General features: G+C 74.9%; 187 protein-coding genes, 14 pseudogenes, 1 CRISPR repeat array and 1 riboswitch (2 of these 203 cut by a window edge). Of the genes and pseudogenes, 105 read left to right on the top strand and 96 right to left on the bottom strand.

Annotated features, from left to right (window positions below; all coding sequences use genetic code 11):
• Positions 1 to 25, top strand: partial view of a threonine--tRNA ligase gene (thrS, locus tag ACOBQU_RS36435; RefSeq protein ID WP_423633371.1) — the 3' end only. Its footprint begins 1202 nt before the window's first position; 25 of the gene's 1227 nt are visible here — the last part of the coding sequence; the start codon falls outside the window, past its left edge; the stop codon is at positions 23 to 25.
• Positions 26 to 50: 25 nt separating this feature from the next.
• Here the strand turns inward: thrS and ACOBQU_RS36430 are convergent, their stop codons facing one another.
• Positions 51 to 905, bottom strand: coding sequence for a class I SAM-dependent methyltransferase (locus tag ACOBQU_RS36430; protein ID WP_423634948.1), 855 nt, complete (start codon positions 903 to 905; stop codon positions 51 to 53).
• An 83-nt stretch (positions 906 to 988) separates the two neighbouring features.
• Positions 989 to 1636, bottom strand: a complete 648-nt coding sequence (locus ACOBQU_RS36425) for an HAD-IA family hydrolase (RefSeq protein WP_423633369.1) — start codon at positions 1634 to 1636, stop codon at positions 989 to 991.
• Positions 1637 to 1816: 180 nt separating this feature from the next.
• On the opposite strand from ACOBQU_RS36425, the gene ACOBQU_RS36420 reads away from it, so the two are divergent.
• From ACOBQU_RS36420 to ACOBQU_RS36410, 3 genes and pseudogenes are all read left to right on the top strand, one after another.
• Positions 1817 to 2311 carry an STAS domain-containing protein gene (locus ACOBQU_RS36420; protein WP_423633367.1) on the top strand — a complete coding sequence of 165 codons (495 nt, stop codon included), beginning with the start codon at positions 1817 to 1819 and terminating at the stop codon, positions 2309 to 2311.
• A gap of 144 nt (positions 2312 to 2455) precedes the next feature.
• Positions 2456 to 3520 carry a methyltransferase gene (locus tag ACOBQU_RS36415; protein WP_423633365.1) on the top strand — a complete coding sequence of 355 codons (1065 nt, stop codon included), beginning with the start codon at positions 2456 to 2458 and terminating at the stop codon, positions 3518 to 3520.
• Positions 3521 to 3699: 179 nt separating this feature from the next.
• Positions 3700 to 4343: pseudogene (locus ACOBQU_RS36410) on the top strand (dihydrofolate reductase family protein).
• Positions 4344 to 4428: 85 nt separating this feature from the next.
• Here ACOBQU_RS36410 and ACOBQU_RS36405 read toward each other — a convergent pair.
• Positions 4429 to 5658, bottom strand: coding sequence for a glycosyltransferase (locus ACOBQU_RS36405; protein ID WP_423634946.1), 1230 nt, complete (start codon positions 5656 to 5658; stop codon positions 4429 to 4431).
• 124 nt (positions 5659 to 5782) lie between these two features.
• Positions 5783 to 7360, bottom strand: a complete 1578-nt coding sequence (locus ACOBQU_RS36400) for a cellulase family glycosylhydrolase (RefSeq protein ID WP_423633364.1) — start codon at positions 7358 to 7360, stop codon at positions 5783 to 5785.
• 214 nt (positions 7361 to 7574) lie between these two features.
• On the opposite strand from ACOBQU_RS36400, the gene ACOBQU_RS36395 reads away from it, so the two are divergent.
• The gene (locus tag ACOBQU_RS36395) at positions 7575 to 8252 is read left to right on the top strand and encodes a hemerythrin domain-containing protein (RefSeq protein ID WP_423633362.1); all 678 of its coding nucleotides are present in this window, start codon (positions 7575 to 7577) and stop codon (positions 8250 to 8252) included.
• Between the two features lie 3 nt (positions 8253 to 8255).
• Here ACOBQU_RS36395 and ACOBQU_RS36390 read toward each other — a convergent pair whose 3' ends face one another.
• The 5 genes and pseudogenes from ACOBQU_RS36390 to ACOBQU_RS36370 form a co-directional block, all read right to left on the bottom strand.
• Positions 8256 to 9104, bottom strand: coding sequence for a MinD/ParA family ATP-binding protein (locus ACOBQU_RS36390; protein ID WP_423633360.1), 849 nt, complete (start codon positions 9102 to 9104; stop codon positions 8256 to 8258).
• 1109 nt (positions 9105 to 10213) lie between these two features.
• Positions 10214 to 11581, bottom strand: a pseudogene (locus ACOBQU_RS36385) (SAV_2336 N-terminal domain-related protein); the annotation flags it as partial.
• Between the two features lie 167 nt (positions 11582 to 11748).
• A complete protein-coding gene (locus ACOBQU_RS36380) occupies positions 11749 to 12699 on the bottom strand; it encodes an AAA family ATPase (protein ID WP_423633358.1) in 951 nt (316 codons plus the stop codon).
• A gap of 55 nt (positions 12700 to 12754) precedes the next feature.
• On the bottom strand, positions 12755 to 15010 hold the full coding sequence (locus ACOBQU_RS36375; protein WP_423633356.1) for a trypsin-like peptidase domain-containing protein: 2256 nt from the start codon (positions 15008 to 15010) through the stop codon (positions 12755 to 12757).
• Positions 15007 to 15459 (bottom strand): CU044_2847 family protein, encoded by a 453-nt coding sequence (locus ACOBQU_RS36370; protein ID WP_423633354.1) that lies wholly within the window; start codon positions 15457 to 15459, stop codon positions 15007 to 15009. Before ACOBQU_RS36370 ends, ACOBQU_RS36375 begins: the two co-directional genes overlap by 4 nt.
• Before the next feature lie 322 nt (positions 15460 to 15781).
• Here ACOBQU_RS36370 and ACOBQU_RS36365 point away from each other — a divergent pair.
• Positions 15782 to 17316, top strand: a pseudogene (locus ACOBQU_RS36365) (FG-GAP-like repeat-containing protein).
• 225 nt (positions 17317 to 17541) lie between these two features.
• Positions 17542 to 18648 carry a M4 family metallopeptidase gene (locus tag ACOBQU_RS36360; RefSeq protein ID WP_423633352.1) on the top strand — a complete coding sequence of 369 codons (1107 nt, stop codon included), beginning with the start codon at positions 17542 to 17544 and terminating at the stop codon, positions 18646 to 18648.
• Here the strand turns inward: ACOBQU_RS36360 and ACOBQU_RS36355 are convergent.
• Together ACOBQU_RS36355 and ACOBQU_RS36350 are read right to left on the bottom strand one after the other, a co-directional pair.
• A complete protein-coding gene (locus ACOBQU_RS36355) occupies positions 18641 to 19351 on the bottom strand; it encodes a tetratricopeptide repeat protein (RefSeq protein ID WP_423633350.1) in 711 nt (236 codons plus the stop codon). The genes ACOBQU_RS36360 and ACOBQU_RS36355 overlap by 8 nt on opposite strands.
• A gap of 72 nt (positions 19352 to 19423) precedes the next feature.
• Positions 19424 to 20665, bottom strand: a complete 1242-nt coding sequence (locus tag ACOBQU_RS36350) for a serine hydrolase domain-containing protein (protein ID WP_423633348.1) — start codon at positions 20663 to 20665, stop codon at positions 19424 to 19426.
• A gap of 345 nt (positions 20666 to 21010) precedes the next feature.
• Between ACOBQU_RS36350 and ACOBQU_RS36345 the strand changes: the two genes are divergently transcribed.
• Entirely contained in the window at positions 21011 to 21514 is a 504-nt protein-coding gene (locus ACOBQU_RS36345; RefSeq protein WP_423633346.1) for a nuclear transport factor 2 family protein, read from the top strand.
• Between the two features lie 27 nt (positions 21515 to 21541).
• On the opposite strand, the gene ACOBQU_RS36340 is transcribed toward ACOBQU_RS36345, so the two are convergent.
• Positions 21542 to 23737: an MGH1-like glycoside hydrolase domain-containing protein gene (locus ACOBQU_RS36340; protein WP_423633344.1), complete on the bottom strand. Its 2196-nt coding sequence runs from the start codon at positions 23735 to 23737 to the stop codon at positions 21542 to 21544.
• Between the two features lie 437 nt (positions 23738 to 24174).
• A complete protein-coding gene (locus ACOBQU_RS36335) occupies positions 24175 to 25734 on the bottom strand; it encodes an FAD-dependent monooxygenase (protein WP_423633342.1) in 1560 nt (519 codons plus the stop codon).
• A gap of 348 nt (positions 25735 to 26082) precedes the next feature.
• A riboswitch (cobalamin riboswitch) is annotated at positions 26083 to 26306 on the top strand.
• Positions 26307 to 26473: 167 nt separating this feature from the next.
• Here ACOBQU_RS36335 and metE point away from each other — a divergent pair.
• Together metE and thiI are read left to right on the top strand one after the other, a co-directional pair.
• Positions 26474 to 28792, top strand: a complete 2319-nt coding sequence (gene metE / locus ACOBQU_RS36330) for a 5-methyltetrahydropteroyltriglutamate--homocysteine S-methyltransferase (protein WP_423633340.1) — start codon at positions 26474 to 26476, stop codon at positions 28790 to 28792.
• Between the two features lie 125 nt (positions 28793 to 28917).
• Complete coding sequence (thiI, locus tag ACOBQU_RS36325) at positions 28918 to 30213, top strand: tRNA uracil 4-sulfurtransferase ThiI (RefSeq protein ID WP_423633338.1); 1296 nt, start codon at positions 28918 to 28920, stop codon at positions 30211 to 30213.
• A gap of 4 nt (positions 30214 to 30217) precedes the next feature.
• On the opposite strand, the gene sigJ is transcribed toward thiI, so the two are convergent.
• From sigJ to ACOBQU_RS36310, 3 genes are all read right to left on the bottom strand, one after another.
• On the bottom strand, positions 30218 to 31132 hold the full coding sequence (sigJ, locus tag ACOBQU_RS36320; protein ID WP_423633336.1) for an RNA polymerase sigma factor SigJ: 915 nt from the start codon (positions 31130 to 31132) through the stop codon (positions 30218 to 30220).
• 63 nt (positions 31133 to 31195) lie between these two features.
• Positions 31196 to 31669, bottom strand: a complete 474-nt coding sequence (locus tag ACOBQU_RS36315; RefSeq protein ID WP_423633335.1) for an iron chaperone — start codon at positions 31667 to 31669, stop codon at positions 31196 to 31198.
• 181 nt (positions 31670 to 31850) lie between these two features.
• Entirely contained in the window at positions 31851 to 32102 is a 252-nt protein-coding gene (locus ACOBQU_RS36310; RefSeq protein WP_423633333.1) for a hypothetical protein, read from the bottom strand.
• Positions 32103 to 32380: 278 nt separating this feature from the next.
• Between ACOBQU_RS36310 and ACOBQU_RS36305 the strand changes: the two genes are divergently transcribed.
• A complete protein-coding gene (locus ACOBQU_RS36305) occupies positions 32381 to 33337 on the top strand; it encodes a hypothetical protein (RefSeq protein ID WP_423633331.1) in 957 nt (318 codons plus the stop codon).
• An 81-nt stretch (positions 33338 to 33418) separates the two neighbouring features.
• Here ACOBQU_RS36305 and ACOBQU_RS36300 read toward each other — a convergent pair whose 3' ends face one another.
• Entirely contained in the window at positions 33419 to 34219 is an 801-nt protein-coding gene (locus ACOBQU_RS36300) for a GNAT family N-acetyltransferase (protein WP_423633329.1), read from the bottom strand.
• 289 nt (positions 34220 to 34508) lie between these two features.
• Between ACOBQU_RS36300 and ACOBQU_RS36295 the strand changes: the two are divergent.
• Positions 34509 to 35848, top strand: a pseudogene (locus tag ACOBQU_RS36295) (enolase C-terminal domain-like protein).
• Complete coding sequence (locus ACOBQU_RS36290; RefSeq protein ID WP_423633327.1) at positions 35845 to 37059, top strand: MFS transporter; 1215 nt, start codon at positions 35845 to 35847, stop codon at positions 37057 to 37059. The pseudogene ACOBQU_RS36295 and the gene ACOBQU_RS36290 overlap by 4 nt, the downstream one beginning before the upstream one ends.
• Positions 37060 to 37086: 27 nt before the next feature.
• On the opposite strand, the gene ACOBQU_RS36285 is transcribed toward ACOBQU_RS36290, so the two are convergent.
• Positions 37087 to 37854: a methyltransferase domain-containing protein gene (locus ACOBQU_RS36285; protein ID WP_423633326.1), complete on the bottom strand. Its 768-nt coding sequence runs from the start codon at positions 37852 to 37854 to the stop codon at positions 37087 to 37089.
• Positions 37855 to 37882: 28 nt separating this feature from the next.
• Between ACOBQU_RS36285 and ACOBQU_RS36280 the strand changes: the two genes are divergently transcribed.
• Genes ACOBQU_RS36280 through ACOBQU_RS36270 form a run of 3 tightly spaced genes read left to right on the top strand, consistent with a single transcriptional unit; the run spans position 37883 to position 39612 of the window.
• Complete coding sequence (locus tag ACOBQU_RS36280; protein ID WP_423633324.1) at positions 37883 to 38320, top strand: MerR family transcriptional regulator; 438 nt, start codon at positions 37883 to 37885, stop codon at positions 38318 to 38320.
• A 48-nt stretch (positions 38321 to 38368) separates the two neighbouring features.
• Positions 38369 to 39445 (top strand): styrene monooxygenase/indole monooxygenase family protein, encoded by a 1077-nt coding sequence (locus ACOBQU_RS36275; RefSeq protein ID WP_423633322.1) that lies wholly within the window; start codon positions 38369 to 38371, stop codon positions 39443 to 39445.
• Complete coding sequence (locus tag ACOBQU_RS36270; RefSeq protein WP_423633320.1) at positions 39442 to 39612, top strand: hypothetical protein; 171 nt, start codon at positions 39442 to 39444, stop codon at positions 39610 to 39612. Before ACOBQU_RS36275 ends, ACOBQU_RS36270 begins: the two co-directional genes overlap by 4 nt.
• A gap of 95 nt (positions 39613 to 39707) precedes the next feature.
• Here the strand turns inward: ACOBQU_RS36270 and ACOBQU_RS36265 are convergent, their stop codons facing one another.
• On the bottom strand, positions 39708 to 40247 hold the full coding sequence (locus ACOBQU_RS36265; RefSeq protein WP_423633318.1) for a DUF1707 SHOCT-like domain-containing protein: 540 nt from the start codon (positions 40245 to 40247) through the stop codon (positions 39708 to 39710).
• A 163-nt stretch (positions 40248 to 40410) separates the two neighbouring features.
• Between ACOBQU_RS36265 and ACOBQU_RS36260 the strand changes: the two genes are divergently transcribed.
• From ACOBQU_RS36260 to ACOBQU_RS36250, 3 genes are all read left to right on the top strand, one after another.
• A complete protein-coding gene (locus ACOBQU_RS36260) occupies positions 40411 to 41289 on the top strand; it encodes an alpha/beta fold hydrolase (protein ID WP_423633316.1) in 879 nt (292 codons plus the stop codon).
• A gap of 76 nt (positions 41290 to 41365) precedes the next feature.
• Positions 41366 to 42139, top strand: a complete 774-nt coding sequence (locus ACOBQU_RS36255; RefSeq protein ID WP_423633314.1) for an N-acetyltransferase — start codon at positions 41366 to 41368, stop codon at positions 42137 to 42139.
• Between the two features lie 50 nt (positions 42140 to 42189).
• Positions 42190 to 43020, top strand: coding sequence for an inositol monophosphatase family protein (locus tag ACOBQU_RS36250; RefSeq protein WP_423634944.1), 831 nt, complete (start codon positions 42190 to 42192; stop codon positions 43018 to 43020).
• Here the strand turns inward: ACOBQU_RS36250 and ACOBQU_RS36245 are convergent.
• Positions 43017 to 43742 carry an SIR2 family NAD-dependent protein deacylase gene (locus tag ACOBQU_RS36245; RefSeq protein ID WP_423633312.1) on the bottom strand — a complete coding sequence of 242 codons (726 nt, stop codon included), beginning with the start codon at positions 43740 to 43742 and terminating at the stop codon, positions 43017 to 43019. The genes ACOBQU_RS36250 and ACOBQU_RS36245 overlap by 4 nt on opposite strands.
• 229 nt (positions 43743 to 43971) lie before the next feature.
• On the opposite strand from ACOBQU_RS36245, the gene ACOBQU_RS36240 reads away from it, so the two are divergent.
• The 4 genes from ACOBQU_RS36240 (at position 43972) to ACOBQU_RS36225 (ending at position 47001) form a co-directional block, all read left to right on the top strand.
• Positions 43972 to 44346, top strand: a complete 375-nt coding sequence (locus tag ACOBQU_RS36240; protein ID WP_423633311.1) for a hypothetical protein — start codon at positions 43972 to 43974, stop codon at positions 44344 to 44346.
• Positions 44343 to 44870, top strand: a complete 528-nt coding sequence (locus ACOBQU_RS36235; RefSeq protein ID WP_423633309.1) for a hypothetical protein — start codon at positions 44343 to 44345, stop codon at positions 44868 to 44870. Before ACOBQU_RS36240 ends, ACOBQU_RS36235 begins: the two co-directional genes overlap by 4 nt.
• Before the next feature lie 25 nt (positions 44871 to 44895).
• Positions 44896 to 45324 (top strand): peptidase inhibitor family I36 protein, encoded by a 429-nt coding sequence (locus tag ACOBQU_RS36230; protein ID WP_423633307.1) that lies wholly within the window; start codon positions 44896 to 44898, stop codon positions 45322 to 45324.
• Between the two features lie 231 nt (positions 45325 to 45555).
• Positions 45556 to 47001 (top strand): glyceraldehyde-3-phosphate dehydrogenase, encoded by a 1446-nt coding sequence (locus ACOBQU_RS36225; protein WP_423633305.1) that lies wholly within the window; start codon positions 45556 to 45558, stop codon positions 46999 to 47001.
• Positions 47002 to 47053: 52 nt separating this feature from the next.
• Here the strand turns inward: ACOBQU_RS36225 and ACOBQU_RS36220 are convergent, their stop codons facing one another.
• Positions 47054 to 47413 carry an antibiotic biosynthesis monooxygenase family protein gene (locus ACOBQU_RS36220; RefSeq protein WP_423633303.1) on the bottom strand — a complete coding sequence of 120 codons (360 nt, stop codon included), beginning with the start codon at positions 47411 to 47413 and terminating at the stop codon, positions 47054 to 47056.
• 174 nt (positions 47414 to 47587) lie between these two features.
• Between ACOBQU_RS36220 and ACOBQU_RS36215 the strand changes: the two genes are divergently transcribed.
• A complete protein-coding gene (locus ACOBQU_RS36215) occupies positions 47588 to 48649 on the top strand; it encodes a M20 family metallopeptidase (protein ID WP_423634942.1) in 1062 nt (353 codons plus the stop codon).
• A 117-nt stretch (positions 48650 to 48766) separates the two neighbouring features.
• On the opposite strand, the gene ACOBQU_RS36210 is transcribed toward ACOBQU_RS36215, so the two are convergent.
• Complete coding sequence (locus ACOBQU_RS36210; protein WP_423633301.1) at positions 48767 to 49558, bottom strand: SAM-dependent methyltransferase; 792 nt, start codon at positions 49556 to 49558, stop codon at positions 48767 to 48769.
• Between the two features lie 178 nt (positions 49559 to 49736).
• Positions 49737 to 50039, bottom strand: coding sequence for a DUF6355 family natural product biosynthesis protein (locus ACOBQU_RS36205; RefSeq protein ID WP_423633299.1), 303 nt, complete (start codon positions 50037 to 50039; stop codon positions 49737 to 49739).
• Between the two features lie 421 nt (positions 50040 to 50460).
• Between ACOBQU_RS36205 and ACOBQU_RS36200 the strand changes: the two genes are divergently transcribed.
• From ACOBQU_RS36200 to ACOBQU_RS36190, 3 genes are all read left to right on the top strand, one after another.
• On the top strand, positions 50461 to 51330 hold the full coding sequence (locus ACOBQU_RS36200; protein WP_423633297.1) for a helix-turn-helix domain-containing protein: 870 nt from the start codon (positions 50461 to 50463) through the stop codon (positions 51328 to 51330).
• Positions 51331 to 51405: 75 nt separating this feature from the next.
• Positions 51406 to 52212 carry an SAM-dependent methyltransferase gene (locus ACOBQU_RS36195; protein WP_423633295.1) on the top strand — a complete coding sequence of 269 codons (807 nt, stop codon included), beginning with the start codon at positions 51406 to 51408 and terminating at the stop codon, positions 52210 to 52212.
• A 901-nt stretch (positions 52213 to 53113) separates the two neighbouring features.
• Positions 53114 to 53936: direct repeats of the CRISPR family, unit length 29 nt; unit sequence GTGGTCCCCGCGCGTGCGGGGGTGGTCCC.
• 524 nt (positions 53937 to 54460) lie between these two features.
• Positions 54461 to 54994, top strand: coding sequence for a VOC family protein (locus tag ACOBQU_RS36190; protein ID WP_423633293.1), 534 nt, complete (start codon positions 54461 to 54463; stop codon positions 54992 to 54994).
• An 868-nt stretch (positions 54995 to 55862) separates the two neighbouring features.
• On the opposite strand, the gene ACOBQU_RS36185 is transcribed toward ACOBQU_RS36190, so the two are convergent.
• On the bottom strand, positions 55863 to 56378 hold the full coding sequence (locus ACOBQU_RS36185; RefSeq protein WP_423633291.1) for a GNAT family N-acetyltransferase: 516 nt from the start codon (positions 56376 to 56378) through the stop codon (positions 55863 to 55865).
• A gap of 218 nt (positions 56379 to 56596) precedes the next feature.
• Between ACOBQU_RS36185 and ACOBQU_RS36180 the strand changes: the two genes are divergently transcribed.
• Complete coding sequence (locus ACOBQU_RS36180; RefSeq protein ID WP_423633289.1) at positions 56597 to 57463, top strand: nucleotidyltransferase domain-containing protein; 867 nt, start codon at positions 56597 to 56599, stop codon at positions 57461 to 57463.
• 32 nt (positions 57464 to 57495) lie between these two features.
• On the opposite strand, the gene ACOBQU_RS36175 is transcribed toward ACOBQU_RS36180, so the two are convergent.
• Entirely contained in the window at positions 57496 to 59166 is a 1671-nt protein-coding gene (locus ACOBQU_RS36175; RefSeq protein WP_423633287.1) for an ABC-F family ATP-binding cassette domain-containing protein, read from the bottom strand.
• A 214-nt stretch (positions 59167 to 59380) separates the two neighbouring features.
• Between ACOBQU_RS36175 and ACOBQU_RS36170 the strand changes: the two genes are divergently transcribed.
• Positions 59381 to 59815 carry a hypothetical protein gene (locus tag ACOBQU_RS36170; RefSeq protein ID WP_423633285.1) on the top strand — a complete coding sequence of 145 codons (435 nt, stop codon included), beginning with the start codon at positions 59381 to 59383 and terminating at the stop codon, positions 59813 to 59815.
• A 194-nt stretch (positions 59816 to 60009) separates the two neighbouring features.
• Positions 60010 to 63294 (top strand): bifunctional cytochrome P450/NADPH--P450 reductase, encoded by a 3285-nt coding sequence (locus tag ACOBQU_RS36165; RefSeq protein ID WP_423633283.1) that lies wholly within the window; start codon positions 60010 to 60012, stop codon positions 63292 to 63294.
• A 50-nt stretch (positions 63295 to 63344) separates the two neighbouring features.
• Here ACOBQU_RS36165 and ACOBQU_RS36160 read toward each other — a convergent pair whose 3' ends face one another.
• Positions 63345 to 63968 carry a TetR/AcrR family transcriptional regulator gene (locus ACOBQU_RS36160; RefSeq protein WP_423633281.1) on the bottom strand — a complete coding sequence of 208 codons (624 nt, stop codon included), beginning with the start codon at positions 63966 to 63968 and terminating at the stop codon, positions 63345 to 63347.
• Between the two features lie 196 nt (positions 63969 to 64164).
• Between ACOBQU_RS36160 and ACOBQU_RS36155 the strand changes: the two genes are divergently transcribed.
• Positions 64165 to 65040 carry a 4Fe-4S domain-containing protein gene (locus ACOBQU_RS36155; protein WP_423633279.1) on the top strand — a complete coding sequence of 292 codons (876 nt, stop codon included), beginning with the start codon at positions 64165 to 64167 and terminating at the stop codon, positions 65038 to 65040.
• 51 nt (positions 65041 to 65091) lie between these two features.
• On the opposite strand, the gene ACOBQU_RS36150 is transcribed toward ACOBQU_RS36155, so the two are convergent.
• Both ACOBQU_RS36150 and ACOBQU_RS36145 read right to left on the bottom strand, forming a co-directional pair.
• Positions 65092 to 65892 (bottom strand): DUF1206 domain-containing protein, encoded by an 801-nt coding sequence (locus ACOBQU_RS36150; protein WP_423633278.1) that lies wholly within the window; start codon positions 65890 to 65892, stop codon positions 65092 to 65094.
• 117 nt (positions 65893 to 66009) lie between these two features.
• The gene (locus ACOBQU_RS36145) at positions 66010 to 66804 is read right to left on the bottom strand and encodes a LysR family substrate-binding domain-containing protein (RefSeq protein WP_423633276.1); all 795 of its coding nucleotides are present in this window, start codon (positions 66802 to 66804) and stop codon (positions 66010 to 66012) included.
• Between the two features lie 117 nt (positions 66805 to 66921).
• On the opposite strand from ACOBQU_RS36145, the gene ACOBQU_RS36140 reads away from it, so the two are divergent.
• The 3 genes from ACOBQU_RS36140 (at position 66922) to ACOBQU_RS36130 (ending at position 68749) form a co-directional block, all read left to right on the top strand.
• Positions 66922 to 67329, top strand: a complete 408-nt coding sequence (locus ACOBQU_RS36140) for a DUF5997 family protein (RefSeq protein ID WP_423633275.1) — start codon at positions 66922 to 66924, stop codon at positions 67327 to 67329.
• Between the two features lie 111 nt (positions 67330 to 67440).
• Positions 67441 to 68268, top strand: a complete 828-nt coding sequence (locus tag ACOBQU_RS36135; RefSeq protein WP_423633273.1) for a pentapeptide repeat-containing protein — start codon at positions 67441 to 67443, stop codon at positions 68266 to 68268.
• A 103-nt stretch (positions 68269 to 68371) separates the two neighbouring features.
• On the top strand, positions 68372 to 68749 hold the full coding sequence (locus tag ACOBQU_RS36130; RefSeq protein WP_423633271.1) for a VOC family protein: 378 nt from the start codon (positions 68372 to 68374) through the stop codon (positions 68747 to 68749).
• Between the two features lie 27 nt (positions 68750 to 68776).
• On the opposite strand, the gene ACOBQU_RS36125 is transcribed toward ACOBQU_RS36130, so the two are convergent.
• Both ACOBQU_RS36125 and ACOBQU_RS36120 read right to left on the bottom strand, forming a co-directional pair.
• Positions 68777 to 69340, bottom strand: a complete 564-nt coding sequence (locus ACOBQU_RS36125; RefSeq protein ID WP_423633269.1) for a 2'-5' RNA ligase family protein — start codon at positions 69338 to 69340, stop codon at positions 68777 to 68779.
• 25 nt (positions 69341 to 69365) lie between these two features.
• Positions 69366 to 70190, bottom strand: coding sequence for a class I SAM-dependent methyltransferase (locus ACOBQU_RS36120; RefSeq protein ID WP_423633267.1), 825 nt, complete (start codon positions 70188 to 70190; stop codon positions 69366 to 69368).
• An 87-nt stretch (positions 70191 to 70277) separates the two neighbouring features.
• On the opposite strand from ACOBQU_RS36120, the gene ACOBQU_RS36115 reads away from it, so the two are divergent.
• Positions 70278 to 70862: a TetR/AcrR family transcriptional regulator gene (locus ACOBQU_RS36115; protein ID WP_423633265.1), complete on the top strand. Its 585-nt coding sequence runs from the start codon at positions 70278 to 70280 to the stop codon at positions 70860 to 70862.
• A 39-nt stretch (positions 70863 to 70901) separates the two neighbouring features.
• On the opposite strand, the gene ACOBQU_RS36110 is transcribed toward ACOBQU_RS36115, so the two are convergent.
• The 7 genes from ACOBQU_RS36110 to ACOBQU_RS36080 all read right to left on the bottom strand — a co-directional run bounded on the left by ACOBQU_RS36110 (position 70902) and on the right by ACOBQU_RS36080 (position 78238).
• Positions 70902 to 72104 carry an FAD-dependent monooxygenase gene (locus tag ACOBQU_RS36110; protein ID WP_423633263.1) on the bottom strand — a complete coding sequence of 401 codons (1203 nt, stop codon included), beginning with the start codon at positions 72102 to 72104 and terminating at the stop codon, positions 70902 to 70904.
• A 170-nt stretch (positions 72105 to 72274) separates the two neighbouring features.
• The gene (locus tag ACOBQU_RS36105) at positions 72275 to 73168 is read right to left on the bottom strand and encodes a glycoside hydrolase family 19 protein (protein ID WP_423634940.1); all 894 of its coding nucleotides are present in this window, start codon (positions 73166 to 73168) and stop codon (positions 72275 to 72277) included.
• Between the two features lie 248 nt (positions 73169 to 73416).
• Positions 73417 to 73647: a phosphopantetheine-binding protein gene (locus tag ACOBQU_RS36100; protein WP_423633261.1), complete on the bottom strand. Its 231-nt coding sequence runs from the start codon at positions 73645 to 73647 to the stop codon at positions 73417 to 73419.
• Between the two features lie 5 nt (positions 73648 to 73652).
• On the bottom strand, positions 73653 to 74285 hold the full coding sequence (locus ACOBQU_RS36095; RefSeq protein WP_423633259.1) for an isochorismatase family protein: 633 nt from the start codon (positions 74283 to 74285) through the stop codon (positions 73653 to 73655).
• Positions 74286 to 74389: 104 nt separating this feature from the next.
• The gene (locus tag ACOBQU_RS36090) at positions 74390 to 76075 is read right to left on the bottom strand and encodes a (2,3-dihydroxybenzoyl)adenylate synthase (RefSeq protein ID WP_423634938.1); all 1686 of its coding nucleotides are present in this window, start codon (positions 76073 to 76075) and stop codon (positions 74390 to 74392) included.
• A 23-nt stretch (positions 76076 to 76098) separates the two neighbouring features.
• The gene (gene dhbC / locus ACOBQU_RS36085) at positions 76099 to 77307 is read right to left on the bottom strand and encodes an isochorismate synthase DhbC (RefSeq protein WP_423633258.1); all 1209 of its coding nucleotides are present in this window, start codon (positions 77305 to 77307) and stop codon (positions 76099 to 76101) included.
• 106 nt (positions 77308 to 77413) lie between these two features.
• Positions 77414 to 78238 (bottom strand): 2,3-dihydro-2,3-dihydroxybenzoate dehydrogenase, encoded by an 825-nt coding sequence (locus ACOBQU_RS36080; protein ID WP_423633256.1) that lies wholly within the window; start codon positions 78236 to 78238, stop codon positions 77414 to 77416.
• A gap of 108 nt (positions 78239 to 78346) precedes the next feature.
• On the opposite strand from ACOBQU_RS36080, the gene fhuB reads away from it, so the two are divergent.
• The 3 genes from fhuB to ACOBQU_RS36065 are packed head-to-tail and all read left to right on the top strand — an operon-like array spanning position 78347 to position 82475.
• Complete coding sequence (fhuB, locus tag ACOBQU_RS36075) at positions 78347 to 80596, top strand: Fe(3+)-hydroxamate ABC transporter permease FhuB (protein WP_423633254.1); 2250 nt, start codon at positions 78347 to 78349, stop codon at positions 80594 to 80596.
• A 49-nt stretch (positions 80597 to 80645) separates the two neighbouring features.
• Positions 80646 to 81857 (top strand): enterochelin esterase, encoded by a 1212-nt coding sequence (fes, locus tag ACOBQU_RS36070; RefSeq protein ID WP_423633252.1) that lies wholly within the window; start codon positions 80646 to 80648, stop codon positions 81855 to 81857.
• A gap of 33 nt (positions 81858 to 81890) precedes the next feature.
• The gene (locus tag ACOBQU_RS36065; protein ID WP_423633250.1) at positions 81891 to 82475 is read left to right on the top strand and encodes a short chain dehydrogenase; all 585 of its coding nucleotides are present in this window, start codon (positions 81891 to 81893) and stop codon (positions 82473 to 82475) included.
• A 99-nt stretch (positions 82476 to 82574) separates the two neighbouring features.
• Here ACOBQU_RS36065 and ACOBQU_RS36060 read toward each other — a convergent pair whose 3' ends face one another.
• Entirely contained in the window at positions 82575 to 84014 is a 1440-nt protein-coding gene (locus ACOBQU_RS36060; RefSeq protein ID WP_423633249.1) for a DHA2 family efflux MFS transporter permease subunit, read from the bottom strand.
• Positions 84011 to 91267 (bottom strand): amino acid adenylation domain-containing protein, encoded by a 7257-nt coding sequence (locus ACOBQU_RS36055; RefSeq protein WP_423633247.1) that lies wholly within the window; start codon positions 91265 to 91267, stop codon positions 84011 to 84013. Before ACOBQU_RS36055 ends, ACOBQU_RS36060 begins: the two co-directional genes overlap by 4 nt.
• A 148-nt stretch (positions 91268 to 91415) precedes the next feature.
• On the opposite strand from ACOBQU_RS36055, the gene ACOBQU_RS36050 reads away from it, so the two are divergent.
• The gene (locus tag ACOBQU_RS36050) at positions 91416 to 92603 is read left to right on the top strand and encodes a M20 family metallopeptidase (RefSeq protein ID WP_423633245.1); all 1188 of its coding nucleotides are present in this window, start codon (positions 91416 to 91418) and stop codon (positions 92601 to 92603) included.
• Between the two features lie 45 nt (positions 92604 to 92648).
• On the opposite strand, the gene ACOBQU_RS36045 is transcribed toward ACOBQU_RS36050, so the two are convergent.
• Complete coding sequence (locus ACOBQU_RS36045) at positions 92649 to 93653, bottom strand: ABC transporter substrate-binding protein (protein WP_423633243.1); 1005 nt, start codon at positions 93651 to 93653, stop codon at positions 92649 to 92651.
• Positions 93654 to 93839: 186 nt separating this feature from the next.
• Here ACOBQU_RS36045 and ACOBQU_RS36040 point away from each other — a divergent pair, with 186 nt between their 5' ends.
• Entirely contained in the window at positions 93840 to 94691 is an 852-nt protein-coding gene (locus ACOBQU_RS36040; RefSeq protein ID WP_423633241.1) for an ABC transporter ATP-binding protein, read from the top strand.
• A gap of 256 nt (positions 94692 to 94947) precedes the next feature.
• Complete coding sequence (locus ACOBQU_RS36035; protein ID WP_423633239.1) at positions 94948 to 95835, top strand: fructosamine kinase family protein; 888 nt, start codon at positions 94948 to 94950, stop codon at positions 95833 to 95835.
• Positions 95836 to 95866: 31 nt separating this feature from the next.
• Here the strand turns inward: ACOBQU_RS36035 and ACOBQU_RS36030 are convergent, their stop codons facing one another.
• Entirely contained in the window at positions 95867 to 96439 is a 573-nt protein-coding gene (locus ACOBQU_RS36030; protein WP_423633238.1) for a GNAT family N-acetyltransferase, read from the bottom strand.
• A 15-nt stretch (positions 96440 to 96454) separates the two neighbouring features.
• Positions 96455 to 97441, bottom strand: a complete 987-nt coding sequence (gene bla, locus ACOBQU_RS36025; protein ID WP_423633236.1) for a class A beta-lactamase — start codon at positions 97439 to 97441, stop codon at positions 96455 to 96457.
• Between the two features lie 171 nt (positions 97442 to 97612).
• On the opposite strand from bla, the gene ACOBQU_RS36020 reads away from it, so the two are divergent.
• The 3 genes from ACOBQU_RS36020 (at position 97613) to ACOBQU_RS36010 (ending at position 100834) form a co-directional block, all read left to right on the top strand.
• The gene (locus tag ACOBQU_RS36020) at positions 97613 to 98587 is read left to right on the top strand and encodes a LysR family transcriptional regulator (RefSeq protein WP_423633234.1); all 975 of its coding nucleotides are present in this window, start codon (positions 97613 to 97615) and stop codon (positions 98585 to 98587) included.
• On the top strand, positions 98584 to 99486 hold the full coding sequence (locus tag ACOBQU_RS36015) for a serine hydrolase (RefSeq protein ID WP_423633232.1): 903 nt from the start codon (positions 98584 to 98586) through the stop codon (positions 99484 to 99486). The genes ACOBQU_RS36020 and ACOBQU_RS36015 overlap by 4 nt, the downstream gene beginning before the upstream one ends.
• Positions 99487 to 100609: 1123 nt before the next feature.
• Positions 100610 to 100834: a hypothetical protein gene (locus ACOBQU_RS36010; protein WP_423634937.1), complete on the top strand. Its 225-nt coding sequence runs from the start codon at positions 100610 to 100612 to the stop codon at positions 100832 to 100834.
• Between the two features lie 158 nt (positions 100835 to 100992).
• Here the strand turns inward: ACOBQU_RS36010 and ACOBQU_RS36005 are convergent, their stop codons facing one another.
• From ACOBQU_RS36005 to ACOBQU_RS35995, 3 genes are all read right to left on the bottom strand, one after another.
• Positions 100993 to 101754 (bottom strand): hypothetical protein, encoded by a 762-nt coding sequence (locus ACOBQU_RS36005; protein WP_423633230.1) that lies wholly within the window; start codon positions 101752 to 101754, stop codon positions 100993 to 100995.
• 287 nt (positions 101755 to 102041) lie between these two features.
• Complete coding sequence (locus tag ACOBQU_RS36000) at positions 102042 to 102359, bottom strand: hypothetical protein (RefSeq protein WP_423633228.1); 318 nt, start codon at positions 102357 to 102359, stop codon at positions 102042 to 102044.
• Positions 102356 to 102592, bottom strand: coding sequence for a hypothetical protein (locus ACOBQU_RS35995; protein ID WP_423633227.1), 237 nt, complete (start codon positions 102590 to 102592; stop codon positions 102356 to 102358). The genes ACOBQU_RS36000 and ACOBQU_RS35995 overlap by 4 nt, the downstream gene beginning before the upstream one ends.
• Before the next feature lie 119 nt (positions 102593 to 102711).
• Between ACOBQU_RS35995 and ACOBQU_RS35990 the strand changes: the two genes are divergently transcribed.
• On the top strand, positions 102712 to 104997 hold the full coding sequence (locus ACOBQU_RS35990) for an ATP-binding protein (RefSeq protein WP_423633225.1): 2286 nt from the start codon (positions 102712 to 102714) through the stop codon (positions 104995 to 104997).
• Positions 104998 to 105293: 296 nt separating this feature from the next.
• Here ACOBQU_RS35990 and ACOBQU_RS35985 read toward each other — a convergent pair whose 3' ends face one another.
• Positions 105294 to 105938: a TetR family transcriptional regulator gene (locus tag ACOBQU_RS35985; RefSeq protein ID WP_423633223.1), complete on the bottom strand. Its 645-nt coding sequence runs from the start codon at positions 105936 to 105938 to the stop codon at positions 105294 to 105296.
• A 243-nt stretch (positions 105939 to 106181) separates the two neighbouring features.
• On the opposite strand from ACOBQU_RS35985, the gene ACOBQU_RS35980 reads away from it, so the two are divergent.
• Positions 106182 to 107117 (top strand): oxidoreductase, encoded by a 936-nt coding sequence (locus tag ACOBQU_RS35980; protein WP_423633221.1) that lies wholly within the window; start codon positions 106182 to 106184, stop codon positions 107115 to 107117.
• 84 nt (positions 107118 to 107201) lie between these two features.
• Here the strand turns inward: ACOBQU_RS35980 and ACOBQU_RS35975 are convergent, their stop codons facing one another.
• Positions 107202 to 109196 carry an ATP-binding protein gene (locus tag ACOBQU_RS35975; RefSeq protein ID WP_423633220.1) on the bottom strand — a complete coding sequence of 665 codons (1995 nt, stop codon included), beginning with the start codon at positions 109194 to 109196 and terminating at the stop codon, positions 107202 to 107204.
• Between the two features lie 324 nt (positions 109197 to 109520).
• Between ACOBQU_RS35975 and ACOBQU_RS35970 the strand changes: the two genes are divergently transcribed.
• The 3 genes from ACOBQU_RS35970 (at position 109521) to ACOBQU_RS35960 (ending at position 113023) form a co-directional block, all read left to right on the top strand.
• On the top strand, positions 109521 to 109955 hold the full coding sequence (locus ACOBQU_RS35970) for an SRPBCC family protein (protein WP_423633218.1): 435 nt from the start codon (positions 109521 to 109523) through the stop codon (positions 109953 to 109955).
• 139 nt (positions 109956 to 110094) lie between these two features.
• Positions 110095 to 112020 (top strand): protein kinase domain-containing protein, encoded by a 1926-nt coding sequence (locus ACOBQU_RS35965; protein ID WP_423633217.1) that lies wholly within the window; start codon positions 110095 to 110097, stop codon positions 112018 to 112020.
• Between the two features lie 163 nt (positions 112021 to 112183).
• A complete protein-coding gene (locus ACOBQU_RS35960; RefSeq protein ID WP_423634936.1) occupies positions 112184 to 113023 on the top strand; it encodes an alpha/beta fold hydrolase in 840 nt (279 codons plus the stop codon).
• A 37-nt stretch (positions 113024 to 113060) separates the two neighbouring features.
• On the opposite strand, the gene ACOBQU_RS35955 is transcribed toward ACOBQU_RS35960, so the two are convergent.
• Entirely contained in the window at positions 113061 to 113801 is a 741-nt protein-coding gene (locus ACOBQU_RS35955) for a class I SAM-dependent DNA methyltransferase (protein WP_423633215.1), read from the bottom strand.
• A 169-nt stretch (positions 113802 to 113970) separates the two neighbouring features.
• Between ACOBQU_RS35955 and ACOBQU_RS35950 the strand changes: the two genes are divergently transcribed.
• The 3 genes from ACOBQU_RS35950 to ACOBQU_RS35940 all read left to right on the top strand — a co-directional run bounded on the left by ACOBQU_RS35950 (position 113971) and on the right by ACOBQU_RS35940 (position 117095).
• Positions 113971 to 114882, top strand: a complete 912-nt coding sequence (locus ACOBQU_RS35950; RefSeq protein WP_423633213.1) for a class I SAM-dependent methyltransferase — start codon at positions 113971 to 113973, stop codon at positions 114880 to 114882.
• Between the two features lie 161 nt (positions 114883 to 115043).
• Positions 115044 to 116303: a serine hydrolase domain-containing protein gene (locus ACOBQU_RS35945; RefSeq protein WP_423633211.1), complete on the top strand. Its 1260-nt coding sequence runs from the start codon at positions 115044 to 115046 to the stop codon at positions 116301 to 116303.
• 78 nt (positions 116304 to 116381) lie between these two features.
• Positions 116382 to 117095 carry a GNAT family N-acetyltransferase gene (locus ACOBQU_RS35940; protein WP_423633209.1) on the top strand — a complete coding sequence of 238 codons (714 nt, stop codon included), beginning with the start codon at positions 116382 to 116384 and terminating at the stop codon, positions 117093 to 117095.
• An 83-nt stretch (positions 117096 to 117178) separates the two neighbouring features.
• Here ACOBQU_RS35940 and ACOBQU_RS35935 read toward each other — a convergent pair whose 3' ends face one another.
• Positions 117179 to 118228, bottom strand: coding sequence for a radical SAM protein (locus ACOBQU_RS35935; RefSeq protein WP_423633207.1), 1050 nt, complete (start codon positions 118226 to 118228; stop codon positions 117179 to 117181).
• Positions 118229 to 118713: 485 nt separating this feature from the next.
• Between ACOBQU_RS35935 and ACOBQU_RS35930 the strand changes: the two genes are divergently transcribed.
• Complete coding sequence (locus tag ACOBQU_RS35930; RefSeq protein ID WP_423633205.1) at positions 118714 to 120606, top strand: ABC transporter ATP-binding protein; 1893 nt, start codon at positions 118714 to 118716, stop codon at positions 120604 to 120606.
• Positions 120599 to 122578 (top strand): ATP-binding cassette domain-containing protein, encoded by a 1980-nt coding sequence (locus ACOBQU_RS35925; protein ID WP_423633203.1) that lies wholly within the window; start codon positions 120599 to 120601, stop codon positions 122576 to 122578. The genes ACOBQU_RS35930 and ACOBQU_RS35925 overlap by 8 nt, the downstream gene beginning before the upstream one ends.
• A gap of 3 nt (positions 122579 to 122581) precedes the next feature.
• On the opposite strand, the gene ACOBQU_RS35920 is transcribed toward ACOBQU_RS35925, so the two are convergent.
• The 5 genes and pseudogenes from ACOBQU_RS35920 to ACOBQU_RS35900 form a co-directional block, all read right to left on the bottom strand.
• Positions 122582 to 125227: a LuxR C-terminal-related transcriptional regulator gene (locus tag ACOBQU_RS35920; RefSeq protein ID WP_423633201.1), complete on the bottom strand. Its 2646-nt coding sequence runs from the start codon at positions 125225 to 125227 to the stop codon at positions 122582 to 122584.
• Between the two features lie 441 nt (positions 125228 to 125668).
• On the bottom strand, positions 125669 to 126016 hold the full coding sequence (locus ACOBQU_RS35915; protein ID WP_423634934.1) for a YciI family protein: 348 nt from the start codon (positions 126014 to 126016) through the stop codon (positions 125669 to 125671).
• A 255-nt stretch (positions 126017 to 126271) separates the two neighbouring features.
• Positions 126272 to 126418 (bottom strand): annotated as a pseudogene (locus tag ACOBQU_RS35910) (virginiamycin B lyase family protein); the annotation flags it as partial.
• Positions 126419 to 126591: 173 nt separating this feature from the next.
• Positions 126592 to 126831 (bottom strand): annotated as a pseudogene (locus ACOBQU_RS35905) (hypothetical protein); the annotation flags it as partial.
• A 5-nt stretch (positions 126832 to 126836) separates the two neighbouring features.
• The gene (locus ACOBQU_RS35900) at positions 126837 to 128408 is read right to left on the bottom strand and encodes an MFS transporter (protein ID WP_423633199.1); all 1572 of its coding nucleotides are present in this window, start codon (positions 128406 to 128408) and stop codon (positions 126837 to 126839) included.
• A gap of 160 nt (positions 128409 to 128568) precedes the next feature.
• On the opposite strand from ACOBQU_RS35900, the gene ACOBQU_RS35895 reads away from it, so the two are divergent.
• Positions 128569 to 129153 carry a TetR/AcrR family transcriptional regulator gene (locus ACOBQU_RS35895; protein ID WP_423633197.1) on the top strand — a complete coding sequence of 195 codons (585 nt, stop codon included), beginning with the start codon at positions 128569 to 128571 and terminating at the stop codon, positions 129151 to 129153.
• Between the two features lie 35 nt (positions 129154 to 129188).
• Here the strand turns inward: ACOBQU_RS35895 and ACOBQU_RS35890 are convergent, their stop codons facing one another.
• The gene (locus ACOBQU_RS35890; protein ID WP_423633196.1) at positions 129189 to 130565 is read right to left on the bottom strand and encodes a S41 family peptidase; all 1377 of its coding nucleotides are present in this window, start codon (positions 130563 to 130565) and stop codon (positions 129189 to 129191) included.
• A gap of 340 nt (positions 130566 to 130905) precedes the next feature.
• Between ACOBQU_RS35890 and ACOBQU_RS35885 the strand changes: the two genes are divergently transcribed.
• Positions 130906 to 132648 (top strand): sigma-70 family RNA polymerase sigma factor, encoded by a 1743-nt coding sequence (locus ACOBQU_RS35885; RefSeq protein WP_423633194.1) that lies wholly within the window; start codon positions 130906 to 130908, stop codon positions 132646 to 132648.
• 72 nt (positions 132649 to 132720) lie between these two features.
• Positions 132721 to 132942 carry a hypothetical protein gene (locus ACOBQU_RS35880; protein ID WP_423633192.1) on the top strand — a complete coding sequence of 74 codons (222 nt, stop codon included), beginning with the start codon at positions 132721 to 132723 and terminating at the stop codon, positions 132940 to 132942.
• A gap of 58 nt (positions 132943 to 133000) precedes the next feature.
• On the opposite strand, the gene ACOBQU_RS35875 is transcribed toward ACOBQU_RS35880, so the two are convergent.
• Together ACOBQU_RS35875 and ACOBQU_RS35870 are read right to left on the bottom strand one after the other, a co-directional pair.
• On the bottom strand, positions 133001 to 133336 hold the full coding sequence (locus ACOBQU_RS35875; RefSeq protein ID WP_423633190.1) for a DUF6191 domain-containing protein: 336 nt from the start codon (positions 133334 to 133336) through the stop codon (positions 133001 to 133003).
• 115 nt (positions 133337 to 133451) lie between these two features.
• Positions 133452 to 134117: a TetR/AcrR family transcriptional regulator gene (locus tag ACOBQU_RS35870; RefSeq protein WP_423633188.1), complete on the bottom strand. Its 666-nt coding sequence runs from the start codon at positions 134115 to 134117 to the stop codon at positions 133452 to 133454.
• 252 nt (positions 134118 to 134369) lie between these two features.
• Here ACOBQU_RS35870 and ACOBQU_RS35865 point away from each other — a divergent pair, with 252 nt between their 5' ends.
• Positions 134370 to 135209, top strand: a complete 840-nt coding sequence (locus ACOBQU_RS35865) for an SDR family oxidoreductase (RefSeq protein WP_423633186.1) — start codon at positions 134370 to 134372, stop codon at positions 135207 to 135209.
• 75 nt (positions 135210 to 135284) lie between these two features.
• Here ACOBQU_RS35865 and ACOBQU_RS35860 read toward each other — a convergent pair whose 3' ends face one another.
• The 3 genes from ACOBQU_RS35860 to ACOBQU_RS35850 all read right to left on the bottom strand — a co-directional run bounded on the left by ACOBQU_RS35860 (position 135285) and on the right by ACOBQU_RS35850 (position 137077).
• On the bottom strand, positions 135285 to 135533 hold the full coding sequence (locus ACOBQU_RS35860; protein WP_423633184.1) for a chaplin: 249 nt from the start codon (positions 135531 to 135533) through the stop codon (positions 135285 to 135287).
• 140 nt (positions 135534 to 135673) lie between these two features.
• Positions 135674 to 136087, bottom strand: coding sequence for a tautomerase family protein (locus ACOBQU_RS35855; RefSeq protein ID WP_423633182.1), 414 nt, complete (start codon positions 136085 to 136087; stop codon positions 135674 to 135676).
• A gap of 150 nt (positions 136088 to 136237) precedes the next feature.
• Entirely contained in the window at positions 136238 to 137077 is an 840-nt protein-coding gene (locus tag ACOBQU_RS35850; RefSeq protein WP_423633180.1) for an SAM-dependent methyltransferase, read from the bottom strand.
• A gap of 412 nt (positions 137078 to 137489) precedes the next feature.
• Between ACOBQU_RS35850 and ACOBQU_RS35845 the strand changes: the two genes are divergently transcribed.
• The 3 genes and pseudogenes from ACOBQU_RS35845 to ACOBQU_RS35835 all read left to right on the top strand — a co-directional run bounded on the left by ACOBQU_RS35845 (position 137490) and on the right by ACOBQU_RS35835 (position 139828).
• A complete protein-coding gene (locus ACOBQU_RS35845) occupies positions 137490 to 137777 on the top strand; it encodes a hypothetical protein (protein ID WP_423633178.1) in 288 nt (95 codons plus the stop codon).
• Entirely contained in the window at positions 137774 to 138409 is a 636-nt protein-coding gene (locus ACOBQU_RS35840) for a LysE family translocator (protein ID WP_423633176.1), read from the top strand. Before ACOBQU_RS35845 ends, ACOBQU_RS35840 begins: the two co-directional genes overlap by 4 nt.
• 418 nt (positions 138410 to 138827) lie before the next feature.
• Positions 138828 to 139828, top strand: a pseudogene (locus tag ACOBQU_RS35835) (zinc-dependent alcohol dehydrogenase family protein).
• On the opposite strand, the gene ACOBQU_RS35830 reads toward ACOBQU_RS35835, so the two are convergent.
• A complete protein-coding gene (locus tag ACOBQU_RS35830) occupies positions 139825 to 140736 on the bottom strand; it encodes a LysR family transcriptional regulator (RefSeq protein ID WP_423633174.1) in 912 nt (303 codons plus the stop codon). The pseudogene ACOBQU_RS35835 and the gene ACOBQU_RS35830 sit on opposite strands and share 4 nt — an antisense overlap.
• A gap of 83 nt (positions 140737 to 140819) precedes the next feature.
• On the opposite strand from ACOBQU_RS35830, the gene ACOBQU_RS35825 reads away from it, so the two are divergent.
• The 3 genes from ACOBQU_RS35825 (at position 140820) to ACOBQU_RS35815 (ending at position 142831) form a co-directional block, all read left to right on the top strand.
• Positions 140820 to 141584 (top strand): sulfite exporter TauE/SafE family protein, encoded by a 765-nt coding sequence (locus ACOBQU_RS35825; protein WP_423633172.1) that lies wholly within the window; start codon positions 140820 to 140822, stop codon positions 141582 to 141584.
• An 11-nt stretch (positions 141585 to 141595) separates the two neighbouring features.
• Positions 141596 to 142159 (top strand): hypothetical protein, encoded by a 564-nt coding sequence (locus tag ACOBQU_RS35820; RefSeq protein ID WP_423633170.1) that lies wholly within the window; start codon positions 141596 to 141598, stop codon positions 142157 to 142159.
• Positions 142160 to 142228: 69 nt separating this feature from the next.
• Positions 142229 to 142831, top strand: a complete 603-nt coding sequence (locus tag ACOBQU_RS35815; protein ID WP_423633168.1) for a DUF1707 SHOCT-like domain-containing protein — start codon at positions 142229 to 142231, stop codon at positions 142829 to 142831.
• 40 nt (positions 142832 to 142871) lie between these two features.
• Here ACOBQU_RS35815 and ACOBQU_RS35810 read toward each other — a convergent pair whose 3' ends face one another.
• Positions 142872 to 143447 (bottom strand): hypothetical protein, encoded by a 576-nt coding sequence (locus tag ACOBQU_RS35810; RefSeq protein WP_423633166.1) that lies wholly within the window; start codon positions 143445 to 143447, stop codon positions 142872 to 142874.
• Between the two features lie 142 nt (positions 143448 to 143589).
• Here ACOBQU_RS35810 and ACOBQU_RS35805 point away from each other — a divergent pair.
• A pseudogene (locus ACOBQU_RS35805) lies at positions 143590 to 145133 on the top strand (carboxylesterase/lipase family protein).
• A gap of 69 nt (positions 145134 to 145202) precedes the next feature.
• Here ACOBQU_RS35805 and menC read toward each other — a convergent pair.
• Entirely contained in the window at positions 145203 to 146312 is a 1110-nt protein-coding gene (gene menC / locus ACOBQU_RS35800; protein WP_423633164.1) for an o-succinylbenzoate synthase, read from the bottom strand.
• 5 nt (positions 146313 to 146317) lie between these two features.
• On the opposite strand from menC, the gene ACOBQU_RS35795 reads away from it, so the two are divergent.
• Positions 146318 to 146680 carry a hypothetical protein gene (locus ACOBQU_RS35795; RefSeq protein WP_423633163.1) on the top strand — a complete coding sequence of 121 codons (363 nt, stop codon included), beginning with the start codon at positions 146318 to 146320 and terminating at the stop codon, positions 146678 to 146680.
• 579 nt (positions 146681 to 147259) lie between these two features.
• Here ACOBQU_RS35795 and ACOBQU_RS35790 read toward each other — a convergent pair.
• The 9 genes and pseudogenes from ACOBQU_RS35790 to ACOBQU_RS35750 form a co-directional block, all read right to left on the bottom strand.
• Positions 147260 to 148570 (bottom strand): M20 family metallopeptidase, encoded by a 1311-nt coding sequence (locus ACOBQU_RS35790; protein ID WP_423633161.1) that lies wholly within the window; start codon positions 148568 to 148570, stop codon positions 147260 to 147262.
• Position 148571: 1 nt separating this feature from the next.
• Positions 148572 to 151961 carry a serine hydrolase gene (locus ACOBQU_RS35785; RefSeq protein WP_423633159.1) on the bottom strand — a complete coding sequence of 1130 codons (3390 nt, stop codon included), beginning with the start codon at positions 151959 to 151961 and terminating at the stop codon, positions 148572 to 148574.
• 230 nt (positions 151962 to 152191) lie between these two features.
• The gene (locus tag ACOBQU_RS35780) at positions 152192 to 153259 is read right to left on the bottom strand and encodes a dipeptidase (protein WP_423633157.1); all 1068 of its coding nucleotides are present in this window, start codon (positions 153257 to 153259) and stop codon (positions 152192 to 152194) included.
• Positions 153260 to 153835: 576 nt separating this feature from the next.
• A pseudogene (locus ACOBQU_RS35775) lies at positions 153836 to 154504 on the bottom strand (dioxygenase); the annotation flags it as partial.
• Positions 154505 to 154574: 70 nt separating this feature from the next.
• Positions 154575 to 155548, bottom strand: a pseudogene (locus ACOBQU_RS35770) (AraC family transcriptional regulator).
• 250 nt (positions 155549 to 155798) lie between these two features.
• Entirely contained in the window at positions 155799 to 156764 is a 966-nt protein-coding gene (locus tag ACOBQU_RS35765; protein ID WP_423633155.1) for a hypothetical protein, read from the bottom strand.
• A complete protein-coding gene (locus ACOBQU_RS35760) occupies positions 156656 to 159988 on the bottom strand; it encodes a hypothetical protein (protein ID WP_423633153.1) in 3333 nt (1110 codons plus the stop codon). Before ACOBQU_RS35760 ends, ACOBQU_RS35765 begins: the two co-directional genes overlap by 109 nt.
• A complete protein-coding gene (locus tag ACOBQU_RS35755) occupies positions 159985 to 161277 on the bottom strand; it encodes an ATP-binding protein (RefSeq protein ID WP_423633151.1) in 1293 nt (430 codons plus the stop codon). Before ACOBQU_RS35755 ends, ACOBQU_RS35760 begins: the two co-directional genes overlap by 4 nt.
• A gap of 328 nt (positions 161278 to 161605) precedes the next feature.
• Positions 161606 to 162715, bottom strand: a complete 1110-nt coding sequence (locus tag ACOBQU_RS35750; RefSeq protein ID WP_423633149.1) for a serine hydrolase domain-containing protein — start codon at positions 162713 to 162715, stop codon at positions 161606 to 161608.
• Positions 162716 to 163049: 334 nt separating this feature from the next.
• Here ACOBQU_RS35750 and ACOBQU_RS35745 point away from each other — a divergent pair, with 334 nt between their 5' ends.
• Positions 163050 to 163505, top strand: coding sequence for a peptidoglycan-binding domain-containing protein (locus tag ACOBQU_RS35745; RefSeq protein ID WP_423633147.1), 456 nt, complete (start codon positions 163050 to 163052; stop codon positions 163503 to 163505).
• A 104-nt stretch (positions 163506 to 163609) separates the two neighbouring features.
• Here the strand turns inward: ACOBQU_RS35745 and ACOBQU_RS35740 are convergent, their stop codons facing one another.
• Complete coding sequence (locus ACOBQU_RS35740) at positions 163610 to 165391, bottom strand: carbamoyltransferase (RefSeq protein WP_423633145.1); 1782 nt, start codon at positions 165389 to 165391, stop codon at positions 163610 to 163612.
• A gap of 49 nt (positions 165392 to 165440) precedes the next feature.
• Positions 165441 to 166082, bottom strand: coding sequence for a hypothetical protein (locus ACOBQU_RS35735; RefSeq protein ID WP_423633143.1), 642 nt, complete (start codon positions 166080 to 166082; stop codon positions 165441 to 165443).
• Between the two features lie 95 nt (positions 166083 to 166177).
• Here ACOBQU_RS35735 and ACOBQU_RS35730 point away from each other — a divergent pair, with 95 nt between their 5' ends.
• A complete protein-coding gene (locus ACOBQU_RS35730; RefSeq protein ID WP_423633142.1) occupies positions 166178 to 166822 on the top strand; it encodes a hypothetical protein in 645 nt (214 codons plus the stop codon).
• A gap of 93 nt (positions 166823 to 166915) precedes the next feature.
• Here ACOBQU_RS35730 and ACOBQU_RS35725 read toward each other — a convergent pair whose 3' ends face one another.
• Positions 166916 to 167956 carry a glycoside hydrolase family 5 protein gene (locus ACOBQU_RS35725; RefSeq protein ID WP_423633140.1) on the bottom strand — a complete coding sequence of 347 codons (1041 nt, stop codon included), beginning with the start codon at positions 167954 to 167956 and terminating at the stop codon, positions 166916 to 166918.
• 331 nt (positions 167957 to 168287) lie between these two features.
• Here ACOBQU_RS35725 and ACOBQU_RS35720 point away from each other — a divergent pair, with 331 nt between their 5' ends.
• From ACOBQU_RS35720 to ACOBQU_RS35640, 17 genes and pseudogenes are all read left to right on the top strand, one after another.
• Entirely contained in the window at positions 168288 to 168695 is a 408-nt protein-coding gene (locus ACOBQU_RS35720; protein ID WP_423633138.1) for a hypothetical protein, read from the top strand.
• A 78-nt stretch (positions 168696 to 168773) separates the two neighbouring features.
• Entirely contained in the window at positions 168774 to 169346 is a 573-nt protein-coding gene (locus ACOBQU_RS35715; protein ID WP_423633136.1) for a phage tail protein, read from the top strand.
• Positions 169347 to 169383: 37 nt separating this feature from the next.
• Complete coding sequence (locus ACOBQU_RS35710) at positions 169384 to 169686, top strand: hypothetical protein (RefSeq protein WP_423633134.1); 303 nt, start codon at positions 169384 to 169386, stop codon at positions 169684 to 169686.
• A gap of 14 nt (positions 169687 to 169700) precedes the next feature.
• The gene (locus ACOBQU_RS35705; protein ID WP_423633132.1) at positions 169701 to 170078 is read left to right on the top strand and encodes a hypothetical protein; all 378 of its coding nucleotides are present in this window, start codon (positions 169701 to 169703) and stop codon (positions 170076 to 170078) included.
• Between the two features lie 443 nt (positions 170079 to 170521).
• Complete coding sequence (locus ACOBQU_RS35700; protein WP_423633130.1) at positions 170522 to 170662, top strand: hypothetical protein; 141 nt, start codon at positions 170522 to 170524, stop codon at positions 170660 to 170662.
• 18 nt (positions 170663 to 170680) lie between these two features.
• Positions 170681 to 171847: a hypothetical protein gene (locus ACOBQU_RS35695; RefSeq protein WP_423633128.1), complete on the top strand. Its 1167-nt coding sequence runs from the start codon at positions 170681 to 170683 to the stop codon at positions 171845 to 171847.
• Between the two features lie 9 nt (positions 171848 to 171856).
• Entirely contained in the window at positions 171857 to 172807 is a 951-nt protein-coding gene (locus ACOBQU_RS35690) for a phage distal tail protein (RefSeq protein ID WP_423633126.1), read from the top strand.
• Between the two features lie 61 nt (positions 172808 to 172868).
• Positions 172869 to 173918 carry a hypothetical protein gene (locus ACOBQU_RS35685; RefSeq protein ID WP_423633124.1) on the top strand — a complete coding sequence of 350 codons (1050 nt, stop codon included), beginning with the start codon at positions 172869 to 172871 and terminating at the stop codon, positions 173916 to 173918.
• 5 nt (positions 173919 to 173923) lie between these two features.
• Positions 173924 to 175033, top strand: coding sequence for a hypothetical protein (locus tag ACOBQU_RS35680; RefSeq protein ID WP_423633122.1), 1110 nt, complete (start codon positions 173924 to 173926; stop codon positions 175031 to 175033).
• Positions 175033 to 175263, top strand: coding sequence for a hypothetical protein (locus tag ACOBQU_RS35675; protein WP_423633120.1), 231 nt, complete (start codon positions 175033 to 175035; stop codon positions 175261 to 175263). Before ACOBQU_RS35680 ends, ACOBQU_RS35675 begins: the two co-directional genes overlap by 1 nt.
• A 233-nt stretch (positions 175264 to 175496) precedes the next feature.
• Positions 175497 to 175649: a hypothetical protein gene (locus ACOBQU_RS35670; protein WP_423633118.1), complete on the top strand. Its 153-nt coding sequence runs from the start codon at positions 175497 to 175499 to the stop codon at positions 175647 to 175649.
• A 96-nt stretch (positions 175650 to 175745) separates the two neighbouring features.
• Positions 175746 to 177013: pseudogene (locus ACOBQU_RS35665) on the top strand (hypothetical protein).
• Positions 177014 to 177063: 50 nt separating this feature from the next.
• Positions 177064 to 177612, top strand: coding sequence for a hypothetical protein (locus tag ACOBQU_RS35660; protein ID WP_423633116.1), 549 nt, complete (start codon positions 177064 to 177066; stop codon positions 177610 to 177612).
• A 125-nt stretch (positions 177613 to 177737) separates the two neighbouring features.
• Positions 177738 to 178996, top strand: a pseudogene (locus ACOBQU_RS35655) (MFS transporter).
• A 5-nt stretch (positions 178997 to 179001) separates the two neighbouring features.
• Positions 179002 to 179478, top strand: coding sequence for a hypothetical protein (locus ACOBQU_RS35650; RefSeq protein WP_423633115.1), 477 nt, complete (start codon positions 179002 to 179004; stop codon positions 179476 to 179478).
• Positions 179479 to 179568: 90 nt separating this feature from the next.
• Entirely contained in the window at positions 179569 to 180171 is a 603-nt protein-coding gene (locus ACOBQU_RS35645; protein WP_423633113.1) for a carbonic anhydrase, read from the top strand.
• An 11-nt stretch (positions 180172 to 180182) separates the two neighbouring features.
• Positions 180183 to 181754 (top strand): SulP family inorganic anion transporter, encoded by a 1572-nt coding sequence (locus tag ACOBQU_RS35640; RefSeq protein WP_423633111.1) that lies wholly within the window; start codon positions 180183 to 180185, stop codon positions 181752 to 181754.
• Between the two features lie 318 nt (positions 181755 to 182072).
• Here ACOBQU_RS35640 and ACOBQU_RS35635 read toward each other — a convergent pair whose 3' ends face one another.
• Complete coding sequence (locus tag ACOBQU_RS35635; protein WP_423634932.1) at positions 182073 to 182642, bottom strand: MarR family winged helix-turn-helix transcriptional regulator; 570 nt, start codon at positions 182640 to 182642, stop codon at positions 182073 to 182075.
• A gap of 105 nt (positions 182643 to 182747) precedes the next feature.
• Between ACOBQU_RS35635 and ACOBQU_RS35630 the strand changes: the two genes are divergently transcribed.
• A complete protein-coding gene (locus ACOBQU_RS35630; RefSeq protein WP_423633109.1) occupies positions 182748 to 183467 on the top strand; it encodes an SDR family NAD(P)-dependent oxidoreductase in 720 nt (239 codons plus the stop codon).
• Between the two features lie 73 nt (positions 183468 to 183540).
• Here the strand turns inward: ACOBQU_RS35630 and ACOBQU_RS35625 are convergent, their stop codons facing one another.
• Together ACOBQU_RS35625 and vph are read right to left on the bottom strand one after the other, a co-directional pair.
• Positions 183541 to 184143, bottom strand: coding sequence for a nitroreductase family protein (locus tag ACOBQU_RS35625; protein WP_423633107.1), 603 nt, complete (start codon positions 184141 to 184143; stop codon positions 183541 to 183543).
• Positions 184144 to 184212: 69 nt separating this feature from the next.
• On the bottom strand, positions 184213 to 185112 hold the full coding sequence (gene vph, locus ACOBQU_RS35620; RefSeq protein WP_423633105.1) for a viomycin phosphotransferase: 900 nt from the start codon (positions 185110 to 185112) through the stop codon (positions 184213 to 184215).
• Positions 185113 to 185345: 233 nt separating this feature from the next.
• Between vph and ACOBQU_RS35615 the strand changes: the two genes are divergently transcribed.
• Positions 185346 to 186284: a hypothetical protein gene (locus ACOBQU_RS35615; RefSeq protein ID WP_423633103.1), complete on the top strand. Its 939-nt coding sequence runs from the start codon at positions 185346 to 185348 to the stop codon at positions 186282 to 186284.
• Between the two features lie 327 nt (positions 186285 to 186611).
• The gene (gene sph, locus ACOBQU_RS35610) at positions 186612 to 187577 is read left to right on the top strand and encodes a sphingomyelin phosphodiesterase (RefSeq protein WP_423634930.1); all 966 of its coding nucleotides are present in this window, start codon (positions 186612 to 186614) and stop codon (positions 187575 to 187577) included.
• A gap of 67 nt (positions 187578 to 187644) precedes the next feature.
• On the opposite strand, the pseudogene ACOBQU_RS35605 reads toward sph, so the two are convergent.
• From ACOBQU_RS35605 to ACOBQU_RS35595, 3 genes and pseudogenes are all read right to left on the bottom strand, one after another.
• Positions 187645 to 187773: pseudogene (locus ACOBQU_RS35605) on the bottom strand (RidA family protein); the annotation flags it as partial.
• 69 nt (positions 187774 to 187842) lie between these two features.
• Positions 187843 to 188097, bottom strand: a complete 255-nt coding sequence (locus ACOBQU_RS35600; protein ID WP_423633101.1) for an EF-hand domain-containing protein — start codon at positions 188095 to 188097, stop codon at positions 187843 to 187845.
• 173 nt (positions 188098 to 188270) lie between these two features.
• Positions 188271 to 189410, bottom strand: a complete 1140-nt coding sequence (locus tag ACOBQU_RS35595) for an abortive phage infection protein (protein ID WP_423633099.1) — start codon at positions 189408 to 189410, stop codon at positions 188271 to 188273.
• A 368-nt stretch (positions 189411 to 189778) separates the two neighbouring features.
• On the opposite strand from ACOBQU_RS35595, the gene ACOBQU_RS35590 reads away from it, so the two are divergent.
• Both ACOBQU_RS35590 and ACOBQU_RS35585 read left to right on the top strand, forming a co-directional pair.
• Entirely contained in the window at positions 189779 to 192076 is a 2298-nt protein-coding gene (locus ACOBQU_RS35590; RefSeq protein ID WP_423633098.1) for an ABC transporter substrate-binding protein, read from the top strand.
• 128 nt (positions 192077 to 192204) lie between these two features.
• Positions 192205 to 192537, top strand: coding sequence for a hypothetical protein (locus ACOBQU_RS35585; RefSeq protein WP_423633096.1), 333 nt, complete (start codon positions 192205 to 192207; stop codon positions 192535 to 192537).
• A gap of 108 nt (positions 192538 to 192645) precedes the next feature.
• On the opposite strand, the gene ACOBQU_RS35580 is transcribed toward ACOBQU_RS35585, so the two are convergent.
• From ACOBQU_RS35580 to ACOBQU_RS35565, 4 genes are read right to left on the bottom strand one after another with little or no spacing between them, the layout of a single operon-like run.
• Positions 192646 to 195984 (bottom strand): SAV_2336 N-terminal domain-related protein, encoded by a 3339-nt coding sequence (locus ACOBQU_RS35580; protein WP_423633094.1) that lies wholly within the window; start codon positions 195982 to 195984, stop codon positions 192646 to 192648.
• Entirely contained in the window at positions 195977 to 196939 is a 963-nt protein-coding gene (locus ACOBQU_RS35575; protein ID WP_423634928.1) for an AAA family ATPase, read from the bottom strand. Before ACOBQU_RS35575 ends, ACOBQU_RS35580 begins: the two co-directional genes overlap by 8 nt.
• Entirely contained in the window at positions 196939 to 199179 is a 2241-nt protein-coding gene (locus ACOBQU_RS35570; protein WP_423633092.1) for a hypothetical protein, read from the bottom strand. Before ACOBQU_RS35570 ends, ACOBQU_RS35575 begins: the two co-directional genes overlap by 1 nt.
• A complete protein-coding gene (locus ACOBQU_RS35565; protein WP_423633090.1) occupies positions 199176 to 200183 on the bottom strand; it encodes a hypothetical protein in 1008 nt (335 codons plus the stop codon). Before ACOBQU_RS35565 ends, ACOBQU_RS35570 begins: the two co-directional genes overlap by 4 nt.
• Before the next feature lie 233 nt (positions 200184 to 200416).
• Here ACOBQU_RS35565 and ACOBQU_RS35560 point away from each other — a divergent pair, with 233 nt between their 5' ends.
• Positions 200417 to 200638 (top strand): hypothetical protein, encoded by a 222-nt coding sequence (locus ACOBQU_RS35560; protein WP_423633088.1) that lies wholly within the window; start codon positions 200417 to 200419, stop codon positions 200636 to 200638.
• 31 nt (positions 200639 to 200669) lie between these two features.
• Here the strand turns inward: ACOBQU_RS35560 and ACOBQU_RS35555 are convergent, their stop codons facing one another.
• Both ACOBQU_RS35555 and ACOBQU_RS35550 read right to left on the bottom strand, forming a co-directional pair.
• Positions 200670 to 201431: a fibronectin type III domain-containing protein gene (locus tag ACOBQU_RS35555; RefSeq protein ID WP_423633086.1), complete on the bottom strand. Its 762-nt coding sequence runs from the start codon at positions 201429 to 201431 to the stop codon at positions 200670 to 200672.
• A gap of 14 nt (positions 201432 to 201445) precedes the next feature.
• Positions 201446 to 202048 carry a hypothetical protein gene (locus ACOBQU_RS35550; protein WP_423633084.1) on the bottom strand — a complete coding sequence of 201 codons (603 nt, stop codon included), beginning with the start codon at positions 202046 to 202048 and terminating at the stop codon, positions 201446 to 201448.
• Positions 202049 to 202325: 277 nt separating this feature from the next.
• Here ACOBQU_RS35550 and ACOBQU_RS35545 point away from each other — a divergent pair, with 277 nt between their 5' ends.
• Together ACOBQU_RS35545 and ACOBQU_RS35540 are read left to right on the top strand one after the other, a co-directional pair.
• Entirely contained in the window at positions 202326 to 203438 is a 1113-nt protein-coding gene (locus ACOBQU_RS35545; protein ID WP_423633083.1) for a D-alanine--D-alanine ligase family protein, read from the top strand.
• A gap of 241 nt (positions 203439 to 203679) precedes the next feature.
• Positions 203680 to 204272 (top strand): annotated as a pseudogene (locus tag ACOBQU_RS35540) (DUF4291 domain-containing protein).
• Between the two features lie 84 nt (positions 204273 to 204356).
• On the opposite strand, the gene ACOBQU_RS35535 reads toward ACOBQU_RS35540, so the two are convergent.
• On the bottom strand, positions 204357 to 205214 hold the full coding sequence (locus ACOBQU_RS35535; protein WP_423633081.1) for a class I SAM-dependent methyltransferase: 858 nt from the start codon (positions 205212 to 205214) through the stop codon (positions 204357 to 204359).
• Between the two features lie 126 nt (positions 205215 to 205340).
• On the opposite strand from ACOBQU_RS35535, the gene cpt reads away from it, so the two are divergent.
• The 3 genes from cpt (at position 205341) to ACOBQU_RS35520 (ending at position 208008) form a co-directional block, all read left to right on the top strand.
• Positions 205341 to 205889, top strand: a complete 549-nt coding sequence (cpt, locus tag ACOBQU_RS35530) for a chloramphenicol phosphotransferase CPT (protein WP_423633079.1) — start codon at positions 205341 to 205343, stop codon at positions 205887 to 205889.
• Between the two features lie 52 nt (positions 205890 to 205941).
• The gene (locus tag ACOBQU_RS35525) at positions 205942 to 206559 is read left to right on the top strand and encodes a nucleotidyltransferase domain-containing protein (protein WP_423633077.1); all 618 of its coding nucleotides are present in this window, start codon (positions 205942 to 205944) and stop codon (positions 206557 to 206559) included.
• Between the two features lie 141 nt (positions 206560 to 206700).
• Entirely contained in the window at positions 206701 to 208008 is a 1308-nt protein-coding gene (locus ACOBQU_RS35520) for a phytase (protein ID WP_423633075.1), read from the top strand.
• Positions 208009 to 208085: 77 nt separating this feature from the next.
• Here the strand turns inward: ACOBQU_RS35520 and ACOBQU_RS35515 are convergent, their stop codons facing one another.
• Complete coding sequence (locus ACOBQU_RS35515) at positions 208086 to 208283, bottom strand: hypothetical protein (RefSeq protein ID WP_423633073.1); 198 nt, start codon at positions 208281 to 208283, stop codon at positions 208086 to 208088.
• Between the two features lie 412 nt (positions 208284 to 208695).
• Between ACOBQU_RS35515 and ACOBQU_RS35510 the strand changes: the two genes are divergently transcribed.
• The 4 genes from ACOBQU_RS35510 to ACOBQU_RS35495 all read left to right on the top strand — a co-directional run bounded on the left by ACOBQU_RS35510 (position 208696) and on the right by ACOBQU_RS35495 (position 211775).
• Positions 208696 to 209610: an ion transporter gene (locus ACOBQU_RS35510; RefSeq protein WP_423633071.1), complete on the top strand. Its 915-nt coding sequence runs from the start codon at positions 208696 to 208698 to the stop codon at positions 209608 to 209610.
• A 90-nt stretch (positions 209611 to 209700) separates the two neighbouring features.
• Positions 209701 to 210000: a hypothetical protein gene (locus ACOBQU_RS35505; protein ID WP_423634927.1), complete on the top strand. Its 300-nt coding sequence runs from the start codon at positions 209701 to 209703 to the stop codon at positions 209998 to 210000.
• Between the two features lie 291 nt (positions 210001 to 210291).
• Complete coding sequence (locus ACOBQU_RS35500) at positions 210292 to 210810, top strand: GNAT family N-acetyltransferase (RefSeq protein WP_423633070.1); 519 nt, start codon at positions 210292 to 210294, stop codon at positions 210808 to 210810.
• A gap of 107 nt (positions 210811 to 210917) precedes the next feature.
• Positions 210918 to 211775: a maleylpyruvate isomerase family mycothiol-dependent enzyme gene (locus tag ACOBQU_RS35495; protein ID WP_423633068.1), complete on the top strand. Its 858-nt coding sequence runs from the start codon at positions 210918 to 210920 to the stop codon at positions 211773 to 211775.
• 25 nt (positions 211776 to 211800) lie between these two features.
• Here ACOBQU_RS35495 and ACOBQU_RS35490 read toward each other — a convergent pair whose 3' ends face one another.
• On the bottom strand, positions 211801 to 212505 hold the full coding sequence (locus tag ACOBQU_RS35490; RefSeq protein WP_423633067.1) for a class I SAM-dependent methyltransferase: 705 nt from the start codon (positions 212503 to 212505) through the stop codon (positions 211801 to 211803).
• Entirely contained in the window at positions 212462 to 213364 is a 903-nt protein-coding gene (locus tag ACOBQU_RS35485) for a TetR/AcrR family transcriptional regulator (protein ID WP_423633065.1), read from the bottom strand. Before ACOBQU_RS35485 ends, ACOBQU_RS35490 begins: the two co-directional genes overlap by 44 nt.
• 175 nt (positions 213365 to 213539) lie before the next feature.
• On the opposite strand from ACOBQU_RS35485, the gene ACOBQU_RS35480 reads away from it, so the two are divergent.
• Complete coding sequence (locus ACOBQU_RS35480; RefSeq protein WP_423633063.1) at positions 213540 to 215771, top strand: MMPL family transporter; 2232 nt, start codon at positions 213540 to 213542, stop codon at positions 215769 to 215771.
• A gap of 32 nt (positions 215772 to 215803) precedes the next feature.
• Here ACOBQU_RS35480 and ACOBQU_RS35475 read toward each other — a convergent pair whose 3' ends face one another.
• Positions 215804 to 217261, bottom strand: a complete 1458-nt coding sequence (locus ACOBQU_RS35475) for an aspartate aminotransferase family protein (protein ID WP_423633061.1) — start codon at positions 217259 to 217261, stop codon at positions 215804 to 215806.
• Between the two features lie 167 nt (positions 217262 to 217428).
• Between ACOBQU_RS35475 and ACOBQU_RS35470 the strand changes: the two genes are divergently transcribed.
• The gene (locus ACOBQU_RS35470; protein WP_423633059.1) at positions 217429 to 218352 is read left to right on the top strand and encodes a LysR family transcriptional regulator; all 924 of its coding nucleotides are present in this window, start codon (positions 217429 to 217431) and stop codon (positions 218350 to 218352) included.
• Between the two features lie 458 nt (positions 218353 to 218810).
• On the opposite strand, the gene ACOBQU_RS35465 is transcribed toward ACOBQU_RS35470, so the two are convergent.
• Positions 218811 to 219182 (bottom strand): MerR family transcriptional regulator, encoded by a 372-nt coding sequence (locus tag ACOBQU_RS35465; RefSeq protein ID WP_423633058.1) that lies wholly within the window; start codon positions 219180 to 219182, stop codon positions 218811 to 218813.
• A gap of 125 nt (positions 219183 to 219307) precedes the next feature.
• On the opposite strand from ACOBQU_RS35465, the gene ACOBQU_RS35460 reads away from it, so the two are divergent.
• Positions 219308 to 220480 carry an MFS transporter gene (locus ACOBQU_RS35460; RefSeq protein ID WP_423633056.1) on the top strand — a complete coding sequence of 391 codons (1173 nt, stop codon included), beginning with the start codon at positions 219308 to 219310 and terminating at the stop codon, positions 220478 to 220480.
• Positions 220481 to 221095: 615 nt separating this feature from the next.
• Here the strand turns inward: ACOBQU_RS35460 and ACOBQU_RS35455 are convergent.
• Positions 221096 to 222646, bottom strand: a complete 1551-nt coding sequence (locus ACOBQU_RS35455; protein WP_423633054.1) for a carboxylesterase/lipase family protein — start codon at positions 222644 to 222646, stop codon at positions 221096 to 221098.
• A 272-nt stretch (positions 222647 to 222918) separates the two neighbouring features.
• On the opposite strand from ACOBQU_RS35455, the gene ACOBQU_RS35450 reads away from it, so the two are divergent.
• Positions 222919 to 223500, top strand: a complete 582-nt coding sequence (locus ACOBQU_RS35450; RefSeq protein ID WP_423633052.1) for a snapalysin family zinc-dependent metalloprotease — start codon at positions 222919 to 222921, stop codon at positions 223498 to 223500.
• A 186-nt stretch (positions 223501 to 223686) separates the two neighbouring features.
• Here ACOBQU_RS35450 and ACOBQU_RS35445 read toward each other — a convergent pair whose 3' ends face one another.
• Both ACOBQU_RS35445 and ACOBQU_RS35440 read right to left on the bottom strand, forming a co-directional pair.
• Complete coding sequence (locus tag ACOBQU_RS35445) at positions 223687 to 225846, bottom strand: hypothetical protein (protein WP_423633050.1); 2160 nt, start codon at positions 225844 to 225846, stop codon at positions 223687 to 223689.
• Positions 225741 to 226544 (bottom strand): hypothetical protein, encoded by an 804-nt coding sequence (locus tag ACOBQU_RS35440; RefSeq protein WP_423633048.1) that lies wholly within the window; start codon positions 226542 to 226544, stop codon positions 225741 to 225743. The genes ACOBQU_RS35445 and ACOBQU_RS35440 overlap by 106 nt, the downstream gene beginning before the upstream one ends.
• A 205-nt stretch (positions 226545 to 226749) precedes the next feature.
• On the opposite strand from ACOBQU_RS35440, the gene ACOBQU_RS35435 reads away from it, so the two are divergent.
• Positions 226750 to 226859: the beginning of a phosphorothioated DNA-binding restriction endonuclease gene (locus ACOBQU_RS35435; RefSeq protein ID WP_423633046.1), read on the top strand. It continues 814 nt past the right edge of the window; the window shows 110 of its 924 coding nt (coding positions 1-110); it begins with the start codon at positions 226750 to 226752; its stop codon lies off the right edge, out of view.

The following is a 226859-nucleotide window of genomic DNA, read 5'->3' as shown; positions in this document are numbered from 1 at the left end:
CCTGTGGGAGGACGCCGCTTCGTAGGGTTCGTAGGGTTCGTAGGGCGCGGCTACGCCACCGGTCCCGCCGTCCGCCAGACGAAGACCTCCGTGCCCGGCTGGCGCACCGAGAAGCGGCCCGAGGGGGACGCCTCGCGCAGGAGTCGGCGCAGGTCCCTCTCGAAGGCGGCGCGGCGGACGCCGAACAGGTGCGGGGCCGAGAACGACAGGGAGAACACCCCGGCGACGGCGTCGTCCTCGGTGCGCTCCAGGGCCTGCCCGCCGGGGACGACGTGGTGCTCGGGGCCGGTGAACCCGGCCCGGGCGAACACCGCCGCCTCCCCGTCGGGCGTGCCCTGCGGCAGCGTGCCCCGGCCCGCGCGGCGCACGGGCCCCAGATAGCGGCCGACGAGGTCCCGCACCGCGTCGTGCGGGACGGCCGGGTGGGGCAGGTCGTCGCCGTCCGGGGCCACGGGGTCCGTCTTGACGTCCGCTACGTGGACCAGCGCTCCGCCTGGTTCCAGCAGGTCCCGGACGGTGGCCGCGACCCGGTCGCGGTCCATCCAGTGGAAGGACTGGCCGAAGGTCACGACGGTGAACGCGCCCAGACCGGCGGGCAGTTCCTCGGCGCGGGCGCGCACCCAGCGCGCCGCGCCGGTGACCGCCCGCCGCGCGGCCTCGCGTTCGGCCTCGGCGATCATGCCGCCGTCCGGGTCGAGGCCGACGACCTCGCGGAACAGGTGCGCCAGGTCCAGGGCGAGCACGCCGGGACCGCAGCCCACGTCCAGGAGGCGGCCCGTCCCGTCCAGGCGCAGCGCCTTCGCGAGCACCTCCGCGAGGCCGGGCGCGTACGGCAGCCGACCGCGCCGGTAGTACGGGGCGGTGCCCGCGAACAGCGTGTCGTCCCACTCCCACGAGGCGGCCACGGCCACCCACCACCCTTCGTGCACACCCGCCGGGCCCAGCTGCCGACGCGACGGGGTGATGATGCCAGACGGGGCGCCCGGCCTCAGGCGGGAGTGGACCGCCCGGCCGCCGAGGCCACCTCGTCCAGGTGCGCCGCGATGCGCGCCACCGTGCCCGCGTTGTCCTCGAACAGGTGCGCCCGCATGCCGAGGGCCTCGGCGGCGGCGACGTTGGGCGCCGCGTCGTCGACGAACAGGCAGACCTCCGGGCCCACCCCGAGCGCGGCGAGCGCGGCCTCGAAGGCCCGCGGGTCGGGCTTCCTGAGGCCGATCTCGTGCGAGTAGACGACGCGGTCGGCGTGGCCCACGAGTTCGTCGAAGCCGTAGCGGGCCGTCTCCCGCTCGCGGGCGCCCACGAAGCTGTTGCTCAGGATGCCGAGCGCGCACCGGTCCCGCACACCCCGTACGTAGGCGATGAGTTCGTCGTTGGGCGTGCCCACGTACTCCTCCCACAGGTCGGCCATGAAGGCCTCAAGGCGGGGCGGGTCGAGGCGCAGCCGGGTGGCGACCTGCTCCCGTACCTCGTCCTCGTCGACGGTGCCGACGCTTCCGGCGCGCCAGACGTCGCCGAGGCGCTCGCCGACCGTGCCCGGCGGCAGGCCGAGCCGGTCCTCCCAGCGCCGCACCCAGCCCGTCTGCGGCGTCCACTCCAGTACGCCACCGATGTCCAGGATCACGCAGGCCGTGGTCATGGCGGGGCCCCCTCTCCTCGTCACGCGTGTCGCCGCGGCCCGTGGCGGCTCCTCTCCCCAAGCCGCCGGTCCGCTGCCGCGGTTCGGAGCCGATCGTGCCATGGTGCTCTCCGCCCGCCGGTGCGGGTAGGGACCAAGTGGCCCTATCGCCCGCCCCGCCCCCGCGGCTTTCCTGTCAGCATGCTCCCTTATCGTCCTGGGTATCGTCCCGGGTCTCCTTCCGGGGTACGCCCCGGGGCTCACCCCGGCTCCCGCTCCGGGCCCGCGCCGCGCCGCCGTGCGGACAGCGCCGCGCGCCCCACCGGCACGGCGGACGGCGCGACCGTCGTCGCGCTGCGCGGCGACATCGACCTGGGGACGGCCGCGGCGCTCACCGCGCGCCTCGACGCCGTGACCGCGGGCGCCGAGCCCGACGTGATCCTGGACCTGCGCGCGATGACGTTCATCGACTGCTCCGGCCTCGGCCTGCTGTGCCGGGTGCGCAACCGCGTGGTGGAGCGGCACGGCCGACTGCGGCTGGTCACCGACAGCCCCCGCTTCCTGCGGGTCCTGCGGCAAGCGGGCCTCGCCGGGCTGTTCGACGTGCGCCCGCACCCGCCCGCGCCCCACGCGCCGTCGCCGGGCTCGCCCTCGCCGGACGCGCCGCCGGGCGCGGTCTCCGCCACGGCGCGCTGAACCGACCCCCAGGCCCGCACCCGCGCGGCCGGTTCCCTTCTGGCGCTGTCGCCCCACGCGCCCCACATGGCGATACTCCGTGCGGGGACGACTTCACCGCCCCCGTCGCCCGGTGACGGCGGGGGCACGACGGAAGGAAGGTCCATGACGCACTCCACGACGGACGGCGAGGCGCACGCCGCGGGCGACGCCGCCGACACCCGCGCCATCCTCCAGTTCGCCCTGGGGAGTCTGGCCGCGCACACCCTGCGCGCGGCCATCCGCCTGCGGCTGTTCGAACTGATCGGTGAACGTCGGCGGTCCGCCGCCGAGCTGGCCGCCGAGGTCTCGGCCGCACCCCAGCACCTGACCAGGCTGCTGCGCGCGCTCGCCGGGCTCGGCCTGCTGCGGGAACACGCCCCGGGCACCTTCTCGGCCACGCCCACCGGCGCGCTCCTGGCCCCGGGGCACCCGCGGGCGCTGACCTCCCTGGTGCGGATGTTCACGGAGCCGACCATGCTGCGGGCCTGGGAGCACCTGGACGACAGCGTCCGCACCGGGGACGTCGCCTTCGACTCGATCTTCGGTACGGACTTCTTCGGCCACCTCCGGCAGCACCCGGAGCTGTCCGCCGAGTTCAACAAGGCCATGAGCCAGGGCACCCGGCGGGCCGCCGCCGTGCTGCCGGGAACCGTCGACTTCACGCGGTTCGGCACCGTCATGGACGTCGGCGGCGGCGACGGCACCCTGCTCAGCGCGGTGCTGCGGGAGCACCCCGGCCTCAAGGGGATCGTGTACGACACCGAGGAAGGTCTCGCCCAAGCGCCGGGGACGCTCCAGGAGCACGGCCTTGAGGAGCGCTGCTCCCTCGTCACCGGCGACTTCTTCGCGTCGGTGCCCGAGGGCGCCGACCTCTACATGATGAAGAGCATCGTGCACGACTGGTCCGACGACCAGGTCGTCACCATCCTCGGGCACTGCCGCGCCGCGCTGCCCTCCGGCGGCCGCGTCCTGATCATCGAGCCGGTGCTGCCCGAGGTCGTCGACCCCGAGGCGCCCGCGCTCACCTACCTCAGCGACCTCAACATGCTGGTGAACGTCGGCGGCCGGGAGCGCACCCGGGCCGACTTCGAGGCGGTGTGCCGGGCCGCGGGCCTGGCCCTCACCTCGGTGACACCGCTCCCCGGCCTCGCGCCGGTGTGCGCCATCGAGGCCGCAGCGGCGGACTGACGCCCCTGAGGCGGACCGCCCGCCCCGCCCGCCGCGCCCGCCGCGCCCCGGGGCGGCGGCCCCGCTCCCCACCGCCCCGAACCGCCGGTACACGGCTCGCGTACGCACTCCTCTTGGGCACCGATGAGTTTCACCGGCCCCCGTAGTCTCCCCTTCACCAGCACCAACAGGAGGACGCCGTGGAACAGTTGCTCAGAGTGCAGAACTTCAACGTCACGCAGGACGGATTCGCCGCCGGGGAGGACCAGAGCCTGGAGCGTCCCTTCGGCCATCTCGACCCCCAGCGGCTCTTCGCCTGGGGCGGCGCCACGGCGAGCTGGCCCACGCGCACCGACCCCGGCGGGACCCGCGGCCTCGACGACTACTTCACGCGGGACTTCTCCCACAACATCGGCGCCGAGATCATGGGCCGCAACAAGTTCGGCCCCCAGCGCGGCCCCTGGGAGAACCACGACTGGCGCGGCTGGTGGGGCGACGAACCCCCCTTCCACACCCCGGTGTTCGTCATGACCCACCACGAGCGCCCCTCGTTCACCCTGTCCGACACCACGTTCCACTTCGTCGGCGGCGACCCCGCGTCGGTCCTCGCCCAGGCGCGCGAAGCCGCCCAGGGCAAGGACGTGCGGCTCGGCGGCGGGGCCACCACCATCCGGCAGTTCCTCGACGCCGGTCTCGTCGACACCCTGCACGTGGCGGTGGCCCCGGTGAAGGCCGGATCCGGCGTACGGCTGTGGGAGTCCCCGAGGAACTGCTCGACCGCTACCACCTCGACGTCGTGCCCAGCCCGAGCGGCGTGACCCACCACGTGTTCTGGCGCAAGTAGGCGCGAGTAAGCGGAGGCGGGCGGCCGGACAGCGGACGCGGCCGGACGGACAGCGGACGCGGGCGGCCGGGAGAGGGCGAGCCCGTCAGCCCGCGGTGACGCGCCGGATCGCCGCGTCGACGGGGCCCACGGCGTCCTCCGCGGCCAGCCGGTCGGCCAGGGCCCGGGCGCGCGCCCGGTAGCCGGGGTCGCCCGTCGCCCGCACCAGCGCGGCGGCGAGCGCCCCGCCGGTCAGCGACCGCAGCGGCAGCGTGCGCGGCGCCGCGCCCAGGGCGACGAGCCGACTCGCCCAGAAGGCCTCGTCGAACTGGATGGGCACCGGCACGGCCGGGACCCCCGCGCGCAGGCCCGCGGCGGTCGTGCCCGCTCCCGCGTGGTGGACGACGGCGGCCATGCGCGGGAACAGCAGGCCGTGCGGCACGTCGTCGACGGTGAGCAGGTCGTCGCCGCTCGCGTCGAGCCCGGCCCAGCCCCGCTGGATCACGCCGCGCAGCCCGGCGGCGCGCAGCGCCCGCACCACCTGGCCGCTCAGGCGCTCGGGGTGCGGGACGGTGGCGCTGCCCAGGCCGACGAAGACGGGCGGGGCGCCCGCGTCGAGGAACTCCTCGACGTACGCGGGGAGTCGGCCCGTCTCGTGCGGCCACCAGTAGCCGACGACGTCCAGGCCGGGGCGCCAGTCGTGCGGGCGGGGCACGATCGTCGGGCTGAAGCCGTGCAGCACCGGCCAGTGCGCGCGCTCCCGATCCCTGCGGGCGGCGGCGAGCGTCCGGGGCGGCAGACCCAGGCGGGCCCTGAGGTCGCGTACGGCGTCGGTGAAGATGTACGCGATGGCGGCGTCGACCGCGCGGCCCGCTGCCCTGTTGCCGAGCGGGCCGAGGGAGCGGGAGCCGGTCATGGGCGGCGCGAACACGCGGGTGGGGTGCACCGGTTGGAGGTGGGCACCCAGGCTCGGCAGGCCCAGGCCCTCGGCGAGGGTGGCGCCGAGCGGGGTGAGGCTGCCCGCGACGACCAGGACGTCGCTGTCCTCGGCCGCCTTCAGCAGGCCGTCGGTCAGCTCGCCCGCCACGGCCTTGGCGAGGCCCGCGACCCGCAGCAGCTTGCCCGCGCCGCTGCTGCTGCGGTGCAGCGCCTGCCCCCGCGCCGAGTGCGACTCCGCCCGCGGGTCGACGGGCAGCGCGTGGAAGCGCACCCCGGAGCCGTCCGTCAGTGAATCGAACATCGCATGGGTCACCAGGGTCACGTCGTACCCGGCCCGGACCAGCGCGGCCCCGAGCCCGGTGAAGGGAGCCACGTCGCCTCGGGAGCCCGCCGTCATGATTGCTACGCGCACACCCGTCAGTATGGGCAGCGCGCGGGCGCGTCGCACCGGTGCGCGGGGGCGTGGCGCGGAGATGGCGGATCGCGGAACCGCCGTGCCGGGGCGGCGCGGGCGGCGTCCCTCACCCCCGCCGGGCAGGCCCCGGCACCACCCGTACCGCCACCTCGGCCCCGGTCGCCGCCCGCACCCACACGCGTGCCGTCCGGCCCGGCGGCACGGCCCGCGCGCTCGGCCGGGCCCCGCGGCCCGACACCTCGACGCGCCAGCCCCGGGCGCTGGGCGGCAGGGACAGCTCGGTGGGGCCGGTGCGGGGCGGGGCGGCGCGGTAGGCGAGGCGGTAGGTGGCGGTGTCCGGGGCGTAGGCGTCCTCGCGTACCGTTCCCGCGACCGCGGGCGCGTACGGGGTGGCGGTGCGCTCCTTGTTCGTGCGCAGGCGGCCGTCGCCGTCCAGCGCGCAGTAGCCGCCGCCGTAGCACCAGACGTAGCCCGCCCAGCCCGAGGAGTAGCGGCTGAAGGAGACGAGGGCGTCGTCGTGGAAGCGGCGCATGTTCGGCAGGCCGCTGTTCAGCGGGCCCCACTCGCCGACCACGACGGGCAGCGCGTGCTCGCGCGGGTACGCGGTGACGGCCCGCTCGTAGGCCTCGATCCAGCCCGCCGACGGGTCGTAGTCGGCGCCCGCCTCCATCGCGGTGTTGTAGAAGTGCGGGGCGTACACCACGCGTGCATCGTCGACGCGGCCGAGGCCGGTGGGCACGCCCTCGCCGACGATGGGGGTCGGCTCCACGAACAGCCAGGTGCCGCGGTCGCGGGTGCGGATGGCGTCAGCGAGGCGGTTGTAGAGGGGGGTGAGCTGGGTCGCCTCGATGCGGCGTGCCGCGGTGGGCAGGTCCTCGCCGGGGCGCGGCTCGCCCATGGGTTCGTTGATGAGGTCGTAGCCGAGGACGGCCGGGTGGTGGCCGAAGCGCCCGGCGAGCAGGCGCCACATGCGGGCCTGCGCGGCGCGCAGGTCCCGGTCCTCGTAGAGGTGGGTGAAGGCGCGCTGGACGGCGGGTTCGAAGTACTCGGCGAACCAGTCGTCGGGGTGCGGGGTGAACGGCAGGCCGTCGGTGCGGGTCGCCCAGCGAGGGATGCCGCGGTGGCCGAACGCGGGCCCGAACACGTCCTGGTGGGCGTCGAGCACGACCCGGACGCGGTGCTGGTGCGCCCAGTCGAGGACGCGCCGGATCTTGCGCAGGTAGGCCTCGCTGTAGTGGCCGCGCTCGGGCTCCAGGTCGTCCCAGAAGACCAGCAGGCGCGCGAAGTTGAAGCCGTGGGCGCGCAGGTCGCGGAAGTGCCGTTCGGTGATCGCGCTGAGGGCGTCGTCGCCGTGGTGCGTCTTGTCCTCGACGTTCCAGCCGCGCAGGGTGAGCACCCGGCCGCGCGCGTCGGTGAGCCGCGGTACGCCGCCTGCCCCGCCTTCGGACACGGCGCGCGCCCCGCGCCCGGACGCCGCGTCCGCCCCGCCCCCGGACGCCGCGTCCGCCCCGCCCCCGGGCGTCACCCGGGGTGTGGCGTGCGCCCCTCCCGGGGGCCCGCTCCGGTCGTGCGGCGCGTCGGCTCTCGCCCGCGCGGCGGGGGTGAGGCCGCCGCCCAGCAGCGCCGCCGTGACCAGGGCGATGAGGGCGGCCAGGAACAGGCGGCGCGGGCGGTACGGGCGCATGGCGGACCTCCGGCACTCGTCGGGACCGCGGGGCGGGCCCGCGGGTCCGGGACATCCAACCGGAGTTACTGATGTGTCATCAAGAGCCCTGCGGGAGCACCGCTGTTGAGGCAGGGGCCGCACCCGGACTCCGCGTGGTGGCCGCCGAGGTTTCCGCCGCCCCGTTGAACCCCCGTTGACCTGCCATTGACCGCCGCACCCCACCCTGGGCGCCATGACGAACAGCACCACGCCAGATGCGGACCGGACCGCTCAGGCCCCGCCCGCGCGGCCCGACCTCACCGGCATGCGGCTCAGCCACCGCGCCATCCTCGGCGACATCGACCGCCTCGCGGCCCTGCTGCGCGCCCCGGAGGCGTCGCGGGTGCCGCCCGCCCGCGCGGGCGCCATCGCCACGTACGTCCACCGGTACGACGCGGCCGTACGCCACCACCACCGCAACGAGGACGACCGGCTCTGGCCGGTGGTCGCCGACGAGGTGGGCGGGGCCGTGGACCTGTCCCGCTACGTCGGCGACCACCACGCGCTGGACCGGCTCCAGGACGCCGTGGACGAGACCGCCGCGCGGTACGCGGAGCACCCGGCCCGGCACGCGCGGCCCCTGGCCGCCCTCCTGGCCGAACAGCGCGACCTGCTGGTCGAACACGTCGGCGCCGAGGAGCGGCACCTGTTCCCCGTGATCCTGCGCCGGGTGAGCGCCGCGCGGTACGCGGCGGCCGAGGCGGAGATCCACCGGTCCACGCCGCCGGAACTCGGCGCGTGGCTGCGGCCCTGGCTGTGGCGGTACGCCACGGCCGACGAGCGGCGCCTGCTGTCGCCCGCCTCGGCCATCCAGCCGCTCCTCGCGGTGTACACCGCCCACGAGAAGCTGGCCTTCGGCCCGGTCGGCTGACCGTCAGGGGAACATCGGGCGCGGCCCCAGCAGCAGCCCCGCGAGCCGCAGGTACGCCTTGTACGCGACGGGCGTGAGCCAGGACAGCTCGACGGTGCTGCCCATCGCCAGGTGCCCGTCGCGGGGGACGGTGACGATGCCCCGGCAGCGGGAGCGCAGGCCGCGCACGCCCGCGGGGTCGAGGGTCCAGCCCGCGGCGGGGTGGCTGTGGTTGAGGACGACGACGGCCTCCTCCACCAGGTCGGGGCGGTTGAGGGTGACCAGGCGGTCCATGGTGTGCTGGGCCTGGGTGAGGCCCGCGGGGTCGGCGCGCGAGACGATGACGACGCGGTCGGCGTGTTCCAGGACGACGGACACCGGCTTGTCCGCGTCGATCAGCGTGAGCGGGAAGTACTCCTGCGTCGCCCGCGCCACCGTGCGGAAGTCGTGGTCGGTGTACTGGCCGCCCGCCGACGGCCGGGAGACGGAGTCGTTGGCCAGGACCATCAGGCCCGAGCGGTGCGGCGACAGGAACAGGCCGAGGTCGGTGAAGCGCTGCACCTCCGGCAGGGACGCCGCCAGGTCGGTCAGGGTGGCGAGGGTGGAGCGGAAGACACGGCCGCCGATGCGCACATGCCGCCCCGCGTGCCGGTCGGCGTCGATGGCGAGGACCCGCTCCTGCCGCTGGTCGGCGAGGACGGCGCCCAGCATCATCGTGGTCGTGGTGCAGCCGACGCCGTCCTTGACGCCGACGAGCACGATCCGCAGCGGGGCGGACAGCGGCGCGCGGATGGCGCGGGTCCAGGTCTCGGTGTCGTCGTCCTCCGCCTCCTCGGCGCCTTCCGTGCCCGCCGGTTCGCCCCCGGTGGGCACGGGCCCTTCGTCTTCGCCCTCCTCCGCCTCCTGCCACTGCTGTCCGCCCGGCAGGCGCTCGGCGAGGGCGTCGGCCACCTCCCGCGCCGTGGGCCGCCCCTCCGGCTCGGTCGCGATGCAGCGCAGCAGCAGGTCCCTGAGGTCCGCGTCGAGGTCGGCGAACCGCCAGTCGTGCCGCAGCCCGTCGCGCTCGAAGCCGTGCCAGGTGCGGCCGGTCGCCGCGTGCAGCAGCACGGCGCCCAGGGCGTAGACGTCGCCCGCCGCGATCCGCGAGTCCCCCAGTACGTGACCTCGGGGGCCCGGTAGGGCGAGGCGGGCGGGATCGACGACACCGACGCGGTCCACGCCCCGTCGATGCGCGCCGACGTCCAGCTGATGATGTGCAGGGTGGCCTCGGTGACCAGGACCGCGCCCGGCGTCAGCGAGCCGTGCACGATGCCCCGGCGGTGGCAGCGGCTCACCGCCCGGGCCAGGTTCCAGCCGAGCCACAGGAACAGCGGGGTGCCCGCCAGGGGCCCGGCCGCGTCCAGGACGGCCCGCAGGGTGGGCGCGGGCCGCCCGTCGCCGAGGACGTCCAGGCGCAGCGCCAGCCACGGGACGGGGGCGCGCAGGTCACTGCCGACGAGGTCGGGTGCGTACACGCCGCCCATGCGGCGCAGCGCGCGGCGCTCGATGTCGAGCAGTTCCCGGGCGACCGGCGAGGTGGCCGACGCCGACACGCGCAGCAGCACCTGCCGCCCGTCCTCGTCCTCGCCGATGTACGCCGTGGGGGTGCCGCCGCCGCTGTCGCGCCGCCGCAGGGTGTAGGGGCCGAGGACGTACAGGTCCTGGAGCCGCAGGGGCAGCCAGGAGGGCGCGGTCTCCAGGCCGGAGGGGAGCTGGACGGGCGCCTGCACGGGGGCGCGTTCGGGGGCGGGCGCCGCCATGGGGCGGGCGCCCAGATGGGTCAGGAGCCGGTCCTCCAGCCAGGCGAACGGACGGGTGCCGGGGAGGAGTTCGCTGGTGCCGGTGGGGTGGGCGAGCCAGGCGGGGAAGTCGGGCGAGCGGCCGACGAGGGCGCGCAGGCGCTGGGTGACCGCTCGTGTCGTACGCAGCAGGTCGATGGGTGAGGCAGTGTCGAGGAGGATGTCCTGGATGTCGCGGGGGAAGCCGAACCGACGGTGCTGCGCGGGCAGTTGGGCGTCGCCGGGCTCGACCTGCTGCATGAGGCCGCCGAGGAAGACCTCGGCCAGGTGCGAGGTGTCCGCCCGCTCCACGGCCTCCTGCACCAGCCGCATCACGGGCACGGTGAGCGGCGAGACGGCGGCCAGGTGCGCGGCGAGCCGGTAGGCCTGCGGGGAGGCGGCGTCGCGGAAGCGCAGGACGGCGGTGGAGGCGTCCGCGGCGCGCGTGTTGGCGCGGCGCTGCGGTGCCGGGGCGTGGGAGGGCAGCAGCAGGGGCAGCTGGGTGCTGGCGCCCGGCGAGGCCACGAGGCGGGCCCAGGCGGCGACGGCCGGAGGGTACGGTTCGAGGACGGGGACGGGGACGTCCGCGAAGTCCTCGCCGAGGCCCGGCGGCAGCAGGGGGTCGGCCACGTCCCAGGTGTCGTTGGCGGCGCCCCTGCGCCGGGTGGTGACCAGCCAGGGCTCGCAGCGGATGCCCGAGCCGTCCCACAGGTGGGCGGGCAGCGCCTGGAGGATCGCGGTCGGCCCCTGGCGGGCCCAGCGCTCCAGGGCCTGGCGCATCCGTCCGTCCCGCCAGCAGGGGCCCACGCCGTCGCTGATGACCAGGACGAGCGTGCCGCCGGAGGGGTCGACGGCCGAGGCGGGCGACAGGAGCGCGGAGTGCGGGTCGAAGGGGCGGGCCCGCAGCAGGGGCGCGCGCGGCGAGCGGGTGTCCAGGCCCTGGACGCGGATGCCGCGGAACGCGCCGAGCCGCTCCAGCAGGGCCCGCAGCTCGGTGGCCAGGCGCCGCCACAGCAGCATGGAGATGCCGTCGTCGATGAGCAGCACCAGGTCGAGCCAGCGCTGCCGGGCGGGCCGGGTCACCACGTCGGGCAGGCCCGTCTCGGCCATCGCGGCCGCGGTGGCCGCCTCGTCGAACTCCGTTTTGTGCGGGTGCGGCTGGGGCTGCTTCAGCAGCCGCAGGGCGCGCCCGAAGCGCAGTTCCTCCTCGCCGAGGGCCTTCTCCTCGGGGACGCGCACCGGCAGCGCCCCGTCGTCGGAGGCGAAGCGGTCGTCGTCCGTGCCGAGGCGGGCGAACTCGGGGGCGCTGCGCGCGGCGGCGGCCGCGTGCAGGGCGCCGAGGAGCTGCGCCGGGGGCGGGGGCGGCGTCAGCGCGTCGGCGTCCCCGGCGGCGTCGGGGGCGGGCGGGCGCCGTCGGGAGCGGCGGGCGCGGGGGCTTCGGCGGCGCCGGGCGGGCCGGTGGCGCGGGTGGTCAGGGACAGGGCGTGCGCGAGCGGCGTCCCGCCGTCCGCGGGCAGCCGGGCGGCCAGCCAGAGCGCGTCGAGGAGTTCGTGGATGGACAGGTCGTGGCCGGTGAGGCGGCCCAGCTGGGTGAGGGCGGCGCGGGGCGGCGGGGCAGGGAGCGGCGGGGCAGGGGGCGGCGGGGCGCCTCCCGCCGGGCCGCCCCCGGGCGGACCGGTTCCCGCGTCGCCGGTCGGCATCTAGAGGGCTCCGCCCAGGCGGTGCAGTACGGCGTCCAGCAGGCCCTCGGCGTTGAGGTCGACGCCGCCCCTGCGCAGGAACACGGCGTTGAGGAGCTGGTCCGTGGCGAGTTCGCCGGGGGCGCGGCGGTTGAGGAAGGCGTGCAGCAGGTCGTCGACCCCGGCCAGGGCGTCCTCGCCGAGGTGGGCGGCGACGATCTCCCGCAGCCGGGCCTCGTCCGGGTCCGGCAGCGCGAGGCGCACGCAGCGGCGCATGAACGCGGGCGGGAAGTCCCGCTCGCCGTTGCTGGTGATGACGACGACGGGGAACTCCCGGCAGCGGACGCGGCCCCGCGTGACCGTCACCCACTCGCCGTCCGAGCCGTGGGTGAGCACCGGCACCTCGGACTGGTCCTCGGGCAGCCGGGACAGCTCCGCGATCTCGAACTCGCCCTCCTCGAACACGGTCAGCAAGTCGTTCGGCAGGTCCACGTCACCCTTGTCCAGCTCGTCGACGAGCAGCACGCGCGGCCGCTCCCTCGGCACCAGGGCCGTGCCGAGCGGGCCGAGCCTGACGAAGGTGCCGATGCCCGGCTCCCGCTCGCCGCGCTCCTGGCGCAGATGGGTCTCGCGCAGGCGGCCGATGGCGTCGTACCCGTACAGCGCGTCCTTGAGGGCCGAGCGGCTGTTGACGGCCCACTGGAGGACGGGGCCGAGGGCGAGTTCGTGCGCGATGGCGTGGGCGAGCGAGGACTTGCCCGTGCCGGGGTGGCCGGTGACCAGGAGCGGGCGCCGCAGGTGCAGGGCGGCGCTCACCACGTCGGACTCGGCGCGGCCGATGAGGTAGGGGCGCGGCCGGGCGCGGGCGCCCTGCCCGTCGGGGAACCGGCGCCACGGCGGCGCCTCGGGCAGCCGCACGGGGCGGACCACGCGGTCGCCGCGGAACAGCCGCCAGTCGTCGCTCTGACTCATATCGCCCGCTCCCTCACTGCGGTTCCGGCTCACCGTGGGTGCCCGGTACGGCTGTTCACTGGGCCCGCTCCGTTCCGTGGGCCGGGTCCGCGCGTCCCCGCGCGGGGTCGGCGAGTCCCTGCGCGGGATCGGCGAGCTGGAGTTCGTCCGGCAGGGGCAGCTCGGTGTCCTCCCACACCAGGGCGGGGCGCGTGGAGGTGGCCTCGTCGGCGTAGGCGCGGACCCTGAAGTGCCGTACGCGTTCGGGGAGTCCGTCGACCGGATCGTCGGGGCCGACCTCGTCCAGGCCGGGTACGGGTGCCGGGGAGCCGCGGTCCCACAGCACGATGGGGACACCCATGACCAGGCAGACGGGCAGGAGTTCGCCGCGCTGGGCGGCGCTGCCGTGGACGAGGACGCGCGCGGTGTCCCGGTGGGTGGTCTTGAGCAGGCCGATGAGTCCGGCCCGGCCGCCGCTCGCCTGGTCGGCTCGGAGGGCCTCGCCGTGGTGGCGGGCGGCCCAGCGGCGCCTGAGGTCGGCGGCGCCGGTGCGGGAGCGGCGGCGCAGCTTGGGGCAGCGCAGGATGAGGTGGAAGTCCTCGCCGAGGGGCGCGGGGATGTACTCGTCGACTCCGGCGCCGTCCCACTCGTCGACCGGCAGTTCCAGGGCGTCCGGCGGCACGGACACAGCGACCAGGGCGACGCCGTGCTCGGCGCCCTCCGTGCCGCCCGCGGTCTCGCGGATCAGCCGGGCGATCTCGTCGCCGGTGCGGGGCCGGTCGGTGCCGGTGACGGCGCGGGCCGCGCTGCCGTCGGCGCGCAGCCGCCACACCGCGCAGCGGTAGTGGTCCGCCGGGTCCTTGGCGTGCCGGTCCAGCTCGACCAGGACGCGGGCGCCCGCCGGGGCCGCGCGCCGCGACCAGCGCTCGGCGTCGGCGCGGCGCTCGCGCAGCGCGGAGGCGTGGATGCCGAGCCGGGCGGCGACCCGGCCGCTCCACTCCTGGAGGGCGCGGCAGGCGAGCCCGCCGGTCTCGGCGGCGACGTACTCCACGACGCGCAGCAGCGCGGGCAGCCGGGGCGTCTCGTCGGGCACCGGGGAGCTGTCGCCGTGCCAGGTCTCCAGCTCGCGCAGCGCGCCCGGTACGGCGGCGGGGTCGAGGCGGGCCGCCTGGAGCGACCGGGGCAGGTCCAGGTAGGGCAGGGCCTCACAGGCCGCTCGGTGCAGCAGGCCGGGGTCGTGGCGGCACAGGTGCTCGAACTTGGCGAGCAGGAAGCGGTGTTCGGCGACGGAGAGGAGTCCGGCGCGCTCGCTGAGGTGGCCGACGGCGAGCAGCCGGTCGAGTTCGCCGCGTCCGCGCGGGTCGTCGGCGACCGCGGGCGCCAGGGACTGGGCGAGCGTGGGCAGCGCGCGCTCGGTGCGGGTGAGCAGGTGGGCCAGCTCCTCGACCAGCGGGGCGGTGCCGTCGGCGGGGGCGCGCAGGCCGAGTTCGGCGGCCAGGGCGGTGGCGTGGGCGGCGCGGGTGGCGGGGTCGCCGAGGAGGGTGTGCAGGGGGCCGATCATCATGTCGCGGGCCGCGTCGTCCACGTCGGACGCCGTGGCGGCCGACGGTCGGCCGAGGCGGTCGAGGTGGGCTTCGGGCAGCGCGCCCGCGTGGCGCAGCTCGGCGAGCAGGGACTGCCAGCCCACGCCCCAGCTGCGGCGCACCGTGTGCTGTGCGGCGAGGGCGGTGCCCGGGGCGGTGATGCGGCCCATGACCAGGCCCACGGCGGCGCCGTCGGCCAGGCACCACAGGGGGCCGCCGCTGTAGCCGTCGTCGACGGCGGCGCCGGACAGCTGTCCGTCGAGGTAGCCGACGCCGTTGTCGTACGCGGCCACGCGCACGTCCGCGTACGAGAACGCCTGGCCGCCGCCGTACCACGCCCGCACCTCCTGGCCGCGGGCCATCTCCAGCCAGCGCACCGGTCCCGCCGGGGGCGGCGGCTCCTCCGGCAGTTCGAGGACGGCCAGGTCGCCGCCCCACTGGAGGGCGCCCTCGGGGACCGGGCCGTGGGTGGCGGAGCGGGGCGGTATCCAGGTCACCAGGCGGGCGGGGCGGGTGTGGGTGGCGGACAGGACGGGGAACGACACATCGAGGGTGACCCTGCCGGGGTCGCGCGCGCTGAGCGGCCGGGCGCCGAGCGCCATGTTGACGACGTGGGCGCAGGTCAGCAGGGCGCGTCCGCAGAGGTAGACGCCCGCGCCGACGGTTCTGGCCCGGTCGGCGGCCAGCACGCGGACGAGTGCCCCGCGGGCGTCGGCCCGCTGGTCGTCCAGCGGCTCGAACCAGGTCACGTCGCGGTCCTCGGGGCGGGGTCCGGAGCGGGGGGCGTCGCGGGCGTCGCGGGGAGCTGCCAGGTCGCCGAGACCGTCATGCTGGCCTGGCCGCCCGCGCCGACGATGCCGAGCTTGAGGTCCTGACCGATCTGCACGCCGAAGCCGACGGAGATCTCGCCGGGCGGGTCGGGGATGCCGCGTACGGCGTCGTGCACCTGTTGGAGGACCGGCCCGAGCGGGCTGAGCACGGCGCGCAGCGCGTCCGTTGCGGCAGCGCTCACACGGGCGCCGCGGCCGACCGGGGTCACGCCGGATATGCCTCCCGGCAGGTCGGCGTCCATGTCGCCGGGGCCGTGGGGATCGCCGGGATCGCCGGGGTCGGCGGGCGCGGCTCCCGTTCCGGCCAGTTCGAGCCGGACCCGCGCTCCGTCGTCGAGCGTGAACTCCACGTAGTCATAGTGCGGCACACACGCATTGTGCAGATCAACGCGCGCCCCTGATAGAGGAGTTCACCAATCCGCGAGCGCCGCACCCGCGCGCACCACCGCTCCGGGCCCCGCCCGCACCGGTCACGCGGACGCCGCGCGACTCCGTACAACCCTCGAAGGGCGTGAGCGGTCAAGGTGCCTGAACCGGCGGTGAATTCCCCTGGACAGCACGGGTCCGCCGGGCACACGTTCCGCCGTCCCGGCGAGAACACCGAGGACATCAGGAACACCGAGACCATCGGGAACACCCGGACCATCGGGAATGCCGAGACCACCGAGAGCCCCGTCGAGCGAAGGAATCATGACGAACCCCACCTCGCGAGCACGCCGCCGCGTCCGTCTGATCACACCCCTGATCGCCCTGTCCCTGGTGACGGGCGGGCTCACGATCTGGTCCCTCGGCCAGGACCGGGCCGAGGCCGCCACCCCCGCCGCGCACCCGGCCGCGAGCCGGGCCGCCGCGGCGAAGGCGGCGGACGACTTCAACGGCGACGGCTACGCCGACCTGGTCGTCGGCGCCCCCGACGCCACCGTCTCCGGCAAGAAGCAGGCCGGGTACGTCGCGGTCACCTACGGCTCCAGGAACGGCCTCGACCCCGCCCGCAGGAAGGTCGTCAGCCGCTCGTCCAGCGGCGTCCCCGGGTCGGCCACCACCAAGCAGGAGTTCGGCCGCTGGTTCACCAAGGGCGACCTGGACGGGGACGGCTACACGGACCTCGTCATCGGCTCCGACGGCGTCGGCGAGCCCGGCGGCTCCGTGATCCTGTGGGGCTCCCGGAGCGGCCTGACCGGCGGCACCAGCGTCCCCACCTTCGGCTTCGCGCCGCAGACCGGGGACTTCGACGGCGACGGCACCACCGACCTGGCCCTGTTCGGCAGGGTGCGCTCCTACGGCGACGACCCGGTCCACCAGCGGGCCCGCCTGTGGAAGGGCCCGATCTCCCGCACCGGCGAGCCCGCCGCCACGCTCGACTTCATGGACAGGTCGCAGTGGTGGAGCTACGGCCAGGACGACGCCCACCCCGACTGCTCCCCGAGCCGGGCACGGTCGACAGCTGCGTCGACGGCCCGCGCTCGGTCAAGGGCCCGGTCGTGCCGCAGGCCGTGGGCGACGTCAACGGCGACGGCCGCGCCGACATCGCCCTCAACGACTACGAGGGTGACGGCGAGTGGGGCAACGCCCTCCTGTACGGCTCCCCCACCGGCTTCAAACGCGGCCGCGCCACGGGCCCCGATGTCAACCTGGCCGTAGGCGACGTCAACGGCGACCGCTACGACGACCTCGTCGTCGGCCACAGCGGCGACGCGCCCAAGGTCCTGGTCGCCTTCGGCGCGAAGGACGGCCTGACCGGGGGCACCCAGACGTTCGACCAGGACCTGCCGGGCGTGCCCGGCGTCGAGGAGCGGGGCGACGGCTTCGGCGCCGCGCTCGCCGTGCGCGACATGAACCGCGACGGCTACGCGGACATCGCCGTCGGCGCCCCGGGCGAGGACGTCGGGAACGTCAAGGACGCGGGCTCCGTCACCGTCGTGCGCGGCAGCGCCTCCGGTGTCACCGGCACCGGCGCCCAGGCATTCCAGCAGGACACGGCCGGTGTCCCGGGCGTCGGCGAGAAGGGCGACAGGTTCGGCGCCGAGGTGGCGCTGCTCGACCTCACGGGCGACGGCCGCGGCGACCTCGCCGCCTCCTCCGTGAACGAGAACGACGGCGCGGGCGCCCTGTGGTCGCTGCGCGGCTCGGCCACGGGCCTGACGACCAGGAAGGCCGTCGCCTTCGGCCCGAAGGACCTCGCGGCGCCGTACGCCAAGGCGTACTTCGGCAGCCCGCTGCGCTAGGCCCCCGAGGAGCGAGGGCGGCGCCCCCGGGCCGCAGTTCGGCCGCCCTAGCCCCTCACCCGCGCCCGTCCGCTTACCGGGCCCACACCGAAAGACTTATCGGAACACTGACAAGCGGCGCGGGGTGCTGGCAGGCTCGTTCCGCTGCCCGAACGGACCCCGAAGCGGCCCCGAGGCCCCAGGCCCCCTCCGGCCCCTCGGGGCCCCGGACCCCAAGGAGACGCCATGGCCAGATCCAGATACCGGTTACGCCACCCCCGCACCGCCACAGGTGTCCTGCTCGCCGCGGCCACCTTCCTCGCCACCGCGGTCCAGGGCGCCCCCGCCACCGCCCGCCCCGCCCCGCAGGCCGCCGTGGCCGGGGTCGGCTGCGGCACGAACGTGGGCCGCGTACCGCTCGACACCACGTACAACCCCAGCACCGGGCGCTACGAGCTGAACGACCCCAAACGCGGCAACCACAAGACCTACGACATGTACAACAGCCCCTCCGGGTCGGGCACCCTGGTCACCGACAACGACAACGTCTGGTGCGAGGGCGGGCGCCAGTCCGACGCCGTCGCCGCGCACTACATCCACTCGGTGGTCTGGGACCACCTCCTGGCCGTCCACAACCGCACGGGCGTCCGCGGCGACGGCAAGGGCGGCTGCAGCCGCGTCCACTACGGCACCCACTTCCTCAACGCCTTCTACGACGTCGGGTCGTCGTGCACGACCTACGGCGACGGCGCGCCCCCGCAGGGGTCCCCCGTCCGCATCGAGGTCGGCGCCCACGAGATGGCCCATGGCGTCACCGCGACCACCGCCAACCTGCCCGCCACCGGGGAGCCGGGCGCGCTCAACGAGGCGTCCAGCGACGTCCTCGCCGCGTCCATGGAGTTCTCCGCGGCCAACGCGGCCGACCCCGGCGACTACCTCTTCGGCGAGTACCCGGAGACCAACGGCCAGGGCGCCCGGCGCTTCATGGACCGCCCGTCCAGGGACGGCCAGTCCAAGGACTACTGGTACGCGGGCATCGGCCAGCTCGCCCCCGCGTACGCCGCGGGCCCCGCCGACCACTTCTTCTACCTCCTCTCCGAAGGCAGCGGACCCAAGGTGGTCAACGGCGTCTCCTACGACAGCCCCACCGTCGACGGCCGCCCCGTCACCGGCATCGGCCGGGCCAAGGCGGAGAAGATCTGGTACCGGGCGCTGACGGTCTACCTGACCTCCACCGCCAACTACCGCACCGCACGCTCGGCGACCCTGGCGGCGGCAGCGGAACTCCACGGCGTCGACAGCCCCGAGCAGCGCGCCGTGGCCAGCGCGTGGACGGCGGTCAACGTCAACTGACGCCGTCCGGTGGTCCACCGCCCTCACCCGACGACCGAGAGCCGGGCGACCGCGAGCCCGGCGACCGCGCCTCCGGCGGTTGCGAGCGCAGGTGGATCACCCGCGCGTCGCCGCGCTGCGCGAACCGGACGAGGGCGAGGTTGGCCCGCGCGTCCACGTCACCGAGGTCCGCCGCCCGCTGGAGCCACACCCCGGCCTCGTCGTACGCGCCGCGCGAGAGCAGGTCGGTGCCGAGGTTGAACATCGCGTCGACGTTGCCCCGCTCGGCCGCCGCTCGGAACCAGGACTCCGCCTCGGCCGCCCGCTGGTCGTCCCGCAGCAGCACCCCCAGGTTGTACATCGCCCTCGGGTGGCCGTGGTGGGCGGCGCGGCGGAACCACGACTCGGCCTCGGCTCGCTGGCCGCGCTGCTGGAGCAGGATCGGCACGTTGTGCATGGCCTCCAGGTGGCCGTGCTCCGCCGCCCGCCGGAACCAGACCTCGGCTCCGGCGAGGTCCCCGCGCGCGTGCAGGGTGAGGCCGACGCTGTTCATGGCCTCCACATGGCCGCTCTCGGCGGCCCGCCGACACCACAGGTCGGACTCCGCCAGGGTGTCCCGCCCCCGCAGCAGGCACAGCGCCAGGTCGTACATGGCCTGGCTGTCCCCGGCCTCGGCGTCCTGTCGCAGTCTCCGCTCCGCCCTCGCCCGTCCACCGAACCTCATGACGGCGATTCTGCGCGGCCCCGGCGGGACCGGTCCCGGCAGCGCCGCCCTTACGGCCGGGCCGCCGACGGGTCAGCGTCGGCAGAACTCGGCCTTCAGCACCGCGTCCTCCGCCTCCTGCTCGCCCCAGTCGCCGTTGCGGTTCACGGTCAGCACGTGCCGCCCGTCCGCCGATGCCACGGTGCGCGTCGCCGAGCCGGGGATCATCCCTCCGTGGCCCCACGCCCAGCAGCCGCGCTGGATCTTGAAGTGGCGTATGCCGAGGCCGTAGACGTCGTCCGGGCCGCCGTGTCCCTTGTCCCCGTCGACCGGGACCGCGGCGAGCAGCTGTCTCTGCTGGGCCGGTGGCAGCAGTGCGCCGCGCAGCAGCTCGCTCATGAAGGTGTTCACGTCGCTGACGGTCGATATCAGCTGCCCGGCGGAGAACGCCACCGTGGGGCTGAACTCGGTCACGTCGCGCACCTTGGCGTGCGGCGGGTTCTCGAACAGCGTCGAGTAGTGCCTGGCGTGCGGGGCGGGCAGCGTGGGCGAGAGGCCGGGGACGCTGGTGCCGCGCAGGCCGAGCGGCTGGATGAGGAGGCAGTCGACCGCGTCCCCGTAGGTCCCGCCCGTGACGCGCTCGATGATCATTCCGGCGAGTATGTAGTTGGTGTCCGAGTAGTCCCACTTCCCGGGCCTGCCCGGTCTGCTGCCCTGCTCCGGCTGGAACACCGGCGGGTGGGCGAGCGCGATCCCGACCAAGTCTGCCGGGCTCCACCGGGTGTACCGGTGCTCGTCGAACGCGTCTCCCGCGTACTTCGCCCGGAAGCCGTCGTCCATGTTGTAGTCGAAGACTCCGCTCGTGTGGTTGAGCAGGTGCCGCACCGTGATGTGTCCCGGCCTGTACCCCTTGCCGCGCACCACGCCCGGCAGCCACTTCTCGACGCTGTCGTCCAGGGACAGCTTCCCCTGGGCTTCGAGCTTGAGCAGCACCACCGACGTGAACGTCTTGGTCAGGCTCGCGATGCGGAACTTCTCGTCGGTGGCGCGCGGTTGGCCGGTGGTGAGGTCGCCGACACCGGCCCGGCCGCGCCACACCGCACGGCCGACTCTGGCCTCGGCTATGACGCCCGGCGTGCCCTGCGCGACGACGCGGTCAAGGGCGGCCTGGGTCCGCGCGTGCGGGCCCGTCCGCCCGCGCGGGTGGGCGTCCGGGTCTGTCTGCCCCTGGACGCCCGGGCGTGCCCGCGCCTGGGGGCACTCGGAGCCGCGCGGCTCAGCGGCGGTGGAAGGCACTGCGGGCACCGCGGCGGCGAGCAGGCCGAGGGCACCCATGACGGCCAGCGTCAGGAGTCGAACCTGGCGTGGATGGCGGTGAGTTGACCGTTGACGAACCATGCCTCCAGCACATCAGCCGCGCCACCCCGACACCATCGGGATCATCCCGGAGATCCATCGGGGGAAGCCTCTAGGGGGCGTCCCCCGAGCCACCCCCAGGTCGGCCCTCCCCTCCCCTCCCCCCTCCGGGGCCTTCCCAAGACCCTCCCAGCCCGTCCCCAGACCGCCCCCAGGCTCTCCCAGGAGCATCCCGCGCCGCCCGACACCTTGACGCGCGGCACGACGCCCCCTTGCATGCGAGTCACGCGCCACCCCCCTCCCCAGACCGGAAGGCCGAGGCCCATGAGCAGCAGCACCACGCACGCCCTGTTCGAGCGCTACCACGCCTGCTGGGAGGCGCGCGACCCCGACCGGATCGCCGAACTGCACACGCCGGACGCCGTGTTCCACCTGCACGCGGGCCAGGAGCCCGCACGCGGCCGTGACGCGATCCGCGACGCCGCGGCGGAGACCTTCAAGCTGGTCCCCGACCTGGCCTTCACCGAGGTCTCACTGCGCGTGGGGGACGACTTCTGGGTGGCGCAGTGGAAGATGTCCGGGACGTCGGCGGCCGGTTCCCCGGTCGACATCGACCTCGTGGACTTCGTCGTGGTCGAGGACGGGGCGGTGAAGGAGAAGCACTCCTACGTCGACGGGGTGGCCATGCGGGCGGCGCTGACCCCGCCCACGGCGGACACGGCGGTCCCAGCAGACACGGCGGTCATGGCAGACACGGCGAACACAGCGGTCACGATGGTCGCGGCGGTCCCGACAGCCACGGCGGACACGGCGGACACAGCCCCCTAGACCCCGCCACCGCCAAGCGGCGCCAGCTCACTCGTCGCTCAGCATCGGCAGCAGCACCGCCGCAGACCAGCTGAAGTTCGGGGAGTTGAGCGGGGCGCCGGTGAGCGGGTCGTAGTTCTCCATCACAGGGCCGCGCGCCGCGAGGCCCCACGCGTTCGTCACGAGCCGGTCGGTCAGCGCGCGGGCCTCGCGGCGGTAGCCGTACCGCCGCAGCCCCGCCTCGGCGAAGTACGCCTGGTCCAGCCAGACCGGGCCGCGCCAGTAGCGCTGCGGAGCGAAGTACGGGGAGCTGCGGGCGACCGTCGGGAACGGGACCGGCGTGGCGAACTCCGCCGGATCCGTCAGCTTGTCCCGTACGGCGGCGGCCTGCGCGCGCGAAGCCGTGCCGGTCCACAGCGGAACGGCACCCTCGATGCCGCGTCCGCGCGCGGTCAGGCGCTTGCCGCTGTCCAGGTCCGTGTCGTGGAACCAGCCGTCGCCGGGGTCGTACATCCGCTCACGCACCGCCCGGTGCGTGGCCCGGGCCCTGGACCGCCAGTGCCGCTCCCCCGCCCGGTCGCCCAACGCCCGTGCGATCGAGGCGAGATGGTCCTGGTCGGCGGCGAGGTAGGCGTTGAGGTCGACGGACTCCTGGGTGAGCGAGTAGCCGATCACGGTGCCGGAGGCGTCGCGGTTGGCGACCACGGAGGTGCCGAGGGCGGCGTCGAAGCGCGGCGCGTTGTCCATGCCGCTCTCCCAGGCGGCGGCGAGCCTGCGCTGCTCGGCGCTGTCGTTGGCGGGGTCGACGGTCGCACCGTACTCGGCGAGGCCGTCGCGGTCGTGGTCGCGGTTGCGGTACCACCACGCCTGGTAGGCCGCCAGCTTCGGGTACATCTCGCGCAGGAAGCCCCGGTCGCCGCTGCGCCGGTAGACCTCCCAGACCGCCCACGCGGCCAGCGGGGGCTTGCTGTTGCGCTCGTTCCAGTTGCCGCCGCCGTCGGCGGTGTCGTTGTAGAAGACCGCGTCGGGGAGCATCCCGGCGTCCTGCGGCCGGGTCGCGGAGCCGGGCCGTATCTGGTGGTCGAACATGGCGCGGATCTGGGACTTCGCGAGCCCCGGCGCGAAGCGGGCGGTGCCGACGGCCTGCTTCCAGGTGTCCCAGGCCCACACGCCGCCGGTGAACCACTTGTACGACAGGGACGGGCTGATGGCGTCGTGCCGGATCCGCCCCGCCGCGGAGCGCCAGTTGGTGACCAGGGTCTCCAGGGACTTCACGGCGAGACGGCGGCGCGCGGGTGGCACGTCGCGCGTGACGGCGGCGACATAGCGCCGCCAGCGCGCGTCACCGGCCGCCGTCACCGCGGCGGGGTGGGCGAGCACGCGTCGTACCGAGGCGGCCTCGCGGGCCCGCTCGGCGCCGGTGAAGGTGTAGCTCTCGGTCCAGTCCAGGGTGCGGGCCGCGCCGGGCGCGAGGCGGACGGGCGCGGCGAGCGCGCTGCGGTAGGTGTCGCCCTGGACCGTGGTGCGGACCGCGTCGCGGTGGGTGACCTCGAAGCGCTCGGTGCCGTCGGTGAGGTAGTCCCACTTCTCCCGCACCCGCGCGAAGCCGACGGCGACGCCGCGCCCGGTGGCGGACAGCGAAGGCGCCTCCCGCTGGGGTGACTTGGCGGGGCGCAGCAGCGAGCCCGTCCAGTCGGCGGCGAGGGTGCGCGGGGCACGGCCGGTGTTGTGGATACGCGCCCGCACCAGCGCCGTGCGGTCGGTCGCGAACCGCAGCTCCAGGGTGAGCCGCAGCCCGTCGAGGCGGTACGTCTGACGCAGCACGCCCGGCAGCGAGGAGAACCGCGGTGCGCCGCCCGCGTCGAGGTCGAGGGCCTTGCCCTTCTCGGAGAGCCGGATCCGGCTGAAGGCCTTGCTCAGCCACCACGGGTACTCCTGGGCGATGTACAGCGGCCCGCTGAAGCCGCCGTACGTCGCCGGGTCGCCCGCCGACGGCAGCGCGTAGGCGTGCCAGGCGCCCCGGTCGGCGAAGACGTTGACGGGGTTGAACTCGCCGGGCTCGGCGGCCTTGGGGACGCCCCGCAGGTCGAGGACGTTCTCGTACGGGCCTGGCGCGGCGCCCGTGGACGGGGCGGGCCGTTGTTTCCCGTGAAACATCGGTGCCGCGTCGGCGGCGGGGGCCTGGGTGAGGCCGACGGCCAGCGTGAGGGCAAGCGCGGTCAGGGCGCGCGAGCGAGAGCGCATACGGTCTCCCGGTCTGGGGGGTGCGGGTTCGTCGACGGCGGGTGCTGCTGGGGCAGAAGGGGCGTGTGGTGGCGGAGGGAGGCCAGGGGCCGAGGTTGCCCGCCATGATCACGCCAGCGGAGCGCGGCGGCAAGGGGTCTGCACGAGGTGGAGCGGCAAGCGCCTGACCGGCACGGGTCCGGGGCCCGTGCCGCCGTGGGTACGCCCATGAGGCCGCAGCCCCTGGTGGAAGCGGGCGGCCCTCATGACCGGCAGGGACCTCACCGCCGTACGGATCTCGCAGACCCCGCAGCCCGCGACCCCGCACCGCCCCACCCGCAACCCGCTGTCCGCAAGCCGCAAGCCGCAAGCCGCAAGCCACAACCCACACCCCACAACCCGCCGAACTCGCGGGGCACATCGAGGCGGCCCTCACGCGCAGCCCCGCGACGGGACGCTCAGCCGTCGGCAGGCTCGCCGAACCACCGCGCCAACGCCGCGACCAGTCCCTGCTGATCCCGCGCCCCCAGCCCCGGCTCCTGCGAACCCCGCGGCTCTCGCCGCCCCGTCCCCACCCACGCCACATGCCCGTCCGGCCGCAGCAGCACCGCGGGCGCGGTCACTTCGTCGCTGACGTCCACGACGTGGTCGACCCGGTCCGACCAGCCCGCCACCGACAGGTGCCCGGTCTGGTCGAGAAGGATGCCGCGGCCGCCGCGCATCAGCTCGTACAGGCGGCCCCGCTTGAGCCGTACGTCCTTCATCCGGCGGCCCAGCAGCTCGTGCCCCTCGTCCACGCCGTGACCCTCGGTCAGGTCACCGCCCTCGCCCAGGTCACCGCCCTCACCCGGGTCACCGCTCCCGCCCAGGTCATAGCGGACCCCGATCGCCGTGATGATGCCGGTCACGTACCGGTTCACCTCCTCGAAGTCCATCAGCGTCGAGAACAGCTCCCGCAGCGCCGTCGCACCCGGGTCGGTGCCCAGCAGGGCCATCTGCGCGCGGGTGTTGTCGAGGACGCGGGCCCCCACCGGGTGCCGCTCCGCGTGGTAGCTGTCGAGAAGGCCCTCCGGCGCCCGGCCGTTGACCTCGGCGGCCAGCTTCCAGCCCAGGTTGAACGCGTCCTGCACGCCCAGGTTGAGCCCCTGGCCGCCGGTCGGCGGATGGATGTGCGCCGCGTCCCCGGCCAGCAGCACCCGGCCGACGCGGTAGCGCTCGGCCTGCCGCGTGGCGTCGGTGAACCGGGACAGCCAACGCGGCGTGTGCGCCCCGAAGTCGGTGCCCGCGACGGCCCGCAGCCGCGCCTTGAACTCCTCCAGGGTCGGCCCCGCGCCGCGGTCCTCCGCCACACCCTCGGCGGGCACGATGATCCGGTACACGCCCTTGTTCCCGTCCACGTCGGGAAGGACGCCGAACCGCAGCTGGGTCCTGCGGACCTCCTCGACGACGGCGGCGACCGCCTCCGGGGCCTCGGTCACCTCCATGTCCCCGAGCAGCGTCTCGACCTTGGCGGGCTCACCGGGGAAGCCGACGCCGAGCAGCTTGCGCACCGTGCTGCGCCCGCCGTCGCAGCCGACGGCGTAGCGGGCGCGCAGGCTCGTGCCGTCGGCCAGTTCGAGGTTCACGCCGTCCTCGTCCTGGCTCAGCCCGACCACCGTGTGGCCGCGCCGGATCTCGGCGCCGAGTTCGCACGCCCACTCCTCCAGCAGCCGCTCGGTGACCGGCTGCGGCGTGGCCAGACCGTACGGGTGAGCGGTGTCCATCCCTGCGGGCCACGGCTTCATGATGCCGCCGAAGAGGCCTCCGACCTGGAACGTCTCGCTGGCCGCGCGGAACCGGTCGAGCAGGCCCCGCTGATCCATGATCTCGACGCTGCGCGCGTGCAGGCCACGCCCGCGGGACTGCCCGGACGGCTCGGTCAGCTTGTCGAGGACGACGGTGCGCACTCCCGCGAGACGCAGCTCACCGGCCAGCATCAGCCCGGTGGGCCCGGCGCCGACAACGACCACGTCGATCATGAGAACTCCCGTTTACGCAGGTCATGGCTGTAGGCCAGGCATTCTGCGGCAGGGCGGGGGCCTTGCCGCAAGGCCCCCCGTGCGCTATACGTTGAGAGTGGCGAGGAGGCAGCGGCCCCCTCGCCTTTCTTGTGCGTCCAGCCCACGGTCCGGCCCACGCCGCCCCGACCTGGGGCCGGGGCCCGCGCGCCGTCCAAGCCCGCACCCGCACCGCCCGCCAGGCCCGCATCGGCGCCACCGCCAGGCGCGCCCCTGCACCCACACCCACGCCCACATACCCATGCGTCCGCGCGCGCCGCCCCGCATCCAGATCACGGACACCCTGTCCCACCCGCCCCGTCACCCTCTAGGCTGGCCCGTGCAGCTGGTTCGCCCCGTCCGCCAGGCGGGAGGCGTCGCAAGAGGGAACCCGGTGGGAATCCGGGACTGCCCCGCAGCGGTGAGCGGGAACGACCGCCGTCAGAAGCACTGGATCCGACGTACGGGGTCTGGGAAGCGACGGCCAGTAGGTGTCCTCACAGGGTGAGGACGTGCCCGCGAGTCCGAAGACCTGCCACCTGCCCGTGCGCGACCCGTTCGCGCGCGGACATCCCGGTGACCTCGTGGGCGGGTCGGCGTACATACCAGGCGGACGGGCGTGCCGGGCGGCACGCGCTCCCGTGCCGCCCGGTCCGTCACCCCTTCGCGCCCGCGTCCCGTCCCCGGGACCTCAGGGACTCATCTCGCGAAGGAGATCTCCGTGACCACCAAGCCCGCAGCCGCGGCAGCACGGGCCACCGTGTACGGCTACCCCCGTCAGGGACAGCACCGGGAACTGAAGAAGGCCGTCGAGGGCTACTGGAAGGGCCGCGTCACCGCGGACTCACTGCGCTCGACCGCCGCCCGACTGCGCCGCGCCACCTGGCAGCGGCTCGCCGACACCGGTGTCCACGAGGTGCCCAGCGGCGACTTCTCGTACTACGACCACGTCCTGGACACCACCGTCATGGTCGGGGCGATCCCCGAACGGCACCGCGAGGCCGTCGCGGCCGACGCGCTCGACGGCTACTTCGCCATGGCGCGCGGCACCCAGGACGTGGCGCCGCTGGAGATGACGAAGTGGTTCGACACCAACTACCACTACCTGGTGCCGGAACTGGGACCGGATACGGTGTTCACGGCCGACTCCTCCCGGCAGGTCGCGGAGTTCGGTGAGGCGAGCGCGCTCGGCCTCGCGGCCCGGCCCGTGCTCGTCGGGCCCGTCACCTACCTGCTGCTCGCCAAGCCCGCACCGGGCGTGCCCGCCGGTTTCGACCCGCTCACACTGCTCGACCGGCTGCTCCCGGTGTACGCCGAGGTCCTCGCCGACCTGCGCGCGGCGGGCGCCGAGTGGGTGCAGCTCGACGAGCCCGCCCTCGTGCAGGACCGCTCCCCCGGAGAGCTGAACGCCGCCGCCCGCGCCTACCGTGACCTGGGCGCCCTCACGGACCGGCCGAAGCTGCTGGTCGCCTCGTACTTCGACCGGCTCGGCGAGGCCCTGCCCGTCCTGGCCAAGGCCCCCGTCGACGGGCTCGCCCTGGACTTCACGGGACCCGCGGCCGCCAACCTGGACGCCCTCGCCGCGGTCGGCGGGCTGCCCGGCAAGCGCCTGGTCGCGGGCGTCGTCGACGGCCGCAACGTCTGGGTCAACGACCTGGAGGCGTCCCTGGCCGCGCTGGGCACCCTGCTGGGCCTCGCCGACCGCGTCGACGTGGCCGCCTCCTGCTCCCTGCTGCACGTGCCGCTCGACGCGGCCGCCGAGCGGGACATCGCGCCGCAGATCCTGCGCTGGCTGGCCTTCGCCCAGCAGAAGACCGCCGAGGTCGTCACCCTCGCCAAGGGCCTCGCCCAGGGCACCGGCGCGATCGCCGCCGAACTCGCCGCCAACCGCGCCGACCTGGACTCCCGCGCCCGTTCCCCGATCACGTACGACTCCGCCGTGCGGGCCCGCGCCGCCGCCGTCACCGCGGCCGACGCCCGCCGCTCACCCGCGTACGCCGAGCGCGCCGCCGCGCAGCGCGCCCACCTCGGTCTGCCGCTGCTGCCCACCACGACCATCGGGTCCTTCCCGCAGACCGCTGAACTGCGCGCCGCCCGCGCCGACCTGCGCGCGGGCCGGACCGACCAGGCCGACTACGAGGAGCGCGTGCGGGCCGAGGTCCAGGAGGTGGTGTCCTTCCAGGAGAAGGCGGGCCTGGACGTGCTGGTGCACGGCGAGGCCGAGCGCAACGACATGGTCCAGTACTTCGCCGAGCAGCTGACGGGCTACCTCGCCACGCGGCACGGCTGGGTGCAGTCGTACGGCACGCGCTACGTCCGGCCGCCGGTCCTCGCCGGTGACGTCTCCCGCCCCGAGCCGATGACGGTCCGCTGGACGGCCTACGCCCAGTCCCTCACCGAACGCCCCGTCAAGGGCATGCTCACCGGGCCGGTCACCATGCTCGCCTGGTCGTTCGTCCGCGACGACCAGCCACTCGCCGACACCGCCCGCCAAGTCGCCCTCGCCCTGCGCGACGAGGTGGCCGACCTGGAGGCGGCGGGCACCTCCGTCATCCAGGTCGACGAGCCCGCGCTGCGCGAGACGCTGCCGCTGCGCGCCGCCGACCGCGCCGCGTACCTGGCGTGGGCCACGGAGGCGTTCCGGCTGACCACCAGCGGGGTGCGGCCCGCCACACAGATCCACACCCATATGTGCTACGCCGAGTTCGGGGACGTCGTCCAGGCCATCGACGACCTCGACGCCGACGTCATCAGCCTGGAGGCCGCCCGCTCCCACATGCAGGTCGCCCGCGAGCTGGCCGCGCACGGCTACCCGCGCGAGGCCGGGCCCGGCGTGTACGACATCCACTCCCCGCGCGTGCCGAGCGCCGAGGAGGCGGCGGCCCTGCTGCGCACGGGACTTGAGGCCATCCCCGCCGAACGGCTGTGGGTCAACCCCGACTGCGGCCTGAAGACCCGGGCCTGGCCCGAGACCCGCGCCTCCCTGGAGAACCTGGTGGCCGCGGCCCGCGCGGTGCGCGCGGAACTCGCCGGGCCCTGACCCCTGGCGGGGCCCGGGGGCCGGGCGCCACGCCCCGCCCCCGGGCGCCCGCGGTTCGCGAGCGACGGGCCCGGCCTAGTGGACGATGTGGCCACGTCGACCGCCGGAACCTCCGAGAGGATCACATGTCCGGTACACCCCCTACACCCTCCGCGCCCACTCCCCGAGCGGACCGCGCGCCCGCGAGCCGCGGTCCGTGCGTGCTGCTCAAGCACGGCGAGGTCTTCCTCAAGGGGCGCAACCGCCGCCTCTTCGTCGAGCGGCTGCACGACAACCTGCGGCTCGCGCTGCGCGGCGTCGGCGGCTCCACCTGGATCAAGAGCGCCCAGAACGTCACCGTCGTCGGCGGCCAGGTCCCCCAGGAGGCGCTGGTGGAGCGGGCGCGCAGGGTGATCGGCTTCAACGCGGTCGTCCCGGCCGTGCGCGTGCCCAGCGACCTGGCGGACATCACGCGGGCGGCCGTCGACGCGCTCGGCGCGCTGGACTCCGAACGGCCGGGGCACGCTTTCGCCGTACGGGTGAAGCGGCGGGACAAGCGGTTCCCGCTGACGTCGTCCCGGATCGCGGCGCACCTCGGGCGGCGCGTCCTCGACGAGGTGCCGGGCCTGCGCGTCGACCTCACCCGGCCGGACGTCGTGCTCGCGGTGGAGGTCGACCGCAAGGAGACCTATGTGTCGTGGGCGCGGCACCCGGGCACGACCGGCCTTCCCGTCGGGTCCAGCGGGCGCGCCCTCGCACTGCTCTCCGGCGGCTACGACTCGCCCGTCGCCGCCCACCGGGCCATGCGCCGCGGTCTGGCCTGCGACTTCGTGCACTTCAGCGGGGCGCCGTACACGGACCCGTCGTCGGTGTACAAGGCGTACGCCCTCGCCCGCGAGCTGAACCGCTACCAGCCGCCCGGCCGACTGCACGTCATCGCCCTGGGCAGGGCGCAGAAGCGGCTGGCCGTGGCGGGCGCGGGCCGCCTCCAAGTGGTCGCCCAGCGGCGCCTCATGGTGCGCGCCGCGTCAGCGCTGGCCGCCCGCACCGGTGCCCAGGCCCTGGTCACCGGCGACAGCCTGGGCCAGGTGGCGAGCCAGACCCTGGCCAACCTGGTCGCGGTCGACGAGGCCGCCGACCTGCCGGTCCTGCGCCCGCTGCTCGGCTGGGAGAAGCAGGAGATCATCGACGAGGCCGGGACCATCGGCACGGCCGGGATCTCGGTGCTGCCCGACGAGGACTGCTGTCGGCTGCTCGCCCCGCCGCGCGTCAGCACCCGGGCGGGGCTGACCCAGCTGCGGGCGGTGGAGCGGCGCGTCGCCGTCGACGAGGTGACCGCGGAGCTGCTGGACGGCGTCCAGGTGCTGCTGCCGGGCGAGGACGCCGCGGACGTCCCGGCCACGGGGTGCGCGGGCGAACCCGAGCGGCCCACCCGGACGTGACCGGCTACGGGCGGCCGATGAGCCTGCCCGCCGACCGCTCGTACGCCCGCAGCTTCTCGGGCGCGAGGATCCAGTACAGCCCGTCGATGCCGTCCGGGCCCACGGTGACGCTCACCAGGGCGACGGCGCGGCCGTCCTGGACGAGCAGCAGGGCGGGCTCCCCGTTGGCCTCGGCCACCTCGTAGGCGGCGCCGGGGAAGAACTTCTGGGCGAAGGCGGAGATCCTGGCCACCCGCTCGGCTCCCACGACGGTGAGACGCGCCACCCCGCGCATGCCGTTGCCGTCGGCGTACGCGACGACGTCGGCGGACAGCACGCTCTCCAGGGCGGCGACGTCCCCGTGCCGCGCGGCGGCGACGAACGCCTCCAGCAGCCGCCGGTGCTCCGCCGCGTCGACGGGGCCGCGCCGCTCGGCGGCGAGCCGCTTGCGGGCGCGGCTGACGATCTGCCGGGTGTTGGCCTGGCTCAGCTGGAGCATGTCCGCGATGGCGTCGTACGGGTAGTCGAAGGCCTCCCGCAGGACGTAGGCGGCGCGCTCCACGGGGTTCAGCTTCTGCAGGACCAGCAGCACGACCAGTGCGATGGCCTCGCCGCGCTCCGCTCCGACCGGCGGGTCCACGCTGGTGTCCACGGGCTCCGGCAGCCACGGCCCGACGTACGCCTCCCGGCGGACCCGCGCCGACTGCGCCACGTTGAGGGCGAGCCGCGTGGTGGTCGTCGCCAGGAACGCCCCGGGGTCGCGGACCGCGCCCCGGTCGGCGCCCTGCCAGCGCAGCCACGCGTCCTGCACCACGTCCTCGGCCTCGGACACGCTGCCCAGGACGCGGTAGGCGATGCCGAACAGGCGTGGCCGCATCCGCTGGAACGCGGCCGCCGCCGCGTCCAGCGAGTCGTCGATGAGCGACTGCCCCTCGTCCATGGATACGGCTGCCTCCGTGGGTCGCATGGGTACCGCTGCCTGCGTGGGTCGACCGTCGTGCGCTCAGCCCACCGCCCGCTTGACGAGGTCGGCGATCCGCTCCTCCTCGACGGCGGTCAGCCTGGTCAGGGCGAACGCGGTCGGCCACATGCCGCCGTCGTCCAGGCGCGCGTCGTCGTTGAAGCCGAGCGTGGCGTAGCGCGACTTGAACTTACCCGCACTCTGGAAGAAGCAGACGACCTTGCCGTCCCTGGCGTACGCGGGCATCCCGTACCAGGTCTTCGGCGCGAGCTGCGGGGCGCTGGCCGTGACGATCTCGTGGATCCGCTCGGCCATGGCGCGGTCCGGGCCGTCCATCTCGGCGATCTTGGCGAGGAGGTCGCGCTCGCCGTCCGCCTTGGAGGCGCGGCCCCGGCCGCGCGCCGTCTTCACCTCCTTGGCGCGCTCCTTCATGGCGGCGCGCTCCTCGGCGGTGAAGCCGGTGTCCGCCGCGTCGCGCGCGGCGGTCTTCTTCGGTGCCTTCTTGGTGTCCGACATGGCGGTGGTTCCTTCCCCGCGCGGGGTTTCCGGCCTTCCGGCGCGGTGCTCCCACGCGGCTTCCGAGGTGCCTTCTCGCTGGTGGTGCCCATGCTAGGAAGCCCGCGGGGGCGGTGGCTTCTCGAAAGCTGACCGGTTCGCGGCCCGGGTGCGCGGCCCTGGTGCGCGGGGTCCGGGCGGGCTACTCGGCCGGGTCCTCGTCCGCGTGCCGGACGGCGCGCTTCACCTCCTGCTCCACCTGGTGCCGCGGCGTGTCGACGTCGTCGCGCGCGGCGTACGCGGTGACCGCGGCCTGGAAGTCGGCGGCGGCGTCGCGCCACCTGCGCCACTGCGTGTCGTACGCGTCGCCGTCGAGGCCCGCGAGCTTCGCCCGCTCTTCCTCGGCGGAACGTTCCAGCTTGATCAGTTCATCGGGGAGGTCACTATCGGCCACGTGGCCAGATCTTAAGCCCCCTCCTCGGTCATACCGACCATCCGACCTACCGCCCGCACGGGTGACCGGCTCACGGCGACGACCGTCCGCCTCCCCATTCCTTCACCACTTCCCCATATCCACACACGTTTCCCCAAGGAATGAGGAGATGTCCTGAAGAACGCCCAGAACCTCAATAACCAGTCAGTTTGCCGCTGTGGCGTATCGAGACGTACATAGCCGCACTTAAGGTGACCCCCGGTCCGGGCGACGGCGTCCGGGATTACGGAGGTGGCTTGGTGCAGAACAGACGAGAGTTGCTCAAGGCGGCTTCGGCCGCCGCTGGCTTAGCCGCGGCGGGCGTCCTCATCGGAGGCGAGTCGGCGACCGCGGCGCCCCGCCCCGCGGCGGCGGGCCCCGCCGTGACCGCGACGCGCCGCCTGCGGAGCTTCACGGACGCCTCGGGCCTGGTGAACGTCGCGGTGTTCTCCTACCGCGGCAGCCCGCCCCAGAGCCACTGGAACGACCAGACCATCCGCGTGGCCGACGGCGACATGGTGGCCATCGGCGGCGGCGCCATCGGGGCCGAGCACCCGCAGGGCGCCCTGCTCACCGCGTCCTACCCGAACGACGACCTGTCCGGCTGGACGGTCTCCACCAAGGACCACGTCCACGCCCAGCCGCACGAGCTGACGGCGTACGTCATCGGCCTCAAGATCGCCGGGCTGAGCCGGGCGCAGCTGCTCCAGCACATCCACGTGGCCCGCGCGGACAGCGGCACCGCCCCGCACCCCGAAGCGGAGGCGGGCATCCCGTCGTCGACGGAGTACGCCCTCGTCGGCGGCGGCTTCCGGGTGAACTGGCACGGCGACGGGAACCTGGGCACCGCCACGTTCCCCTCCACCGGCTCCTCCTGGAAGTCCCGCTCCAAGGACCACCTGGTCTCCGACCCGGCGAGCATCCGCTCCTTCGCCATCTCGCTGCGCCGCAACCTGCCCGTGGGGCGGGTCCTCAACACCATCGCCCGCTCCGACTCCGGTCAGGTGGCCCACCCGTCCGCGGTCGCCACCCTGCCGCCCGGCTACGCCCTCACCGGCGGCGGCGCCGAGGTGCGCTACCGGGGCGACGGCGTCCTCCTGTGGCGTCTTGAGCCGTCCGTCTCCGCGAGCCCCAGCTTCAGCGCGTCCGCCAAGGACCACGGCGTCTCCGACACGGCCACCCTCACGGCGTACGCACTGGGCATCCGCATCGCCTAGCGGGCGAGAGCCCCGGGCCCGGCCCCGGGCCCGGTACGCCGTCACACCCGCCCACCCACCCTGACGCTCCCCCTGGGCGCGTCAGGCCTTCAGCCCGTAGAAGTGGATCGGCGAGTTCGGCCTGAAGCCGATGCGGGGGTACACGGGCGCCCCCGCCTCGGTCGCGTGCAGCGTCGCGCGGGTCAGGCCGGTGGCCCGCGCGCCCTCGTACAGGGCCTTGCGCGTCACCGCCTCCCCATAGCCCCGGCGCTCCCAGTCCGGGTCCGTGGCGACGAGCACGACGAACAGGCGGCCGTCCGCCTCCACGGTCGCCGCGCACGTCACCGGCACGCCGTCCCGCAGGCCGAGGTAGGCGTGCACCCCGTCCTTCCACAGCGTGGAGCCGACGAGCCCGTCGCGGCCGTCCTCCAGCGGGAATCCGTACGCGCGCGAGTTCAGGTCCGCGTACGCCGTCAGCTGCTCGTCGGTGGTCACCCGCGCGAACGTCAGGTCGGGGTGGCCGGGCTCAGGGAGGGGAAGCAGGTCCCCGGCCATGCCCGTGCCGGGGAAGGCGAAGGCGAGGCCCGCCTTCTCGGCCGCGGCCCGCACCCCGGCGCGCGCCTCGTCGGACAGCAGGTCCTCGAAGAGCCACAGGAATCCGGGGTGCTTCTTCGCGCGCATGAGGTCCGCCGCCTCGGCGAGGCGCCGCTCGACGAGCGCCGGGCCCGCGTCGGGCTCGGTCAGCGTGACGCAGTTCCAGAAGGCGAACCGGCAGTCCGCCCAGCGCACGGCGATGCCGGGCAGGTCCCGCACGTCGGCTTCCGGATCGCGGTCGAGCGCCATGGCCCGCCAGACCACGGCGAGCTGCTCCATCGATTCGACCGACTCGGTACGGACCGCCATCAGGCCCCCTTGCGTGGTGGAGTGTGGTGGAGTTGCGGAAACCCCTCTACTCATACGTCACTTCACGACGCCACCGCAGGCGGACGCGGACGGGGACGTCCGATTCCCCCTGCCTCCCGCGCCCCATTGACCGGTTCGGTGTCCCCGCCCTAGCCTCCATTCCCCTACCAGAACGCCATTCACATAGAGGAACGACAGGCCGCGGCTCAGGCCCACGACCCACGGCCCCCGAGGAATCCACACTCCCCGCACCGCGCACTCCCCGCACCGCACAAGGAAGTTGACGCGCATGAGCCAGCAGCCGCCGCAGCCGACCGTCACCGCCTTCGCCGTCTTCCCGGTCGCGGGGCGCGACAGCATGGGACTCAACCTCTCGGGGGCGCACGGCCCCTACTTCACCCGGAACGTCGTGGTACTGACCGACTCCGAGGGGCGTACGGGGCTGGGCGAGGTGCCCGGCGGCGAGCGGATCACACGGACGCTCAGGGACGCAGAGCCGCTGGTCGTGGGCGCCCGCGTCGCCGACTACCAGCGGGTGCTGCGGGAGGTCGGGGAGCGCTTCGCCGCGCGGGACGCCACCGGGCGCGGCGCGCAGACCTTCGACCTGCGGACCACCGTGCACGCCGTCACGGCCGTCGAGTCGGCCCTGCTCGACCTGCTCGGCCAGCACCTCGACCTGCCCGTCGCCGCCCTCCTGGGCGACGGGCAGCAGCGCGACTCCGTACGGGTGCTGGGCTATCTCTTCTACGTCGGCGACCCCGACCGCACCGACCTGGAGTACGTCCGCGAACCCGACGCCAGCACGCCCTGGCACCGGATCCGGCACGAGGAGGCCCTCACGCCCGAGGCGATCGTCCGCCAGGCCGAGGCCGCCCACGAGCGGTACGGCTTCCGCGACTTCAAGCTCAAGGGCGGCGTCCTGCCCGGCGAGGAGGAGGTCGCGGCGGCCACCGCTCTCAAGGAGCGCTTCCCCGGGCCCGGATCACCCTGGACCCGAACGGCGCGTGGTCGCTGCGCCGGGCGGTCGAGCTGTGCGCGCCGCTCGTCGGCACCCTCGCCTACGCCGAGGACCCGTGCGGGGCGGAGGACGGCTACTCCGGGCGGGAGGTCCTCGCGGAGTTCCGCCGCGCCACCGGCCTGCCCACCGCCACCAACATGGTCGCCACGGACTGGCGGCAACTCGCCCACGCGCTGGCCCTGCAGTCCGTGTCGATCCCGCTCGCCGACCCGCACTTCTGGACCATGCGGGGCTCGGTGCGGGTCGCCCAGCTGTGCCACGCCACGGGCCTGACGTGGGGCTGCCACTCCAACAACCACTTCGACATCTCCCTGGCCATGGTCACGCACTGCGGCGCCGCGGCCCCCGGCGCGTACAACGCCCTGGACACGCACTGGATCTGGCAGGAGGGCCTGGAGCGGCTCACCACGGCGCCGCCGCGGATCGTGGACGGCGAGGTCGCCGTGCCCGCCGCGCCCGGCCTCGGCGTCACCCTGGACCGGGACCGCCTCCTGGCCGCCCACGAGCTGTACCGCGAGAAGGCCCTGGGCGCCCGAGACGACGCCGTCGGGATGCGCTACCTGATACCCGGCTGGACGTTCGACCCGAAGCGCCCCTGCCTGGTGAGGTGACCGCGTTGTCCGTGGCCGCCTTCAGCTACCGGGACCTGACGACCCGTGAGCTGCTGCTCTGGGGGCTCGCCGCGCTCGCCAGCAAGGCGCCGGTCGCCATGGCGCCGCTGGCCCTGGTGTTCCTGACCCGGCAGGGCCCGGGCGGCTACGCCCTCGGCGCGACCCTGGCGTCCGTGTACGTGGCCGGGGAGGTGGTGGGCGCGCCGCTGCTCGGCGCCCGTCTCGGCCGCGGCCGCACGCGGCGCTCCCTGGCGGCGGGGCTCGCGGCGGGGGCACTCGCCTTCTGCGCCCTGCCCTTCGCGGCCTCCGCCCCGGCGCCGGTGCCGATGGGCCTCGCCTTCCTGGCCGGTGCGGCACCCGCGGCCTGCCCCGGCGGGCTGCGCGCGCTGCTGACCGGCCTCGTGGCCGACGGGGCGGTGCCCCGGGCGCTGAGCGTCGAGTCAACGCTGACGCAGATCACCTGGGCCGTGGCACCCGGCCTCGTGGTCCTGCTCGCTCTCCACGTGCACGCCGGGGCGCCGCTGGTGCTGGGCGCGCTGCTCGCCGCGACCGCCACGCTCCCCCTGCTGCGGCTGCCCGAACCCCGGGAGCCCCCACCGGACCGGCACGCTCCGGCGCCGCTGGCCCGGACCCTGCTCACCGCCTGGCCCGTCTATCTGACCGGCGCCGCCTCCATGGCGATGCTGGCCAGCGCGGAACTGGTCCTGCCCGCGCTGTTGGAGCGGCGAGGGGCCGCCGTCGGCTGGGCGGGGCCGCTCCTGGCCGGGTTCGCCCTGGCCAGCGCGGCGGGCGCGCTCTGCTACGGCCTGCGGACCTGGCCCGGCTCCGCGCACACGCAGAGCCTGGTGCTGCTGACCGCGACCGCCGGGGGCCTGGCCCTGGTGGCGGTGGCGCCCGGCGTGCCCGGTGTCGCCGCCGCCCTCGCCGTGACGGGCGTCCTCCAGTCGGGCGCGATGGTCACCCGCAACCTCAGCCTCCGCGCACACCTGCCCGCGCACGCCCACGCCGCCGCCTACTCCGTCCTGTACGCGGTCGGCGGCGTCGGGTACAGCGCCGCCGCGTCCCTGTCCGCCGTGGCGCTGGAGGTGGCGAGCCCAACGGCCGCGCTCCTCACGGGCGTCGGCGTCATGCTGCTCGTCACGGCGGTCAGCGCGGTGGCGGAGGCGCGCGGGACGGGGCCGACGGGGCGCCGCTCCCCTGGCTCGGCGTGACCGCGTGCGCGCGCTGTCGCGGGCGGTCTACGGCGCGGTGGCCGCCGCGACGAACACCGGCAGCGCCAGGAACAGCCGGTTGGCCTCGGCCCGGGCGCGCTGGTCGGCGATCCAGCGGTCCGCCTGGCCGTGCGTGACGGCGCCGCTGGCGCGGGCCGCCTCGGCGAGCCCCGTCAGCAGGGGCAGCGCGCTCGGCTCGGTGAACACGCCCGTGTGCGCCTCGGCCGTCACCTCGGCGAAGCCGCCGTCGAGGAGCAGGGCGCGGTACTGGCGCGCGGCACGCGGGGCGGTGATCCGGTCGGCGCGGGCGTGCACGAGGGCGCGGGTGAGCGCGGGGTCGGCGGAGTCGATGACGAAGGCGTCCCAGTCCTGGCCGACCAGCACGATCCGCCCGCCGGGCGCGAGCACCCTGCGGGCCTCCGCCACCGCCCGCGCCGGTTCGGCGAGTTCGTGGAACAGCTTGTCCGCCCGGCAGCCGTCCACCGTCCCGTCCTCGAGCGGCAGCGCGTACGCCCCCGCGACCCGGAAGTCGGCCTCCGGGCAGCGGGCGCGGGCGGTGGCGATCATCGACGCGCTCATGTCGACGCCGATGGCCGTCACGCCCCGCCGGGCCAGTTCGCCCACGGCCCGCCCGGTGCCGCAGCCCACGTCCACCACGGTCGCCCCTGGTCCGGCGCGCAGCAGGTCGTACGTGCGCAGGCGCAGGCGCGCGGCGCCCGTCAACTGGTCGGCGGCGTCGAGCCGCGCGGCGAGGTCGTCGGTCTGCGGGGACACCGGTCCCGTTTCCCTGGTCATGGGCGTCAGCCTCGTAGTTAATGTCGACATGAGGTCAAGCGAGTACGGGGCGCACGTCAGCGGCGGGCGGGGCGCGCTGGGTATCGGTGCCGTGGCCAGGCGGTTCGGTCTGGCCCCGCACGTGCTGCGGCACTGGGAGGCGATGGGTCTGCTCAGGCCCGCGCGTGACACCGTGGGGCGCCGCCGCTACGGCGAGGCGGAACTGGGCCGGGTCGCCGTGATCCTGCGCGCCAAGGAGGCCGGGCTCGCGCTCGGCACGATCCGGGCGCTGACCGCCGGGGCGGACGCCGAGGCGCGTCGTGCCGTGCTGCGTGCGGAGGCCGAGGCGCTGCGCTCCCGCATCGCGGCGGCCGAGGCGTCCCTCGGGATCGTCGAGTGCGCCCTCTCCTGCCCGCACGACGACATCGCGGAGTGCGGCCACTTCCAGCAGGTCGTGCGCCACGCGGACGCGGGTGATCGTGGGTAGGCATGATCCGTGCCCGGTCGCGGCGGCCGGGGCGGAAGGGAGTGCGGGGTGCGCGCCATCGCGATCGTGGGGGCCGGGCAGGCGGGGCTGCAGCTGGGGCTCGGGCTCCTGGGGGCCGGGTACGCGGTCACGCTCGTCGCCGAGCGGCGGCCCGAGGAGGTGCGGGCCGGGCGGGTCACCTCCACGCAGCTCATGTTCGGCCCCGCGCTGCGCCTCGAACGGGACGCCGGGCTCGCCCTGTGGGACGACACCGCGCCCGTCATGCCGTGCTTCCAGCTCAGCCACTGGGACCCCGACGGGCGGCCGGAGGCGCCGCCGCGCCGGTTCACCGCGCCCTTCGACGAGGAGGTCCGCTCGGTGGACCAGCGGGTCAAGCTGTCGGCCTGGCTGGAGCTGTTCGAGGAGCGCGGCGGGCGCGTCGAGTACCGCTCGGTGGGGCGCGCCGAGGTGGCCGCGCTCGCCGCCGCGCACGACCTCACCGTGCTCGCCACCGGGCGCGGCGAGTTGTCCGCGCTGTTCGCGCCCGATACGTCCTGGCCCGCGCACGAGCGGCCGCCGCGCAGCCTGGCCTGCTTCTATGTGCGCGGCGCCAGGCACGACGCCAGCGACCCGGCCGCCGGGTACGTCCGCACCACCGGCGTGCCGTCGACCGGCGACGTCATCGTGCTGCGCGCGCTGACGGTCGGCGGGCCCTGCGACGTCCTGCTGTTCGAGGGGCGGTGGGGAGGGGCGTACGACTGCTGGGCCGACCGCCCCGGCGCCGCCGACGGCCTGCGGCGGGCCCTGGACCTGCTGCGGAGGTACGCGCCGTGGGAGTACGAGCGCTTCCGCGACGCCGAGCCCACGGACGCGGGCGCCGCCCTGTACGGCGCGGTCACCCCGGCGGTGCGGCATCCCGTGGGGCGGGTCGGGGCGGCTTCGCCGTCCTCGGCATGGCCGACGCCGTCGCCGTCCACGACCCGATCACCGGGCAGGGCGCCAACAACGCCGCGCGGGCGGCGGCCAGTTACCTGTCCGCCATCGTGGAGCGCGGGGAGCGGCCCTTCGACGAACGCTGGATGCGGGAGACGTTCGACGCGTACTGGGCGACCGCCCGGCACACCCACGCCTTCACCGACCTCATGACCCGCGAGCCCCAGCCGGACCACGTGGGCCGCCTCGTCCAGGCCGCCTTCGACCACCCCGAGATCGCCCACCGCTTCGCCAACGGCTATGCGGACCCGCTGACGTACCGTGCGTGGATGCTGGCCCCGGAAGGCGCCAAGGCGTATCTGTCGCGGTTCGGGCAGTGAGCGGGAAAGCCGGGCAGCGAGGGGGAAAGCCGGGCAGCGAGGGGGAAAGCCGGGCAGCGAGAAGGAGGCCAGGGCCAGCGCCCGGCCGCCGGGACTCACCGCCGCGCGTACCGGATCTTCAACTGGCCGAACCCCATCGCCCCGGAGATCCTGATCGTCGGTCCGCCCGGCCCCGACGGCGGGCGCGCCTTGAGGCGCGGCGCCTTCCACGCGCGCAGCTCATCGACCTCCACGGTCGCGTCGCGCGGGACCGTGATCCGGGCGCCGCCCGTGCCGAGTTGCAGTTCGATGTCGACGACCGGGTGCTCCAGGACGGCCTGGGACAGGTCCAAGTCGACCTTGCCCAGGGCCGACTCGACCTTGAGGACCCTCGGTACGCGCCAGGCGCCGCGCCGTTGGATCCGCCCCGACGCGGCGGCGATCGTCACCGCGGGGGCCTCCTTCTCCTTGGGCAGGGAGGCGAGGGCCGACGCCAGGTCACCGCTCGTCCTGGCGGTCAGCACCTGGTCGAGGCGCTCCTCCATCTCCTCGTGCGAGAGGTGCCCCGTGGCGTACGCCTCCCGCAAGCGCCGCGCGGCCGCGTCACGGTCGTCGTCACCGAGCAGCGTGGACGGGTCCTTGGGTAGCGAGGTCACCGTCTCACCTTAGTACGCGGGCGTCCTTCCGCCCGCGCCGATGATCTTGCGCCGAGTAGGGTGGCCCTCCGGACACCGGGCGCCCGCCCCGGCGGCGCGCCGCCGACCCCGCCCAGCCCGGCGGGCAGGGGCTCAACGGCGGCGGCCAGAAAGCGAGTACACGGTGAGTACACGGACGCAGCCCACTTTCGTCCTGGTGCACGGGGCCTTCGCGAACTCCTTCTCGTTCGCGCCGCTCCAGGCCGAACTCGGGCTCCTCGGGCACCGCTCGGTCGCCGTCGACCTGCCCGGCCACGGCTTCGGGGCGACCTACGCGCGCGCCTACCAGGCGCCGCAGGACCTCGAAGGGCTGGCCGCCGCACCCGGCGCGATCAAGGGGGTGACGCTCGCCGACAACGCCGCGCACCTGATCGGCGTCCTGGAGCGCGCCCGGCGCAACGGCCCGGTGATCCTCGTCTCGCACAGCCGCGGCGGCATCACGGCCACCGCCGCCGCCAACGCGCGCCCCGACCTGATCGACCGCCTCGTGTACGTCTCGTCGTGGTGCCCGGTGGCACTCGACGTCAGCGACTACTACGCCGAGCCGGAGATGGCCTCGGTCGACTCGGCGTCCCTCGGCCGCGCACTGGCCGGGAACCCGGCGGAACTCGGCCTGCTCCGCGTGAACTTCCGCACCGCGGACGCGGACGCGCTGGCCGCCTTCAAGGCGGCGTTCCTCGCCGACGGCACCGACGAGGAGTTCCTGGCCTTCCTCAACACCTTCCAGCCCGACGAGAACCTGGACGTCGGCACCTCCGCCGACCGGGCGCGGGCCGAGACCTGGGGCCGCGTCCCGAAGACGTACGTCCGGCTGGCCGACGACGCGAGCATGCCGCTCGCGCTCCAGGACCGGCTGATCCGCGAGGGCGACGCCCTGACACCGGACAACCCGTACGACGTCCGCACCCTGTCCGGCAGCCACCTGAAGTGGCTCGTCGACCCCGCTCCGGCGGCCCGCGTCCTGGCGGACGTGGCGGCGCTCGTGGCCCCGTCCGGCCACTGACACCCCGGGGGCGGCCACTGACACCCCGGGGGCGGCCCCTGACGGCGCCGCCCCGCCCCTGGCAGGCTGCGTGCCCATGACGGACACCACCCGCCTCACGATCACGACCTGTGCCGAGCGCCCCGAACTCGTCGCCCGTCTCTACGAGATCGACGAGGACTGGCCGGAGTTCATGCGGCACGACCCGATCAGCACGGCGCTGTTCTCCAGGGTGCCGGAGGAGTTCCCGGCGTACTGCGTGGTGGCGACCGATGGCGACCGCGTCGTCGCCCGAGGCCAGAGCGTCCCCTTCGACGCCGCGTCCCCCGGCCGCACGAAGCCGCCGGACCGGGGCTGGGACGAGGTGCTGCTGTGGGCGTTCGCCGACCGGCGCGAGGGGCGCCGGACGAGTGCGGTCAGCGCCCTGGACGTCACCGTCGACCGGGGTCACCTCGGCCGTGGTCTGTCCTCCCGCGTGCTGGCCGCGCTGCGGGACGCCGCCGCGCGGCAGGGGCACGACGCCCTGCTCGCGCCGGTCCGCCCCACGGGGAAGCACGAGCGCCCCCGTGAGCCCATGGACGCCTATGTCCACCGGCGCCGTGCCGACGGGCTGCCCGCCGACCCGTGGCTGCGTGTGCACGTCAGGGCGGGCGGTGTGATCGAGAAGGTCGCCCCCGCGTCGATGACCGTCAGCGGTTCGCTCGCCGAGTGGCGGCGGTGGACGGGGCTGCCCTTCGACGCGGACGGCGCGGTCGAGGTCCCGGGCGCGCTGGTCCCCGTGCGCTGCGACACCGCGCACGACCACGCCGTCTACGTCGAGCCGAACGTCTGGGTACGCCACCGGCTGACGGGGCGCCGCGCGACCGCCTGACAGGGCGCCGCCCCACGCCGCCCCTGACGCTGCCTCGGACCGTTGCTACGCTGCCCGGCGTGATCAACTCACTTGTGTCCCTGGGCGGTAGCGGTCGCGACGCCACCGACGCCGAGGTCGCGATAGCCGCGGCGCGCGCGGGCGCGCAGGCCGTGCGTGCCCGGTACGGCAAGCACCACACCCGCGTCGACAAGGGCGCCGGGGACTTCGCCACCGAGGCCGATCTGGCGGCCGAGCGCGCGATCCTCGACGTGCTGCGCGCCGCGCGCCCCGACGACGCGCTCCTCGGCGAGGAGAGCGGGCGGCAGGGCCCGGCCGACGCGGGACGCCAGTGGCTGGTGGACCCGCTGTGCGGGACGCTCAACTACGCCGTCGGCAGCATGCTGGTGGCCGTGAACGTGGCGCTGCGCGGCGGCGCCGCGGCGGTGGCCGACCCGTTCAGCGGCGAGGTGTTCCACACCGACGGCGACACCGCCTGGGTGCGGCGCGAGGGCCGTGACGCACCCCTCGCGCCCACCGCGGCCAGCCAGTTGGTCGACGTGGACCTGGATCCGCCCTTCCCGAACGCCCCCGCCTTCCGGGCCGTGGACCTGCTGGCGCACCCCGGGTTCGGTGAGCGGTTCCGTCCGCGGGTGGTGTCCACGACCCTGGCCCTGGCCTGGGTCGCGGCCGGGAAGCGCGCCGCCTACGTCACGGACGGCGGCGACCTGACCGGCAGCGTGCACTTCGCCGCCGGTATCGCCCTGTGCCGGGCCGCGGGCTGTGTCGTCACCGGCGTCGACGGCGCGCCGCTCGGGCCGCGCGGCCAGGGCCTCCTCGCGGCCGCGGACGCCGAGACGCACGCGCGGCTGCTCGCGCTGGCCCGCGAGCAGCGCGCCTAGGCGGCGAGGTCCCGCAGCAGCTCCGGCAGCGCCGTGCCGATGGGCTCGCGCACGATCCGGTCGGCCCGCGCGTCGTACGGAGTCGGCTCGGCGTTGACGATGACCAGCCGTGCGCCGTGGTCGGCGGCGAGCCCGGCGAGGCCCGCGGCGGGCTGCACCTGGAGGCTGGTGCCGACGGCGAGGAACACGTCGCACGCCTTGCTGATCTCCACGGCCGCGCCGAGCACCCGCGGGTCCAGGCTCTCGCCGAACATCACTGTCGCCGACTTCAGGATGCCGCCGCAGGTCAGACACGGCGGGTCCGCTTCCCCCGCCTCGACCCTGGCGAGCGCGTCGGCCATCGGCCCGCGGGCGCCGCAGCCCGTGCACACCACCGACCGCGCCGAGCCGTGCAGTTCCAGCACCTTGCGCTCGGGCAGCCCGGCCAACTGGTGCAGCCCGTCCACGTTCTGCGTGATCACCCGCACCGGCACCCCGGAGCGCTCCAGCGTGACCACCGCGTCGTGCGCGGCGTTGGGGCGCGCCTGGAGCGTCCGGTTCTTGCGGCGCAGCTGCCAGGAGCGGCGCCGGATCTCGGGGTCGTTCATGTAGTACTCGTACGTCACGAGCTTCTCGGCGTCCGGGTCGCGCCGCCACAGGCCGTTGGGCCCGCGGTAGTCGGGGATGCCGGAGTCGGTGGAGACGCCCGCTCCGGTGAGGAGGGCGACGAGGGGCTTGCTCATGCCGTCGAGCGTAGGTCGCACGGGGCGGGGACGGCGAACGGATAGGCGATCCGGGGCCCGCCGAGGGGCCGTACCGGGCCCGCGCGACGCCCCGGAAGGGCGGTGCTGGGCCCCCCGCGATACGACTACTCACCGCTGCGGGTGACAGTCGCGCTCACCGCGCGTACCTGCGACGACGCCGGGGAAGGCAGCGCCTGCACTGATCACCCACGGCCTCGGAGGCCCTCCTGTGAGACGCTCCGTCCTCGCCCTGTCCGGCGCCCTCGCGGCGCTCGCGCTCGCCGCGGCACCCCCGCTCGCCCCGCCGACCGAGGCCCTGCCCGGGAAGGTCTGCTTCTGGCCCGAGCCGGGCGAGACCGGGGCGGGCGGCGCCTGGTGCTACACGCCCGGAAGCGGGTTCGCCGAGCCCGAGCAGCGCGTGCACCGGCACGCCAAGTCGTTCAGCTCGCAGGTCGACAGGACCGTGTACGCGCTGCACTTCCCCCGCTCGGGGCCGTGCCAGCAGCGCACCATCTACGGCGGTGACTACTCCGAGAACTGGGAGTGGTGGGACAAGTTCGACGGGGTCGACACCAACCCGCACCCCGACTGCGAGCCGGGGTGACCGGAAGCCCGCGCACCGCCGCGCGTCGGCGCACCCGCTCGGCCGTCCTGGCCTCGCTGGGTCTGCTGGCCGCGCTCTCGGGCCTGACCGGCTGCGGCGCCCCGCGCGAACCGGCCGTGTCGCTCGGCCCGGCCGACACGCTCAAGGCCGCCCAACTCCTGCTCACCGACCGCTGCTTGACCCGTCAGGGCCTCACCCCGCCACGCCCCGGCGACCGGCCCGCGAGCCCGGCCGAGGCCCGTCGCGTCGAACGGGCCCTGTTCGGCACTGGCCGGGCGGAGCTGACGGTGAAGCTGCCGAGCGGGCACGTCATCGGCCATCACACCGACGGCTGCCTGGCGGCCGCCGAGCGGCGCCTGTACGGGGACCAGTCGCGCTGGTTCCGGGCGGCCACGAACGTCAACAACCTCAAGTCCAGGGCCCCGCGGCGCGACCGCGTCGCCTACCGGGAGCTGCGCGCGCACGCGCTCACCGAGGCGCGGGCCCTGCTGTCCGCCGACACCCGAGCCCAGCACCACAGCTGACCACCTGAGAAAGGAACCCCCCTTCATGAAGCGTCCCGCAGCCAAGCACCCCGCGGTCAAGCACCCCGCGGTCAAGCACTCCGTGGCCCTGCTCGCCGCCCTCCTCCTCGGCGGCGGCGTGGGCCTGGCCACCGCCGCGCCCGCGTCGGCGGCGCAGTGCCCGAGCGGCAACTTCTGCGTCTGGACCGAGGCGAACTACGGCGGCCAGCGCATGAACGCCTCGGGCGACGACGAGTGGTGGGAGAGCTGGATCGCCGACGAGGACTCCTCGTGGGCGAACCACGGCATCTCCGGGCCGGGTGTCAAGGACCACGTCAAGGTGTACGAGAGCGCCATCCAGTTCCCGTCCACCGGCGGTGACGTGACGATCTGCCTGCGCCCCGGCGACGAGGTCGCCTACAACGCCACCGCGAACGACCGGGGCGACGCCCACGTGTGGTCCATGGGCTGCTAGGCGACGGCCCGGAGCCTCTCGCTGGGGTGCGGCGGCGCTGTTCCGCCGCACCCCAGCGCGCGTCAGCGGCAGCCACCCAGGGCGACACACAGCGTACGGAACGTGGCCGCGAGGTGTGCGTGGGCCACTGACCTGGACCGATGCCCGGCGGGAGCGTGATCGGCGCCACTTGAGTGATCAAAGTACCGGGGGGTTAGCATGTGAGCGCCGTCTAGCTCGAAAGAGAAGCCTGTGACTGTCAACGACGACTCGTTCACGAACTGGAAGCTCCGCGAGGAGATCGCGGAGTCGATGATCCCGATCATCGGGAAGCTGCACCGGGAGAGGGACGTCACGGTCCTGCTGCACAGCCGCTCCCTGGTGAACAAGTCGGTGGTGAGCATCCTCAAGACCCACCGGTTCGCCCGGCAGATCGCGGGCGAGGAGCTCTCCGTCACCGAGACGCTGCCCTACCTCCAGGCTCTCACCGCGCTCGACCTCGGCCCGTCCCAGATCGACATCGGCATGCTCGCCGCCCTGCACAAGAGCGACGACCGGGGCCTGTCGGCGGCCGAGTTCACCGCCGAGGCCGTCGCCGGTGCCACCGGCGCCAACAAGATCGAGTGCCGCAAGGCGCGCGACGTCGTCCTCTACGGCTTCGGCCGCATCGGCCGCCTCGTGGCCCGGCTGCTCATCGAGAAGGCGGGCTCCGGCAACGGCCTGCGCCTGCGCGCCATCGTGGTGCGCGGCGGCGGCGAGCAGGACCTGGTCAAGCGCGCCTCGCTGCTGCGCCGCGACTCCATCCACGGCCAGTTCCAGGGCACGATCACCGTCGACGAGACGAACAACACCATCGTCGCCAACGGCAATGAGATCAAGGTCATCTACGCGAACGACCCGTCGGAGATCGACTACACCGCGTACGGCATCGACGACGCGATCCTCATCGACAACACGGGCAAGTGGCGCGACCGCGAGGGCCTCGCGCAGCACCTGCGCCCCGGCATCGACAAGGTCGTCCTGACCGCGCCGGGCAAGGGCGACGTCCCGAACATCGTGCACGGCGTCAACCACGACACGATCAAGCCGGACGAGCGGATCCTGTCCTGCGCGTCCTGCACCACCAACGCGATCGTGCCGCCGCTGAAGGCCATGGCCGACGAGTACGGCGTGCTGCGCGGCCACGTGGAGACCGTCCACTCGTTCACCAACGACCAGAACCTGCTGGACAACTACCACAAGGCCGACCGCCGCGGCCGCTCCGCGCCGCTCAACATGGTCATCACGGAGACCGGCGCCGCCTCCGCCGTCGCCAAGGCGCTGCCCGACCTCAAGGCACCCATCACCGGCAGCTCCATCCGCGTCCCGGTGCCGGACGTCTCGATCGCCATCCTCAGCCTGCGGCTCGGCCGCGAGACCACCCGCGACGAGGTCCTCGACTACCTCCGCGAGGTCTCACTGACGTCGCCGCTGCGCCGCCAGATCGACTTCACCAGCGCCCCCGACGCGGTCTCCAACGACTTCATCGGCTCGCGCCACGCGTCGATCGTCGACGCGGGCGCCACCAAGGTCGACGGCGACAACGCGATCCTCTACCTCTGGTACGACAACGAGTTCGGCTACTCCTGCCAGGTCATCCGCGTCGTCCAGCACGTCTCCGGGGTGGAGTACCCGACGTACCCCGGCACGGTCGCCTGAGCACGGGACGCCGTCCGGCCCGGGAGGTCCGGGCCGGACGGCGTCCCGCCCGCTAGTGCTCGGCCCGCGGCCCCGGTCCTATTTCGCGCACCACGGTGTACGTCGGGGCGCCGCTCATCCGCGGCTCGGCCCGGCCCGACAGCCCGTCGAGCGCGGCCTGGATGGCCGCCATCCGGCCGTCGGTGTCGGAGGTCTCGACGAAGTTCCGGTAGTCCGCCTCGCTGTCCCAGTCGACGACGTTGATGACGCGGGTGCCGTCCGTGCTGACGTGGAACCGGGCCGACCGGTAGCCCGGGTAGAACCGCACCCACCGCTCCTGGATCGCGGCGAACGCCGTCACCAGCTCCCGCTGTGTCTCCGGGCCGTCCACGGTGTAGTCGATGATCGACGAGAATCCCCGCCCAGCGCTCATCTCACGCCCTTCCCCTCCAGGCCCGCCACGGCGGGCCGGTGATCGTTTCCACGCCCTACTCAACAACCTCAAGCGCGGTTGAGGGCAAGCGGAACCCCCCATCTGGCGGCGCGCCCGCCGTCGTACGCTTGCCGCGTGACGACGCACCTGCCTGTTGAGCCGAGTACGGACGCGATGCTCGCGGACCTGAAGACCCTCGTCGACGTCGAGTCGCCCTCGCGGGACGTGGCCGCGCTGACGGCGTCGGCGCGGACCGTCGCGGCGGTGCTGGAGCGGCGCCTCGGCGGGCGGGCAGCCCTCGTCGACAGCGAGGCCGGGCCGCACGTGCACTGGTCGGGCGGCGGGGAGCCGCGCGTGCTGATCCTCGGCCACCACGACACGGTGTTCCCGCTCGGCACCCTCGCCCGCCGCCCGTTCCGGGTCGCGGACGGGCGCGCGACCGGGCCCGGTGTCTTCGACATGCTGGGCGGCCTTGTGCAGGCCGTCCACGGGGTGGCGTCGCTCGCCGACCCGTCGGGCGTCGAGATCCTGGTGACCTGCGACGAGGAGGTCGGTTCCGGCGCCTCCCGCGCGCTGATCGAGGAGCGCGCCCTGGCCTGCGGCGCGGTCCTGGTGTGCGAGGGCGCCGCGGAGGGCGGCGGCCTCAAGACCGGCCGCAAGGGCTGCGGCACCTTCGAGGTGTCCGTCCACGGCCGGGCCTCGCACGCGGGCCTGGAACCGGCCGCCGGGATCAACGCCCTGGTCGAGGCGGCCCACCAGGTCCTGGACATCGAGGCGCTCGCCCGGCCCGACGTCGGTACGACGGTGACGCCGACGGTCGCCTCCGCGGGCACCCTGGACAACGTCGTCCCCGCCGAGGCCACCGTCGTCGTCGACGTCCGGGTGGAGTCGGCCGCCGAGAAGGACCGGGTCGAGGCCGCCTTCGCCGCCCTTGCCCCGCACCTGGACGGGGCGCGGCTCACCGTGCGCGGCGGTGTTCACCGCCCGCCGATGCCGGAGTCGGCCGCCACCGGGCTCTTCGCGATGGCACAGCGGCTGCTGCCCGGCGTCGAGGGCAGGGCGGTCGGCGGCGGCAGCGACGGCAACTTCACGGCCGCGCTCGGCGTGCCCACCCTGGACGGCCTGGGGGCGGTCGGCGGCGGCGCCCACGCCGACCACGAGTATCTGCTGGTCGACGCCATGGTGGAGCGGGCGGGGCTGATCGCCGGGCTCGTGACCGCGATCCGGGGCGCGTAGCGGCTCCTGCCCGTGGGCCGCGCGCTCCCCGCGGCTCGCGCCCCACCGCTACGGCTTGCGCTCCACCGCGCCTACGGCTTGCGCTCCACCGCCCCCACGGCTTGCGCCTCACCGTGCCTACGGCTTGCACCCCACCGCGCCGAAGTCGTCGACCTCCGCGGCACCGGCCTCGCCCGGCCGCGGGCGCCAGCGGGACACCGACACCAGGCCGGGCGGGAGCAGGTCGAGGCCGTCGAAGAAGCGGGCGAGCGCGCTCGGGCTGCGGTTGACCCGGGGGTTGTCACTCGCCGCGTTCCACTGGTCGATCATCTCGCGCATCGCCTTCGGGTCGAGCACCTCGGTGTCGTCGCACAGCACCAGGTAGCTGCCGGAGGGCAGCGCCTCCACCAGGCGGCCGACGACGTCGTACGCGGTGTCGTCGACGACGTGCGCGGTGATGCCGAGCAGCATCAGCGCGACGGGCCGTGTGAAGTCCAGGGTGGCGGCGACGCCGCGCAGGATCGCCTCCGGGTCGCGGAGGTCCGCGTCGATGTAGGCGGTGGCGCCCTCAGGGGTGCTGGTGAGCAGGGCCTCGGCGTGGGCCAGCACGATGGGGTCGTGGTCGACGTACACGATCCGCGCTTCCGGGGCGACGCGCTGGGCGACCTCGTGGGTGTTGTCGGCGGTGGGCAGGCCCGTGCCGACGTCGAGGAACTGGCGGACACCGGCCTCGCCCGCGAGGTGCTCCACGGCGCGGACGAGGAAGGCGCGCTGGGCGCGGGCGATGTCGATGATCCCCGGGTTGGCGGCGCGGATCTCGTCGCCGACCCGCCGGTCGACCTCGTAGCAGTCCTTGCCGCCCAGCCAGTAGTTCCAGATGCGGGCGGAGTGCGGCACGCCGCTGTTGATGAGCGAGGCGTCGAACGTCATGCGCCCTCCCCGAGCCGGATCCGTCGACACCGCACAACTTAGGGACGCGGCCCCGCTCCCCACCAGTCGCGCGCCGCCTCCCCACCAGTCGTACGCCGCGCCGGACGGGTCGGGGCGCGCACGGCAGTCCGGCGTCGACTGCCCCTCCGCGCCCCGCCCTTGACCTGGTCGGCGTGCGTCAGCAGGTACGGCCGACGTAGTAGGCCCCCTGGATCTTGCTGGCGCTGCCCAGCCACGTCCTGCCCGGGGCGACGCACCGCTCGTAGTCGGGCGCCCACGCCACCTCGACCTTGATCACCACGCGCGAGCCGTCCGAGGTGCAGTGGTTGTAGTAGGCGTCCGCGCTGGTCTCGAAGAAGCCGCAGGGGTCGGCCGCGGCCGTGTTCGCGGCAACGGTCACGACGCCCAGGGACGACAGGACGAGGGCGGCGGAACCGAGAGCGGTGGTCGCCAGGTGACGGATACGCACAGATGACTCCATGGTCAGGACATGCGGCACGGCCCGTCTGACGGCACCGGCCGAGGTCGGATACGAACGCCCAGAGGATCGCCCCGCCGCCCCCGCCGGTTCCGTGAACCCAGCGGCATTCACCTGAAGAATCGTTCCACCCTGCGCCGATCGAATGAACTCGATTGAATTCTGATGAACCCGGCTGAACCCGGCTGAACCCGAAGGAACTCTGCTGATCGTCACTTGGTCAGCCCATCCGCCTGCCCGCCCCCGGCCCCAGCGCGCCGCCCCGACCGGCCCCTGCCGCCCTCCGCGGGGCCGCCCCGCCACGGGGTGACGGCCCTTCACTCCGCAACGTGCAAAGGCCGATCCACGCACTGTCTCCCGTCCGGCCACCGTGGCAGACTCCCCTTGCCGGATCACCCCCGCGACGGGAAAGGGAGCCCCTGAGGTGAGCGCACCGCGGTCCGCCCCGACCGTGCTTCAGATCGTGCTGGGGAGAAGGCTCGCGCTGCTGCGGGAGGGGGGCGGCCTCACAGCCGCGGAGGCGGCCCGGCGGGTGCGGGTCGCGCAGACCACCATCACGCGGATGGAGAAGGCGGAGACCTCCCTGAAGTGGGTGACGGTCAAGGCCCTCCTGGAGCTGTACGGGGTGGAGCGGGCGGAGACCGAGGACTTCCTGGCGCTCGCGGAGAAGGCCAACGCCCCCGGCTGGTGGCAGGGCTTCCGTGACGTCCTGCCGAACTGGTTCGGGGTGCACGTGTCCCTGGAGGGCGAGGCCACCCAGCTCCGCACCTACGAGCCGCAGTTGGTGCCGGGCCTGCTCCAGACCAAGGAGTACGCGCACGCCGTGCTCGCGGCGGGGCTGCCGAGGGTCACCCCGGACGTCGTGGAGCGCCGGGTGAGCCTGCGCCTGCGGCGGCAGGACATCCTCACGCGCACCCGGCCCGCCCCGCCGCACCTGTGGGCCGTCGTGGACGAGACGTGTCTGCGCCGCGCGGTGGGCGGCCGCGCCGTGATGGCGGGCCAGATCGAGCACCTGCTGGAGATGGCGGAGCTGCCGAACGTCACGCTTCAGCTCTGCCCGTTCGCGGCCGGGCTGCTCCCGGGCGGCTTCGGGCCGTTCACGGTGTTCCGCTTCGAGATCCCCGAACTGCCCGACGTGGTGTGCATCGACACGCTCAGCCGCGGCCAGTACAGCGAGGACCGCGCGGAAGTGGCGCTCTTCCGCGAGGCGTTCGACCAGATGACCACGTACGCGCTGCCGATCGGCCCGACCAAGGAGTTCCTCATGGACGTGCGCGCGGAGCTGGCCCGGTGAGGGCGATCCCGGCGGCCCCGGCCGCCCCGACGGGCCCGGCGGCACCCCCATCGACCAGCCTCAGAGAGGGATGCGATGACGGACACAGAGCACGGCTCGGACGCCATAGACACGAGCAAGCCGCATCCGGCGCGCATGTACGACTGGTACCTCGGCGGCAAGGACAGCTACCCCGTCGACTGGGAGGCCGCCGCGCAGGTCAAGAGCTTCTTCCCTGACGTCGACAAACTGGCCCGGGTCAACCGGCGGTTCATGCACCACGCCTCCCGGCTGCTCGCCGAGCGCGGACTCAGGCAGTTCCTCGACGTCGGCACCGGCATCCCCACCGAGCCGAACCTCCACCAGATCGTGCAGGCCGTGTCCCCCGACGCCAGCGTCGTGTACGTCGACTACGACCCGATAGTGCTCCGGCACGCCGAGGCCCTGCTGCGCAGCACGCCGGAGGGCCGTACGACCTACCTCCAGGCCGACGTCAGAGAACCCCAGAAGATCATCGAGGGCGCGCGGGAGGTCCTCGACTTCGACCGGCCCATCGTGCTCTCCCTGATCGCCCTGCTCCACTTCCTCTCCGACGAGCACTACCAACCCCAGGGCCTGGTACGGCAGTTGCTCGATCCTCTGCCGCTGGGCAGCTATCTGATGCTGTCCCACGCGACCGGGGACTTCGACCCCGAGGCCTGGCAGCGGATCGTCGAGCTGCACCACCGCAACGGCATGTACGGCCAGGTCCGTTCGTACCAGCAGTTCTGCGAGTTCTTCACCGGCCTCGACCTCATCGAACCGGGCGTCACGCTGGCCACCGACTGGGCGCCCGGCATCGTCGGGGACGACGCCACGGATGCGCCGCTGCCGCTGTACGTGGGGGTCGCGCGGAAGGGGTAGGGGCAGGCGGCGTGCGGCACTGGACTCAGGGGCCGTTTCGCCGCTCTGGGCCGCGGGGCCCTGCGGGGGTGCTCCCCTTCCGGGGCCGCAGCCCACCGTGGAGGGCGAGGGCGATCAGCGTTCTGTTGCGTACGGGGCGGCGTGGCCGCGTGCCCCCAGGCGGAGGCGTCACCGTAGACCGTCGTGCGCGTGACGCGACGCGCAGGCTTCTTCGGCGGGCGAACGGCTACTCGGCGCGGGCTGGCCGTGCGAGCGGTCCGGCAGGGCTGGCGGGCGGCGTGCCGCTGCCGGGGGGCTCTGGGTGGGGTCTGCCGACAGGGCGTCCCTGTGGGCGGTCACCGCGCGGACGGGGCTGCTGCCTCGCGGAGCCTGGGGGCGGGCGGCGAAGGCCCGGTCGCGGAGCGGGACTTCGCCGCTGCGGGGCGGGCGTCGCCTTCGTCAGCGGCGAGTACGCGCTCACGGAGGCTGGCGGTAGTGCGCGAGGAGGTTGAGGTCGGCGCGGGACAGTGCGGCTGGATTCGCGGCAGGGATGTGACAACTCCCGCTCCCCAGAGCTGTGTTGCGAGACGCACCGCCCCCCTCAGGGGCAGGAAAGCATCCCTACTTCGGATGCTGATCACTAGGACCACTCCGCGCGCCGACTCCGGTGCCGGGTCAGGGCCTGACACGCGCCGGTAGCCCTCCGAGTCGCCCGTCAGACCTGCTAGAACTGGTAGATGCCGTTCAGGGGTGGCCGTGTTGCTCCATGGCGAGAGGCGTGGTCTGCCTTTCCGAATGATCCCTCGGGGTAACGAGTGTCGGCTCGCGCGGCGCGCCCAGAGGCCATGGGAGGGAAATGTCCGTTTCTCTGAAAGTGAGTAAAAATCGGGGTTCCCGCCGCTAACGTGCCTGGTCAGTTCGTGTGGTCCCCGCGCGTGCGGGGGTGGTCCCTTCAGGGAAGGGGTCATGGTCCTGATCATCCCGTGGTCCCCGCGCGTGCGGGGGTGGTCCCCTGATGGCGGCCCGCAGCAGTGCCACGATCCCGTGGTCCCCGCGCGTGCGGGGGTGGTCCCTCCTGGACCACGAGTGGTGGGACGCACGCGCGGTGGTCCCCGCGCGTGCGGGGGTGGTCCCTCCTGGACCACGAGTGGTGGGACGCACGCGCGGTGGTCCCCGCGCGTGCGGGGGTGGCCCCGCTGACGGCCGTGACCTCACCGCCTCGATCGGGTGGTCCCCGCGCGTGCGGGGGTGGCCCCGCCCGACTCGTCACCGTGGTGCTCAACCCGAAGTGGTCCCCGCGCGTGCGGGGGTGGCCCCGAGAGCAGGCTCTCGATCAGGCCCGGGCCGTGGTGGTCCCCGCGCGTGCGGGGGTGGCCCCCCGAACGGCATGGGCACGGTCACGAAGCGTGCTGTGGTCCCCGCGCGTGCGGGGGTGGTCCCTTGGCTGTCGGATTCGCGGGGCTGCTTCAAGCGTGGTCCCCGCGCGTGCGGGGGTGGTCCCCTTTCGGTAGTGAGCCGCCACCTTCTGGATCTGTGGTCTCCGCGCGTGCGGGGGTGGTCCCGCCCGGGAGACCCTGGCCGCCATCAGCCAGTCATGGTCCCCGCGCATGCGGGGGTGGTCCCGTCTTCGACACCATCCATTTCAACCTGACCGAGTGGTCCCCGCGCGTGCGGGGGTGGTCCCTGGTCGTGGGCGACCATCGCGGCCTCCCGCGGGTGGTCCCCGCGCGTGCGGGGGTGACCCCCGCACGTAGCCGTGAAAGAGCCGGATTGCGCGGCTTCGCGCGCGCGAGGTGACCCCACCCCCAGTCGAGGCCCGCCCGTGTTTCCAGAGCCCCGGCCGAAGGGGCCTGCCGGGCGGGCGTGAGGTCTCCGGTCGGGGCGACGCCCCAGGTTGATTAATGTTCAACCTTTTCTCGCCATTGATCGCGACTCGGGACGGCACTGGACGCCGAGCAGTTGACCCGCGCGAGCGGGACCGCAAGAGGGCCGCATCGAGCCAGGTCAGAGCCCCGCGCCCGAGGCTCCACGCGCGCCTGGCGGCGGGGTCAGCCCGGCGCGGGACGCCCTCGCGATGCCGCCCCAGGCGGCGCCAGCCGTCCCACTTTGCCCTGGCAGGCCGCCCCGCGGGCAGTTCGCATCCTCGGCAGGGAATGATGACCCGAATTCGTTTAACGTTCAATGACTTCTGGCGGCATGCTGGGGGAGCGTCGGCGACCTCGCAGGTTTCCGGCCCAACATCCCTCCCCACCAACGGAGATGACCCACGATGACGCCCCAGACTCTGCCCCTCCGTCTCCACCACCACGCCTGGATCACCGACGACCAGGAAGCCAACCGGCACTTCTACGAGGACGTGATCGGGCTGCCCCTGGTCGCCACGTGGACCGAGCGCGAGGTGATGCTCGGGGCCGAGCGCGTTTACAGTCACACCCTCTACGGCCTGGGCGACGGCAGCGCGCTTGCCTTCTTCCAGTTCGCCGACCCCAAGGACCAGGAAGAGTTCAGGACCGACGTCAACTCCACCCCCGTACGCCACGTCGCCTTCAAGATCGAGGCGGAGGCGCAGGAGGCCATGCGGGAGCGCATCGCCGCGGCCGACTACCCGGAGGCGAACACCCATGTGATCGACCACGGGTTCTGCGTCTCGCTGTACGTCACGGACCCGAACGGGCTGATCCTGGAGTTCGCCGTCGACCACCCCGACGCGGAGAAGATCGACGCCGAGCGGCGCGCCACGGCGCACTCCGACCTCGCCCGGTGGCTCGCGGGCGACCACACCAGCAACAACCCGTGGCGCTGACCCAGCGGCCACGGCGGTCGTATATCACCCTCGCCGAACACTCCCTCCCTCAAAGCTACTCGGTGGAAGGGACTGCCCCGCCCGGGAGTTGAGCTTGACCCAGGATCAGGTCCCGGTCGGCCAGGACAAGCCGCAGGCGTTCCGGCAGCACGTACACCGGCTCGTAGCCCTCGGGCGTGAACGGCTCGGGCCGGTTCTGGTCGGCGGGGGCGATCGTCGGGTGCCGCTACCAACTCGCCCGGGGGCAGCGGCAGTTCCAGGTTCGGGCGGCGGAGGGCCGAGTCCAGCCGCCGCAGCGTTCTCTTGGAGGTGCCGGTGGTCCCGGACAGCGCCGACAGGGTCACACCCCGCTGGGTGCGGATGCGTCGGAAGCGGGGGGCGACCTCGGCCAGCGCCGCGGCGAACGTCACATCCTCGTCCATGCGCCCCTTCGGCCTCCGCTTCCCGAAAGCGGCGATGACGATTGCCGTATCCGCGGCTGGCGCGCACCCGCTTGTCACCCAGCACCAGCGGCCCGACCAGCCCGACCAGCCCGACCAACTCCGTGAGGCCCCTGGGGTGTCATCGACGCCGGAGCGCACTACGCAACGCGCCCGCCGCGCACCCGCACGGCTTCCCGTCCCGTGACAGGCCGCCGCCGACGGCCCTACTGGGCCTCGGCCACGACGAGTTGACCGATCAGTCAGCTCGTCGTCGACAGCGACCTGCTGGACGAGGACGTCGACCGCGTCGTCGCACACCACCGCCACACACGCACAGCTGCCGCCACCTACCGGCCCCCGGTCGGCGCGGCACCCGACGAGGCCCCGGAAGGCGAAGCTCGACTCGTCCTCGGGGCCGCGAAGTCAGTCAGGTGCCCCCGGCGGGATCAGCGCAGGCTGAGGTGGAAGCGGGTGTAGTCCGCGAAGTCCGCGACCTGCTCGAAGCCGAGGCGGGTGAGCAGGGCGACGCTTCTGGTGTTGCCGTGGGTGACGCCCGCGAAGACGTCCGTGGCGCCGAGCGCGTCGGCCGCGTGACGGTACAGGGCCGTGCACGCGGCCGTGGCGTACCCCGCTCCGACGTGGGCCTCGTCGAGCCAGTAGCCCGTGCCGTAGCGCGGCGGGTCGACGGCGATCAGGTCGGCCCGGCCGATCAGGCGCCCGCGCAGGCGGATGCCGTAGCGCAGGTCGGGGGCGGGGTCCCGGCTCAGGTGGTCGCGCACCCACGCTTCGGTGGCATCGCGCTCCTCCTGGTAGTCGCCGAGACGGCTCAGGTGGGTCCGGTTGCGGTCGAGCAGCGCGTAGTACGCGTCCGCGTCGGCCGGGGTCAGCGCGGTCAGGGTGAGGTCCGGTACGGCGGTCGTGAGGGCGGGGGGCGGTGCGGGCTGCGTCGCGGGGTCGGGCATGTCCGCGACCCTAGGGCGGCCGACCCGTCGCCTTCAACGGCGTTTCAGCCGGGGTGCCTGTTGACAGAGGGCGTGCGGGCCGGGTTAGCGTCTGCACCATGAAGTGATCACCCCGGCACACCCGACGCCCCACAGGCTGACGCCGTTCGAGCACCCGCTCCGGCGTCCGGTCGGTGTGCCCCCGGCTTCCTTCGACCACTTCACACGATCGGACCCTCATGACCGACGACCAGACCCGCGACGCCCGAGCCCACGACGCCCAGAGCCACGGCAGCCGCGTCCACGACCTTGACCGGGCCAGCGCCAGTTCCGACGCCCAGGCGCACGCCCACAGCCCTGACGACGCCGCGTTCCTCGACCGCGTCGCGGACCGGCTCGCCGCCCTGCCGACCGTGCGTGCCGTCACGCTCGGCGGGTCGCGGGCGCAGGGCACCGCGACCTCCGACAGCGACTGGGACATGGCCGTGTACTACCGCGGCGCCTTCGATCCGGCCGACCTGCGCGCCATCGGCTGGGCGGGCGAGGTCTCCGAACTGGGCGCCTGGGGCGGCGGCGTCTTCAACGGCGGGGCCTGGCTCACCATCGACGGCCGCCACGTCGACATCCACTACCGGGACCTGGACGTCGTGGAGCACGAACTCGCCGAGGCGCGGCAGGGCCGCTTCCGCTGGGAGCCGCTGATGTTCCACCTCGCGGGCATCCCCAGCTATCTGCTGGTCGCCGAACTCGCCCTGAACCAGGTGCTGCGCGGCAGCCTCCCCCGCCCCGCCTACCCGCGGGCGCTGCGCGGGACGGCCCCGGCGGAGTGGCGCGGCAAGGCCGGTCTGACCCTGGCGTACGCCAAGGGCGCGTACGTCCCGCGCGGACAGGTCACGGAACTGGCCGGGGCGCTGGCCACGGCCGCGCTCCAGACGGCGCACGCCGTCCTCGCGGCGCGCGGCGAGTGGGTCACCAACGAGAAGCGCCTGCTGGAGCGGGCGGGCCTGCGCGGCGTCGACGCGATCACGGCCGCGCTCGGGCCCGACCCGCGTGACCTGGAGCGGGCGGTGACGGAGGCGGAGAAGCTCTTCGCCGCGGCGGAGTAGCCACCGGCCGCCCGGCCCCGGCCCGGCCCCGGTCAGGCGGAGTGGCCACTGGCCGCCGTCACCTCCAGGCGGGGCCAGGCGCCGAGGTCCCGCAGCAGCTGGCGGTCGTGGGTCGCGACCACCACCGTGGCGCTCGTCGTGCGCAGCGCGTCCGTCAACTCGTCGACCAGCGTGGCCGACAGGTGGTTGGTGGGCTCGTCGAGCAGGAGGACGCCGGGGCGCCCGGCGAGGGCGAGCGCCAGGTCGAGGCGGCGCCGCTGCCCCTCCGACATCCGCCCCACCGGTGTGCGCAGCGCCTCGGAGTCCAGCAGGCCGAGCGCCCCGAGCGGGACCGCGTCGGCGTCGTGGAGCCGCCCGTCGGCCACCAGGCGCCCGACGTGCCGGGCGTGCGCCTCGCGGGCGGTGAGCGCGGGGTCGAGGTCAGCCGTCTCCTGGCCGACGCGGGCGACCCGCGCCCCCTTCGCCGTACGCACATACCCGCGCGTGGGCTCGACCGCGCCGCACAGCACGGCGAGCAGCGTGGACTTGCCCGCGCCGTTGGGTCCGGTGACGAGGAGCCGGTCGCCGCCGTCGAGGGTGATGTCGACGGGACCGGCGAGCCGCCCGGCGACGGCCACGCCGTGCGCCCGCACCTGCGGGGCGCCGGGGCGCACCCGCAGGTCGGGCCATCGCTGGGCGGACGGCGGCTCCGGCACGTCGACGCGGTGCGCCGCGAGGGCCGCGCGCTGCCGGTTCAGGGCCTGGACGACGCCCGGGACACGGGACTGGCGCTGGTGCTTGCCGGTCCCCTTGTCGGGCCGCCAGCCGGTGGAGAGCCGGTCGCGGGCCTTGGCCACCGCGTCCTGGAGGCGCCGGTGTTCGGCCTGCTGCTCCTCGTGGTCCTGCTCCCAGCGGGCCCGCTCGGCGCGCCGGGCCTGCTGCCAGGCGTCGTACCCACCGGCGTACACGCGCGGTGTGGCGTCCCGCGTCGGGTCGAGGTCGACGAACCGGTCCGCGACGTCGCGCAGCAGGGCCCGGTCGTGGCTGACGACGGCGAGCCCGCCGCCGTGCTCGCGCAGCGCGCGGGTGAGGAACGCGAGGCCGTCGGCATCGAGGTGGTTCGTGGGCTCGTCCAGGAGCAGCACGTCGTGGTGTGCGCCCAGCAGGCAGGCGAGGCGGACCCGGTAGCGCTGTCCGACGGAGAGGGTCGCCAGCGGTCGGTCGCGGTCGGTGCAGGCGCCGAGGGCCGCGAGGGCGACGTCGACGCGGCGTTCGGCGTCCCAGGCGTCGAGCCGGGTCGCGGCGTCGAGCGCGGCGCCGTACCGCTGGTCGGCGGCGGGGTCGCCCTCGGCCAGGGCGGCGGCGGACTCGTCGAGGGCGGCGAGGGCCGCGAGGGAGGGGGCCAGCGCGGCGGCCGTCAGGGTGCCGACGGTCTCGCCGTCGCGCGCGGGCAGCTCCTGCCGGGCCAGGCCGACCGTGCCGACGCGGCGCACGCTGCCTTCGTCGGGGGCGATCAGCCCGGCGAGGACGTGCAGCAGCGTCGTCTTGCCCCGGCCGTTCTCGCCGACGACGGCGACCCGCGACCGGGCGGAGACGGTGACCGACACGTCGCTCAGGACGCGTCGGGCGCCGCGCGTGACGGTGACGCGTTCGGCGCTGACATGGGCACGGGCGCCCGCCTCGGCGGGCAGGGATATGGAGGCGTGGGTCTGGGGGAAGGTCACGGGATGCTCCGCGGCTCGCAGGGGAGCCGGGCAGCGGGTGGCGGCCGCCCGGCGGGAACCGGAACGGCGAGCGCGGATTCAGCGCGTCAGCTGGAAGGGCGCCGCCGTCAGCGGGCGGCGCGCACCTTCTGCGACCAGATGCCTCGTGCCATGACGATCACGTTAGCAGCACCTCGTGCATCCGTTCATCCGCTTTACGGATGAGGCTCTGCGGATGAGGCGATCACGGGGGGGCCGCGAAGGGGTGCGGGGGACCACGCGGGACTACGAGGACTTCGGGGTCCGAGTCGGGCGCGGCTGGCCCGTCCTCTTCGCCGTCCTCATGGTGGGGGCGACCGCCTGCGGCGAGGGCATCGGCGATCTCCACGCGGCGGACCCGCCGCTCACCTGCGGTGACCGTGTCATGCCGGACGACGACCGGCACACCTGCTGGAACGGCGAGTACGGCTCCGGTCCGTACGACGACCTGGCGCGGCAGCGCCAGGAGGCCATCGACGACGCCCCGGACCTGGTGGTCGGCGACGGCACCGCCATGGCCGTGAGCGTCGCCGGGGCACTCTTCCTGTGGTGGGGCTGGCGACGCGGCGCCTCGGCGGGCGGCGGCACCTCGACGGGCGCCGACGCCGTGCCCACCCGGCCGGGCCCCTAGCGCCACCGCCCGAGGCCACCGGTCCGCGCGGCCCGGGACACCGCACCGCGGCCCGGACGCCGTCCGCCGCCCCCCAGTTGAGTCGAGTGCCCGTGTCGATCAGCACAGTCAAGCGACATTGTCACTCGAACAAGTCGCTCATACGGTGGTGCCGAAGCGGCTGACAGCCGGTGCTGCGGACGAAAGGCCCTCCCATGACCCACGCGCTCACCTCCCCCTCCCCCTCCCCCTCCCCCTCCCCCTCCCCCTCCCCCGCCGCGACGGCCACGGCGATCCCGGAGCGGCCCGCGCTGCCGCTGGTCGGGCACGCGCTGGCGATCCCCAAGGGGGCCGACGGGCTCGTCCACCTGATGAAGGAGGTCAAGGAGCTGGGCCCGGTGTTCCGGGTGCGGGTCTTCGGCACGCGGACCGTGGTGGTCGGCGGGCTCGACCTGGTCGCCGAACTGTCGGACGAGACGCGGTTCCGCAAGAACGTGCACCCGGACCTGGTCGAGATCCGGCAGATCGCCGGGGACGGCCTGTTCACCGCCTTCCCCCACGAGCCCAACTGGCGGAAGGCGCACGACATCCTGCTGCCCGCCTTCTCCCTGGGGGCCATGCGCGGGTACCACGCGACGATGCTGCGGGTGGCCAGGTCGCTGCTCGCCAAGTGGGACGAGGCCGCCGACGGGAGCGCGGTGGACGTGGCGGAGGACATGACGCGGCTGACCTTCGACACCATCGGGCTGTGCGGCTTCGGCTACGACTTCGACTCGTTCCGCCGCCCCGAACCGCACCCCTTCGTCGGCGCGATGGCCAGGGCGCTGGCCTGGACGCAGGCCAAGGGCGAGGCGGTCCCGGGCAGCGAGGTGTTCCGGTGGAAGCGGGCCGAGCGGTTCCGTGAGGACGCCGCGCTGATGGCGGACCTGGTCGACGAGGTGATCCGGCGGCGCAGGGCCTCCGGCGACACCGGCACCGACGACCTGCTCGGGCGCATGCTGCACACCCGGGACGCCGCGACCGGCGAGCCCCTGGACGACGTGAACATCCGCCACCAGGTCATCACGTTCCTCATCGCCGGGCACGAGACCACCAGCGGCGCGCTGTCCTTCGCCCTGTACTACCTGACCAAGCACCCCGAAGTGCTCGCCCGCGCCCAGGCAGAGGTGGACGCCCTGTGGGGCGACACGGACGCCCCCGACCCCGGCTACGCGGACGTCGGCAGGCTGACGTACGTCCGGCAGGTGCTCAACGAGAGCCTGCGGCTGTGGCCCACCGCGCCCGCCTACGCCGTGGAGCCCATCGAGGACACCGTCATCGGCGGCCGGTACGCGGTGCGCGCGGGCGAGACGCTGCTGGTGCTCACCCCGGCGCTGCACCGCGACCCGGCCTGGGGCGAGAACGTCGAGCTGTTCGACCCCGACCGGTTCTCGCCCGAGCGCGCGGCGACCCGCCCCGCACACCTGTTCAAGCCGTTCGGCAACGGTGAACGCGCCTGCATCGGGCGGCAGTTCGCGCTGCACGAGGCCACGCTCCTGCTCGGTCTGATCGTCCACCGCTACCGCCTGGTCGACCACGCCGACTACCGGCTCACGATCAAGCAGTCCCTGACCCTCAAGCCCGACGGGTTCACCTTGGCCCTCGCCCGGCGCACGGCGGCGGAGCGCCGCACGCCCACGGCCCCCACCGCTGCCGACGCGGTGGCCCCGCGGGACCGGCGCGCCGCCGCGACCGCGCTGACCCTGCTGCACGGCTCCAACCTGGGCACCTGCTCGGGCCTCGCCCACGACTTGGCGGCCGACGGCGAGGCGTACGGCTTCACCGGCGGTGTCGCCGCGCTCAACGACCGCGCGGGACGGCTCAGCGCCGCCGACGGGCCCGTGGTGATCGTGGCCGCCTCCTACAACGGGCGGCCCACCGACGACGCCGCCACGTTCGTCGACTGGCTGGAAGGCCTGGAGCCCGGCGCGCTGGACGGCCTTCCGTACGCGGTCCTCGGCGTCGGCGACCGCACTTGGGCCGCCACCTACCAGCGCGTCCCGGCCCTCATCGACGAGCGGCTGCGCGCGGCGGGCGCCACCCCGCTCGTGGAGCGCGGCGCCGCCGACGCCTCCGGGGACCTCACCGGCGCGGTGGACCGCTGGACCGCGGACCTGTGGACGGCCCTGCTCGACCGGTACGGCAGCACCGAGGCAGCCGAGGACACGGACCGGCGGGCCACGGCACCGGAGTCGGAGTCGGAGTCGGAGTCGGCCGAGCAGGGCCTGTACGTCCTTGAGGACGCGGCCCCGCACGTCACCGGTCAGCTCGCCGCGCGCCACGGCGTCCAGCCCATGGAGGTCGTCGACGCGTACGAACTCGTCGACACCGCACACCCGTTGGGCCGCTCCAAGCGGTTCGTGAGGCTGCGCCTGCCGGACGGCGTGACCTACCGCACCGGCGACCACCTGGCCGTCCTGCCGCGCAACCCCGGCGCCCTGGTCCAGCGGGTCGCCGACCGGTTCGGCCTGGACCTGGACCGCACGGTGCGGCTCAGCGCCCGCCGCCGCGCTCGCCACTCACTGCCCGTCGACCGGCCGTTGACGCTGCGCCGCCTTCTCACCGACTTCGTGGAGCTCCAGGCCCCGGCCACACCCGAGCAGGCCGCCGTCCTCGCCGAGCACACCCCCTGCCCGCCCGAGCGCCGCCCGCTGGCGGAGTTGGCCGAACTCGCCGGGCCCACCGCGGCGGACGCCTTCCACCAGCGGGGTGGCGGGCGGAGCGTCCTCGACCTCCTGGAGCGCCACCGGTCCTGCGCGCTGCCCTTCGAGCGGTTCCTGGAGCTGCTGCCGCTGCTGCGCCCGCGCCACTACTCCATCTCGTCGTCCGCGCGGGCCACTCCGGGGACGGTGGACCTGATGGTGTCGCTGCTGGCCGCGCCGCACCGCGCGGGCGAGGGCACCTTCCGCGGCGTCGCCTCGGCGTACGTCCAGACGCTGCGGGCCGGGGACACGGTGCAGGCCAGGGTGCTCCCGTGCGCCGAGTCGTTCCGGCTGCCCGACGACGACGCGGTCCCGGTGATCCTGGTCGGCGCGGGCACCGGCCTCGCCCCGTTCCGGGGCGCCGTCCTGGACCGTCTGCACGCCGGGTCCACGGGCACGCTGCTGTGCTACTTCGGCTGCGACCACCCGGACGTCGACTATCTGCACCGCGAGGAGTTCGCGCGGGCCCAGGCCGCCGGGGCCGTGAGCATGCGCCCCGCCTTCTCGCACGCCCCCGAGGGCGGGGTCCGCCACGTGCAGGACCGCATCGCCCGCGAGAGCGCCGAGGTGTGGCGGCTGCTCGTGGCCGGTGGCCGGGTCCACGTCTGCGGCGACGGGCGGCGGATGGCCCCGGCGGTGCGGGAGGCGTTCCTGGCCGTCCACCGCGAGCACACCGGCGCGAGCGACGAGGAGTCCGTCGCCTGGCTGGCGGACCTGGTCGCGTCCGGCGCGTACGTCGAGGACGTGTGGGCGGGTTGAGGGCGCGGCCGGTCCCGCTGCGGGCGTGGCCGTGCCTCGCTGAGGGCGCGTCAGGCCGACGGCAGGCGCACGAGGTCCAGCGTGCCGCCCGCCAGGGCCACGACGCTGGAGACCAGCGCCTGGAGCCCGGCCCGCTCGGCCTCCTCGTCGGGCGCGGTCAGGCGCTGGAGGGTGAGCCCCTCGAAGCAGGCGGTGAAGAACCGGGCGACGGCCGCCGGAGGCACCGCGAGGCGGTGCCCGGCGCGCTCGGCCGCCTCCGTCACCAGCTCCGCCGTCACGTCCAGGACCTCGCGGTAGTGGCTCTCCAGGGCCCCGCTCAGCGTCGGCGTGCGCAGCGCGAACAGGGACAGCTCGGTGAGCAGTTGGTGGCTGTCCGGCTGCTCGCGCACGGTCCGCCACAGGGCGGCGGCCAGCGCCGCCACCGTCTCCTCGAAACCGGCGTCCGCGGGCGCCGCCTCCCTGACCTGCGCCACCAGGTCCTGCGTGAGCTGCCGCAGCACGGCTCGGTACAGCTCCTCCTTCGTGCCGAACGTGTAGTGCACCGTCGCCTGCGCGACCCCCAGCTCGGCGGCGATGGCCCGGGTGCTTCCGGCGGCGACGCCCTCCCTGGACATGAGGGCGATGGCCGCGCTGATCAACTGGGGGCGGCGCTCGGCCGCGGTCACGTGTGGCATGGGCACAGGGTAGCGACTCAGTCGGCCGAGCAAGTCGCCCGTCCAAGGTGGCGAGATGCCATCGCGCGGCCAAGTACAAGATCGGCGGGGCCTATCGGTTCCCGCGCGCGCCGGGATATCCCTGGAGGGGCGGTCCGCTTCGGGCCGCGGCGCCGTGGCATCGGCAGCCATGCGCCCTCAGGGAAGGAGTCCCGTGATGGACGGCTGGTACGTGGACGACCGCTGCACCAACTGCGACGTGGCCCGGCAGTTCGCGCCCGACCTCGTCGACGAGGTGGACGGCCGGTCGCGGCTGCGGCGCGCGCCGCGCGACCCGGCGGAGGAACGGCGGCTGCACGCCGCCGCGTTCGCCTGCCCCACCCGCTCGATCCGCACGGCGTCCGGGCGGCAGCCCGACCCGGCCCTCGACCCGTTCCCGCTCCGCCTCGACGACGGCGTACTGATCTGCGGGCACAACTCCCCGCACACGGCGGGCGCCAACGCCTACCTGCTGCGGCGCCCCTCCGGCACGGCCATGATGATCGACACCCCGCGCTGGAGCCGCGACCTCGCCGAGCGGTACGCGGCGGCCGCGGGCCCCGTCACCGACGTGCTGCTCACCCACCGCGACCACGTGGCGCACGGCCGCCGCTACGCCGACCACTACGGTGCCCGCCTGTGGATCCACGAGGGCGACCTGGACGCGGCGCCGGACGCCGACCGGGTGTTACGGGGCGTCGAGCCGACCGAGATCGGCCCGGGAGTCGTCGCGCACCCGCTGCCGGGCCACACCCAGGGCAGCGTGCTCTACCTCGCGGACGACCGGTACTGCTTCAGCGGCGACAGCTTCTACTGGTCGCGCACCACCGGTGACCTGGAGGTGGCGCGGAGCGTGACCTGGTACTCCATCGAGGAGCTGGCCGCCTCCCTGGCCCGTACGGCGGGGCGGCTCCGCTTCGAGTGGGTGCTGCCGGGGCACGGGGACCGGCGCCGCCTCCCGGCCGACGACATGGCGCGGCGGCTGCGGGAGCTGACCGAGCGCACCCGTCTGCTGCGGCCCGAGCCCATCGACTTCACGGCCGTCCGCTGGTGACCGCGGAACGGCCCGACGTCGCCGCCGTCCGCCGGTGAACGGCGCCGGGTCTCACACCTTGCGCCAGCGGGCCTGGGCCCAGGAGAACAGGCCGAAGGCCGCGAGCGCCAGAGCGACGGCCACGAGCAGCCACGGCCCGGCCGGGGTGTGGCTGAAGGACCGCAGCGTGTCGTCGACGCCCTTGGCCTTGCCCGGCTCGTGGTCCACCGCGGCGACGACGGCGAAGGCACCGGCTGCGGCGAACAGGCAGCCCCGCCCGAGCCCGCCGACCACGCCGAGCACGTCCACCGCGCGGCGCACCCCGGCGGACATCTCCCCCATCCGCAGCCGCTTGCGGTACTTGCGCAGCACGGCCCGGCCGCCGATCCACAGCCCCGCCACCGCGATCCCCACGCCCGCCGCGCCCACGATCCACTGCCCCGCGGGCCAGCCGAGGGCGGTCGCGGTGACGTCGTCGGAGTGCCGGTCGGAGGAGCCGCTTCCGCTGCCCTGGTCCCCGGCCGCGTAGGCCAGGACCAGATAGCTCAGGACGCAGTACAGGACGCACCGGCCTGCGGACGCGAGCCGCCTGCCCGGCTTGCGGCCGTCGGGTCCGGCCTGGCCGAACACGGCTTCCGTGAGCCGCCACAGGGCCATCCCGGCGAGTCCGAGGCCGAGCATCCACAGCAGGGCGTTCCCGAACGGCCGCCGCGCGATCTCCGCCAGCGCGCCCCCTCGGTCGGCCTGCCGCCCGTCGTCGGACGCCGCGATCCGCAGCGCCAGCACGCCCACCAGCAGATAGATCACCCCGCGGGCCGCGAAACCGGCCCGCGCCGCCACCTCGACGACCCGGCCGTCAGCCGCCCGCCGCATCTGAAGCACCCCGCTCCGCCCCACCGCGCCACCTCCCGGGCGACGCGGGTTCCCCGGAACCGGCCGGTGATGCTTCAAGGACGTGGCGGCCCGCCGGTCGCCGGGTGCGGGCGGAGGTCACGACCGGCGGCGCGGCTTGCCGCGCCTGGCGGGCTTCGCGGGCTTCTGACCGCCGCGGCGCTGCCCTCTGGCGGCCTGGCCGCCGGGGGCGGGCTTGCGGCGGGCACCGCCCTGCGGGGACTTCGCGGTGCCCTTGCCGCCCTTGCCGCCCTTGGGCTGCTGCTCCGCCGACGGCTCGGCGCGGCGGCCGCGCGTGCTGTTGACGGTGCGGCCGCGGACGATGCCGATGAAGTCCTCCACCTGGTCGGTCGTCGCGTCCTGCGGCCACGACAGAGCGACGCGCGACGCGGGGGCGTCGGAGACCGGGCGGTAGGTGAGGTCCCTGCGGTGGTGCAGCCGGGCCAGGGACTGCGGTACGACGAGCAGGCCGATGCCCGCGGCGACCAGTTCGATGGCGTCGGCGGTGGTGGCCGGGCGCTCGAAGGCGGGCCTGCCCGGCGGGCGCTCCCAGTCGAGGGTGTCGTCGAGGGGGTGCAGCAGGATGTCGTCGGCCAGCTCCTCCAGGGACACCTCGTCGACGGCCGCGACGATGTGGTCCTTGGGCGCCACGACGACCGTCGTCTCCGTGTACAGCGGGATGGCGCTCAGGTCCGGTCCGTCCACCGGAAGCCGCACGAGTCCGGCGTCCGCCTCCCCCGCCCGCAGCACCGCGCACGCCTCCCCCGGGGCCACCGGCACGAGGGTGAGGGGGATGTCGGGCAGCCGCTCGTTCCAGATGCGCACCCACTTCGCGGGCATCACCCCGGGGACGTAGGCGAGCCGGAACGCGGGCGGGTCTTCCGAGGCTGTCACCTCGCCAGACTACCGGCCGTAGCCGTGGCGCGGCTCACCGGCCGGGGCGGCCCTCCCGCTGTCCGCCCCCGGCCGCTCGTGGTCGGAGCCCGCCCGGCTGATCGTTACCCTTGTCGTATGACGTCGCACCAGACCACCCAGACGATGAAGCCCGCGACCGCGGCGAAGAAGCTGGGTGTGTACCTCGAGGCCACCCCCGCCGAGTTCCGGGAGGGTGTCGTCTCCCGGGCCGAGCTGAACGCGCTCCAGGCCGACCCGCCCGCGTGGCTGCGGGAGCTGCGCCGCGACGGCCCGCACCCCCGCCCGGTCGTGGCGGCCAAGCTCGGCGTGTCCATCTCGGGGCTCGCCCGCGGCGGCGTCACGGACGCGCTCACCACGGCCCAGATCGAGGCCCTGAAGGAAGAACGCCCGGAGTGGCTGGAGCGTGAGCGCGCCACGCAGGCCGAGGTCCGCAAGGAAGCGGCCCGCGTCAAGGCCAAGCAGGCCGAGCAGGCGGAACGGGCCGAGCAGGGCAGCCAGGACTAGCCCCGCGAGGGCCCCCGCGTGAGCCGCCCGCGCTCCTCGGCGGGCGGGCCCCGGCGCCGCGCCCGCTTCCCGGACCTACGACCGCCGACCGCCGCATCAGGAGTCACCGCCGTGCCCGCGCCCACCTCGCACACCGCCCACCCCGATCTGCGGGCCGACTGCGGTGACTGCTTCGGCCTGTGCTGCGTGGCGCTGCCGTTCGCGCGGTCGTCGGACTTCCCGGTGAACAAGTCGGCCGGGACGCCGTGCGGCAACCTCCAGGACGACTTCCGGTGCGCGATCCACGCGCGGCTGCGCGACAGCGGGTACCAGGGGTGCACCGTGTTCGACTGCTTCGGCGCCGGTCAGAAGGTCTCGCAGGTCACGTTCGGGGGTGTGAGCTGGCGGGACGAGCCGGGTTCCGCGCGCACGATGTACGAGGTCTTCCCCGTCGTACGCCATCTGCACGAGCTGCTGAAGTACACGGCCGAGGCCCTCGACCTCGCCGCCGCCCGGCCGGTGCGCGCGGAGCTGCGCCGCGCCTACGACCGGATCGACGCGCTGACCCGCCAGGCGCCCGACGCACTGCTCGCCGTGGACGTCGACGCCGTGCGCGGCGAGGTGAACCCGCTGCTGCTGCGCGCCAGCGAACTGGCCCGCGCGGCGGTCCCGGGCCGCAAGAAGAACCACCGGGGCGCCCACCTCATGGGCGCCCGGCTGCGCGGCGCGCGGTTGCGGGGCGCCAGCCTGCGCGGCGCGCTGCTGGTCGCCGCCGACCTGTCCGGCGCGGACCTGCGCGACGCCGACCTGATCGGCGCCGACATGCGGGACACCGACCTGCGCGGCGCGGACCTGACGGGCGCGCTCTTCCTCACGCAGCCGCAGCTGAACGCCGCGCGCGGGGACGCGGCGACGCGGATCCCGAAGAACCTGGAGCGCCCGGCGCACTGGGCTGCCTGACCCCCGACGCCGGTACGGCGGCACCGGCCCGGACAGCGGGGCCCACCCGCGCTCCCCGGTCCGCGCGGCGGCCGCCGTCCGCGCTCGTCTAGGATCTCCCGGCATGATCGCCGACCTCCAGTGCGTCGTCCTCGACTGCCCGGACCCCCATGAGCTGGCCGTCTTCTACCAGTCGCTGCTCGGCGGCGCGGTGAACAGGCCCGACCGGCGGTGGGCGGTCGGCGAGGACTGGGCCACCCTGCACGCGCCGTCCGGGCTCGTGCTCGCCTTCCAGCGGGTCGCGGACCACCGGCCGCCGACGTGGCCGGACCCCGCGCTGCCCCAGCAGTTCCACCTGGACTTCGGCGTCGCGGACCTGGACCGGGCGCAGGAGGAGGTCCTGGCCCGGGGCGCGACCGTGCTCGACGACACCTCCGGCGGGGGCACCTGGCGCGTCTACGCGGACCCGGCGGGGCACCCGTTCTGCCTGGTGCGCCACTGACGGGCGCACCGCCCGGGAGGCGGGGCCTCAGAGGCGGAGCCGGTACGCCGCCCGGTCCCGCCACCGCTGCCCGTCCCAGACAATGAGGTGCACCGCGCGGACGGGGCAGGTCAGCGGCAGCGCCGGGGCCAGCTCGGCGCGCAGGGCCTCGTACACGGTGTCCTCCGTGGCGGGGCCCTCGCTGTTGGCGACCGTGACGTGCGGGGCCAGTCCGGCGCCGAAGATCCCCCGGTAGGGCACCGCTTCGGGCCAGCGCAGGGTGAGGGCCTTGGTGAGGGCGGTGACCGGGTCGTGCGGCCACGGGTCGAGGTAGAGCACGCCCGGGTAGCGGCCGAACTCCGCGAGCGTCAGGTCGAAGGCGTCGTGCCCGGCGAAGAGACCGGTCAGCTCGCGGTGGACACGGGCGTCGAGGCGGCTGGTGTGCAGGAACGGGTAGAGCACGGTGACGTGGGCGGGGAACCCGGCGCGCACCAGCGGGTCGGCGGCGGGCAGCTTGATGGTCAGTGCCGTGTCACCGGGGACGTCGGGCCAGCCGCCGGTGTCCCGCTCGCCCTCAGCGCCGCTCCCCCGGGTGCCGTCGTCTGTGCTCATGACAGGTCATGATCGCACCGGCGTCTCAGGGGGTGGCGGTGCGGGCCGCGGTGAGCAGGACCGTCGCGTACGGCATCGTGACGGCGCCGCCCAGCGCGTCGACCGCGGCGCCGGTCTCCGCGAGGAGACGCTCCAGCAGGGGCGGCGGGAGCTGGCCGACGCCGCCGTGGGTGCGGACCTGGTCGAGCCACTCCTCGCGGGAGTAGGTGCGCTCCCAGGGGAAGCGGTACTCGGTCGGCGGGCCGAACGCGCCGTTCCGGTCGATCCCGTCGGCGGCCCGCTCCAGGACCGCCGTGCTGCCGTCGAGCGCGGCGGGCGTCCAGGGGTTGAGGGGCGCGTCGGGCAGGGCGCGCCGGTGGGCGGCCGCGAGGGCTTCGGCGACGGCGGGCGCGGGGCGGAAGGTGTTCCAGAACAGGGCGAGGCAGCCGCCGGGCCGCAGCACCCGGGCGGCCTTGGCGGCCCCGGCGACCGGGTCGACCCAGTGCCAGGTCTGCCCGGCGACGACGGCGTCGAAGGCACGGCCGCCGGGGTCCCAGGACTCGAACGCCGCCACCTCGGTGTCGACGCCCGCGCCGCGCGCGTACGCGGCCATGCGCGCGTCGACGTCCACGCCGAGGACCGTGCGGCCCGCGGCCTGGAACTGGCGGGCGGCGATGCCGGTGCCGCAGCCGACGTCCAGGACCTCGGGGCCCGGGGTCCGGGCGACGACGGCCGCCACCATGGCGTCCGGATAGCGCGGCCGGGCCCGGTCGTAGCGGGCGGCGTCCGCGCCGAACGACTCGGCGACCTGGCGTGCGTGGTGGGACTCCGCGGCGGGTTCGGGGGTGTGCCCCGACGGCAGTGTGGGCATGCGCCCACTATGGTGGGCACTTGCCCACTCGTCAACCGGCGGTGCACCGGATCCCCGTAGGATCCCTGGGAACGAAGGAGGACCGGCATGCCCACGGGAGTGGCCCTGCGCGACGCGCGGGAGCAGTTGTTCGAGGCGGCGGAGCGCGTCCTGCTGCGGGCCGGGCCGAGCGGGCTCACCAGCCGGGCGGTCACCACGGAGGCGGGCTGCGCCAAGGGCGTGCTGCACCGGCACTTCAGCGACTTCGACGCCTTCCTCGCCGAGCTGGTCCGCGACCGGATCGCCCGGCTCGACGCGCGCTCGGCGGCGCTGCGGGAGTCCGCCGGGACGGGGGCGGTGGCCGACCACCTGGCGGATGCCCTCACCGACCTCTTCGGGTCGGTGGCCGTGGCGATCGTCGGCCTGGTCACCTCGCGGGACGAGCTGCGCGCCCGGCTGCGCCGGACCACCCCGACCGGCGTCCCGCTCCTCACGGAGGCCACGGCCGTGATCGCCTCGTACCTGACCGCCGAGCGCGCCCTGGGGCGCCTCGCGGCGGACGCCGACGTCGACGCCCTCGCGCCCCTGCTGATCGGCGCCGGACACATGCTGTTCGCCGACCGCACGGGCCCGCCGCCCGAGCGCGAGGCCGTGCGCAAGGTGGTGGCCGCGACGCTCGCCGGTGCGGCGTGACCGGGAGCGCCGCCATGCCCCGGCGCGCGCTCGGCGCCGCTACTGGCGCCCCTTCTGGAGCGTGCGCGCGACCTTCGGGCCCAGCCAGCGCTTGAGGCCGCGCAGTGCCTTGAGCCGACCCGCGGTCTTGTCGAGGCCGTAGTACACCTGCGGCGGCACATACGGCAGCAGGGGCGAGTGCCGCTGGCCGAGCAGGGTGAACATGCGGTGCGGCGGCAGGTCGATGTAGCGCGGCAGCTGCTCGTACCACTGGGCGCTGTAGCGGGCCGCGCTCTGCACCGACAGGAGGGCGGACCGGCGTTCGCGCTCGTACGCGGCGAGGGCGTCGGGCAGGCGCGCGTGCGTGCGCAGGGCTCCGGCGAGGGCCATGGCGTCCTCCAGGGCGAGGGTGGTGCCCGCGCCGATGGAGTAGTGCGTGGTGTGGGCGGCGTCGCCGAGCAGGACGACGTTGCCGCGGTGCCAGGTGCGGTTGGTGACGGTGCGGAAGGCCTGCCACTGGGCGCGGCCGTGGGAGGCGGAGCGGCCGATCAGGGGGTGGCCGTCGAGGAGTTCGGCGAAGAGCTTCTCCAGGAGGGCGAGCCCGTCGGCCTCGTTGGTCTGGTCGAGGCCGAGCCCGGTCCAGGTCTCGGGGGCGCACTCGACGACGCAGGTGCTGCCCTCGGGGCCGTAGCCGTAGGCGTAGCACCAGATCCAGCCGTGGTCGGTGTCCTGGAAGGCGAAGGTGAAGGCGTCGAAGACCTTGGGGGTGCCGAGCCAGATGTACTGGTTGCGCCCGCTCCTGATCTGGGTGCCGAAGTGGTCGGCGTGCCGGGTGCGCAGGGTGCTGTGCAGGCCGTCGGCGGCCACCACCAGGTCGGCGGCGGCGCGCGGGTCGTCGGCGGCGACCTCGTCCGCGAACTCCAGGCGCACGCCGAGGTCGCGGGCCCGCTCGGCGAGGATCTCCAACAGGCGGTGGCGGCCGACGCCGAAGCCCTGGTCGCCGTGGTGACGGGTCGTCACTCCGCGTACGTGCGCGACGCCGTCGCTCCAGCGTACGGAGTGCTCCTCGATGGCGCGGGCGGTCTCGGGGTCGTGTGCGTGGAGCCGGTCGAGCAGCCCCTGCCAGTACGTGACGCCCCAGCCGTAGGTGGAGCCCTCCGGGTTGCGCTCGTGGACGGTGATCTCGGCGGCCGGGTCCTGCCGCTTCAGCAGGATGGCGCAGTACAGACCGGCGGGCCCGCCTCCGACGCAGACGACCTTCACATGGACCTCTGTAGGTGCTCAGGGTGACAGAACAGCAACGGAGGGTAGCACTCGGAATGCGCAGCGTGACCAATCGGTCGATCGGTGGCGTCGGCCGCGCGGCCGGTCCGCGCCAGCGCACGCGAAAGGGCGCCCCAACTTCCGTCGGGGCGCCCTTGACTGAGGGTGCGTCAGCAGCTCAGCTTGTCACCCGGCGTCGTGCCGAGGATCTTCACGAACTGCTGGAAGCGGTCGATCCGGCTCTTCACCTGCGCCGGGTTGCCGCCGTTGCACTCCAGGGTGCCGTTGATGCTGCGGATGGTCTCGCCGAAGCCGTGGCCGTCGACGATGGCCTGGTGGCCGGTCACCGTGCCCGGGCCCTTCTGGGTGTTCCAGTACCACAGGCCGGTCTGCCAGGCGACGGACGGGTCCCGCTCCACCAGCCAGGGGTTGTTCAGCAGGTCGATGCCGAGCGCGTCACCCGCGGCCTTGTAGTTGAAGTTCCAGCTCAGCTGGATGGGGCCGCGGCCGTAGTAGGCGTCGTTGCCCGCGGGGCAGCCGTAGGGCTGGGTCTTGTCGCAGTAGTGCGGGTAGTTGGCCTGGTTCTGCTCCACGACGTGGACGAGGCCGCCGGTCTCGTGGCTGACGTTCGCGAGGAAGGCGGCCGCCTCGCGCTTGCGGACCTCCTCGGTGCCGGTCTTGGTGAACTCGGGGTAGGCCTTCAGGGCGTCGACGAGGCCCTGGTAGGTGTAGAACGGCTTCCGGTTCGGGAACATCTGCTCGAACTGGGCCTCGGTCACGATGAAGTCCGAGGGGCCCGGCTCGTCGCCGCACGCGCCCTTGTCCACCCAGACTCCCCACTGCCCGGTGGTGCCGGGCGTCTCGCCGCGGGTCCACCACTTGGCCTGCCAGTTGTGACCGCCGTGCGAGACGGTGGCGCCATTGGTGTAGACGGAGCCGGACTGCCACGCCGCCGCGCAGGCGGGTGCGGCGGCCGGGGCCGCCGTCGCGGGGGCCGTGGGGAGGAGCACGGCGAGCAAAGCGGCGGCCCCGGTGGCGGCGGTCCCGGCGAGCAACGGCCGCAGCCGCCGGGCGCGTTCACGGACCCGGGCGGCCAGGCCGCCGGGGCGGCCTGCCTGGCGCCGACCAGGGTCCTGGGGCGGGGAGTACGTCGGACGGGCGTTCTTGCGCTCGTTCAATCTCTTCACTCCTCGGTGCGGCGACGTGCCACGGTGGGGGCCGAGACGGACTGGGGCGCAGTCAACCCGCCTTGGTCTATACCAGTCAAGGGTGTAGACCAGTTTACGTAAGGAGAAATGATATTGACGCCGCGTCAGGCGCGCAGGCCGAGCAGCGCGGCCCACTCCTCCACCGCCGGGTTCTCCGCGAGGTCGGCGACCTCCACGCGTACGCCGTGGGCGTCCCGCCAGCGTCCGGCCAGGGCCATCAGGCGGACCGAGTCCAGGCCGTAGTCGACGAGGTTCTCGTCGAGGGGGATGTCCTCGACGTCCTCGCCGAGCACGTCGGCGATGTCCTCGCGCAGCTGATCGAACGTCAGGGCCACGGCGCTCACTTCCCGTTGAGGACGGTGCCGGTGGTGGTCACGACGGCGCAGCGCCCGGCGGCCCAGCGCAGGGCCATCGCGTGGTCGTCGGCGGAGAAGTCCGCGACCGCGTCGGCCACGACGAAGGCCTGGATGTCGCGCATCCACGCGTCGCACGCGGTCATCAGGACGCCGATGTGGGCGTACACGCCGGTGACGACGAGCTGGTCGCGGCCGAGCGCGCGCAGCCGGTCCTCCAGGCCCGTGCGGACGAACCCGCTGTACTTCCACTTGGTGAGGATCTCGTCGCCGTCGGCGGGCGCCACGGCGTCGGCGATGGCGGCCGCCTTCGGGTCGTCGGGCAGCCCCGAGCCCCAGAAGTCCTGCTGGAGCCCGCGCTCGGCGGGGGTCTGCCCGCCGGGCTGCGCGGTGTACACCACCGGGACGCCGAGGGCCGCCGCGCGCTCCTTCAACGCCCTGACGTTGGCGAGGAGTTCGGGGATCGGCGCGGCCTCGCTGTCGTACGCGGACAGGAAGTAGTTCTGCAGGTCGTGCACGAGCAGCACGGCGCGCGCGGGATCCACGGTCCAGTCGACGCGGTTGGGCGGCAGCGCGTCGGCGGTGGGCATGGGGTAGGGGCGGATGGCGGGCAGGGCCATGGTGCGGTGTCTCTCGTTCGGTCGGGGGCGGGGAAGGGGACGGGGACGGAAGTGGGGGTGGGGACGGGGGTGCGGGCGGGGGTCGAGGGGGGGCGGGGCGGTCCTCAGGGGCGGGGGTGGTCCTGGGCCGTGTTCGCGGCGGCCGATCTGAGGTCCTTCTTCGATATCTTGCCGACGCCCGTCTGCGGGAAGGCGTCCACGAACTCGACGCGGTCGGGCACCTTGTACGCGGCCAGGCCCCGCTCGCGGACGAAGCGCTTGACGGCGACCGCCTTGGGCGGTTCGACGCCGGGGCGCAGGATCACATAGGCGCAGGTGCGCTCGCCGAGGTACGGGTCGGGCTCGCCGACGACGTTGGCGTCGTGCACGGCCGGGTGGGCGAGGAGGTGGTTCTCGACCTCCTCGGCGGCGATCTTCTCGCCGCCGCGGTTGATCTGGTCCTTGGCGCGGCCCTCCACCACCAGGTGGCCGGTGTCGGTGAGGCGGACGATGTCGCCGGTGCGGTAGAAGCCGTCGGCGGTGAAGGAGCGGGCGTTGTGCTCGGGGGCCCGCCAGTAGCCGCGGATGGTGTAGGGGCCGCGGGTGAGGAGGTGGCCGGTGGCGCCGACGGGCAGGTCGTTGTCCTCGTCGTCGACGACGCGGATCTCGTCGTCCGGCGAGATGGGGCGGCCCTGGGTGGTGACGATGGTCTCCTCGGGGTCGTCCAGGCGCGTGTAGTTGACCAGTCCCTCGGCCATGCCGAAGACCTGCTGGAGGGTGCAGCCGAGGGTGGGCCGCACCCGGCGGGCGGCCTCCTCGCTGAACTTGGCGCCGCCGACGAGGAGCACGTCGAGGCTGCTGAGGTCGTACTCCGTGGTGGCCGCCGCCTCGGTCCACAGCAGGGCGAGCGGCGGCACGATGCCGGTGAGGGTGACGCGCTCGCGCTCGATGAGCGGGAAGGCGGTCTCGGGCCCGGGCCGCGGGCAGAGGACGACGCGGGCGCCCGCGTACAGCGCGCCGAGGGTGCCCGGCGACGACAGCGGGAAGTTGTGGGCGGCCGGGAGGACGCACAGGTAGACGCTGTGCTCGTCGACGCCGCAGATCTCGTTGGAGCCCCACAGCGAGTAGAGGTAGTCGTCGTGGGTGCGCGGGATGAGCTTGGGCACGCCGGTGCTGCCGCCGGACAGCTGGAGGAAGGCGAGGTCGTGCGGGGCCGGTCCGGGCAGGTCCACGGGCTCGGCGGGCACGTCGGCCAGGGACTCGAAGTCCCCCGGGTCCCCCTGCGCGACCCACACGTGCCGCAGTGTGGGCACGTCCGCGCGGACCGTCGCGGCGAGGGCGCGGTAGTCGTAGCCGCCGTGCTCGGCGGCGATGACGTAGGCGGCGGCCTCGGTGAAGCGGCAGAAGTAGGAGATCTCCGTCTCGCGGTGCGCGGGCAGCGCGAACACCGGCAGCGCGCCGATCCGGAAGAGCGCGAAGACCACTTCGAAGAACTCGGCGATGTTGGGGAGTTGCACCACGACGCGGTCGCCCGGGGCGATGCCGCGGGCGGCCATGCCCGCGGCGAGCCGGTCGGCGCGGGCGTCCAGTTCGCCGTAGGTCCAGCGGCGTTCGGTGGCCGGGTCGACGATCGCGATCCGGTCGGGGTGGGCGGTGGCCCGCTCGCGCAGCATCTGCCCGAAGGTCTCGCCGCGCCACCAGCCCGCGGCGCGGTAGCGCTCGGCGAACTCGGCGGGCCAGGTGGGCGCGTCAGGGGTGTCCGGGGTGGCAAGGGTGTCCGGGGCGGCAGGGGTGTCCGGGGTAGGAGGGATGTCAGGGGTGGCAGGGGTGGCAGTCACAGCTCGGCTCCCACGGCGGCGAGGAAGGTGCGGAACTTGGCGGCGGTCTCGGCGGTCTCGGCCTCCGGTTCGGACGCGGCGACGACGCCCGCGCCCGCGTACAGGCGCAGTGCGCTGCCCTCGGCCTCGGCGCAGCGGATGGTGACGACCCACTCGCCGTCGCCGGAGGCGTCGCCCCAGCCGACCATGCCGGTGAAGAAGCCGCGGTCGAAGGGCTCGCTCTCGCGGATGACCTCGCGGGCGGTGGCGGTGGGCGTGCCGCAGACGGCGGGCGTGGGGTGCAGGGCGCAGGCGAGTTCGAGGGCGGAGGTCGCGGGGCTGGCGAGGGTGCCGGTGACCGTCGTGGACAGGTGCCACATGGCGGCGGTGCGGGTCAGGGTGGGCTGGGCGGGGACGGTCATGTCCGCGCAGTGCGGCGCGAGGGCCTGGTGCACGGCGTGGACGACGACGGCGTGCTCGTGCAGGTCCTTGGAGGACTGGAGCAGGGCCGCGGCGCGGCGCACGTCCTCGGCGAGGTCGTCGCTGCGCGGCACGGACCCGGCGAGCGGGTTGGCGACCACGCGCCGGCCGCGGCGGGAGACCAGCAGTTCGGGGCTGGCGCCGATGAGGGTGCGGCCGGGGCCCGTGGGCAGCGCGAAGGTGTAGCCGGTGGGGTCGCGCCGGGCCAGGCGCTGGAGCATGGCGGGCACGTCGACGGGCGCGGCGGAGTCGAGTTCGAGGGTGCGGGCGAGCACGACCTTGCTGAACTCGCCACGCCACATGCGTTCGACGGCGGCGGCGACGGCGGAGCCGTAGGCGTCGGGCGCGGGCACCTGGCGGATGCGCCAGTCGGCGGCGGCGGGCGGCTCGGCGGGCAGCGCGATCAGCGGGTCGGCGGCCAGCGGCGGCGCGTCGCGCAGCGCTTCGGGCACGGCGAGCGCGGCGGGGGCCGACTGGTCGAAGGGCACGGCGCCGATGACGACCGGCGCCTCGACGCCCGCGGCACGGGCGTCGGCGAGCGTACCGGCGACTCTCGCGGCCAGCGGTCTGTCGTCGTGCGGCACCTCGCTGTGGGTGCCGTGGCCGAGGACGGTGCGGCTGGGGGTGCCGAGGAAGCGGGCGCCGGGGCCATAGTCGGCCAGGAGCGCGGTGGCGGCGCCGACGGCCGGGTGGGTGGGGTCGGCGAGGGCGGCGGCGTGTGTGGCGACATCGGGTGCCGTCGACACGGGGACTCCGTTTCTCCCACGGTCTCTCGCGGTCCGTCATCCGCGTACGGGTGGACGGAGCGCGGCCGTGGGTGAGGGGGTGTGCGGGGTGCGGTGCGGGGTGCGGTCAGCGGAGGGTGGCGCCGCCGTCGACGTACAGCTCCTGCAGGGTGATGTGGCGGGCGCGGTCGGAGGCAAGGAAGAGCACGGCCTCCGCGATGTCGCGGGGCTGGGCGATGCGGCCGAGCGGGATGCCGGTGCGGTACGTGGCCGGGTCGCCGTCGACGACGCGGCGCGGGGCGTCGTCGTCGGCCCACAGGGCGCGTTGCATGGCGGTGTCGGTGGAGCCGGGCGCGACGACGTTGCAGCGCACTCCGCTGCGGGCCAGCTCCAGGCCGAGGCACTTGGTGTACATGGCGGCGGCGGCCTTGGAGGCGGCGTAGGCGGCCATGCCGGTGCGGGGCACCCCGGCGGCGTTGGAGCCGACGGTGACGATGCTGCCGCGGCCGCGGGCCGCCATGCGGGGGGCCGCGGCGCGGCAGGTGTGGAGCACGCCGGTGGTGTTCACGGCGAAGGTGTCCGCCCAGTCGGCGTCGGCGAGTTCGGCGGCGGGGCCGGGGCGGAGGATGCCCGCCACGTTGACGAGGACGTCGAGGGGGCCGTGTTCGCGCTCGACGCGGTCCACCAGGGCGTCGACGGCCGCCGCGTCGGTGACGTCCATGGCGTACGGGGTGAGGGTGCCCGTCGCGCCGGTGTGCCGCCGGGCCGGGTGCTCGGGCCACTGGGCGGCGAGCTTGTCGACGCCGTCGGCGGTGCGGTCGGTGGCGATGACGTGGGCGCCGTCGGCGGCGAGGGCCTCGGCGACGGCCGCTCCGATGCCCTGACCCGCCCCGGTGACGAGGGCGGTGCGGTCGGCGAGCGTGGCGCGGGCGCCGGGTATGTGGTCAGGCATGGGCGACTCCCCCAGTGAATGTTAGGTAAGGCTAACCTAATACATACGAAGCGCGCCGCCGACCGCCCCCAACGGTCGCAATATGTTTGGTTAGGCTAACCTCACTGCATGCACACGCAGCAAGCGGGGTCCCCCGGGCGCCCCGCCGAAGTACCGCCGCCACCCGAGCAGTTGACGCACCCGCCTGCACGGGAGACGGACACCCCCCTCGCGGCCCCGCGGCCGCCCGGCGGCCGAAAGGTCCTCGTCTCCCTGGCGGCCCTCGCCGTCCTGGTGGTGCTGCTGTGCGCGGTGTCGCTGTCCGTGGGCGCCGGTGAGGTCGGCCCCGGCGGCGCCCTCGACTACCTCCTCGACCGCGGCGGCGCCCGCGACGACGCCCGGCTCGCCCTGGTCATCGGCGACCTGCGCCTTCCGCGCACCCTGACCGCCGTCCTCGTCGGCACCGCCCTCGGTGTCGCCGGGTGCCTCCTCCAGGCCGTCACCCGCAACCCGCTCGCGGAGACCGGGCTGCTCGGCGTGAACGCGGGCGCGTCCCTCGGCGTCGTCGCGGGCATCGCCCTCCTCGGCGTCGACAGCGGATACGCCTATCTGGTCTGCGCGTTCACCGGCGCCGTCGTCGCCAGCGGCCTGGTCCTGCTGATCGCCGGGCGCGGCGGCTCCCCGATGCGCCTGGTGCTCGCCGGGTCGGCGCTCGGCGCCACCTTCGGCGGGCTCACCAGCGTCATCGTCGTCAACTCCGCCGAGACCTACGACCGGTTCCGGTTCTGGGTGCTCGGCTCGCTCGCGGGCGTCGAGGGGTACGGCGACCTCGTCCGGCTCGCCCCGGTGCTCGCCCTGGGGCTGCTGCTCGCCGCCCTGGTCGTCCGGCCGCTCGCGGCGCTCGCCCTCGGCGACGACCTGGCGCGCGGCCTCGGCCACCGGCCCGGCACGACCCGTACCGCCGTCGCTGCGGCCGTGACCCTGCTGACCGCCGCCGCCGTGGCCCTCGCCGGGCCCGTCTCCTTCCTCGGCCTGCTCGCCGGGTTCGTCGCCCGGAGCCTCGCGGGCCCCCGGCTGCCCGCCCGGATCGCCCTGGCCGGGCTCGTCGGCGCCGCCGTCCTCACCACCGCCGACGTCGCCGCCCGCGTGGTCGCACGGCCCTACGAGGCACCGGTGTCCGTCATCATCGCGCTCATCGGCGCGCCCGTCCTCATCGGCATCGTCCGCTCCCGGCACATGGCGGCCATGGGCATGACCGACCCCGCCACGGGCGACGCGGCCCCCGCGCGCCGCAAGCGCCGCCTCCCCTCAGCCCCGCGCACCCCGCGCCCCGCGCCCTCGCACACCTCCGGCCTGCTCGTGCTGCGCCGCGGACCGCTGTCGCTGCTGGTGGCCCGGCGGTCCGCGCTCGCCGCCGTCGCCCTCGCGGCGCTGCTCGCCTGCGCCGTGGTCCTGTCCGCGTACACCGGGCAGAGCGACATGGGCATCGCCCGCACCTTCCACGCCGTGCTCGGCCAGGGCGACCGGTTCGACGTACTGCTCGTGCAGAAGTTCCGCCTCGGCCGGATCGTCGCCGGGCTCGTCGCGGGCGCCGCCCTCGGCCTCGCCGGGTGCCTCACCCAGACCCTGGCCCGCAACCGCCTCGCCACGCCCGAACTCCTGGGCGTCAACGACGGCGCCACCGCGGCCGTCCTGCTGTCCGTCGCGCTCAGCTCCACCGGCACGTTCGGCGCCTGGTGGGCCGGTCCCATCGGCGCGCTCGTCGCCGTCCTCGTCGTCACCGCCGTCTCCGGCGGGCCCGGACAGCGCGGCTACCGCGTCCTGGTCGTGGGGCTCGCGATGTCCGCGCTCGCCTCCGCCATCACCCAGGTCGTGCTCGCCCGGCGCTCCCTCAACTCCGCCAGCTCCCTGTACGTGTGGACCTCCGGCAGCCTCAACGGGCGCGGCTACTCCGTCGCCGTACCCGTCCTCATCGGGCTCGCCGTCCTCGTCCCGCTCGCCGTCGTGACCGCCCGGCACCTGGGGGTGCTGCGGTTCGACGACGACACCGCGGCCTCGCTCGGCGCGGGCCCCGCCCGCACCCGGCTGCTCTGCCTGGGGCTCGCGGTGGCGCTCGCCGGGCTCGCCGTCGGCGTCTGCGGACCCGTCGGGTTCGTCGCCCTCGCCTCACCGGTCATCGCGGCGCGCCTCGCCGGGCCGCTGCGGGTGCCGCTCATCGGGTCGATGCTCACCGGGGCGCTGCTCGTCGTCGCCGCCGACACCCTGGGGCGGATCGCGTTCTCCGGCTCCGAACTGCCGGTGGGCGTCGTGACGACCGTCCTCGGCGGACCCTTCCTGCTGTGGGTGCTGCTCGGCCGCTCCGCCGCCACCCGCGTCTGACCGGCCCGCTCCCCCGCCCCCCATCTCCGTACCGAGAGGCACCCGCCCCGTGACCGACCTCCGCAGCCCGCTCCTGCGCACCCTCGCCCAGGCCGTCCAGGCCCAGGTCCCCGGCGCCGAGCGGGAGTTCTGGCTCCGCGTCGAGGCCGCGGGCGCGCCCCTGGTCGAGGCCGACCCCGACGGCGACCCCCGCCACCGGCTCGTCACCTTCCTGTGGCGCGACGAGCCCGCGCGGCCCGCCACCGGCGTCCTCACCCTGCTGCACACCGTCACCGACAAGGACCGCCACGCCGGAGACCTGACCGGCCATCTGATGCGGCGCGTCGCGGGCACGTCCGTGTGGGCGCTCAGCCACCGGCTGCGGGCCGACCACCGCGCCTCCTACCAGTTCCTGCCCGGCCACGGCCACCGCGAGGACCTGCTGCGCACCGACCGCGCGTCCTGGATCGCCGTCCTCGACGCCGCCGTGCCCGACCCGCTCAACCCCGCCCCCGGCCTGCCCGCCCGCGACGGCCGCGCCCCCGCGTCCGTCCTCGCCCTGCCCGACGCCCCCGCGCAGCCGCACACCGCGCGGCGCCCCGGCGTGCCGCGCGGCACCACCGTCACCGCCGAGGTCGACGGGCGCCGGATCACCGCCCACCTGCCGCCCGGCCATGCGCCCGACGGCGGGCCGTACGCGGTGGCGGTCCTGTTCGACGGCGAGATGTGGGGGCCCGTCCTCGGCGTCGGCGACGTCCTCGACAACCTGCACGCGGACGGCGCGCTGCCGCCCACCGTGGCGCTCCTCGTGGACACCATGGGGCGCCGCGCCCAGGACCTCGCGTGCAGCGCGCCGTTCGTCGACTGGCTCGCGGACGTGCTGCTGCCGTGGGCCGCCGCGCGCCACGGCGCCGACACGCGCCCCGAGCGGACCGTCGTGGCGGGCCAGAGCGCGGGCGGCCTCAGCGCCGCGTTCGCCGCCCACCACCGCCCCGACCGCTTCGGCCTGGCCCTGTCCCAGTCCGGCTCCTTCTGGTGGCCCGACGACGCGTCCGGCACGGAGTGGCTCACCGCCCAGTACGCCGCCGCCCCGCGCCGCCCCGTCCGCCTCCATCTGGAGGTCGGCCTCCAGGAGTGGCTGCTCCTCGCCGAGAACCGCCGCTTCCACGCCGTGCTCTGCGAGCGCGGGTACGACGTGTCGTACGAGGAGTTCAACGGCGGCCACGACTACGCCTGCTGGCGGGGCGGGCTGGCGACGGGCCTCGCGCGCCTCCTCGCCTGACGCTCCCCGCGCCGCCCCTGCCATGATCGGCGCATGAAGGTACTGGTGATCGGAGCGACCGGAACGGTCGGAAGCGCCGTGGTCGGCGCGTTGGCGGCCACCCATGAGGTGGTACGGGCCTCGCGCGGCGGGCCGACGAGGGTGGACCTGACGGATCCCGCCTCGCTGGACGCGCTGTTCGACGAGGTGAGGGACCTCGACGCCGTGGTGTGCTGCGCGGCCAGCGGGCCGCTGGTGGACCTGGCGTCGGTGACGGACGACGCGTTCGCGAACGGGTTGCGCGGCAAGCTGCTCGGACAGGTCGCCCTGGCCCGGCGGGCCGTGCGGCACCTGCGGGACGGCGGGTCGATCACGCTGACCGGGGGTACGTTCGCGGCTCCGTTGCCCGGCGGGTCCCTGGGCGCGCTCGTCAACAGCGGCCTGGAGGGCTTCGTCCGCAACGCGGCCGCCGAGCTGCCCCGGGGCCTGCGCGTCAACGTCGTCAGCCCCGGCTGGGTCAAGGAGACCCTGGTCGGTCTGGGCATGGACCCGGCCGACGGCACGCCCGTCGCCGAGGTGGCCGCCGCGTATGTGGCGGCCGTCGAGGGGGACGCTCAGGGGCAGACGCTCCGTCCCTGAGCGCGGTCCGGGAAAGCAGGGGAAAAGCGGGGGAAAGGAGCAAGGGCCTTGGGGAGGAGCCCGCGACGGGTTCCTCCCCGAGGCCCGGGGCGCGTGGGCTCAGGCGACCACCGGCGCCTCGCGCGCCGCGCCCTCCGCCGTCTCGTCGTCAGGAGGCGGCGGCCCCGGCGCCCGCACCGGCAGCCGCAGCGCCACCACCGCCGCCACCGCCACCAGACCCGCCGTCGACCACACCGCCACCCGGTAGGGCCCGGCGTCCGGGGCGCCCGTGCCGTGGCCGCCGCCGATGAGCGCCGCGCACAGGGCGATGCCCGCCGCGCCGCCCAGGGTCCGGACGATCTGGAACAGGCCCATGGCCTGGCCCAGGTCCGGTGGGGCGAGGGTGGCGAAGCCCGCGAGCTGGACGGTGAGGACGGCCGTGCCGAGGACCAGGCCAACCAGGAACATCAACGCCCGTACGGCCCAGGCGTGTTCGGCGACGCCCGCCACCGCGAGCAGCGCGAACACCCCGGTCGCCACGGCCAGCGCGGGCACGGCGAGCAGGCGCGGGCCGAGGCGGGGCAGCAGCCGGTCCACCACCTGGGAGGCGAGCAGCAGACCGAGGGCTTCGGGGAAGACGCTCAGGCCCGCGTCGAGGGCCGAGCCGCCGAGCGCCGCCTGGTGCAGCAGCGGGAAGGCGAAGAGCAGCCCCATCAGGCCCGCCGAGGTGAGGGCCGCGAGCGCCGACCCGGTCGCGTACGCGCGGTCGGTGAAAAGCCGCAGCCGCAGCAGGGGTTCGGCGGCCCGCCGCAGGTGGACGACGGCGGCCGCCAGCAGCGCGGCGCCGAGGAGGCCGCTCACGGCGACGGCGGGCCGGGTCCAGCCGTGGGACGGCCCGTACCCGAGGGCGTAGGTGAGCAGTCCGAGCGCCGGGGTGGCGAGCAGGAACCCGGCGCGGTCGAACCGCGCCCGGGCGCCCTCGACCTGCTCGCGCAGGCCGACCGCGCCGATGAGGACCGCGAGGGCGCCGACGGGGACGTTGACGAAGAACAGCCAGTGCCAGGAGAGGTGTTCGGTCAGCAGGCCGCCGAGCGGCGGGCCGAGCGCGGGCATCAGGGCGGTGGGGACGATGAGGACCTTCGAAAGCCGCGTCCGCTCGTCCGGGGCGAACGCCCGGAACAGGAGCGTCATGCCGACGGGCGTGAGCAGTCCGCCCGCGAGGCCCTGCACGGCCCGTGCCGCGATCAGGACCGGCAGGTCCTGGGCGAGGCCGCACAGCGCGGAGGCGGCGGTGAACACGGCGAGCGCGCCGAGGAAGACCCGCTTGGTGCCGAAGCGGTCACCGAGCCAGCCCGCGACGGGCAGGGCGAGCGCGAGGGCCACCAGGAAGGCCGTCTCGACGGCGTTGGCCGCCGAGACGGGCCTGCCGAAGTCCTCGGCGATGGTGAACAGGGCCGGGTTGACGATCGTGGAGTCCAGGCCGTTCATGCACATCGCGGCGGTGTAGACGACCACGACGGCAACGCGGGGCGGGATCAGGGGTGTGCGGGGCGCGGTCACCGGGTCTGCTCGCTCAGGCGGTCGGCGATCACGCGGGCGATGTGCGCGATCGGCTCGGGCAGGGTCATGTCCTTGTGAGAGCAGGCGACGTTCGTGGTGGCGACGCGCCCGCTGACGTACGGGGTCCAGGTGTCGGGCGTGAGGGTGTCGTCGATGGTGTCGACGGTGGCCCGGAAGAACAGCACGTCGCCGTGGAAGACGCGGTGGTCGTAGCGCCGCACCAGGTCGTTGGTGTTGAGGTAGACATCGGCCAGGGCCTCGAAGGTGGGGGTGGGCAGGGCGGCCAGCGGGCTGCCCTCGCGCTGGAGGACGGCGACGACGTTGGCGGTGGTCAGCGGCTTGCCTTCGAGGCTTTCGGGGCCGTGCCCGCCCATCGTCAGGAGGGATTCGAGGGCTTCGGCGTGGTCGGGCACGGGCAGGTCGCGGAAGCCCTCGGCGGGGTAGGCGTCGAGGATCGCGAGGAGTTCGACGTCCTCTCCCTCGGCCTGGAGGTGGGTGGCCAGGGCGTGGGCGATGATGCCGCCGGTGGACCAGCCGAGCAGCCGGTAGGGGCCGTGGGGCTGCACCTCGCGAATGCGGGCGGCGTAGTGCGCGGCCAGCTCCTCCAGGGTGGTCGGCAGCGGCGCGTCGGCGGTGGCGGGGCCGACGCCCTGGGCCTGGAGTCCGTAGACCGGCACGTCGGCGGGGATGTGCCGGATGAGGCCCGCGTAGCACCAGCTCAGGCCGCCCGCGGGATGGACGCAGTGCAGCGGGGCGCGGTCGCCGTCGCGGCCCGGCCGCAGCGGCAGCAGCACGTCGAGCGGATCGTCCTCGCGCACCGCGTCGAGGGCGGCGTCGAGCGCGGCCACGGTGGGCGACTGGAAGACGGTGCCGATGGAGACCTCCGCGCCCAACTCGGCCCGGACGCGGGCGGCGAGGCGCACGGCGAGCAGCGAGTGGCCGCCGAGGTCGAAGAAGTTGGCGTCGACGCCGACCTGTTCCGGGCCGTCCAGGCCGAGCACGTCGGCGAAGAGCGCGCACAGCCGGGCCTCGCGCGGCGTGCGCGGGGCGCGCCCGGTCCTGCTCGGGCCGGGGCGGCCGGGCGCGGGCAGGGCCTTGCGGTCGAGCTTGCCGTTGCTGGTCAGCGGCAGCTGGTCGAGGAGCACCACGGCGGCGGGCACCATGTGGGCGGGCAGGTGCCGGGCGGTGTGCTCGCGCAGGGCGGCGGCGTCCGCGCCGACCTGGCCGTCCAAGCCGTCCAGGCCGTCCAGGCCGTCCGCGGCGGGCGACGGCACGGCGTAGCCGACGAGCCGCTGGTCGCCGGGGGTGTCCTCGCGGACGACGACGGCGGCGTCGGCGACGCCGGGGTGGCCCGCCAGCACCGCTTCGATCTCGCCGAGTTCGATGCGGAAGCCGCGGATCTTCACCTGCTGGTCGGCGCGCCCGAAGTACTCCAGGGTGCCGTCGGCGCGGCGCCGGGCCAGGTCACCGGAGCGGTACATGCGGGTGCCGCGCTCACCGAAGAGGTGCGCGTACGGATCGGCGACGAACCGGGTGCCGGTCAGGCCGGGGCGGCCCAGATAGCCGAGGGCGACGCCCGCGCCCGCGACGTACATCTCCCCGGTGACGCCGGGCGGCACCGGCCGCAGGCGCTCGTCGAGGACGTAGACGCGCAGGTCGGGGATGTTGACGCCGATGGTGGAGGAGGTGGCGGCCGCGGCGGTGGCGCGGTCCAGCGGGAAGTGGGTGACGTGCACGGTCGTCTCGGTGATGCCGTACATGTTCACCAGGACCGGGGCGTCGTCGGCGTGCCGCTCGTACCAGTCGGCGAGCCGCCCGAGTTCAAGGGCCTCGCCGCCGAACACGACGTAGCGCAGCGCGAGTTCGTGGCCGGGCTCGTCGCGGTCGGCCGCGGCGAGCTGGTAGAACGCCGACGGCGTCTGGTTGAGGACGGTGACGCGCTCGGCGGCGAGGAGACGCAGGAAGGCGCCCGGGTCGCGGCTGGTGAGGTGGGGTACGACGACGACCTTGCCGCCGTACAGGAGCGCGCCCCACAGCTCCCACACGGAGAAGTCGAAGGCGTAGGAGTGGAACAGCGTCCAGGCGTCGTCGGGTCCGAAGCCGAACCAGTGGTCGGTGGCGGTCAGGAGCCGGGTGACGTTGTGGTGCGAGACCACCACGCCCTTGGGGCGGCCGGTGGAGCCGGAGGTGTAGATGACGTACGCCGGGTCGTCGGGGGTCAGCGGCCGGACGCGGTCGGCCTGGCGCGGCGGCGCGGCGTCGTACGCGTCGGCGGCCCCGCCGTCGACGGTGATCAGCGGCAGGTCGTGGGCGGGCAGGCGGGGCGCGGTGGCCGTGTCGGTGACGACGGCGACGGGCCGGGCGTCGTCGAGCATGTAGGCGAGGCGCTCGGCGGGGTAGTCGGGGTCGAGCGGCAGATAGGCCGCTCCGGAAAGGGACACCGCGAGCAGGCCGGTGACCAGGTCGAGGGAGCGGGGCAGGGCGAGCGCGACGATCGTGCCGGGGCCGATGGAGCGGGCGGTGAGCAGCCGGGCCAGGCGGCTGGCGCGGGCGGTGAGTTCGGCGTAGGTGAGCTGCTCCCCGTCGTGGCTGGCGGCGACGCGGTCGGGGTGGCGGCGGGCGGCTTCCAGGTAGCGCTGGGCGAGCGTCTCCGGTCTGGGGGAGCCGCCGGGCAGGGCCTGGGCGTTGCCGTCGACGAGGGCGCGGCGCCGCTCGTCGGGGCTGAGCAGCGGCAGGCGGGTGAGGGGGGTGTCGGGGGCGGTGGCGGCGGCGGTGAGGAGCCGGGCGAGGCGGTCGGCGAGGGCCTGGGCGGTGGCGCGGTCGAACAGGTCGGTGCGGAACTCCAGGAAGCCGCCGATGCCGCCGCCGGGCAGTTCACCGGCGTTGAGGGTGAGGTCGAACTTGGCGGTGCCGGACGGCACGGCGCCGAGGCGGGCGCGGGCGTCGGGCCCGAAGGCGAACGCGGTGTCGGGGACCGACTGCCAGGCGAGCATCGTCTGGAACAGGGGGTGCCGGGCGAGGGAGCGCGGCGGGTTGAGGGCCTCGACGAGGTGGTCGAAGGGCAGCGCGTCGTGCTCGAAGGCGCCGAGGGTGCTGGTGCGGACGCGGTCGAGCAGGGCGGTGAAGGTGGGGTCGCCGGAGGTGTCGGTGCGCAGGACGACGGTGTTGGTGAAGAAGCCGACGATATCGGCGGTGGCGTCGTCGTCGCGGCCCGCGACGGGGGTGCCGAGGGGGATGTCGGTGCCGCAGCCGTGCCGGGTGAGCAGGGCGGCGAGGCCCGCCTGCACGGTCATGAAGACGCTGGTGCCGGTGGCGCGGGCGAGCCGGGCCAGGGCGGTGTGCGTCGCCTGGTCGAGCGCGAAGGGGACGGTGTCGCCCTGGTGGGAGGCGACGGGCGGGTGCGGCCGGTCGGTGGGCAGCTCCAGGTGGTCGGGCAGCCCGGCGAGGGCGTCCCGCCAGTAGGAGAGCTGGGCCTCGGCGAGCGGGGTGGGCCGCTGCGGGGTGCCGAGCAGCAGCCGCTGGCGCGCGGCGTGGTCGGCGTACTGCGCGGGCAGCGGCGTGAACGCGGGGGCCCGGCCCTGGAGGCGGGCGGTGTAGGCGGTGGCGAGGTCGCGGGCCAGCGGGGTGGTGGAGGCGCCGTCGCCCGCGATGTGGTGCAGCAGGAGCAGCAGGGTGTGCCGCTCGGGTCCGGTGCTGAACAGCGTGGCGCGCAGCGGCGGTTCGGCGGCGAGGTCGAAGCAGTGCCGGACGGCGCCGCCGAGGTCGTCGCCGGGCGCGGCCAGGTGCAGCGCGGGGCGGGCGGCGGGGTCGTCGGCGGCGAGGACGCGCTGGCGCGGCAGCCCGTCGGGGCCGCCGTCGGGGCCTTCGGCGGGGGTCGGGTAGAGGGTGCGCAGGGTCTCGTGCCGGGCCGTCAGGTCGCCCAGGGCGCGGGTGAGGGCGTCCCGGTCCAGGGGGCCTTCGAGGCTGAGGACGAGGGGGATGTTGTACGTGGGGCTCGGGCCCTGAAGGCGGTGCAGGAACCACAGGCGCTGCTGGGCCGGTGACAGCGGCAGGTCGCCGGTGCGGGGCAGCCGGGTCAGCGGCGTGTCGGCGGCGGTGGTGCTCCGGGTGCGGACGAGGTCGGCGAGGCCCGCCGGGGTGGGGTGGCGGAACACGTCGGCGAGGGAGACGTCCGTGGCGAAGGCCTCCCGCAGCCGGGCGGCGAGCCGGGCCGCGAGCAGCGAGTGGCCGCCCAGGTCGAGGAATCCGGCGTCGAGCGCGACGCCGTCCGCCAGGCCGAGCAGGTCGGCGAAGAGGCCGCGGACGGTCTCGGTGTACGGGTCGTCGGTGGCCGGTGCGGGTCCGGCGGGCGCCTGCTCGGGCTCGGGCAGGGCGCGGTGGTCGAGCTTGTCGTTGGCGGTGCGGGGCAGCGCGGTGAGCAGGGACACCGTCGCGGGCACCATGTGCGCGGGCAGCGCGGCCGCCAGGTGGGCGCGCAGGGCGGCGGGGTCGGCGTCGGCGCCCGCGCGGGGCACGGCGTAGGCGAGCAGGCGCTTGCCGGTGGCGCCGTCGCGGGCGATGACGGCGGCCTGGGCGACGGCGGGGTGGGCGGCCAGGACGGCCTGGATCTCGCCGAGTTCGACGCGGAAGCCGCGGATCTTCACCTGGTCGTCGGTGCGGCCGAGGAACTCCAGGGTGCCGTCGGCGCGGCGCCGCACGAGGTCACCGGTGCGGTACATGCGTCCGCCCGTCTCGCCGTGCGGGGGGCCGAACGGGTCGGCGACGTAACGGTCCGCGGTCAGGTCGGGGCGGCCGAGGTAGCCGCGGGCCAGGCAGGCACCGGCCACGTACAGCTCGCCCGCGACGCCGTCGGGCGCCGGGCGCAGGCTGGCGTCGAGGACGTAGAGGCGGCTGGCGCGCACGGGCCGTCCGGCGCCGTCGGGGCCGGTCCAGCAGTAGGCGTCGACGGTGGTCTCGGTGGGCCCGTACAGGTTGAGCGGGTGCAGTCCTTCGACGGCGTTCAGGCGCCGCCACAGCGGTGCGGGCACGTGCTCGCCGCCGACGACGAGGACGGCGGGGCGGTGCCGTCCGCCGTCGAGGAGGCCCTCGGCGAGCAGGGCCTCGGCGTAGGAGGGCGTGACGTCGAGGTAGTCGACGCGCTCGGTGTCGACGTACGCGGTCAGGGCGGCCGGGTCGCGGTAGGTGGCGTCGTCGAGGAGGTGCAGTTCGTGGCCGTGGACCAGCCACAGGATCGGGTCCCAGGCGGCGTCGAAGGCGAACGACGCACTGTGGGCGACGCGCAGGGTCTCGCGGCCGGTGCGGGCGACGGCGGGCGCGATGTGGTCGGCGCCGTGGCTGGCGAGGAGGTTGGCGAGGGAGGCGTGGGGGACGACGACGCCCTTGGGGCGGCCGGTGGAGCCGGAGGTGTGGATCACGTAGGCGGCGCTGCCGGGCGCGGGCGGGTCGGCGGGCGCATGGGCGGGGCGCGCGGCGAGCGCGGCGCGGATCTCGGGGGCGTCCAGCGGGAGTTCGGGGCGGCCGTGGTCGGGCAGGGCGGCCAGGGTCGCGGTGGTGCCGACGACGCAGGCGGGGCGGGCGTCGTCGAGGACCGCGCGGGTGCGGGCGGCGGGGTGGCCGAGGTCGAGGGGCTGGCAGGCGCCGCCCGCCTTCAGGACGGCGAGCAGGGCGACGACCATGTCGGTGCCGCGCGGCAGGGCGAGTGCGACGGGCGTCTCGGCGGTGACGCCGCGGTCGGCGAGTTCGTGGGCGAGCCGGTTCGCGGCGGCGTCCAGGTCGGCGAAGGTCAGCGCGGCGGCGCCGCAGCGCACGGCGACGCGGTCGGGGGTGCGGGCGGCCTGCGCCGCGAACGCCTCCGGGAGCGTGGTCGTGACCGGTGCCTCGGCGCGGCCCGCCGTGACCCGGCGCACGGTGTCCGCGTCGAGCAGGTCGAGGCGGGCCAGCGGGCGGTGCGGGTCGGTGAGCAGCTGCTCGGCGAGGGCGTCGAGCAGGTGGGCGAACACGGCCTGGTGGCGGGCGAGTTCAGCGGTGTCGTAGCGGTCGGCCGCGGCCTCGAAGGCCAGGGTGAGGGCGCCGTCGCCGTCCGGCCAGGCGCTGATCGCGAGGTCGTCGACGGGGCCCGCGGCCAGGTTGCGGACGGTGCCGGGGGTTCCGGCGAAGTCGAGAGGGCCGCCGTCGAAGGGCTTGATGTTCACCAGGGGGCCGGTCAGCGGCTCGGCCACCGGGCGCGGACCGAGGTCGCGGCGCAGGTCCGCCTGCGGGTAGCGCTGGTGGCGGCGGGCGGCGCGGATCTCACGGACGACGCGCCGCAGCAGCAGGGCCGGGGTGTCGTCGGGGCGCACGGCGAGGCGCAGCGGCAGCACGTTCACGGTCATGGCGGGGGTGCGCAGGGCGGCGGGGCCGCGCCGGTTGGTGACGGGCAGTCCGAGGACCACCTCGGGGGCGCCGGTGACCCGGTGCAGATACGTGGCGACGGCGGCCACGAGGAGTTCCGCCCAGGTGGCCTTGGCCGCGTCGGCGGCGGCGGTGAGCCGGTCGAGGTCCGGCAGCGGTGCCGCCGCCTTGCGCGGGGCGCCGGTGGCGGTGTCGGCGGGGCGGGTGGCGAGGATGGCCGGGGCGGGCGCGCCTGCCATCCGCCCGGTCCAGAACTCCCGGTCGGCGGCGTACCGTTCACCGCTCCGGTAGGCGGTCTCGTCGTCGACGAGTTCCCGCAGCGACGCGAAGCGGCACTCCGGTGCCGGGCCCGTCGGGTCGGACGTGAACGCGGTGTACAGCTCGGCGACGCGGCGGCCGATCAGCTGGAGGGCGTAGGCGTCCACGGCGATGTGGTGGACGCGCTGGTACCACCAGTAGCGGTCGTCGGCGAGGCGGATGAGCGCCTGCGTCATCAGGCTGTCGGCGGTGGCGGCGGGTCCGGCGGTGGCGGCGGGGCGGGCGAGGTCCGCCTCGATCCAGGCGTCGGCGGCCTCTTCGGGCCGTTCGGCGGCGCGCAGGTCGAGCCGGTGCACGAGTGTGGACGGCTCCCGCTCCACCCACCGCCACGGCTCGCCGTCGGACTCGGTGACGCGCAGCCGCAGCGTGTCGGCCTCGGCCACGGTCTGCCGCAGGGCCCGCTCGAACCGGTCCTCGTCCACGGGGCCGTGAATCTCCGTCACGTCCGCGGTCTGGAAGGCGGTGGATCCGGGGTCCACCCGCTGCGCGTAGTGGATACCGGCCTGCGCGGCCAACAGGGGGAACGCGTCCGGGCGCTGCTGCATGCGGACAACTCCTTGGGGAATGGGGGGCGCACCGGACGACCAGCGCGTACTTAGGTAAGCCTAAGCTATCTTTCACGGGTGCCGTGCTGCGTACGGCACCCCGTACCGCGTACGGAATCCCGTACCGAGCTTTCGCGAAGAGGAGCCGATGCCCCACCCCGCCGACGACACGCCCCGCGCCCTGCCGGACCTCAAGTCCGCGGTGCGGCAGCACATCGCGGAGCGCCGCGACGACCTCGTGGCGCTCAGCCGCCGCATCCACGGCCACCCGGAGACGGCCTTCACCGAGCACCGGGCCGCCGCCTGGTGCGCCGACGCGCTGCGCGCGGCCGGTTTCGCGGTGGAGTCCCCCGCGTACGGCCTGGACACCGCGTTCGCCGCGAGCACCGGCGCGGGCCCGCTGACGGTGGCGTTCGTGTGCGAGTACGACGCCCTGCCGGGCCTCGGCCACGCCTGCGGGCACAACCTGATCGCGGCGGCGGGCGTCGGCGCGGCGCTGGGCCTGGCCCCGTACGCCGACGAACTGGGCCTGCGCGTACGGGTCATCGGGGCTCCGGCGGAGGAGCGCGGGGCGGGCAAGGCGCTGCTGCTCGACGCGGGCGCGTTCGACGGCGTGGACGCCGCGATGATGGTGCACCCGTGCCCGTTCGAGATGGCCGACTTCCGGTCCTTCGCGCTGGGCACGCTGTCGGTGACGTACACCGGCCGCTCGGCCCACCCGAGCCTCAACCCGCACGAGGGCCGCAACGCGGCCGACGCGCTGACCGTCGCCCAGGTCGCCCTCGGGCTGCTGCGCCAGCACCTGCCGCCGCAGTGGCGGGTGCACGGCATCACCACGGAGGCGGGCACCACGCCGAACGCCGTGCCCGCCCGCGCGACGGCCGAGTACGAGCTGCGCGCCCTGGCCGCCGAGGACCTGACCGAGCTGCGGTCCCGGGTGGAGGACTGCTTCCGCGCCGGGGCCCTGGCCACCGGCTGCGAGGTGGCGCTTGAGCGACCGGAGCCGGACTACCTCGACTTCCGCGGCGACCCCGCACTGACCGCGCTGTGGACCGCGAACGCGCGCACCCTCGGGCGGCCGGAGCCGGTGGAGCGCCCGCCGTTCGCCTGCACCGACATGGGCAACGTGTCGCACGTGGTGCCGTCCATCCACCCGGTGCTCGACATCAGCGGCGGCGCCTGCGCGCCGCACGAGCCGGAGTTCGCCGCCGCGGCCCTCTCACCGGCCGCCGAGCGGGCGCTGGTCGAGGGGGCGACGGCGCTGGCGTGGACGGCGGTGGACCTCGCCCGCGAGGCGGGGCGCGCCCCGGCCGCGACGGCGGGCGAGGCGCGCTGACCGCGCGTCAGGCGCCCGGGCCGCACCCGGGCGCCTGATGGGCCGTCAGGATCCGCCCAGCGCCTTGGAGATGTCCTTCACGACGACCTCGCTGGCCAGCGGGCCGCCGCGGGTGGACCACACCGAGCCGTCGACGGTCACGGCGTGCTTCTTCTTGACGGCGTTCAGGTTCTTGTAGGCGGGCTTGGACTGCACGTCCTTGAGCGCCTTCTCACCGTCGGAGGTGAGGGTGGACAGGAACAGCCAGTCGCCGTCGATCTCGTCGATCTTCTCCAGGCTCAGCGACGGGGTGTGCGCGTTGCCGTCCTTGCTCTGGGCCTTGGGCCGCTTCAGGCCCATCTCCAGGGCGACGCCGCTGGCGAACTGCTTCTTCTCCATCCAGCTCGGGCCGTCCGGGTTCCAGCGGACGATGGAGACCTCGGCGCCCTTGTTCTCACCGAGCTTCGCGCCCGCGGCCTTCGCCGCGGACTCGTGCTCGGAGATGACCTCGTTGGCCTTGTCGAGCTTGTTCACGGCGTTGCCGATGCCCCGGAAGGAGAGCTTCCAGTCGTCGGCGGGCGCCATGGTGACAAGGGTGGCGGGGGTGATCTCGCGGAGCTGCTTGAGGACCTGCTCGTCCTGCATGTCCCCGGCGAGGATCAGGTCGGGCTTGGCGGCGACGACCTTGTCCATGACCGGCTGGAGGAGGTTGCCGACGACGTCGACGCCCTTGACCTTGTCGGCCAGGTAGGCCGGAGGCTTGTTGAGGCCCTGGCCGTTGGTGATGCCGACCGGCTTGACGCCGAGGGCGAGGACCGCGTCCAGGTCCTCCTGGGTCAGCGTGACGACGCGCTGGGGGTGGGCGGGCACCCGCACGGCGCGGCCCGTGGCGTCCTTGACGGTGCGGGTGCCGGAGCCCTTGGCGGCCGACGTGCCCTGGGAGTCCTTCGTGCCCTTCGAGTCGTCGCCGGACCCGCAGGCGGTCAGCAGCAGCGCGGCCGCCCCGAGGGCCGCGACGGCGCGCGCCGCCCGGCGCGGCGCGAGGGAGGAGGATCTGCGGGGCTGGTTCATCGAGGGCTCCGTGTTCAATGGGACGGTCCGTGCGCAACGGCACGCGACGTCGCGTACGAGGAAGGCGCGCACGAGGGAACGGCCGACCGGCCGTCTCACCTCGCCCAACGCAAGCTAAGGTTAGCCTTACCTTACAGTTGCGTGGGCCGGGGGTCGCCCCGTCCCCCAGGAAGGGCGGGGCACACAGTGGAACTGCGCGTCGAGCGGCTCACCGCCGGATACGACGGCCGCACCGTCGTCGACCGGGTCGACCTGACGATCGGCTCCGGCCAAGTGGTGGCCGTGGTCGGGCCCAACGGCTGCGGCAAGTCGACCCTGCTGCGGACGATGGCCCGGCTCCACGAACCGGCCTCCGGGCGGGTTCTGGCCGACGGCGAGGACGTGTGGCGGCTGCGCCAGCGGGAGGTCGCCCACCGCGTCGCCCTGCTCCCCCAGTCGCCCCAGGCGCCGGAGGCGGTCACGGTCGCGGGCCTGGTGCGCTACGGCCGCCATCCGCACCAGGGACTGTTCCGCCAGTGGTCCCGCGACGACGAGCGGGCGGTGGCCGAGGCCCTGCGCGCCACCGGCACGGCCGCGCTCGCCGACCGCCGCCTCGACGCGCTGTCCGGCGGTCAGCGCCAACGCTGCTGGCTGGCCATGGTGTTGGCGCAGGAGACCCCCGTCGTCCTGCTCGACGAGCCCACCAGCGCGCTGGACATCGGGCACGCCGTGGAGGTGCTGGACCTGGTGCGCGAGATCGCCGCGGGCGGCCGCACCGTCGTCATGGTCGTGCACGACCTCGCCGCCGCGGCACGGTACGCCGACACGGTGGTCGCGATGCGCGAGGGCCGGGTGGTGGCCTGCGGCCCGCCGCGCGAGACCATCGACGCCGCGCTCGTGCGCGAGCTGTACGGCATCGACACGGAGATCCTGTTCGCGGGGTCGGACGGGGCGCCGGTGGTGGTGCCGGTGGCGGGGGCGAACGCGGGTGCGGGTGCGGGCGTGAGCGCGCGTGCGGACGCGAGCGCGGACGCGGGTGCCCGAGCGGGCGGTGCCTGAGCGGGGGCGAGCCGACGTCAGGCGGGCGGGGCCGCACGCCCCGTGCGGGCGGCGCCTGAGGCTCGGGTTGGCCACGGGTCCTGGAGGCAGCCCGACGGCACGCGCGCGCCCGGCCGCACACCCCGGGGCCGCACATGACGCACGGGGGACCCCACATGCGGAGGGACCGCCCCGCACCGGCCCCCCGCGTGAGACCGTACGCGACAGCGGGTGCTCCCCCGCCTCCAACTCCCCACTCCCGCGAGCGAGACGGCACATGACCACCCCCACCCGCACCCCTTCCGCCCCCGACGACGACCCCCGCGCCGCCGCCACCCGCCTCACCGGCCTCGCCGCCACCGCCGCCCGCCCCCTGTCGGGCGCGCTCACCCAGGTCGGCCTCGCCGACGGGCGGACGGTCGTGGTCAAGCGCGCCGACGCGCCCGGCGCGGCACGGGCGGAGGCGGCGGGGCTGCGCTGGCTCGCCGCCGCCGGGGCGGTCCGCGTCCCCACCGTGCACGGCCAGGACGAGCGGTGGCTGGTGACCGACCTGGTGCCGCCGGGGCGCCCGAGCGCGGACGCGGCGGCGCGGTTCGGCGGGGAGCTGGCCGCGCTGCACGCCGTCGGCGCGCCCGCGTTCGGCGCGGCGCCGCCCGGCGGCCCCGAGGAGGCGTACATCGGGCTCGCGCCCATGCGCAACGCTCCCGGCGCCGACTGGCCCGGCTGGTACGCCGCGCACCGCGTGCTGCCGTACCTGCGCCGCGCGGTGGACGACGGCACGGTCCGCCCCGCCGAGGCGGCGGTCGTCGAGCGCGTCTGCGAGCGGCTTCCCGACCTCGCGGGCCCGGCCGAGCCGCCCGCCCGGCTGCACGGCGACCTGTGGAACGGCAATGTGCTGTGGGCCGCCGACGGGCACGCCTGGCTGATCGACCCCGCCGCGCACGGCGGCCACCGGGAGACCGACCTGGCGATGCTCCACCTGTTCGGCTGCCCGCACCTGGAGCGGGTCCTCGACGGCTACCAGGAGGCGGCGCCGCTGGCCGACGGCTGGCGCGACCGCGTGGGCCTGCACCAGCTCTTCCCGCTCCTGGTGCACACGGTCCTCTTCGGCCGCGGCTACGCCGACCAGGCCCTGGCCGCCGCCCGCTCGGCCCTGCGGGCGTGACCGCGCGGCCCTGCGGGCGTGACCGCGCGGCTCAGCGCAGGTCGAGCCGCATCAGCACCCGGGGGTGCCCGGCCAGCACGGAGGTGGTGTCGGCCGCGTGCGTGAACCCGGCGCGCTCGAAGTTCCTCCGGATTCCCGCGTACGCCATGGTGAGGTCCACCCTGGCGGTACCGCTGTCCAGCGGGTACGCCTCAACGGCCGGGGCGCCGTGCTCCCGCGCGAACTCCACGGCACCGGCGATCAGCGCGTGCGAGATCCCCCGCTTGCGGTGCCCAGGGCGCACCCGTACGCACCACAGCGACCAGACCGGCAGGTCGTCGACGTGCGGAATCGTCCGGCTCCGCGCGAACGAGGTCTCCGCGCGCGGCGCCACCGCCGCCCACCCCACCGGCTCGTCCCCGTCGTAGGCGAGCACCCCCGGAGCCGTGTCCTTCCGGCACAGCTCCGCCACGTACGCGCCGCGCTCCGTCCCCCGCAACGCGTTGTTGAGCTTCGCCGGAATCCGGTAGCTCAGACACCAGCACACGGTGGCGCCGGGCGACTTCGGGCCGAGCACCAAGCGAACGTCGTCGAAGACCGAGGCCGGGCGGATCTCTAGGGTCATGGGGTCACGGTGCCATCACGCCATCGACTCCGCGACCACGGACGCCGCCCGGGCGATCAGCCTGTCCTCGGGGGTGGCGTCCTTGTCTCCTCGGTACGACAGGATCGCCATGACGAGGGGCGCGGCTCCGGGGCGCCACACCACGGCGATGTCGTTGCGGGCGCCGTAGTAGCTGCCGGTGCCGGTCTTGTCGCCGACCACCCAGGTCTTGGGCACCCCGGCCCGGATGACCTTGTCGCCGGTGGTGTTGGTCTTCAGCCAGGTGGCGAGCTGGGCGCGGTCCGGCTCGGGCAGCACCCGGCCGAGTACATAGGCGCGCAGGTCCCTGGCGAGGGCCCGCGGCGTGCTGGTGTCCCGTCGCTCCCCCGGCACCCAGCGGCTCAGGTACGGCTCGACGCGCTCCACCCGGGTCACGCGGTCGCCGATCCGCTCCAGTGCCCGGTCCAGGCCCTGGGGGCCGCCGAGCTTGTCGAAGAGCAAGTTGGCCGCGGTGTTGTCGCTGTGGCGCACGGCCGCGTCGCACAGCGCGCGCAGCGTCATGCCGGTGTCGACGTGCTTCTCGGTGACGGGAGAGTAGTCGACCAGGTCGTCCTTGGAGTACCGCACCACCTGCTCCATGCCGTGCGGGGAGTACTTCCGCAGCACGGCACCGGCGGCCAGGGCCTTGAAGGTGGAGTTGTACGGGAAGCGCCGCCCGTCGCGGTACGCCACCTCGCGCCCCGTCCCGGTGTCGAGGGCGTACACGCCGAGCCGCGCGTCGTACTCGCGCTCAAGCTTCTGGAAGGCACGCACGTACGGCGCCTTGCCGTGCGGGGTGCTGTCCGTCGCCGGGCCGGTGTGCGCGCCCTGGTCCGACGCGGCGGCCGCGCGGCCGGAACGGGTGGGTCCGTCGTCGTCGGCGCAGGCCACGAGCGGGGCCAGGACGAGCGCGGCGAGCGCGGCGAGCGCGGCGACGGCGGCGCGCCGGACGTGGGAGCGGTGCGGGGTGCGGATCTGCCGCATGGTCAACCTCCATCAGGCCCCTCACGGGGGCACGGGGGACGGGGCGGCACCGCCCCGTCCACGGTGTGGTGATCGGTGCCGGGATCCACCTCACCGCCCCCTGGCCCATGCGGTCCAATACGCTTTCGCGCGGTTCCATGCCGATCTGGCATCTGGCATAGGGTGCGGGGTGTGGATCTCGTGGGGGCGTGCAGGGCGTTCGTCAGCGTCAGTGAGCGGGGCGGCTTCACCGTGGGGGCCGCCGCCGCGCGGATGTCCCAGTCGGTGGCCAGCCGCCGGGTGGCCGCGCTGGAGGAGCGCCTCGGCGGGCCGCTGTTCGAGCGGACCTCACGGCGGGCGGTGCTGACGCCCTTCGGCCGGGACGTGCTTCCGGCGGCCCGCCAACTCGTGCAGGCCGCCGACGTGCTGCTGCACGAGGCGGAGGCCGCCCACCGCAAGCCGTGGCGGCTCGCGATGCCCGGCGTCTGCGCCACCGCCGACCTGGCCCGCCTGGTCGCCGAGGCACGCGGGCTCGGCGTCACGCTCGACATCCGCGTCGCCCCGCCGACGCAGCGCACCGAGCTGGTCCACTCCCACCAGGTGCGGGCCGCGCTGCTCGCCGTACCCGCGAACGACGCGGACGACGGGGACGATGGGGACGGCACGGTCTGGTCGGTGCCGCTCGGCCTCGCCACGGCCCGGGACCCCGGGGTCCGGCGGGTCTACCTGGAGACGCTGCGCCTCACACGCGGCGCGCCAGGACCGGCCCGCCGGGTGTGGCTCCAGCCGGAGGACGACGTACCGCACATCCGGGACCCGCTGACCCGGCTGCGCGACGCGCTCGGCCTGCGCCCCGCGCAGCTCGTCGCCGCGCCCGACCTGACGACGGCCGCGGCGGAGGTGCTCTGCGGCCCCGACCTGCTGCTGTGCTCCCCCGCCCAGGCCGTCGAACTCGGTCTGGTCTGGCGGCCCATCGGGGAGGTCGCGCTCCGGCGGGGGTTCGCCCTCGCCGCCGCGGGGGACGGCAACCCCCGGCACATCCAGGCCCGTCTGGGCGAGGCCATCGCCCGCTGCCTCGGCGCGGACACCCCGGCGGACCCGCCCGGCGCGCCCGGCGCGCCCACGGACGGTGGCCGCGCGGCCACCGCGGAAAGGACCACGGCGTGAACACGGAGGCGCTGCTGCGCGACCTGCGCCACCAGCTGTCCGACGGCGGACTGCGCGGGTCGTTCCTCGTACGGGACCTGAGCACCGGAGACGAGCTGGGCCTTGAGCCCGACACCCAGCTGCCCGTCGCGTCCCTGGTGAAGATCCCGCTCGCGGTGGCGACGGTGGAGCGCATCCGGCGGGGCGAACTCGACGGCGCGACGCCGCTCGACGTCCGGCCCGGCCGGATCACCACCCCCGGCCCCACGGGCGTGACCCGCTTCCGCCACCCCGCCCGGATCGCGATCGACGACCTGCTCTACCTGAGTACGTCCATCAGCGACGGCGCCGCCGCCGACGCGCTGTTCGAGCTGACGCCGCCCGCGCGGGTCGCGGCCGTCCTCAGCGAGCTGGGCCTGCGCGGCTTCACCGTCCGGCACGGCATGCGGGAGCTGTCCGACACCCCCTCGGAACTTCTCGACCCCGCCCGGGTGCACCTCGCCCACGCGCTGGCCATCGACGCGGGCACCAGCGGCCGGGGGCACCGCCTGCCGCAGCTCGACACCACCCGCGCCAACACCGCCAGCGCCCGCGCCTGCGTCGACCTGCTCCAGGCCCTGTGGACCCCCTCGACGGTCCCGGCGGACGTGGCCGCGCGGGTGCGCGACCTCATGGCCCACAACCTCATCCGGCACCGCCTCACCCCGGACTTCAGCTCCGACGCGACGACCTGGTCCTCCAAGACCGGCACGCTGCTGAACCTCCGCCACGAGATGGGCGTCGTCGAGCACGCCGACGGCCAGGCCTTCGCCGTCGCCGTGCTCACCGAGTCCCTGGTGCCCGCCAGCGCCCAGCCCGGCGCCGACGCCCTGATGGCGCACGTGGCCCGGCAACTGCGCGACCACCTGCGGCAGTTGTAGCCCCGGAACGGGCCCGCGCGGTCAACCCCCGCCCCTGACCGGGGGCTGCCGCACCCGTGCGTACGCCCGCTCAGCTCCGCGTCGAGCGTCTCCTGAGCGGTGCGCGCCGTCGCCGCCGTACTCGGGCTGCCGCAGCCGCTGCCCCGTCTCGTCCTCGGAAGGCCTCCTCGACACGGCGGCCGAAGGCCAGGACGACGGCGTCGCCGACCCGGATCTCGGCATGGCCGTCGAGGCCGCCCTCGATCGTCACGCGCGCCAGCTCCTCCACCGGTGCGCGCTTGCGGGCCCGCCCCTAGGGGTGAACCAGGTCTGCTCCTGGCTCAGTTGACGCGCGCGTCGCCCGGAGGCTCGCGCATCGGCGCGGGGGCGTGTCACGTGTCAGGGGAAGCAGCCGCCGCCCCGGTCCACGCCGGGCGGCGGCTGCCCCGCGACGCGCGGCGACCGGGCTCCCTGACTCGGTCCTCCGCACGCCGCGCCCCCACCGGACGCACGGCGTGCGGGAGTTCGCCGTGTCCCGTCCGGCGGCAGGCTTGACCGCTTCCTCAGCAGACCTCGTCACCGGAATGTAGCCGACCCTCACCCACCGGTGCACCGCCTTTGCCCCGGCCTCCCCGCGCGTACGGCCGATAACCGGCGCACCAGCCCGTCCGCCCGCCCTGACCCGGAGGTCCGGCCCGCATCGCGCCGACGAGACCCCCGCGGCCGCCCGCCCCGGACGCGGTCCGCCGCGCTCATGACCGACGCCGCCGACCTCGTGGGGCACTACGGCTCCCGGGCCGCAGCCGTCGGCCTGTGCACCCCCGCGGTGTACGCGGCGGCGGCCCGGCCGCTGGCGTTCGGCGCGGGCATCGCCGAGGTCAGCCGGACACCGGGCGGCTGGCGGGGCTCCCCCGCGCTCGGCACCCTCGCGGAGCACCCCGGCCGGGGGTGCTCGCCACGCCCGCGCGGCGGCGCTTCGTGGACGCGCCGCTCGACGGCCTCCACGGCCACGGCCGACCGTTCCGCGCCGGTCATGCGACACGTTCGTATGATCGTCAGTGACTCCGCGTCCCCCGCCCCGGTTGGGCACGGCGCACGGGAGGGGACACCCGCCCCCTCGGCACCGAGCGTCAAGGAGCAGGCAATGAACGGCCTTCGGGCAAGGAAGCTGACCCGCTGGGCGCTGGTCACGGCCGTGGCGGCCGTCCCCGCCGCCCTGTCGACCGGCACGGCACACGCCGACGAGACCCACAAGAACTCGCACAACGCGCCCCGCGTCGCCCTGGTCAACACCGGCCAGATCGACGACCCGATGGAGGACGTCCTGGAGCACACGCTGCTCTTCGGCGACGGCTACACCTGGGACTGACGGCCACCGCGCCACGCGGTGACCGCGCCCCGGGCGGACGCATGTGACGAACGGCCGCCCGGGGCGCACGCCCGCCTCAGACCCCCTGGCTCCGTCCGCGCGCCGACCGTCGCCGGGCCGGGCATCCGGGCGGTCGGCGGGGGTTCAAGGACGGTTCCTCACCGCACCACGACGTTGTCCGCGGCCGAGGTCGACGGTCCAGTGGTGCTGTTGCCGTAATACACCCAGCGCCACGCGCCCGTCCTGGACGCCTTCACCGTCGTCCTGAGACCGCCCGAGCCGTTGGCGCGCACCTTCTTCACCGTGGTGTAGGAGGTGGCTCCGCTGGGCTTGAACTGCAGGCTCACCAGGCGGCCTCCGTAGGAGGCGTACTTCTTCGTCTCCCAGTTGGCCCGCGTCACCTTGCCGGTCACGGTGATGGTCCCGCCCGTGGCCACCGGCTCGGGCGCGGCGTTCACACGCAGGCGGGAGGCGCGCTTGACGTGGGCGGTCAGGCCCTTGGCGTCCGTGTCGCCGCGGCCACCGCCGAAGGACACCTCAGCCGCGACCTTCCAGGCTCCGGCGTCGCTGTTGCGCATGTCCCACTCACTGGGGTCGAAGTACATCTTCTCGTCGAAGTCGCAGACGCCCGGGCCCGCCTCGTTGCAGTCGCTCGTCTCGATGGCGTGCCACAGCCGGTCATCCGTGCTGCCGCGGTACAGGAACACCATCGGCCCCTTCCACGTGCGGGTGGTCGTCATCCGGAAGGAGGCGGGCACCGCGACCTCGGACACCCCGATCACGATCGGCTTGCCGCCGTTCACCTGGACGCGGGTGAAGGAGGCACCGCCCTCGGCCGCCCCGGCCGGTACCGCGGCCACGCCCGTGACCACCGCCGCCGCGCCACCGGCCACGACCGCTCTCCAGACTTTCCTGCCCACCTGATCTCCGATCTCCGCGTGTCTGTGCCGAAAGGCGCCGGACAGCGCCCTTCCGGCGCCTTTCAGACACCCGGGGTTCACACGGGGTTGCGCGCCCGTTGATCACGATCGGGCATCGGAGGCTCTTCACCTCGCGCGTCCGGGAGCCCGGCTCGCCCCCCGCAGATGGGTTCTCAAGGCTCGTACGACCTCTCAGGGCTCGTACGACTTCTCACGGCCCGTACGACCTCTCACGGCCCGTACGACTTCTCACGGTCCGTACGACTTCTCAGGGCCCGTACGACCTCTCAGGGCTCGTACAGCGGCAGGAAGTGCACGACGGCCTCCTCGTACGGGTGCGCGGCGCGCACCGCCTCCAGGACGTCCCGGGCCTGCTCCTCGTCGCAGACCGACTCGATCCGGCGCTCCTCGCTCTGGCGTACGACCCCCACGTCGCCGTCGTAGGGCCGCGCGCCCGGCAGCGGAATCCAGGTGCCGGTGACCGGCCAGACGCTGGCGCAGCGGGCGTACTCCCCGACCCGGCCCGCGCCCGCCGCGTGCAGGGCGTCCACCACCTGCTCCACATGGCTGGCCGGAACGGAGATCTCGATCTTCAGACGTGTCATCGCCGCCCCCTGACGCGCCACGTGGCGGGCGCCGCGTCCCGCGTCTCGCTCCGCGTCAACCAGGCGCCGGGCCGCGCTGGCCAGTTGACGGGGTGGCCGTCCGCCTCGCGCACCCCGGCGAGGCCCCGTACGCAGGCGTCCAGGCCCCGGTCGGCGCGCGGCCGGACCGACACCGCGCGGTGCTCCACGGGCGCGGCGCGGTCGCCGCGCCCTCCACTCATCACGTTGATCACCACGGAATCGAAGCACGGCCGACAGCGGACCGCCTACCGTTGACAGCGCGCAGCGGCGCGGTCACGGTCCGCGTCGAACGCGTGGCAGGCGGACGGCTGGTGAAAGGCACGGGGACGGCATGGGATTCGGCTTTGGGCAGCGGCGGGGCGGGCAGCTGCCGGTGGAGCGGACCAGTTTCGTGGGGCGGGTCCGGGAGGTCGCGCAGGTGCGGGCGGCGCTGGAGGAGGCGCCGCTGGTCACGCTGGTGGGTCCGGGCGGCGTCGGCAAGAGCCGGACGGCGCTGCACGCGGCGGGCGGGCTCGGGGAGCGGTTCGCGGACGGGGTGTGGCTGGCGGAGCTGTCGGGGCTCGGCGACCCTGAGCTGGTGCCCGCCACGCTGGCCGCCGTGCTCGAACTTCCGGAGCAGCCGGGCATGGAGCCGCTGGACGCGGTCGTGGCGCATCTGCGGGGGCGTCGGCTGCTGATCGTCCTGGACACCTGCGAGCACCTGGTGGACGCGTGCGCGCTGCTCTGCGACGTGCTGCTGCGCGAGGCGCCGGGCGTGTGCGTGCTCGCCACCAGCCGCCAGCCGCTCGACGTGCCCGGCGAGCGCTGTCTGCCCGTGGCCCCGCTGGACGGCGAGGACGCGCTCGAACTGTTCGTGCAGCGCGCGGCGGCGGTCGTGCCGGGCTTCACCGCCGGGGACGCCAACCGGGCGCAGCTGGACGCGCTCGTCGCCCGGCTCGACGGCATTCCGCTGGCCCTGGAGCTGGCGGCGGTGCGGCTGCGGGCGGTGCCGCTCGCGCAGTTGGTGGCGCGGCTCGACCAGCGGTTCGGGGTCCTCACGGGCGGGCGGCGCACCGCGCTGGCGCGCCACCAGACGCTGCGCACGGCCATCGACTGGTCGTACGAGCTGTGCGCGCCCGACGAGCGGCGGCTGTGGGCGCGCCTTTCGGTGTTCGCGGGCCCCTTCGAGCTGGCGACGGCGGAGCAGGTGTGCGCGGACGCGGAACTCGCCGGGGAGGACGTGCTGGAGGCACTGGTCGGCCTGGTCGACAAGTCGGTGGTGCAGCACCTCAGCGAGGACACCGGCCGGTACCGGCTCCTGGACACGATCCGCGCGTACGGCGCCGAGCGGCTCGCCGGTTCGGGGGGCGCGGCGGGCGCCCGGGAGCGGCACTTCGCGTACTACGAGGAGCTGGGGCAGCGGTTCTGGGACGAGTTGCTCACGCCCGCCCAGGTGGAGTTGCACGGGGCGGTGCGGGCGGTGGTCGCCGACGTGCGGGCCGCGCTGGGGCACGCGTTCGGCGGCGCGGGGCGCCCGGCGGCCGGACTGTGGCTGGCCGCCCAGCTCGCGCCGTACTGGCGGGCGGCCGGGACGCTGTCGGAGGGGCGGTACTGGATCGACAAGGGGCTCGGCCTGGTGGCCGCGGACTGCGCGGAGCGGGCCTGGGGGCTGTTCATGTCGGGGGTGCTCTCGGTGTGGGCGGGGGACCTGGCCGTCGCGCCGGGGCGGTTCGAGGAGGCCCGGGAGGTGGCCGTGCGGTGCGGCGACGACCGGGTGGTGCTGTTCGCCGAGCCGTACCTGGGGGCGATGCGGGCGCTGTGCGGGGAGGTCGAGGAGGGCCTGGCGGCGCTGGAGCTGGGCCGCCAGCGGATCGTGGCGGCCGGGGACCCGCTGGGCATCAGCGTCGTCCACTACGAGGGCGCGCTGCTGCGGGCCGTGCTCGGGGACACGGTCGGCGCCCTGGAGCTGTGCGACATCGGGCTCGCCCACCTCAAGGAGACCGGCGACCGGCAGCTCTACGCCTCCACGCTGACGGTGCAGGGCATCATCCTGTGGCTCGCCGGGCGGCACGAGGAGAGCGTGCCGCCGCTGCGGCGGGCCCTGGAGGCGGTGAGCGAGGTGGGGGACGTGCTGGTCGCGGCGCTGTGCTGCCTGGGGCTCGCCTGGCACGCGGCGCGGCAGGAGCGGTATGCGCAGGCGGCCTGGCTGATGGGGTACGCGGAGGGCGCGCGCCGCATGACCGGGGACCCGGTGGCGATGCTGCCGTCGCTGCTCGACCAGCAGGAGTCGGTGCAGCAGGCGGTGCGCGCGGCGCTGGGCGAGACGGCGTTCGAGCGCTGGCACGGCGTGGGTTCCCACCTGTCGGGCACGGAGGTCCTGGAGGCGGTGCGCGCCGACGCCGACGTACCACCTTCGGGGAGTTACGTACCCAGGGCGCGGCGCGGGCGGTCGGCGGCCGACGTCCTCACCCCGCGCGAGCGGGAGGTCGCCGCGCTGGTCGCGCAGGGCCTGTCCAACCGCGAGGTCGCCGAGCGCCTCGTCATCTCCAAGCGGACGGCGGACACCCACGTCGAGCGGATCCTCACCAAGCTGGAACTGGACTCGCGCGCGGAGATCCCGGGAGCGCTGGAGGCGTAGGCCCCTCCGGGCGGGCCCCGCCGCACGCCGCCTCGCGCGCGCCGCCGCGCGCCCGACCCCTGCGGCGGCATACGTACGTACGTCGTTCCCGCCGAGGCCCGCGGGGCGGCGCGCGGCATCCGTATACGGATCTACGGAGGTTACGGATGCCGGGACGCCGGGGCGCGCGGGACGCTGGTGCGGCAGCCCGGGGGCCGGGAGCGCGGCGCGGGCGCCTGCGGCGTACCGACGCCGCACAGGCACGGGCGCTCCGCGCCGTCTTCCCCCACGGGCGGCGCGGCAGGCGGGCGACGGCGTCAGTCGGTGGGCCGTCGCCCGCCTGCCCCGGGGACCTGGTCGAGCGCCGGGGCGATGACGGCGAACGCGCGCTTCGTGAGCGTCTCCGGGTCCTGGGCGCCGTCGCTGCCGCTCCACTGGTGCAGCACGGCGTCGAAGGCGGTCAGGGCCATCCCCGCGGCCATGCGCGGGTACAGGTCGGCGCCGGGGTCGAGGCCGTGACGGGACGCCAGCTCCGCCGCGAGGTCGTCGCGCCACTGCGCCTGCCGCTCCAGGAAGCGGGCGAGCAGCGCGGGCGTCCCCAGGATCAGCTGGACCACGCGCAGGGCCCGGCCGGTGTGGTCGGCGCGGTCCGCGCAGACCGCCATGCCGACCCAGACCGCGTGCCGCAGCGCCTCGGACACGGGCTCCGCGGCCGGGCGCGCGGCCAGCTCCGCACGCATGGCGGCGCCGAGGCCCGCGAGGAACTGGACGACCACGTCCTCCTTGGACGCGAAGTACCGGAAGAACGTCCGCTTGGAGACCCCGGCGGTGGCCACGATCTCGTCGACGGTGACCGCGTCGAAGCCCTTCGACGCGAGCAGTTGTAGCGCGGCCTCGGTCAGCTCGCTCGCGACGAGCTGACGCTTGCGCTCGGCCAGGGTGCCTTCAGGACGGGGATTCACCGGGCCATCGTACACAGCGTGCCGGTGGTGACACAGGGGCGCGCAGTGGCATTCAGACGCACATTGACATCCAGATGCGCTCTGACATTCAGGCGCATGTTGACATTCAGGGGCGCCCTGACATTCAGGGGCGCTCTGGCATTCAGATGCATGCTGGCATCCAGAGCCGCACTGGCGCGCAGTAGCACTTCGACACCATGAGCCACCTTGACACTTAGTGTCACCAGAGGCAATGTGTGCCGCATGAGCCAGAAGAAGCGTTGGAGCGCCGCGCACATACCGGACCAGCGGGGGCGGGTCTTCGTCGTCACCGGAGCCAGCAGCGGACTCGGCCTGGCGAGCGCCCGGGCACTCGTCCGTAAGGGGGCACACGTGGTCCTGGCCGTGCGCGACGAGGACAAGGGCCTTCGGGTCGCCGCGGACCTCACCGCCGCGCAGCCGGGGGCCCTCGTGGAGGTGCGCCACCTCGACCTCGCCGACCTGGAGTCGGTCAGGGCGTTCGCCGACGGGCTGCGCTCCGACCACGCGCGGCTCGACGTGCTCGTCAACAACGCGGGGGTGATGGCCCCGCCCCGCACGCTCAGCGCGCAGGGCCACGAGGTGCAGTTCGCCGCCAACCACCTCGGCCACTTCGCGCTCACCGGCCTGCTGCTCGACCTGCTCGCGGCCGGGCGCGACCCTCGCGTGGTCACGGTCAGCTCGGCCAACCACCGGCAGGGCCGCATCGCCTTCGACGACCTGCACGGCGAGCGCGCGTACACGCCGATGGGGCACTACAACCAGTCCAAGCTCGCCAACGCCGTCTTCGGCTGGGAGCTGCACCAGCGGCTCACCGCCGCCGCGAGCCCGGTGCGCAGCGTGCTCGCCCACCCCGGCTACACCGCCACCGGCCTCCAGACGAACGGCCCGGTCGCCCCGGTGAAGCTGCTGTTCGGCCGCCTCCTCAAGCCGCTCGCCCAGTCCCCGGACCAGGGCGCGCTGAGCCTGTTGTACGCGGCGACCGAGCCGGGCGTGGCAGGCGGGCAGTTCATCGGGCCCGGCGGCCCGGCCGAGCTGCGCGGCGCTCCGACGCGGGTGCGCCTGGCCCCGGCCGCCACCGACGCCGACACCGGGCGCCGCCTGTGGGCGGTCTCGGAGGAGCTGACCGGCGTGCGCTTCACGTTCCCGACACCGGTGTGACGCCGCACGCGTGACAAACCGTCGTAGCACGTCGCCACTCATCACCATCCGCCCGTGCCCGCCGACGCGTACGCCCTCGCCGTCTCACCCGCGCGCGTCCGGATCCCCGCTGCCGCACGCCAGCGTGATGCCGCAGACCGGTGCGTCGCCCGGGGCCGCACTGGGGGCGTGGCCCTGCCCGGAGGGCGGGAGGGTGCCGTGGACCCCGGCTTCCACGGCGGCGATCAGCTGGCGCAGCGCCCCGGCGCCGTGGGGCTCGGGCACGCCCTGGTCCAGGGAGGCAAGCGCCCGCCGCGCCCGGTGCCAGGCCCGGCCGCCGTGCCCGGTGCGGTGGTCGACGTAGGCGCGGGCGTAGCGGGCGAGCAGACACGCCCAGGTGTCGCGGTGCAGGCCGGGACCGGCCAGGGCGCGGCGGGCCGCGCGGCGAGCGGCACGGGGCGCGAAGGCGGCCTGGGCCACCGCCAGCGCGGCGAGGCTCACGGCCCGCGACGGCCCGCCGGGCACGTGGTCGGGAATGGTGTGCGCCGCCTCCTGGAAGTGCTCGGCGGCGGCCCGCGCGTCGCCGTGGCGCAGGGCGAGCAGGCCCTGGACGTGGGCGATCCTGCCCACGGTGGCGTCGTCGCCGTCGAGCACGGCGGCGGGCCAGGCCCGGGCGATGAGCGCCCCTGCGGTCCCGGGGTCGCTGCTCGCGGTGAGCCAGGCGGCGAGGCACTGGGCGTGCGTCACCAGCGGGTCGTCCTGCGGGCACAGCGCCAGCAGCCGCAGCAGATGGCCGCTGCCCTCCTCCGCCCTGCCGTACACCGCCCACCAGAACCACAGGTCGACGACGGCCTCCAGGGCCGCCGTCGCGTGGTCGGGGTGGCTCAGCGCGTAGCGCACCGTCGCCGTGAGGTCGTCGTACTCCTCCTGGACGAGCTGGACGGCCTGCGCCTGGCAGCCGGTGCTCCACAGCGTCTCGGCAAGCGTCGCCAGGTGGCGGGTGTGGGCCACGTGACGCTCGGCGGCGACCTCGAACTCCCCGGCCTCGCCGAGCCGTTCGGCGCCGAAGTCCCGGGCGGCGCGCCGCATGCGGTAGCGGGGCTGGCGCGGGCCGCCGGGGTCGTGCAGCGGCTCGATGACGCCGAGGGCGACGAGCTGGGCGAGGCAGGCGGACACCTCGTGCGGTTCGATGCCCCCGCCGGAGCACACGAACACGGCCGCCGACTCGTTGAACGCCCCGGCGAACACGCTGGCCCGGCCCCACACGATCCGCACCGCGCGCTCGCACAGCGCGTACCCCGCCCCCAGCGCGTCCCGCAGCGACCGGTGCCGCCGCAGCACCGGGCGCGGGCTGTGCAGCCAGCACTGGTGGCGCTCCACCAGGTCGGCGAGGTGGCGCACCGGGTAGTGCGCGACCTGCGCGGCGGCCAGCTCCACCGCCAGCGGGAACCCCTCCACCGACCGGCAGATCGCCGCCACCGCCGCCGCGTCCGCGCCGTCGGCCGTGAAGCCCGGCGCGGCGGCCCGCGCCCGCTCCAGGAACAGCTCCACCGCTGGTGCCCGGCCGCCCGGGCCGTCCGGCGGGTCCGTACGCAGCGGCGCGAGCGCCAGCACGCGCTCCTCGCCGAGCCCCAGCGCGCGCCGGGCCGCCACGAGGACGCGCAGCGTCGGCACGGCCATCAGCAGCTTCTGCACCAGGCCCACGCACTCCGCGTGCACCGGGTCGCCGTCGTCGAGGAACAGCAGCACCTCCTCCCCGCGCAGCCGGGCCGCGAGGTCCGCGACGTCCACGGGCGTGCGGCGCGGCCGCTTGCCGGTGACCGCCTGGAGCAGCGCGGCGGCCAGCTCGCCCGGCCCGCCGGGCGAGGTCCCGCGCCAGCGCACCCGCACCACGCGCCGCCACGGCACCCATCGCTCCCCGGCGAGCGCCGAGGCCAGACGGCTCTTGCCCACGCCCGCCCCGCCGGTCACCGTCACCAGGCGGTGCGCCGCCAGGAGGTCCCGCAGGGCCGACTCCTCACGCTCCCTGCCGACCAGGGCGCGGGGTTCCCCACCCTGGTACGGGTGGGGCACCTCGGGCTTGCCGACACGCTTACGCACTGTTCCAGACCCTTTCCCATGACGTTCTCCGGCTTCCCCGCGGCTTTCCCGCGGCTCTCACGGCACCCGGCGCCCCCTGCCCTCGCGGCAGCGGGCGGGCGAGGGCGCCGCCGCCCGGAGGTCGGCGACCCGGGGTGCAGAACCGTCACTTCAGCGGCGCCACGGCAACCCCAACGCCGGACCGGCGCCAAGAGTGGCGACCCCGCGCGCCGGATCACACGCACGACGAACCGACCGAACGCCCGTCCACGACCGGCAGCGCGCCCGGCGCCACGGGCGGTCCACGGGCGGTCCACGGGCGGTGGTCCGCCTACGCTCGGTCCCATGGCCCTGTTCCGCGCCGAGCGCGCCACCGACCTCGCCCCCGCCGAGGCATGGCGGCGGGTGACCGACTGGGAGCGGCACGGCCGGGTGGTGCCGCTGACGCGGGTCACGGTGGCGGGGGCCGGGTCCGGCGCGGGCACGCTGTTCACGGCCCGCTCGGGCGTCGGGCCGCTCGGCTTCGACGACCCCATGGAGGTCGTGCTCTGGCGGCCGCCGGACGCGGGCCGGGACGGGCTGTGCCGCCTGGTCAAGCGGGGGTCGTTCGTGACGGGGTGGGCCGAGATCGAGGTGCGGGGCGAAGGCGGCGGCGCGCGCGTGGTCTGGCGCGAGGAGCTGCGGGTGCGGCGGCTTCCCCGGGTCCTCGACCCGCTGCTCGCGCGGGCCGGGGCGCGGCTGTTCGGACGGGCGGTCGACGGGCTGCTCGCGGGGCGCTGACGGCGGCGCGTCACGCCGCTGGCACCACGCCCCGCCCCAGGCCCGGTGTCGCGCCGACGCGGCACCGGGCCTGTGCTCGGCGCGTCAACGCGCCACAATGGGCGGCCGGTTGTCGCTGAGCGGGCGGGAGGGGTGCGCGATGGCGCAGGCGGGAGACGTGCTGGAGGGGCGCTACCAGCTGGAGTCGGTGCTCGGGTCCGGAGGCTTCGGCAGCGTCTGGCACGGTCGTGACCTGCGCATGAAGCGGGCGGTGGCGGTCAAGACCGGGCTCCCCGAGACACCGCGGGAGGTGCGGCGCTTCATCCGCGAGGCGGAGCTGGCCGGTGGCCTGTCGCAGCCCAACATCACCACGATCCACGACGTGGGCCAGGTGGACTGGAACGGCCGCGCGCTGGTCTACATCGTGATGGAGCTGGTACGGGGCGACGACCTGCGCTCCCTGCTGCGGCGGGGCCTGCCGGACTTCCGCGACTCGGTGCTGTGGGCGCGGCAGATCTGCGCGGCGCTCGGCGCGGCCCACGAGGCGGGCATCGTGCACCGCGACATCAAACCGGCCAACGTGATCGTCACCGAGGCGGGCACCGTCAAGGTCCTCGACTTCGGCATCGCCAAGCGCCAGGCGTCCGACACCGACCTCACCGGCGAGGGCGTGGTCATCGGCTCGTTCCCGTACATGGCGCCGGAGCGGTGGCGCGGCGGCGCCGTGGACGGGCGCGCGGACCTGTACGCCCTCGGGTGCCTGCTGATGGAGCTGTGGACGGGGCGGCTGCCCTTCCTCGGCGGCACGCTGCACGAGCTGCTGGCCCAGCACGTCGCCGCCCGGCCGCCCGTGCCCAGCTCCTTCGCGCCCGGTCTGCCCCACGGGGCCGATCAGCTCGTCCTCGACCTGCTGGCCAAGGACCCGTCCCACCGGCCGCCGCACGCCCGCGAGGTGGCGCGCCGCCTCGCGCTGCTCGCCGAGCCGTCCCGGGCGACGGCCGCGCCGACGCGCGTCCAGGACACGCCCCGGGGCCAGGACACGCCCCAGGGCCACGGCACACCCGCCCAGGGCCGGGCCGGACGCCCGCCGGGTGCCGCCGTGCCGTCGCCCGAGCCCGCCGCACCCCCGCAGGGCCGGGCGGCGCCCCCACCCTCGTACTCCCCCACCGTCGCGGACCCGGCGACCGACCCGTTGCGCGCCGCCCTGCGCCGCAGGCTCGACCAGATCCAGGCCCTGCCGCCGGACTCCGACGTCACCGAGTACCTGGAGCTGCTCGACGCGCTCATCCCCGAAGCGCAGCGGGAGCTGGGCCCCGACGACCCGCTCACCACGGACGCGCTGCTCAGCCGGGCGCGGCGCGCCTGGCAGCGGGACCCGGCCGACACCGGCCTGTCCCGCCTGCTGCCCAAGCTGCACCGGGTCTTCGGCCCGGAGGACCGGCGCACCATCGACGCGCGGGCCGCGCTCCTCGGGTACCGGGCGTTCCTCGGCGCCGACCACCCCAGGGAGGCGCTGCCCGAGCTGGCGGACGTCATCGAGCTGGCCGCCCGCGTCCTCGGCCCGTACGACACCGTGACCCTGCACGCGCGCGCCCAGTCGGCGCTCGGCCAGTGCCGCCGGTTCGGCCAAGGCGGCGCCGAGCTGCCGCTGTCCGAGGCCACCCTGCCCGCCGAGGCGGAGCGCCGCCGCGCGATCCTCGAACCCGTCCTCGCGGACCTCGGCCGCGGACTGCCCGAGCACGACCCGCTGCGCTGGGAGGTCCACCGCCTCGCCGCGAGCGACGCCTACCTGATGGAGGACTATCCGCGGGCGGCACGCCTGTACGACGAACTCCTCCCCCTCAACCGGGCCGTGCTGGGCACCGACCCCGCCCCCGAGGTGGCGCTGCGGCACGCCCGCAGCGTCGGCGAGGCCGGGGAGCCGGGGCGGGCCGTGACCATGCTCGCCGAGCTGAACACCCGGCTGCGGGCCCTGCCGGGGCCGACGAGCCCCCTGGTGGACGTGGTGCACCAGCTCCAGTCCCGCTACCGGCGGCGGGCGCGGCGCCAGAGCGGCGAGTCCCGCTCGTGGTTCCGGCTGCGCTGACGGCGGCGCTGAGCCGGACGGCCCGGGGCGGCCTGGCGGCGGAATCCGGTTGCCGGGCGCGGTCGCCGCTGACAGGGTCCAGGCCATGACAGCGCCTTCGGCCCGCCCCGGCCCCACGGACTCCCCGACCGCCGCGTCCCCGGCGTCCCCGCCGGTCTCGACGATCTCGACGTTCCCGGCGGACGACGGGACCGAGCTGGCGTACCACGTGCTCGGGGACGGGCCTCCCCTCATCTGCCTGCCCGGCGGGCCGATGCAGGCCTCCGCGTACCTCGGCGACCTCGGCGGCCTCGCCACCCACCGCCGACTGCACCTGCTCGACCTGCGCGGCACCGGGCACTCGGCGGTGCCGGAGGACCCCGCGAGCTACCGCTGCGACCGGCTCGTCGACGACGTCGAGGCCCTGCGTCGGCACCTCGGCCTGGCGCGGGTCGACCTGCTCGCGCACTCCGGCGGCGCCAACCTCGCGGTGCTGTACGCCGCCCGCCACCCGGAGCGCGTCGGCAGGCTCGCCCTGATCACGCCGAGCGTCTTCGCCGTCGGCGTCGCGGTCACCGCGGACATGCGGCGCGCTGCGGCGCGGCGGCGCCACGCCGAGCCGTGGTTCCCCGAGGCGTACGCGGCCCTGGAGGCGGTCCTGTCCGGGCGGGCCACGGACGACGCGTGGCGGGCCATGGCGCCGTTCGCGTACGGCCGCTGGGACGAGCGGGCCCGCGCCCACCAGGCCGCCGAGGACGGGCAGCGCAACGCGGAGGCCGCCGCCCTCTACGGCGGCGCGGGCGCCTTCGACCCCGCCGCGACCCGGGCCGCCCTCGCGCGGTTCGCGCGGCCGGTGCTGGTCCTCGCCGGGGAGGCCGACCTGAACTCCCCGGCGCCCGCCCTCGCCGAGTTCGCCGCGCTGTTCCCGGCCGCCGAGTTCGTGGTGCAGGAGGGCGCCGCGCACCTGCCGTGGCTGGACGACGCGGCGCGGTTCGTGGCGGTGACCGCCGCGTTCCTGCGCTAGGCCCGCGCTCGGTGTTCCCGTGCTGGCAGGCCCGCGCTCAGTCGGCGGGCCTCTCCCACACCGACACGTGCCCCGTGCTCTCGCTGGTGAACGGCTCCCGCGACCAGTTCGACCACCGGTGGCGCAGCCGCAGCCCGGCGATCCGGGCCATCAGGTCGAGTTCGGCGGGCCACACGTAGCGGAACGGGACCGCCCAGTGCTCGGCGCGGCCGTCGACGACCGTGACGTAGTGCGAGCTCATCGCCTGCGTGGCCACGTCGAAGGTGTCGAACGCCCACTGCGTGTCGCTGATGTGGAACGGCACCGCGTTCTGCCCCGGCGGCAGCAGCCGCAGGGCGGGCACGCCGACCTCGACGACGAACGACCCGCCGGGCCGCAGATGGGCCGCCGCGTTGCGGAAGCAGTCCACTTGGGCGTCCTGCGTCGTCAGGTTGTTGATGGTGTTGAACACCAGGTAGGCCACGTCGAAGGTGCCCTCGACGCGCGTCGTGGCGAAGTCGCCGACGGTGACGCCGATGTCCGCGCCGCCCGGCTTGTCGCGCAGCCGGGACAGCATAGCGCGGGACATGTCGATGCCGTGCACCGCGACGCCGCGGCGGGCCAGCGGCAGCGCGATCCGGCCCGTCCCGACGCCGAACTCCAGCGCCGCCCCGCCGCCAGCGAGCCCCGCCAGCACGTCGACCGCGGGCTCCACCGCCTCCGGCCGGAACATGTCCGCCGACTCCTCGTCGTACGTGGCCGCGATGTGTTCCCCGAAGTATCCGTCGTCGTCGAGCATGCCGGGACCGTAGCGGCAGCGGTGCCGCCGACGCACGGCATTTTCCCGGTCGACGCTCCGTCAGGGCCGCGCTGTGAGAGACGAGTTGGGCTGCCGCGCGTCCCGTACGCCCGGGTGGCGGGAGAAAAGCGGTCGTGCGGGGCCGGTCGGGGTCACTAGCGTCGCTTCGATGACGTACGAGCATCCGTTGGCGTATCTGATCGGGGTGCAGGGCATCGCCCTGCTGCGCTCGCTCACCGGGGACGTCGAGGGTCCCGGCGGGCGGGCGTTCGTGGAGGCGCGCCTCGGCGAGGTGCGGAAGCTGCTGGACGACGAGCGGCTCGCGGGCGCCGCGGTGGACGTGGCGCGCGTCGGCACGGTCGACGGCTACGGGATCTGGTCGGCGACGTACGACGGCCCCAACGCGGCGTTCGCGCTCGACACCCCGCTCGTCGAGGAGGTCGTCGGCGAACTGCCGCCGGGCCGGGCCCTGGACGCGGCGTGCGGCACGGGCCGGATCGCGGTCCTCCTCGCCGGGCACGGGCACGAGGTGACCGGCGTGGACAGTTCGCCCGCCATGCTGGCGCGGGCCCGCGAGCGGGTGCCGGGCGGCGTGTTCCTGGAGGGCGACGTCCGCGCGCTCCCGGTGGCCGACGGCGTCGTGGACCTGGTGACCTGCTCGCTGGCGTTGACCCATGTGCCGGATCTGGCACCGGTGTTCGCGGAGTTCGCGCGGGTGCTGCGGCCGGGCGGGCACCTGGTGGTGTCCGACGTGCACCCGGAGCGGGTGGCGCGCGGTGTGATCCCGCCGGTGCGGCTGCCGGACGGGCGCCCGGGGCGCCTCGCCAGCCACCGCCACCTCGTGGGCGACTACCTGCGCGCGGCGCTGCCGCGGGGCCTGCGCGTGCTGCGGTGCGAGGAGCCGGGCGTGCCGCCCGCCGAGGACCCCGAGGGCGCGCCCGGCGCGTCGGCCGCCCCGGAGCCGGGGCCGTGGGACCTGTGGCCGTGGAGCCTGGCCGCGCTCGCGCCCGAGGCGACGGCGGCCGCGGACGCCGGGACACCGGCGGCGCTGGTGTGGCACTTCCAGCTCGACGGGGCGTGACGGCGCCCACGTCAGCGGGCGCGACCTCCCGTTCCGTCGTACGAGGGGGCGCGACGCGGCCAAGGCGGACGAACCCGGATCTCCCTATACGATCTTGCCCATCTGCGGCCCCGCACGGGGCCTGACCACTTCTACGCGCAGACAGGCTGGGGGAACGTCCCATGGTGAGAAGACGGTTCGTACGGACGGCGACGGTGGCCGTGACCAGTGCGGTGCTCGCGGCGCTCGGCACCGCCCACGCCGACACCGGGCCGGTGCACGGCCCCGTCCCCGACGACGCGGGGATCCGCAAGGCGCTGGAGCGCACCGTCGGCGCGGGCGCGCCGGGCGCGTTCGCGGTGGTCCAGGACCACAGCGAACCGGGCAACGACCGGACCGTCACGGTCGGCAAGGCCGATCTGGACGGCACGCCCATGAACGCCGACTGGCGCTTCCGGGTGGGCAGCAACACCAAGATGTTCACGGCGGCGCTCGTGCTGCGCCTGGCCGAGCAGGGGCGCATCGACCTCGACAAGCCGCTGCGGGACTACCTGCCGACCGGCACCCTGCCGGACGACTGGAACGTGACGGCCCGTCAGGCCCTGCGGCACCGGTCCGGTGTGTACGACCACACCAACGACCTGCTCGAGCAGCCCGGCGAGGAGACCACCAGCGCCTTCGAGAAGCGCATCCGCGACACGGTCTACCCGCCCGCCGACCTGGTGAGGCTGTCCGTCAAGCGCGGCCCGCAGAGCGCGCCGGGCAGCAGGTACGCGTACTCCAACACCAACTTCGTCGTGCTCGGCATGGCGATCGAGCACCTCACCGGCCGCCCCTACGCCGAGGTGCTGCGCACCCAGATCATCGAGCCGCTCGGCCTCCACGAGACGTCGTTCGTGGTGCCGGACAAGGCCATCGACGGCCCCCACGTCACCGGTTACCTCACCAACGACGACCGGAGCAAGCCGCTGCTCGACTCCACCGAGCAGAACGGCTCCTGGATCTGGAGCGCGGGCGCCGTCATCTCCTCCGCCCAGGACCTGGACCGCTTCCTCGCCGCGCTGCTCGCGGGCGACGACGGCGGCGTGGTCTCCGACGCGTCGCTGCGGCAGATGACCAGCGTCCTCGCCACCCCCACGGCGGGCGTCAGCTACGGCCTGGGCCTGCGCGAGATCGCGCTGTCCTGCGGCAAGGTCTACGGTCACGGCGGCATCGTCCAGGGCTTCCAGACCCAGTCCTTCGCCACCCGCGACGGGCAGCGCACCGTCGTGGTGTTCGCCAACGCCTCCAACAACGGCGCGGTCACGCAGGGCCTGATGAACACCCTGGAGCCCGCGTTCTGCGGCACCAAGCCCGCGCCGGGCGCCGCGAAGACCGCCCGCGCCCGCACGTCGGCGCCGACCGCCCCGGCCGTCCCGGTCGCGGACGACACCCGCCTCTGACGCGGACGACCCCCTCGGGGTGCCGCGCCCGCACAGCACCCCGAGGGGAAACTCCCGTACGGAGTTAGCCTGTTGGGCATGGTCACGGACGAGGCTCGGCTGCTCGCACTGGAAGTGGACGCGATCTACGGGCTCGCGCCGAGGCCGGGCGGCGGCGCCCCGCTCATCGGAAGGGACGGGGCCGTGCGGGCCGTGTGGGCGTGGTCGCCCGGCGCGCGGCTGCTCGCGCTGGGCGCCGGGATCGAGGACCCCGGGCAGCCGGACGGCGAGGAAGCGCCGTTCGTGCCGGGCGAGCCGCCCGCGCCGCTGGTGCGGCTCGCCGCCTCGCTCACCGCCGACGGGCCGCTGACCGTGGAGGGCGGCCCCTGCTTCGTCTTCCCCGACCCGCTCGCGCCACCGGCACCGGCCCCGCTGCCCGTGCTGGTCTCCACCGGCCAGGGGCGGCACGCGGCGCGGCGCCTCGCGCGGCCCGCCACCTGGGAGCCCGGCGAGTGGGGCGAGCTGATCGGCGGTCGCCTCGGGCCGTGGGCGATGGCCGTGGACGGCGCGGAGCCGGTGTCGATCTGCTTCACGCCCGCGGCCAACGCCTCCGCCGCCGAAGCGGGCGTCTGGACCCGCGCCGACCACCGCGGCCGCGGCCTCGCCCCGGCGGTCGTCGCGGCCTGGTCGGACCTCGAACGCCCGCACAAGGAGGTGCTCTTCTACAGCACCACCTCGGCCAACCGCGCCTCGCAGTCCGTCGCCCGGACCCTGGGGCTCACCCCGCTGGGCTGGATCTGGACCGTGCGCTGAGCCCGGACGGTGTCGCGTCGGGCGGCCTCAGGTGCGCCCCGGGGCGGGCGGCGTCAGGTGGCGCGGTGTCACGCGGCGCGGCCTCAGGTCGCGCGGCCGAGCGGCACGTGGACCGGCCGCCGGGCGATGCGCTCCAGGTCCTCGGGCGCGGCGAAGCGCCGGTCGATGCGGCGCACCGCCTCGGCCCAGTCGGCGCGGGTGCGGATGGCGTTCAGGGTCTCCACCACGAAGGGGTCGGCCCAGCGCTCGTACGACCGCCGCCACAGCACCAGCGGGTCCTCGGTGAGGAGGCTGCCCACGGTGCCCTCGTAGATCGGCATCGCGCGGACCTCGCCGTCGGGCTCGATCTCCATGGGGCGGAAGCTGGGCGTGCGGGCGAGGAAGTCCGGGTTCATCTGGACTTCGAAGTTCTCCGTGGTCTCCACCGTCACGGAGGGCGGCGCGGCGGCGCGCAGCCGCTTCACCGTGTCCGGCGCGATGAGTTCGGCGACCTGGTCGTCGCTGAGCAGCTCGTGCTCGACGAACGACGGGCGGCTGGCGAGCCCGGTGGGCACCACCGCGCCGAAGTACAGGGTCTCCAGGTGTGGGAAGCGCGGCGCCACCTGCGCGCACATCGCGTCCAGCTCGTCGTAGTTGCTGCGGATGACGACGTAGTCGATGCCGAACCGGGGCGCCCGTCGGCCCTCGGCGGTGCGCCGGGCCACGGCGGCGTCGATCCGGGCGAGCGCTCCGGTCGCGCGGGCGAAGGACCCGGCCCGGCCGCGGATCCGGTCGTGCGTGGCGGCGGTGGCGCCGTCCAGGCTGACCACGATCTTGGTGACGACGTCGGCGAGCGCCTCGACGGCCGGGGCGCGCAGGGCCCAGCCGCTGGTGTAGAGGAAGACCCGCACGCCCGCGTCGTCGAAGTGGCGGGCCACATCGACGATCCGCTTGATCGTCATGGGCTCGCCGCCGCACAGCGTGATCATCTTCGGGCGCAGGGAGATGATCGCGTCGGCGACGCGGAGCATCTCGTCGTGGGTGAGGTTCTTGGGTGGCCGCCGCCCCGATTCGGTGTAGCAGTGCACGCAGCGCAGCGGGCACGCGAACGTGACGTCCCAGATCACGGCGTTGGGGTTCTTCATCTCGTCCATGGACGTTTCTCCACGTCTGCAGGCAGGGACCGGGTGTGCGTTCCCGGCTGAGCACCCTAGGAACGCCGTGGCGCGGCCGTCGTCCGTAGCGCGGTACGCAATCACCGGGCCCCCTACGCAAGGGCGGAGTACCTACGCAGGAGGCGGGGCGCGTGTGCGTGCCCGGCATCGGCGGTTGCGTACCCGACCACGGATCTGCGGCGCCGGTGCGGCGGATTAGCTTCCTGTCCCGTAAGGCCGTGCTCTCGAACGGGAGAGGAGGTGACCGGTCATGATGTATCCGCCCCCGACCGTCGGCGACTGACGCGGACGAACGTGAGCGGTGGCCGCATCAGCACACCTGCGGCCACCGCACTTCGTGCCGTACGGCCCTCTGAAGGCCAGCCGAAGGGCCACCGCACCGCACATCCAGACGCCCCGCCCGAGGGCCACCGCACCGCAAACGGCCGTCTGAAGGCCTCCATCCGGCGAAGGGGAACCGGACCATGAAAGCCATCGGCGGCGCCCGCGCGGACGCGGCGGGCAGCGGAGTCCCGGCGCTGGTACGCCAGTTGCCGCGGGTCGCGCGCGGCCTGACCATCACGCTCGCGGTGCTCGTCCTCGCGCAGGCGGCGGGCAGCGCCCTGCTGCCGCTCGCCACCGGGCAGCTGGTGGCCGCGCTGACCCGCACCCCGAAGTCCCTGGACGGCATGACGCTCGGCCTGGTGCTGCTCGGCCTCGTCCTGGTCCTCGACGTCGTCCTCGACCCGATCCGCACGATGGTGGCGTCCCGCCTCGGCACCGCGCTCGACGGGGCGACCGCGCAGGACACCGTCGACGGCGCGCTGCGCCCCGCCCAGATCGACCACCTGGACGACACCCGGGTGGCCGACCGCGTCGAGCAGGCCAGGGCCGTGGGCCTCGGCGCGCACCCGCCGGGCCAGGCCGTCACCGCGCTGGCCGGTCTGGTGCCGCTGCGCCTGACCGGCCTGGTGTCGGCGGCCCTGCTCGGCTGGGCCGGGCAGTGGTGGATGCCGCTGGTCCTGGGCGCCGCCTGGGTCGTCACCGGGCGCTGGCAGGAGAAGGAGATCGGCCGGTCCGTCTCCGCGCACTCCGGGCAGACCACGCAGCTGCGGCGCGCCGCCTACCTGCGGGAGGTGGCGACGACCGCGCCCGCCGCGAAGGAGGTGCGCCTGTTCGGGCTGCGCTCCTGGCTCGTCGAGCGGTTCAGCACGGCCTGGTGGGACGGCATGGTGCGGCTGCGCCGGGCCCGGGTCAGCCCCCGGCGGCACGCCCTCGCGGTGCTGCTGCTGCTCGCCGCGCACCTGGCGGTGGTGCTCCCGCTGGCGCACGCGGCCACCCACGGCTCGCTGTCGGCGCAGCAGCTGACCGTTGCCCTCCAGGCGCTGCTCGGCATGTTCGCGCTGGGCTTCAGCGGCGACCTCCAGTGGACCCTGCACACCGCGAGCGCCGCCGTGCCCGCGGCGCTCGAGGTGGGCGCCCTGGACACCAAGGGTCCCGTGGGCACGCTGCCCGCGGCGGGCCTGCCCCGGCGGGAGATCCGCTTCGAGCAGGTCGGCTTCGCCTACGCCGACGGCGGCCGACGCGTGCTCGACGGCCTCGACCTGGTGCTCCCGGCCGGTTCGTCGCTCGCGGTCCTCGGCGACAACGGCGCGGGCAAGTCCACCCTGACCAAGCTCCTCGCCGGTCTGTACGTGCCCGACGCGGGCCGTGTCACCGTCGACGGCCAGGACCTCCGCGAGCTGGACCCCGCGGCCTGGCGCCGCCAAGTCGCCGTGGTCTTCCAGGACTTCGTGCGCTACCCGTTCTCCGTACGCGACAACATCGGCTTCGGCCGCGTCGAGGCCGACGCCACCGACGCGGACCTGGCGCGCGCCGCGCGCCTCGGCGGCTTCGAGAGCGTGGAGGCGGAGCTGCCGGGCGGCTGGGACACCCCGCTCAGCGGTGCCTACGCCGACGGCACGGAGCTGTCCGGCGGGCAGTGGCAGCGGCTCGCCCTGAGCCGGGCCCTGTACGCCGTGCGGCACGGCGCCCGCGTACTCGTCCTGGACGAGCCCACCGCGCACCTCGACACCGAGGCCGAACACGACCTGTACGCCCGCTTCCTGGACCTCACCGCGGGCCTGACCACCGTCCTCGTCTCGCACCGCTTCGCCACGGTCCGGCTCGCCGACCGCATCGCCGTGGTGGACGGCGGCCGGATCACCGAGTACGGCACGCACGACGAACTCCTCGCCTCCCAGGGGCGTTACGCGCGGATGTTCCGCGTGCAGTCCGCGCCCTTCGACGCCCACCGCTCCCCCCTCCACGCCCACCGCTCGCCCACCGACACCCCCCGCTCCCCCTCCGACGCAAGCCGAGGAAGCCACCATGGGTAACCGCCGCCGCGGCCGCACCTGGCTCGCCGCCGTCCGCCTTCTCGTCGGCACGGCGATCCGCGTCGATCCCCGGCGCGCCCTGCTCGTGCTGATCCTGTCCCCGCTGCTCAACGTCGTCGCGGCGCTCCAGGCCCTGGGCCTGAAGTGGATGGTCGACGGCGGCGCCGCGCAGGACGCCGGGCTCGCGGCGCGCGGCGGGCTGATGCTGCTCGTGGTCACCGTGTTCGTGCACCAGGCGGCGGCCGTCGCGACCGACGTGCGGCTGGTGCTCCAGCACCGCATCGGCCTGGAGTTCGACCGCCGTCTGATGGACCTGTGCTCCTCGCCCGCGCACATCGGGCACTACCAGGACCCGGAGTTCCTGGACACCGCCGAGGTGGTGCGGCAGCGGCGCGGCGAGTTCGGCACTGCGTTCGCCGCGCTGGTGGAGAACGCCAACCTGGTGGCGCGGTGCGTGGGCGCGCTCGTCCTGCTGGCCGCGGCGGACCCGCTGCTGGCGCTGCTGCCGCTGACGATCGTGCCGCTGGCCGCCGCCAACCGCTGGCAGGCGCGGCTCGTCGCCGCCGCCGAGAAGGCGGGCGCGGCGGCCGACCGGCGCCGCCGGGAGATCTTCTCGCTGGCCACCGACCCCGTTCCGGCCCGCGAGGTGCGGCTGTACCGCCTGGGCGGGGAGCTGTCGGCGCGGCACCGGGCGGCGTTCCTCGCCGCGAGCGGTCCGCGCGAGGCGGCCCGGGCCAAGGGCGCGGTGGCGGTGGCCGCGGGCTGGCTGTGCTTCAGCGGCGCGCTCATCGGCGGGCTCTACCTGGTCTCCAAGGCGGCCGTCGACGGCCACGGCTCCGCGGGCCAGGCGGTCCTGGTCCTGCTGCTCAGCACGCGGCTCGTCGGCGCCACCACCGGGCTCGGCTGGCTGCTGGGCTGGCTGCGGCGCGCGCTGGACACGGTCGCCCAGTACCTGCGCCTGGTCGACCACCCCCAGGGCGGGGTGCCGGAGGGCACCGGCCGGACGCTGCCGCCGCGCGGCGACCTCGTTCTGCACGGCGTGTCGTTCACCTACCCCGGGCGTACGCGCCCGGCGCTCGGCCCCCTCGACCTGCGGCTGCCCGCGGGCGCCACGGTGGCGGTGGTGGGCGACAACGGCGCGGGCAAGTCCACGCTCGTGGCGCTGCTCGCGGGCCTCCAGCCGGTGGCGACGGGCCGCGTCACCTACGGCGGCCACGACCTGGCGCAGGTGGCGCCCGAGGTGTGGCGGTCCCATGTCACCGCCTGCTTCCAGGACTTCTGCCGGTTCGAGCTGCCGGTCCGGGAGTCCGTCGGCCTCGGGGACCTCAGAGCGCTCGACGACGAGGCGGCGGTGTCGGCGGCGCTGGCGGCGGCGGGCGCGGACCAGGTCGTGGCCGGGCTCGACGCCGGGCTCGACACGCAGCTCGGCCGCACCTACCCCGACGGCACGGACCTGTCGGCGGGCCAGTGGCAGAAGCTCGCCCTGGCCCGGGCCCGGATGCGCACCTCCCCCGCGCTCGTCCTCCTCGACGAGCCCACGGCCAGCCTCGACCCGGACAGCGAGGCCGAGTTGCTGCGCCGCTACCTGAGCCCCGCCGAGCCCCACCACGACACCATCACCGTCATCGTCTCGCACCGCTTCACCACGGTGCGCCAGGCCGACCTCATCGTCGTCCTCCACGAGGGCCGACTCACGGAGCTGGGCACCCACACCGAACTCATGGCCCGCGGCGGCCGCTACGCGTCGATGTACGCGCTCCACGCGTCGGCGTACGCGGAGGAGCCCCCGGCGACCGCGACTCCGTCCCTTGAGGAGCCCGCGGAGCCACCCGCGACGCCCCCCGCCGCCGAGGCGGAGCCGTCCGCCGCCGCGCCCGCGGGAGCCGACGCCCCGCCCCCTGCCGAGCAGGGCGCCGCCCCCACGGGTTCTCCCGCGAGTTCTCCCGCGGGGGCGGGCACCCCGGCGTCCTGACGGTCACGCGTCCCTGAGGGCGGAGGGCAGTTCCCGGCGGGAGTGGACGCCGAGCTTGCGGTAGATGCGGGTGAGATGGCTCTCGACGGTGCGTACGGAGAGGCCGAGGCGGTCGGAGATGGCGCGGTCGGACAGGCCGTCGGCGGCCAGTGAGGCGATCTCCACCTCGCGGGGGGTGAGGGAGTCGGGCAGGGCGTTGGGGGCGGCGACCCCGAGGCGGTCGCGCAGACGGCTCACCAGCACCACCGCGTCCCCGTGGCGGCGCCCCTGGTCGCGCAGGGCCGCCGCCGCCCGCTCGGCGAGCCGCCAGGCGGGCGTGCTCATGCCGAGCACATCGAGCCGGACGGCGTGGTCGAGCAGTTCGGCACCGGCGCCACGGGACAGCGCGAGCACCGCCTCCGCCCCGGCGACCAGGCGCGGCGCGTCCACGTGGCGTACGGCGACGGCGAGCCGGTCGACGACCTCGCCGGGCGGCCGGACGGGCGCAAGCCAGGCCGCGTACGTCAGGTACTCCACCTCCACCGCCCAGCACCCGGCCGCGCGGGCCGCCTCCACGGCGCGCCGCAGATGGGCCGCCGCGCCCGCGGTGTCCCGCCGCGCGGCCGCGACCGCGCCGCGCGCCCAGTGCCGCTGCCCGGGGATGACGGTCACCGCGTCGGGCGGGCAGGCGGCCAGTGAGCGCTCGGCCTGCTCGGGGCGCCGCTCCTCGGCCAGGCACACGGCCAGCCAGCACGTCGCCTCCGTACGGAACACCCCGCCGCCGCCGGAGTGCTGGACCACCGCCTCGCGCAGCCGCGCCACGGCGGCGCGGCGGTCGCCGAGCACCCACTGGAGGTAGCCGCCGAGCAGCGTGGCGACGGCGTCGCTCACCGGGGCGGGTCGGGGCGGCAGCGCCGGGCCGCCCGGTCCGGGTCCGCAGCCGCGCCCGGGCTCCCCGTCCGGCCCGCGCCCGAACGCCGGGTCGCCCGCGAGCGCCCGCGCCTGGGAGGTGCGCCACACCTCGGCGAACGCGCACACGGCCGCCGCCGACTCGCGCAGCCAGGCGTGCGCGGCCCGGTCCGCGGCGGCGGGTTCGGCGAGCGCGATCGCGTCGTCCGTACGGCCGGTCAGGGCGAGGGACATGGCCAGGGCGAGGCGGGCGCAGGCGGCGCCCGGGCCTCGGGACGTGCCCCGCAGCACCCGCTCGGCGACGGCGAGCGCGGCGCCCGTGTGCCCGCCGCACAGCAGCACCAGGGCCCGCATGCCGTCGATCGCGGCCACGGCGGCGGGCGTGGCCGCGGTCGGGCGCAGCACGGCGAGGTGGGCGTCGGCTCCGGCCGGGTCGCGGTCCACCCAGCAGCGGTGGGCGGCGAGCGCGATCGCCGCCGCGAGGCGCCCGCCCGGGCTGGCGGCGTCGGCGCGGGCCTGCTCCAGGACGTCCCGGGCCTGTGTGGTGTCGCCGAGCGCGACCAGCGCCCGCGCGAGCGGCACGGCGGCGGCGCCCGTCTGCTCCCGGGCCCGGCGGGCGAGGCGGCAGGCCAGCTCCGGGTCGTGCCCGCGGGCCGCCTCGGCGGCGCGGATCAACAGGTCGGCGTCGACCGGACCGTGGGCGTCGAGCTGCCAGCGCGCCCGCACGACGGGGTCGGCGGTGGGTCCGGCGCAGGCCGCGAGCAGGGCGGCGGCGAGGCGTCGGCGGCGCAGCCGGGGCAGCCGCTGGCGGACCGCGGCCCCCAGCATGGGGGTGCCGAGGCGGACGAGGAGCTGCCCCGTGCCGTCCTCGGTGCGGACGAACCCCTTGCCCTCCAGGTCCTCCAGGCGGTCGACGGCGGCGGGCGCCACCGCTTCGAGCACGGGCAGTGGCAGGGGCTCGCCGAGGGCCACGGCCGCGAGGACGTCCTGGTCCGCGACGGTGAGCCCGGCGAGTTCGTGGGCGAACAGCTCGGCCAGGCGCGGCGGCACGGTCAGCGGGCCGCGCCACCACCACAGGCCGCCCTCGGCCACGAGGTGGCAGGAGACCCGGGCGTGCCGCACCAGCTCGGTGAGGAACAGCGGATTGCCGCCGGTCCAGGAGTGCAGCAACTCGGCGGTGGTACCGGCCACTTCGCCGTTGACGAGGGTGCGGACCAGGTGGGTGGAGTCGGCACGGCCGAAGGGCGCGAGGTCGAGCCGCTCCAGGTAGCCGTCCTTCCACAGCGCGACGACGGCGTCCGAGACGGGCGGGTGCGGCGGCGCGCCGGTCGGCGAGGAGCGGGCGGCGACCATGAGCCGCGCGCGGCCCTCGGCGGCGAGGCCCAGGGCGAGGGACGCGGACCGGTCGTCCAGGTGGTGGACGTCGTCGATCACGAGCACCGGCGTGCGCTGTCCGGACCTGCGGTCGAGTTCGGCGCGCAGCGCGGCGTACGCCTGGCCGTCGTCGAGCCCTTCGGGGGTGCCGAGCAGGCCGCGGAAGGCACCGAAGGGGACGTGGCGGCTCGACTCCGTGGCGGCGGTCCACACCACTTCGAAGCGGGCCGTGTTGAGCTGTCGGGTGACGGCGGAGAGCAGGGCGGTCCTGCCGACTCCGGGCGGTCCGACGACCGCCGTGCCCCGCTTGGTCAGGACGGCGGCCAGTGTCCGCCGCTGTTCCTCGTCCCGGGCCACGAAGCTGCCGGGAGCCAGGTCGTGTCGCATAGCTTCTCCCCCGCGCGGCGCGGCCCGTACCACCTGGCCGGGGGGCGCCGCGGCGTGTCAAGGGCCCCGCGGGCGCGGGTGCCTGTCCGTTGCGCGAACAGCGGTGACCTGCTGGTGGTGACCTGCGGATACGGAAGGGTCCCGGGGTGGGCGAGCGTCGTGGGGGTCGGGGCGGGAACAGGGCGGTGCGCGGGCGCTCCGTCGCGCTCCGGTCGCGTGATGCTGCGCGCGAGCCGCTCCGGCGGGAGGGCTCGCGCGTCGTACGGGCGGAACTGGACGCCCCCTTCGCATCTTCACGCCGATTCCACAGCATGTACATAAACGACCGGTGAATGACCGCTCAACGACCGTGGCCGCAGGCCCCGTTCGCGGCCCCGGTTCCCGGCGGGCACGGGTGGGCACGAGTGCGCGCCGTGCGGTCGGGCGCGCCTCCGGTGCCGGTCAGGCGGATTCGAGGACCGGGCGGATCTCGACGGTCTCCGGAGTGGGGAGGCTCCTGGCCAGTTCGACGGCTTCCGCACGGTCGGCCACCTCGACGACGAACCAGCCGCCGAGGGTCTCCTCGCCGGTGTGCGCGGGACCTTCGGTCACTACTGACGTTCCGTCAGCCGCGGTGCGCACGGTCGCGGGCACGGTGTGCTCCGTCTCCAGGGCTTCGCCGCCGACGAGCTTCCCGGCCGCGGCGAGGCTTCCGATCCAGTCCTCGTACTCCTTGCGGTGGGTGGCCCGGTCGGTCTGGACGCGGCGGCGGGACTCGTCCGTCTCGAAGATCACGAGTGCGTACTTCACGGGGCTTCCTCTCTCCGGTCGCCGCGCGGGCGACCGCCGTTGACGGTAGGCGGGGCTGTGCGACCGGCACGGTCCTCCGGGGTGACGCGGGCGAGCGCGCCGGTCTCCAGCGCGGCCCACAGGGCGCCGTCGGGGCCGACGGCGATGCCGTGCGGCTCGGAGCGGGGGGTGGGCAGGGCGCGGGTGGTGACGGTGCCGTCGGATGATCATACCGACCCGGTTGTCGCCCCATTCGGTGAACCAGACGGCGCCCTGCCCGTCGACGGTGACGGCGTGCGGGCGGGCGGCGCAGTCGGGCGGCGGGAACTCGGTGATCTGCCCGTCGGGGGTGATCCGGCCGACCTGACCTGCGGCGACCTCGGTGAACCACAGCGCTCCGTCGCGGCCCGGAGCGCTCCCCACCGGCGCCGCGCCGGGGATCGGCAGGGGGTGGAGGTGACCGCGCCGTTCATGCCGATCCGGCCGATGGCGCCCGCCTGGTCGAAGGTGAACCGCATGCCGCCGTCGCCGTCCACGGCGACGCGGTCGGCGGCGGTCTCGGTGAAGCACAGGCCGCCGTCGGGCCCCGCCGCGATGCCGAACGGCCGACAGCCGGGCGTGGGCACGGCGAACGCGTCGATGGCGCCGCCGGTTGCGGTCCGGCCGACCCGGTCCGACCGGTACTCGGTGAACCGCAGGGCGCCCTCCGGGCCGAGGGGATGACGGTCGGCCCGCAGGCGGGCTGGATGGACACCTGGGTCACAGGGGCCTCCCCGGGCCGTGCCGCTCCTGCCGCGGCGAGGCGGTGAACGCGGTGATCCGCAAGGGGACTTCACCACCTTCAGGGCGATTCCGAACCCGCGGGGCCGCCCCGGTCACACGCGACCGCCCCGGTCTGGTCCGGGCTGTTCGCGAGCGTGCCCTTCGAGGGGGCGACCGCACTGGGGTCGGTCGCCCCGGGGTCGGTCGCACCGGGGTCGGTCGCGCCGGAGTCGGTCGCCCCTCGCGCGGTCGTGGCGGCTTCCGCGGGCGCGGAGCCCGCCAGCCACAGGCCGGTGCCCACGGCGGTGGCCAGCGTGACGGCACCGGCGACGACGAAGGCGCTGTTGAGCCCGGCCTCGAAGGAGGCGCCGCCGGACTGCCGGGCGCGGACGACGGCGCCGAGCACCGCCACGCCGAGCACCGCGCCGATCTGCCGGGTGGTGCTGCTGACGCCCGAGGCGAGTCCGCCCTCACGCGGGCTGACGGCCTGGATGGCGGCGCCCGTCAGCGGGGACATGGTCAGGGCGAAGCCGACGCCGACGGCTCCGAGCCGCCACCACACGTTCCCGTAGCCGGTGTCGGCGTGCACCAGGCCGAGCGCGACGAGGCCCGCACCGCCCAGGGCAAGGCCGGTGGTGACCACGACCCGGAAGCCGTACCGGGCGGCGAGCCGACCCGCGTACGGGCTGACGACCACCATGGCGAGCGAGACCGGCAGGGTCTGCAGGCCCGCGCGCAGCACCGAGCTGCCCTGGACGTACACGAAGAACTGGGAGAAGAAGAACGACGAGCCCATCAGCGCGAACCCCACCACGACCATGGCGGCGTTGGAGACGGTGAACAGGCGCTGGCGGAACAGCCGCAGCGGCAGCATCGGAGCGCCACGGCGCGCTTCGACGGCGACGAACGCGGCGAGGAGGACCGCCGCGGCGGCGAAGCCGCCCAGGATGACCGGCGCGGTCCAGCCGCGGGCGCCGCCCTCGATCAGCCCGTACGTCAGCACGCCCACCGCCAGCACGGACAGCACCGTGCCCGGGACGTCGATCGCGGCAGCGCCCGGGTTGCGGGACTCGTCGAGGTGGCGCAGGCCAACGAGGAGCAGGGCCACGCCGATGGGCAGGTTGACCAGGAAGATGGCGGGCCAGCCGAAGGCCTCTGTCAGCACGCCGCCCGCCACGGGGCCCGCGGCCAGGCCGATGCCGCTGAACCCGGCCCACAGCCCGATCGCCCTGACCCGCTCCCGCGGGGCGGGGTGGGCGGCGACGAGCAGCGCCAGCGAGGCGGGGCTCAGCGCCGCGGCCCCGATGCCCTGCACCACCCGACCGGCGACCAGCCAGCCGACCGAGGGCGCGAGGCTGCACACCAGCGACGCAGCGGTGAACACCGCCACGCCGGTCAGATACACCCGCTTGCGGCCGAACCGGTCGGCGAAGACACCGCCGGACAGCAGCAGCATGGCGACCAGCAGCACATACGCGTCGACGATCCACTGCAAACCGGTCAGCTGGGTGTCCAGCCGTCGCTGCATGTCGGGCAGCGCCGCGCCGACGATCGTGTTGTCGAGCAGGACCATGAACTGGCCCAGACAGACCACCGCGAGCAGCACGGCCCGGTTCGGTCGACTGCCCGCGGTCGCGTGCGACGCGGCCATGGGGGCTCCCTCCGTCGTTCCTCGCAGGTGCGCCCGGCCACGGTCGATCGACACGGATGGCGATACACCCGAGCACACTAAAGCAGTCAGCTCCTGCGTTAGCGGACTATAGGGAGGCCCCACACGCAAACGCAAGTCGCGACTGCGTTAAGGTGGGGGCATGAACGAGGGCGGGACCACGAACGAGCGACAGCGGGCCCGGCGGCCCGGCGGGCGCAGCGCCCGCGTCGGCGCGCAGGTGCACCAGGCCGTGACCGAGCTGATCGGCGAGCGCGGCTACGGCAACTTCACCGTCGGCGACGTCGCGGCCCGCGCGGGCGTGGCCGACAGCAGCGTCTACCGCCGGTGGGGCGACCTGGAGTCGCTGCTCACCGACGTGGCGCTCACCCGTCTCAACACGCGGTCGCCGATGCCCGACACCGGGAGCCTCGCCGGAGACCTGCGCACCTACGCGGCCCAGGTGGCCCGCGAGATCACCGGACCCGACGGCCCCGCGGTCCTGCACCTGGCCGTCGCCCTGTCCAGCAGCGGACGGCAGGGCCTGCGGGCCGGTGCCGCCCTCCGCGCCGAACGCACCCGGCAGTTGCAGTCCATGCTCGACCGCGCCCGCGACCGCGGCGAGCCCGCACCTGACGCGTTCGACGTGCTGGACCACGTCCTGGCCCCGATGTACATCCGCGTCCTGTTCGGCATGGGCCCGCTCACCCCGGAGTACGTGGACGGGCTCGTCGACCGGCTGCTGTGACCCCGTCAGGCCGCGCGGCCTGACGGGGCCCGCGGCTACGGCAGCACGTTCAGGGCCCGGTCGAAGGCCGAGTCCCGCTTCTTCTCGAACTCCTCCTCAGTGAAGACCGGTTCCTTCAGGTGCGGCGGGATGCCGGGGCCGTCGAAGGTGTGGCCGGTGCGGGTGAGGAACTCCTCGTTGGGCAGGACGGCCCCCATGCCGTTGGGCAGCCTGCGCGTCATGACGTCCGAGAAGACGCCCTGGGTGGACTGCCCGATCCGCACGGTGCGGCCGGGCCGGTCGATGAGGGCCTGGGTGAAGGTCTCCCCCGCACTCACCGTCGAGCCACCGGTCAGGACGGCGATCGGGCCGGTGTAGCGGGGCGCCTTGGCGGGGGTGACGCGGATGGGCTCGGGGCGGGTGTGCTTCGCGGGGTCGTCGGGGTCGTTGCGGGCGCGCTTGGCGTACGCGACGTAGGGCGTGTCGGTGAGGCGTCCGGCGATGTGGATGCCGAGGGCGTCGGAGCCGCCGCCGTTGATCCGCAGGTCGATGACCAGGCCCTTGAGCCGCTTGACGCGCTGGGCGGTGAGGACGGTGTTCAACGCCCGGTCCAGCTCGGCGAGGTCGGCGGAGTGCGGGGCGCCGCGCCCCGCGTACCCGCTGAAGCCGGAGATCCGCAGATAGCCCCGTCCGCGCGGCAGATCGGCGTACGTGATCCGGCCGCCTGCGAAGTCCTGGAGGTCGCGGGCGTCCTTCAGGTCGCGCGCGACGACGAACTCCTTGACCTTCTTGTCGAGTTCCTCGCTGGGGGCGACGGTGCCGGGGCGGACCGTCGCGAAGTAGCGGTCGCCGTCCCCGACGGCGACGTGGGCGTCGTACAGCGGAGTCACCATCTCGCGGAAGATCGCGAAGAGTTCGTCGCGCGTGGTGTCGGGGCGCACCTTGGGCCGGTAGTGCGCGCGCACGCCCTCCCAGTCGATGCCTTTGGCCGCGAAGAAGGGGTAGTTCTCGGCGAAGGACCGCCAGAACACGTCGAAGGTGGTGCGGGGGTCCTTGGGCGCCGGGCGGGTGCAGTCGTCCGGCAGCGCCGGGATCCGCTTCAGCTTCCGGTGGCCCACGGAGCTGTCGAAGCGGAGGGAGGCGCGGTCGCGGTCGTGTCCGGTGCGTACGGTGAGGACGCCGCCGTCGGCGGTGTGGTAGACGCCGGGACCGCGCTCCTCGGCGGTGAAGCCCTTGAGGCAGCTCACGGCCGTGGTCTGGTACTCCTGGAGCGTTCCGGAGCGCAGGGTGAGGACGGTGCCGTAGCCGTTCATGCGCCAGACGCCGTCCGGGGCCGGGGCCCGGTCGGCGGCGGCGACGGGCACGGCACCCGTGACACCGAGGGCGCCCGCGGCAAGGGCGAGGGCGACGGCGGCAGTTGTGGCGATGCGCACGGTTCCATCCTTCGTATCCGTCATGGGTTCCGTATTCGTCGTGGGTTTCGTATGCGTCGTGGGTTTCGTATGCGTCATGGGTGGGGTGGGAGTGGGGCGAGCGGTGTGCCGCGGGACGCGGTCGGGGCTCGGTCCACCCTGGCCCGCCGCCCCGGGCCGGGACCACCCGGCTGGCCGGTGGGGAGGAGGGGGGACACCCCCCTTCCGGCCGGACGTGAGCCAGCTCTCAAAGTGACCTCCGCGCTTTCTGTTATCCGGCCGTGCCCCGCAGGATCTCCCAGGCAGTGGGGGAACGACAGACACCGGACCAACCGGGACGAACAAGGACAGGAGACACGCTGTGGGCCAGGAGCAGTGGGAGCGGAAGCAGGTGACCGACACCGAGCTGACCTCTCTGGTCGTCGCGGCCCGCGCCGGAGACCCCCGCGCGCAGGACGAACTCGTCGCCGCCTATCTGCCCCTCGTGTACAACGTCGTCGGCCGGGCCCTGCGCGGGCACGCGGACGTCGACGACACCGTGCAGGAGGCCATGGTGCGGATGCTGCGCGGGCTTCCCGCGCTGCGCGACCCGGCCTCGTTCCGCTCGTGGCTGCTCGCCATCGCGCTGAACGAGACGCGCCGCCAGCAGCGGCCCGCGCCCGTCGACAGCGGCCTGCAGGACGCGTACGACGTCCCGGACCCCGGCGGCGACTTCACGGACGTCACGATCCTGCGCCTCGGCCTGTCCGGGGAGCGCAAGGAGGTCGCGCAGGCCACCCGCTGGATGGACGACGACTACCGGGAACTGCTCGCGCTGTGGTGGCTGGAGGCCGCCGGTGAGCTGTCGCGGGACGAGGTCGCGCGGGCCGTCGAGCTGAGCGCGGAGCACACCGCCGTACGCGTACAGCGCATGAAGGCACAGCTCGAAACGGCCCGCGTGGTGGTGCGGGCCCTCGCCGCCCGGCCGCGCTGCCCGCTGCTCGCCGACCTCACCGCGCCCTGGGACGGCGGGCCGTCGCCGCTGTGGCGCAAGCGCCTGGCCCGGCACACCCGCGACTGCGCGGCCTGCGCGGGCCACGGCGCGCGCCTGACGCCCGCGGAGGCGCTGCTCGCCGGACTGGCCCTGGTGCCGCCGCTGGCCCTGGGCGCGGCCGGTGGCCTCCCCGGCGCGGGCGGTGCCGCGTACGCGGCGTACGCCGAGCCGCTGCCGGGAGCGATATCCGACCCGGCGCCCTGGGACGCGCCGACGCCCGACGGGGCCACGGCCGAGGACGTGACCGCGATCGCGCCCGCCGGGGCCCCCGGCTCCCGCGCGGAGCTGCGGCAGGGGCGGCGCAGCGCCCGGCGGCGCCGACAGGCGATCGGCGCGGGCGCGGGCATCGCCGCGATCGCCACGCTGGCGGGGGTGATGCAGCTCGCCGACGGCTCCGGCGACGAGCCGGACAACGGCACCACCGTGGCGATGGAGTCCACCGAGCCCGGCACGACCGCCCCCACGACCGGGGAGGCGGCTCCCGCGACGTCCCCGTCCTCGTCCCCGTCGAAGGCCGCCAAGAAGAAGGACGCCAAGGGGGACAAGGCACGGGACAGGGAGCCGTCCGCGTCGGCGAGCCCGTCCCGCGCGTCGCGGAAGAAGACGGCGAAGACCCCGCCGCGCGCCTCGGCGAAGCCGCCCGAGAAGCCCCGCCCCACCGCCGAGCCGCCCGCGCCCAAGGCGCCCTCGGGCTCGGCCGCCCAGCAGGTCCTCGCCCTGGTCAACGCCGAGCGCGGCAAGGCCGGTTGCCGTCCGCTCAGCTACAACAGCAGGCTCGCCACGGCCGCCCAGCGGCACTCGGCCGACATGCGGGCCCGCGACTACTTCGACCACACCTCCCCCGACGGCACCGACCCGGGCCAGCGCATCACGGCCGCGGGCTACCGGTGGACGACGTACGGCGAGAACATCGCCCGGGGCCAGCGGACCGCGGCCGCCGTCATGGACTCCTGGATGAACAGCGAGGGCCACCGCGCGAACATCGTCAACTGCGCCTTCAAGGAGTTGGGCGTGGGCATCGAGAAGGGCGGCGGCGGCCCGTGGTGGACGCAGAACTTCGGCGCTCGGTGACCGCCCGATGACGCCCCGGTGGCCTGCCGGAACGCCTCGAACGCCCGTCCCCGCGTGGCCTAGCATGTGCGCATGACGAACAACGAGCGGCGCGACAGGACACCCGCGGGCAACGCCCTGGCGATGGGCATCTCGCTGGGCATGGTCGCGGGCGCCGTCCTCGGCCTGCTCGTGTTCGACAACCTCGCGCTCGGCATCGGCATCGGCATGTGCCTCGGCATCACCGTCAGCACGGCCATGGGGGCGCAGGCGACCGGCCAGCGGGGACCGGCCGAGGACGAGCGGGACGACTGACCCGGGCCCACGCCCGGGCCGCCCGCGCCTGACGGCGCCGGAACCGGCACCGCCGCCGTCAGGCGCGACGGTCCGGTCCGGGGGACCCGGGGAGCCTGACCACCGCGGTCCCGGCCGTGAGGTCGACGGTGGTGCGGTGCGGTGGCGCGCCGTCGTCCTCGTCGTCGCGCAGCACCAACGCGCTCTGCCGCTCCTTGAGTTCGCTCTGCTTGCCCGGTGAGAGGCTGGCGTGGAGCTGCTCGAACCCGGTCGCGGAGATCTGCCCCTGGCGGGCCGCGTTCCGCCAGGGCAGCAGCCCCGCCTTCCCGGCCCGCAGCAGGAGTTGGTCGAGGAAGGCCAGGAGGGTCAGGACGACGACCAGCCCCGGCAGGGTCATGAAGAAGACGAACTGCACGCTCACTCCTAGGGTCGCTGGCACCAGCCTCGCCGCGGGGCGCGCGGAACGCCAGAGGCGTCCCGCGCCCTGAGACCCACCGGGCCCGGTTCCTCCCGCCGGGCCCGCCCGCGGATCAGCGGGCCGGGGTGTTCAGGATGCCGTTGACCAGCACGTCCAGGCCCCAGGTGTCGCGGTTGCCGGGAGCCAGCAGGACCTCGCGCAGCGAGGTGACCATCGGATAGCGGTCGGCGGGCAGCGCGGCATAGCGGCGGTCGGCCTCGGCGAGGGTGTCCGCCTCCGTCGACTCCTTGGTGTCGTACGTGCTCTGCTCGGCCGCCGCGGCGGCGATGTGGAGGTAGAGGAGGTCGACGGCCCAGGCGGCGGCGGTGTCGTCGAGGCCGCCCTCCTTGAGCAGGGCGAGCATGTGGTCGATGACCAGCAGGGCGTTGTCGCCGGTGGGGATGGCGCCGAGGGCGACGGCGGCGAGGCCCTCGTGGCGGCTCATGGCCGCCACCGCGGCGGTGATCAGCGCCTTCAGCCGCTCCTGCCAGGTGCCCTCGGTCGGCAGCGGGACCCGGGCAAGGGCCTCGTCGAGCATCGCGGCCATGAGGTCGTCGCGGTTGGCGACGTACACGTACAGCGAGGCGGGGCCGGTGTCCAGCTCCTTGGCCACGCGGCGCATGGTCAGGGCGTCCAGGCCGTGCCGGTCGAGGATCTCCAGGCCGGTCCGCACGATCACGTCACGACTGAGGGGGGCCTTGGCGGGCCGCGCGCGGCGGCTGATCGGTTCGCTGCTCACGGGGCCAGCCTAGCCCGCCGACGAACACCGTTTGACACGAACACTGTTTGATACGGACGACGTTTGTCACGAATTGTGTTTGTCACGAATTGTGTTTGTCACGAATAGCGTTTGACACGAACGTCGTTCGCTCCCTAGCGTAGCTAACGAACGATGTTCGTGGCGGACGGCGTTCGTCAGCGGTCGGCGGTGCCGTCCCTCCTGCCGTGCGCCGCCCCGGCCATGCGCCCCACCCTTCGCAGAAAGAACGCCATGATCCTGCTCACCGGCGGCCGCGGCGCGGCCGCCACCCAGCTGCTCCCCCTGCTGCGGGCCGCTGGCCTGCCCGTGCGCGTCGGCTCCGCCGAGCCCGCCGCGCTCGACCTGCCCGCGGGTGTGCCCGCGGTGGCCCTCGACCTCACCGACCCGACGACGTTCCCCGCCGCCCTGGACGGGGTCACCTCCGTCTTCCTCTACGCCTCGCCCCAGCACGCGGGCGCGTTCGCCGACGCGGCCCACCGCGCCGGAGTCACGCACGTCGTGCTGCTGTCCTCCGCCGCCGTCCTCGGCCCCGCGCCGGAGGACAGCCCGCTGGCCAGGGCCCACCTGGACGCGGAGCACGCGCTGCTCGCCTCGCCGGTCGCGACCACGGTCCTGCGCCCCGGGTCGTTCGCCGCCAACGCCCGCGGCTGGGCCTGGGCGGTCAGGGCCGGGCGTCCCGTCAGCCTGCCGTACCCCGAGGCCCACAGCGATCCCCTGCACGAGCGCGACCTCGCCGAAGCGGCCTTCGCTGTCCTCACCGACCCGCGCCACCGCGGCGGCCTGTTCACGCTCACCGGCCCCGAGTCGCTGACCTTCACGCAGCAGCTCGACCAGCTCGCCGCCGCGACCGGCGCTCCCGTGGCGGTCCGGCGCGTCACCCGGGACGCCTGGAAGCGCGAGACCGCCGACTACATCCCCGCCGCCTACGCCGACGCCCTGCTCGACTGGTGGGCGTCCCACGACGGCAGGCCCGTCCCGCTCACCGGCACCGTCCAGGCCCTCACCGGCCACCCGGCCCGCCCCTTCGCCACCTGGGCCGCCGACCACGCCGCCGACTTCAAGGCCCCGTGACGCCTCTCCCGGCACGACCCCCGGCACGAGAAGGGCCCCGCCGCGCGGGGCGCGCGGCGGGGCCGTGAGCTTCGCTCACCCGTTCTCGCAGACGTTGCCCCCCGCCGGGTTCAGCAGGCCGCCCACGTTGACGGTGTTGCCGCAGACGTTGATCGGTACGTCGATGGGGAACTGGATCAGGTTGCCGCTGCCGACGCCCGGGGAGTTCGAGGCCTCGCCTTCGGCGTGGGCACCGGGGCCGGGATCCGCGGCGGCGGCCCCCGCTCCCGTGACGGCGAGGGTCGCGGCGATCGCGGCCGCGGCGAGGATGCTGCGCTTGCGCATGGGTCGTCTCCTGTAGATCGGGAGTACTGCCTCGAAGCCTCACCGGTGACCCGGAGGGCGACAACACGCGTGGTCCTTTGGCGGTAACGGAGTCGCCCATACGCGGGAGGGGGCCCGTGCGCGGCGGGCGCGGCCGGGCGTCAGGGCGCCGGTGACGGCTCCGCGGCGTCCGGAGCGGCGTACTGGGCTTCCCCGTACCCGAGCGACCAGTCGATGGGCGCGTTCTCGGTCACGGTGACGAACACGTTGCGCGGCTCGGTGCCCGCGTACGCCTCGGCCAGCTCGGCGATGCGCCGGTACAGCGCGCGCTTGCGCTCGGGCGGGCGGCCCGCGCGCATGGTGATCGCGACGTACACGATGCCCGCGTCGCGCGGCACGCCCAGGTAGTCGTCGTAGCGGAGCGTGCTGGTGACGCCGTCGTGGCCGGTCAGGACCTGGAACCGGTCGTCGGGCGGGACGCCGATGGTCTCCACCAGCGCGTCGTGCACGGCGCGGCCGAGCGCGTCCAGGCGCTCGCCGTCGGTTCCCAGGGCGTCGATGCGGACGAAGGGCATGGCTGGGGCTCCTCTGTGGGCCGGGCGCGGCCGACGGCCCTCGGCGGTCGGCCGCGCGACATGGACGGGGCGTGCTGGACGTCCTGGGTGTGGTGGACGCGCCAGGCGCGGTGGACGGACTGGGCGCCGTGGACGCCCGCTCCGTACATACTAGTAGGTACAGCGGAAGATGCCCCAGCGCAGCCGTCCGGCGCGGGCGGCGGCCACCCACAGCGGCAGGTTGGCGAGCAGGCCGTCGACGTAGGCGCCGCTGATGGTGCCGCGCAGGTCCCGCTCGCGCCTTCGGGTCTCCTCGGTGACGCGGACGTAGTGGTGGACCAGGTGCTCGCTGCGGTCGTCGAAGTCGACGTGCGCGAGGCCGAGGTCGCGCAGCGCCCGGCGGTAGAAGCCGGGGGTGGCGAGGGTGTCGACGCCCAGGCGCGCGACCGCTGGGCGCAGGGCGTCGGCGGGGGCGTCCTCGGCGGCCATCACGTCCGTGAACACCAGGGCGCCGCGCGGCTTCAGGACGCGCACGGCCTCGCGGAGCAGGCGGGTCCGGTCGCCGCTGTGGCAGAAGGCCTCCTGGGACCAGACGAGGTCGAAGTGCCGGTCCGGGTACGGGATGGCGTGGAAGGAGCCGGTGACGACCTCGATGAGGCGGTCGAGGCCGCGCTCGGCGTTCCTGGCGCGGTGCCGCCGGTTCTGGGATTCGCTGAGGTTGAGGGCGGTGACGCGGCAGCCGAACCGCTCGGCGAGGCGGCGGGTGGCGCCGCCGTAGCCGGAGCCGAGGTCCAGGGCGAGGCTGTCGGCGGTCAGGAGGTCCGCGACCTTGTCGGCCGCCTGCTCGACGGTGCGGCGCGAGGCGTCGGCGACGGGCTCCCGCGGGCCGCGGTAGATGCCGGTGTGGATGTCCTCGCCGCCCCACACGGCGTCGTAGAAGGCGTCCACGTCCGCGGTGTCGTAGTAGCGGCGGGTGGTGTCCTCGGAGGTGGCTGCGGCGTCGTGCGGCATGGTGCGTCTCCTCACCGGGTGCGTCGGCGGCGGCCACCGGCTGCCTTGACTGCGTCGACGGCGTCGACTGCTTCGGCCGCGTCGGCTGCCGTCACCGGCTGTGTCGGCTTCGTACGGGGATCACCTCACCGCATGCGGCCCCCGCTCCCCCAGGGGGCGAATCCGCCAACTGGCGCGTTCACACCGATATACGGCGAGGACGGTACGGAAGCAACCGGCGAGGACGGTGCGGGAGCGTTCCGCCGCAGGTCGGCGCAGAGTGTCCGGAGCGGGTCAACCGGCCTCCCGCATACGGCCCTTGACCTGGCATGATGGCTCCGACACCGCCCGTCCGGGCGGTGTCTTTCGCGTCCCGCGCGCGGCCACGGCCGGGATCGGGCGCGACCGTGACACAGGAAAGGGGGTGCTCCCCATGGCTGCGGAACCGTACGGCCATGACGAGACCCGAGGGGCCGACGGGTCGGTGGCGGCGCAGGAGAAGGCGCTCGCCCTGTGCGCCGAGGGGGAGGCGCGGGGTGTCGTGACGCCCGGTGCCGTGACCTGCGGGCGGAGCGAGCGGGAGGTGAGCGGCGGGCGCGAGCGGATGCGGCGCGGCCGGGACCGTTCGGGCCGGGTGCGCCACGGGAACCTGGAGTCGCACCCCGTCGACCGGCGGCGCCGGTGCGGCGGCCTCTCCGAGCGGCTGGCGGACCTCGCATGACCGGGTCCCTGCTCGCCTTCGCGCTGTTCGCCCTGGTCGTGACCGTGGTGCCGGGGCCCGACATGCTGCTGGTGCTGCGCAACTGCCTGCGCGGCGGGCGGCACGCCGGGGCCGCGACCGCCGTCGGGGCCGCCCTGGGGTCGCTGGTGTGGGCCGTGGCGGCGGCCGTGGGGCTCGCGGCGGCGCTCCAGCGGTGGGACGCGGCCTTCATGGCGGTGCGCCTCGCCGGTGCCGCCTATCTGATGCTCCTGGGGGTGCAGGCGCTGCGGGCGCTGCGCGCCGGTGCGGGGCCCTCGGCGCCCGCCGCCGTCGAGCCGGGCGCCGTCTCGACCGCTCAGGCGCTGCGCCAGGGCGTGTTGAGCTGTGTGCTCAATCCGAAGGTCGGCATCTTCTTCGTGGCGGTGGTCCCGCAGTTCCTGCCTGAGGGGCACGCGCCGCTGGCCGCCACGCTGCTGTTCGGCGCCGTCGACGCGGTGATCGCCGCGAGCTGGCTGCTGCTCGTCGCGTTCTGCACGGACCGGCTGCTGGGCTGGCTGCGCAGGCCCCGGGTGGCGCGGGCCCTTGAGGGCACGGCCGGGGGCGCGCTCCTGGCGCTGGGCGCGGCCACGGCGGTGGAGGCCACGCGGGCCTGAGGGCCGGGGCGGCGCGTACGCGGCCCGGGGCGCTGGGTGCCGGGCCTGTGGCCCGTGCCGCCGAGTACACCGCCGACGTACCGGAACCAGGGAGCGCCCCCGCCGGGTCACGGCGCCTCGCCGCCGACCAGCGCGGCGACGAGGGTCGAGGGCGTCCGGCACCCGGCCGACGGCGCTACGCCGGGCGGGCCCGGTGGAGTGGCGCTCCGCGGATACCGCCGTCCCCGGTCAACGAGGCTCGGAGCAAAGGCGCTTGGGGCACTGAAGACGAGTGAGGGCGAGCGGGGAAGCCGTACGCCGGGCTTTTCGCTTCAGTGAGTGAGGCGGCGCTCCGCGCCGTGCGACGCGGGCGCGCCGCCGGGGAACCGACCAGGGGGCGTCAGGGCCTCCTCGACTCAAGGGAAGGGAACGACGCGTGATGGTCAGGACAGTGCGGTTCCACGAGTACGGCGGGCCGGACGTGCTGCGGCTCGAGGACGTCGAGGTCGGCGCGCCCGGCGCCGGTGAACTGCTCATCCGGGTGGACGCCATCGGCCTGAACCGGGCCGAGGTGATGTTCCGCGCCGGTGACTACATCGAGCCGGTCCGGGAGTTCCCCGCGCGGCTCGGCGCGGAGGCGGCGGGCGTCGTCGAGGCCGTCGGCGAGGGCGTGTCGGGGTTCGCCGCGGGCGACGCGGTGAGCGTGGTGCCGTCGTTCTCCATGAACGACTACGCGACGTACGCCGAGCGCGCCCTGATGCCCGCGACCGCGCTGGTGCACCGCCCTCAGGGGCTCGACGCGGTCGGCGGCGCGGCGGTGTGGATGCCCTACCTCACCGCGTACGGGGCGCTGGTGGAGGTCGGCGGGATGCGCGCCGGGGACGCGGTCGTCGTGACCGCCGCGTCCAGCAGCGTGGGCCTGGCCGCGCTCCAGATCGCCCGCCGCGTCGGGGCGCTGCCGATCGCCACCACGCGCACCCCGGGGAAGCGGGACGCGCTGCTGAAGCAGGGCGCCGCCGACGTGGTCGTCACCGGCGACGAGGACGTCGTCGAGCGGGTGCGGTCCCTGACGCGGGGCCGCGGCGCCGAGTTCGTCTTCGACGCCGTCGCCGGGCCCGGCGTACGGGACCTGGCGCGGGCGGTCGCCCCGGGCGGGACGCTGTTCCTGTACGGGATGCTGAGCGGCGAGCCGACGCCGTACCCCGGCATCGAGCTCGGACTGCCCGCGCTGAACATGCGCAGCTACGCCCTCCAGGAGACGTCCCGCGATCCCGAACGGCTGCGCCGCGCCGAGGCGTTCGTCACCTCCGGCCTCGGCTCGGGCGCCTTCTCCCCGTGGTGGACCGCACCTTCCGCCTGGAGGAGATCACCGAGGCGCACCGCTACATGGAGTCGGGCGCCCAGGTGGGGAAGATCGTGGTCACCGTGGACCACGGCTAGGCGTCCGCGCCGGGCGGCTCGGCCAGGGCGGCCCGGCGCAGGTGGTCGGCGAGGGCCGTGACGGCGGCGGCGGGCGCCTCGGCCTTCACGCCCCACGCCAGCAGATGGCGGCGGCGCGCCCAGGGGTCCTCAAGGGCGCACACGTCGACGGGCTCGCCGGGGTCCACGACGCGGCGCGGTACGACGGCGAGCCCGACGCCCGCCGCCGCGAGGGCGACGAGGACGTTCAGTCCGGCCACGGTGGTGCGGTGGCGGGCCACCGGCGCGTGCGGCCCGACGTGCTTGTCGATCCAGCGGCGCAGCGCGGAGCCGGTGTCGAGCCCGACGAGCGGGTGCTCGGCGACCTCGCTGTACGGGATCGTGGCGCGTCCGGCGAGGATGCCGCCCGCCTGCCCGATGACCACCAGCGAGTCGTCGCCGAGCGGTTCGGTGCGCAGGCCGCTGGCGCGGGCCTCGTCGTCGACCACGACGCCCAGGTCCGCCGCGCCGTCGGTGAGCATCCGCACCGTGCGCGGGGTGCGGCTCTCGGAGGCGGTGACGTCGACGTCGGGGTGCGCCCGCAGGAACGTCACCAGGGCCCGCGGCACCAGGCGGTGCATCGCGGAGCTGCCGCCCAGCAGGGTCAGCGGGACGGCCGGTGCGCGGGTGTAGCTGGCGACGGCGCTGTCCAGCCGGGCGGTCTGGGCGAGCACCTCCCGCGCGTGCCGGGCCAGGGTCGAGCCCGCCGGGGTGGGCCGCACGCCACGGCGGCCCCGGATCAGCAGGTCCACCCCGGCGTGGTGCTCCAGGGCCCGCACCCGGGCGCTGGCCGACGGCAGGCTCAGATGCGTCCGGCGGGCGCCCGCCGTGATGGAGCCCTCCCCCACGATGTGCAGGAAGAGCCGCAGGTCGTCCAGGTCGTAGCGCACCCGCTCAGCCTATGGCACAGCCTGAGGCTGGCTTCGTCGATCGCGCATTGTGGGCCCGCCCGCCCAGGGACGATGCTCGGCGGGTGCCCGATGTCCTGCTCGTCCTGCTGGCCGGTGTCGCCGCCGGGGCGCTGAACGCCGTCGGTGGCGGCGGCACGTTCGTCGCGCTGCCCGCGCTCGTCGCGGCGGGCCTCACCCCGGTGACCGCGAACGCGGCGTCGACGATCGCGCTCGTGCCCGGGGCGGCGGCCAGCGCGTGGGTGTACCGGCGCGAGATCGCCCCGGTCGGGCCGGTGTCCACGCCCGCCCTGACGGCGGTCAGCGCGGTCGGGGGCGGGCTCGGCGCGGCCCTTCTCCTGGCGCTCCCGGCGGCGTCGTTCGCGGCGGCCGTGCCGTGGCTGCTGGCGTTCGCGACGGCGCTGCTCGCCTTCGGGCGCCGTCTGTCGCGGGCGCTGCACAGCGCGCTCGGCCGCCCGGTGGGCCTCGGTTCCCGCGCCGTCCTCGCGGGCCAGTTCCTGCTCGCCCTGTACGGCGGATACTTCGGCGGAGCCGTAGGCATCATGATGCTGGCCCTGTGGAGCGTCGGCCTCGGCCTCGACCCGGCGGTCAGCAATCCGATGCGGGTCGCCCAGCTCGCCGCCGTCTACCTCAGCGCCGCCGCCCTGTTCCTCGTCGCCTCGGACGCGCTCGCCGCTCCCCTGCCGCTCGCCGCGCTGCTGACCGGCGCCGTCGCCGGGGGCCTGATCGGCGCCCGGGTCGCGCGCCGCCTGCCCGCCCGCCTCCTGCGCGCGGTGGTCCTGACGACCGCCGTGACCACGACCGTCCTCTACTTCCACCACCGAGACTGAGGTCCCCCGCCATGACCGACGGCACCCCGCAGGCCCCGTGCACACCCTCGGCCTCCTACTCCGACGCCGTCCGGGCGCGCGTCCTGCTGGCCCACGAGGCGTGCGAGCTGGCCGAGCTGGCCCGCGCCGCCGTGCCCATCGGCGCCCACGAGGTGCGCCCGAACGGCACCGTGCGCTCCCCGGGCGCGGCCCTGGCCGACGCCGTCCAACTGCTGGCGGCGGCGCGTCACCTCCTGGACACCGCCGTGGTGTACGAGCGCGCGGGCGGCGCGAGCTGGCGTCTCGTCGGCGCCGCCCTGGGCGTGCCGGAGCAGGCCGCGCGGGCCCGCTTCGCCCCGGCCGAGACCCGCTTCCGGGACGCTCTGCGCGCGCCCGAGCCCCGGGGCGGCGCGGACTGGTGGCGGTCCCATCTGCTCCGGGAGCCCTGGGAGGCGGCGCGGGACCTCGACGACTGGGTGCGGCGGCACGCGGACGGCGACGAGGACCCGGGGGCGGCGCCGGTCTCGGGCGCCCTGGCACGGGCGGAGCGGGCCGGGTCATCGAGGCAGGGCGATCGGCGAGGGACAGGCACGTGATCCCGGGGGGCGAGCGGCCGCCGTCCGCGCGCGCCAGGCCGCCGCACCCCGCTCCGTATCCTCGAACCCATGAGCGCAGACCTGCCCGAGCCCGCGCAGCGCGGCGAACTCCGCGTCTCCGAGAGCGAACGCGAGGCCGTGGTCGCCCGCCTCAACGCGGCCGCCGCCGAGGGGCGGCTCGACTTCGACGAACTCGACGCGCGGCTCGGCCGGGCCCTCGTGGCCACGACCCACGGCGAGCTGGCGCCGCTGACCGCCGATCTGCCGTCCCCCGCGGGCGCGGTGGATCCCGCCGCTTTGATGACGCTCGACGGCGGCGCCGCGGGCGCGGCCCGCGAGGGGCGCTGGCAGGTGCCCGCGCGCGTGTGCGTGCGCGGCGGCCACGGCGGCGCCAGCCTCGACTTCAGCCAGGCGGTCTGTCACCTGCCCGAGATCGCCCTTGAGGTGCACGGCGAGTCGGGCGGTGTCACCGTCGTCGTCCCCGACGGCTGGGCCGTGGAACTCGGCGGCACGGAACTGGGCTTCAGCGGCCTGCACGACACGACCACGCCGGACCGGCTCCCGGGTGCACCGTTGATCCGCCTCACCGGCACGGGCGGCCACGCGGGCGTCACCATCCGCCACCCCACTTTCCTCGAGCGGCGCAGGCTGCGGCGGGCGGCGTCGCGCTGAGCCCCGCCCCCGGCACCGGGCCGGGCGGGCCGGGGCGCGGTCAGTGGCCGCCGGACGGCCGGTCGCAGCCCGGGTGGTCGGGGTAGCCGTCGAAGGCGTCCGCCTCGGTGGCGGTCCGGCTCACGGTGCCCTCCAGGCACATCCCGGGGGCGTCGACGAGGAAGCTGACGCCCGCGGGACCGTTCTCCGCCACCCGCACCTTCCGCGCCGGGTAGCCGAGGGCGGTGAGCGCGGCGCGGGTGTGCGCCGGGGCGAAGTCGCCGCGCTCGCGCAGCGGTTCGAGCGCGCCTTTGACGCGGCGCACGGCCGCCAGGCCGTCGCAGCGGCGCTGACCGTGCAGCGGGAAGGGCTCCATGAACCCGTGGTTCTCGGCGTAGTGGTCGCCGGGCGGCGGCGCCTCACCCGTGGCCTGCGCAGCCGCAGTCGGCGCGGGGCGCTCTCCGGGGCACGGAAAGTCCTTCGCCGTACGCGGGGTCGTGATCGCGGTCGGCGTGGGGTGCGTGCGCCGGTACGCCTCGGCCGGGCCCTCGGCGCTGCCGCTGCCGCAGCCCGCTGTCAGTGCGGCGAGGCCCGCGAGCACCAGTGCCCCGAGCCGTGTCGTTCTGGTGGTCCTCATGTGTCGATCTTGCAGGGTGTCCCGTCAGGGAGGACAACCGGGCCTGTGTACCGGTGCGTCCGTAAATGACTGGTGCCGGGTGCCGGACACGCCGGATGCTCCTCGGGACCGGGGTCCACCTGCCTGAGGGGAAGTCGCGATGATGCCTGCCGAGTCCGCGGGGTCCGTACCGTCCGACGCCACCGTCGATGTCCGTGCCGCGTGCGGAGTGGTGCGGGGCAGGTGGGAGGCGGGGGTGGCGGTGTTCCTCGGCGTCCCGTTCGCGGAGCCGCCCGTGGGGGTGCTGCGGTTCGCCGCGCCCCGGCCGGTGCGGGCCTGGGAGGGCGTGCGGGAGGCGTTCGCGTACGGGCCGCCGCCCCCGCAGGGCGGGCACTTCGCCATGGCCGAGCTGGCGCGGGACGCGGGCGGCGACTGGCTGACCGTCAACGTCCGGTCGCCCGACCCGGGGCCGGGCGCGGGGCTTCCGGTGCTGGTGTGGGTGCAGGGCGGCGCGTACACGATCGGCATGGCGGGGCTGCCCGAGTACGACGGCGCGCGGCTCGCGCGGGACGGCGGCGTCGTCGTGGTGACGTTCAACTACCGGGTGGGGCTTGAGGGGTTCGGACAGTTCGCGGGGGCGCCCGCCAACCGGGGGCTGCTCGACCAGGTCGCGGCGCTGGAGTGGGTGCGGGACAACGCCCGCGCGTTCGGCGGCGATCCGGACCGCGTGACGGTCTTCGGGCAGTCCGCGGGCGGGGGTTCGGTCGCGGCGCTGCTGGCGATGCCGCGCGCGGCCGGGCTCTTCGGCCGGGCCGTGGCGCAGAGCGCCCAGGGCACGTACTTCACGCCCGAGCTGGCCGCCGACATCGCCGGGGCCTGCGCGGACGGGCTCGGCCGCACGGCCACGGCGGCCGGACTCGCCACCGTGGACCCGGCCCGGCTGTCGGCCGCCGGTGACGCCGTGGCCGCGGACATGGGCCGGTGGGCGGACCGCTGGGGTCTCGCCGCGCGCCGGTCGATCCCGTACGCGCCGGTCGTCGACGGCGAGACGCTGCCGGACACGCCCTGGCGGGCGCTCGCCGCCGGAAGCGGCCAGAACGTCTCCCTGATGGTCGGCCACACCCGCGACGAGCAGCGCCTGTTCACCGCGCTCGACGGGCTGCTCGGCCAGGTGTCCGACCAGGACGCGGAGGCCGCGCTGCGCGCCTTCGCGCCCGGCCGGGACGGCGCCCGCCGCTACCGGGAGGGCTTCGTGGGCGCGACCCCCGAGGAGCTGTACGAGACCGTGCACTCCGACTGGCTGTTCCGCATGCCGTCGCTGCGTCTCGCCGAGGCCCACACGGCGGCGGGCGGGCGCGCCCACGTCTACGAGCTGGCGTGGGCCGCACCCGGCATGGGCGGCGCGCTCGGCGCCTGCCACGGCCTGGACGTGCCGCTGGTGTTCGGCACCCTGGACCGGGGCAGCCCGCCGCGCTGATCGGCCAGGGCCCGCCGCCCCCGGAGGCGGAGGCGCTGTCGGCGCGGATGCGTGCCGCGTGGACGGGGTTCGCCACCCACGGCGACCCCGGCTGGCCCGCGTACGACAGCGCGCGGCGCCTCACCCGGGTCTTCGACACGACGTCCACGGTGACCGCCTACCCGGAGGAGGTCTCCCGCCGCATCTGGCGGGACCACGTGTTCGCGCCGCTGCCGCTCGTGAACGGCTAGCCGCGGGGCGGGGCGGTCCCGTCCGGCGCCGAGTGCGGGCGGTCACCCTTGCCGACGGACGCGGGCGGGTCACGCCGGGAGCCACTCCGTGCGGACCGTGACCGCCTCCAGGGCGTCCGGCAGCGGGTCCACGCCGATGCCGGGGCCCGTCGGCACGGGCAGATGACCGGCGTCGAGGGTGAACGGGGCGGTGATGTCGTCCCGGTAGTAGCGGTCGGAAGCGGAGGTGTCGCCCGGGAGCGTGCAGCCGGGCAGGGCGGCGAGCGCCACGTTCGCGGCCCTGCCGACGCCGGTCTCCAGCATGCCGCCGCACCACACCGGCACCCCGTGGGCCACGCACACGTCGTGGACGCGGCGGGCCTCCAGGTAGCCGCCGACCCGGCCCGGCTTGATGTTGACGACCCCGGCCGCGCCCAGGGCGATCGCGTCGGCGGCGGCGCGGGCCGAGGTGATGGACTCGTCCAGGCAGACCGGTGTGCGCAGGCGCCGGGCCAGCTCCGCGTGGCCGAGCAGGTCGTCCTCGGGCAGCGGCTGTTCGATCAGGAGCAGCCCGAACGGGTCGAGCCCGGCCAGGTGGCGGGCGTCGGCGCGGGTGTAGGCGGTGTTGGCGTCGACCTGGAGCAGCAGGTCGTCGCCGAAGCGCTCGCGCACGGCACGCACCGGCGCGATGTCCCAGCCGGGCTCGATCTTCAGCTTGACGCGGACGTACCCCTCGTCGAGGTATCCGGCGACCGCGTCGAGGAGTCGCGGGACGGAGTCCATGATGCCCACGGACACCCCGCAGGGCACCCGGTCGCGCACGGCGCCCAGCTCACGGGCGAGGGGGACGCCGCGCTCGCGCAACTCCGCGTCCAGGACGGCGGTTTCGAGGGCGGCCTTCGCCATCGGGTGCCCCCTGAAGGCGCTCAGGGCGGGTGCGACGGCGGGCGCGTCGAGGCCGTCGCGGCGGCCGGTGAGCGCGGGCACGAGGAACCGCCTGAGCACGTCCGCGCAGCCGTCGACGTACTCCGACGAGTACAGCGGATCGCTCAGCGCGACGCACTCGCCCCAGCCCTCGGCGTCGGCGGTGACGGCGCGCAGCAGCAGCGCCTCGCGGACCTGGGTGGTGCCGAACGAGGTGCGGAACGGAGCCGCCAACGGCATGCGGACGCGGCGGAGTTCGACTCCGGTGAGCTTCATCAGGGGTGCTTCCTTTCCACGAGGTACCGGCCCGCCCGGTCGAAGCCGGTGATCCGCGCGCCGTCGGCGAGGAGCGCGCCGAGGGTGTCGCGCAGGGCGGAGCGCCAGGCGGTGGCGCGGGCCGGGTCGGTGGCGCGCAGCCGCTCGATGTCGTCGGGTACGGCGACCAGGACGGCGGGCCCTTCGAGGGTGCCGGGGCGGGGCCGCCGTCGGGGGCGACGGCGAGGCCGGTGGCGGCGCCCGCCGTGGCGGGGGCCGGGCGGTGTCCCGCGCAGGCCGCGACGACCTCGGGGGCGGCGAGCCGCCAGGTGACCAGGAGCCGGTCGGAGTCGTCGGCGCCGTTGCGGGCGTCGCGCATGCGGCCGTAGAAGTTCGGCAGGTACTCGGTGGGCGCGGCGGCCAGCTTGGCGAGGTTGAAGTGGGCGTTGCGGCGCACAAGCGGGTCGAAGGTCCAGGAGATCTCGGCGAGTCGGCGGTGGAGCGCCCAGGCCCGCTGGTGCAGCTTGAGGGCGTAGCCGACGCTGCGGCCGCGCAGGTCGGCGGCGACCCCGGCGATGTGGCTGTGCAGGGCCTCCTCGGCGGGCGGCGCGAAGAAGCCGACGCAGGCGCCCACGAGCCGGTCGCCGTCGAAGGCGCCGCCCACGTAGCTGCCCGCCTTGGTGAGCGCGCGCAGCAGTTCGGCCGTCACCGGCGGGTTCTTCCCGCCCGTCTGCCAGATGTCCTCGCACAGGCGCTGTACGGCCTCCAGGTCGGCGAGGTCGGTCAGCTGGCGGACGCGGGTGCGGGCGGCACGGGCGGCGGCGGCGGCCGCGCGGGCCGCGCGGGCCGTGTGCTCAGCGGAAGCCGGGCGGGGCGCCTCACGGTTGGCGGTGGCCGTGGGGGCGGGGGCGCGGCGCGGCTCAACGGACGGGCTGGACGGGCCGGGTGGGCCGGGCAGTCTGGACGGTTCAGTCACGGGAGTCTTCTTCTGTGGTGGGGTGTGCGGTGGCGTGGGGCGCCCGCGAGTCACCGACCTCGACGGCCGAGACGGCATCGGCGGCATCGGCGGCATCGGCGGCATCGGCGACGAGGTCTCGCAGGAGCGCGGTGAGCAGGGCGGTCCGCGGGGGCAGCGCGGCCACCTGGACGTGTTCGTGGTCGGCGTGGGCGCCGCCGCCGACGGCGCCGAGCCCGTCGAGGGTGGGGGTGCCGACGCCCGCGGTGAGGTTGCCGTCCGACGCCCCGCCGACGGCGGCCTCGGTGAGCGGTCCGACGCCGAGGGCGCGGGCGAGCCGGTCGGCGCGGACGAACAGGTCGCGGGACGCGGCGCGGGGCAGCGGCGGCCGGTTGGGGCCGCCGGTCACCTCGACGCGGGCGCCGTCGAGGGCGGGGCGCAGGGCCCGCATCGCGCGGTCCACGCGGGCCTGCTCGGCGGCGTCCGGCACCCGGGCGTCCACGGCGAACGTGCCGTGGGCGGCGACGGTGTTGGCGGTGGTGCCCGCCGCGAGCAGGGTCGGCGTGACGGTGGTCCCGGCGGCGCTGTCGCCGAGCGCGGCGACGGCGAGGATCTGGTGGGCGGCCTCGATACCGGCGTTGACGCCGCGCTGCGGTTCGAGCCCGGCGTGCGCGGCGCGCCCGTGCACCGCGACCTCGTACGTCGACACGCCCTTGCGGGCCGTCTTCAGGGCGCCGCCGTCCGCCGACGCCTCCAGGACCAGGGCCGCCGCGCAGCCCCGTGCCTCGGCCTCGACGAGGGCGCGGGAGGAGGGCGAGCCCAGTTCCTCGTCACCGGTGACGAGGACGGTGACGGTGGCGCCGCCGGGCGTCCCGGGCGCGCCGCCGCCTTCCGCGGGGTCCCCGTGGGCGCCGCCCCATGTGCGGGCGAGCGCCCCGACCGCGTGGAACGCCATCGCGAGGCCCGCCTTCATGTCGAAGCAGCCGGGTCCGCGCAGCAGCCCGCCCTCGACGCGGAACGGGTGGGTGGCGAGGGAGCCGAGGGGCCAGACCGTGTCGTGGTGTCCGAGGACCAGCACGCGGCGCGGGCCGCTGCCCAGGCGCCAGCGCAGATGGGTGTGCCCGTCGACGACGAGGCGCTCGGGCTCCGCCGCGAGGTGCGCGGCGCCGATCCGCGCCACCAGGTCGGCGCTGCGGGCGACGGCCGCCAGGTCGGCGGAGGGCGACTCGCGGCGCACGAGGAGTTCGATGTCGGCGAGCAGGCGCGGCAGGGCCGCTTCGGCGTCGCGGACGGGTCCGGCGGTCCGGTTCCGGGGTATCGCCATGTCAGGCGACCTTCGGCGTGGCGCGGGCACCGGTGTGCAGATACCGCTCGCCGGTCGGGAGCGTGAGGAAGGTGACCGGCACCCAGGTCCGCTCGCCGGGCCGCCGGAACACGAACCGGGTCTCGTCGACGGGGACGAGCCGGAACTCCCGCGTGGGCGCGGGCTCGTACGCGGCCAGCGGCCCGGTGGTGGTCTGCCGCATCGTCAGCTCCCCGTCCCGGGCGAGGACCTCGATGCGCGTCGAGGCCCGCTCGTACACGCCCGTGTACGGGGAGACGTCGACGGCGGGCGGCCGTGCGGCCGGGGCGAGGGGGCGGGGCAGGGTGACGTCGGCGAGGTCCGCGAACAGCTCCCGGAACAGGTCCTGGTAGAGGTCGCGGGCGTTGCCGCCGTTGGTGAGCAGGGTGACCGCGAGGCCCTGCTCCGGCAGCACCCGCAGGAACGCGGACTGGCCGATGGTGTTGCCGTCGTGCCCGTACAGGCGGTGCCCGTCCCAGTCGAAGCGGATCCAGCCGAGGCCCCAGGAGTCGCCGAGCCAGTCCCGGTCGGGGATGTCGGCCTGGTGGGCGGCCATCAGGGCGGCGCCGCGCTCGCTGAGCAGCCGGGTGCCGTCCGGGGCGAGGCCGCCGGTCAGGTGCAGCCGCGCGAAGGCGAGGACGTCGGCGGCCGACGCGCTGACGGCCCCCGCGGGCGCGGTCGAGCGCGGCAGCCCCCACACCGGGGCGGGCGCGGGGTCCGCCGCGCCGTCGCCGAGGTGCCCGGTCGCGGTGCGCCACCGCAGCGCCTCCTCCGGCAGCGTGCCGGTGCGGGTCAGGCCGAGGGGTGCGGTCAGGCGCTCGCGCAGCGCCTCGTCCCAGGTGCGGCCCGTCAGCTTCTCGATGACCCGCCCGGCGACGCTGAAGCCCGCGTTGCAGTACGAGAGGGTGGCGCCGACGGGGTGGTTCTGGCGGACGCCGTCCAGCAGGGCGACGTAGCGCTCCAGGCAGTCGTCGCCGCGGCCGGTGTCGGTGAAGATGTCGCCGTCGATGCCGCTGGTGTGGGTGAGCAGGTGCCGCATGGTGACCCGCCGGGTCACGTCGGGGTCGGCGAGGCGCAGCTCGGGCAGGACGTCCGCCACGGGCGCGTCCAGGTCGAGCTTGCCCTCGTCGACGAGGGTCAGGGCGAGGGTCGCGGTCCACACCTTGGTGATCGAGCCGATCTGGAAGACGGCGTCGTCGGTGACGCCGACGCCGGTGGCGGTGGAAAGCACCCCGTGGTGGGCCTGGAGCACCTCGTCGCTGGCGCCGTCCCCGGGGCCGAGGCGCAGCACGCCGAGGACGGCGCCGGGCACCCGGTGCGCGGTGGCCAGGTCGGCCAGGCGGTGCCGCCAGTGCGTGGCGTCGAGCGGTGCCCGGCGCAGCCGGTGGGGTGCGGCGGCATGGCGCTCCACCCAGTCCACGACGCGCCGGTTGAAGTCGGCGCGGTGCGAGGGCCGCCCGGCGAGCGGGAACAGGTGCGCGCCGCCGGGGTACAGGACGAGTTCGGCCGGTACGCCCCGGGCGCGCAGCGCGCTGAACCACTGCTCGGCCTGGCCGACGGGGCAGCGCTGGTCCTCGGCGCCCTGAAGGATCAGGGTGGGGGTGCGCACCCGCTCCACCCGGGTCAGCGGCGACTGGTCGGCGTACCGGGCGCGCTCCTCCCAAGGAGGGCCGCCGAGTTCGAACAGGCCGAGGCCGTGCCCGGAGTCGGAGGTCCCGGCCATGCTGGTGAGGTCGCAGACGACGCCGCCCGCGACGGCCGCCGCGAACCGCGGTACGGAGACGCCGCTTGACGGCCCGTCAGCTCCGGTGTCGCCCCCGGGGTCGTCCCGGCTGGTCAGGTAGCAGGTCATGAACCCGCCGTAGCTGTACCCGGTCACGGCGAGCCGCCGGGGGTCGGCGGTGCCCTCGGCGACGAGCTGGGCCAGGGGCTCGGTCAGGTCGGCGGCGTCGGCCCTCCCCCACGCGCCGCGCGCTGCGGTGAGGAACGCCTCTCCGTAGCCGTCGCTGCCGCGCGGATTGAGCAGCAGCACCGTCCAGCCGCGCGCCGCGAGCACCTGGTGGTACAGGTGGACGGGGTCGGCGGCGCCGTTCCAGGCGTTGTGCGGGCCGCCGTGGACGTCCAGGAGCAGCGGAGCGGGCCCCCGCGTGGCCGGGTCGCGCACCAGCCAGCCGTGCACGACCGTGCCGTCGGACACGGTGAACTCCCGTTCCTCGCGCACGAAGCGCCCGGCGGTGGCGGTCCCGCCGTGCGCGGTGCGCACCCGGACCTCTCCGGAGCCGGGGTCGACGGTGGCGATCTCGCCGTACGACGTGGCGGTGGACAGCACCGCCGCGACCGTGCCGCCCGCGACGGACACGCCGTCGACCTGGGTGGCGTCGCGGTCGACCACCGGGCGCGGGCGGCCGCCGTCGGGGTCGGCGGCGTACAGCTTGGTGAGTCCCCGGTCGCGGAGGCAGACGAGCACCGTCCGCCCGTCGGGGGCGAGGCGGGGCGGCGCGCCGGGGTAGCCGGGGGCGCCCGGCATGACGTTGCGGTCCGCGGCGCCGGTGAGGTCCGTGACGGCGCCGTCGGCCAGGGACACCCGCAGCAGCCGGGCGTGCCCCATGGTGACGCGGCGCTCGCCCACGACGAGCAGCGCGCCGCCGTCCGCCGTCCACGTCACCGCCGCCGCGCTCCCCTCGGCGGGGCTGACCCGCACCGGTTCCGGGCGGCGGGGGCCGACGTCGACGACGTACGCCGCGCTGCGGAACGTCAGGTCGGCGTCCGCGTCGCGCGCGGCGGGGAACGCGAGGCGGGTGCCGTCGGGCGACCAGGCGGGGGCGCCCGCGTGCCAGTCGCCGTGGGTGACCTGGCGGACCTCCCGGTCGGCGAGGCGCAGGACGTGCACATGGGTGCGGACGCCGCGCAGCAGGCCCGTGCCGTCGGCCTTGTGGTCCAGGCGCCGCACGACCACCGGCTCCTGGGCGCGCGGGCCGCCCGGGGCGACGGGCGCGGTGAACGCCAGGGCGCTGCCGTCCGGGCTCCACACCGGCGCCCCCGCGCCGAGCGGCAGCGACGTGACCCGCTCGGCCTCGCCTCCGTCGGCGGGCAGCAGCCACACCTGCGCGGGCCCGTCGTCACCCGCCCGCAGGAAGGCGATCCGCGTCCCGTCCGGCGACCAGGCGGGCTCGGTGTCGGCCTGGCCCCGGGTGAGTTGGCGCGGTGGCGCGTCGCCGGTGGTGTCGACCAGCCACAGGGTGCGCACGTCGCGGTCGGCGGCCCGGTCGGTGGTGCGCAGCACATAGGCGATCCGCCGCCCGTCGGGGCGGACGGCGGGCCGCTCCGGCAGGGCGAGGCCGTACAGGTCGTCGATGCTGGGCCGTGGGGTCATGGGTGCGGGGCCTCCTGGGGCGTCGGGGGGCAGGGGCTCGGACTCGGGCACGGGCTCGGACGGCGGATGGGGGATGGGGGCGCGGCTCAGGCACCGTGTAGGAGCGAGGCTCAAGCGGCGCGTGGGGGCGAGGCTCAAGCGGCGCGTGGGGGCGACGCTCAAGCGGCACATGGGGGCGAGGCTCAAGCAGCACGCGGGGGCAAGGCTCAAGCAGCACGTGGGGGCGAGGCTCAAGCGGCGGGGCGTGCGGGCGCGGGCCGCCCCAACTCCGTGCGGAACAGCCGGAGCACGTTGCCGCCGAGGACCCGGGCGACGTCGTCGTCGGCCCAGCCGCGCCGCAGCAGCGCCTCGGTCACCAGCGGCAGCCCGGCGGGCCCTTCGAGCCCGGGCAGGTACCGGTCGGTGGGCACGCCCTCGATGACGGCGTGCGCGCAGCAGGGCTGGGTGGTGTCGGCCAGGACCTCCTGGACGAAGTCGGGGCCGAGTCCGACGTGCTCCACGCCCACGAGTCCCGCCAAGTGCTCGATGTGGTCGACGAGCCGGTCGACGGTGTGGTCGTGCTCGTGCAGGAACGGCGCGAAGAAGTTCACGCACACCACGCCGCCGTTCGCGGCGGTCGCCTTCACCTGGTCGTCGGTGAGGTTGCGGTGGTGGTCGCGCAGGGCGCGCGCCGAGGAGTGCGTGGCGATGACGGGCCGCGTGGCCAGCTCCAGGACGTGGTCGACTCCGGCGGCGCCCAGATGGCTGATGTCGAAGAGCATGCCGACGCGCTCCATCTCGTGGAGCGCGGCGACGCCCGCCCGGGTCAGGCGGCTTCCGGCCGCGTCCTCGCCGCTGCCGTCGGCGAGCGCGGTGCGCCCGAAGTGCGCGAGCGAGGCGATGCGCACGCCCAACCGGTGCAGGGTCCGCAGGAGTTCGACGTCCTCGCCGACGCCGGGGGCGCTCTCCAGGGCGAGCACCAGCGCGATCCGGCCGTCGGCCAGGGCGGCGTCCACAGCGGCGCCGTCGGCGCACAGCCGGACCGCGTCGGCGTTGCCCTCCGCCAGGCGGTGGGCGGCCTCGATCATGCGCAGGGTGCGGCGCAGCGCGCCCTCGGGCCGGAACTCGTCGTCGATGAACACGGGCAGCACCTGCACGTTCACGCCGCCCGCCCGCAGTTGCGGCAGCCACCGCTCGCGGAAGAACGCCGCCCAGCGGTCGACGGGCCGCGCCGTGACCGCGCAGAGCAGGTCGTTGTGCGTGTCGGCAACGACGCTGCGCCGGTGCAGCGCCGCCGCGTCGGAGGAGAGCGTGGTCATGCTCGGGTTCCTTTCGGCTGGGTGGTGCCCCGTCCGCCGACGGGCTCGGCGTCGGCCGCGCGGCCCGGGGCGTCGGCCGCTGGTCCGGCGCGGGGCCCGCCCGGGCCGGGCACGGCGCACACGGGACGGCACCGCTGTCACCACCCACGACCTCCCTCGGATTCCACGACCGGAACCCAGCGAGTGTCGCGCCCGCCCCGGGCCCGGCGATTCGTCGTCGCGGACGAGAAGATCCGGACGGTTGGTGCCGGATGACGAAGGGGCAGTGGGGCGGGGGAATGCGAGAAAGGGGGCGGTGGCCCCGGATGACCGGGACCACCGCCCCCTGGCGGGCGCTACACCTCTCGTACTCCGGCGAACGCCGAAGGCACGGCGGCCATCACGGCCGCCCCCACGCAGACGAACGTCAACGCCGCGCGTGACGGCCACCGTGCCTTCGCACCCGTACGCTCACTGTCACCTCTCGCGGACCGTCGGGCCACCCGGGACCCGGCGGTCTTGGCAGTGACGACGGGCGGGACCGGCGCAGCCACGTGCCGGTCCACACCTTCGGGGTCAGCGGCGGGATGCCGCGCGCTGCGGAACGTTCAGGACGAAGTCGAAGTCCGCCTCCTTCGCGCCGCCCACGTTGCGGACGTTCATGAGCAGTCGGCGGTCGAAGATCGGGTCGGTGTTGTTGCGCGGCTCGCCGGGGAAGTAGAGCTGCGTCGTGAGGATCGGGCGGCCGGGTGCCTGGAGCTTGACGTGCAGGTGGCGCGTGCGGCCCGGGTAGAGGCCGGGGAAGATCGTGGTGAGCTTGAACGCGCCGGTGGCGTCGGTGAACTGGTGGCCGCGGTAGCGGTAGGTGACGTTGTCGTAGGCGCCGCGGGCGTCGGCCTGCCAGAAGTCGAGCAGGCAGCGGTCGATCGGCTTGCAGGCCAGGCCGAAGACATAGCCGGTGACGGTCAGGCGGATGCCCTGCGCGCCGGGCTCTATCAGGTTGTTGCGCAGCGGGGAGTTGGGCTTGAAGTACGGGCCCTCCATCTGCGGGGGCGTCGGGTCGTCGCCGTCGTCGCACGGCGGGGTCAGCTCGGGCGTCTCGCCGTTCTCCGCCGCGGTGCGGGCCAGGGCGGGCACGCCCACCATGGACGCCGGTACGGCGATGCCCGCGGCCAGCGCGGCACGCAGCACCGTCTTGCGGCTCGGGCCCGAGCCGGTGGTGGGGTCGGGGGTGGTCGCGTCGGCACCCGTGGCGTCCTCGCCCATGCCGTGTCCGTTCGCGCGCGTGTCGCCGTCCATCGTTCCTCCTGAGTGGGGGTCGGGAACGGCTTAGAAGCTACGAGGACCGCGCGGCCCGTGCGATGGACGGAAGCCGGTGGTCGTGGTGAATATCGCCACCGCCCCTCCGGAAGTCCCCCGGGCTCGCCCCGGTCTCCCTGCGGAAGAACCGGCAGAAGTACGCGGGATCGCTGAAACCGACCCGGTCGGCGACCTGCCGCACCGTCAACTCCGTGCAGACCAGGAGGCGTTTGGCCTCGTGCACCCGGGCCTGGCGGAGCAGTTCGCCGGGGGTGCGGCCCATGGAGGCCTTCACGGCCTCGCTGAGGTAGCTCACCGAAACGCCGAGTCGGTTGGCGCACTCGCGCACCGACCACAGCGGGGCCTGCGGGGCGCCGAGCAGGGTGACGAACTCGGCGGCGACCGGCGCCGACCGGGCGGCCTCGGGGCCCGGCTCGGTCGCGGGGTGCCGGTGGATCCGCTCGGGTGCGGGCAGCCGCGCCGCCCGCACCACCAGGACGTGCAGCAGCGCGCGCAGCACGCCGTGGAAGCCCTCGGCGCCGGTGCGGTACTCGTGGTCCAGGTCGGCGACCAGCCGCCCCGCCCAGGCCGCGTCGCGGTCGGACAGTTCCAGCCAGGAGCGACGGCCGAGGCCGCGCAGCACGTCGACGTCGCCGGGGTACTCCAGGAGGAAGTCCTCGGTGAAGAGGATCACGCACCCCTCCAGGCCCCGCACCTGGTCCCAGTAGTGGACCTGGCCGGGCGCGATGAAACACAGGTGGGGCGGTCGCAGGGCGAACCGCGTGAGGTCGACCACGTGGTGGCCGGTGCCGCCGGTGACGTACACGATCTCGTGGAAGGTGTGCCGGTGGGGAAGGAGGCCCGGGACATCGGGCCGATGGTGTCGAAGGTGCCGATCGCGAAGGGCAGCGTGTTCGGCATGGGCACTTCGAGGCGGTGCACCGGCAGTCCCCCTCTCTCCGGTTCCGCGCTGTTCTTCCGTCCGTCGGGCAAGACTGTGGTCCCGCGCATGCCTAGGCTCCTCACCCCGACGCCTCCGGCCGCGGCGGCGCCGGATTGTCAGGTCCAGACCAATCAAGAGGTCCCTCCACCATGACACGCCGGACGTGAGGGGCCAACGCATCTCAGGCCAAGTTCACGGCTCCCCCGCCAGGATCCGGGGCCACACGGGGCGCCGACGGCGCACGTGGGGGGCCGATGGCGTACGTGGGGGGCCGCGCGTCGGTGGTCACGTGGGCTCCTCGGGGGCGTACGCGGGGCCTCAGGGCCACCGCTCGTCGCACAGCAGCAGGTGGTCCTCGGGGGCCAGCGGGAACGCGCGGCCCTCGTACACCGCCGCGGTGAGGTCGTCGACGAGCGTGCTCCGCTCCAGGTCGAACAGCGAGGTCCGGGGCCGCGTCCTCGGGGCGGCGCAGGGCGCGCCCGCGACCAGGGCGGCGGGGGACAGCGCGGCCCACGCCTCCCGGGCGGCCCCCTCGGTGAGGAGCCCGAAGACCCGCACCCCTCGGCCCAGGTTCTCCCAGCCGACCCGGTCGAACAGCTCAGGGGGCACCTTCAGCGCGGGGCCCCCGATGAGCCGTACGCGCAGCGCGACGATCCGCCAGGGCCCCGCAGGCAGGCACACCAGGACGACGGACCGGGCGGCGACGTCCTTGAGGTACGGCAGCGCGGCGTCCGCCTGCGTGGCGGCCATGCGCTCGGCGGCGCCGAGGCCGTCGGCGGCCCCCGCGTCCACCAGCGCCCTGACCAGGGACGGCCGGAACAGGTGCCAGGCGAGGGCCGCCGGGAGGAGGGCGGTGTCCCCGGCGGGCGGCGGGGTGCCCGCGCCAGGCCGCGAACCGTTCCCGGCCAGCCGCGCGGTGTCGGCGTCGGACGCGTCGGCCATGACGAGCGCGCAGTGCCCGCTGTAGTCGGCGGACCTGGTCAGGAAGGCGTCGCGGAGCGTGCCGGTCCGCTCGCGGTGCCCGGCGAGGGCGTCGGCGAGCGAGGCCGTCCTGCGGCCCTGTTCGTCCGTCCCCGGCGGCTCCGGGGCCGAGGTGCCGAAGATCCGCTCGACGCTCCGCTGCACCGGCCCGACGAACTGGTCCGGGAGCGGCCCGAGTCGGTCGGCCGCCCGGCTCAGGCGGCCGAGGGAGGACACCAGCGCGCGGTAGCGGGGGTGGAGGCCTGCCGCGTCGCCGGGGCCGTCGTGGACGTCGAGGACGAACCGCAGGTCGGGGGGCGGCACCGGAAGCAGCCGGAAGACGACCCCGTCCACCGGCACGCCCGGGGGCCAGCCGTCCCGCGCCCGGGCGAGGAGTTCGGCGATAGCCGCCCCGCCGGTGACCGCGCGCCGCTCCCCGTCGGGGCGCTGCCACGAGGCCCTGCGCCACGCGTCGCCGTCGACCACGTCGACCACATCAGGCACATCAGGCACATCAGGCACATCAGGCACATCGACCGCATCACCCACGTCACGCACGTCACGCACCCGCCGCCGGGGCGGGGTCTCCCGGACGGCGGACGCTCCAGCCGACGGCGCGCCCCGGGCCGGAGCACCACGTACCGCTCGTAGTGGGCCACGGCCCGCAGGTCCTCCGCGCCGAGGCCGAGGCGCTCCGCGAGCCACGCGCCGCCCGCGCCGTACAGGAACCAGGGATGGACCACCGGAACCGGCAGCACGACGTGGCCCGTGCGGCGCCGACGGGCGCTGCGCGGCCCGAACGCGACGCCGCACTGCTCGCACGTCGCCCCCTCGGCCCGGGGGCGGAGGAAACCGCACCCGCACTGCCCGTCCCGCTCCGGCCCGAAGATCCGCTGGCACAGCAGTCCGCCCGGCACCAGCCGGTCCTCCGCGAGGCCCGTCCCCTCGGCCACCGTCCACCGCATGTCCTGAGCCTCCGTCACCTCGCCGCTGGACAGGGCCCGTACGTCGTCGTCGGTCAGCAGGCGCGGGGCGACGCGCCCTCCGCTGAGGCGGGGTGCGACGCGGGCGCCGAGCAGCAGCCGCTCCCAGCGGCGCACGCCGTCCGAAGGGGAGTCGTCCAGCGAGGCCCACCGGGCGAGCGGGGCCCGCCGCGGGCCCTCGGTGCCGCGGCCCGTCAGGAGGTTCCGGAGCAGCCGGGCCCGCCAGTCGGCGCAGTCACCGCGCGGCCCGTAGAGTTCGAGCGCCGTCCGTGGCGCGCCCCGGTCGGCGAGCCAGCGGAAGTCCTCCGGCGTCAGGGTCTGCGCGCCGCCGCCGGGTTCGTCGCCGGTGAGCGGCTGCTGGGTGCTCACCACGTACGCGCCGGTGGACCGGGCGGCGGTCTCCCGGCCGCCGCGGCCGTTGTTGTCCAGGCGTACGCGCACGACGTGCCGCCCCGGGGCGTCCGGGGCCGGTGCCCAGGGGTGGTCGGGGGCGACGACGAGGTCCGGCTCGTCCTGTCCGCCAGCGGCCTCGCGCAGACGGGCGGGGCCGAGGATCCCGCAGACCACCGCCGTCGCACCGCCCTCGCCCAGCAGGGTGTCGCCCGTCTCCAGCGCCTTGTCCACCACCAGCGTCACCGTCACCTGCCCGCCCCGGAAGGGGCCGGGTCCTTCGGTGACGAAGCGCCCCGGCAGTTCCGGGACGGCGGGCCCGGCGCGGTCGTCGAGGCTGATGTGCTCGGCGAGGACCTTCCCGGGCCGCCGCCCCGGCAGGGTGAGCGAGCGGTCGCGTACGAACCAGGGGCCGCCCCGCAGCTCCCGGTTCCGGGCGTCCGGGCCGAACACGGCGTGCAGCAGCCGCTCTTCGGGCGACATGTCCCGACCGTCGACCGGGGCCTCGATGCCGACGACGACCTGCCCGGGCCGCACCAGGCGGCCGGTCTCCACGATGCCGGAGGCGTCCAGGCCCTCCGTCAGCTCGGGCGCCACCCCGGGCGGCGTCGCGGTGAGGCGGTCGCCGGGGTGGATGCGTGCCCTGAGGTGCAGCAGATGGGGCGCGGACAGCGCCGCGGGGGCGGCGAGCCGCCTGCTCACGAGCGCGGCGTTGCCCCGCAGCTGCGGCGAGGTGGCGACGGCGCACTCGGCGGACACGTCGATGAACCGCAGCAGTTCCTCCGGGTCCGTCGCCGACGTGGCGAGCCGTCCGACGCGGGTCTCGAAGCCGCGGGTGTGCGTCCAGCCGACCGTGGCCTTCGGCCGCTCCTGGTCGACGACGGCCTTCAGGACGCGGCGGCCGAAGTCGCGGTAGCCGTAGCCCTTGCCGCCCCACAGCGTGCGGCGGAGCACCGCCTCCAGGACCGCGCACGGCTCGGTCTGCCGGTCGAAGCGCGGCACGTCGCGCAGCCGCACCAGCTGGGAGCCGACGTCCTGGTCGCCCGGGTTCGGCGCGTACTCCCCCAGCCAGAGCAGATCGGGCAGTTCGACGGTGATGCCGTCCTCCCGTTCGCGCAGGCCCAGCGGCACCGGCAGGCGCAGGAGCAGCAGCCGGGTGCGCTCCGGCGGCTGGTGCGGGCGCTCGATCAGCAGGTCGAGGGTCAGGGGGATCCGGTACGCCGACGGGTGGGCGTCGCCCTGGCGCAGCCGCCACAGGTTCTCCAGCGACACGCGGGTGCCGCAGTGCGGGCAGCGCGCGTAGGCGGGCGGCTCGCCGCAGCTCGGGCACGCCCCGGGGCCGCGCGCGGCGGGCGTCATCGGCGCCAGGCGTCCGGTGCCGCGGCGCGCCCCGCAGGGGCAGGCGTACGCGTACCGCTGTGCGAAGCCGGTCCTGCGGCCGCAGGCGCACCGCCAGGATCCCAGCTCGTAGCCCTCCAGGCGGACCGTCGCGGGCCCGGTGTCCCGGCCCTCGGCCCACGGGTCGCCGTCCGCGGTCCGCCGCACCGGGAAGAACCGCCCGAGGACCCGGTGCAGCCCGTGCGCCGCGCGCTCCTCGGGCAGCCGGTCCAGTTGCAGGAAGTCGGCGAAGCCCCGGCAGTGCTCGCGGCGCACGCGCAGCGCCTCCGGGTCGTCGACGGCGGCCTGTTCGGCGAGGACGACGTGCATGTAGCGGATCAGGTCGAGGCGGCGCCCGCTGAAGTAGTCGCGGCCGATGCGCAGGTCGGCGCGGAGGGCGTTGATGCCGGACAGCGACTCCCGCAGCGCCCGGAAGCCGTCGTCGACGAGCGCCTCGTAGAGGTCGTGGTCCCGGTCGTCCTCGGCGGCGTCGCGGACGACGTGGGCCACGGCGTACGGGGTGCGGTGGCGCCGCCAGTCGGTGGCGAGGGCGCGCAGGCGGGCGCGGAACTCGCCGGACGCCTTCCGCGAGACGATCTCGTCCGAGACGGAGGGCCGCGCGGACGGGCCGCCGGGGGCGTGGTCGTCACAGGGACCGGCCGGGTGACCGGGAGCGCGGCCGTCGGCGGGACCGGGCATGCGGTCCAGAGCGCCGCCGTCGGCGGGACCGGTGCGGCCCGGAGCGCGGCCATCGGCGGGACCGGACGGGTGATCGGCGCGGTGGGGGCGTCCGCTCACATCCCGCCCTTGCTCTTGAAGTACTCCCGGAAGCGGTCGTGGCAGAACGTGTACTGGTCGTCGTGGACCAGCAGGAACCGCTGGATCTCCCGCACGATGCCCCGGAAGTTCAGCCACGTCAGGCCGTCGATCAGGGCGATCAGATCGCCTTGGGACAGCACCTCGGCCTCCAGCAGGAACCCGAGGATCTCCACGTGCTGCGGCCGGTGCGCGCTGCGCGCGAGCACGTCGAACTGCTGATCCAGGTAGTCCTCCAGGCCCGTCGGGGTCCGGTCCACGTTGGCGGGCGTCAGCGTGCCCGCCGCCACGTCCTCCACCAGGAACCGCAGGTAGAAGGGGTCCCCCTGGGACACGGTGTGCAGCTCCGCCACGAAGTCGCCGTCCCGCGCGAGGTGCTGGCCCCCGGCCTGGCGCAGCAGTTCCACCACCGCGTCCGGGCCGAGGCCCGGCAGCGTCAGGCGCAGGTCCACCGCCGCCTCCGACAGGCCCACGTCGGTCAGGTAGCTGCCGTCGCCTCGCTCGCGCCCCCACTTCCTCGCCGACAGGATCAGGACGAGTCCCGGTGGCGGCCGCAGCGGCAGCAGCGTGCGCAACTGGCGTCCCGGCGGGTCGAGTTCGTCGATGCCGTCCAGGACGATCACCGTGGGCCGCCGCCGCTCCCTGGCCAGCAGCTCCTGGAACTCCGCCTCCAGCAGCCGCAGGTCCCGGTGGTGCTCGTGCGCCGGGTTCAGCTGCTCGCACACGTTGCTCAGGACGTCCACGGGGTCGGTGGGGTCGAAGCCGCCGCCCACCCGTTTGTCGCCCTGGTGGATGAAGTGGTAGACGAACTCCGGGTGCCGGTCCACGAGATGGGCCAGCAGCGACGTCTTCCCGTACCCGGACAGCGCCTCCACGAAGACGTACCCGGTCCCCCGGTCCCGTACGAAGCCGAGGATGCGGGCGGCCTCCTCGTCCCGGCCCGCGAACAGCTTGGTGTGCCGGGTGATGAGGTGCCGGAAGAACCCGCGGGTCGTGCCGCCCGGGATGCCCGAGCGGGCGCGGCGCCAGGCGTCCACCCAGGCGTCGGTCTCGGTCGGCGCCACCTCGCACGCCGCGAGGTACAGGCGCAGCTTCTCCTCGCTGATCGTGTGCCTGCCGAGCATGTCGTGCAGGGTGCCGGTGCCCAGCGTGCCGCCGCGGCGGGCCGCCCGTCTCTCCAGGTCCTTGTACGTGAGCCGGAGCCGCGCCCGCAGCGCCTTCAGCTCGTCCGCCAGCTCCCCCATGGTGCGGACGTCCGACAGCTCGGCCATGGCCTCCGTCTCCCCTCCGGCCCCCGCTCCGGAGCCTCCGGAGGCCGCGCCTGCCCCACGGCGGCCGGGATGCCGCTCGGGCCAGTGTGAACGATCGCGCCCCGCCCCGGAGCGGACTCGCCGCTTTCTCCGGGCCCCTCCGAACCCCTGTCCGGCCAGGCCTCCGCCCCCGTCTCCTACGGGGACCACCAGCCCACCCCGCTGAGGAGCCCACCATGAACCTGGCCTTGGCCCTGGCCCCCGTTCTCGCCAGTGCCCTCAACCTCGTCGCCGCGCTCATCGAGGCGAGGGCGCGTCGCCGTGGTGACTAGCGGGCGGCTTCGCGGCGTCAGCGGTCCCCCGCGCACAGCGCCGCGTCCACCGCCCCCTGGAGGTGCCGCAGGCTGTCGCCCTCCGCCGCCCAGGTCGTCGTGTAGACGGTGACCGTGCCGCGGCCGGAGGTCGCGCGGCCGCCGCCCACCGAGTCGCCGGGGAGGTCGCCGCCGTGGCCCCAGTAGGCGCCGCCGCAGCTCAGGGGGATGGAGGCGACGCCGTAGCCGTAGCGGCTGCCCTGGGGGTACACGTCGCGGCCGCCGACGTCGGTGGTGTCGCCGGTCATCAGGCGCACCGCCCAGCGCGGCAGCAGCTTCCCGCCGAACAGGCCGTCCCAGAAGGCGTTCAGGTCGGCGGGCGTGGAGACGAGCCCGCCGGAGGCGCCGAACTCGTACCCGGGCAGCTCCGTGACGTCCACGCGGCCCGCCTCCGGGTGTGCGGGGTGGACGCCGTAGTTCCGGGCGTGCTCGCCGCGCAGGGTCAGCTCGCCGCGCCGGGGCCAGTAGGTGTCGCGCAGGTGGAGGGGGCGCAGGACGGTGCGCTCGATGTAGGTGCGGAAGTCGGTTCCGGTGACCTTGTCGATCACCATGCCGAGGACCAGGTAGTTGGTGTTGGAGTAGCCCCAGTCGGTGCCGGGTTCGAAGACCGGCTTCTCCTTGAGCGCGAGGGCGAGGAACGTCTCGGGCGTGCCGTTCGGGTCGTTCCAGTCGACGAGCGTGCCGTACTCCGGCAGCCCGCTGGTCTGCTTGAGCAGCTGGCGTACGGTGATGGGGCGGTCCGCGAGCTGCGGCACATACCGGCCGACGCGGTCGTCGAGGCGTATCCGCCCCTCGGTCACGAGACGCATCACGGCGGTGGCGGTGAACGCCTTGGTGTTGCTGGCCACCCGTACCCGGCCGTCGGCCCCGGGCATCGCCCGGCCCGTCCGGAGGTCCCCGACACCGGCCCGCCAGGTCGTCCGCCCGTCGTGGGCGAGGGCCCCCGGCACTCCGTCGCGCTCGACGAGCAGGTCGAGCTGGCGCTGCACCGGGTCGACGGCGTGGTCGCGGGCCGCGGCGGCGGGGGCGAGGGCCCCGGTCAGCGTGGCGGCGAGCAGGACGGTGGCGGCGAGGCGCGTACGGCGCATGGGACTTCCCCCGTGGTCGTGGCCCGGCGGACGCGGGCCGTTCGGTCGCTTGCCCCGAGCCTGCCAGGAGCCCCGAGGGGGATCACTGCGCCGGTCCCCCGTATCGGGGGTGTACGTACCACCCCGGGCGGGCGCGCCCTGACACCCCGGCTCGGCCGTCCCGTTCCGCCGTCGGCCGCGTCCCGCCGTCTTTGTCCCGTGCCGGGGAACGGGCTGCTGGACAAAGCCCGGCCCCCGAAGCTCGGTTCCGTACAGCGTGTCCCGTACACGGCGGCGACCGGACTGACCACCGGCCGCCGTCTCCACAGTCTCCACAGGGGGAAGGAACCAGCACATGCTCTTGATGACCAAGGCAGGCCGACGGCAGGGGAGTTCGGTGAGCCACCAGAAGGGGTCGGTGGCCCACCGGCGCCTCGCGACCGCCGTCGCGACCGTGGCGCTCATGGCGGGCGGTGCCCTCGCGGCCGCGCCCGCTGGATCGGCGGCGCCCTCGGACGCGTCGGGCCCGGCGAGCGTGCGGGAGCCCAACTGCAACTACATCTCGGACTCGGCCCGCCCGATCGTGCGCCCGAACGACCGGGGCAACAAGGTCAAGCAGGTCCAGTGCCTGATCAACCACTACAGCAAGTTCTCGGAGTACCTGGACGTGGACGGCCAGTACGGCCAGGCCACCTACCGCGGCGTGGGGTACGTGCAGCGGTGCAACGGCACCGCGGGGGGCGTCGACCACGTGGTCGGCGACAGCACCTGGTACCGCCTGTACCACCCCAAGAGCCAGTGCGCGCTGTGATCCGCTGACAGCGTGCACCACCAGCGCCCGGCCGACGTGTGCGCGGTCGGCCGGGCGCCCGCGTCGGCCCGGCCGCGCGCCTCGGCGGTCCTTCTCGCTGGCCCTCAGCGGTCCTTCTTGCTGACGACGAACCGGTCGATGACCAGGTGGTCGATCTCGGTGGCGAGGAAGCACTCCAGGGCGTCGCGCGGTGAGCACACGATGGGCTCCCCGGCCACGTTGAAGGAGGTGTTGAGCAGGCAGGGCACGTCCGTGCGGGCGGTGAAGGCGCGCAGCAGCCCGGCGAGGCGCGGGTTCTGCCGCTCGGTGACCGTCTGGACGCGGGCGGTGCCGTCGACGTGGCAGGCGCCGGGGATGCGCTCCTGGTACTCCTCGCGGACCGGGAAGACGAACGTCATGTACGGGGACGAGGTCTTCTTGCCGAGTGCGAAGACACGGGCCGCCTCGGACTCCAGGACGACGGGCGCGAACGGGCGGAACGGCTCGCGGTGCTTGACCCGCAGGTTGATGACGTCCTTGATGTCGGGGAAGGCCGGGTTGGCGAGGATGCTGCGGTTGCCCAGGGCGCGCGGCCCGAACTCGGTGCGGCCCTGGAACCAGCCCACGACGTTCTTCCCGGCGAGCAGTTCCGCCGTCCGCGCGGCGACGGCGGCGAAGTCGGCCTCCTCCTCCCAGGTGACGCGGTCCGCGTGGGCGGCCAGTGCGTCGAGGATGTGTGCCTCGTCGTAGGAGGGGCCCAGGTAGGGGGTGGTGACGGTGTCGGCGGGCCGGTTCCTGAGCCCGGCGGCGTGCACGGCCGCGCCGATGGCGACGCCGGGGTCGCTGGCGCCGAAGCTGACCTCCATGCCGGTGAACGGCGAGCGCTGGAGCATCTTGGTGTTCGCCACGCAGTTGAGCGCGAGGCCGCCCTCGAAGAGCAGGGTGTCCAGGCTCGACTCGGCGGTCAGTCTGCGCAGTTGGTGTGCGGTGACGGCCTCGACCATGTGCTGGGCGCAGCCCGCGACCCGGACCCGGAAGTCGAACTCCTCGCGCTTCTCGCCGTCGCCGCCGAAGACGTCGTCGAACAGGGCGTAGTACGCGTCGGGGGCCGCGGGGATGTCGAGGGTGTACGTGCCGTCGTCGTACAGCGTCACGCAGCGGTCGAGCAGCGGGTTGTGCCGCGGCGGCGGGCCGTACGCGGCCAGGCCCATCACCTTGTACTCGTCGTTGTTGGGCACGAAGCCCAGATAGCGGGTGATCCTGCCGTAGGCCACGCCGAGCGAGCTGGTCATGGGGACGGACGCGTCGTCGAGGAGGTGGACGACGCCGTCGCGCAGCTCGCCCATGACGGACGACAGGGTCTCGGCGCGGCCGTCGCTGATGAGGAACGCGGCGTCGCGAACCCCGGCGAGGTAGGCGCCGCACATCAGGTGGGCCAGGTGGTGGGGCACCAGGACGAGCTTGTTGGGGTCGAGTTCGTGGCCGGTGCGCCGGACGAAGTCGGCGTGGACGGCCTCGCGGCTGAGCATGTCGGTGTGGAGTTCGCCGAGGCGCCGCAGCGCGTCGAACTTCGCCGCGACCGGCATCGCGGCGTCGCGTATCTCCGCCATCATCTCCTCGGCGACGGCGTCGGAGAAGCGCCAGGGGAACGCGTACACATCGACCTGTCCGAAGGTGAGTCCGGCGGATTCCAGGCACCAGGAGATGGCGTTGAGCGGGAAATCGGAGGTCTTCTTGACCCGGGTCAGCCGCTCCTCCTCGACCGCCGCGACCACTTCTCCGTCAACGGACAGTGCCGCCGCCGCGTCGTGCCCCACGAGGAGATTGCGGGCGATTCCGGTCGCGCCGTAGAGCCGTCCGAACAGTTCCGCGCCCTTGCTGAATCCGTTGTATCCGAGCACGATCACGGGCTGTCAGCCTCCCCTGTGCGACGTCACGACAGGGAGAGCAGGCTACTCACGCGGCGGAGCCGAGGGATAGGCGTGCGACACCGGCAAGTTCACCCTTCAACCCGTGATCCACATCACAGGTCCGTGGGCTCCGGCGATCCTTTATCGTTTCCGCCAGCCGCAATTCGGGGAGGCGAACGTGCCGACGCTCATGGTTATCGGTTACTGGGATGACCTCGACCAGGCCCTCCAGCGCCGGGGCCTGGACCCGCACTACCTGGTGCAGGCGCCGACCCCACCGCCCCGGCACCGGAACGTCACCCGCGTCGCCGACATCGAGAACGCCCAGGAAGTCCTGCGGGCCGTGCTCGCCGCGCACCCCGAGAGGATTTCCGGGGCGCTTTCGGTGCATGAGATGGGCGTGTTCGGGGCGGCCTTCCTGCGGCAGCAGCTGGGCCTTCCGGGGAATGCGGACCCGAAAGCCACACTGTTCTTCCGGGACAAATTCCTCCAGAAGAGCCGACTTCCGCCGCATCTGAAGCGGGCGCGCTGCCGCTATGTGTCCAGGGAAACTCCGTACGCGGAACTCGTGGCGGAGCTCGGGCGACCCTTCGTCCTGAAACCCGCGACCGGAGCGGGTTCTCAGCGCACGGCCATCGTGCGCTCCGAAGACGAATACGCGCGCGCCCAGAGCGCCTTTGCCGGGCATTCGAGCACCTTTCCCGGACATTCGGGCGCCTCTCCCGGGCGCCCGGACGACGTTCCCCGCACTCGGACGTCTCTCCCTCGCACTCGGACGTCGCGATGGTCGCCGAGTCCTTCGTCGACGCTCCGGAGGTCTACCTCGACGGCGTCTGGAGCGGCGGACGGCTGCGCTGGTCGTCCCTGAGCCGCAATCACATCGCGCCGCTCAGCGCGGTGGCGGGCGGGGTCCTCGCCGCGCACGTCCTCGACCCGGCCCGCCGTCCGGCGCTGTTCGCGCAGGCCCGGGCGCTGGCGGCCGAGGCGCTCGCCGCCCTGGGCGCGCCGGACTGCGTCTTCCATCTGGAGATGTTCACCACGGACGGCGGGCCGACCTTCGGCGAGTGCGCCATCCGTCTGCCCGGGGCGCTGTCTCCGCGGGTCAACCAGCTCACGTACGGCGTGGACCTGTTCGACGCCGAGATCAGCCTGGCCCTCGGTGAGGAGCCGTCGCTGCCCGCCGACGCCACCGCACCGGAGCGCTTCCACGGCTACGTCCTGCTGCGCCGCGCGCCCGGTGGCCGACTGACCCAGCGGGACTTCGAGCGGGCCTTCACCTTCGACGAGATCGTCTACGACTCCGCACCGGACGCGCCCGAGGGGCCGTACGGCAAAGTGGGGCACGCCATCGTGTCCGACGCCGACGAGGGGGTCCTGGAGAAGACCGTCGAGGACGTCGCGCGGTTCAACGCGTCGGGCGGCTTCTGAGCGCCGAACGCCCCGCGGTTTCCTGGGAGTTCCATAGGGGGGCCGGGGGCCGGGGCGGTGGTGTGACGTTTCGCCTCCGGCCCCCGGTCGCGCTCAGAAGTCGTCCGCGGTCCGTACGCGCTCGCGGATCCAGACACCGGCGGGCTTCAGCTTGCTGGTGCCGGTCCAGGGTCCGTTCGCGTCACAGGTGCCGGGCTTGAAGACGGCGCCGGTGCGGTCGTCGTCGGAGAAGTTCCAGTTGACCCAGCTGATCTTCTTGGCTGCCATCAGGTCCAGGTACTTCTGCGACATGGCGAAGTCGTTGGAGCCCTCACCCGCGTAGTTCTGGGTGCCGAACTCCGTGACGAAGACGGGGAGTTTGTCGGCGGCGCGGGAGAGCGTGTCCAGGTACTCCTCGCGGTGCGAGTCCGCGTAGAAGTGGAAGGTGTACATGATGTTCCGCGCGTTCACCGGGTTGTTGACCACTTCCTTCTCGTCCGCGCCCTCCGAGACGCCGAACGAGGACCAGGCGCGGGTGCCGACCAGGACCGGGGCGTCCGCGTCGATGCCCCGGATCACGGGGATGATCTGCTCGGCGTAGGACTTGACGCGCGACCAGCTCACGCCGCTGGGCTCGTTGGCTATCTCGTAGAGGACGTTGTTCTTGCCCTTGTGGCGCTTGGCGATCTCGGTGAAGAACGTCTTGGCGCGCGAGAGGTTGGCGTGCGGGTCACCGGGGTCCAGCATGTGCCAGTCCACGATCACGTACATGCCGCGCTCGCTGGCCTCCTCGATGAGCTTGTGGGCCAGGTCGGTGAACTTGCGCGGGTTGGAGGCGTACCCGCCCTCCTGGACGTACGTGGAGACGCGCAGGACGTCGGCCTTCCAGTCACCGGCGAGGGCGTCGAGCGAGCCGTCGGTCAGACACTGCGCGTACCACTGGGTGCCGTGGCTGCTCATGCCGCGCAGCTGGACGGGCTTGCCGCTCTGGTTGCAGAGCTTGGTGCCGCACACGGAGAGCTGACCGTTGGCGGCGACGGGGGTCGCGGCCGCCGCGCTCGGAGCGGAGGGGTTCGCGGTGGCGGGCGCGGCGGCGGAGAGGGCGCCGGTGACGAGGACTGTGGCGAGGGCGGCGGCGAGGCGGCCTTGTCTCATGGGAACTCCAACCGTGGATGGTTAGGAAACTTTCCTGTCTGATGGATAGCAGCGATCGGAAGCCGCCCGCAAGGTTCATGACAAGCAAAAACGCCGGGCGCGGCGCCTTCCCCCGAGCCGAGCGGCGCCGCGACCGGGCCCCTCGGCGCCTCCCCCGCGCAACGCCCCGCCCCCCAGCGGATGCCGATCGTCCAGAACACCCGTACATCACACGGCAATTGACGGAGCATCACACTCCGATGCACAGTCACCGCTTTTCTCCCGCAAGCACATTGCACCCCCATCGCACCCCGCCCACAATGAGCGTCCCGGACCACGCAAGGAGTCGCGCGTGAGTGATCCGCCCATCGCGTTCCCGGACGTCGAACGCCTCGTCGTCGATCACCTCAAGAGCCGCCCGGAACTCGCCGGGGTCGTCGTGGACAACCGCACTCCCCCGGGCTTCGACGGCACCCAGAAGGCCGTCCTGGTGTCCCGGGCGGGCGGCGCGTGGATCGACGACCAGCACCTCGACCAGCCCCTGATCGACCTGGAGGTCTACGGCCCCGACAAGCCGACGGCCCACACGGTGGCCACCGCGGCCCGCACGGCGCTGCTGACCGTGCGCGGCACCACCTACGGCGGCGCTCGCGTCACCGACGCCGTCGAGGCCGACGGACCGCGCTGGCTCCCCGACTACAACCGGCAGGCCGCCAGCCGCTACCTGTCCACCACCCGGCTTTCGATCCGCCCGGCCTGACGCGCCCGCGCGCCCCACCGGGCGCGCCGCACCGGCCCGAAGGAGCCACGAGAAGCCAGAGGAGCCAGAGGAGCCAGCATGCCCGGAATGAACCCGAACGAGATCCGCGTCGCCGGTACGGGGCGCATCCTCACCGCCGACCTCGGCACCCAGGTGCCCGGCGACGTCACCGCCGGATGGGCGCCCGGTTGGCGCGACCTGGGCTACACCACCACCGACGGCATCCGCTTCACCAAGAAGGACAAGATCGACCCGGTGGACACCTGGCAGTCGGTCAGCCCGGCCCGCTTCGTGTACTCCGACCGCGACCTCACCGTGAAGTTCGCGCTGCTCCAGCTGAACGAGGACACCCTGCCGTTCTTCTTCGGCGGCGGCGCCGTCAAGGAGACCGCCGAGGGCTCCAAGGTCTACCGGTACGAGGTGACGGCCGAGCCCAAGAAGGACGAGCGGATGCTCGGCGTGGAGTTCGCGGACGGCGAGAAGATCACATACCGGTTCGTCATCGAGCGCGGCCAGGTCACCGAGACCGACGAGGTGCAGCTCACGCGCACCGCCTCGGTGAAGCTCGGCGTCACGTTCACCGCGCTCGCCGTGGACAACACCAAGCCCCTCGCCACCTGGGTCATGAACGACCCCGCGTTCGCGAAGTAGCCGCCCCCGCACGCCCCGCACGCCCCGAAGGAGCCGTATGTCCGGCACGTCTGGCCCGTTCAACGTCAACGCCGCGCGCGCCCAGCGCCTCGAATCGCTCGGCCTGAAGTGGGAGTTCGAGGTCGACGGCGAGACCTTCTCGCTGCCCACGGAGATCCCCCGCCGCTCCGCCCAGGCGCTCGCCGCCCTCGGCGACGACGACCTGGACGGGCTGCTCGCCCTGCTGCTCGGCGACGAGCAGTACAAGCGGCTCGGCGACCACGACCTGAGCGTGCAGGACGTCGCGGCGATCCTGAACGCGTACGGGGAGGAGACCGGGCTCAGCGTGGGGGAAGGCTGAGCCTCGGCGCGCTCGTGGAGGAGCACGCCGAGGCCCTGGAGGCGGATCTGCTGCGGCACTACGGGGTCGACCTGCTGGACTGGCACCGCGGCGAGCTGTCCTCGCGGCGCCTCGCGGTGCTCGTCCGGCACCTGCCGCGGGACAGCGCGTTCCGGTACGCGCACGAGGGCGAGGCGGCGCACTGGTCCCTGACGGACCATCTGCTGGCCGCCGTGGTCGACCACTTGGCCATCGCCAACTGGATGTTCGCCTCCGTCAACCGCGACGAGGACGAGGCGGCACCGGAGCCGCCGCGGCCGGTGCCGCGGCCGGGCGCCGACGACGAGGAGGCTACGCCCGGCGCCGGGCCCGCCGCCCCGGGCCCGGCCGAGCTGGCGCGCTTCTTCGGCTGACGTACCGCACTCTTCGGCCGACGTACCGAACCGCATGAGAGGAGGTGCCATGGCGACCCCCCACGAGCCGTCCGGCGGTGGCTCGGTCCGCCCCATCAAGGAGGACTTCAGGCAGCAGGTCGAGGCCGTCATCAAGGCGTCCAAGGAGAGGGAGGAGACCGTCAAGCGCTTTCTGGGCCTTGAGTGGAAGCTGGAGGACCTCAAGACGGAGGCTCAGGCGCTCAACGCCGAGGCCAACGCCCTCAAGGGCGAGATCACGGGCGTCTCCGGCTCGTTCAAGCTCCTGGAGGGCAACGTCCGCGTGTGGGGCAGGGACGTCAACCTCATCGGTGACTTCCTGGCCCGGCTGAGGGGCAGACCCCGAACAGCTGCGCGCGGACATCCAGCGCGTCCAGGGCCTCGCACGGCGGGCGCAGACCACGGCGGACCGCGCGCTCCAGCGCGTGCAGACGGCCGCCGAACGCGGCGGCCTGAGCAGGCGCTCCGGACAGCAGACGGCCAACGTGCAGAACCTCACCCAGGCGTCACAGGCCATCGATCGCCTTGAGCGCCGCATCAACCGCCTCGTCGACGCGCTTGGCTGACGGCCCCAGGAGGCACCCATGTCCCTCGTCCAAGCCCTCAACCGCTCCGCCTCCGGCTTCCGCGGCCTCAGGACGAACGCGGGGCAGGCCGAGTCCGGGGTCGGCAGGCTGCGTTCCACGATCCAGTCCACGGACCGCGCCGTGACCCGGATCAAGGCGGGGCTCGACCGCACCGCCCAGTCCTTCCGCGGCGTCAAGACACAGGCCGACGCCGCCGCCCGCAGCGCCCAGCGGGCCGACCGTGCCATGGACGGCGCCGGGAAGTCGGCCACGCGCGGCGGCGGCCTGATGGGGCGCATGAAGACCGGCCTCCAGGGTGTCACCACCGCCCAGCGCGGCCTGAACACCGCCATGAAGGCGAACGTCTTCGGCGCCGTCATGGCGCTGCTGCTCCCGCTGATCACCAAGCTCGTCGACATGGCGATGCAGTCCAGGACCGTGCAGCGGATCGTACGGGCGGCGTTCCAGGTCATCGGGCAGGTGATCGGAACGACGATGCGGGTCGCCCGGCGGATCGTGCAGACGACGTGGAACGCCATCAGGGTGTCCTTCCAGGTGGTCCTGCGGGTGATCTGGACCGTCGTCAAGACGTACTTCACGATCTACAAGACCATCATCACGACCGTGATCCGCGCGATCCTGGCCGTGATCCGCCCGGCCCTGAGCTTCCTCAGGGAGCGCATCCCGGCGGCGTTCCGCGCCGTGCGCGACGGGCTGCACCGGGCCTGGAACGGCCTGGCGAGCTTCACGCGGGGCGTCTTCAACAGCGTGCTCGGCGCCGTGCGCGGCCCCATCAACGCGGTGATCGGACTGGTCAACTCGGCGATCCGGGCGCTGAACACGGTGAAGGTGACCATCCCGAAGTGGGTGCCGAAGTTCGGCGGGCAGAGCTTCGGGGTCAATCTGCCGACGATCCCCACGCTGGCGCAAGGCGGCGTGGTGCTGCCCCGCGCGGGCGGCACGCTGGCCGTGCTCGGCGAGGCGGGCCAGGCCGAGGCGGTGCTGCCGCTGAGCAGGCTTGAGGCCCTCCTCGCGCGGGGCTCCCGGCCGGGGGCGCGGGGCGCGCTCGCTCCGCAGGGCCGGGGCGGCGCCCCGGTGGTGATCGAGAACTACTACGAGGCGCGGGGCGGCAGCGCCCGGCAGACCGCCGAGGAGCTGATGTTCCTGATGAAGGCCAGGGGGTGAGGGGTGCGGATGACCACGGGGTCGACCACGGGGATGACGTACGGCCACAGCGCGCCGGACGCGGCCGCCGACGAGCCCGGCGCGCTGATCGAAAGGGACGGGCAGGTGCAGTGGGCGGAGCTGCTGTGCGGCCCCGGCACCGTCTACTGGGTCGCCGCGGAGGGCCTGACCGGCTGGGAGGACCTGCCGGGACTGGAGTCGTCCGACGCCAACCGGCCCTCGGGGCACGGCGGTTGGCCCGGCACGCAGTGGGCGCAGCCGCGCACGGTGACCGCGCAGGTGTGGCTCGCGCCCGACCCGGGCGGCGGCCCCGAGGCGGCGCTGGCCGCCCTGCGCGCGCTGCGCTCCGCGACCGCCGTGCGGGACGAGGAGCAGTGGCTCGCGGTGCGGCTGTACGGCGAGACGCTCGCCGTACGGGCGCGGGTCGTGCAGCGCGTGGTGCCCACGGACCGGCAGTTCCTCGCGGGCGGCCTCGGCAAGGCCACGCTCCAGTGGAAGGCCATGGACCCCCGGCGCTACGAGAGCGTCGTGCGCCGGGCCATGGTCGGTCTGCCGCGCCGCGAGCCGGGCCTGACCTGGCCGCTGACCTGGCCGTTGACCTGGGGAACCCCGGGGTCCATCGGCGAGGTGACGGTGGACAACGCGGGCAGCGCCCCGTCCCACCCCCTGATCACCCTCACCGGTCCGTGCGCCACGCCCCGGCTCACCAACCACAACACCGGCACCTGGCTCGAGTACGCCCTCACGCTGTCCCAGGGCGACGTCCTGGAGGTCGACACCGCCGACGGGACGGTGCTGTTCAACGGAACCGCCTCGCGCCGCCACACGGCCACCGTGGGCAGCGTCCCCGAGGAGTCGTTCACCCTGGCCCCGGGCGCGTCCCGGCTGTCGTTCCGGGCCGAGTCCGGCGACGTGGAGCAGGCGTCGGCCACGGTGGCCTGGCGCTCGGCCGACTGGTGAGCCCGGCCGCCGGGGCGCGGCGCCGCACCCGACCCACCGCCCGTCACCTTTGGAGTGTGCGATGACGATACGTTCCGCATGGCATCTGCCCACGGGGCAGACCAGGGAGGACACGCGGCTTGCCGCGAGCCTCCCGATGGCCGCGTCGGGCCCGCTGACCGCGCGGGGCGGCTGCGCCGTCGGCGGCCTCCAGCTCACCGGCACGGCGGCCGCCAGCATGCAGGCCAGGCTGTCCCCGGGGCGGCTGTGGGTGCCCGGCACCTCGGCCGCCGCGCAGGGCGGCTACCCGGTGACCGTGGACGCCGACACACTGGTCACCTTCGCCGACGGGCACGCCACGCTGCCCCGGATCGACGCGCTCGTGGTGCGGGTGCACGACGCGGACTACGACGCGTCGGGCCGCTACGAGGCCGTCCTGGAGATCGTCCAGGGCACCCCGGCCAGCGCGCCGGTGCCGCCCGCCCTGCCGAAGAACGCCGAGCTGCTGTACGAGGTGTCCGTGGCGGCGGGCGCGTCCGCGGCGCGGGGCATCACGTGGGCGTCGGCCCTGGCAGACCGGCGCCGGTACACGGCCGCGCTGGGCGGCATCCTGCCCGCGGGCGGCGGTTACGGGGCGCAGGGGGCGTACGTCGGCCAGTACCGGGACGTGAGCGGGCGGCTCGAACGCTGGAACGGCACGCGCTGGACGCTGTACGCCCCGAGCGCCATGCTCAAGACCAGCGCCGACCGCGGCAAGACCACCACGTCGGCGTCCTACACCGAGACCCTCACCGAAGTGCAGACCAACCCGTTCGGGCTCACCTTCGTCGCTCCGGCGTCGGGCTGGGTGCACGTCTCGTTCGGCGCGATCATGTGGGGTGACGGAGGGAAGGAGGCGTGGCTCTCGGTGAACGTGCGCCCCGAGGCGGGCGGCGCCCTTCTGCACGAGGCCTCGAACGACCACGCCGCCTACCACAACGGCCCCGGAGCCGCCTCCACGTACGCCAACTTCCCGCTCGGCGGGCTCACTCCGGGCGCCTCCTACACCGCCATCGCCGCCTACCGCTCGGGCACCGCCGGGAACGCGGCCTCGTACGAGAACCGCTTCGTCCGCGTCGATCCGGTCATCTGACGGCGATGGACAGCCCCTACCTGGCCTACTTCGCCGACCTGCGCACCAACACCCCCATCGACGTCCTGCCGCTCCAGGGCCTGGAGTTCGACGACTACATCGGCAAGCCGGGGTCGCTGAGCGCCACCCTGCCGGTGCCCAACCGGCGCGTGGCCGAGCGGGTCCGGCAGATCCTGGAGGGCCGCACCGCCGTCTACCTGGAGCGCGGCGACCAGGTCTGCTGGGGCGGCATCGTCTGGACGCTCACCCCGGCCATGGACGAGCAGGGCCAGGTCACCGTCGCCCTCCAGGCCGCCACGTTCGACTCCTACGCGGCCCGCCGCCACATCCGGCAGAACCTGACCTTCACCGACACCGACGACCTCACCATCGTGCGCCGCCTGTGGGAGCACATCCAGGCGGCGCCCGGCGGCCACATCGGCGTCGGCTACGCCCCCGCGCCGCCGGGCACCCCGCGCACGGTGGCCTACCAGGACGGCGACGAGACGCTGCTGGAGGAGGCCGTCTCCCAACTGGCGGCCATGGAGCCGGGGTTCGAGTACGTGGTGAGCGTCTACCGGGATCCGGCGACGGGCGAGCGCGCCAAGCGGCTGCTGTTCGGCTCGCCGCGGCTGCGGATCGGCACGGGCACCACGGTCCTTGACCTGCCGGGCGACATCCTCACGTACTCCTTCCCCCGGGACGCGACGCGCGGCGGCACCACCGCGCGCGCCCGGGGCGGCACCCCCGAGGGCGCCCAGCGCCCCGTCATCTCCGACGAGATGGTGGCGCAGTCCCTGATCGCGGGCGGCTACCCGCGCCTCGACACCACGTCCGACCACAGCAACGTCACCGCCAAGGCGGCCCTGAACGCCCTCGCCCGCGCCGAGTTGGCCGCCCTCAGCGGCCCGGTGGTGATCCCGGCGATCCGTGTCCGCCTGAGCGCGGACACCACGCCCACGCTCCTCGGCACGACGGTGCGCCTGCGGATCCGCGACGTGTGGTTCAGCGAGGGCCTCGACGCGTCGTACCGCGTCATCGGCGTCAAGGTCACCGCGCCCGAGCGGGGCCGCCCCGAGTCGGCGGAGCTCTTCCTCGAAGCCCTGGACGCCCCGACCTCCGTGGAGACCCCCTGATGCCGAACCTTCCCGAAGACATCGTGGACCGCATCAAGGCCCTGGAGCGGCAGGTGCGGCAGTTGACGACGTACGTCAACACGCGGGCGGCGGCTCCCACACCACCGCCCACGCCTGCGGCGGCGGACGCGGGGACGGACGACGGAGACGGGCAGGAAACGGCCGAGGGCGGCGAGGGAGCGGCCGGGAACAGCGAGGGAACGGCCGGGGACGGGAACGCCCCCCGCTGACGCCCCGCACCCCAGACTCGTGCGGTTTTGGCGGTACTTCCGTGAAGGGGTAGTGAATAGCGCCCCGCGCGCCCCAAAAGATCAAGCCAAAGGCGTCGCCGCCAACGGTTTTTGAGCCATGCGCATTGCCAGCCTTTGACTTCGGCTTGGCTCGGCTTTTACCTTCGATTGCGGCGGCGAACACGCATGTCAGGCGCCGCATTCCCCCCTTCCCCCTTCTCTGGAGGTACCCCATGGAGAAGCTCATCGCGAAGCTGGCCCAGGACGAGGTCTGGAAGCAGTGGACGGCCGTGAACTCGCCGAAGACGTCCGGCAAGGACGGCTGCATCAGCGCGGACAAGTCCGGGTGCATCAGCGCCTCGGCGAAGTCCGGCTGTATTTCCTGAACCCGCACCGCCAGCAGCCCTCGCGACCACCGGCCCGGCACGCGTTCCACGTGCCGGGCCGCCCGCCCCCACGCCCCCACAGCCCGAAGGGTGGTCATGAACGGTCAGCCAAGCGCCGACGTCGTCGACCAGGTCAAGGACATCCCGATCTACCGGACGTCCGTCGAACGGGGTCACTTCCCCATCCTGGAGAAGCCGGAGATAGCCCGCGGCTTCCCCGGCAACTGGATGACGCCCGCGCTGGCCGCCGCCCTCGACTCCGGCGAGGCCGAGTTCGTCCTCTCCACGGGCACCAACCACGCCCGGATGCAGCTCATCCGGCCGCCGTACTTCCTGCTGCGCTCCTACTACCGGCTGTGGAGCGAGCACCCGGACATCGCCCACACCTGGCACCAGGGCTGCCAGCGGGTCTCCCTCACCACCGTGCTCGCGACCGAGCACGTCGCCCGCGTCAACGCCCGCAGGCGCGGCGGCCCCGACGCCGCGCCGGACCCGGTGCCCGACCTGGACCAGCGCCGCCTCGACGAGCGGACCTGCTACGTCAACCTGCGCCGCGACCCGGCCCTGTGGGACCGCGCCGACGTCGTCCGCATGATCGACGAGATCCGCGCCGCGGGCGCCGCCCATCCGCGCGGTCGCTACCACCTGGACTGCTCGGGCCCCCACCTCGCCCACCTGGTGCGCAAGGCCATCGCCTGGGGCCTGTGGTCCGACTTCCCGCGCCCCGCGAGCATCGTGCACGCCTACGAGTACACCCCGCTCAACGTACGGCGCTACCTCCAGCACCACTTCCCCTGCCCGGTCATCGACCTGTTCGGCAGCACCGAACTCGGCTACCTCTTCTACAGCGACCGCACCGGCCGCTACCACCCGTACCTGGACGGGATGAGCGTCGAGCTGCTGCCCGTGGAGCCGGACGGCGGCAGCCTGTACAGCCTGATCGTCACCAGCGTCCGCAACCCCCACATGCCGCTGGTCCGCTACCGCTCGGGCGACTGCGTGCGCACCTGCGACGGCTCCCCGGACCCGGCCCGCGTCACCCGCTTCTGCGGACGCGAGAAGGAACTCCTGAAGACCCCGCACGGCCCCGTGGCGCAGGGCGACCTCGACGACGTGGTCACCGCCGCCTCGCCCCGCGTCTTCGTCCACCAGCTCGACGCCCGCGACCCGTCCCGCGCCCTGCTGCGCTACACCACCTTCGACGGCGCCCCGCTCTCCCCGCCGAAGCCGAGGCGCTGCGCCACGGAGTCGCCCAACTCACCGCGCTGGACAGCTCCTTGGAGCACCGCGAGCACCTCCCCATCGGAGCGTCCGGCAAGTACGCCTGGCTCGCCCGGGACCCCCAGGACCCCCTGGGCCTGTGAAGCCCGCCCCTCCCTCCGCGCCACCTCCACCACCGTCCTCCGGGAGCACCATGACCACGCAGCCCACCGTGTCCGCCGACGCCGTGGCGGGCCTGCTCGACGAGTCCCTGCACGCCGAAGTGGTGGACCACTTCACCGCGACGACCGACGCCCCGCGCGCGTACGTCGAGCGCCAGGTCACGGAGTGTCTGCGCTACCTCCACCTCGTCTCCCGCCACCCCGACCGGCTCAGCGGCCTCTTCCTGCCCGTGGAGCAGGAGATCGACGAGATCTGGCACTACCTGATCCTCCAGACCCGCGAGTACCGCGCCCTGTGCGAACAGCGGCTGCCGGGCGGCTTCTTCATCGAGCACCGCAGCATCGCGTACGAGGACTACCAGCGCGAACCGGGCAGAGAACGGGCCATCGAGCAGGCGCTGCGCTGGATCCCGCTGTACGTACGGGAGTTCGGCCCCTTCGACGAGGGCGCCCTGCCGCACTGGACGATCGTCCGCTTCCTGCACGAACGGCTCGGCATGTCGCTGGAGGAGATCAGCGCGCTGGAGGAGATACCCGCCCTGCCGCCGACGGCCACGCCCCAAGAGGTGGGCGGCAGTTGAACGGGCACACACGCGACGACGCCGCCACCTCCCGTCCGGGCCCCACCGGCACGGACCTCACCAAGCCCGCCACCCCCGACGGACCCCGTACGCCCGCCCCACCCGCCGGGCCCGACGCACCCCAGGTGCCCGCCCCACCCGCCGGGCCCGACGCACCCGAGCAGCGCCGCGTCCTCACCGTCCTGGTCCTGTCCCAGGTCCTCAGCGGCGCCGGGCTCGCCGCGGGCATCACGGTGGGCGCGCTGCTCGCCGAGGAGATGCTCGGCTCGACCTCGCTCGCCGGGCTGCCCGCCGCCCTGTTCACCGGCGGCGCCGCGCTCGGCGCGGTCGGCGTGGGCCGGGTCTGCCAGCGCTGGGGCCGCCGCCCGGGGCTCGCCGCCGGGTACGCGGTGGGCGCGCTCGGCAGCCTCGGCGTGGTCGGCGCCGCCGCCGCGGACAGCGCGCCCCTGCTGTTCGTCTCCCTCGTCGTCTACGGCGCGGGCACCTCGACGAACCTCCTGGCCAGGTACGCGGGCGCCGACCTGGCACGTCCCGAGCGCCGGGGCCGCGCCATCAGCACGGTGCTGCTCGCCACCACGCTCGGCGCCGTCACCGGCCCGAACCTGGTGACCCTGTCCGGTTCGGCCGCCCACGCCTGGGGCCTGCCCCGGCTCACCGGCCCCTTCCTGCTCGCGGTGGCCGCCTTCACCGCGGCGGCCGTGGTCCTCGGCTGCTTCCTGCGGCCCGACCCCCTGCTCCTGGCCCGCGCCCGGGCCGCGTACGACGAGGACTCCGCACCGGCGGACCCGGCCGGGACGCCCGGAGCCCCCACCGATGGGCGGGGCTCGTCACCGGCACGGCCGTCATGGTGCTCACCCAGCTCGTGATGATCGCCGTCATGACGATGACCCCGGTCCACATGCGGGCCCACGGCCACGGCACCCAGCTGACCGGTCTGGTCATCGCCCTGCACGTGGGGGCGATGTTCCTGCCGTCGCCGCTGACGGGACGGCTCGTCGACCGGTTCGGGGCGCGCGCCGTCGCCGCCGCGTCCGGGGTCACGCTCCTCGGTGCGGGAGCGACGGCGGCCCTGGCGCCGCCGCACGCGGTGCCGGGCCTGGCCGTGGCGCTCGTCCTGCTCGGCGTGGGCTGGAACTTCGGCCTGGTCAGCGGCACGGCCATGGTCACCGCCGCGGTGCCGCCGCGGACCCGGGCCGCCACGCAGGGCCTGGTGGACGTGGGCATGGCCGTCGCCGGTGCCACCGGCGGCATGGCCTCCGGCGTGGTCACCGCGTCCGGCGGCTTCCCCGTGCTCGCGTTCGGCGGCGGCGTCCTCGCGCTCGCCGTCCTGCCGGTGCTCCTGCTCACCCGTTCCGCGTACGCCCCCGGCCCCGAGGCCCCCTGACGGCCATGACGCACCCCGCCCCCGACCCCGCGCACGCCCGGCCGGGCCCGGCGCCACGCCGTCCCATCCCGCCCGGCACGTCGGTGCGCCCGCGCCGCTGGGCCGCGACCGTCGGCATCGCCCTGCTGTGCCTGCTGTCCCTGCTGTGCGGCAGCACGGGCGCAGCCACCACCCCGGCCACGCCCCGCGCGGCGGCGACACCCCCCGCGCTCGCCGCACCCGAACCGCCCGCGGCCACCGCCGAAACGCGGGACCGCGCCCTCGCCGACGGCGAGACCCACCAGCCACCGCCGCAGCACGCGCGCGGTCGCACCCACAGCCCCTCGGAGCGGCACACCTCCGCCGCCACCCGAGCCCGGCCCGCGCCCGGAGAACCCAGCGCGCGCACGCCGCCGGGACCGCGCGGCCCACGCCCCGCCGCGGCGCGGCCCACCAGACCGGGCGCGGAGGTCCTCGTCCTGCACTGTGTCGCGCGCTCCTGACATCCGCGCGACCTCGCACACCCCTGCGCGGCCCATGACCGCGCACGTCAGCACGACACCTCACCTCTCACTTCAGGAGGCGTCTCAGGCATGGAGACCTTCATCACGCATGCCCGCGGGCTCACCGCCCGCATCGCCGGGCGGCGCGAGGACCAGGAGACGTTCGGGCGCCTCGCCGCCGGACAGTCCCCGCTCGCCCTGTTCATCACCTGCTCCGACTCCCGGGTCGTCCCGTCCCTGATCACCGGCGCCCGCCCGGGCGACCTGTTCGAGCTGCGCACCGCGGGCAACGCCGTGCCGCCGTACGAGGAGGGCGCGCCCGCCGGGGCCGAGGCCGCCACCATCGAGTACGCGATGTGCGTGCTCGGCGTCGCCGACGTCGTGGTGTGCGGCCACTCGCACTGCGGTGCCGTCGGCGCGAAGGCCCGCGGCGAGGACCTCGCCGAGCTGCCCGCCGTACGGGAGTGGCTGGACCGGCAGCTGCCCGACGAGCTGCCCGCCGACGACGGGCCCGCGGTGGCCGCAGCCGTACAGCGCCATGTGCGCGAACAGCTCAGGCGGCTGCGCGACTACCCCTGCGTCCGCTCGCGCCTCGACGCCGGGGAGGTGCGCCTGCACGGCTGGTACTACGAGGTGCACACCGGCCTGGTGGCGGCGCATCACGCCGAGACCGACCTGTTCCTCCCCCTGTGAAGGCGCCACCCGTGAAGACGACTGATCCGACCGTGAAACGACGCTCCATACCCGATCTCGCCACACTGCGCGCGGACTTCACCGCGTCCGTCGTGGTCTTCCTCGTCGCCGTCCCCCTGTGCGTGGGGGTGGCCGTCGCGTCCGGCGTACCGGCCGAACTCGGCCTGGTCACCGGCATCGTCGGCGGCCTGGTGGCCGGTCTGCTGCCCGGCAGCAGCCTCCAGGTCAGCGGCCCGGCCGCCGGACTGACGGTCCTGGTGTACGAGGCCGTGCGGGAGTACGGCGTCAAAGCGCTCGGCGCGCTCGTGCTCGCCGCCGGGCTGCTGCAACTCGCCATGGGCGCGCTGAAGTTGGGCCGCTGGTTCCGGGCGATCTCGGTCGCGGTGGTCCAGGGCATGCTGGCGGGCATCGGCCTGGTCCTGATCGCCGGGCAGCTGTACACGCTCGTCGACGCCGAGGCGCCCGCGTCCGGCCTGGACAAGCTGGCCGAGCTGCCCCGGCTGGCGGCCGACACCGCCGGTTCCGGCGACGCCCTGGCCGCGTTCGCCGTCGGCACCGGCACCATCGCCGTCCTGGTGCTGTGGCCGAAGTGGCGGCGGGCCGCCCGGGCGCTTCCGGCGCCGCTCGCTGGGGTCGCCCTCGCGACGCTCGCCGTGTTCGCCTTCGACCCGCCGGTGGCGAAGGTGGAGGTGCACGGACTGCTCGACTCCGTGCAGCCGCCGGGCGGTGACGCCTTCTCCGCCCTGGTGGAGGGCGGCGCGCTGCTCGGCGCGCTCGGCACCATCCTGGCCTTCGCGCTGATCGCGTCCGCGGAGTCGCTGTTCAGCGCGGCGGCCGTGGACCGCATGCACGACGGGCCGCGCACCGACTACGACAAGGAGCTGATGGCGCAGGGCGCGGGCAACACGGTGTGCGGGGTGCTCGGCGCGCTGCCGATGACCGCCGTGATCGTGCGCAGCTCCGCCAATGTGCGGGCCGGGGCCAGGACCAAGGCGTCGCGGGTGCTGCACGGGGTGTGGCTGCTGGCGTTCGCCGCGGCGTTCCCGGCCGCGCTCGGCGTCATCCCGGTGGCGGCGCTCGCCGGTGTGCTGGTGCACGCGGGCTGGAAGCTCATCCCGGTCAGCGAGTTCGCGCCGCTGTGGCGCGAGCACCGCGGCGAGGCGCTGGTCCTCGCCGTGACCGCGCTGGCGATCGTGGCGACCAACATGTTCGAGGGCGTCCTCATCGGCCTGGCGCTGGCCGTGGTGAAGACGGCGTGGGACACCTCCCACGTGCACCTGGAGGTCGACGGCCTCGAAGGCACCGGCACCGTCCATGTGCGGGTGGTCGGCAACGCCACGTTCCTGCGGCTGCCGAAGATCCTCGACCAGCTGGAGGCACTGCCCCAGGACCGCCCGACGCGCCTGGACCTGACGGGCCTGCGGCACTTGGACCACGCGTGCGGCATGGCCCTGTCGGGCTGGGCCGAACGGCACGGGACGACCGTGCTCGCGGCCGAGGACGAGGCCGCGGCGGCGCCACCGCCCGCGGACGGCTCGGAGTCCCGCCCCGAGCGGAAGGAGGCCGCGGGGGTGCGGGGGTGACGCGGGACGCGCCGGGTGGGTGACGAGCCCGACGGGTCTCCGGGCCCGTCGGGCCCCGGCGGGTGACCTGCCCGGCGGGCCACGCGTTCCCGCGGGGTGGTGAGTCATCCGGCCGGTCGCGAGCCCGGCGGATGACTCGCCCGACGTGACACAAGCCCCGCGGGTGACACATCCGACGGGTCACGAGCAACGGGCACGGCCCGGGCGCGGAAGCGATCGCGCCCGGGCCGTACGCGGGTACGTGGGGCCGCAAGTACGCGGGTACGCGGGTACGCGGCGCCACGGCCACGTCAGTGCGCGGTACCGGATGCCCCGCCCTCAGAGCTGCCCCACCTGGCCCATCCCCCGGTCCCCGAGGCGGTCCTGGACGTCGTCGAGCAGGACGCGCAGCAGCTCCGCGAGCTGCTCCTGCCGCTCGGGGGTGAGCGAGCCGATCAGGTCCGCCTCGCGGTACAGGACCTGGTCCACGGTCGCCTCGACCAGGTCGTGGCCCGCCTGGGTCAGGGTGACCAGGACCGCGCGGGAGCGGTCCCGCGCGGGGCGGCGGGTGACCAGGCCCTCGCGTTCGGCGCGGGCCACGCGCTGGGAGACGGCACCCGCCGTCACCAGGCAACGCTGCCCGATCTCACGGGTGTTCAGGGTGTACGGCGGTCCACCGCGACGCAGCACGCTGAGCAGGTCGAGGGTGGCGGCGTCGACCCCGGCGCGGGCCAGCACACGGCGCCGGTCGTCGCCGAAGAGCTTCGCCAGCTGCCAGATCGGGGTGACGATGCCGATCGAGGACACCGGGGTGCCGGGCCGCTCGCGCTGCCAGGCCTCGGCGATGTCCCGCGCGACGGAGCGGTGCGCGGCGGCGTTCACCGAGCGGGTGGCGTCGGCTCCGGACACGGAGTCCCGGTGGACCCCAGGCGGTGGATCTTGCGTCACGGCGGCTCCCTCATGCTACGTTTAGCTCTAAATTTAGACCTGAACGACTGGATCGGAGCACAGCTTATGGCACGCGACATCCTGGTCACCGGCGGCGGCACGGGCATCGGCCGGGCCGTGGCGCGGCACTTCGCGCGGCAGGGCGACCGCGTCACGGTCACCGGCCGCCGCCTTGGCCCGCTCAAGGAGCTGGCCGACGAGACCGGCGCCCGCGCCCTGGTCTGCGACCACACCGAACCCGATCAGCTGACCCGGCTGCTCGGCGAGCTGCCCGAAGGCATCGACGTCCTGGTCAACAACGCGGGCGGGAACACGGGCTTCGACGCCGACGGCAGGACGGACCTGGCCGCCTACGCCCGCGACTTCCGGGCCAACCTCGACGCCAACCTGATCACCGCCGCCCTGACCACCAAGGCCCTGGAGGACCGCCTCGCCGAGGGCGGCGCCGTCGTGCACATCGGCTCCATCGCCGCCGACCAGGGGGCCGGGTCGTACGGCGCGGCCAAGGCGGGTCTCGCCACGTGGAACATCAGCCTGTCCCAGGAGTTGGGCCCGCGGGGCGTGACGGCCAACGTGGTCGCCCCCGGCTACATCGCGGACACCGAGTTCTTCCGGGACAAACTCACGGCGGAGCGGCGCGACCAGTTGGTGGCCGCCACCGCGACGGGCCGCGCGGGCACCCCCGACGACATAGCGGCCACCGTCGCCTTCCTCGCCTCACCGGCGGCCCGGCACATCACCGGCCAGGTCCTGCACGTCAACGGCGGGGCGCACACGACGCGTTGACCTCCTTGGCCGGGCCGGGGCCGCTAGCCGCGTCCGCCGCGGCTCCGCGCGGACGCGGCGAGCGGAGGGGTCGTCATGCGTGCCGCCCCCACTGCCCCCGGTGGATGACCTCCCGCGCGGGGCGTCGGCGGGTCGCGACGCGGTCGCTCTGCGGGGGTGTGTCGTCCGCGCGGTAGCCGACCGTGATGCCACCGATGGGCGCGTACGCGTCGGGGACCCCGAACTCCGCGCGGAACGGCCCCACATGCTCCGGCATGATGCCGAAGAAGCAGGCGCCCAGGCCCTCGTCCACGGCGGTCAGCAGCATCAGCAGGGCGGCCATGCCCGTGTCGATGTGCCAGTACGGCGCGGGCCAGCGGGCTTCGGCCCGGTCCTCCCAGCCCTTGTCCGGCTCGGCGTAGCGGTCGAGGTAGGCGGCCTTGTGGGCGAGCGGGACGACGACCAGCGGGGCGTCCTGCATGGTCGGGGTCTGCTCGACGCGCGTGGGGACGAACGGCCAGAAGCGGGCGCGGTCGGCCGCGTCGGTCAGCGCCAGGAAGGCCCAGCCCTGCGAGAACCCGGCGGACGGTGCCCGCAGCGCGGAGGCGAGCACGCGCTCGACCACCTCAGGGGCCAGCGGCCTGTCGGAGTAGTGCCGGATCATGCGGCGACGGCGGACCACCTCGGAGAACTCCATGCCGCCCGATCCTGCCACGCGCGACCGCCACCGCCCAGGGCCGAGCCGTACACACGGCCCCTCCCGTCCTCATCCCTCCCGGTAGCCGCTGAGCCCGTCCGCCAGTTCCTCCTCGTCGCCGTCCCGGGCGGCGGACAGCGCCTGTTGCAGGGCGAAGGTGGCGCGGATCGCCGCGACGCGGGTCGACATGTCGTCACCGGTGAGGCCGCCGAGCACACGCACCCGGTCGAGGAGGCGGTCGCCGTGACTCGCCCCGATGGCGGCCAGGTCCTCCGCGGGGTCGCCGATGCCGACCTCGTCCCAGTCCACGACACCGCTCAGCCGGGGCAGCCCGGCGACGGTCTCCCACAGCACGTTCTCGCCGCCCAGGTCGCCGTGGACCACGGCGGAGGCGTGCGGCGGCAGGCCGTCGAGCGCGGCGAGTTCACGCTCGGCGCGCCGTCGCCCGCCGTCCGACATCAGCGGGAACAGCTCCGCGCGCACGCCCGCCGCGAACTTCCGCCACTCCCCCTGCCCGGCCGACGGCAGCGCCGCCCGCACCTCCGCCCGCCGCCCTGCCTCCGCGAGCCGGGACAGCAGGGTGGCGTACTGCCGGGCCACCGCCTCCGCCGCCTCGGGCCGGTCGAGGACCCCCTCGGCGAGCGGCGCCCCGGGCACACGGCTCAGCACGAGGTACGGCACATCCGACGCCGGGCCCGGCCCTTCACTGGATTCTCGCGAAACGTCACCGGATTCTTCGAACAGCGGTCTGGGTGTACGGAATCCGATGCCGACGTCCGCCAGGGTGTGCAATAGGGCGGCCCGGTCGGGCAGCCTCTTGGCCGCCGCGGCGGTACGCGGGAAACACACCACGCGGTCCGATCCGATCACGACGTGATGGAACTGCCCTTCATGGACGGCGAGTTGTTCCACTCCGTCCCCCGGAAGCAATCGCGTCAACAAGTCCCGGTGCGTCTCGACGATTCCCATGACGGGGTGAACTCTCCCTTTCCCTGTACCTCTTCCGTGGCAACCCTACTGATCACCGACTGACCGACGCGACAATGAACAGCGGCGCGGAACGCCCAACTCACGCCCTGGACACGGCAACAGGGGTCAATCCACCTCTTGGTGTCAGCCTTTATCACCCGGGCAGGATCATGGCGTGATTTATGCGAGTAGTATCCGCCCACACCACACCCGAACTGAGGAGAGGTGGCACCTTGTCCGACACCCATACCGAGCCCACCAGGCTCACTGACCAGTACGCCGCACAGCTCGGGGCAGACCTCGAACGCAATGTCAGCGAGCAGGAACGTATCCGTACGGAAGTACAGGCGCTCCAGGCGCAGTTGGAGACCCTGCGCAGCGACCACGAACTGCTCGTGAAGATGCGCCACCTTTTGGACAGCGAGTCCACCGAAGCGGCGCCCCAGAGCGAAGCGGCCGCCGCGGAGGAAGCGGCCACCAAGGGCGAAGGGACCACCAAGAACGAAGGGCCCGTCAAGCAGGACGGGGCCGCCAAGAAGGAGGCGGCACCCAAGAGGCGTCCGGCCAAGAGCCGGACCGCCAAGTCCGGCACCGCCAAGAGCGACACCGCCAAGAGCGGGGCTCCCGAGGGGGAAGCCCCCAAGAGCGAAGCCTCCGAGGGTGGACCCGCCCACAAGAAGAAGGACCAGAAGAAGAAGGCGGCCGACCGCGCCGCGAAGGTGCCCGCGCCGCGGAAGGCGACCGCCCGCCCGAAGCGCACCACGCGCAAGAAGGCCGCGACCCCCCGGGCCAAGGCCCCCGCGCAGCCCACGCTCGTGGAGCTGGTGCGCGCCCATCTGGCCGCGCAGAGCGAGCCGCGGTCGGCCGCGCAGGTCACCAGCGCGCTCTCCCAGGACCACCCCGAGCGCACGGTCAAGACCACGGTGATCCGCACCACCTTGGAGAACCTGGTCGCCCGGGGCCAGGCCCAGCGGTCCAAGCAGGACAACTCCGTCTTCTACACCTCGACCGAGACCGCGGCGGCGCCGGATCGGTCCCGGGAACCGGCACAGGAGTCGGCGACCCCACCGGCAACCCCACCGGCGGCACAGTCGGCGGACCAGTCGGCCGAGCAGCCCGTCCAGCAGGAGCAGGCCGAGGACACGGCGGAGGCGACAGCGGCCGGGAACTGAACCGCGCGCGTGTTCCCGGCGGCTCCCACACCGCCCGGGACACACGCCCGGACACACACCCAGCACACACCGCCCGGCACACACGCCCGGCACACACAGAGGACATCCTCAGCTCACCCCTCCGGACGGGACACATGTCCGCGGGACCGCCATCCCGCGCGTGGTCCCGCCCCGGCCCGGCGCGCGCCGGGCGGCAGCCCAGGAGTCGATCCCGCATCACCCGCACGTCAACCCGCCGTTACCGACGCCGCCTTTGATGACCCGCGCCGGTGTTACCCGCCGGTTCCACCCCACCCCCCACAGGGAGACAACCCCGTGCCCCACCCCATGCCGCGTACGTTCCTCGGCGGTGCCGTCGCCGTGACCCTCGCCGCGACGGCCGCGCTGGCCGCGACGGCCCCGACCGCGGCGGCCGCCGAGACCCCGCGCCTGAAGGTGCTCACGTACAACGCCTTCATTTTCAGCAAGACCCTCTACCCGAACTGGGGCCAGGACCACCGCGCCAAGGAGATACCGGCCACCGGCTTCTTCCGGGGCAACGACGTCGTCGTCCTCCAGGAGGCGTTCGACAACTCCGCCTCCGACACCCTCCTGCGCACCGCGGCGGCGCAGTACCCGCACCAGACGCCGGTCCTGGGCCGTAGCAAGTCCGGCTGGGACGCCACCGGCGGCGCCTACTCGGCGCTCACCCCCGAGGACGGCGGGGTGACCGTCCTCAGCAAGTGGCCGATCGTGCGCAAGGAGCAGTACGTCTACAAGGACGCCTGCGGCGGGGACTACTTCTCCAACAAGGGGTTCGTCTACACCGTCCTCGACGTCAACGGCACCAAGGTGCACGTCGTCGGCACGCACACCCAGTCGACCGACCCCGGCTGCAAGGCGGGCGAGGCCGCGGCGACACGCGCGAAGCAGTTCAAGGAGCTGGACGCGTTCCTGGACGCCAAGCACATCCCCGCCGACGAACAGGTCATGGTGGCGGGCGACTTCAACGTCGACTCGCACAGCGCCGAGCACGGCTCGATGCTCGACGACGCCGGGCTCGCCCCGGCCGACGCGCGCACCGGACACCCGTACTCGTTCGACACCCGGGACAACTCCATCGCCGCCGAGCGCTACCCGAACGACCCCCGCGAGGACCTGGACTACGTCCTGCACCGCAAGGGCCACGTCCGCCCCGCCGACTGGCACAACGACGTGGTCAAGGAGCAGAGCGCCCCCTGGACCGTGTCGAGCTGGGGCAAGGAGTACACGTACACCAACCTCTCCGACCACTACCCGGTGGTGGGCGGCTAGCCAGGCGCGGCCGTCGGGCGCCCGGACCCCTCCCGGTCGGGCCCGGGCGCCCACGGCCACGGCCCGGTCAGTCGATGACCGCGGTCGCCTCGATCTCGACCAGGTGGTCGGGCACGTCCAGGGCGGCGACGCCGATGAGCGTGCCCGGCGGCACCGGAGTGACGCCCAGCCTCGCCGCGGCCCGCCGGGCGCCCTGGGAAAGCCGTCGCCGACGTGGGGCAACGCACTTTTCCGTGACCGGGTCGCCCCGAGGCGGCCCAGCAGCTCAGCGCCAGCCGAAGCGGCGGTCCACCACCGCGGAGAACTCCTCCAGGGTCAGCACCGCGTCCCCGTTCTGGTCGGCGGCGTCGAACAGCGCCGAGGAGTCGTCCACGTCCCCGAGCCCCCAGAACGGCAGGTCCCCGGACGCGGCCAGGGTCGGGCCCTTGGTGCGCAGCGCCACGATCACCTCGTCGCGGGTCAGGGTGCCGTTCGCATCGAGGTCCAGCGCCTCGAACAGCTTTCGGGCCTTCTCGCTCATCCTGTGGTTCCTAGTCAGTCGTCATAAGTCAGGTCGTCGTGCGTCAGGTCGTCGTCATGGGTCAGGCCGTCATGAGCCAGTCGTCATGTGGTCGTCAGTCAGCTGTCTGGTGTCGCTCCGCGCGCGCCGGGCGGGTCGCCGCCCGGCTCACGAACGACAACGCCCCGTAGCGGCTACCGGTTCCCCGCGCGGCCCGCACGGGCGAAGTGCCGGGCCACTGCGTGGAAGGACTCCTTGGGCTCCCAGTGCCAGCGCGCCGTCGGCTCGTCCTCGGTCTTCCAGATCGCCTTGGTGAGGCTGTAGCTGGCGATGTCCAGGTCGTAGCGGCGCTCCCGGCGGTGCGGATTGCCCGGGGACACGAACTCGTACACCATCGCCGCGTGCAGGTCCAGCTCCTCGAACACGTTCAGGACCTGCGTCAGATACCGGGCCTGGGTGCGTTCGCTGCGCACACGGCCGGGCAGCACCTCCGGCTTGGGCTTGTCGTAGTCGATGACGTTCCAGCCCATGCCGCCCGCCTCGGGTGCGCCCTCGAACGTACAGGTGCCGCACTCGGTGATGGCCACGGGCTTGCGCCACTTCCGGTACGGGGCGAGGTCGCGCGCGTAGCCCCGCGGGTCGGCGTGGTACCCGTAGTAGTTGACGCCCACGACGTCGAACAGGTCCCAGTCGACGACGTCGCCGTGCGCGGAGCCGTAGGTGAGGGGCCCGTGGAACACCTGGCGCGCGGTCCGCGCGGCCAGCGGGATGAACCGGTCGAGCTTGCGCTGGGCCTTCTCGGGATCCCAGTTGCCGTTGAGCATGTTGTCGATCCGCTCCAGCGTGTCGGCGCCCGGCACGATGCCGGGGACGAACAGCACGAACTCGCACCCCACGCTCAGGTACACCCGCGCGCCCTGCCGCCGCAGCCGCTCCGCCTCCCGTCCGGTCTCCGCCAGGTGGTCGAGGATCTCGCGCTCCGGTACGTCGCCCAGGCGCGGCTGGAGCCATACGTGCAGCCCGCGCCCCGCCGCCTCCGCGGCGGTGGCGGCCAGGCGCTCCACGCCGGTGCCGTACGCGACGACGGAGTTGGCGTGCAGGTCCCGGTCGATAGCGCGCAGGTCGGCGCGCATCCGGGTGCGGTTCCACGCGGTGTCCGGGGTGTCGTCGTCCGCGCACTCGTACATCACGCCCCGGTAGGCGAGCCCCCGGTGGGCGGTGTCCCGCTCCGCGTCGGGGCGCGGCGCGGCCGCCGCCGGGCCGGTCAGGCCCGTCCCCACCACCGCGGCGGCGCCGACCGCCGCCGCGCCGGTCAGGAAGCCGCCCCTGGTCATGCCTTCCTTGCCCATCATGTGCTCCCGCCGTTGTCACTGGGTCGCCCTCAGCGTGGCTCGGGGGCGGCGGGCGGATCATCGGCCATTGGTCCTCCCGGCGGTATCCAAAGTCGCGCCGCACCGCCGCGCGGGGCCCACCGAGGTAGGGCCCGGGGCCCGGCCGTCGCCGTCCTCCTCCGCGCGCCCGGCGTGGGCGCTTGCGCCGACGCGTACTACCCCGTCGGGCTCGGCGTTCTCGTATCCAAGGCCCTCGCATGCCCCAACTGCCCCTGATCTACGGGTAGTTGGGCTAGGCTCGGGCGCACGCCGGCTCCCCGGGAACGCATCGGAGACACAGGGGGCAGGCGACAGCACAGCTTGGGGGACCGATGGACCGCATTCCGCCGTACGCGGGCATGGGCCGATTCGTCGAGGCGTTCGACAAGGTGGTGGTGCAGCCGCGGCGCAACCGGACCAGGCTCCCCGCGGTGCTGCTCACCGAGGAGGTCGGCGGGTTCGCGGGGCGCCGGATCGTCAAGGGGCTGCGGGCCCGGCTGCGCGGCGAGGGCGGCGCGCTCGCGCCGCACGCGTACGTCGCCACCGCGCCGGAGCACCACGACGCACCGCACCTGGAGCTGTTCGAGGAGATCACGGCGCAGCTTGCGGTCTCCATGCCGCCCCGCACGGGCACCCTCAAGCTGCCCGGCTACCGGCTGCTGCACGCGGTCCTGAGCGCCCCGCACCTCACGGGACAGCAGGCGCAGCGCTGGCGGGCGCTGCGCGAGCACTGCTACGCCGTGCACCGCCAGTGCTCGCCGCTGTCCAGCGCCCTCTGGCAGCTCGGGGGCGGGGACCAGCACGGCGGGGACCGGACGGGCGGCGCCGGGATCGTCGGGGTGCTGTGGAACTTCCTGTCGGGGCCGCTGTTCCAGCGGCTGCCATGCGCCCTGTTCGCGCTGCGGTCCAAGCGCCGCATGCTCGGCAGCGGCCGCAACCGCCGCTGGTACTTCGAGTGGTACCGGCACCAGCACGGCGTGCCGCCGTCGGACTTCTTCCACTCCGCCCTCGACCTCGTACCGGGCGGCGCGGGCGGCCGACCGCCGATCGGCCCGGAGCAGATCGACCGCGTCCTGATGCACGCGCTGCTCACCGACCTGGACGCGGCGGCCCGCCCCCACCGGTTCAACCCCTGGCGGCGGCGCCGCACGACGCGGTTCGTGGTGTTCTTCGAGGAGCTGGGCCCCGCGGAGTCCCGCGCGCAGCGCTTCGTACGGGAGCTGCGGACGGTGACCGCGCAGCTCGGCATCACCTCGGTGTTCCTGGTGGCGGCCGGTGCGCGGTCGCTCGCCACGCGCGTGCCTGACATGACCCCGGCCGATCTGAAGCAGGCGGGCAACGACCTGATCGTGATCCTGGATCAGGGGATGCACCCCGAGCAGCCCAGCGGGATGACGGTGCCGGCACCGGCCGAGACGGCGCCCGACGACGCCGAGGCGGAGTACTGGCTGAACGGCCACCCCCGGCCCGTGCCACCGGTGCACCGCTTCTCGCCGGGCACCGAACTGGCCGGGACCGTCGGGTGCCTCGCGGCGGGGTTCGTCGTCCTCGCCTCGCTGACCGCGTTCCCGCCGCTCGACCGGGGCAAGGACGGGGACCCCTGCGCGGGGAAGACGTTCCTGGGGACCGACGGCGCCTGCGTGGGCGTGGCGGAGGCCGCCAAGGGGTTCGGCAGGAGCCAGGAGGAGCAGGCCGTCCGCCAGGTCCTGGAGATCATCGAGAAGCAGAACAGCGCCGTCGACACGGCGACGCGGGACGGGGACGGCGTGCGGCACCGCACCGTCGTCTACCTCGGCCCGTTCAGCGGCGGAGCCGGAGCCGAGGACCCGGTGCGCGGCGGCACCCTGCCCGAGCTGCGCGGCCTCGCCCTCGCCCAGGCCCGGATCAACGAACTCGCCCGGGACAGCCACGACCGCGTGCCGCTGCGCGTGCTGACCGCGAACGCGGGCGACCGGTTCCAGGACGCCGAGCGGGTGGCCGAGCAGATCGCCCAGCTCGCCCGGCGCGACCCGGGCGTCGTGGGCGTCGTCGGCCTCGGGCAGAGCAGGCCGGGCACGGTCAAGGCCATCGAGGTCCTCAACGAGGCGGGCCTGCCCATGGTGGGCACCTCCGGCACCGCCGTGGACCTGCTGCGCACCGGCCGCCCGTACTACTACCAGCTGGCGCCCACCAACGCCCGGCTCGCGCAGGTCATGGCGGACTTCGTGCGGTACGCGAAGACGGTGGACGGCGGCCGCGCCACCGCCGAGCGCGTCGAGCTGGTCACCGACCCCACCGACCTCTACAGCGACGACCTGACCCGGGAGTTCCTGAGGTCCCTGGGGCGGACCCCGGCCACCGTGTGGGAGCACACCCCGCAGGGCGACGCGGGCGGCGCGCGGCTGCCCAACGCTGTGCGCGGCTCCCTCGCAGCGAGCGCCCCCGACCTGGCCCAGCGGATGTGCCAGGCGGTCCGCAGGACGCCGCGCACGGTGGTGGTGTGGACGGCGCGGGCCAGCCAGTTCACGGCGTTCCTCGACGAGATGAACCGGCTCAGCGGCACCTGTCGGCACCTGACCGTGCTGGGCGGCGACGACGTCACCAACTCCCTGCTGCAGGGCGTGCCCCCAAGGACCGCTTCCCGGGCCTGAGCCTGTACTACACCTCGCACGGCTCCGCCCCCGAGCTGGCCCGCATCGCGGGCCGTTCGGCCACCGAGGCGAGGGAGTTCCTGCGCGCGTACGACCGTGCGGACGCCCGGCAGCGGTGGGGGGCGCGGATGCGCGTGGACGGGCACCCGGTGCTCGCCTGGGACGCCCTGCGCTATCTGTCCGAGGCGGTGGACGAGGCGCGCGCCGCGCTCGGCGACGACGACCGGCTCGGCGCCCGCGACGTGCAGGCCGTGCTCTACCAGGGCCTCGGCGACGGCGGCTTCGACGGCGCCACCGGGCGCGTGGACTCGGCGGGCGCGGCGGGCGGCGGGCGGTTCACCGCCGACAAGCTGGTGCTCGTGATGGGCGACGGCGGGCGGGCGGAGGCGGCGTGCGGCGCCCTGACGAAGAAGCGGAGCCCGGCGAAGTGGGGCGGCCGGTTCCCCTGCCCTGAGGGGTGACGGGCACCCGTCCGCGGGGCCGCCCGGCGGTGCGCCACCGGCACACCGAGGGCTCGCACCCACGGACCCGCGCGGCGGGGCACCACCGGCACGTCTGGGGTCAGGGCCTCACACCGCGTCGCCCACGACCTCCACCCACTGGAGTTCCACCGTGGCCTCCCCCTGGTGCGGGGCGTGCCAGCCGAACCTGAGGACCACCGGCAGCAGGACCGCCACGAACACATAGCTGTCCTCCTCCGAACCGGAGAGGATGGTCACGGCGGCGCGCAGGGACGCCAGCCGCCGCGGCGGAACCAGGCCCGCCACCTCCAAGGTCACCGCCACGTCGACGGTACCGCTCCCGTCGCCGTGCGGGGACAGCCGCAGCGCCCCCAAGTCCGGTTCCACGGACAGCAGCTGAGGGTCCGACAGGCCTCGGGGGACGGAGCCGACGGCGGACAGCAGTTCGTCGTAGATCCGCGAGGCGCGCCCCGCGCCCGGGGCGCAGAACGCGCCGACCGCGCCCGCGACCTGCTCGGCCAGCGCGTCCCCGGGGGGCTTCGGCCACGCCGGGATGGGCGGTGCTCCCGGGAAGTGCAGGGTCACCACGCCGACGCCCTCGCGGCGCGTGACGCCCACCCGTTCGGCGAGCGTCCGGCGCGGCGCGTCCCAGCGCCGGTCCAGGACGACGAGCAGAGAGCACGTCGTCCACCATGCGGGGGGCACCCACTTCTCCACGGGGTGCTGCCGGTCCCAGCGGGAGGCGTCTCCGAAGTTCAGGACCACGACCGGCACGGCGGCGCCTCCGTGGGCCTGTGCCTGGCAGAGCAGCAGGGAGTCGGGCGCCGTCCACGCCTCCACCCCGGAGTCCTTCAGGAACGCCGTGAGTTCCGCCCGGAAGGTGCCGCCCGTGGCGTGCTCGGCCGGGCGCCGGTCCCGGCGGGGGCGGCGGACGCGGTCGGCGAGCAGCCGCAGGAACGCGTCGAGGACCTGCTCCACCACCGCCGCGGGCTCGTCCCCCGCCTCGTCGAGCCCCAGCTCCGCGCGCACCCGCGCCAGCGTGCGGGCCACCGACGCGTCCTGCGCCCCGCGTCCGGGCCGCGGTGCCGCGGCCCTGTTGCGCGCCAGCGCGGGCACGGTGTCGTCGGGGTGGTTCCGGACCACGGTGCGCACGGACCAGGGCACCGGCGCGGTCCGCGCGGCCGCTTCTGCGAGCCGGTCGGCGGTGAGCAGCGCGGGCTCGGCGGGAACGCCCTCGGCGATCTGGCGCAGGACGTCCCGGGTGGGGCGGACCTCACCCGCATCAAGCCCGTGGCTGTGCCCAAGTGTCAGCCAGGTGACGCCCCCGTGCGGCCCGTCGGTCGCGGTGGGCCGCACGCCCAGGCTGACCAGGCAGCAGTCCTCGACCACCACGAGGTGGTCCACGGGAAGGACGCCGAGCAGCTGGCGGGGGTGCACCACCTCGTCGCCGGGGCCCACGACCCAGGCGCCGGTCTGCGGGCGCCAGGCGGGGCCATGGCCGACGTACCAGATCAGCAGGGCCTCGTCGACGCTCGCGGCCAGTTCGCGTGCGGTGCGGATGACGTCCTCGGCGTCCGCGTCGAAGAGGCGCACACACCGGTCGGGCGGGAGGTTCCAGCCGTCGGGGGACGTCAACAGCGCCGCCAGTTCGTGGAGTTCCGAGGCGGCGAGGTCGTCTTCGCCGGGTTCGTCGTGCGCGGAGGTGCCGATGAGCAGGGCGGCGGCGCGCCGCGGGTCGGGTAGGAACGGCCGTGGGCCCCGGGGCCCGGCGCCGCCCTGGCCGCTCGGGGAGCCCGGCCGGTCGGTGGGGGCTCCGGCGCGTAGGGCCGCCATCAGCTCTTCGGAGGCGTAGGCGAACGGCCGCAGTGCCTCGGGCAGTTCGTCCTTGTCGAGCGCGGCGATCGCGTTGAGGCCCTGGCCGGGCAGCCGGACGCGCTGGGCGATGTAGCCGCTCAGCGCGTCCAGGAGCAGCCAGGCGTCGTGGCGGCCCGCGGCTCTGGCGAGCGGGGCGCGGGCCGCGTCCCGGAAGGTGATGACCTGCGGTTCGCCGCCCGCGGCGCTGATGTCGAGGACGTTGCTCATCAGGAGTTCGGCGACGTCGGAGGTGGTCGCCTCCGGGACGACCTGCTGCCGGATGAGCTGGATCAGCGGCAGGCTCAGGCGCCGGAAGGCGCTGCACAGCCCGGCGAGGCGCACGGCGGCGGGGGACGCGGTGCGCAGGAACACCTCGGCGGGGGACGCGCCCCCGCGGCGCGGGCCGGGCCGGTCCGCCCTGGTGTGCGGCTCGTCCGGGCCGTCGTCGCCGAACGGGCCCTCGGGGGCGCCGAACGGGTTCGGGGGCGCCCCGAACGGCGTCACGAGGACGGCCTCGTAGCCCTCGGGCGAGCCCCTGACCAGGCCCTGTGCCCAGCGGTTGAGGGAGTGCGCGGTGAGGGTGAGCGTCGGCACGGCCACGTAGGGGGTGCCTTCGGGGAGGACGAACCGCAGGTGCGGGGGGACGGTGACGGCGAGGGCGGTGTTGCGGGTCCCGGGCAGTCGGCTGCGGACGCGCACGGCGGGCAGGTCGAGCGCCGTGCGGTGCCACAGGCGGGACGGCAGCGGGTTGGCGATGGACAGCGAGCAGTGACCGGCCAGGGCGCGCAGCAGCTGCCATACCCTGCGGCCGTACCAGGCGGGGGCCGCGCAGTCGGAGACGACGAGGACCAGGCGGCGCCCGTCGGGCGCGGCCACGCTGCGGGAGTTGACGACCCGGCCGAGCGCGTCGGTCACGTCCGGGTACGGCTCCGTCGACAGGTGCCAGCGCTGCACCTGGCGGAAGGCGCCGCTGTTCTCCAGGAGCGCGGCGAACTCCTGGACGGCGCCCTGCCACACCTCCATCGACAGATGGGTGTCGACGATGAGCAGGACGTCGAACCACGGCTCCGGCAACGGGCCGACGACCGGCAGGAGTTCGCCGTCCCGGGTGTACGAGTCGATGGTGGCGGCCAGGTCGAGCCCGACGCGGCGGCCGTGCGGGAAGCGGCGCATGAAGGGGCGCAGCGAGCGGCCCAGCTCGACGGCCTGGGGCAGGGCGCGGCCCGCCGCGACGGTCACCGGGGCGTCGTGCGGTGCGTCGAACTGGCCGGGGAGGTTCTCGTACAGGCTGTACGGGCCGTGGGGCCCGTGCCGCTGCGGGGCGTCCGGGTCGAGCGCGTCGTCCGGGTCTTCGGGGTCGTCCGCCGTGGTGTGCGGGGTCCGCTCCTCCTGGGCGGGCGCCTCACCTGGTGGCCGCGGCGCGGTGTCGGCGGTCGCGCCCTCGGGTTCCGGCGGGGTGCCGTCCCGGCCCGCCGCCGGGTCGAAGGAGGCGGCGGCGAGCCACAGCGCGTCCGCGAGGAGTTCCGCGTCGTGGCAGTCGCGCGGCAGCGCGCCGACGAGGGCGTCGACCACCACGGCGAGCGCGTCACGCACCGGACAGGTTCCGCAGCAGGTAGCCGAGCAGCCGCTCGCGCTGCTCGCCGGTGGGGCCCTGGTCGTCGATGACGAGCTTGACGGCGTTGAGGAGCTGGTCGACGGCGAGGGTGTCGCCCCGGCGGACGCGTTCCACGAAGTCCTCGACGAGCGCGGCGGCGTCCTGGGGCAGCTCCCGGCCCACGTGCGCCTCCACGGCGGCGCGCAGCAGGTCCACGGAGAGCGGGGGCATGTCGTAGCGGATGCAGCGGCGCAGGAAGGGCGCGGGGAACTCGCGTTCGCCGTTGCTCGTCATCACGATGAACGGGAAGCGCCGACACTGCACCCGCCCTTCGGTGATGTCGTAGCGCTTCGGTTCGGTCGCCTCCTCGCCGTCGCCGCGCCAGCGGCGTACGGAGACGCGGGGCTTGCTGTGGCGCACCAGTTCGGGGATCTCGTACTCGCCGCGCTCCAGGACGTCGAGGAGGTCGCTGGGCAGGTCCAGGTCGCTCTTGTCGATCTCGTCGATGAGCAGCGCGCGGGGGCGCGGGGAGTCGGGGAGCAGGGCGGTGCCCAGCGGGCCCAGTTGGAGGAAGGCGGCGATGTCGTCGGTGTGCTTGGCCGCCTTGCCGCCGGACTGGGCCAGGCGCAGGGTGTGGATGTGGCCGAGCGCGTCGTAGCGGTAGAGGGCGTCGGACAGGGTGCTGCGCGAGGTGATGTGCCAGCGGAGCACGGGCCCGAGGCGCAGTTCGTCGGCGACCTGTTCGATGACGGTCGACTTGCCGCTGCCCGCGGGGCCGGTGATGAGCAGCGGGCGGTGCAGGAACACGGCGGCGTTGACGGCGTCGGTCAGGCCCTTGGGCGGCTGGAAGGTGCGGGGCGCGGAGCGGCGCGGGAAGACGCGCCACGGCGGCGGGTCGGGAAGGCTCGTGTCGTGCGGCTCGCCCGTGCCGCGGTAGTAGGTGTCCCAGGCCATCATGTGCCTCCTGCCGACGTCGAAGCCCACTCCGGCTCCCGCTCCTGAAAGGCGTCGCAGAAGTCGAGCCAGGGAAGGTCGTGCCACGCCGCCCGCAGCGCGGCGAGTTCCGCCAGTCGGGCGCCTTCGCCGTCCGGCGGTCCGGCGTCCGCGCCGTTCACCTCGGCTGCCCAGCGCGACTGCCGGGCCCGGGCGAAGTCGGCGGGCAGCCGCTCCCAGTGCCGGGCGAGGGCGGCGGGCGGCTCCGGGACGCTGCCGTTGGCCGCGTCGGGCCACAGCAGCACCGGCGTGTACGGCAGCAGGACCTGGACGAGTTCGGCGAACACCGCCGAGCGTCGGCCGATCCCGGCCGCCCACTGGCAGGAGCCGGTCTTGAAGCCCATGACCACCCGCTGCACGTCGGCGGCGCTGGCGGCGTGCACCCAGTCGACGGGTGCCTGGCCGGTGCTGAGCACGTGGTGCTGCCAGGCTTCGAGGCGGCGCCGGGCGACGTCGTTCATGCCGCGCAGGAAGCGGGGCACGAAGAGCCGGTCCGCCCAGCGCAGCACGACCGAGCGGTCGACGCCCAGCAGGTAGAGCCCGACGTCGGCCTCCTCGGGCCGCCAGGTGGGCAGCAGCTCCGCCCGGACCACCATGTCGATGTGGTCGAGGCTGACGCCGGGGGCGAGCCGCCGCGCCGCCCAGTCGAGGACCTCGGGCAGGGCCTGCTCGACCCCGGCCTGGGTGGGCGTGCAGGGGATCGTCCAGGCGCCGGAGCACTGGTCGCCCTGGCGCAGCCAGACGGTGAGGGAGTCCGGCCAGTCGCAGCGCGCCGCGTGCAGGCTCACCACCAGGCGGGCGCCGCCGTCCTCGTCCCGCCGGGCGGCGCCTTCGAGGGCGTCGTTGAGCTCCATGACGAGGCCGTGCTCCTCGGCCCAGCGTTTGATGTCGTCGCCGGACGGGTCGAGGTCGCAGGCGTGAGCGACGGCGACCAGGCAGCGCGCCAGGGCGCCCGCGGCGGTGAGGCGGCCGTCGCGGTCGGTCTGGCGCAGCGCCGCGTGCTCCAGGACGTGGCGCAGCAGTTCACTGCCGCTCAGCCGGGCCGGGGCCCGCAGGGGTGCGCGGGCGTCGCCGTCGCGGCTGTTGAGTTCGGCCATGGCCCGGCGCACGGTGTAGCTGGTCAGGGTGCGCCCGGCCCAGGTGACGAGGAACTGTTCGGCCTCGCGGACGAGGAGCAGGGCGTCGACGACCTCGCGGACGCGCAGCGCGCCGAGGTCGGGGCTGCGGGCGGCCCGCTCGCGCAGGGCGGTCAGCTCGGCTTCCGTCGTCGCGGCAGTCGCGGCAGTCGCGGCAGTCGCGGCAGTCGCCGTCGTCGCGCCGGGTGCGGGCGCCTCGGTGGCGCCCTGCGGCCAGGAGCGCAGGGCGCGCCCCAGGTCCTCCGCGCCGATCGCGCCGAGGCCCTCGGCGGCCCGCACCCGCGCGCGGGCCGCGTTCGCCGCGAGCCACAGGCCCTCCTCCGCGGCCGTGGGCACCCCGTAGTACTCCAGGCCGCGCGCGTCCTGGTCCGGCAGGTCGGCGAGCAGGGCGTCCCGGTAGTGGCGCATGGCCACGAGTTCGCCCGCCCCCTCGAAGCCCGCCCGCATGTGCCGGACGAGGCAGCGGGTGAAGTCCAGGTCGTACGCGGGTTCCTGGGCGGGGGCGGCGGCCAGCACGCTGACGCGGGTCTGGCCGTCCTGGAACCCGCCGACCAGGTCGCCGACCGACGGCAGGGCCGCGCCGGAGTGGCAGGTGTCGAGCAGGACGATCACCCCGGCGATGTCGGTGCGGTCGACGGCGGCGGCGATCAGGGCGTTGACGTCGACGGACGTGGTCGCGTCCTCCCGTTCGCTGTCCTTCGCCATGTAGTACAGGTGCGGTGAGCCCTTGGGGGACTGCCCGTGGCCGAGGAAGGCGAGGACGAGGACGGCGCGGGCCTCACCGGCGCGGACGATGGCCTCGCGCACGGCGACGTCGACCTGTGCGCGGGAGGCCGCTCCGGAGCGCACGGCGGCGGCGTCGGCCACCTCGCTGGCCCGGCAGACGCCGATGGCGGGGTCGGTGAGCGCGTCGTGCAGGCTCTGCGCGACGGCGACGAGGTCGCGTACCTCCTCGTCGGCCTCGTCGCACTGGGTGGCCACGACGAGGACGTGGCGGGCCTGGGACAGCGCCGCGGCGGCCGTCGCGCTGTCCGTGCCGCTCGCCGCGGGCCGTGGCGTGCTCATGAGGCGGTGGGGTGCTCGGCCACCGCGTCGAGGACCACCTGGGCGACCTCGGGGCGCCGCAGGTAGACGGTGGCCGGGTGGGTCCACAGCAGCCGCGAGGCCAGCGGCACCGGCTCAGGCCGCACTCCGGCGGCGTTGGGGGCGACGAGGTCGGCGAGGCGGCGCAGCGGCACCACCGGGTCGTCGCCGTCCCAGAAGTCCACCCACCGCCGGACCGTCGCCGGGACGGCCGGAGGGCGCGGGCGCAGCCGCTGCCAGATCAGGGCGTTCATGGCGAGGGGCGAGCCGAGGGTGAGGAACAGCGGGACGGGGCCCTCGTACCCGGCGAGGGCTTCCCAGGCGACGACGGTGCCGAGGGAGTGGGCGATCACGATCGTGGGCCGCGCGGGGTCGAGTTCGGCGAGGACGCGCTCGCGGGCGCGCTCGTCGAGGCTGGCGGTGCGCCCGTCGGCGAGGCGCGTCGCCTCCTTGCGTCGCAGGTAGCGGCCGGGCTGCGACAGGGCGCCCAGGCACTGGGCGGCGCTGGCCCGCCGCAGGCCGATCTGCACCCCGGGGACGCGCGCCAGCTTCGCGCAGACGGCGCTCGCCCGGCGGGCGAGGACGCCCACGCCTTCGTGCTGCTTGCGCCGCCCGGTCTCGTCCAGGGGTTCGGGCCGCGCCTGGGAGCGCAGCCGCAGCAGCAGGGCGTTGTCCGCGTGCTCCGGTGAGGCGAGCAGCGCTTCCACGACGTCGGCGGCGACCGCGAGGGTGACCTCGGCGCTCTCCTCGTCGAGGTCGTCTTCCGCCGCGCCCTGCGCGCCCGCTCGGGCGAACAGGTCGGCGTAGCAGGCGAAGGCCGTGTCGACCGTCCAGTCCATGGTGAGGCCGGATATCGCGTCGGCGCGGCCCGCGGCGCGGGCGCCCTCGGCCAGTGCGCGGCGCCACTCCCGCCGTTCGTCCTCGATGTCGCGCGGCCCTCCGATCCCGTGGACCAGGACCAGCTTCGGCTTGACCGTCGTCGTCATGTGCGCCGCCCCCCCTGTGCTCCTCGCGGGACGTCCCCATCCACCCGCCGCGAGGCGTAGGGAACCGTACCAACTGGCCTGGTGCCGCGGGCCGTTATGGATCAGGAAGTGGCGCCGAGGGAACGCGGGTACGAAAAGGGCGTGGCGGCCGGTCGCCCAGGGGGCCCGGCGGGGCCGCCCGCCGGGCGAAATTCGTTGTCGGCCGGGCCGGTGCGGACCCTACGATCCCGGGCATGCCGAGACCTCATGGATTCCAGTACGCGCAGCGCGCCGACGGCACCGTCGTGATCACGCACGGCGCCCGTACCGCCGCGACGCTGCGCGGCCCGCGCGCCGAGCAGTTCCTGGCGGAGGCCGCGGCGGGCGACCCGCAGCTCGCGATGGCCCGCTGGACGGGCAACTACAAGCGGGGCAACGAGCGGGCGGCGAGGGCGCACCCCCGCAACCGGCCGTAGCGCCCGCGCCCTTGTGGGTACGGGGGCGGGTTCACGTCGGGGGCCGCGTGCCCGTGGTGCGGTGGACGACGTTGGAGGGCGCGCCGTAGCGGAAGGCGCGGACCCGGTAGTCGGCCGTCCGCTCGTCCGGCAGGGTGACCACACCGGTGGACGTGACGTCCGGGTCGAGCACCGCGACGACGCGGTACGCGGAGGCGCCGTGGCGGCGCACTTCGACCAGGTGGCCGTCCTCGTCGGCGGCGTGGTCGACCCAGGTGAGCAGGACGCCGTCGGCGTGCCGGGGCGTGGCCGTGAGCCCCGTGGGGGCGCCGGACGCGGTGCCGTTCCGGAGGGGCCTTTCGCGGCCCTGTCCCGCGCGGGTGCGGCGCGGCTCGGCCCAGGACGGGTCCCGCTCCCGGTCCCGCTCGCCGGGCCCGCCCCGGGGCAGGGTGACGTGCACGGCCCGCGAGGCCGGTCCGTGCAGGGCGCGCAGCCGGTAGGAGAAGGTGGTGTCGGGCATCAGGTCGGGGTGCGTGAAGCGGGTGCGGCCGGGCCGCAGGAACGCCAGCGGGACGTACTCGCCGTGCCGTTCGGTGGCGTACTCAAGGACGCGGACGGCGGCGTCAGGGTCCCGGTCGCGCCAGCGCAGGGTGATGTCGTTCGGCGTGTCCAGGGTGGCCGTCAGGGTGGTGGCCGGGGGTGGCGCGCTGGAGGTGTGCGGCGGCCCGGCGGGGCCGCCCGGGGCGGTGGCGCACCCGGCCGCGGCGGCCCCGGCGAGGGCGGCGGCGGTCAGCGTCCCGAGCGGGCGGCGCACGGCTGCGGGGCGCCTTACTTCTTCCAGAACTTGACGCCGCTCCACTCCACCGTGACCGGCCCGCTGCCGCTGCTGGTCCGGTAGGCGCCGAACTTGTCGTAGTAGCTGCCGCTGGCGCTGTCGACGGTGTGGCGGAGCGAGCCGTTGATGTAGGTGCGGTGGCTCTTGCCCACCTCGTGCACGGTGTTGACCCGCACCTTGGCGCCGACGGTCGCGCCGGTGGCCACCGTGTCGCCGCCGTGCACGGCGTAGAGCCTGCCGCCGCGTTCGACGGCGAGCATGAAGTAGGGCCCGGCCGAAGGGCCGTCCCTGAAGGTCTGCTTGAGGCTGATCCGGCTGCCGCCCATGCTGGTGATCCTGAAGGTGCCCTCGAACTGGCGGGTGCCGCCCTGGTAGGTGTCGTACCGCCGTTCGGCGCGCTGGTCCCCGCTGTCGGTGTCGCAGGTCAGCTTGAACGTCAGGCCGCTGACCGTGCCGCAGCCCCGCTCCTGGACCTTGTACCCGGGCGACACGGGACTCCAGCCGCCGGGCTCGACCTCGGCGGTGGCGGGCGCGGCGGCGAGCAGCGCGGCACACAGCCCCGCCGCTCCCGCCACCGCGTGACGCTTGCCGTTCATACCTGCTCCTTCGCGAGACCGACTCCACCCACACCAATTCACGTACATGAACAGCGACTTGGCTACTGAACACTCGCCTCCGGGAGCGTAGGGAGCCGTACATGGACGCGTCAATATCCGGCACCTTCGCGGGCATGGCTCAGCACTCCGATCACCCATCGGCTCAGGACCCCGTACGCCACGCCGCTTTGCCCCACCAAGGCATTGCTTGGATTCCCCAAGCAAAGCCCACTACAGTGCCCGCGTACCCGGCGGCGTGATCGAGAGGCGGCAAGCGATGCGTGTGGTGGTCCTGTGCGGCGGCGAGAGCCCGGAGCGCGAGGTCTCCCTGGCCTCGGGCCGGTCGGTGGCCTCGGCCCTGCTGGAATCGGGGTACGAGGTGACGGTCGTCGACCCGGCCGCGGAGGTGCCGGTGCTGGCGGGGCCGCTGAGGGCCGGGGACGCGGGCGGCGCGCTGGGGGCGGCCGTCGTCGGCAAGGAACCGCCGTCCCCCGCGGAGCGGCCGCTGCTGCGGCGGCGCATGCACGCCGCGCTGACCGGCGGCCCGGTCCTGGAGCTGCTGCGCGGCACCGAGTTGGTGTTCGTGGCGCTGCACGGCGGCTGGGGCGAGGACGGGCATGTGCAGGGGCTCCTGGAGATGGCCGGGGTGCCGTTCACCGGAGCGGGCAGCGCCGCGTGCGCCGCGGCGTGGCACAAGGGGCGGGCGCAGGCGGTCGTGGGGGCGGCGGGGGTGCCGGTGGCCGAGCGGGTGCTGTGGCGGGCCGGTGACGTGACTGGCACGCCCGGCGCGTCTGATGTGCCGGAGGAGGCGCGGCGGCTCGTGGCGGCCGGGCCCGTGGTCGCCAAGCCGGTGGCGGACGGTTCGAGCGTGTCGGTGCGGCGGGTCGACTCGCTGCCGGAGCTGGTGGCGGCCGCGGCCGAGGTGCACGCGGGCGAGCGGCACGCGGGCCGGGGGCACGCGGGCCGGGGGCTCGTGCGTGGGGGTGAGCTGCTGATCGAACCCTTCCTGCCCGGGCGGGAGTTCACGGTCGCCGTGATCGGCGACCAGGCGCTGCCCGTGGTGGAGATCGAGCTGACGAGCCCCGTGTTCGACTACGCGGCCAAGTACCAGCCCGGCGCGGTCAGCGAGGTCTGCCCGGCCCGCGTCCCCGCCGACGTCGCCGCCCGCCTCCAGGAGTGGGCCCTGCGCACGCACCGCGCCCTGGGGTTCGGCGAGGACACGTACTCCCGCACCGACTTCCGCTGCGACGCCGACGGGCAGCCGGTGTGCCTGGAGCTCAACGCCCTGCCGGGCCTGACCCCGGAGAGCCTGGTACCGCGCGCGGCGACGGGCACCGGGTGGAGCTACGCGGAGCTGATCAGACGCATCGTGGCACTGACGGAGCATTGACGGAGCCCTGGGGGCGGGACGCTGGTGGCGGGGCCCAGTAGGTGGGGCCCTGCTGGCTCACGGAGCCCCGCGGGCGGGGGCCTTTTGGCGGGGGCCTGTTGGCGGGACCGGCAGCCTCGCCCCTCCCCTGGGCGGGTCAGCAGGCGCGTCCCTCCCGCTGGTCCCCATACTCGCTGGTCCCCATACTCGCTGGCCCCCATATTCGCTGGCGTCCGTCGAGGTCCGTCGTCACGCTGGTCCCGTGTCAGAACCCACGTACCGCATCCGCGCCCGCCACACCGAGTCCACCGTCACCGTCTACCAGGCGTACGCGCAGGAGATCGGGGTGCCCGCCGCCCGCACGGGTCGCTTCCCCGCTGCCTGGCGGCGGGACCGCATGACGTGGATCAAGCCGTCCTTCCTCTGGATGATGTACCGCTGCGGCTGGGGCACCAAGGAGAACCAGGAGACCGTCCTCGCCGTCGAGATCGCCCGCGACGGCTTCGAGTGGGCGCTGCGGAACGCCTGCCTCAGCCACTACACGAGCGGGCTCCACGCCGACCACGCCGACTGGAAGCGGCAGTTGAGGCGGTCCCCGCCCGCGTCCAATGGGATCCCGAACGCGACCTCCACCTGCGTCCGCTGCCGCACCGCTCGCTTCAGCTCGGCCTCTCCGGAGAGGCGGCACGCCGCTACGCGGACGAGTGGACGGTGTCGATCACCGACGTCACCCCGCTCGCGCGCACGGTCCGCCACCAGGTGGGCGCCGGAGACCTGACCGCCGCGCGCCGACTCCTGCCACGGGAGGACCCGTATCCCACGCCGGACGATCTGCTGGCGCATGTGCGCCCGTGAGCCGGTCGGACGGTTCTCCCGGCCCGTGCACGCCCCTTCAGTAGAGCCGGGGCCCGGCCCCGGGGACACTCACTACAGCACCGGTCACACCGTCGCTACGAGCAGCTCCTCCGCCCCGGCCGGGCGGAGTCCGTCCGACCGGTCGGCGAAGTACCGCTCGGTGAGGGTCCGCGCCGACACACGGCGGGTTTCCCGGAAGCCGCACGCGCGGGCGAGCGCCGCCATGTCCTCGGGAGCGTAGAAGCTGACGAACGGCGTGCCCGACGCCCGCGCGGCCCTGCACGTCGCCTCCATCAACGGGCGCTCCTCCGGGGCCAGGAGGTCCAGCGGCAGCAGGTACGACGTGGCGAGCGTGGTCCCGGGGGCGAGCCGGGCGACCTGCCGCAGCGTGGCCGCCGTCGCCTCCCGTGTGAGGTACATGCTGACCCCCGTGGACGCCACCACCGCGGGCCGCCCCGCGTCGAGACCGGCCGCCGCCAGCTCCTCCCACCAGGAGTCGCCCGCCTCGAAGTCGACCGGCACGAGCCGCAGCCAGTCGGGCACCCCGAAGCCGAGCGCGGTCAGCCGCCGCCGCTTCCAGGCCTGCGTCCCCGGCCGGTCGACCTCGAACACCCGCAGCCCCGCGGCGACGTCGGGCCTGCGCTGCGCGAACGTGTCGAGCCCGGCCCCGAGGATCACGTACTGGGTGACGCCCCGGCGGGCCTCCGCCACGACCAGGTCCTCGATGAGGCGCGCCCGGGCCACGATGGAGGCCCGCATGCCGCTCGTGCCCCGCCGGTCCATGTCGGGCCGGGCGCGCCACCCGTCGTCCGGGGCCGCGAGGCGCAGCCCCACCTCGTCCTCCAGCACGTGCGGCGCCGCGTCGGCCCGCACGTGCAGCGCCCGCCACAGGGCGACCCGCACGGCCGTACTGTCCGCGACCGCCACCTGTTCCTCGGGCATGCCGTTCCTCCTTCTCGCGCGGTGTTCTCGTACCGATCACGCTAGGCAGGGGGCTGGCCGCGGCACTTCTCCAGAATTGCGCTCCTGATCACTGCGGGCCGGTCGCGGGGGATCTACGGTGGCCCGATGACGACACAGGTGATCGTGCTCAACGGCGGTTCCAGCTCGGGGAAGTCCGGGATCGTGCGGTGTCTCCAGGCGGTGCTGCCAGGCCACTGGCTGGCGCTCGGCACGGACACGTTCGTGGACGTGCTGCCCGCCTCCCTCCAGCAGGCGGACGGCGGGATCGAGGTCGCGGCGGACGGGCGGGTGACCGTCGGGGCGGAGTTCCGGGCGCTGGAGGCGGCGTGGACCGAGGGGGTCGCCGCGATGGCCCGCGCGGGCGCCCGGGTCGTCGTCGACGAGGTGTTCCTCGGCGGCGCGCGGTCGCAGCGGCGCTGGCAGGAGGCGCTGGACGGGCTGCCGGTGCTGTGGGTCGGCGTCCGGTGCGACGCCACGGTCGCGGCGGGCCGCGAGGTCGCCCGTGGCGACCGCACCAGCGGCATGGCCGCCTCCCAGGCGGACCTCGTCCACCAGGGCGTGACCTACGACCTGGAGGTGGACACCACGCACACCGAAGCGATGGAGTGCGCGCGCGCCATCGCCGCCCGTGTCAGCGCAGCGCGTGCCGCGTAGGCCGGGGGTGCCGCGTAAGCCCGTGCCGCGTAGACCCGTGCCCTGTGGACCCGTGCCACGTAAGCCCGTTCCTGGGGCGCTCGGCCCCTGGGACCCCGCCCCGCTCTCCGAAGTCGTCGACCGGTTCTCCGTAGCGGCGGCCCCCTGGTGGGTGGCCGGGGGCTTCGCCATCGAGCTGGCGGTGGGACACCCCGTACGCGCCCATGGCGACATCGACGTCCTGCTGCTGCGGCGCGACCAACTGGCCGCGCAGCGGGCGCTGTCCGGCTGGGACCTGTGGGCGGCCGACCCGCCGGGCACCCTGCGCCCCTGGGCCGCGGGGGAGGAACTGCCGCCCGGCGTGCACGACGTCTGGTGCCGCCCCGCACCGGACCAGCCGTGGCGGATCCAGGTCATGCTCGACGAGTCCCAGGGGCACCAGTGGGTGTCCCGGCGCGACACCCGGGTGCGTCGGCCGCTCGGCGCGCTGGGTCTGACCTCGGCCGACGGGGTGCCCTTCCTGGCTCCGGAGGTGCAGCTCTACTACAAGGCGAAGGGCCCGCGCCCCAAGGACGAGCGGGACTTCGACGCCGTACTGCCCCTGCTGCGGGAACCGCAGCGGCGCTGGCTCGCCGACGCGATCACCCTGACGTACGGGGTACACCCCTGGCTCGGCCGCCTGCTGCGGTGACCATCGCGCCGCGGTCGCCCGCCCGGCCGTCACCAACCGTTCACGCACCGGTCAACTCGCCCTCGCCCCACGCCCCGTACAACCGACACGAGATGATCACAGAGTGAGTCCGTCATGTTCGCGACATGAGAGGACCCCTCCATGGCCAAGCCCCGCAGAGCCCGCTCCGCCCTCGGCCGGTTCGCCCTCGTCACGGCCCTCGCGGCGCTCGCGGCGACAGCGACAGGGCCCGCCGCGGCCGCCCCCGCGCTGCCCGCCGTCACCCCGAACGCCGAGACCCCCGCCCTGCACGACGACGAGGCGGGCGGCAACGCGGACGCCGACGACCCGGCCATCTGGCGCAACCCCGCCGACCCCGACCGCAGCCTGGTCGTCGCCACCGCCAAGGAGGGCGGCCTGCGCGTGTACGACCTCGACGCGCGCGAGGTGCAGTCCGTCCCGGCGCCCGCCGCGCCCGGCCCGGACGACGCTCCCGGCCGGTTCAACAACGTCGACCTCGTGCACGGCCTGCGCCTGCCCACCGGCCGCGCCGACCTCGCCGTGACCAGCGACCGCGGCAGCGACCGGCTGCGCGTTTACCGCATCGACCGCGACCGCGCGGGCGGCCCGCTCGTCGACGTCACCGACCCCGCCGCGCCCGCCGTCTTCTCCTCCTCGCAGGACGAGGTCAACGAGCAGCGCACCGCCTACGGCCTGGCCACCTGGACCGACCCGGCCACGGGGCGCGCGTACGCCGCGGTCAGCCAGCGCGAGCGGACCCGCGTGCGCCTGCTGGAGCTGACCGCGAAGCGCGACGGCACGGTCGGCTACCGCACGGTCCGCACCCTCGACCTGCCCAAGGCCTTCCGCCTGCCCAACGGCACCTCCTGGTCGCCCTGCGCCGAGCCGGGCGAGGAGCCCCAGGTCGAGGGCATGGTCGTGGACCCGGCCACCGGCACGCTGTACGCGGGCCAGGAGGACGTCGGCATCTGGCGGCTGCGCGCCGACCTCACCGGCACGCCCCACCTGGTCGACAAGGTCCGCGAGTACGGCGTCCCGGCGGCGTACGACGAACAGACCGAGGAGTGCGTCGCGGGCGCCGACCCCGGCTACGGCGGCAAGCGGCTCACGGCCGACGTCGAGGGTCTCACCCTGCTCACCGAGGCCGACGGCGACGGCTACGTGCTCGCCTCCAGCCAGGGTGACAACACCTTCGCCGCGTACGACCGCGAGCTGTCCGACCGCAACGAGTACGAGGGCGGCTTCCGGGTCGCCGCGGCCTCGGCCGCGCTCGACGGCTCCGAGGAGTGCGACGGCGCCGCCGTCCTCAACGAGCCGCTCGGCCGCAGGTATCCGCACGGGCTGCTCGTCGTCCAGGACGGCCATGACGCGCCCGGGGATCCCGAGCGCGCCTCCACCAACTTCAAGTTCGTCGACCTGGGCCAGGTCGTCGACGCGCTCGACGACTGACGCCGTGGGATGCCCGCGGGGCCTGACGGCTCCGCGGGCGGCCCCGCCCTCACGGCCACCGCCGGGCCGTCACACGGTCAGCGCGGCCACAGGGTGAACAGCGCGACCAGCAGCAGCACCAGGAGCGACCAGCCGAGCGCCCCGACCTTCCGGCGGCGCGGATCGCGCCCCTGCGGCCAGGCGTCGACGTCGGCCCCGCTCCCGGACCCGGGCCCGAACTCGGCCCCCGACCCAGGCCCGGCCCCGGGCCCGGCCGCGCGCAAACCGTCTCTCATGGCTGGTCAGCCTACACACCCGGGACCTCGCACCCGCTGGAATCTACAATCGCGTAGAAGCGCCTCGTCGGCGCCTCGTCCGCGGAGAGTGCCGCCCCAGCGGGGCGGCTCCGCACCCCCGCCGCGCCTGGCCTGTCGGCCGCGTGTGGTCAGCCGTGTCGACGTCGAGTTGCGAGGAAACAGCATGCAGGAGCCCACGGCCGGGGCCTCGACGGCCTGGTCGGCGCGATCGGGCCAGCCGGGTGGGTCGGGCGGTCCGGGTGGTCCGGGTGGTCCGGGTGGCATAGGTGACCCGGGTGGAACGGGTGGAACGGGCGGAACCGGTGGCCCGAGTGGAACCGGTGGCCCGGGCGGAACGGGCGGAACCGGTGGCCCGGGTGAAACCCGCGGTCGGGGTGGCTCGGGCCGGGTCGTGGTCGCGGAGTGGTGCCGGGCCCTCACCGAGTCGCGGCCGTTCGCCCTGACGGTCTTCGTCCTGATCCTCGCCAACGCCGCCCTGCTCGGCGTCGAGACGTACACGGGGCTGGTCGAGGAGTGGGACCGCTGGTTACGTGCTGCCGAGCACTGCTGCCTCGCGGCCTTCGCCGTCGAGATCCTGTTGCGCCTGGCCGCGCACGCCGACCGGCCCGGCGCCTTCTTCCGCGACCCGTGGAACCTGTTCGACCTGGCCGTCGTCCTGTCCGCGTGCGCGCCGTTCCTGCGTGAGAACGGCACCGTCCTGCGGCTGCTGCGGCTCGCGCGCGTGCTGCGAACCGCGCGGTTCCTGCCGCAACTGCGCGTCGTGATGGTCGCGGTGGCCCGCAGCCTGCCGGGCACGGTCAGCTTCCTGCTCGTGGGCGCGCTGCTGCTGTACCTGTACGCGATGGTGGGCTGGGTCTTCTTCGCGGGGCACGACCCCGAGCACTTCGGCTCCATCGGCCGGGCCGTCCTCACCCTCTTCCTGCTGATGACCCTGGACGGGCTGGGCGACGCGGTCCGCGCGGGCCTGGAGATCTCCCGCTGGAGCATCGTCTACTACGCGTCGTATGTGCTGCTGGCATCGTTCGTCCTGGTCAACGTTCTGATCGGTGTGGTCATCACGTCCCTTGACGAGGCGCGCGACCTGGAGAAGCAGCGCTCCGGTGCCCAGGCTCCGACCCCCGCGCCACCCGATCCGCGGGAACTGCGGGAGCGCATCGCGGCGGCGCGGCGCGCCCTGGACGACCTCGAACGCAGCCTGTCCCCCGCACCCTCCGCCACGACGTTGTCCGCCGCCCCGGCGCAGTTGCCCGGCGGGGGCGACGACCGCCCCCGAGGCGACCCTGAGATGTCCCCCACCCAACCCTGAAATGCGGGGGAAGCCATATACGCGCCGGTGGTGCGGCTGCCAGCCTTGAGGGACAGGGATCAAGGAGGCAGCGAAGTGAATGGACCAGGGATGACGCTCGCCGGGGGCGACGTCGACGCGTTGGTCGGGGCCGTCGGCGCGGGCGGGTTCTTCACGCTTCTGATCGTGATCGTCTGGCAGCTCGCCGCCACCTGGCGGGCCCGGATGCTGACGACCCGGGAGCACGAGTATCGCAAGCTCGCCACGCAGTACGCCCAACTCCTGGAGGACAGCGTGGAGTTGCAGCGCCGCTCGCTGGACGAGATGGCCCAGACCCGCGAGGAGCTGCTGGCCGCCCGCCGCCAGGCCGCCCCGATGGAGGCGATACGCGAGGCCGAGCGGCACGTCTGACGCGAGCGGCCCATGGTGCGCGAGCGCGCCGGGCGCGAGCGGCACAACTGGCGCGAGCGGCGCGCCTGGCGGTGGGACTTGGAGGCGGCGCATCGCCGAAGAGGCGACGCACCGACGAAGAAGCAACGCACCGCCCAGGAGGCGGGACCACGGTCACAGGAAGCGGCGCATCGATCAGGAGGCGGCGCATAGCCCAGGCGGCGGCACTGTGCGCGAACTCCCCCGTAGCCCCACGAACCGTGCCACGATGCGGGAGGACCGGCACCGTCGTCGCACCCAGGAGGGCGGCCCGTGCGTCTCACCCTCACCCCGCCCCCGACCTCCCTCGGCGCCTACGACGTCACCGTGCACGACACGGACGACGGGGACGACGGGGGCGGCGGGGACAGTGCGGACGGTCAGCTCATCGGGCACCTCCGCTTCCGTGTCTGCCACCGGTGCCGCACTGGACGGATCCTCCAGATCTGGGTCAGCGAGGACCACCAACGTCGGGGCCTGGGCGGCCATGTCCTCCGGTACGCCTTGGAGTGGGGGCCGGGATACCGCTGGAGCACCACGCTCCAGTCCCGGCAGGGCCGGGCCTTCTTCCGGGCCGTCGCCGGGCGGACCGGCGTCGCGCTCCGCTCGGGCCGCCCGGCGTGCCCTCATCTGCGCGGCCCGCTGAGCCGGGCGGTCACGCGCCTCACCGGCGGGCGGGCGGTGCCCCGCGCCTGCGGGCGCTGGCTCCGTCGGCTGCCGCTGCGGCTGCTGCGGCTGCTGCGGCGACGTGGTGCGCACACCACCGTGGGGCGTGCGGAGCAGCGGCGGTAGGCGACGCCACGATCGGCCAGTCCCTTGCCGCCTGTGAACGTTGGCGTCGGCGTTGGCGTCGGGAAAAGCGGTGGCCGGGGTGGGGGTGTGGTGGGCAGGCTGGGGTCATGAGCAGCCAGTTCACCGAGGGGCCGGGGTCGGCCTGGCTCGGTCCGCCGATCGATGCCCGCCCCCTGTTCGCGCCTGAGCACGCCGCGCTGATGGCGACGCTGCGCGGCCTCGACGCGGGCGCGTGGCGCGCGGAGGCGGTGCCGGGGTGGAGTGTGCGGGACGTCGCCGCACATGTGCTCGGCGACTGCTACGGCCGACTGGCCCGCGACCGGGACGGGCATCGGGAGGGACCCGGGTTCTCGGAGGGCGAGACGCTGGAGGGGTTCATCCACCGGATCAATCAGGAGTGGGTCGACGCCTGGGCGCGGGTGAGTCCGGCGGCGCTCGTCGACACCCTGGAGGTGATCGGCGGGCAGGTCGCCCGCCTCTTCGAGGGCGCCGACCTCGACTCCCCCGCGCTGGGGGTGTCCTGGGCCGGTGTGGATCCGGCGCCGATGTGGCTGGACTGCGCGCGGGAGTTCACCGAGTTGTGGACGCACCGCCAGCAGATCCGGCACGCCATGGGGCAGGGCACCGACCCGGACGCGAAGGCCCTCGCCGTGGTCCTCGACACCTTCCTGCGGGCCCTGCCGCACACCCTGCGCGAGGTCGCCGCCCCCGTCGGCACCCAGGTCCAGGTCCGCGTCGACGGCCCGGCGGGCGGTGCCTGGACCGCCACCGCCACCGACACCCGCTGGTCCCTGGCCGAGCCGGAGACCGGCCGCCCCGCGGCGGTCGTCCAGTGGGACGCCGAGACCGCCTGGCAGGTGTGCGTGCGCGGCATCGCGCCGACGACCGCGCTGGCCCGGGCCCGCGTCGAAGGCGACCGTGACCTCGCGGCGGCCGTCTGCCGGATCGTGTCCGTGGTCCACTGACGGTGTGACGGCGCCCAGGGCGGCGTCACCGGGGCACGGTCTGCGTGACGCGCCACAGGCGCCGGGGCAGTTCGCCTTCCTCGAAGGGGGCGACGCCGTGGAGCACCCAGCCGTGGGCGAGTTCGTCGACCAGGGCGCGGGAGAAGAAGTGCACGGCGAAGCCGCCGTGCTCGTAGATGTCGTCGCCGTGGGCCGTACCGGCGCCGTAGTGGGCGTCGCCGGTGTGCCGGACGGTGTAGACGAACACGCCGCCCGGGGTCAGGACGCGGCGGACCTCCTCGACCAGGGCGCGCAGTTCGCCGGTGGACAGGGCCATGCACAGCAGCATGTGGGCGTAGACGCCGTCCACGGAGGCGTCCGGCAGCGGAAGCGGCGCGCGGACGTCGTGGACGGTGGTGCGTACGCGGTCGGCGAGGCCCTCGGCGCGTGCGGCGGCCCGCAGTTGGGCCAGGCCCTGGGCGGCGAAGTCGGTGGCGTGGACGGTGTGGCCCGCGCGGGCGAAGTGCAGGGTGTCGCGGCCGTGCCCGGCACCGAGTTCCAGGACGCGTCCGGCCCCGGCGGCGCGGAATGCCTCGGCGGCCCGCAGGGCGGGGCGGACGGCTGGTCGCCGTACATGCCCGGGTGGGCGCGGTAGGTGTGCTGCCAGTGGCGGCGCTGGGCGTCGGAGAGGCGCGGGGTGGGGGAGGTCATGCGTCGCCGCCCCTCTCCGTACCGGGCCGCTGCGACGCACCGCCCCGCGAGGACGCACCGCCCCGCGAGGACGCACCGCCCCGTGAGGACGTGCCGGGCCGTGGCGCGCGCCGTCCGGGGGGTGGGATCCGGCGGCGGATGTCCTCCGCCATGTCCTCCATGGCCGTACGGAACAGCTCGGCCTGGTGCTCCCCCAGGAACCCGGTGTGCCCGAAGACCTCCAGGACGACCATGCCGTGCATGCGGCCCCACGCGCTCAGGATGAGCGCGGCCGCGGGCGGCGGCAGCTCGCCGAGGCCGTCCGGGGGCAGGGCGTCCAGATGGGCCCGGAACCCCGGCGACAGGGCCCGGGCGTCGGCCGCGGCCAGCTGCGCCTCGGTGCAGCCGTCGAACATCTCCCGCTGGAAGACCGCGGTCATGCGGCGCAGCGCCGCCGTGGTGGGCCCGTCGACGGGCGCCTGGTAGTGGCGCAGGGGGGCGCCGTAGAGGAGTTGGAAGCGCTCGGGGTGGTCGACGGCCCAGCGGCGGTAGCCCTCGGCGGCGACGACCAGGCGCGACCGGCCCGGGCTGTCCGGGCTGTTCGGGCTGTTCGGGCTGTCCGGGCGATCCGGCTGGTCGGGGGCGTTCGCCGCCGCGTCGACGGCGGACCGCACGGCGTCGGCCAGGTCGTCGTACGCCTTGGTGATGAGCGCCGTCACCAGTGCGTCGCGGCTGGCGAAGTAGTGGTAGAGCGCCTGCACGGTCATGCCGAGGTCGCGGGCGACGGCCCGCAACGACAGCGCGGCGGGCCCGTGTTCGGTGATGTGCCGCTCGGCGGCGTCCAGGATCTCCTGGACGGCCACGGCGCGGCGCCGCTGCCGCAGGGTCGGCGCGGCGGCCACGGGTTTCTCGGGGGACATACCGCGACCGTACGGCAGTCGGGCGGTCACGTCAGCGGAATCCCGTATGGCGTGAAGAAAATCTAACACTGCCAAATCTTCTTGTGCCCCACTAGCGTCAGCGGCACCTCACACGAGAGCTTCACCCTCTTTGCGTGGTGAGACCCTCTATGCGCCTACTCGAAGGGCATAGCGCATGTTTGAACGCATAGCCGAGCTGGCCGTACGACGGCCCCGAGTGGTGCTCTTCGTCGCCGCCCTGGCCGTGGTCCTGATGGGCGTGGTGGGCGCGGGAGCCTTCACCAAGCTGGTGAACGGCGGCTTCGCCGACCCCGACTCCCCGTCCACCAGGGCCGAGAAGGTCATCGAGGAGAAGTTCGGCGGGGAGACCAACCTGGTGCTCCTCGTCCGCTCTCCCGAGGGCCGCGTCGACACCGCCGCGGCCGCGCGGTCCGGACGCGCCCTGGTGGCCGACCTCAAGAAGGAAGAAGACCTGGAGAACGTGGTCTCGTACTGGGAGACCCGCGACGACGCGCTGCGCTCCGAGGACGGCCGCGAGGCCCTGGTGCTCGCCCACGTGAAGGGCGGCGAGACCAAGCAGGGCGAGAACGCCAAAGGCGTCCTCGACGCGTACACCGGCCGCCACCAGGGCCTCGACGTCCGGGCCGGAGGCAGTATCGCCGTCATCGACGACCTGGCGACGCAGACGCCCAAGGACCTGCTGCTCGCCGAGGCGATCGCCGTCCCGCTGACCCTCGTCCTGCTCCTGGTCGTCTTCGGCAGCGTCGTGGCGGCGCTGCTGCCGCTGGTGATCGGCACGATCGCGATCGCGGGGACGTTCGCCGAACTCGCCCTGCTCGGCAGCGCCACCGATGTCTCCCTGTTCGCCACCAATCTGACCACGGCCCTCGGACTCGGGCTCGGCATCGACTACGCCCTGCTGATGATCAGCCGGTTCCGGGAGCAGCTCGCGGCGGGCGCGGATGTGCCGGACGCCGTGCGGCGCACGGTGGCGACCGCGGGCCGCACGGTCGCGTACTCCGCGGCGACGGTGGCCGTGGCGCTCGCGGCGCTGCTGGTGTTCCCGCAGTTCTTCCTGCGGTCGTTCGCCTACGCGGGCGTCGGTGTCGTCGCCGTCGCGGCGCTCGGCACCCTGTTCGTGATGCCCGCCCTGCTCGCGGTCCTCGGGCACCGGGTGAACAGCGGGCGGATGCCGTGGCCGCGCACGCGCCGCTCCGCCGGACGCGCCCCGTTCTGGGGGCGGCTCGCGGGCACCGTCACGCGGCGGCCCGCGGTCACGGCGCTGCCGGTGCTCGCGGTGCTGCTGCTCGCCGCGAGCCCGGTGCTCGGCATCTCCTTCGGCACGGCCGACGAGCGGGTGCTGCCCGAGGACGCCGAGAGCCGCCGGGTCGCGGCGCTGCTGCGGGAGGACTTCGACGGCAACGACGACGCGGCCGTCCACGTGGTGATCGACCAGGCCGTGGGCCGCGGCCCGCTGGAGGCGTACGCGAAGGAGCTGTCCGGGCTCAAGGGCGTCCTCCGCGTGGAGGCCTCCAGCGGCACCTATGTCGACGGCCGGGCCGAGGGGGCCGGTGCCGCCGCCGGTGCCGCGCTGGGGCGCGCCGACGCCCAGCGGATCACCGTGGTGAGCGGCCTGACGCCGAAGTCGGCCGCCGCCGAGGACCTGGTCGGGCGGGTGCGGGCGGCCGAACCGCCCGCCGGGGCCAGCCCGTTGGTGGGCGGCACCGACGCGGAGCTGGTGGACTCCAAGGAGGCGATCGGCGGTCGGCTCCCGATCGCCGTGGGCCTGGTCGCCGTCACCACCTTCGTGCTGCTGTTCCTGTTCACCGGCAGCGTCGTGCAGCCGCTGCGCGCCCTCGTCCTCAACGCGATCAGTCTGGGGGCGGCGCTCGGCGCCATGACGTGGATCTTCCAGGACGGGCACCTCACCTCGCTGCTCGGGGTGACCGCGCAGCCCATGGACACGTCGATGACCGTGCTGATGTTCTGCGTCGCCTTCGGTCTCTCGATGGACTACGAGGTGTTCGTCACCAGCCGGATCAAGGAGCTCCACGACCGGGGCGAGCCCACCGGGCGCGCCGTGGTGGACGGGCTCGGGCACACGGGCCGGATCGTCAGCGCGGCGGCCTGTCTGCTGGCGGTGAGCTTCTTCGCGTTCGGCACGGCCGAGATCAGCTTCATGAAGATGTTCGGCCTGGGCACAGGCCTCGCGGTCCTCATCGACGCGGTCGCCGTGCGCGGGGTGCTGCTGCCCGCCGCGATGCGGCTGCTCGGCCGCTCGGCCTGGTACGCGCCCGCCTTCCTGCGCGGGTTCCACCGGCGCTTCGGCCTCAGCGAGGGCGGACCCGCGCCCGCGCCGCGGCCGGTGAGCGGTGAGCCGCGGGGGCGCGACTCCGCGGCGGTGTGAGGACCGGGGGCCGCAGTCGGCCGCCGACCGGCTCACAGGGCGGCGCGGGCCTCGCCGATCGCCTGGTCCAGGATCGTCAGGCCGAGGTCCAGCTCGCCCTCGGTGGCGGTCAGCGGCGGGGCCATCCGCAGCACACCGCCCATGCCGGGGAGCTGGACGATGTTCATGTGCAGGCCGAGGTCGAGGCAGCGCCGGGTGACGCGCGCGCCCAGCTCGCTGGAGCTCTCCTTCGTCTCGCGGTCGACGACGAGTTCGAGCCCGGCGAGCAGGCCCCGGCCCCGGACGTCCCCGACGACGTCGTGGCGCCCGGCGATGTCGTCGAGGCCCCGCCGCAGGAAGGCGCCGAGCGACCGGGCCCGCTCGTCGAGCCGGTCGCGGGCCAGCACGTCGAGGACGGTGTTGCCGACGGCGGCCACCAGCGGGTCGGCGACGTGCGTGGTGAAGAACAGGAACCCGCGCGCGTGCGCCTCCCGCTCGATGTCGTCGCTGGTGACCACGGCCGCGAGCGGCAGCCCGGCGCCGAGGGTCTTGGACAGCGTGAGGATGTCGGGGACCACGCCGTCGCGCTCGAAGGCGTACCAGGTGCCCGTGCGGCACAGGCCGGTCTGGGCTTCGTCGAGGATCAGCAGCATGCCGCGCTCGCGGCACTTGTCGCGCAGGGCCGCGAAGTAGCCGGGCGGCGGCTCGATGATGCCGCCCGAGCTGAGGATCGGCTCGACGAGGCAGGCGGCGAGGCTGCCGGTGGACTGGGCGTCGATCAGGTCGAAGGCGAAGTCGAGCTGGCGGCGCCAGTCGAGGGCGCCGTCGGGCGTGGTGAAGTCCGGCCGGTAGGGGTTCGGCACGGGGATGGCGAAGTTGCCGGGGGCGCCGGGGCCGTAGCCCTTGCGGCCCGCGCTGTAGGTGGCGGACGCGGCGGCCTGCGTCATGCCGTGCCAGGACCGGGCGAACGAGACGATCTCGTGCTTGCCGGTGACGAGCTTGGCCATCCGCACGGCGGCCTCGTTCGACTCGGCGCCGGTCGTCAGGAGCAGCGCCTTCTCCAGCGGCGCGGGCAGTGTCTCGGCGAGGCGCCGGGCGAGGTCCACCACGGGGCGGCTCAGCATGCCGCTGAAGAGGTGGTCGAGGGTGGCGATCCCCCGCTGGACCGTCTCGACGATCTCCGGGTGGGAGTGGCCGAGGATGGCGCTCATCTGGCCGGAGGTGAAGTCGAGGAGCTTCCGGCCGTCCTCGGTGAACACGAAGCTCCCGGCGGCGCGGTCGATGACCTCCGGTGTGAAGTCGGGGCCGTAGCGGACGAGGTGCCGCTCGGCGTCGGCCCAGAAGGCGGCCGTGTCCCGCGCCGCGTCCTGTGCCGGGGGCGCCGCGGAGGGCCCGGAGGCGGAGGCGGGCGCGGCGGCGACAGGCCGGGGAGCGGCAGGCCCGGGAGCGGCGGGGACAGCGGCCGCCGCGGGGTCGGCGGACCGCTGGGCGGGAGGGGTCGAAGCAGCCATGCCGTCGACGCTAGGACGCACCCGAGCGTCACGTCCATCTCACAATTCCGGCTCTCCTGTTCGGCACCGCCGTACAGCCGACACCGCAGCCGTACGGGAGACTCCTCGGCCGCCGGACGCCTGGGACGGCGCAGGGGCGCCACAGCACGCCGTAGGACAATGCACAGGTGATGAATCCGTGGCGGCTGCGGCTGCTGAGCCAGCTCGACACGCTGGGCACCGTCCGCGCGGTCGCCCAGGCCGCCAACCTGAGCCCGTCGAGCGTGTCCCAGCAGCTCGCCGTCCTGGAGGCCGAGACCCGCACCCAGCTCCTGGAGCGCACGGGGCGCCGCGTGCGGCTGACCCCGGCGGGGCTGATCCTGGCCCGGCGGGCACGGGCGATCCTCGACCACATGGAGAACGTGGAGGCGGAACTGCGCGGGTTCGGCGCGGAGCCCGCCGGGCTGGTGCGCCTGGCCTCCTTCCAGAGCGCCATCCACACCATCGCCGTACCGGCCGTGACGCGCCTCGCGCGCGAGCACCCGCACCTGGACGTCGAGCTGCTGCAACTGGAGCCGCACGAGAGCCTGCCCGCGCTGCGCGGCGGCGACGCGGACGTCATCATCACGACCACGGACTTCGACGAGCTGCCGCTGGGCCCCGACCTGGACCTGGTGACGCTGGCGACCGACGCCGTCGTGCTCGTGGTCCCGCCGGGGCACCCCGCGGCCGGGCGCGGCGCCGTGGAACTCGCGGCCCTCGCGGACGAGCCGTGGGCGTTCGACATGCCCCAGTCGTACATGGCGAACCTCGCGCTGCGCCTGTGCCGCCAGGCGGGGTTCGAGCCGCGGGTGGTGTGCCGGTTCAGCAACTACATGATGGCGCTGCAGCACATCGAGGCCGGGCTCTCGGTCGCGCTGCTGCCCGGCCTCGCGGTCGACCGCCGCTACCGCGTGGCGACCAGCGCGCTCGCGACGCCCGTGCCGCGGACGATCACCGCGGCGATCCGCCGGGGCTCCCCGCCCCGCGCGGCGGTCCGCGCCGTACTGGAGGCCCTGCGCCACCACCCCGACCTACCACTCCCGGACCCGGGGCCCGCCGGGGTGGCGTAACGCCGGGTCACACTATGGTTGTGCGGCTTCTCCAAGGCGACCAGCGCGTTCCGCTCGCCGGGGGGCTCACGCAGGCCACCAGGACAGTGCCGCGGGTATCGACGAACAGAGGACGCTCGACACCGCTGACCTTCGTGCCGCCGTCGTATCCACGCAGGCCGCCGCGTTCACTCGCCCGGACGTTCTGGCTGTCCACGATGGCCGCGCTGGGAGCGGGATCCCGGCCGAGCCGTACTCGCTCGCGTTCGCGCAGCGCCGTCAACATCCGCTCCCACACGCCTTCTTGCCGGTCGGCCACCGGGCTTGACCGCCGGGACCAGCGGACGGAGGAACTCCCCTTCCGGAGCGGACAGACCCGTCGGGTAACGGGTACGCAGCCCGCACACCCCCGCCCCCGAAAGCGCGTCACCGCCCCGCTACCAGGCAACTGGCCCGCTGACAGGCCTTTCAGACGCCCTCTAGGAGGCTCGGACATCGCGGCGTACGGCGTCGAGGTACTCGGTGATGGCTCGGTGGTTCTTGGTGAGGCATTCGATTTTTTCGGCCATGCGGTCGCGTTCGCGTTCGAGCGTTTCGACCATGTCGGGCGTGACGTAGGGCATGTGGATCGTGCGGGGGGTGTTCAGGCAGGGCAGGATCTGCTTGATGATCCGTGTGGGCAGCCCTGCGTCGAGCAGGCCTCGTATCTGGAGAACCCGGTCAACGACGTACTCCTCATAGTCCCGGTATCCGTTGGGCAGTCGATCTGACGCGATCAGTCCCTGCTCCTCGTAGTAGCGCAGCAACCTCACCGGAGTTCGCGTGCGCGTCGACAACTCACCGATCCGCATATCCCTCTCCTCGCCCTCTGTGACTGGCGTTGTGTGACTCAGCAAACACCGAATTGACCCTCACACTAATGTCAGCCTTCGACCATAGGGCCATGACACGATCAGATACTCTGCCGTCTCCCTCGATGACGAACGCCCGCCTCCCACTGGCGGGTCTTCTGGCTTTGGCCACCACCGGGTTCATTACGCTCCTGACCGAGACGATGCCCGCCGGGGTGCTTCCGGGGATGAGCCGAGACCTGGGTGTGAGCGAGAGCACCGCCGGGCAGAGCGTCACCGTCTTCGCGATCGGGGCGATCCTCGCCGCGATCCCGCTCACCAAGGCGACGATCGGCTGGCCGCGCCGACACTTGCTGCTGTTGGCGATCGCGGGATTCGCGATCGCCAACACCGTCACCGCGCTCTCCGAGAGCTTCGCACTTACGCTGGCCGCCCGGTTCCTCGGGGGCATCGTCGGCGGGTTGCTCTGGGCGCTGTTGGCCGGGTACGCGGTACGGATGGTTCCCTCACATCAGCGCGGCAAGGCGATGGCGATCGCGATGGGGGGCGCAATCGTGGCCCTGTCCGTCGGAGTTCCTGCTGCGGCGTTTCTGGCCAAGCTCGTCGAGTGGCGATACGCGTTCGGGACCATGACAGTCCTCACGCTCGCGTTGATCGTGTGGGTCATCGCGGCGGTGCCGAACTTCCCCGGACAGCCCAAGGGTTCACGGCTCCCGCTCACCCGTACCATGCGCATTCCCGGCGTAGCGCCCGTGCTCTTCGTGACCCTCACGTTCGTGCTCGCCCACAGCATCCTCTACACCTACATCGCCCCGTTCCTCAAGCCGCTCGGCATGGCAGGTCAAGTCGACGCCGTGCTGCTCACCTTCGGCCTGGTGTCACTGGTGAGCATCTGGATCACCGGAGCGCTCGTCCATCGGCACCTGCGCCTCCTCATGATCCTCGCGTGTGCGCTCTTCGCGACATGCGCGCTGCTGCTCGGCAGCTTCTCCGGTGTGCCTTCGCTCGTCTACGCCAGCGCGGCGCTCTGGGGGCTCGCGTTCGGCGGCACCTCCACCCTGCTGCAGACCGCGGTCGCCGAAGCAGCAGGCGACGCGGGCGATGTCGCCCAAGCACTCCTCACCACCGGGTGGAACGTCGGAATCGCCGGTGGTGGCATCATCGGAGGCCTCGTCCTCAGCGGATTGGATGCGTCCTGGCTGAGTTGGGTCGCGCTCGCACTGCTCGTTCCCGCACTCGCCACTGTGCTCGCGGCACACAAATACGGGTTCACCAGGGGAGAGCTCGGCAGCCGCTAAGGGGGTGTCTCACGTGGTGAGTCTCGTGAGCTTGGTAGCAGGTCAGGGCGCAGCCGCGAGGCCGAGGAAAAGGAACCAACAGTGCCGAGGAGGCCGTGCCCACCGCAGCACGCACGGCCTTGGACCGTCCTCCGGTCCAGAACTCGGCGGTTACTCGCGCGTCGCGCAGCGCCGGGTCCCAGGCACTCTCCTTGATCGGCGGCTCCACACGTGTTCTACGAATCAAGTGGGCGCCTCTTAACGGCTCCTCGCCGCCGAGGCCATGCCGTCTCGTCACCTCAGACGTCGGAAGGTTGTCCCCCGCAGGCCAGCGCAATGAACCGGCGGCGGTCGGCGTCCCGGACGAGCGACACGTCCCGTAGACCGAGCTGACCGAAGTGACCGAACTGACCGAACGGCCCGCCCTGTGCCCGAGGACCGGCTCACCCACACCGCCACGGTGCTGCCTTGTCCGCCGCCGGGACGGCGAGGGTGCCGCAGGCGGGTCGCTGCGATGACGGCTTGCCCCTGGGCTGATGCCCCCGATCGCCGGGGCCGGGAACGCGAGAGGCGTCCTGCGGAGCACGTCCTACTCCACCTCCGGTCGACGGTCAGTAGGCGTGAGGTCCGCTCGCGTCAGTCCGCCCCGGTGACCGGTTCCAGGGCGGTGAACTCGTGGTCCGTCCAGATCCGGCGGGAGGTCTCCTCCGGGTAGGGGGCCGTGTGCGGCCGTGCGCTGAGGACGCGGGTCAGCCGCTTGCCGGGGCAGTGCGGGGCCCAGCCCGGGTCGCCCGCCCCGGCGAAGGCCACCCACGCGTCGCCCATCTCCGCCGAGAGCGCCACGGCCTCGGCCGTCGGCTCCTCGCCGAGGAGGAGGGCCGCGATCCCGCCGCGCAGTGTGCCGAAGACGAGCGGCACGTCCAGGCCGTGGCAGGCGCCGAGGACGCCGCCCATCCCGGGGGCCTCCCAGGTGAGTTCGTACGTGTACGAGGTGCCGCCGCCCGCGGTGTGGGCCCGCGCCAGGTGGAGGCTGGGCATGCGGAACAGCCAGTCCGACATCACCAGGTCGTGCAGCGTGGTCGGGTCGGCGGTCGGGTGCGCGCGGCGGTAGGCGGCCCGACCGGCCGCGCCGGGCGCGAACCAGTCCAGGGTGGCCGCGGCCTCCTCCTCGGTGATCCGGCCGATCCGTCCCGCGAGCGCGGTGAACAGCCGGGTCTCGTCCCGGGTGTGACCCACCATCAGCTCCACGTCGCGGCTCGCCCCTCGGCGCAGGGCCTCCCAGGGGGCGTACGGCAGCACTTCGCCGTCGACGACGGGCGCGAAGGGCATGCGGGCCCGCGCGGCCCGCCCCCAGCGGGGCTCGTACCGCTCCAGCGCGCGCAGCACGGCGTCGGCCGCGTCGCGCAGCGCGCCCGGGTCCACCGGGGCCAGCGCGGCCAGGGTGGGCGCCGCGCCCAGTCCGGCGGCGACGGCGGCGGCGATGTCCGAGGCGAGCGCCGGGCCGTAGAAGGGGCCGGGCACGCTCTGCGCCACGGCGCGGTGGAAGAGCCCGGCCGCGCGGGGCATGGCGAGCAGCGCGGCGATGGAGCCCGCGCCCGCGGACTCGCCGAAGACGGTGACCCGGTCGGGGTCGCCGCCGAAGGCCGCGGCGTTCTCCCGCACCCAGCGCAGCGCGGCCACCTGGTCGAGCAGTCCGCGGTTGGGCAGCGCGCCGTCGAAGTGCCCGAACCCCTCCGCTCCCAGGCGGTAGTTGAAGGTGACGACCACGGCGCCGCGCCGGGCCAGGGCCGTGCCGTCGTACGTCGGGCCGTCGCTGGTGCCGATCAGATAGACCCCGCCGTAGATCCAGACGAGGACGGGGAGGCCGGTCGCCGCCGGGGCGGGCGTCCAGACGTTGACGGTCAGCCAGTCGCCGGAGCCCGTCGCGCTCTCGGGCCCTGCGATGGGTCCGAGGGCCCGGGACTGCGGCGGGCTCTCGCCGAAGGCGTCGGCTTCCCGGACGCCGTCCCAGGGCCGCGCGGGCGTGGGCGGCGCCAGGTGCAGGGGGCCGACCGGCGGCCGCGCGTAGGGGATGCCGAGGAAGACGGCCAGGTCGCCGTGCCAGCGCCCGCGCAGCCGCCCGCCGGTGGTGCGGACTTCGGGCGCCCGCCGGGGGCCGGAACCACCATCAGATCCTGTGTTCGTCACGTCCTGTCCCTTCCCGTCAGCGCCGCCGCTCGCACCCCGCCCCGCCCCGGGCCCCACGCCCCTGGGGCCCGTTACGTCCGTGACCGCGCACGGACCTGGCCGGACTGTGTCGCTCTGGGGCGCTCTGGAAAAGAATCACCGTCCTGGGGCTCCAGTTGCGCGGGGGTCACGCTGTACGGTGCTCCCGCTCTCGGCCTGTCCACCCCTGCTCCACCCTCCCCCACCCTCTCGGTCCCGGTCGGGACCGATCCCCCACAGATGAAGGGACAGCCATGCCGCACTACATACGCCTGGGATTGGCCAGTACCGCCGCGGCCGTCATGCTGACGGCCCTCCCGGCGGCCCACGCCGTCGCCACCCCGGACTCCCCCACCACGAAGAGCGCGGCCGCCGTGGTGACCCTGCGCTACGACGACAGCCGCGCCAGCGGCTGGGAGGCCGCGGTCGCGGCCGGGGTCGCCTCGTGGAACAACAACGTGGAGAACGTGAAGCTGGTCAAGGCCGCGCCCGGGACGCGGGCGGAGATCCAGCTCGTGGCCACCACCGGCTGGCCGCAGGCCACCCTCGGACCGGTCCGCCCCGGCGGCCGCGGCATCGTCCAGCTCGGCAGCCAGGCGGTCACGCAGGGCCACGACAAGACGCGCATCGCGGCCCACGAGATCGGCCACAACCTGGGCCTGCCGGACACCAAGCCCGGGCCGTGCTCCCAGCTGATGTCGGGCTCCAGCGCGGGCACCAGCTGCAAGAACGCGGTGCCCGACGCCGCAGAGCAGGCACGCGTCGAGCGCAACTACGCCAACGGCGCCGCGTCCCGCGTCCCGGCCGACGGCCGGATCCTGGTCGACGCACGCTGACGGCCGCCGTCCCGCTCGTGGGCCCGTCCGGCGCGCCGGGCGGGCCCACGGGCACGCGCGCCCCCGGAGACCGCCCCGCCTGGCCCCCAACCCCGGTGACCGCCCCACCCGGTTCCGTCACGGTCAACGCCCCTGCGGCGCCCGCGAGTTCGGGGCCCTTGTCGGCCAACTTCGCGCCGGGAGCCCTCAGGGATCCGGCGTCGGCGGGTCGTCGGCCGCCGCGGCGAGGCGCTGCTGGAGCCGCAGGTGCCGGAACTCGTAGTGCGCCCCGGACTGCCGCAGCACTCCTCTGCGGTGCGCGTCCTCCAGGAACCGCATGAGCCGCCAGGGCGCCCGCCCGGTCAGGGCCAGCCACACCCGGGCCGGGCCGAGCCGCCCCCAGGCGCTCAGCGCGAGCGCGGAGGTGCCGACCGGCACCCACAGCTCGGTGTGCAGGGTGCCGAGCGGGCCGCCGGAGCCCAGCACCGAGATCAGCGCCAGGCACACCCCGCCGGTGAGCACGGCGGCGATGGCGCTGCGCGCGAGGGTGGCGGCGCGGTCAGTGCGCAGGGTGCTCTGCGGGCTCGCGGCCCGCATCGTGTCGGACGGGATGCTCAGCGCGCGGTACACGCCGGACGCGCAGCCGCCGATGACGCCCATGAGCGCGCCGACGGCCAGGGGGATGGTCATCGTGTCCAGGACGATGGCGGTCACCGGGCGGTGGGCGAGCCAGAGTTGGACGGGGCGCGGCAGGCCGAGGACCAGGTTGTGGGCGTCGGCATGGCGCAGCCCCTCGGCGATCTCCCAGCCCTGGCCGCCGCGGCGGATCTCCACCGTCCGGTCGAACGGGGTGCGCCGCGGCCAGTCGTACGAGAACCAGGCGCCCCGGTGCACGGCGATCGGCCGCTCGAAGCCGGGGCGTTCGAGGAGTTCCCCGCGGTAGGGGCGCACCGAGCGGACGGAGCGGTCGCCGTCGGCGGTTTCGCGCAGCCGCCAGTCGCCGACGACGTCGCCGGTCGCGGGCAGCGCGGCCGTGTGGATCTCGCGGGCGGCGAAGGCGCCCGCGACGGCGCCGACGAAGGCCATGGAGGCGACGGCGATCAGCAGACAGGTGCCGAAGCCCTTCAGGAAGCCCCGGGCGAACCCGCGCAGCAGCGCGCCCGGGCCCGGGTCGTGCGCCGTCACCCGCTCCCCGCGGCGCAGCCCCGCCAAGTACAGGAGCAGCCCCGCCACGAGGCAGGTCAGTACGGGCAGCACGTCGCCGACGAAGGCGAACAGGGCGAGACCGGCGAACGCGACGACGGCCGCGAGGGCGCGCACCGCCCGGGGGCCGCCCGGGCTGCCCGCCCACGGCAGGCCGAGCGGCAGCGGACGCCGGGGCAGTCCGGCGACGGCGAACGTCAGGACCAGGGTCAGGGCGAGGCCGAACCCGTTGAGGAACCACATGAGTCCGGAGTCGGCGACGGTGGCGACGCGGAAGCCGTTCACGCGCGGCCGGGTCAGTCCGACGAGCACCTCGCAGGCGGTGGCCGCCGAGGTCAGCGCGAGCACCAGGCGGACGAGCCGCCGGGGCCCCTGGGGCGTCCCGGCGGTGGCGGGCAGCAGCGCGAGCCCGAAGCACAGCCCGGCCACCTCGCCCGCCTGGTGCAGCACGGCCGACAGCGGGCTGCCCCAGTACCCGACGACGCCGTCCCCGTACACGGCCACCGGCAGCAGCAGCGCCGCCGTGGCGGCGACGGCCAGGAAGGCGGGGCCGACCAGGCGCAGCGCCCGGGGCATCGCGGTGGGCAGCTCCCACCAGGCGAGCCGCCAGGTGCCGGTGCGCCCGGGGCGCCGCTGGCCGAGGTCGCGGGCGAGGCGGCGCAGCCAGCGGTGCGCGGCCTCGGGGCTCCAGGTGCCGTGGGTGTCGTGGGTGTCGTGGAACGCCGCGGGGACGAAGGCGTCGAGGAGGTGTTCCTCGATGCGGGCCGCCGTCGGGAAGCGCGCGGTGTCGAGGAGTTCGCCCGGGTCGCGGGAGGTGTCCCCGTACACGGCGCGGGCGAGCGCCACCATGAGCGGTGCCGCCAGGACGTCCAGGAGCTGTGGGGAGGGGGCGGCGAGGACGGGGGTCCACACGGTGGCGCCGTGGCCGTCGGGCCGGGCCGTGCTCTCCAGGTAGGCGCGGGCGCTGGCGAGGTCCAGCGGTCGCAGCTGGACGACCTCGGCGGCGGTCAGGACGTCGCCGTCGCGCACCGCGCGCGTCCAGGCCTCGGTGCGGCAGGTCAGGAGCACGGGAAGGCGTTCGTCCAGCTCGGCGTTGAGGCGGCGCAGGGCGTGGCCGTGGGCGGTGGTGGGCAGTTCGTCGAAGCCGTCGAGCACGGGCAGCACCAGGCCCGCGTCGAGGAGTTCGCGGGCCAGCGTTCCAGTGCCGCTGACGGCGGCCAGCGGCCGGTACTCGGCGGCCAGGCGCTCGGCGAGCCAGTCCCGCAGGCAGACGGCCCGGGGTCCCAGCCCGCGAGCGGGAACAGCACCGGCACCGGGTCGCCGACCCGCCGGTCGGCGAGCGCGCCGAGCACGAACCGCACGGCGAGGACGGTCTTTCCGGCGCCCGGCTCGCCGAGGACGACCAGGCGGCGCGACGGGATCTCCCGGAACGTCGCCACGATCCGGTCGAGCCGCTGGTCGCCGTCGCGCACCGGGGGCGGCGGCTGGCCCCGCCAGGTGTTGTGCCGGTGGTCGGCGAGCGGCGGGGCCGCGCGGGACCAGTGGACGTTCAGCGGCCCCGGGTCCTGGAGCCGCCGCAGCCGGGCCTCCGCCGCCCACTGCGCCTCCACCGCCGCTGCCAGGTCGGCGGCGGCCCGCAGCCGCCGCTCGCCGCCCGCCTGCGCGTCCCCGCGCTCGCGCACCAGGTCGGCCGCGAAGGCGCACACCGACACGAACGCGGAGACGGCGGAGACCCACATCGCGGTCTCGTCGGCGGGGCTCTCCCGGCGCGACAGGGCGACGGTCAGCGCGATCAGGCAGGCCGCCGCCACGCCGAGTCCGACGCGCCGTTGCGCCGGTGTCTCCCGCAGTGGCGCCCGCATGCCCCGCACTCCCGTGGTCCCGTGATCCGTACCTCGTCCGTCCCAGGTGAACGAGTCGTCCGCCCCTCGCGTGGCGTCGCGCAAGGGGCGCGTGGGGGCACGCCGGGCGCTCGTTCCGTACGGACCGCGGGGGCGCCCCGCCGCGGGCGGCGCCGGACCCCGCCCGGCGACGGCCGTCGCGCCGCCTGGCAAGGTGGTGGCCGTGATGACGTCCGACGAACTGATGCGCGCCCTGTCCGGCCTGCGGCGGGCCCAGATCGGTCACCGGCGCGCCCCGCACAAGCCGTTGCTGGTGCTGTGGCTGCTCGGCCGGTT

The organism is Streptomyces sp. G45, assembly GCF_049542095.1.
Lineage (GTDB): Bacteria > Actinomycetota > Actinomycetes > Streptomycetales > Streptomycetaceae > Streptomyces.
Note: the sequence above shows the minus strand (reverse complement) of the source record. Positions and strands in the feature narration are given on the sequence as shown.

Bases quoted from the DNA above. Each gene is read 5' to 3' on its own strand.
- ACOBQU_RS36195 (WP_423633295.1), top strand. From the start codon at position 51,406: ATGACGGACACAGAGCACGGCTCGGACGCCATAGACACGAGCAAGCCG.
- ACOBQU_RS35710 (WP_423633134.1), top strand. From the start codon at position 169,384: ATGTCCGGCACGTCTGGCCCGTTCAACGTCAACGCCGCGCGCGCCCAG.
- ACOBQU_RS36380 (WP_423633358.1), bottom strand. From the start codon at position 12,699: ATGAGTCAGAGCGACGACTGGCGGCTGTTCCGCGGCGACCGCGTGGTC.
- ACOBQU_RS36125 (WP_423633269.1), bottom strand. From the start codon at position 69,340: ATGAGCACAGACGACGGCACCCGGGGGAGCGGCGCTGAGGGCGAGCGG.
- ACOBQU_RS35715 (WP_423633136.1), top strand. From the start codon at position 168,774: ATGCCCGGAATGAACCCGAACGAGATCCGCGTCGCCGGTACGGGGCGC.
- ACOBQU_RS36230 (WP_423633307.1), top strand. From the start codon at position 44,896: ATGAAGCGTCCCGCAGCCAAGCACCCCGCGGTCAAGCACCCCGCGGTC.
- ACOBQU_RS35725 (WP_423633140.1), bottom strand. From the start codon at position 167,956: ATGAGACAAGGCCGCCTCGCCGCCGCCCTCGCCACAGTCCTCGTCACC.
- ACOBQU_RS35980 (WP_423633221.1), top strand. From the start codon at position 106,182: ATGAGCCAGAAGAAGCGTTGGAGCGCCGCGCACATACCGGACCAGCGG.
- ACOBQU_RS35495 (WP_423633068.1), top strand. From the start codon at position 210,918: ATGAGCAGCCAGTTCACCGAGGGGCCGGGGTCGGCCTGGCTCGGTCCG.
- ACOBQU_RS35590 (WP_423633098.1), top strand. From the start codon at position 189,779: ATGGACCGCATTCCGCCGTACGCGGGCATGGGCCGATTCGTCGAGGCG.
- ACOBQU_RS36165 (WP_423633283.1), top strand. From the start codon at position 60,010: ATGACCCACGCGCTCACCTCCCCCTCCCCCTCCCCCTCCCCCTCCCCC.
- ACOBQU_RS36095 (WP_423633259.1), bottom strand. From the start codon at position 74,285: ATGGCCCTGCCCGCCATCCGCCCCTACCCCATGCCCACCGCCGACGCG.
- sph (WP_423634930.1), top strand. From the start codon at position 186,612: ATGCCGCGTACGTTCCTCGGCGGTGCCGTCGCCGTGACCCTCGCCGCG.
- ACOBQU_RS35930 (WP_423633205.1), top strand. From the start codon at position 118,714: ATGAAAGCCATCGGCGGCGCCCGCGCGGACGCGGCGGGCAGCGGAGTC.
- ACOBQU_RS36130 (WP_423633271.1), top strand. From the start codon at position 68,372: ATGATCGCCGACCTCCAGTGCGTCGTCCTCGACTGCCCGGACCCCCAT.
- ACOBQU_RS35880 (WP_423633192.1), top strand. From the start codon at position 132,721: ATGACGAACAACGAGCGGCGCGACAGGACACCCGCGGGCAACGCCCTG.
- ACOBQU_RS35780 (WP_423633157.1), bottom strand. From the start codon at position 153,259: ATGACCACGCTCTCCTCCGACGCGGCGGCGCTGCACCGGCGCAGCGTC.
- ACOBQU_RS35895 (WP_423633197.1), top strand. From the start codon at position 128,569: ATGAACGAGGGCGGGACCACGAACGAGCGACAGCGGGCCCGGCGGCCC.
- ACOBQU_RS35940 (WP_423633209.1), top strand. From the start codon at position 116,382: ATGGTCACGGACGAGGCTCGGCTGCTCGCACTGGAAGTGGACGCGATC.
- ACOBQU_RS35660 (WP_423633116.1), top strand. From the start codon at position 177,064: ATGACCACGCAGCCCACCGTGTCCGCCGACGCCGTGGCGGGCCTGCTC.
- ACOBQU_RS36215 (WP_423634942.1), top strand. From the start codon at position 47,588: ATGCTCGCGGACCTGAAGACCCTCGTCGACGTCGAGTCGCCCTCGCGG.
- ACOBQU_RS36205 (WP_423633299.1), bottom strand. From the start codon at position 50,039: ATGGAGTCATCTGTGCGTATCCGTCACCTGGCGACCACCGCTCTCGGT.
- ACOBQU_RS35450 (WP_423633052.1), top strand. From the start codon at position 222,919: ATGCCGCACTACATACGCCTGGGATTGGCCAGTACCGCCGCGGCCGTC.
- ACOBQU_RS35595 (WP_423633099.1), bottom strand. From the start codon at position 189,410: ATGACCAGGGGCGGCTTCCTGACCGGCGCGGCGGCGGTCGGCGCCGCC.
- thiI (WP_423633338.1), top strand. From the start codon at position 28,918: ATGTCCGGTACACCCCCTACACCCTCCGCGCCCACTCCCCGAGCGGAC.
- ACOBQU_RS36360 (WP_423633352.1), top strand. From the start codon at position 17,542: ATGGCCAGATCCAGATACCGGTTACGCCACCCCCGCACCGCCACAGGT.
- ACOBQU_RS36285 (WP_423633326.1), bottom strand. From the start codon at position 37,854: ATGACCAGGGAAACGGGACCGGTGTCCCCGCAGACCGACGACCTCGCC.
- ACOBQU_RS36010 (WP_423634937.1), top strand. From the start codon at position 100,610: ATGAACGGCCTTCGGGCAAGGAAGCTGACCCGCTGGGCGCTGGTCACG.
- ACOBQU_RS36150 (WP_423633278.1), bottom strand. From the start codon at position 65,892: ATGCGGCGGGCGGCTGACGGCCGGGTCGTCGAGGTGGCGGCGCGGGCC.
- ACOBQU_RS35845 (WP_423633178.1), top strand. From the start codon at position 137,490: ATGGCTGCGGAACCGTACGGCCATGACGAGACCCGAGGGGCCGACGGG.
- sigJ (WP_423633336.1), bottom strand. From the start codon at position 31,132: ATGGACGAGGGGCAGTCGCTCATCGACGACTCGCTGGACGCGGCGGCG.
- ACOBQU_RS36120 (WP_423633267.1), bottom strand. From the start codon at position 70,190: ATGCCCACACTGCCGTCGGGGCACACCCCCGAACCCGCCGCGGAGTCC.
- ACOBQU_RS36300 (WP_423633329.1), bottom strand. From the start codon at position 34,219: ATGGCGGTCCGTACCGAGTCGGTCGAATCGATGGAGCAGCTCGCCGTG.
- ACOBQU_RS35440 (WP_423633048.1), bottom strand. From the start codon at position 226,544: ATGCGGGCGCCACTGCGGGAGACACCGGCGCAACGGCGCGTCGGACTC.
- ACOBQU_RS35600 (WP_423633101.1), bottom strand. From the start codon at position 188,097: ATGAGCGAGAAGGCCCGAAAGCTGTTCGAGGCGCTGGACCTCGATGCG.
- ACOBQU_RS35695 (WP_423633128.1), top strand. From the start codon at position 170,681: ATGTCCCTCGTCCAAGCCCTCAACCGCTCCGCCTCCGGCTTCCGCGGC.
- ACOBQU_RS35675 (WP_423633120.1), top strand. From the start codon at position 175,033: ATGCCGAACCTTCCCGAAGACATCGTGGACCGCATCAAGGCCCTGGAG.
- ACOBQU_RS35475 (WP_423633061.1), bottom strand. From the start codon at position 217,261: ATGGCTGCTTCGACCCCTCCCGCCCAGCGGTCCGCCGACCCCGCGGCG.
- ACOBQU_RS35630 (WP_423633109.1), top strand. From the start codon at position 182,748: ATGGCACGCGACATCCTGGTCACCGGCGGCGGCACGGGCATCGGCCGG.
- ACOBQU_RS35950 (WP_423633213.1), top strand. From the start codon at position 113,971: ATGACGTACGAGCATCCGTTGGCGTATCTGATCGGGGTGCAGGGCATC.
- ACOBQU_RS35480 (WP_423633063.1), top strand. From the start codon at position 213,540: ATGTTTGAACGCATAGCCGAGCTGGCCGTACGACGGCCCCGAGTGGTG.
- ACOBQU_RS35535 (WP_423633081.1), bottom strand. From the start codon at position 205,214: ATGCCCGAGGAACAGGTGGCGGTCGCGGACAGTACGGCCGTGCGGGTC.
- ACOBQU_RS36340 (WP_423633344.1), bottom strand. From the start codon at position 23,737: ATGCGCTCTCGCTCGCGCGCCCTGACCGCGCTTGCCCTCACGCTGGCC.
- ACOBQU_RS36425 (WP_423633369.1), bottom strand. From the start codon at position 1,636: ATGACCACGGCCTGCGTGATCCTGGACATCGGTGGCGTACTGGAGTGG.
- ACOBQU_RS36255 (WP_423633314.1), top strand. From the start codon at position 41,366: ATGACGGACACCACCCGCCTCACGATCACGACCTGTGCCGAGCGCCCC.
- ACOBQU_RS36080 (WP_423633256.1), bottom strand. From the start codon at position 78,238: ATGCCTGACCACATACCCGGCGCCCGCGCCACGCTCGCCGACCGCACC.
- ACOBQU_RS35745 (WP_423633147.1), top strand. From the start codon at position 163,050: ATGCTCTTGATGACCAAGGCAGGCCGACGGCAGGGGAGTTCGGTGAGC.
- ACOBQU_RS35755 (WP_423633151.1), bottom strand. From the start codon at position 161,277: ATGGCCGAGCTGTCGGACGTCCGCACCATGGGGGAGCTGGCGGACGAG.
- ACOBQU_RS35785 (WP_423633159.1), bottom strand. From the start codon at position 151,961: ATGACCCCACGGCCCAGCATCGACGACCTGTACGGCCTCGCCCTGCCG.
- ACOBQU_RS35575 (WP_423634928.1), bottom strand. From the start codon at position 196,939: ATGGCCTGGGACACCTACTACCGCGGCACGGGCGAGCCGCACGACACG.
- ACOBQU_RS35955 (WP_423633215.1), bottom strand. From the start codon at position 113,801: ATGCTCGACGACGACGGATACTTCGGGGAACACATCGCGGCCACGTAC.
- ACOBQU_RS35925 (WP_423633203.1), top strand. From the start codon at position 120,599: ATGGGTAACCGCCGCCGCGGCCGCACCTGGCTCGCCGCCGTCCGCCTT.
- ACOBQU_RS36270 (WP_423633320.1), top strand. From the start codon at position 39,442: ATGACCCGCGAGCCCCAGCCGGACCACGTGGGCCGCCTCGTCCAGGCC.
- ACOBQU_RS36000 (WP_423633228.1), bottom strand. From the start codon at position 102,359: ATGACACGTCTGAAGATCGAGATCTCCGTTCCGGCCAGCCATGTGGAG.
- ACOBQU_RS36335 (WP_423633342.1), bottom strand. From the start codon at position 25,734: ATGATCGACGTGGTCGTTGTCGGCGCCGGGCCCACCGGGCTGATGCTG.
- menC (WP_423633164.1), bottom strand. From the start codon at position 146,312: ATGAAGCTCACCGGAGTCGAACTCCGCCGCGTCCGCATGCCGTTGGCG.
- ACOBQU_RS35560 (WP_423633088.1), top strand. From the start codon at position 200,417: ATGCCGAGACCTCATGGATTCCAGTACGCGCAGCGCGCCGACGGCACC.
- ACOBQU_RS35460 (WP_423633056.1), top strand. From the start codon at position 219,308: ATGACGAACGCCCGCCTCCCACTGGCGGGTCTTCTGGCTTTGGCCACC.
- ACOBQU_RS36055 (WP_423633247.1), bottom strand. From the start codon at position 91,267: ATGCAGCAGCGCCCGGACGCGTTCCCCCTGTTGGCCGCGCAGGCCGGT.
- ACOBQU_RS36395 (WP_423633362.1), top strand. From the start codon at position 7,575: ATGACGAACAGCACCACGCCAGATGCGGACCGGACCGCTCAGGCCCCG.
- ACOBQU_RS35485 (WP_423633065.1), bottom strand. From the start codon at position 213,364: ATGTCCCCCGAGAAACCCGTGGCCGCCGCGCCGACCCTGCGGCAGCGG.
- ACOBQU_RS36355 (WP_423633350.1), bottom strand. From the start codon at position 19,351: ATGAGGTTCGGTGGACGGGCGAGGGCGGAGCGGAGACTGCGACAGGAC.
- ACOBQU_RS36140 (WP_423633275.1), top strand. From the start codon at position 66,922: ATGACGTCGCACCAGACCACCCAGACGATGAAGCCCGCGACCGCGGCG.
- ACOBQU_RS36035 (WP_423633239.1), top strand. From the start codon at position 94,948: ATGACCACCCCCACCCGCACCCCTTCCGCCCCCGACGACGACCCCCGC.
- ACOBQU_RS36420 (WP_423633367.1), top strand. From the start codon at position 1,817: ATGCTCCCTTATCGTCCTGGGTATCGTCCCGGGTCTCCTTCCGGGGTA.
- ACOBQU_RS36345 (WP_423633346.1), top strand. From the start codon at position 21,011: ATGAGCAGCAGCACCACGCACGCCCTGTTCGAGCGCTACCACGCCTGC.
- ACOBQU_RS35790 (WP_423633161.1), bottom strand. From the start codon at position 148,570: ATGGCGATACCCCGGAACCGGACCGCCGGACCCGTCCGCGACGCCGAA.
- ACOBQU_RS35865 (WP_423633186.1), top strand. From the start codon at position 134,370: ATGATCCTGCTCACCGGCGGCCGCGGCGCGGCCGCCACCCAGCTGCTC.
- ACOBQU_RS35645 (WP_423633113.1), top strand. From the start codon at position 179,569: ATGGAGACCTTCATCACGCATGCCCGCGGGCTCACCGCCCGCATCGCC.
- ACOBQU_RS36220 (WP_423633303.1), bottom strand. From the start codon at position 47,413: ATGAGCGCTGGGCGGGGATTCTCGTCGATCATCGACTACACCGTGGAC.
- ACOBQU_RS35965 (WP_423633217.1), top strand. From the start codon at position 110,095: ATGGCGCAGGCGGGAGACGTGCTGGAGGGGCGCTACCAGCTGGAGTCG.
- ACOBQU_RS35625 (WP_423633107.1), bottom strand. From the start codon at position 184,143: ATGGAGTTCTCCGAGGTGGTCCGCCGTCGCCGCATGATCCGGCACTAC.
- ACOBQU_RS35990 (WP_423633225.1), top strand. From the start codon at position 102,712: ATGGGATTCGGCTTTGGGCAGCGGCGGGGCGGGCAGCTGCCGGTGGAG.
- ACOBQU_RS35735 (WP_423633143.1), bottom strand. From the start codon at position 166,082: ATGCCCGGCAAAGGCGCTCTGGGCGCGCGCGTATTCGTCTTCGGAGCG.
- ACOBQU_RS36160 (WP_423633281.1), bottom strand. From the start codon at position 63,968: ATGCCACACGTGACCGCGGCCGAGCGCCGCCCCCAGTTGATCAGCGCG.
- ACOBQU_RS36350 (WP_423633348.1), bottom strand. From the start codon at position 20,665: ATGGGTGCCCTCGGCCTGCTCGCCGCCGCGGTGCCCGCAGTGCCTTCC.
- ACOBQU_RS35585 (WP_423633096.1), top strand. From the start codon at position 192,205: ATGCGCGTGGACGGGCACCCGGTGCTCGCCTGGGACGCCCTGCGCTAT.
- ACOBQU_RS36115 (WP_423633265.1), top strand. From the start codon at position 70,278: ATGCCCACGGGAGTGGCCCTGCGCGACGCGCGGGAGCAGTTGTTCGAG.
- ACOBQU_RS35850 (WP_423633180.1), bottom strand. From the start codon at position 137,077: ATGCCGCACGACGCCGCAGCCACCTCCGAGGACACCACCCGCCGCTAC.
- ACOBQU_RS36280 (WP_423633324.1), top strand. From the start codon at position 37,883: ATGAGGTCAAGCGAGTACGGGGCGCACGTCAGCGGCGGGCGGGGCGCG.
- bla (WP_423633236.1), bottom strand. From the start codon at position 97,441: ATGCGGCAGATCCGCACCCCGCACCGCTCCCACGTCCGGCGCGCCGCC.
- ACOBQU_RS36190 (WP_423633293.1), top strand. From the start codon at position 54,461: ATGACGCCCCAGACTCTGCCCCTCCGTCTCCACCACCACGCCTGGATC.
- ACOBQU_RS35545 (WP_423633083.1), top strand. From the start codon at position 202,326: ATGCGTGTGGTGGTCCTGTGCGGCGGCGAGAGCCCGGAGCGCGAGGTC.
- ACOBQU_RS36400 (WP_423633364.1), bottom strand. From the start codon at position 7,360: ATGCGCCCGTACCGCCCGCGCCGCCTGTTCCTGGCCGCCCTCATCGCC.
- ACOBQU_RS36245 (WP_423633312.1), bottom strand. From the start codon at position 43,742: ATGAGCAAGCCCCTCGTCGCCCTCCTCACCGGAGCGGGCGTCTCCACC.
- ACOBQU_RS36065 (WP_423633250.1), top strand. From the start codon at position 81,891: ATGAAGGTACTGGTGATCGGAGCGACCGGAACGGTCGGAAGCGCCGTG.
- ACOBQU_RS36045 (WP_423633243.1), bottom strand. From the start codon at position 93,653: ATGAACCAGCCCCGCAGATCCTCCTCCCTCGCGCCGCGCCGGGCGGCG.
- ACOBQU_RS35730 (WP_423633142.1), top strand. From the start codon at position 166,178: ATGGTCGCCGAGTCCTTCGTCGACGCTCCGGAGGTCTACCTCGACGGC.
- ACOBQU_RS35680 (WP_423633122.1), top strand. From the start codon at position 173,924: ATGGACAGCCCCTACCTGGCCTACTTCGCCGACCTGCGCACCAACACC.
- ACOBQU_RS36170 (WP_423633285.1), top strand. From the start codon at position 59,381: ATGAGGCGATCACGGGGGGGCCGCGAAGGGGTGCGGGGGACCACGCGG.
- ACOBQU_RS35750 (WP_423633149.1), bottom strand. From the start codon at position 162,715: ATGCGCCGTACGCGCCTCGCCGCCACCGTCCTGCTCGCCGCCACGCTG.
- ACOBQU_RS35690 (WP_423633126.1), top strand. From the start codon at position 171,857: ATGACCACGGGGTCGACCACGGGGATGACGTACGGCCACAGCGCGCCG.
- ACOBQU_RS36180 (WP_423633289.1), top strand. From the start codon at position 56,597: ATGACCGACGACCAGACCCGCGACGCCCGAGCCCACGACGCCCAGAGC.
- ACOBQU_RS35935 (WP_423633207.1), bottom strand. From the start codon at position 118,228: ATGGACGAGATGAAGAACCCCAACGCCGTGATCTGGGACGTCACGTTC.
- ACOBQU_RS35515 (WP_423633073.1), bottom strand. From the start codon at position 208,283: ATGAGAGACGGTTTGCGCGCGGCCGGGCCCGGGGCCGGGCCTGGGTCG.
- ACOBQU_RS35565 (WP_423633090.1), bottom strand. From the start codon at position 200,183: ATGACGACGACGGTCAAGCCGAAGCTGGTCCTGGTCCACGGGATCGGA.
- ACOBQU_RS35550 (WP_423633084.1), bottom strand. From the start codon at position 202,048: ATGAACGGCAAGCGTCACGCGGTGGCGGGAGCGGCGGGGCTGTGTGCC.
- ACOBQU_RS35810 (WP_423633166.1), bottom strand. From the start codon at position 143,447: ATGAGGACCACCAGAACGACACGGCTCGGGGCACTGGTGCTCGCGGGC.
- ACOBQU_RS35920 (WP_423633201.1), bottom strand. From the start codon at position 125,227: ATGCGACACGACCTGGCTCCCGGCAGCTTCGTGGCCCGGGACGAGGAA.
- ACOBQU_RS35520 (WP_423633075.1), top strand. From the start codon at position 206,701: ATGGCCAAGCCCCGCAGAGCCCGCTCCGCCCTCGGCCGGTTCGCCCTC.
- ACOBQU_RS36050 (WP_423633245.1), top strand. From the start codon at position 91,416: ATGCCCCACCCCGCCGACGACACGCCCCGCGCCCTGCCGGACCTCAAG.
- ACOBQU_RS36405 (WP_423634946.1), bottom strand. From the start codon at position 5,658: ATGACGGCGGGCTCCCGAGGCGACGTGGCTCCCTTCACCGGGCTCGGG.
- ACOBQU_RS36030 (WP_423633238.1), bottom strand. From the start codon at position 96,439: ATGACCCTAGAGATCCGCCCGGCCTCGGTCTTCGACGACGTTCGCTTG.
- ACOBQU_RS36315 (WP_423633335.1), bottom strand. From the start codon at position 31,669: ATGTCGGACACCAAGAAGGCACCGAAGAAGACCGCCGCGCGCGACGCG.
- ACOBQU_RS36415 (WP_423633365.1), top strand. From the start codon at position 2,456: ATGACGCACTCCACGACGGACGGCGAGGCGCACGCCGCGGGCGACGCC.
- ACOBQU_RS35820 (WP_423633170.1), top strand. From the start codon at position 141,596: ATGACCGACGGCACCCCGCAGGCCCCGTGCACACCCTCGGCCTCCTAC.
- ACOBQU_RS35945 (WP_423633211.1), top strand. From the start codon at position 115,044: ATGGTGAGAAGACGGTTCGTACGGACGGCGACGGTGGCCGTGACCAGT.
- ACOBQU_RS35855 (WP_423633182.1), bottom strand. From the start codon at position 136,087: ATGCCCTTCGTCCGCATCGACGCCCTGGGAACCGACGGCGAGCGCCTG.
- ACOBQU_RS36185 (WP_423633291.1), bottom strand. From the start codon at position 56,378: ATGCCCGACCCCGCGACGCAGCCCGCACCGCCCCCCGCCCTCACGACC.
- ACOBQU_RS35465 (WP_423633058.1), bottom strand. From the start codon at position 219,182: ATGCGGATCGGTGAGTTGTCGACGCGCACGCGAACTCCGGTGAGGTTG.
- ACOBQU_RS35860 (WP_423633184.1), bottom strand. From the start codon at position 135,533: ATGCGCAAGCGCAGCATCCTCGCCGCGGCCGCGATCGCCGCGACCCTC.
- ACOBQU_RS36155 (WP_423633279.1), top strand. From the start codon at position 64,165: ATGGACGGCTGGTACGTGGACGACCGCTGCACCAACTGCGACGTGGCC.
- ACOBQU_RS35815 (WP_423633168.1), top strand. From the start codon at position 142,229: ATGAGCGCAGACCTGCCCGAGCCCGCGCAGCGCGGCGAACTCCGCGTC.
- ACOBQU_RS35670 (WP_423633118.1), top strand. From the start codon at position 175,497: ATGGAGAAGCTCATCGCGAAGCTGGCCCAGGACGAGGTCTGGAAGCAG.
- ACOBQU_RS35685 (WP_423633124.1), top strand. From the start codon at position 172,869: ATGACGATACGTTCCGCATGGCATCTGCCCACGGGGCAGACCAGGGAG.
- ACOBQU_RS35970 (WP_423633218.1), top strand. From the start codon at position 109,521: ATGGCCCTGTTCCGCGCCGAGCGCGCCACCGACCTCGCCCCCGCCGAG.
- ACOBQU_RS35570 (WP_423633092.1), bottom strand. From the start codon at position 199,179: ATGAGCACGCCACGGCCCGCGGCGAGCGGCACGGACAGCGCGACGGCC.
- ACOBQU_RS35505 (WP_423634927.1), top strand. From the start codon at position 209,701: ATGACGCTCGCCGGGGGCGACGTCGACGCGTTGGTCGGGGCCGTCGGC.
- fhuB (WP_423633254.1), top strand. From the start codon at position 78,347: ATGCACACGCAGCAAGCGGGGTCCCCCGGGCGCCCCGCCGAAGTACCG.
- ACOBQU_RS35840 (WP_423633176.1), top strand. From the start codon at position 137,774: ATGACCGGGTCCCTGCTCGCCTTCGCGCTGTTCGCCCTGGTCGTGACC.
- vph (WP_423633105.1), bottom strand. From the start codon at position 185,112: ATGGGAATCGTCGAGACGCACCGGGACTTGTTGACGCGATTGCTTCCG.
- ACOBQU_RS36210 (WP_423633301.1), bottom strand. From the start codon at position 49,558: ATGACGTTCGACGCCTCGCTCATCAACAGCGGCGTGCCGCACTCCGCC.
- ACOBQU_RS35650 (WP_423633115.1), top strand. From the start codon at position 179,002: ATGACGCACCCCGCCCCCGACCCCGCGCACGCCCGGCCGGGCCCGGCG.
- cpt (WP_423633079.1), top strand. From the start codon at position 205,341: ATGACGACACAGGTGATCGTGCTCAACGGCGGTTCCAGCTCGGGGAAG.
- ACOBQU_RS35900 (WP_423633199.1), bottom strand. From the start codon at position 128,408: ATGGCCGCGTCGCACGCGACCGCGGGCAGTCGACCGAACCGGGCCGTG.